The organism is Nocardioides iriomotensis, from assembly GCF_004168035.1.
Lineage (GTDB): Bacteria > Actinomycetota > Actinomycetes > Propionibacteriales > Nocardioidaceae > Nocardioides_B > Nocardioides_B iriomotensis.
Window position 1 is genome coordinate 1 of record NZ_SDPU01000034.1, and the last position, 223,208, is coordinate 223,208.

At 72.5% G+C, this 223,208-nt stretch carries 216 protein-coding genes, 1 tRNA gene and 4 pseudogenes (1 of these 221 running past the window's edge); 120 read left to right on the forward strand and 101 right to left on the reverse strand.

Annotation, left to right across the window (positions count from 1 at the left end; translation table 11 throughout):
• From ETU37_RS18410 to ETU37_RS18465, 12 genes and pseudogenes are all read left to right on the forward strand, one after another.
• A pseudogene (locus ETU37_RS18410) lies at positions 1 to 226 on the forward strand (pyridoxal 5'-phosphate synthase lyase subunit PdxS); the annotation flags it as partial.
• A 327-nt stretch (positions 227 to 553) separates the two neighbouring features.
• On the forward strand, positions 554 to 1,270 hold the full coding sequence (locus ETU37_RS18415) for an RNA polymerase sigma factor (RefSeq protein WP_206054030.1): 717 nt from the start codon (positions 554 to 556) through the stop codon (positions 1,268 to 1,270).
• The gene (locus tag ETU37_RS18420) at positions 1,267 to 1,512 is read left to right on the forward strand and encodes an anti-sigma factor family protein (protein WP_129988820.1); all 246 of its coding nucleotides are present in this window, start codon (positions 1,267 to 1,269) and stop codon (positions 1,510 to 1,512) included. Before ETU37_RS18415 ends, ETU37_RS18420 begins: the two co-directional genes overlap by 4 nt.
• Entirely contained in the window at positions 1,509 to 2,168 is a 660-nt protein-coding gene (locus tag ETU37_RS18425) for a hypothetical protein (protein WP_129988821.1), read from the forward strand. The genes ETU37_RS18420 and ETU37_RS18425 overlap by 4 nt, the downstream gene beginning before the upstream one ends.
• A 98-nt stretch (positions 2,169 to 2,266) precedes the next feature.
• Entirely contained in the window at positions 2,267 to 3,655 is a 1,389-nt protein-coding gene (locus ETU37_RS18430; RefSeq protein WP_129988822.1) for a dihydrolipoyl dehydrogenase family protein, read from the forward strand.
• Positions 3,656 to 3,665: 10 nt separating this feature from the next.
• Positions 3,666 to 4,898: a cation:proton antiporter gene (locus ETU37_RS18435; protein ID WP_129988823.1), complete on the forward strand. Its 1,233-nt coding sequence runs from the start codon at positions 3,666 to 3,668 to the stop codon at positions 4,896 to 4,898.
• A gap of 57 nt (positions 4,899 to 4,955) precedes the next feature.
• Positions 4,956 to 5,765, forward strand: a complete 810-nt coding sequence (locus ETU37_RS18440) for a glucose 1-dehydrogenase (RefSeq protein WP_129988824.1) — start codon at positions 4,956 to 4,958, stop codon at positions 5,763 to 5,765.
• A 119-nt stretch (positions 5,766 to 5,884) separates the two neighbouring features.
• Positions 5,885 to 6,388: pseudogene (locus tag ETU37_RS23980) on the forward strand (cyclase family protein); the annotation flags it as partial.
• A 272-nt stretch (positions 6,389 to 6,660) separates the two neighbouring features.
• Complete coding sequence (locus ETU37_RS18450) at positions 6,661 to 8,268, forward strand: GMC oxidoreductase (RefSeq protein WP_129988825.1); 1,608 nt, start codon at positions 6,661 to 6,663, stop codon at positions 8,266 to 8,268.
• Positions 8,265 to 8,741, forward strand: a complete 477-nt coding sequence (locus ETU37_RS18455) for a hypothetical protein (RefSeq protein WP_129988826.1) — start codon at positions 8,265 to 8,267, stop codon at positions 8,739 to 8,741. The genes ETU37_RS18450 and ETU37_RS18455 overlap by 4 nt, the downstream gene beginning before the upstream one ends.
• The gene (locus ETU37_RS18460; RefSeq protein WP_129988827.1) at positions 8,738 to 10,654 is read left to right on the forward strand and encodes a glycoside hydrolase family 15 protein; all 1,917 of its coding nucleotides are present in this window, start codon (positions 8,738 to 8,740) and stop codon (positions 10,652 to 10,654) included. The genes ETU37_RS18455 and ETU37_RS18460 overlap by 4 nt, the downstream gene beginning before the upstream one ends.
• A gap of 444 nt (positions 10,655 to 11,098) precedes the next feature.
• Positions 11,099 to 14,815 carry a PKD domain-containing protein gene (locus ETU37_RS18465; RefSeq protein ID WP_129988828.1) on the forward strand — a complete coding sequence of 1,239 codons (3,717 nt, stop codon included), beginning with the start codon at positions 11,099 to 11,101 and terminating at the stop codon, positions 14,813 to 14,815.
• 395 nt (positions 14,816 to 15,210) lie between these two features.
• Here ETU37_RS18465 and ETU37_RS18470 read toward each other — a convergent pair whose 3' ends face one another.
• On the reverse strand, positions 15,211 to 15,672 hold the full coding sequence (locus ETU37_RS18470; RefSeq protein WP_240755829.1) for a ribonuclease H family protein: 462 nt from the start codon (positions 15,670 to 15,672) through the stop codon (positions 15,211 to 15,213).
• A gap of 198 nt (positions 15,673 to 15,870) precedes the next feature.
• Here ETU37_RS18470 and ETU37_RS18475 point away from each other — a divergent pair, with 198 nt between their 5' ends.
• Together ETU37_RS18475 and ETU37_RS18480 are read left to right on the forward strand one after the other, a co-directional pair.
• Positions 15,871 to 17,148, forward strand: coding sequence for a sensor domain-containing phosphodiesterase (locus tag ETU37_RS18475; RefSeq protein ID WP_165372602.1), 1,278 nt, complete (start codon positions 15,871 to 15,873; stop codon positions 17,146 to 17,148).
• A complete protein-coding gene (locus tag ETU37_RS18480; RefSeq protein ID WP_129988830.1) occupies positions 17,145 to 18,707 on the forward strand; it encodes a GGDEF domain-containing protein in 1,563 nt (520 codons plus the stop codon). The genes ETU37_RS18475 and ETU37_RS18480 overlap by 4 nt, the downstream gene beginning before the upstream one ends.
• 36 nt (positions 18,708 to 18,743) lie before the next feature.
• Here the strand turns inward: ETU37_RS18480 and ETU37_RS18485 are convergent, their stop codons facing one another.
• Positions 18,744 to 19,496, reverse strand: a complete 753-nt coding sequence (locus tag ETU37_RS18485; RefSeq protein ID WP_129988831.1) for an SDR family NAD(P)-dependent oxidoreductase — start codon at positions 19,494 to 19,496, stop codon at positions 18,744 to 18,746.
• Positions 19,493 to 20,701: a cysteine desulfurase-like protein gene (locus tag ETU37_RS18490; protein ID WP_129988832.1), complete on the reverse strand. Its 1,209-nt coding sequence runs from the start codon at positions 20,699 to 20,701 to the stop codon at positions 19,493 to 19,495. The genes ETU37_RS18485 and ETU37_RS18490 overlap by 4 nt, the downstream gene beginning before the upstream one ends.
• Before the next feature lie 91 nt (positions 20,702 to 20,792).
• Between ETU37_RS18490 and ETU37_RS18495 the strand changes: the two genes are divergently transcribed.
• Both ETU37_RS18495 and ETU37_RS18500 read left to right on the forward strand, forming a co-directional pair.
• On the forward strand, positions 20,793 to 21,188 hold the full coding sequence (locus ETU37_RS18495) for a VOC family protein (protein ID WP_129988833.1): 396 nt from the start codon (positions 20,793 to 20,795) through the stop codon (positions 21,186 to 21,188).
• A 16-nt stretch (positions 21,189 to 21,204) separates the two neighbouring features.
• The gene (locus ETU37_RS18500; protein ID WP_129988834.1) at positions 21,205 to 21,810 is read left to right on the forward strand and encodes a dihydrofolate reductase family protein; all 606 of its coding nucleotides are present in this window, start codon (positions 21,205 to 21,207) and stop codon (positions 21,808 to 21,810) included.
• Here ETU37_RS18500 and ETU37_RS18505 read toward each other — a convergent pair.
• Positions 21,807 to 23,339 (reverse strand): FAD-dependent monooxygenase, encoded by a 1,533-nt coding sequence (locus ETU37_RS18505; RefSeq protein WP_240755830.1) that lies wholly within the window; start codon positions 23,337 to 23,339, stop codon positions 21,807 to 21,809. The two genes, ETU37_RS18500 and ETU37_RS18505, sit on opposite strands and share 4 nt — an antisense overlap.
• A 148-nt stretch (positions 23,340 to 23,487) precedes the next feature.
• Here ETU37_RS18505 and ETU37_RS18510 point away from each other — a divergent pair, with 148 nt between their 5' ends.
• On the forward strand, positions 23,488 to 24,963 hold the full coding sequence (locus ETU37_RS18510) for a Ppx/GppA phosphatase family protein (RefSeq protein WP_129988835.1): 1,476 nt from the start codon (positions 23,488 to 23,490) through the stop codon (positions 24,961 to 24,963).
• A 70-nt stretch (positions 24,964 to 25,033) separates the two neighbouring features.
• The gene (locus ETU37_RS18515) at positions 25,034 to 25,807 is read left to right on the forward strand and encodes a CYTH domain-containing protein (RefSeq protein ID WP_129988836.1); all 774 of its coding nucleotides are present in this window, start codon (positions 25,034 to 25,036) and stop codon (positions 25,805 to 25,807) included.
• 38 nt (positions 25,808 to 25,845) lie between these two features.
• On the opposite strand, the gene ETU37_RS18520 is transcribed toward ETU37_RS18515, so the two are convergent.
• Positions 25,846 to 27,807, reverse strand: coding sequence for an APC family permease (locus tag ETU37_RS18520; protein WP_206054032.1), 1,962 nt, complete (start codon positions 27,805 to 27,807; stop codon positions 25,846 to 25,848).
• A gap of 123 nt (positions 27,808 to 27,930) precedes the next feature.
• On the opposite strand from ETU37_RS18520, the gene ETU37_RS18525 reads away from it, so the two are divergent.
• From ETU37_RS18525 to ETU37_RS18545, 5 genes are all read left to right on the forward strand, one after another.
• Positions 27,931 to 28,293 carry a hypothetical protein gene (locus tag ETU37_RS18525; protein ID WP_129988838.1) on the forward strand — a complete coding sequence of 121 codons (363 nt, stop codon included), beginning with the start codon at positions 27,931 to 27,933 and terminating at the stop codon, positions 28,291 to 28,293.
• Between the two features lie 74 nt (positions 28,294 to 28,367).
• A complete protein-coding gene (locus ETU37_RS18530; protein WP_206054033.1) occupies positions 28,368 to 29,441 on the forward strand; it encodes a sensor histidine kinase in 1,074 nt (357 codons plus the stop codon).
• On the forward strand, positions 29,438 to 30,112 hold the full coding sequence (locus tag ETU37_RS18535) for a response regulator (protein WP_129988839.1): 675 nt from the start codon (positions 29,438 to 29,440) through the stop codon (positions 30,110 to 30,112). The genes ETU37_RS18530 and ETU37_RS18535 overlap by 4 nt, the downstream gene beginning before the upstream one ends.
• 70 nt (positions 30,113 to 30,182) lie before the next feature.
• Complete coding sequence (locus ETU37_RS18540) at positions 30,183 to 30,515, forward strand: hypothetical protein (protein ID WP_129988840.1); 333 nt, start codon at positions 30,183 to 30,185, stop codon at positions 30,513 to 30,515.
• Positions 30,516 to 30,578: 63 nt separating this feature from the next.
• Positions 30,579 to 30,965 (forward strand): DUF1622 domain-containing protein, encoded by a 387-nt coding sequence (locus ETU37_RS18545; RefSeq protein WP_240755831.1) that lies wholly within the window; start codon positions 30,579 to 30,581, stop codon positions 30,963 to 30,965.
• Positions 30,966 to 30,988: 23 nt separating this feature from the next.
• Here the strand turns inward: ETU37_RS18545 and ETU37_RS18550 are convergent, their stop codons facing one another.
• Positions 30,989 to 32,002, reverse strand: coding sequence for a phosphotransferase family protein (locus ETU37_RS18550; protein WP_165372603.1), 1,014 nt, complete (start codon positions 32,000 to 32,002; stop codon positions 30,989 to 30,991).
• 99 nt (positions 32,003 to 32,101) lie between these two features.
• Between ETU37_RS18550 and ETU37_RS18555 the strand changes: the two genes are divergently transcribed.
• Positions 32,102 to 32,542 carry a VOC family protein gene (locus ETU37_RS18555; protein WP_129988842.1) on the forward strand — a complete coding sequence of 147 codons (441 nt, stop codon included), beginning with the start codon at positions 32,102 to 32,104 and terminating at the stop codon, positions 32,540 to 32,542.
• A 29-nt stretch (positions 32,543 to 32,571) separates the two neighbouring features.
• Here ETU37_RS18555 and ETU37_RS18560 read toward each other — a convergent pair whose 3' ends face one another.
• Positions 32,572 to 33,762 (reverse strand): fatty acid desaturase family protein, encoded by a 1,191-nt coding sequence (locus ETU37_RS18560; RefSeq protein ID WP_129988843.1) that lies wholly within the window; start codon positions 33,760 to 33,762, stop codon positions 32,572 to 32,574.
• 29 nt (positions 33,763 to 33,791) lie between these two features.
• Entirely contained in the window at positions 33,792 to 34,874 is a 1,083-nt protein-coding gene (locus tag ETU37_RS18565; RefSeq protein ID WP_129988844.1) for a ferredoxin reductase, read from the reverse strand.
• 82 nt (positions 34,875 to 34,956) lie between these two features.
• Between ETU37_RS18565 and ETU37_RS18570 the strand changes: the two genes are divergently transcribed.
• Both ETU37_RS18570 and ETU37_RS18575 read left to right on the forward strand, forming a co-directional pair.
• Positions 34,957 to 36,225 (forward strand): PucR family transcriptional regulator, encoded by a 1,269-nt coding sequence (locus tag ETU37_RS18570; protein ID WP_129988845.1) that lies wholly within the window; start codon positions 34,957 to 34,959, stop codon positions 36,223 to 36,225.
• A gap of 17 nt (positions 36,226 to 36,242) precedes the next feature.
• Positions 36,243 to 36,629, forward strand: a complete 387-nt coding sequence (locus ETU37_RS18575; RefSeq protein ID WP_206054034.1) for an MmcQ/YjbR family DNA-binding protein — start codon at positions 36,243 to 36,245, stop codon at positions 36,627 to 36,629.
• A gap of 1 nt (position 36,630) precedes the next feature.
• On the opposite strand, the gene ETU37_RS18580 is transcribed toward ETU37_RS18575, so the two are convergent.
• Positions 36,631 to 37,164 (reverse strand): hypothetical protein, encoded by a 534-nt coding sequence (locus ETU37_RS18580; protein WP_129988846.1) that lies wholly within the window; start codon positions 37,162 to 37,164, stop codon positions 36,631 to 36,633.
• A gap of 155 nt (positions 37,165 to 37,319) precedes the next feature.
• Here ETU37_RS18580 and ETU37_RS18585 point away from each other — a divergent pair, with 155 nt between their 5' ends.
• The gene (locus tag ETU37_RS18585) at positions 37,320 to 37,787 is read left to right on the forward strand and encodes a methyltransferase family protein (protein WP_129988847.1); all 468 of its coding nucleotides are present in this window, start codon (positions 37,320 to 37,322) and stop codon (positions 37,785 to 37,787) included.
• 34 nt (positions 37,788 to 37,821) lie between these two features.
• Here ETU37_RS18585 and ETU37_RS18590 read toward each other — a convergent pair whose 3' ends face one another.
• The 3 genes from ETU37_RS18590 to ETU37_RS18600 are packed head-to-tail and all read right to left on the reverse strand — an operon-like array spanning position 37,822 to position 41,140.
• Positions 37,822 to 38,727, reverse strand: a complete 906-nt coding sequence (locus tag ETU37_RS18590; protein ID WP_129988848.1) for an MEDS domain-containing protein — start codon at positions 38,725 to 38,727, stop codon at positions 37,822 to 37,824.
• The gene (locus ETU37_RS18595) at positions 38,724 to 39,581 is read right to left on the reverse strand and encodes an MEDS domain-containing protein (RefSeq protein WP_129988849.1); all 858 of its coding nucleotides are present in this window, start codon (positions 39,579 to 39,581) and stop codon (positions 38,724 to 38,726) included. Before ETU37_RS18595 ends, ETU37_RS18590 begins: the two co-directional genes overlap by 4 nt.
• A gap of 59 nt (positions 39,582 to 39,640) precedes the next feature.
• A complete protein-coding gene (locus tag ETU37_RS18600) occupies positions 39,641 to 41,140 on the reverse strand; it encodes a carboxylesterase/lipase family protein (RefSeq protein ID WP_129988850.1) in 1,500 nt (499 codons plus the stop codon).
• Positions 41,141 to 41,324: 184 nt separating this feature from the next.
• Between ETU37_RS18600 and ETU37_RS18605 the strand changes: the two genes are divergently transcribed.
• Positions 41,325 to 41,678 carry a cupin domain-containing protein gene (locus ETU37_RS18605; RefSeq protein WP_129988851.1) on the forward strand — a complete coding sequence of 118 codons (354 nt, stop codon included), beginning with the start codon at positions 41,325 to 41,327 and terminating at the stop codon, positions 41,676 to 41,678.
• Between the two features lie 115 nt (positions 41,679 to 41,793).
• Positions 41,794 to 41,979: a hypothetical protein gene (locus tag ETU37_RS18610; RefSeq protein WP_129988852.1), complete on the forward strand. Its 186-nt coding sequence runs from the start codon at positions 41,794 to 41,796 to the stop codon at positions 41,977 to 41,979.
• Between the two features lie 156 nt (positions 41,980 to 42,135).
• On the opposite strand, the gene ETU37_RS18615 is transcribed toward ETU37_RS18610, so the two are convergent.
• From ETU37_RS18615 to ETU37_RS18625, 3 genes are all read right to left on the reverse strand, one after another.
• On the reverse strand, positions 42,136 to 42,957 hold the full coding sequence (locus ETU37_RS18615; RefSeq protein ID WP_165372604.1) for an alpha/beta fold hydrolase: 822 nt from the start codon (positions 42,955 to 42,957) through the stop codon (positions 42,136 to 42,138).
• Between the two features lie 195 nt (positions 42,958 to 43,152).
• Complete coding sequence (locus ETU37_RS18620; protein WP_129988854.1) at positions 43,153 to 43,392, reverse strand: hypothetical protein; 240 nt, start codon at positions 43,390 to 43,392, stop codon at positions 43,153 to 43,155.
• Between the two features lie 482 nt (positions 43,393 to 43,874).
• The gene (locus ETU37_RS18625; protein ID WP_129988855.1) at positions 43,875 to 44,417 is read right to left on the reverse strand and encodes an AAA family ATPase; all 543 of its coding nucleotides are present in this window, start codon (positions 44,415 to 44,417) and stop codon (positions 43,875 to 43,877) included.
• Positions 44,418 to 44,662: 245 nt separating this feature from the next.
• On the opposite strand from ETU37_RS18625, the gene ETU37_RS23330 reads away from it, so the two are divergent.
• Positions 44,663 to 45,028: a hypothetical protein gene (locus ETU37_RS23330; protein ID WP_165372605.1), complete on the forward strand. Its 366-nt coding sequence runs from the start codon at positions 44,663 to 44,665 to the stop codon at positions 45,026 to 45,028.
• 156 nt (positions 45,029 to 45,184) lie between these two features.
• On the opposite strand, the gene ETU37_RS18640 is transcribed toward ETU37_RS23330, so the two are convergent.
• Positions 45,185 to 46,588 (reverse strand): FAD-binding oxidoreductase, encoded by a 1,404-nt coding sequence (locus ETU37_RS18640; protein ID WP_129988858.1) that lies wholly within the window; start codon positions 46,586 to 46,588, stop codon positions 45,185 to 45,187.
• A gap of 102 nt (positions 46,589 to 46,690) precedes the next feature.
• Here ETU37_RS18640 and ETU37_RS23335 point away from each other — a divergent pair, with 102 nt between their 5' ends.
• The 3 genes from ETU37_RS23335 (at position 46,691) to ETU37_RS18655 (ending at position 47,957) form a co-directional block, all read left to right on the forward strand.
• A complete protein-coding gene (locus ETU37_RS23335; protein WP_240755832.1) occupies positions 46,691 to 47,038 on the forward strand; it encodes an MmyB family transcriptional regulator in 348 nt (115 codons plus the stop codon).
• The gene (locus ETU37_RS18650; protein ID WP_240755833.1) at positions 47,035 to 47,484 is read left to right on the forward strand and encodes an NUDIX domain-containing protein; all 450 of its coding nucleotides are present in this window, start codon (positions 47,035 to 47,037) and stop codon (positions 47,482 to 47,484) included. The genes ETU37_RS23335 and ETU37_RS18650 overlap by 4 nt, the downstream gene beginning before the upstream one ends.
• A gap of 92 nt (positions 47,485 to 47,576) precedes the next feature.
• Positions 47,577 to 47,957, forward strand: a complete 381-nt coding sequence (locus ETU37_RS18655; RefSeq protein WP_129988860.1) for a 2'-5' RNA ligase family protein — start codon at positions 47,577 to 47,579, stop codon at positions 47,955 to 47,957.
• A 238-nt stretch (positions 47,958 to 48,195) separates the two neighbouring features.
• On the opposite strand, the gene ETU37_RS18660 is transcribed toward ETU37_RS18655, so the two are convergent.
• Positions 48,196 to 48,822, reverse strand: a complete 627-nt coding sequence (locus ETU37_RS18660; protein WP_240755834.1) for a histidine phosphatase family protein — start codon at positions 48,820 to 48,822, stop codon at positions 48,196 to 48,198.
• A gap of 149 nt (positions 48,823 to 48,971) precedes the next feature.
• On the opposite strand from ETU37_RS18660, the gene ETU37_RS18665 reads away from it, so the two are divergent.
• Together ETU37_RS18665 and ETU37_RS18670 are read left to right on the forward strand one after the other, a co-directional pair.
• Entirely contained in the window at positions 48,972 to 49,199 is a 228-nt protein-coding gene (locus ETU37_RS18665) for a hypothetical protein (protein ID WP_129988862.1), read from the forward strand.
• Between the two features lie 122 nt (positions 49,200 to 49,321).
• Complete coding sequence (locus ETU37_RS18670) at positions 49,322 to 49,609, forward strand: hypothetical protein (protein WP_129988863.1); 288 nt, start codon at positions 49,322 to 49,324, stop codon at positions 49,607 to 49,609.
• Positions 49,610 to 49,845: 236 nt separating this feature from the next.
• On the opposite strand, the gene ETU37_RS18675 is transcribed toward ETU37_RS18670, so the two are convergent.
• The 5 genes from ETU37_RS18675 to ETU37_RS18695 all read right to left on the reverse strand — a co-directional run bounded on the left by ETU37_RS18675 (position 49,846) and on the right by ETU37_RS18695 (position 53,788).
• Positions 49,846 to 50,208 (reverse strand): hypothetical protein, encoded by a 363-nt coding sequence (locus ETU37_RS18675; RefSeq protein ID WP_129988864.1) that lies wholly within the window; start codon positions 50,206 to 50,208, stop codon positions 49,846 to 49,848.
• 420 nt (positions 50,209 to 50,628) lie between these two features.
• Complete coding sequence (locus tag ETU37_RS18680) at positions 50,629 to 51,513, reverse strand: phosphotransferase family protein (protein ID WP_129988865.1); 885 nt, start codon at positions 51,511 to 51,513, stop codon at positions 50,629 to 50,631.
• A 135-nt stretch (positions 51,514 to 51,648) separates the two neighbouring features.
• Positions 51,649 to 52,029, reverse strand: a complete 381-nt coding sequence (locus ETU37_RS18685; RefSeq protein WP_129988866.1) for a hypothetical protein — start codon at positions 52,027 to 52,029, stop codon at positions 51,649 to 51,651.
• 89 nt (positions 52,030 to 52,118) lie between these two features.
• On the reverse strand, positions 52,119 to 52,349 hold the full coding sequence (locus ETU37_RS18690) for a hypothetical protein (RefSeq protein WP_129988867.1): 231 nt from the start codon (positions 52,347 to 52,349) through the stop codon (positions 52,119 to 52,121).
• Between the two features lie 5 nt (positions 52,350 to 52,354).
• Entirely contained in the window at positions 52,355 to 53,788 is a 1,434-nt protein-coding gene (locus ETU37_RS18695) for a cobyric acid synthase (protein ID WP_129988868.1), read from the reverse strand.
• 190 nt (positions 53,789 to 53,978) lie between these two features.
• Here ETU37_RS18695 and ETU37_RS18700 point away from each other — a divergent pair, with 190 nt between their 5' ends.
• Positions 53,979 to 54,263 carry a hypothetical protein gene (locus ETU37_RS18700; protein ID WP_129988869.1) on the forward strand — a complete coding sequence of 95 codons (285 nt, stop codon included), beginning with the start codon at positions 53,979 to 53,981 and terminating at the stop codon, positions 54,261 to 54,263.
• On the opposite strand, the gene ETU37_RS18705 is transcribed toward ETU37_RS18700, so the two are convergent.
• Entirely contained in the window at positions 54,264 to 55,622 is a 1,359-nt protein-coding gene (locus ETU37_RS18705; RefSeq protein WP_129988870.1) for a wax ester/triacylglycerol synthase domain-containing protein, read from the reverse strand.
• 141 nt (positions 55,623 to 55,763) lie between these two features.
• Here ETU37_RS18705 and ETU37_RS18710 point away from each other — a divergent pair, with 141 nt between their 5' ends.
• Positions 55,764 to 55,979 (forward strand): amphi-Trp domain-containing protein, encoded by a 216-nt coding sequence (locus tag ETU37_RS18710; RefSeq protein ID WP_129988871.1) that lies wholly within the window; start codon positions 55,764 to 55,766, stop codon positions 55,977 to 55,979.
• Between the two features lie 16 nt (positions 55,980 to 55,995).
• Here ETU37_RS18710 and ETU37_RS18715 read toward each other — a convergent pair whose 3' ends face one another.
• Positions 55,996 to 56,565 carry a dihydrofolate reductase family protein gene (locus tag ETU37_RS18715; RefSeq protein WP_129988872.1) on the reverse strand — a complete coding sequence of 190 codons (570 nt, stop codon included), beginning with the start codon at positions 56,563 to 56,565 and terminating at the stop codon, positions 55,996 to 55,998.
• A 58-nt stretch (positions 56,566 to 56,623) separates the two neighbouring features.
• Positions 56,624 to 57,388 (reverse strand): alpha/beta fold hydrolase, encoded by a 765-nt coding sequence (locus tag ETU37_RS18720; protein ID WP_129988873.1) that lies wholly within the window; start codon positions 57,386 to 57,388, stop codon positions 56,624 to 56,626.
• Positions 57,389 to 57,475: 87 nt separating this feature from the next.
• On the opposite strand from ETU37_RS18720, the gene ETU37_RS18725 reads away from it, so the two are divergent.
• The 4 genes from ETU37_RS18725 to ETU37_RS18740 all read left to right on the forward strand — a co-directional run bounded on the left by ETU37_RS18725 (position 57,476) and on the right by ETU37_RS18740 (position 61,478).
• Positions 57,476 to 58,603 (forward strand): M20 family metallopeptidase, encoded by a 1,128-nt coding sequence (locus ETU37_RS18725; protein WP_129988874.1) that lies wholly within the window; start codon positions 57,476 to 57,478, stop codon positions 58,601 to 58,603.
• Entirely contained in the window at positions 58,593 to 60,014 is a 1,422-nt protein-coding gene (locus tag ETU37_RS18730; RefSeq protein WP_129988875.1) for an aminotransferase class I/II-fold pyridoxal phosphate-dependent enzyme, read from the forward strand. Before ETU37_RS18725 ends, ETU37_RS18730 begins: the two co-directional genes overlap by 11 nt.
• A gap of 36 nt (positions 60,015 to 60,050) precedes the next feature.
• Positions 60,051 to 60,689, forward strand: a complete 639-nt coding sequence (locus ETU37_RS18735; protein ID WP_129988876.1) for a dihydrofolate reductase family protein — start codon at positions 60,051 to 60,053, stop codon at positions 60,687 to 60,689.
• A gap of 87 nt (positions 60,690 to 60,776) precedes the next feature.
• Positions 60,777 to 61,478: a hypothetical protein gene (locus ETU37_RS18740; RefSeq protein WP_129988877.1), complete on the forward strand. Its 702-nt coding sequence runs from the start codon at positions 60,777 to 60,779 to the stop codon at positions 61,476 to 61,478.
• 22 nt (positions 61,479 to 61,500) lie between these two features.
• Here ETU37_RS18740 and ETU37_RS18745 read toward each other — a convergent pair whose 3' ends face one another.
• Positions 61,501 to 62,124, reverse strand: coding sequence for a hypothetical protein (locus tag ETU37_RS18745; RefSeq protein ID WP_129988878.1), 624 nt, complete (start codon positions 62,122 to 62,124; stop codon positions 61,501 to 61,503).
• Positions 62,125 to 62,438: 314 nt separating this feature from the next.
• On the opposite strand from ETU37_RS18745, the gene ETU37_RS18750 reads away from it, so the two are divergent.
• Genes ETU37_RS18750 through ETU37_RS18760 form a run of 3 tightly spaced genes read left to right on the forward strand, consistent with a single transcriptional unit; the run spans position 62,439 to position 64,504 of the window.
• Positions 62,439 to 63,413 (forward strand): cation diffusion facilitator family transporter, encoded by a 975-nt coding sequence (locus tag ETU37_RS18750; protein WP_129988879.1) that lies wholly within the window; start codon positions 62,439 to 62,441, stop codon positions 63,411 to 63,413.
• Between the two features lie 58 nt (positions 63,414 to 63,471).
• Positions 63,472 to 64,161 carry an SRPBCC family protein gene (locus tag ETU37_RS18755; RefSeq protein ID WP_129988880.1) on the forward strand — a complete coding sequence of 230 codons (690 nt, stop codon included), beginning with the start codon at positions 63,472 to 63,474 and terminating at the stop codon, positions 64,159 to 64,161.
• Positions 64,162 to 64,171: 10 nt separating this feature from the next.
• A complete protein-coding gene (locus ETU37_RS18760; RefSeq protein WP_129988881.1) occupies positions 64,172 to 64,504 on the forward strand; it encodes a cupin domain-containing protein in 333 nt (110 codons plus the stop codon).
• A gap of 14 nt (positions 64,505 to 64,518) precedes the next feature.
• Here ETU37_RS18760 and nrfD read toward each other — a convergent pair whose 3' ends face one another.
• The 5 genes and pseudogenes from nrfD to selD all read right to left on the reverse strand — a co-directional run bounded on the left by nrfD (position 64,519) and on the right by selD (position 70,869).
• On the reverse strand, positions 64,519 to 65,565 hold the full coding sequence (gene nrfD / locus ETU37_RS18765) for an NrfD/PsrC family molybdoenzyme membrane anchor subunit (RefSeq protein WP_129988882.1): 1,047 nt from the start codon (positions 65,563 to 65,565) through the stop codon (positions 64,519 to 64,521).
• Positions 65,562 to 66,512 carry a 4Fe-4S dicluster domain-containing protein gene (locus ETU37_RS18770; RefSeq protein WP_240755835.1) on the reverse strand — a complete coding sequence of 317 codons (951 nt, stop codon included), beginning with the start codon at positions 66,510 to 66,512 and terminating at the stop codon, positions 65,562 to 65,564. The genes nrfD and ETU37_RS18770 overlap by 4 nt, the downstream gene beginning before the upstream one ends.
• A pseudogene (gene fdh / locus ETU37_RS18775) lies at positions 66,509 to 69,250 on the reverse strand (formate dehydrogenase); the annotation flags it as partial. The pseudogene fdh and the gene ETU37_RS18770, both read right to left, overlap by 4 nt.
• A 12-nt stretch (positions 69,251 to 69,262) precedes the next feature.
• A complete protein-coding gene (locus ETU37_RS24040) occupies positions 69,263 to 69,826 on the reverse strand; it encodes a dehydrogenase (protein WP_129988884.1) in 564 nt (187 codons plus the stop codon).
• A 68-nt stretch (positions 69,827 to 69,894) separates the two neighbouring features.
• A complete protein-coding gene (gene selD / locus ETU37_RS18785) occupies positions 69,895 to 70,869 on the reverse strand; it encodes a selenide, water dikinase SelD (RefSeq protein WP_129988885.1) in 975 nt (324 codons plus the stop codon).
• 437 nt (positions 70,870 to 71,306) lie between these two features.
• Between selD and ETU37_RS18790 the strand changes: the two genes are divergently transcribed.
• From ETU37_RS18790 to ETU37_RS18805, 4 genes are all read left to right on the forward strand, one after another.
• A tRNA-Sec gene (locus ETU37_RS18790) sits at positions 71,307 to 71,401 on the forward strand.
• A 26-nt stretch (positions 71,402 to 71,427) separates the two neighbouring features.
• Positions 71,428 to 72,738 carry an L-seryl-tRNA(Sec) selenium transferase gene (gene selA / locus ETU37_RS18795; RefSeq protein ID WP_129988886.1) on the forward strand — a complete coding sequence of 437 codons (1,311 nt, stop codon included), beginning with the start codon at positions 71,428 to 71,430 and terminating at the stop codon, positions 72,736 to 72,738.
• Between the two features lies 1 nt (position 72,739).
• On the forward strand, positions 72,740 to 74,494 hold the full coding sequence (gene selB, locus ETU37_RS18800) for a selenocysteine-specific translation elongation factor (protein ID WP_129988887.1): 1,755 nt from the start codon (positions 72,740 to 72,742) through the stop codon (positions 74,492 to 74,494).
• A 98-nt stretch (positions 74,495 to 74,592) separates the two neighbouring features.
• A complete protein-coding gene (locus ETU37_RS18805) occupies positions 74,593 to 75,780 on the forward strand; it encodes a 4-hydroxybenzoate 3-monooxygenase (protein WP_129988888.1) in 1,188 nt (395 codons plus the stop codon).
• Here the strand turns inward: ETU37_RS18805 and ETU37_RS18810 are convergent.
• Entirely contained in the window at positions 75,756 to 76,535 is a 780-nt protein-coding gene (locus ETU37_RS18810) for an IclR family transcriptional regulator (RefSeq protein ID WP_129988889.1), read from the reverse strand. The two genes, ETU37_RS18805 and ETU37_RS18810, sit on opposite strands and share 25 nt — an antisense overlap.
• A 58-nt stretch (positions 76,536 to 76,593) precedes the next feature.
• The gene (locus ETU37_RS18815) at positions 76,594 to 77,847 is read right to left on the reverse strand and encodes an MFS transporter (protein WP_129988890.1); all 1,254 of its coding nucleotides are present in this window, start codon (positions 77,845 to 77,847) and stop codon (positions 76,594 to 76,596) included.
• A gap of 161 nt (positions 77,848 to 78,008) precedes the next feature.
• Between ETU37_RS18815 and pcaH the strand changes: the two genes are divergently transcribed.
• From pcaH to pcaDC, 4 genes are read left to right on the forward strand one after another with little or no spacing between them, the layout of a single operon-like run.
• On the forward strand, positions 78,009 to 78,785 hold the full coding sequence (gene pcaH, locus ETU37_RS18820; protein ID WP_240755836.1) for a protocatechuate 3,4-dioxygenase subunit beta: 777 nt from the start codon (positions 78,009 to 78,011) through the stop codon (positions 78,783 to 78,785).
• The gene (pcaG, locus tag ETU37_RS18825) at positions 78,782 to 79,336 is read left to right on the forward strand and encodes a protocatechuate 3,4-dioxygenase subunit alpha (protein WP_129988891.1); all 555 of its coding nucleotides are present in this window, start codon (positions 78,782 to 78,784) and stop codon (positions 79,334 to 79,336) included. Before pcaH ends, pcaG begins: the two co-directional genes overlap by 4 nt.
• A 4-nt stretch (positions 79,337 to 79,340) precedes the next feature.
• Positions 79,341 to 80,552: a lyase family protein gene (locus ETU37_RS18830; protein WP_129988892.1), complete on the forward strand. Its 1,212-nt coding sequence runs from the start codon at positions 79,341 to 79,343 to the stop codon at positions 80,550 to 80,552.
• Positions 80,549 to 81,733 carry a bifunctional 3-oxoadipate enol-lactonase/4-carboxymuconolactone decarboxylase PcaDC gene (pcaDC, locus tag ETU37_RS24045; RefSeq protein ID WP_129988893.1) on the forward strand — a complete coding sequence of 395 codons (1,185 nt, stop codon included), beginning with the start codon at positions 80,549 to 80,551 and terminating at the stop codon, positions 81,731 to 81,733. Before ETU37_RS18830 ends, pcaDC begins: the two co-directional genes overlap by 4 nt.
• An 18-nt stretch (positions 81,734 to 81,751) precedes the next feature.
• Here pcaDC and catC read toward each other — a convergent pair whose 3' ends face one another.
• From catC to ETU37_RS18855, 4 genes are all read right to left on the reverse strand, one after another.
• Complete coding sequence (gene catC, locus ETU37_RS18840; RefSeq protein WP_129988894.1) at positions 81,752 to 82,045, reverse strand: muconolactone Delta-isomerase; 294 nt, start codon at positions 82,043 to 82,045, stop codon at positions 81,752 to 81,754.
• Positions 82,046 to 82,080: 35 nt separating this feature from the next.
• On the reverse strand, positions 82,081 to 82,938 hold the full coding sequence (gene catA / locus ETU37_RS18845; protein WP_129988895.1) for a catechol 1,2-dioxygenase: 858 nt from the start codon (positions 82,936 to 82,938) through the stop codon (positions 82,081 to 82,083).
• Positions 82,939 to 83,025: 87 nt separating this feature from the next.
• Positions 83,026 to 84,129, reverse strand: coding sequence for a mandelate racemase/muconate lactonizing enzyme family protein (locus tag ETU37_RS18850; protein ID WP_129988896.1), 1,104 nt, complete (start codon positions 84,127 to 84,129; stop codon positions 83,026 to 83,028).
• Positions 84,126 to 85,043 carry a LysR substrate-binding domain-containing protein gene (locus ETU37_RS18855; RefSeq protein WP_129988897.1) on the reverse strand — a complete coding sequence of 306 codons (918 nt, stop codon included), beginning with the start codon at positions 85,041 to 85,043 and terminating at the stop codon, positions 84,126 to 84,128. The genes ETU37_RS18850 and ETU37_RS18855 overlap by 4 nt, the downstream gene beginning before the upstream one ends.
• A gap of 251 nt (positions 85,044 to 85,294) precedes the next feature.
• Here ETU37_RS18855 and benA point away from each other — a divergent pair, with 251 nt between their 5' ends.
• The 5 genes from benA to ETU37_RS18880 are packed head-to-tail and all read left to right on the forward strand — an operon-like array spanning position 85,295 to position 93,908.
• On the forward strand, positions 85,295 to 86,650 hold the full coding sequence (benA, locus tag ETU37_RS18860; RefSeq protein WP_129988898.1) for a benzoate 1,2-dioxygenase large subunit: 1,356 nt from the start codon (positions 85,295 to 85,297) through the stop codon (positions 86,648 to 86,650).
• A complete protein-coding gene (benB, locus tag ETU37_RS18865; protein WP_206054036.1) occupies positions 86,647 to 87,195 on the forward strand; it encodes a benzoate 1,2-dioxygenase small subunit in 549 nt (182 codons plus the stop codon). The genes benA and benB overlap by 4 nt, the downstream gene beginning before the upstream one ends.
• 31 nt (positions 87,196 to 87,226) lie before the next feature.
• Positions 87,227 to 89,803 (forward strand): benzoate 1,2-dioxygenase electron transfer component BenC, encoded by a 2,577-nt coding sequence (gene benC, locus ETU37_RS23890; RefSeq protein WP_129988899.1) that lies wholly within the window; start codon positions 87,227 to 87,229, stop codon positions 89,801 to 89,803.
• A 59-nt stretch (positions 89,804 to 89,862) separates the two neighbouring features.
• Positions 89,863 to 91,218, forward strand: coding sequence for an MFS transporter (locus ETU37_RS18875; protein ID WP_129988900.1), 1,356 nt, complete (start codon positions 89,863 to 89,865; stop codon positions 91,216 to 91,218).
• On the forward strand, positions 91,215 to 93,908 hold the full coding sequence (locus ETU37_RS18880) for a helix-turn-helix transcriptional regulator (protein ID WP_206054038.1): 2,694 nt from the start codon (positions 91,215 to 91,217) through the stop codon (positions 93,906 to 93,908). The genes ETU37_RS18875 and ETU37_RS18880 overlap by 4 nt, the downstream gene beginning before the upstream one ends.
• A gap of 21 nt (positions 93,909 to 93,929) precedes the next feature.
• On the opposite strand, the gene ETU37_RS18885 is transcribed toward ETU37_RS18880, so the two are convergent.
• Genes ETU37_RS18885 through ETU37_RS18900 form a run of 4 tightly spaced genes read right to left on the reverse strand, consistent with a single transcriptional unit; the run spans position 93,930 to position 97,363 of the window.
• Complete coding sequence (locus ETU37_RS18885) at positions 93,930 to 94,583, reverse strand: CoA transferase subunit B (protein WP_129988901.1); 654 nt, start codon at positions 94,581 to 94,583, stop codon at positions 93,930 to 93,932.
• A gap of 1 nt (position 94,584) precedes the next feature.
• On the reverse strand, positions 94,585 to 95,376 hold the full coding sequence (locus ETU37_RS18890; RefSeq protein WP_129988902.1) for a CoA transferase subunit A: 792 nt from the start codon (positions 95,374 to 95,376) through the stop codon (positions 94,585 to 94,587).
• The gene (gene pcaD, locus ETU37_RS18895) at positions 95,373 to 96,149 is read right to left on the reverse strand and encodes a 3-oxoadipate enol-lactonase (RefSeq protein ID WP_129988903.1); all 777 of its coding nucleotides are present in this window, start codon (positions 96,147 to 96,149) and stop codon (positions 95,373 to 95,375) included. The genes ETU37_RS18890 and pcaD overlap by 4 nt, the downstream gene beginning before the upstream one ends.
• On the reverse strand, positions 96,146 to 97,363 hold the full coding sequence (locus ETU37_RS18900; protein ID WP_129988904.1) for an acetyl-CoA C-acetyltransferase: 1,218 nt from the start codon (positions 97,361 to 97,363) through the stop codon (positions 96,146 to 96,148). Before ETU37_RS18900 ends, pcaD begins: the two co-directional genes overlap by 4 nt.
• 78 nt (positions 97,364 to 97,441) lie before the next feature.
• Between ETU37_RS18900 and ETU37_RS18905 the strand changes: the two genes are divergently transcribed.
• The gene (locus tag ETU37_RS18905; protein WP_129988905.1) at positions 97,442 to 98,323 is read left to right on the forward strand and encodes a LysR substrate-binding domain-containing protein; all 882 of its coding nucleotides are present in this window, start codon (positions 97,442 to 97,444) and stop codon (positions 98,321 to 98,323) included.
• Between the two features lie 12 nt (positions 98,324 to 98,335).
• Here ETU37_RS18905 and ETU37_RS18910 read toward each other — a convergent pair whose 3' ends face one another.
• From ETU37_RS18910 to ETU37_RS18920, 3 genes are read right to left on the reverse strand one after another with little or no spacing between them, the layout of a single operon-like run.
• The gene (locus ETU37_RS18910; RefSeq protein WP_129988906.1) at positions 98,336 to 98,671 is read right to left on the reverse strand and encodes an antibiotic biosynthesis monooxygenase family protein; all 336 of its coding nucleotides are present in this window, start codon (positions 98,669 to 98,671) and stop codon (positions 98,336 to 98,338) included.
• Positions 98,672 to 98,710: 39 nt separating this feature from the next.
• The gene (locus tag ETU37_RS18915) at positions 98,711 to 99,799 is read right to left on the reverse strand and encodes a DUF1015 family protein (RefSeq protein WP_129988907.1); all 1,089 of its coding nucleotides are present in this window, start codon (positions 99,797 to 99,799) and stop codon (positions 98,711 to 98,713) included.
• A complete protein-coding gene (locus tag ETU37_RS18920) occupies positions 99,796 to 101,010 on the reverse strand; it encodes a phosphoglycerate dehydrogenase (protein ID WP_129988908.1) in 1,215 nt (404 codons plus the stop codon). Before ETU37_RS18920 ends, ETU37_RS18915 begins: the two co-directional genes overlap by 4 nt.
• Before the next feature lie 136 nt (positions 101,011 to 101,146).
• Here ETU37_RS18920 and ETU37_RS18925 point away from each other — a divergent pair, with 136 nt between their 5' ends.
• The gene (locus ETU37_RS18925; RefSeq protein ID WP_129988909.1) at positions 101,147 to 101,992 is read left to right on the forward strand and encodes a methylenetetrahydrofolate reductase; all 846 of its coding nucleotides are present in this window, start codon (positions 101,147 to 101,149) and stop codon (positions 101,990 to 101,992) included.
• 26 nt (positions 101,993 to 102,018) lie between these two features.
• Here the strand turns inward: ETU37_RS18925 and ETU37_RS18930 are convergent, their stop codons facing one another.
• The 5 genes from ETU37_RS18930 to ETU37_RS18950 form a co-directional block, all read right to left on the reverse strand.
• Complete coding sequence (locus ETU37_RS18930) at positions 102,019 to 102,588, reverse strand: DUF1638 domain-containing protein (protein WP_206054039.1); 570 nt, start codon at positions 102,586 to 102,588, stop codon at positions 102,019 to 102,021.
• Between the two features lie 22 nt (positions 102,589 to 102,610).
• Positions 102,611 to 104,554: an ASKHA domain-containing protein gene (locus ETU37_RS18935; protein ID WP_129988911.1), complete on the reverse strand. Its 1,944-nt coding sequence runs from the start codon at positions 104,552 to 104,554 to the stop codon at positions 102,611 to 102,613.
• A gap of 19 nt (positions 104,555 to 104,573) precedes the next feature.
• A complete protein-coding gene (locus ETU37_RS18940; protein WP_129988912.1) occupies positions 104,574 to 105,455 on the reverse strand; it encodes a dihydropteroate synthase in 882 nt (293 codons plus the stop codon).
• A gap of 67 nt (positions 105,456 to 105,522) precedes the next feature.
• Complete coding sequence (locus ETU37_RS18945; RefSeq protein WP_129988913.1) at positions 105,523 to 106,188, reverse strand: corrinoid protein; 666 nt, start codon at positions 106,186 to 106,188, stop codon at positions 105,523 to 105,525.
• Positions 106,185 to 106,964, reverse strand: coding sequence for an IclR family transcriptional regulator (locus ETU37_RS18950; RefSeq protein ID WP_165372606.1), 780 nt, complete (start codon positions 106,962 to 106,964; stop codon positions 106,185 to 106,187). The genes ETU37_RS18945 and ETU37_RS18950 overlap by 4 nt, the downstream gene beginning before the upstream one ends.
• A 128-nt stretch (positions 106,965 to 107,092) precedes the next feature.
• Between ETU37_RS18950 and ETU37_RS18955 the strand changes: the two are divergent.
• A pseudogene (locus ETU37_RS18955) lies at positions 107,093 to 108,562 on the forward strand (trimethylamine methyltransferase family protein); the annotation flags it as partial.
• Positions 108,563 to 108,897: 335 nt separating this feature from the next.
• Here ETU37_RS18955 and ETU37_RS18960 read toward each other — a convergent pair.
• Positions 108,898 to 110,577, reverse strand: a complete 1,680-nt coding sequence (locus ETU37_RS18960) for a formate--tetrahydrofolate ligase (RefSeq protein ID WP_129988916.1) — start codon at positions 110,575 to 110,577, stop codon at positions 108,898 to 108,900.
• 42 nt (positions 110,578 to 110,619) lie between these two features.
• Positions 110,620 to 111,504 (reverse strand): formyltetrahydrofolate deformylase, encoded by an 885-nt coding sequence (gene purU, locus ETU37_RS18965; RefSeq protein ID WP_129988917.1) that lies wholly within the window; start codon positions 111,502 to 111,504, stop codon positions 110,620 to 110,622.
• Positions 111,505 to 111,591: 87 nt separating this feature from the next.
• Between purU and ETU37_RS18970 the strand changes: the two genes are divergently transcribed.
• The 10 genes from ETU37_RS18970 (at position 111,592) to ETU37_RS19015 (ending at position 125,178) form a co-directional block, all read left to right on the forward strand.
• Entirely contained in the window at positions 111,592 to 112,401 is an 810-nt protein-coding gene (locus ETU37_RS18970; RefSeq protein ID WP_129988918.1) for an IclR family transcriptional regulator, read from the forward strand.
• Positions 112,402 to 112,519: 118 nt separating this feature from the next.
• Positions 112,520 to 113,989, forward strand: coding sequence for an aldehyde dehydrogenase family protein (locus ETU37_RS18975; protein WP_129988919.1), 1,470 nt, complete (start codon positions 112,520 to 112,522; stop codon positions 113,987 to 113,989).
• Between the two features lie 9 nt (positions 113,990 to 113,998).
• A complete protein-coding gene (gene betA / locus ETU37_RS18980; RefSeq protein ID WP_129988920.1) occupies positions 113,999 to 115,720 on the forward strand; it encodes a choline dehydrogenase in 1,722 nt (573 codons plus the stop codon).
• On the forward strand, positions 115,717 to 116,793 hold the full coding sequence (locus ETU37_RS18985; RefSeq protein WP_129988921.1) for a quaternary amine ABC transporter ATP-binding protein: 1,077 nt from the start codon (positions 115,717 to 115,719) through the stop codon (positions 116,791 to 116,793). Before betA ends, ETU37_RS18985 begins: the two co-directional genes overlap by 4 nt.
• Positions 116,790 to 118,826, forward strand: coding sequence for an ABC transporter permease (locus ETU37_RS18990; protein WP_129988922.1), 2,037 nt, complete (start codon positions 116,790 to 116,792; stop codon positions 118,824 to 118,826). Before ETU37_RS18985 ends, ETU37_RS18990 begins: the two co-directional genes overlap by 4 nt.
• Before the next feature lie 67 nt (positions 118,827 to 118,893).
• Positions 118,894 to 119,892, forward strand: a complete 999-nt coding sequence (locus ETU37_RS18995; RefSeq protein WP_240755838.1) for an ABC transporter substrate-binding protein — start codon at positions 118,894 to 118,896, stop codon at positions 119,890 to 119,892.
• 162 nt (positions 119,893 to 120,054) lie between these two features.
• Positions 120,055 to 122,580, forward strand: a complete 2,526-nt coding sequence (locus ETU37_RS19000) for a GcvT family protein (RefSeq protein ID WP_129988923.1) — start codon at positions 120,055 to 120,057, stop codon at positions 122,578 to 122,580.
• Positions 122,581 to 122,587: 7 nt separating this feature from the next.
• A complete protein-coding gene (locus ETU37_RS19005; protein WP_129988924.1) occupies positions 122,588 to 123,361 on the forward strand; it encodes an electron transfer flavoprotein subunit beta/FixA family protein in 774 nt (257 codons plus the stop codon).
• Complete coding sequence (locus tag ETU37_RS19010) at positions 123,358 to 124,323, forward strand: electron transfer flavoprotein subunit alpha/FixB family protein (RefSeq protein WP_129988925.1); 966 nt, start codon at positions 123,358 to 123,360, stop codon at positions 124,321 to 124,323. Before ETU37_RS19005 ends, ETU37_RS19010 begins: the two co-directional genes overlap by 4 nt.
• Before the next feature lie 81 nt (positions 124,324 to 124,404).
• A complete protein-coding gene (locus ETU37_RS19015) occupies positions 124,405 to 125,178 on the forward strand; it encodes a hypothetical protein (RefSeq protein WP_129988926.1) in 774 nt (257 codons plus the stop codon).
• A 10-nt stretch (positions 125,179 to 125,188) separates the two neighbouring features.
• Here the strand turns inward: ETU37_RS19015 and ETU37_RS19020 are convergent, their stop codons facing one another.
• The 4 genes from ETU37_RS19020 to ETU37_RS19035 all read right to left on the reverse strand — a co-directional run bounded on the left by ETU37_RS19020 (position 125,189) and on the right by ETU37_RS19035 (position 128,224).
• A complete protein-coding gene (locus ETU37_RS19020; RefSeq protein ID WP_129988927.1) occupies positions 125,189 to 126,355 on the reverse strand; it encodes a CDP-glycerol glycerophosphotransferase family protein in 1,167 nt (388 codons plus the stop codon).
• Between the two features lie 49 nt (positions 126,356 to 126,404).
• Positions 126,405 to 126,758: a VOC family protein gene (locus tag ETU37_RS19025; protein WP_129988928.1), complete on the reverse strand. Its 354-nt coding sequence runs from the start codon at positions 126,756 to 126,758 to the stop codon at positions 126,405 to 126,407.
• A gap of 330 nt (positions 126,759 to 127,088) precedes the next feature.
• Positions 127,089 to 127,565: a cupin domain-containing protein gene (locus tag ETU37_RS19030; RefSeq protein ID WP_129988929.1), complete on the reverse strand. Its 477-nt coding sequence runs from the start codon at positions 127,563 to 127,565 to the stop codon at positions 127,089 to 127,091.
• A gap of 62 nt (positions 127,566 to 127,627) precedes the next feature.
• Entirely contained in the window at positions 127,628 to 128,224 is a 597-nt protein-coding gene (locus ETU37_RS19035; protein ID WP_129988930.1) for a GNAT family N-acetyltransferase, read from the reverse strand.
• 57 nt (positions 128,225 to 128,281) lie between these two features.
• Between ETU37_RS19035 and ETU37_RS19040 the strand changes: the two genes are divergently transcribed.
• Together ETU37_RS19040 and ETU37_RS23495 are read left to right on the forward strand one after the other, a co-directional pair.
• Positions 128,282 to 128,608: a hypothetical protein gene (locus ETU37_RS19040; protein WP_129988931.1), complete on the forward strand. Its 327-nt coding sequence runs from the start codon at positions 128,282 to 128,284 to the stop codon at positions 128,606 to 128,608.
• A gap of 152 nt (positions 128,609 to 128,760) precedes the next feature.
• The gene (locus ETU37_RS23495) at positions 128,761 to 129,342 is read left to right on the forward strand and encodes a hypothetical protein (RefSeq protein ID WP_206054041.1); all 582 of its coding nucleotides are present in this window, start codon (positions 128,761 to 128,763) and stop codon (positions 129,340 to 129,342) included.
• A gap of 6 nt (positions 129,343 to 129,348) precedes the next feature.
• On the opposite strand, the gene ETU37_RS19050 is transcribed toward ETU37_RS23495, so the two are convergent.
• The 5 genes from ETU37_RS19050 to ETU37_RS19070 form a co-directional block, all read right to left on the reverse strand.
• Positions 129,349 to 129,789 carry an alpha/beta fold hydrolase gene (locus ETU37_RS19050; RefSeq protein ID WP_165372607.1) on the reverse strand — a complete coding sequence of 147 codons (441 nt, stop codon included), beginning with the start codon at positions 129,787 to 129,789 and terminating at the stop codon, positions 129,349 to 129,351.
• Positions 129,741 to 130,139, reverse strand: coding sequence for an alpha/beta fold hydrolase (locus ETU37_RS19055; protein WP_129988933.1), 399 nt, complete (start codon positions 130,137 to 130,139; stop codon positions 129,741 to 129,743). Before ETU37_RS19055 ends, ETU37_RS19050 begins: the two co-directional genes overlap by 49 nt.
• Before the next feature lie 32 nt (positions 130,140 to 130,171).
• Positions 130,172 to 132,565, reverse strand: a complete 2,394-nt coding sequence (locus tag ETU37_RS19060; RefSeq protein WP_129988934.1) for a hypothetical protein — start codon at positions 132,563 to 132,565, stop codon at positions 130,172 to 130,174.
• Positions 132,566 to 132,657: 92 nt separating this feature from the next.
• Positions 132,658 to 133,155 carry an NPCBM/NEW2 domain-containing protein gene (locus tag ETU37_RS19065; protein WP_129988935.1) on the reverse strand — a complete coding sequence of 166 codons (498 nt, stop codon included), beginning with the start codon at positions 133,153 to 133,155 and terminating at the stop codon, positions 132,658 to 132,660.
• Positions 133,156 to 133,593: 438 nt separating this feature from the next.
• Positions 133,594 to 135,144: a PucR family transcriptional regulator gene (locus ETU37_RS19070; RefSeq protein WP_240755839.1), complete on the reverse strand. Its 1,551-nt coding sequence runs from the start codon at positions 135,142 to 135,144 to the stop codon at positions 133,594 to 133,596.
• A gap of 90 nt (positions 135,145 to 135,234) precedes the next feature.
• On the opposite strand from ETU37_RS19070, the gene ETU37_RS19075 reads away from it, so the two are divergent.
• Positions 135,235 to 136,752, forward strand: a complete 1,518-nt coding sequence (locus ETU37_RS19075) for a CoA-acylating methylmalonate-semialdehyde dehydrogenase (protein ID WP_129988936.1) — start codon at positions 135,235 to 135,237, stop codon at positions 136,750 to 136,752.
• Positions 136,745 to 138,106: an aspartate aminotransferase family protein gene (locus tag ETU37_RS19080; RefSeq protein ID WP_129988937.1), complete on the forward strand. Its 1,362-nt coding sequence runs from the start codon at positions 136,745 to 136,747 to the stop codon at positions 138,104 to 138,106. Before ETU37_RS19075 ends, ETU37_RS19080 begins: the two co-directional genes overlap by 8 nt.
• Before the next feature lie 18 nt (positions 138,107 to 138,124).
• Here the strand turns inward: ETU37_RS19080 and ETU37_RS19085 are convergent, their stop codons facing one another.
• Positions 138,125 to 138,886, reverse strand: coding sequence for a response regulator (locus ETU37_RS19085; protein WP_129988938.1), 762 nt, complete (start codon positions 138,884 to 138,886; stop codon positions 138,125 to 138,127).
• A 9-nt stretch (positions 138,887 to 138,895) separates the two neighbouring features.
• Positions 138,896 to 140,836: a PAS domain S-box protein gene (locus tag ETU37_RS19090; RefSeq protein WP_206054042.1), complete on the reverse strand. Its 1,941-nt coding sequence runs from the start codon at positions 140,834 to 140,836 to the stop codon at positions 138,896 to 138,898.
• Between the two features lie 310 nt (positions 140,837 to 141,146).
• Here ETU37_RS19090 and ETU37_RS19095 point away from each other — a divergent pair, with 310 nt between their 5' ends.
• The gene (locus ETU37_RS19095) at positions 141,147 to 143,282 is read left to right on the forward strand and encodes a DEAD/DEAH box helicase (protein WP_129988940.1); all 2,136 of its coding nucleotides are present in this window, start codon (positions 141,147 to 141,149) and stop codon (positions 143,280 to 143,282) included.
• A gap of 31 nt (positions 143,283 to 143,313) precedes the next feature.
• Here ETU37_RS19095 and ETU37_RS19100 read toward each other — a convergent pair whose 3' ends face one another.
• The 4 genes from ETU37_RS19100 to ETU37_RS19115 form a co-directional block, all read right to left on the reverse strand.
• Positions 143,314 to 144,051: a hypothetical protein gene (locus ETU37_RS19100; protein ID WP_129988941.1), complete on the reverse strand. Its 738-nt coding sequence runs from the start codon at positions 144,049 to 144,051 to the stop codon at positions 143,314 to 143,316.
• 390 nt (positions 144,052 to 144,441) lie between these two features.
• On the reverse strand, positions 144,442 to 144,897 hold the full coding sequence (locus tag ETU37_RS19105) for a PGPGW domain-containing protein (protein ID WP_165372608.1): 456 nt from the start codon (positions 144,895 to 144,897) through the stop codon (positions 144,442 to 144,444).
• A gap of 110 nt (positions 144,898 to 145,007) precedes the next feature.
• Positions 145,008 to 147,161: an RNA polymerase recycling motor ATPase HelR gene (helR, locus tag ETU37_RS19110; protein ID WP_129988943.1), complete on the reverse strand. Its 2,154-nt coding sequence runs from the start codon at positions 147,159 to 147,161 to the stop codon at positions 145,008 to 145,010.
• Between the two features lie 171 nt (positions 147,162 to 147,332).
• On the reverse strand, positions 147,333 to 148,130 hold the full coding sequence (locus ETU37_RS19115) for a class I SAM-dependent methyltransferase (protein ID WP_129988944.1): 798 nt from the start codon (positions 148,128 to 148,130) through the stop codon (positions 147,333 to 147,335).
• A gap of 59 nt (positions 148,131 to 148,189) precedes the next feature.
• Here ETU37_RS19115 and ETU37_RS19120 point away from each other — a divergent pair, with 59 nt between their 5' ends.
• The 3 genes from ETU37_RS19120 to ETU37_RS19130 are packed head-to-tail and all read left to right on the forward strand — an operon-like array spanning position 148,190 to position 150,730.
• Positions 148,190 to 149,500 carry a methyltransferase domain-containing protein gene (locus ETU37_RS19120; protein WP_165372609.1) on the forward strand — a complete coding sequence of 437 codons (1,311 nt, stop codon included), beginning with the start codon at positions 148,190 to 148,192 and terminating at the stop codon, positions 149,498 to 149,500.
• A gap of 43 nt (positions 149,501 to 149,543) precedes the next feature.
• Positions 149,544 to 150,056, forward strand: a complete 513-nt coding sequence (locus tag ETU37_RS19125) for a sigma-70 family RNA polymerase sigma factor (RefSeq protein WP_129988946.1) — start codon at positions 149,544 to 149,546, stop codon at positions 150,054 to 150,056.
• Positions 150,053 to 150,730 carry an anti-sigma factor family protein gene (locus tag ETU37_RS19130; protein WP_129988947.1) on the forward strand — a complete coding sequence of 226 codons (678 nt, stop codon included), beginning with the start codon at positions 150,053 to 150,055 and terminating at the stop codon, positions 150,728 to 150,730. The genes ETU37_RS19125 and ETU37_RS19130 overlap by 4 nt, the downstream gene beginning before the upstream one ends.
• 12 nt (positions 150,731 to 150,742) lie before the next feature.
• On the opposite strand, the gene ETU37_RS19135 is transcribed toward ETU37_RS19130, so the two are convergent.
• Positions 150,743 to 152,377, reverse strand: a complete 1,635-nt coding sequence (locus tag ETU37_RS19135) for an alkaline phosphatase family protein (RefSeq protein WP_129988948.1) — start codon at positions 152,375 to 152,377, stop codon at positions 150,743 to 150,745.
• A 55-nt stretch (positions 152,378 to 152,432) separates the two neighbouring features.
• Here ETU37_RS19135 and ETU37_RS19140 point away from each other — a divergent pair, with 55 nt between their 5' ends.
• Genes ETU37_RS19140 through ETU37_RS19185 form a run of 10 tightly spaced genes read left to right on the forward strand, consistent with a single transcriptional unit; the run spans position 152,433 to position 159,212 of the window.
• Entirely contained in the window at positions 152,433 to 153,410 is a 978-nt protein-coding gene (locus tag ETU37_RS19140) for a zinc-dependent alcohol dehydrogenase (protein ID WP_129988949.1), read from the forward strand.
• Positions 153,411 to 153,413: 3 nt separating this feature from the next.
• Positions 153,414 to 153,791, forward strand: a complete 378-nt coding sequence (locus tag ETU37_RS19145) for a 6-pyruvoyl trahydropterin synthase family protein (RefSeq protein ID WP_129988950.1) — start codon at positions 153,414 to 153,416, stop codon at positions 153,789 to 153,791.
• A 5-nt stretch (positions 153,792 to 153,796) separates the two neighbouring features.
• On the forward strand, positions 153,797 to 154,756 hold the full coding sequence (locus ETU37_RS19150) for a glycosyltransferase family 4 protein (RefSeq protein WP_129989071.1): 960 nt from the start codon (positions 153,797 to 153,799) through the stop codon (positions 154,754 to 154,756).
• Between the two features lie 13 nt (positions 154,757 to 154,769).
• Complete coding sequence (locus ETU37_RS19155) at positions 154,770 to 155,600, forward strand: lysylphosphatidylglycerol synthase domain-containing protein (protein WP_129988951.1); 831 nt, start codon at positions 154,770 to 154,772, stop codon at positions 155,598 to 155,600.
• A complete protein-coding gene (locus tag ETU37_RS19160) occupies positions 155,593 to 156,294 on the forward strand; it encodes a RibD family protein (RefSeq protein ID WP_129988952.1) in 702 nt (233 codons plus the stop codon). Before ETU37_RS19155 ends, ETU37_RS19160 begins: the two co-directional genes overlap by 8 nt.
• On the forward strand, positions 156,291 to 156,914 hold the full coding sequence (locus ETU37_RS19165) for a GTP cyclohydrolase II (RefSeq protein WP_129988953.1): 624 nt from the start codon (positions 156,291 to 156,293) through the stop codon (positions 156,912 to 156,914). Before ETU37_RS19160 ends, ETU37_RS19165 begins: the two co-directional genes overlap by 4 nt.
• A gap of 10 nt (positions 156,915 to 156,924) precedes the next feature.
• Positions 156,925 to 158,040, forward strand: a complete 1,116-nt coding sequence (gene rlmC / locus ETU37_RS19170; protein ID WP_129988954.1) for a 23S rRNA (uracil(747)-C(5))-methyltransferase RlmC — start codon at positions 156,925 to 156,927, stop codon at positions 158,038 to 158,040.
• 52 nt (positions 158,041 to 158,092) lie between these two features.
• A complete protein-coding gene (locus ETU37_RS19175) occupies positions 158,093 to 158,590 on the forward strand; it encodes a DUF2975 domain-containing protein (protein WP_129988955.1) in 498 nt (165 codons plus the stop codon).
• On the forward strand, positions 158,590 to 158,811 hold the full coding sequence (locus ETU37_RS19180) for a helix-turn-helix domain-containing protein (protein WP_129988956.1): 222 nt from the start codon (positions 158,590 to 158,592) through the stop codon (positions 158,809 to 158,811). The genes ETU37_RS19175 and ETU37_RS19180 overlap by 1 nt, the downstream gene beginning before the upstream one ends.
• A gap of 8 nt (positions 158,812 to 158,819) precedes the next feature.
• Entirely contained in the window at positions 158,820 to 159,212 is a 393-nt protein-coding gene (locus tag ETU37_RS19185) for a hypothetical protein (protein WP_129988957.1), read from the forward strand.
• Positions 159,213 to 159,228: 16 nt separating this feature from the next.
• On the opposite strand, the gene ETU37_RS19190 is transcribed toward ETU37_RS19185, so the two are convergent.
• Positions 159,229 to 159,903 (reverse strand): class F sortase, encoded by a 675-nt coding sequence (locus ETU37_RS19190; protein ID WP_206054043.1) that lies wholly within the window; start codon positions 159,901 to 159,903, stop codon positions 159,229 to 159,231.
• A gap of 93 nt (positions 159,904 to 159,996) precedes the next feature.
• Between ETU37_RS19190 and ETU37_RS19195 the strand changes: the two genes are divergently transcribed.
• From ETU37_RS19195 to ETU37_RS19210, 4 genes are all read left to right on the forward strand, one after another.
• On the forward strand, positions 159,997 to 161,511 hold the full coding sequence (locus tag ETU37_RS19195; RefSeq protein ID WP_129988959.1) for a 4Fe-4S dicluster domain-containing protein: 1,515 nt from the start codon (positions 159,997 to 159,999) through the stop codon (positions 161,509 to 161,511).
• Positions 161,508 to 164,342: a molybdopterin-dependent oxidoreductase gene (locus ETU37_RS19200; RefSeq protein ID WP_129988960.1), complete on the forward strand. Its 2,835-nt coding sequence runs from the start codon at positions 161,508 to 161,510 to the stop codon at positions 164,340 to 164,342. The genes ETU37_RS19195 and ETU37_RS19200 overlap by 4 nt, the downstream gene beginning before the upstream one ends.
• Positions 164,343 to 164,465: 123 nt before the next feature.
• Positions 164,466 to 164,735 carry a hypothetical protein gene (locus ETU37_RS19205; protein ID WP_129988961.1) on the forward strand — a complete coding sequence of 90 codons (270 nt, stop codon included), beginning with the start codon at positions 164,466 to 164,468 and terminating at the stop codon, positions 164,733 to 164,735.
• Positions 164,716 to 165,105 (forward strand): nuclear transport factor 2 family protein, encoded by a 390-nt coding sequence (locus ETU37_RS19210; protein ID WP_129988962.1) that lies wholly within the window; start codon positions 164,716 to 164,718, stop codon positions 165,103 to 165,105. The genes ETU37_RS19205 and ETU37_RS19210 overlap by 20 nt, the downstream gene beginning before the upstream one ends.
• Before the next feature lie 4 nt (positions 165,106 to 165,109).
• Here ETU37_RS19210 and ETU37_RS19215 read toward each other — a convergent pair whose 3' ends face one another.
• Together ETU37_RS19215 and ETU37_RS23895 are read right to left on the reverse strand one after the other, a co-directional pair.
• A complete protein-coding gene (locus ETU37_RS19215; protein ID WP_129988963.1) occupies positions 165,110 to 165,718 on the reverse strand; it encodes a 3'-5' exonuclease family protein in 609 nt (202 codons plus the stop codon).
• Positions 165,719 to 165,884: 166 nt separating this feature from the next.
• Positions 165,885 to 167,300, reverse strand: a complete 1,416-nt coding sequence (locus tag ETU37_RS23895; RefSeq protein ID WP_129988964.1) for a sensor domain-containing diguanylate cyclase — start codon at positions 167,298 to 167,300, stop codon at positions 165,885 to 165,887.
• Positions 167,301 to 167,437: 137 nt separating this feature from the next.
• Between ETU37_RS23895 and ETU37_RS19225 the strand changes: the two genes are divergently transcribed.
• Positions 167,438 to 167,953: a SigE family RNA polymerase sigma factor gene (locus ETU37_RS19225; RefSeq protein WP_129988965.1), complete on the forward strand. Its 516-nt coding sequence runs from the start codon at positions 167,438 to 167,440 to the stop codon at positions 167,951 to 167,953.
• Positions 167,950 to 169,164, forward strand: a complete 1,215-nt coding sequence (locus ETU37_RS19230; RefSeq protein WP_129988966.1) for a hypothetical protein — start codon at positions 167,950 to 167,952, stop codon at positions 169,162 to 169,164. Before ETU37_RS19225 ends, ETU37_RS19230 begins: the two co-directional genes overlap by 4 nt.
• On the opposite strand, the gene ETU37_RS19235 is transcribed toward ETU37_RS19230, so the two are convergent.
• Positions 169,161 to 169,718 carry a hypothetical protein gene (locus tag ETU37_RS19235; protein ID WP_206054044.1) on the reverse strand — a complete coding sequence of 186 codons (558 nt, stop codon included), beginning with the start codon at positions 169,716 to 169,718 and terminating at the stop codon, positions 169,161 to 169,163. The two genes, ETU37_RS19230 and ETU37_RS19235, sit on opposite strands and share 4 nt — an antisense overlap.
• Before the next feature lie 29 nt (positions 169,719 to 169,747).
• On the opposite strand from ETU37_RS19235, the gene ETU37_RS19240 reads away from it, so the two are divergent.
• From ETU37_RS19240 to ETU37_RS19250, 3 genes are all read left to right on the forward strand, one after another.
• Complete coding sequence (locus tag ETU37_RS19240) at positions 169,748 to 170,938, forward strand: YibE/F family protein (protein ID WP_129988967.1); 1,191 nt, start codon at positions 169,748 to 169,750, stop codon at positions 170,936 to 170,938.
• A gap of 250 nt (positions 170,939 to 171,188) precedes the next feature.
• Positions 171,189 to 172,640 (forward strand): MFS transporter, encoded by a 1,452-nt coding sequence (locus ETU37_RS19245; RefSeq protein ID WP_129988968.1) that lies wholly within the window; start codon positions 171,189 to 171,191, stop codon positions 172,638 to 172,640.
• 13 nt (positions 172,641 to 172,653) lie between these two features.
• Positions 172,654 to 172,890 carry a hypothetical protein gene (locus tag ETU37_RS19250; RefSeq protein ID WP_129988969.1) on the forward strand — a complete coding sequence of 79 codons (237 nt, stop codon included), beginning with the start codon at positions 172,654 to 172,656 and terminating at the stop codon, positions 172,888 to 172,890.
• A 5-nt stretch (positions 172,891 to 172,895) separates the two neighbouring features.
• On the opposite strand, the gene ETU37_RS19255 is transcribed toward ETU37_RS19250, so the two are convergent.
• From ETU37_RS19255 to ETU37_RS19275, 5 genes are all read right to left on the reverse strand, one after another.
• On the reverse strand, positions 172,896 to 173,561 hold the full coding sequence (locus ETU37_RS19255; protein ID WP_129988970.1) for an HAD family hydrolase: 666 nt from the start codon (positions 173,559 to 173,561) through the stop codon (positions 172,896 to 172,898).
• 68 nt (positions 173,562 to 173,629) lie between these two features.
• Positions 173,630 to 174,364 carry a glutamine amidotransferase gene (locus ETU37_RS19260; protein WP_129988971.1) on the reverse strand — a complete coding sequence of 245 codons (735 nt, stop codon included), beginning with the start codon at positions 174,362 to 174,364 and terminating at the stop codon, positions 173,630 to 173,632.
• A gap of 26 nt (positions 174,365 to 174,390) precedes the next feature.
• Positions 174,391 to 175,533: a glycosyltransferase family 4 protein gene (locus ETU37_RS19265; RefSeq protein ID WP_129988972.1), complete on the reverse strand. Its 1,143-nt coding sequence runs from the start codon at positions 175,531 to 175,533 to the stop codon at positions 174,391 to 174,393.
• A gap of 85 nt (positions 175,534 to 175,618) precedes the next feature.
• Entirely contained in the window at positions 175,619 to 176,395 is a 777-nt protein-coding gene (locus ETU37_RS19270) for a GAF and ANTAR domain-containing protein (RefSeq protein WP_129988973.1), read from the reverse strand.
• Between the two features lie 74 nt (positions 176,396 to 176,469).
• Positions 176,470 to 177,231 (reverse strand): sigma-70 family RNA polymerase sigma factor, encoded by a 762-nt coding sequence (locus ETU37_RS19275; RefSeq protein WP_129988974.1) that lies wholly within the window; start codon positions 177,229 to 177,231, stop codon positions 176,470 to 176,472.
• A 233-nt stretch (positions 177,232 to 177,464) separates the two neighbouring features.
• Here ETU37_RS19275 and ETU37_RS19280 point away from each other — a divergent pair, with 233 nt between their 5' ends.
• Positions 177,465 to 177,710: a hypothetical protein gene (locus tag ETU37_RS19280; protein ID WP_206054045.1), complete on the forward strand. Its 246-nt coding sequence runs from the start codon at positions 177,465 to 177,467 to the stop codon at positions 177,708 to 177,710.
• 4 nt (positions 177,711 to 177,714) lie between these two features.
• Here ETU37_RS19280 and ETU37_RS19285 read toward each other — a convergent pair whose 3' ends face one another.
• Complete coding sequence (locus ETU37_RS19285) at positions 177,715 to 178,065, reverse strand: hypothetical protein (protein WP_129988976.1); 351 nt, start codon at positions 178,063 to 178,065, stop codon at positions 177,715 to 177,717.
• A 17-nt stretch (positions 178,066 to 178,082) separates the two neighbouring features.
• Between ETU37_RS19285 and ETU37_RS19290 the strand changes: the two genes are divergently transcribed.
• Positions 178,083 to 179,090: a sulfotransferase family 2 domain-containing protein gene (locus ETU37_RS19290; RefSeq protein ID WP_129988977.1), complete on the forward strand. Its 1,008-nt coding sequence runs from the start codon at positions 178,083 to 178,085 to the stop codon at positions 179,088 to 179,090.
• A 17-nt stretch (positions 179,091 to 179,107) separates the two neighbouring features.
• Here the strand turns inward: ETU37_RS19290 and ETU37_RS19295 are convergent, their stop codons facing one another.
• Positions 179,108 to 179,506 (reverse strand): FAD synthase family protein, encoded by a 399-nt coding sequence (locus tag ETU37_RS19295; RefSeq protein WP_129988978.1) that lies wholly within the window; start codon positions 179,504 to 179,506, stop codon positions 179,108 to 179,110.
• A gap of 205 nt (positions 179,507 to 179,711) precedes the next feature.
• Between ETU37_RS19295 and ETU37_RS19300 the strand changes: the two genes are divergently transcribed.
• The 5 genes from ETU37_RS19300 (at position 179,712) to ETU37_RS19320 (ending at position 185,017) form a co-directional block, all read left to right on the forward strand.
• Positions 179,712 to 180,755, forward strand: coding sequence for an extracellular solute-binding protein (locus tag ETU37_RS19300; RefSeq protein WP_129988979.1), 1,044 nt, complete (start codon positions 179,712 to 179,714; stop codon positions 180,753 to 180,755).
• An 80-nt stretch (positions 180,756 to 180,835) separates the two neighbouring features.
• Complete coding sequence (locus ETU37_RS19305; RefSeq protein WP_129988980.1) at positions 180,836 to 182,434, forward strand: ABC transporter permease; 1,599 nt, start codon at positions 180,836 to 180,838, stop codon at positions 182,432 to 182,434.
• On the forward strand, positions 182,424 to 183,500 hold the full coding sequence (locus ETU37_RS19310; protein ID WP_129988981.1) for an ABC transporter ATP-binding protein: 1,077 nt from the start codon (positions 182,424 to 182,426) through the stop codon (positions 183,498 to 183,500). The genes ETU37_RS19305 and ETU37_RS19310 overlap by 11 nt, the downstream gene beginning before the upstream one ends.
• A 37-nt stretch (positions 183,501 to 183,537) precedes the next feature.
• Positions 183,538 to 184,794: a DUF445 domain-containing protein gene (locus ETU37_RS19315; RefSeq protein WP_129988982.1), complete on the forward strand. Its 1,257-nt coding sequence runs from the start codon at positions 183,538 to 183,540 to the stop codon at positions 184,792 to 184,794.
• 10 nt (positions 184,795 to 184,804) lie between these two features.
• Positions 184,805 to 185,017: an RNA-binding S4 domain-containing protein gene (locus tag ETU37_RS19320; RefSeq protein ID WP_129988983.1), complete on the forward strand. Its 213-nt coding sequence runs from the start codon at positions 184,805 to 184,807 to the stop codon at positions 185,015 to 185,017.
• 10 nt (positions 185,018 to 185,027) lie between these two features.
• On the opposite strand, the gene ETU37_RS19325 is transcribed toward ETU37_RS19320, so the two are convergent.
• Together ETU37_RS19325 and ETU37_RS19330 are read right to left on the reverse strand one after the other, a co-directional pair.
• Complete coding sequence (locus ETU37_RS19325) at positions 185,028 to 185,399, reverse strand: FKBP-type peptidyl-prolyl cis-trans isomerase (RefSeq protein WP_129988984.1); 372 nt, start codon at positions 185,397 to 185,399, stop codon at positions 185,028 to 185,030.
• Positions 185,400 to 185,566: 167 nt separating this feature from the next.
• Positions 185,567 to 185,998, reverse strand: coding sequence for a CBS domain-containing protein (locus tag ETU37_RS19330; protein WP_129988985.1), 432 nt, complete (start codon positions 185,996 to 185,998; stop codon positions 185,567 to 185,569).
• Positions 185,999 to 186,111: 113 nt separating this feature from the next.
• Between ETU37_RS19330 and ETU37_RS19335 the strand changes: the two genes are divergently transcribed.
• Positions 186,112 to 186,876, forward strand: coding sequence for a hypothetical protein (locus ETU37_RS19335; RefSeq protein ID WP_129988986.1), 765 nt, complete (start codon positions 186,112 to 186,114; stop codon positions 186,874 to 186,876).
• Here the strand turns inward: ETU37_RS19335 and hisN are convergent.
• Positions 186,812 to 187,717 carry a histidinol-phosphatase gene (gene hisN / locus ETU37_RS19340; protein WP_129988987.1) on the reverse strand — a complete coding sequence of 302 codons (906 nt, stop codon included), beginning with the start codon at positions 187,715 to 187,717 and terminating at the stop codon, positions 186,812 to 186,814. The two genes, ETU37_RS19335 and hisN, sit on opposite strands and share 65 nt — an antisense overlap.
• A gap of 120 nt (positions 187,718 to 187,837) precedes the next feature.
• On the opposite strand from hisN, the gene ETU37_RS19345 reads away from it, so the two are divergent.
• Positions 187,838 to 188,308: a DUF2231 domain-containing protein gene (locus ETU37_RS19345; RefSeq protein WP_129988988.1), complete on the forward strand. Its 471-nt coding sequence runs from the start codon at positions 187,838 to 187,840 to the stop codon at positions 188,306 to 188,308.
• Positions 188,309 to 188,319: 11 nt separating this feature from the next.
• Here the strand turns inward: ETU37_RS19345 and rsgA are convergent, their stop codons facing one another.
• From rsgA to ETU37_RS19365, 4 genes are read right to left on the reverse strand one after another with little or no spacing between them, the layout of a single operon-like run.
• Entirely contained in the window at positions 188,320 to 189,333 is a 1,014-nt protein-coding gene (gene rsgA, locus ETU37_RS19350; RefSeq protein ID WP_206054049.1) for a ribosome small subunit-dependent GTPase A, read from the reverse strand.
• The gene (gene aroA, locus ETU37_RS19355) at positions 189,333 to 190,607 is read right to left on the reverse strand and encodes a 3-phosphoshikimate 1-carboxyvinyltransferase (protein ID WP_129988989.1); all 1,275 of its coding nucleotides are present in this window, start codon (positions 190,605 to 190,607) and stop codon (positions 189,333 to 189,335) included. The genes rsgA and aroA overlap by 1 nt, the downstream gene beginning before the upstream one ends.
• 43 nt (positions 190,608 to 190,650) lie before the next feature.
• Positions 190,651 to 191,187, reverse strand: coding sequence for a DoxX family protein (locus ETU37_RS19360; protein WP_129988990.1), 537 nt, complete (start codon positions 191,185 to 191,187; stop codon positions 190,651 to 190,653).
• Between the two features lie 49 nt (positions 191,188 to 191,236).
• Positions 191,237 to 193,621, reverse strand: a complete 2,385-nt coding sequence (locus ETU37_RS19365) for a sigma-70 family RNA polymerase sigma factor (RefSeq protein WP_129988991.1) — start codon at positions 193,619 to 193,621, stop codon at positions 191,237 to 191,239.
• 304 nt (positions 193,622 to 193,925) lie between these two features.
• Between ETU37_RS19365 and ETU37_RS19370 the strand changes: the two genes are divergently transcribed.
• The gene (locus ETU37_RS19370; protein ID WP_129988992.1) at positions 193,926 to 194,678 is read left to right on the forward strand and encodes a hypothetical protein; all 753 of its coding nucleotides are present in this window, start codon (positions 193,926 to 193,928) and stop codon (positions 194,676 to 194,678) included.
• 6 nt (positions 194,679 to 194,684) lie between these two features.
• Here ETU37_RS19370 and ETU37_RS19375 read toward each other — a convergent pair whose 3' ends face one another.
• Positions 194,685 to 195,554 (reverse strand): DUF1932 domain-containing protein, encoded by an 870-nt coding sequence (locus tag ETU37_RS19375; protein WP_129988993.1) that lies wholly within the window; start codon positions 195,552 to 195,554, stop codon positions 194,685 to 194,687.
• A gap of 54 nt (positions 195,555 to 195,608) precedes the next feature.
• On the opposite strand from ETU37_RS19375, the gene ETU37_RS19380 reads away from it, so the two are divergent.
• From ETU37_RS19380 to rsrA, 4 genes are all read left to right on the forward strand, one after another.
• Positions 195,609 to 196,382 carry an SOS response-associated peptidase gene (locus ETU37_RS19380; protein ID WP_129988994.1) on the forward strand — a complete coding sequence of 258 codons (774 nt, stop codon included), beginning with the start codon at positions 195,609 to 195,611 and terminating at the stop codon, positions 196,380 to 196,382.
• Positions 196,379 to 197,029, forward strand: a complete 651-nt coding sequence (locus ETU37_RS19385) for an alpha/beta hydrolase family protein (RefSeq protein ID WP_129988995.1) — start codon at positions 196,379 to 196,381, stop codon at positions 197,027 to 197,029. Before ETU37_RS19380 ends, ETU37_RS19385 begins: the two co-directional genes overlap by 4 nt.
• A 171-nt stretch (positions 197,030 to 197,200) precedes the next feature.
• On the forward strand, positions 197,201 to 197,866 hold the full coding sequence (locus ETU37_RS19390) for a sigma-70 family RNA polymerase sigma factor (RefSeq protein WP_129988996.1): 666 nt from the start codon (positions 197,201 to 197,203) through the stop codon (positions 197,864 to 197,866).
• Positions 197,863 to 198,138 carry a mycothiol system anti-sigma-R factor gene (gene rsrA / locus ETU37_RS19395; protein ID WP_129988997.1) on the forward strand — a complete coding sequence of 92 codons (276 nt, stop codon included), beginning with the start codon at positions 197,863 to 197,865 and terminating at the stop codon, positions 198,136 to 198,138. Before ETU37_RS19390 ends, rsrA begins: the two co-directional genes overlap by 4 nt.
• A 104-nt stretch (positions 198,139 to 198,242) precedes the next feature.
• Here rsrA and ETU37_RS23995 read toward each other — a convergent pair whose 3' ends face one another.
• Positions 198,243 to 198,317, reverse strand: a complete 75-nt coding sequence (locus ETU37_RS23995) for a 50S ribosomal protein bL37 (RefSeq protein WP_369759046.1) — start codon at positions 198,315 to 198,317, stop codon at positions 198,243 to 198,245.
• Between the two features lie 109 nt (positions 198,318 to 198,426).
• Between ETU37_RS23995 and ETU37_RS19400 the strand changes: the two genes are divergently transcribed.
• Positions 198,427 to 198,813, forward strand: coding sequence for a thioesterase family protein (locus tag ETU37_RS19400; protein WP_129988998.1), 387 nt, complete (start codon positions 198,427 to 198,429; stop codon positions 198,811 to 198,813).
• Here ETU37_RS19400 and ETU37_RS19405 read toward each other — a convergent pair.
• From ETU37_RS19405 to ETU37_RS19425, 5 genes are all read right to left on the reverse strand, one after another.
• A complete protein-coding gene (locus ETU37_RS19405) occupies positions 198,810 to 199,307 on the reverse strand; it encodes a GNAT family N-acetyltransferase (RefSeq protein ID WP_129988999.1) in 498 nt (165 codons plus the stop codon). The two genes, ETU37_RS19400 and ETU37_RS19405, sit on opposite strands and share 4 nt — an antisense overlap.
• 7 nt (positions 199,308 to 199,314) lie before the next feature.
• Positions 199,315 to 201,006 (reverse strand): acetolactate synthase, encoded by a 1,692-nt coding sequence (locus ETU37_RS19410; protein ID WP_129989000.1) that lies wholly within the window; start codon positions 201,004 to 201,006, stop codon positions 199,315 to 199,317.
• Positions 201,007 to 201,067: 61 nt separating this feature from the next.
• Entirely contained in the window at positions 201,068 to 202,726 is a 1,659-nt protein-coding gene (gene mctP, locus ETU37_RS19415; protein ID WP_276319699.1) for a monocarboxylate uptake permease MctP, read from the reverse strand.
• Positions 202,723 to 203,007 (reverse strand): DUF3311 domain-containing protein, encoded by a 285-nt coding sequence (locus ETU37_RS19420; protein WP_129989001.1) that lies wholly within the window; start codon positions 203,005 to 203,007, stop codon positions 202,723 to 202,725. Before ETU37_RS19420 ends, mctP begins: the two co-directional genes overlap by 4 nt.
• A 138-nt stretch (positions 203,008 to 203,145) precedes the next feature.
• Complete coding sequence (locus ETU37_RS19425; RefSeq protein ID WP_240755840.1) at positions 203,146 to 203,988, reverse strand: DUF2785 domain-containing protein; 843 nt, start codon at positions 203,986 to 203,988, stop codon at positions 203,146 to 203,148.
• Positions 203,989 to 204,056: 68 nt separating this feature from the next.
• Between ETU37_RS19425 and ETU37_RS19430 the strand changes: the two genes are divergently transcribed.
• Positions 204,057 to 205,514, forward strand: coding sequence for a sensor histidine kinase (locus ETU37_RS19430; protein WP_129989002.1), 1,458 nt, complete (start codon positions 204,057 to 204,059; stop codon positions 205,512 to 205,514).
• Positions 205,515 to 205,594: 80 nt separating this feature from the next.
• On the opposite strand, the gene ETU37_RS19435 is transcribed toward ETU37_RS19430, so the two are convergent.
• On the reverse strand, positions 205,595 to 205,846 hold the full coding sequence (locus tag ETU37_RS19435) for a WhiB family transcriptional regulator (RefSeq protein ID WP_129989003.1): 252 nt from the start codon (positions 205,844 to 205,846) through the stop codon (positions 205,595 to 205,597).
• Positions 205,847 to 206,254: 408 nt separating this feature from the next.
• Between ETU37_RS19435 and ETU37_RS19440 the strand changes: the two genes are divergently transcribed.
• A complete protein-coding gene (locus tag ETU37_RS19440) occupies positions 206,255 to 206,659 on the forward strand; it encodes a hypothetical protein (protein WP_129989004.1) in 405 nt (134 codons plus the stop codon).
• A gap of 42 nt (positions 206,660 to 206,701) precedes the next feature.
• Here ETU37_RS19440 and ETU37_RS19445 read toward each other — a convergent pair whose 3' ends face one another.
• The 3 genes from ETU37_RS19445 to sodN all read right to left on the reverse strand — a co-directional run bounded on the left by ETU37_RS19445 (position 206,702) and on the right by sodN (position 208,432).
• A complete protein-coding gene (locus tag ETU37_RS19445; RefSeq protein WP_129989005.1) occupies positions 206,702 to 207,499 on the reverse strand; it encodes an RNA polymerase sigma factor SigF in 798 nt (265 codons plus the stop codon).
• 8 nt (positions 207,500 to 207,507) lie between these two features.
• Complete coding sequence (locus ETU37_RS19450; RefSeq protein WP_129989006.1) at positions 207,508 to 207,891, reverse strand: ATP-binding protein; 384 nt, start codon at positions 207,889 to 207,891, stop codon at positions 207,508 to 207,510.
• 139 nt (positions 207,892 to 208,030) lie between these two features.
• Positions 208,031 to 208,432, reverse strand: coding sequence for a superoxide dismutase, Ni (sodN, locus tag ETU37_RS19455; protein ID WP_129989076.1), 402 nt, complete (start codon positions 208,430 to 208,432; stop codon positions 208,031 to 208,033).
• A gap of 152 nt (positions 208,433 to 208,584) precedes the next feature.
• On the opposite strand from sodN, the gene ETU37_RS19460 reads away from it, so the two are divergent.
• The 3 genes from ETU37_RS19460 to ETU37_RS19470 all read left to right on the forward strand — a co-directional run bounded on the left by ETU37_RS19460 (position 208,585) and on the right by ETU37_RS19470 (position 211,175).
• Entirely contained in the window at positions 208,585 to 208,893 is a 309-nt protein-coding gene (locus ETU37_RS19460) for a S24 family peptidase (RefSeq protein WP_129989007.1), read from the forward strand.
• Between the two features lie 72 nt (positions 208,894 to 208,965).
• Positions 208,966 to 210,135: an NAD(P)-dependent malic enzyme gene (locus ETU37_RS19465; protein ID WP_129989008.1), complete on the forward strand. Its 1,170-nt coding sequence runs from the start codon at positions 208,966 to 208,968 to the stop codon at positions 210,133 to 210,135.
• A 71-nt stretch (positions 210,136 to 210,206) separates the two neighbouring features.
• Positions 210,207 to 211,175: a zinc-binding dehydrogenase gene (locus tag ETU37_RS19470; protein WP_129989009.1), complete on the forward strand. Its 969-nt coding sequence runs from the start codon at positions 210,207 to 210,209 to the stop codon at positions 211,173 to 211,175.
• Here the strand turns inward: ETU37_RS19470 and ETU37_RS19475 are convergent.
• On the reverse strand, positions 211,165 to 211,623 hold the full coding sequence (locus tag ETU37_RS19475) for a hypothetical protein (protein ID WP_129989010.1): 459 nt from the start codon (positions 211,621 to 211,623) through the stop codon (positions 211,165 to 211,167). The genes ETU37_RS19470 and ETU37_RS19475 overlap by 11 nt on opposite strands.
• A 99-nt stretch (positions 211,624 to 211,722) precedes the next feature.
• Here ETU37_RS19475 and ETU37_RS19480 point away from each other — a divergent pair, with 99 nt between their 5' ends.
• A complete protein-coding gene (locus tag ETU37_RS19480; RefSeq protein WP_129989011.1) occupies positions 211,723 to 213,189 on the forward strand; it encodes an MDR family MFS transporter in 1,467 nt (488 codons plus the stop codon).
• A gap of 4 nt (positions 213,190 to 213,193) precedes the next feature.
• Here ETU37_RS19480 and ETU37_RS23340 read toward each other — a convergent pair whose 3' ends face one another.
• Complete coding sequence (locus ETU37_RS23340) at positions 213,194 to 213,370, reverse strand: DUF6104 family protein (protein ID WP_165372610.1); 177 nt, start codon at positions 213,368 to 213,370, stop codon at positions 213,194 to 213,196.
• Positions 213,371 to 213,380: 10 nt separating this feature from the next.
• A complete protein-coding gene (locus tag ETU37_RS19485; protein WP_206054067.1) occupies positions 213,381 to 217,130 on the reverse strand; it encodes a multifunctional oxoglutarate decarboxylase/oxoglutarate dehydrogenase thiamine pyrophosphate-binding subunit/dihydrolipoyllysine-residue succinyltransferase subunit in 3,750 nt (1,249 codons plus the stop codon).
• Positions 217,131 to 217,367: 237 nt separating this feature from the next.
• Between ETU37_RS19485 and ETU37_RS19490 the strand changes: the two genes are divergently transcribed.
• Positions 217,368 to 218,021, forward strand: a complete 654-nt coding sequence (locus tag ETU37_RS19490; protein WP_129989013.1) for a hypothetical protein — start codon at positions 217,368 to 217,370, stop codon at positions 218,019 to 218,021.
• Positions 218,018 to 218,950 carry an LCP family protein gene (locus tag ETU37_RS19495; RefSeq protein WP_129989014.1) on the forward strand — a complete coding sequence of 311 codons (933 nt, stop codon included), beginning with the start codon at positions 218,018 to 218,020 and terminating at the stop codon, positions 218,948 to 218,950. The genes ETU37_RS19490 and ETU37_RS19495 overlap by 4 nt, the downstream gene beginning before the upstream one ends.
• 33 nt (positions 218,951 to 218,983) lie before the next feature.
• Here the strand turns inward: ETU37_RS19495 and ETU37_RS19500 are convergent, their stop codons facing one another.
• Positions 218,984 to 219,682, reverse strand: a complete 699-nt coding sequence (locus ETU37_RS19500; protein ID WP_129989015.1) for a hypothetical protein — start codon at positions 219,680 to 219,682, stop codon at positions 218,984 to 218,986.
• Positions 219,683 to 219,755: 73 nt separating this feature from the next.
• Positions 219,756 to 223,208, reverse strand: partial view of a right-handed parallel beta-helix repeat-containing protein gene (locus ETU37_RS19505; protein WP_129989016.1) — the 3' portion only. Its footprint extends 585 nt past the window's final position; only the last 3,453 of its 4,038 coding nucleotides appear in the window; the start codon falls outside the window, past its right edge; it ends in the stop codon at positions 219,756 to 219,758.

Consider the following 223,208-nt stretch of genomic DNA (forward strand, 5'->3'; position numbering starts at 1 on the left):
TGCGGCGATGATGATGCAGCTCGGTGCGGAGGGTGTGTTCGTCGGGTCCGGGATCTTCAAGTCCGGCAACCCGGCGCAGCGGGCCGAGGCGATCGTCAGGGCCACCACGTTCTTCGACGACCCCGATGTGGTCGCCAAGGTCTCCCGGGGTCTGGGCGAGGCGATGGTGGGGATCAACGTCGAGGAGATCCCGGAGCCGCACCGGCTGGCCGAACGCGGCTGGTGAGCTGCCGAGCGGAACGAGATGCGACCAAGCGTCTCGTTCCGCTTTCGCTCGTCACGGGGAGAACAGCGCGCGCCGCAGGGCAGGATGCGCCGACTCGACCCGTTCCCGAGGGCAGGACGCGCCGACTCGACGCCTCCCGGCGGGAGGTTCGAGCCGGCTCGGCAGCGTCGCCTCGGACCAGCGCGGGCCTGCCCCGCCGAACGAGACCGGCGCGTAGCGGAGTTCCTTCTTGTCCGTCGAGGCAGCCGGGCTACGCCGAGGACTACGGACCCAGATGGCTCCGGCTCGTCATTGCGGTCGTCACAGGTGTGGGCTTGGGATGAAGTGGTGGGAGGCCAGGAGCGCGCAGCACGTCTGCCCGCGGGCACCGCGAGGGTTCCGGGACAGCGGGAACCGCAGGAGGGCCGTGCGGCCCGCGACACCGACGAGCTCTGGGCGCTGCGTAGCGGTGACCAGTCGGCGTTCGTCGCGCTGGTGCGTCGACTCCACCCGTCGATGGTCCGGGTGGCGTCGGCATACGTGTCCTCTCCCGAGGTGGGGGAGGAGGTCGCCCAGGACACGTGGGTCGCGGTCCTGGAACAGCTGGACCGCTTCGAGGGGCGTTCGACGCTCAAGACGTGGATCTTCCGGATCCTCACGAACCTGGCCAAGACGCGCGGCGTGCGGGAGAGACGTTCGGCCCCGTTCTCCTCGTTGAACCTGCGCGGGGAGGCCCAGGGAGAGGTCGAGCCGCCGGAGAGCTTCCTCGACGCGGACCATCGCTGGTCCGGACACTGGGCGGTGCCGGTGCACGCGTGGCCGGCGCCGGACGAGCAGCTGCTCTCCGCCGAGATGGGGGAGCGCCTGGTCCATGCCCTGGACGCCCTGCCGCCGGCTCAGCGGGCCGTGGTGGCGCTGCGGGACGGCCAGTCCCTGTCGTCTCGGGAGGTGTGCGACCTGCTCGAGATCAGCGAGTCCAACCAGAGGGTGCTGCTCCACCGTGGCCGGCTGCGGGTGCGGCGGGCGATCGGTGAGTACGCCGACCGGCTGGTCGTGCGGGCATGAACCGCGACGAGGTGCGCTGCCGGGACGTCGTCGCGCTGCTGACGGACTACCTGGAGGGTGCCCTCCCGGTGGAGGACCGCGTTGCGCTGGAGCAGCACCTGCTCACGTGCGAGGGATGTACCGCGTTCCTGGCCCAGCTGCGCACGTCGATCGCCCTGACCGGCGCCCTCGACCAGGAAGAGGTCGCACCGGCACTGATGGACGCCGTCCTGGCGCTCTACCGGCAGCGGCAGTCGACATGACCTGGTACAAGTTCCTCTCCGCCGGTGCGGTCGGCCCGTTCAGCGGCTACCCGTGGCCGCCGCCGGGTGACTCACACGGGGCCGGTGAGTGGATCACGGCCAGGGACGGGCTGGAGCCCTGTCAGAGCGGGCTGCACCTGTGCCGTCCCGCCGACCTGCCGTTCTGGCTCCACGAGGAGCTCTACATCGTCGACGTGGACGGCCCGGTGACCGAGTACGAGAGCTTCGTGCTGGCGCACCGTGCACGACTCGTCCACCGCGTCCCGTGGGACCAGCGTGCCGCTCGACGCTTCAGCCGTGCCTGCGCCTGGCGGGTTCGCGACCTGGCAGCGGACGCCCTCGAGCGCACGGGACGACACGACGAGGCCCGCGAGCTGCTCGCGTGCACCTCGCTGGACGACCTGGACCGGACGGTCGGTGGGCTCGCCACCGAGGAGACGGGCTCCGCCGCCGATGCCACCGGGTACGTCGCGGACGCGCTCACCTTCGCCGGGGGCGTCGAGGGCAGCACCGGCTGGGCATCGGCCACCGCGACCACGGCGCTCGTCGCGGCGGCGGCGGCTCGTGCCACGGCCCCGGGCGGCAGCGGGCGCGGGTCCTGGGCGGCCGAGCGTCAACGTCAGGCCTCGTGGATCGCTGAGCTGGCTGACCGCTGAGGAGCCCCCACCCGACCGGCGCCACGCCGGTGCGGGTGTGTAACGAACCGCGCGGTGCGTCAGACAACGCGTCAGTCGAGAACACGCGGAGGATGGCGATGGAAGACTTCGATGTCGTCGTGGTCGGTGGCGGTCCGGCCGGCGAGGTGGCCGCAGGTCGGTGTGCCGACGGCGGGCTGCGGACCGCGCTCGTGGAGCACGAGCTGGTCGGTGGCGAGTGCTCGTTCTGGGGGTGCGTGCCGAGCAAGACCCTCATCCGGCCGGGAGACGTCGTCGCGGCGGCCCGCAGGGTGCCGGGAGCCTCGGCGGCGGTCGGCGGCCCGCTCGACCTGCCCGCGGCGTTGACGTGGCGGGACGAGATGACGAACGGCTGGCGTGACGACAACGCCCTGCCCTGGCTCCAGGAGAAGGGCATCACCCTCCTCCGGGGCACCGGCAGCCTCGCCGGCGAGCGTGAGGTCGCCGTGCACTCGACGGGTGCTGCCAGACAGGTTCGGGCGACCCGGGCGGTGATCCTGGCCGTGGGTACGCGTCCCATGGTCCCGCCGGTGCCTGGCCTGGCCGAGCTGCCGCCCTGGGACAACCGCGACGCCACCTCCGCCAAGGACGTCCCTCGGCGCCTGCTGGTGCTCGGGGGCGGCGCGGTCGGCGTCGAGATGGCCCAGGCCTTCCGTCGGCTCGGCAGCCAGGAGGTCGTCGTCGTCGAGGGTGCCGACCGGCTCATGGCGCGCGAGGAGCCGTTCGCCGGGGAGGAGCTGCGCATCGCCCTCGAGGCCGAGGACATCCGGGTCCTGACGGGCACGCCGCTGGACCGGGTGCGGCGCAAGGGCGCCGACGGACCCGTCGTCGCCACGCTCGCGGACGGGCTGCGGCTGGAGACCGACGAAGTGCTGCTGGCCGTCGGCCGACGTCCCGCGACGCAGGACGTCGGACTGGAGACCGTAGGTCTCATCCCTGGGCGGACCGTGGAGGTCGACGACGCCATGCGCGCGGTCGGCGTCCCGGACGGTTGGCTCTACGCGATCGGCGACTGCAACGGCCGCGCGCCGCTCACCCACATGGGCAAGTACCACGGCCGGATCGCCGCTGACGTCATCCTCGGCGGAGCGGTCAGGGACCGTGCCAGCGCGTCCGTCGTCCCCCGGGTCACCTTCACCGACCCCCAGATCTGTGCTGTCGGACTCACGGAGGCGCAGGCGCGCCAACGCGGTCTTGCGGTGCGGGCCGTCACCTACGACATCGGCGCCGTGGCAGGGGCCTACGTGCTCGGCCGCGGCATCGCCGGCACGGCGAAGATCGTCGTCGACGAGCGCCGCCGCACGCTGGTCGGCGCGACGTTCACCGGCCCCGCGCTGCAGGAGCTGCTCCACTCCGCGACCGTGGCGATCGTCGGCCAGGTGCCACTGGACACGCTGTGGCACGCGGTCCCGTCGTTCCCGACAGTGAGCGAGATCTGGCTCCGGCTGCTCGAGACCTACGGGTTGTAGGCGGCTCACCATGCCTGATGTCTCGTTCGACAACCTCGTGATCGTCTCGCTCATCGCGGTCCTCGCACCGCTGCTGCTGGGGTTCACTCCCGGGCTGCGGATCCCCGCCATCGTGCTGGAGATCGTCGGCGGGGTGGTCGTCGGGCCGTCGATGCTCGGCTGGGTCGAGGTGGACCTCCCGGTCTCCATCCTCGCCCTGCTCGGCCTGACCTTCCTGCTGCTCCTGGCGGGACTGGAGATCGACCTCCACCGGTTGCGCGGGCGGCTCCTCACCGTCGCGCTCGTCGGCTTCGGGATCACGCTGGTGCTGGCCCTCGGCGCCTCGCTGGGGTTCACGGCCGTCGGCTGGCTGTCGAGTCCGCTCATCGTGGCGGTCGCGCTCTGCGCCACCGGCCTGGGCCTGATCGTGCCCGTCCTCAAGGACGCCGGTCAGGCCGACAGCGACGTGGGCCAGACGACGATCGCGGCGTCCTCGGTCGCGGACTTCGGCGCCGTGCTCCTCCTGTCGTTCCTGTTCTCGATGTCCGCCACCAGCACCGCTGCGCGGCTCGTGCTCGTGCTGGCCTTCGCGCTGCTCGTCGCCCTCACGGCGTACGTGATCACCCGGAGCGGACGCTCGATGCGCCTGAGCGACGTGGTGCTCAGGCTCCAGGACACCACGGCGGAGATCCGCGTCCGGCTCACGGTGCTGCTGCTGGTCGGCTTCGCCGTCCTGGCCGAACGGTTCGGGCTCGAGAGCATCCTGGGTGCCTTCGTGGCCGGAGCGATGATCGGGGCGCTGGACAAGGACTCCTCGACGCACCCGCACCTGCGCACCAAGCTGGAGGCGATCGGCTACGGCTTCCTGGTCCCGGTCTTCTTCGTGACCAGCGGACTCCGCCTGGACCTGACCGGTCTGGCCGAGGATCCCGGCGCCCTGGTCCGGGTCCCGCTCTTCCTGCTGGCCCTGCTGCTGGCCCGCGGCGTCCCGGCCGTCCTCTACGTCTCCGCCTTGGGACGTCGGGCGGCACTGGCCGCCGCGCTGCTGCAGGCCACGTCGCTGCCGTTCATCGTCGCCGCCACCCAGATCGGCGTGGAGACCGGCCGGCTCAGCCCGACGAACGCCGCCGCGCTGGTGTTCGCCGGACTGCTCTCGGTGCTGGTCTTCCCGCCGGTCGCGCTGTCGCTGCTGCGCGGCGCCGACTCCCGAGGCGCGTCGCCGGCGGTGGACCAGACGGCTTCTCGGTCGAGCGAACCGCTGTAACGCGAACGGGGTCCCGATCGACAGGACTCACGACCACCCAGCTGCAGGAGGCGGACCATGCGAGGACTTCGAGGCAAGAACGTGCTGATCACCGGTGGCACCTCGGGGATCGGCCAGGCCATCGCCGTGCGCTTCGCGGAGTACGGCGCGAACGTCGCGATCAACTACGTACGCAGCGCGGACGAGGCGGCGGACACCGAGGAGCAGGTCCACACCTGTGTCCGGAAGGTGAAGGAGACCGGCGTCCGCGACGTGCTGGTCAGGGGTGACGTCTCCAAGGAGGACGAGGTGGTGGCGATGGTCGAGGACGCCACCGCGCAGCTCGGTGGGCTCGACGTCTTGGTCAACAACGCCGGCATCCAGATCTCGCGGCCCTCGCACGAGCTGGCCGTCGACGACTTCGACAAGGTGCTGGCGGTGAACCTGCGCGGTGCCTTCCTCTGCGCACGCGAGGCGATCCGTCGCTTCCTCGACGCACAGAAGCCGGGCGTCGTGATCAACATGTCCAGCGTCCACCAACGGATCCCCAAGCCGCAGTACCTCGGGTACTCGGTCAGCAAGGGCGGCATGGCCAACCTGACGACGACGCTCGCCCTGGAGTACGCCGGTCGCAACATCCGGGTCAACGGGATCGGCCCCGGTGCCACCATCACGCCGATCAACCGTGGCTGGGTGGACGACCCCATGAAGGCCGAGCAGGTCACCAGCCACATCCCGATGCCACGCGCCGGTACGGCCGACGAGATGGCCGGCGTCACCTGCTTCCTGGCCAGCGACGACGCGGCGTACGTGACCGGGCAGACGCTCTACGTCGACGGCGGGCTCACCCTGTACGCCGACTTCCGGGAACCTTGGTCCTCGGAGTGACCGACGTGGAACAGCCCTGGTGGCCCTCACCGTTCGGTGCCGAGGACCAGATCGGCATGCTCAACCACGTCACCGACGCGAAGCGGCGCGACGCGCTCGCCCTCGTGCGGACCGGCCGGATGTACGACCTCGGCCGGGTGCTCGACGAGAGCGTGCCGGTGTTCCCGGGCCGGCACTTCCGGCAGACGCTGGTCACCACCGCCCACCACGTTCACGGTTCCGCCGGCGGTCTGGGGGACAACCGGGTCAACTGGGTCATCGAGACGGTCTCGGCCACGACCCAGCTCGGGACCCACCTCGACATGCTGAACCACCTCCAGATCGGCGACCGCGGCTACAACGGCTTGCACGTCGGCGAGCTCGCCGAGAACTGGGGCACGAGCAAGCTCGGGGCCGAGACGGTGCCGCAGCTGGTGACCCGCGGCTGGCTCGTGGACGCGGCGTCCGTGCGCGGTGTCGCCGGGCTGGACCGGGGCGACGTCGTCACCGTCGACGACGTCCGGTCGGCACTGGACGGTCGCGAGCCGGAGCCCGGCGACGCGGTCCTGTTCCACACCGGCTGGGGTCGCCACTGGGGCGATGCCGACACCTACCTGGCGGGAGAGCCGGGTCCCGGCCTGGACCTGGCCTGCTGGCTGGCCGACCACGGGGTGGCGCTGACCGGGTGCGACACGTGGAGCTGCGGGCCGGTTCCCGCCGAGGACCCGAACCGGCCCTTCGAGGTCCCTCAGCTCCTCAACGTGCGCCACGGCGTCTTCGTCGTGGAGAACCCTCGACACCAGCGAGATCGCGGCAGCGGGCCTGCGGGAGTTCGCGCTGGTCCTGACCCACCCCAAGCTGCGCGGCGCCACGGGCGCCTGGACCTCACCGATCGCCCTCGTCTGAGGAGGAACCCATGGACAACCACTACGACGTCGTCATCATCGGGACCGGAGCCGGCGGCGGGACCCTCGCGCACACGTTGGCCCCGTCGGGCAAACGGATCCTGCTCCTCGAGCGCGGGGACTACCTGCGTCGTGAGCCGGAGAACTGGGACAGCCGCGCGGTCTTCGTCCAGGCCCGCTACAAGGCACCGGAGGAGTGGTACGACAAGGACGGCCAGCCGTTCCACCCCGGCGCGCACTACTTCGTCGGCGGCAACACCAAGGTGTACGGCGCGATCCTGTTCCGGCTGCGTGAGCGCGACTTCGGCGAGGTACGCCACCACGCGGGGATCTCGCCCGCCTGGCCGTTGTCCTACGCCGACTTCGCGCCCTACTACTCCCGGGCCGAGCGCCTGTACCACGTGCACGGCGAGCGGGGCTCGGACCCGACCGAGCCCCCGGCCGACGGGCCGTACCCGTATCCGGCCGTCACGCACGAACCGCGGATCCAGCAGCTCCACGACGACCTGGCTCGCCGCGGGCTGCACCCGTTCCCGCTGCCGGTCGGAGTCCGGCTCGACGAGTCCGACTGGGAGCACAGCGCCTGCGTCCGCTGCAACCGGCTGGACGGCTTCCCCTGCCTGGTCGACGGCAAGGCCGACGCGCACGTGGTCGCCGTACGACCCGCCCTCGAACACCCGGGAGTGACGCTGCTCCGCCGTGCGCGGGTGGAGCGCCTCGAAACGGACGGGACCGGGCGAACCGTCAACCGGGTCGTCGTGGACCGCGACGGGGTCCGCGAGGCCTACTCCGGCGACATCGTCGTGGTCGCCTGCGGCGCAGTGAACTCGGCGGCGCTGCTGCTGCGCTCGGCGAACGACCGGCACCCGGACGGTCTGGCCAACTCCTCCGGCGTGGTCGGCCGGCACTACATGTGCCACATCAACTCGGCCCTGCTCGCCCTGTCCAAGACCCCGAACGACACCCGCTTCCAGAAGACGCTGGGCGTCAACGACTACTACTGGGGCGCGGACGACTACGAGTACCCGCTCGGCCACATCCAGCTCCTCGGGAAGACCGACGGCCAGATGCTGCGAGCCGGGGCGCCGAGGCTGACGCCCGGCCCGGCGCTGGAGCTCGCCGCCCGTCACGCGATCGACTTCTGGCTCACCACCGAGGACCTGCCCCTGCCGGAGAACCGGGTGACGGTCGACCGGCACGGACGGATCAACCTCAGCTACACCGACCGCAACACCGAGTCGCACCAACGGCTCGTGGCCAAGCTCCGCCACCTGCTGCCGCACCTGGGCTGCCGGGACAGGTTGCTGCCGAACACGTTCTCGCGGGACGCGCGGATCCCGATCGCCGGCGTGGCCCACCAGTGCGGCACCGTGCGCTTCGGGACCGACCCGGCGGAGTCGGCGCTCGACGTGAGCTGCAAGGCGCACGACCTCGACAACCTGTACGTCGTCGACACCAGCTTCTTCCCGTCCAGCTCCGCGGTGAACCCGGCCCTGACGGCGATGGCCAACTCCATCCGCGTCGGCGACCACCTCGCCGAGCGCCTCGGCGTCAGTCTCGCGCCCGCCGTCCCCGCGCAGGTGGCCGGCGAGCGAGTCCCGACCGGAGCCGCACGATGACTCCGGCACCGGTCCTGCGGCGGACGGCGCAGGGGATCGGCGCCGGCGTTGTCGCCGGGCTCATCGGCACCGCGGCCATGACGGTGTCGAGCGCCGTCGAGGCCCGGGTGCGAGGACGGCAGGCGAGCACGGCGCCCGCCAAGGCGGCCGAGCGCGTGCTCGGCATCGACCGCTTCGCCACCACGTCCGCGGAGAACCGGTTCAGCACCCTGGTGCACTGGGGGTACGGCACCGGCTGGGGGGTCGCGCGCGGCGTGCTGGGCGCCGCCGGGCTGAGCCCGACGGCCGCTGCGCCGGTGCACTTCGCGGCCATGTGGGGTGGCGCTGCGGTCATGCTCCCGAGCCTCGGCGTCGCGCCGCCCATCACCCGCTGGGGCTCAGAAGAGGTGGCCATCGACGTCTTCCACCACCTTGTCTACGAAGTCGGCACGGGGCTCGCCTACGCGCTGCTCACCAACGGGAGGAACCCATGAGCACCACACCGATCGCCGACCACGCGCTTCTCTCGGACTGCCACTCCAGCGCGCTCGTGAGCCGCGACGGGTCCGTCGAGTGGCTGACCTTCCCGCGGTTCGACAGCCCGTCGGTCATGGCTCGCCTGCTCGACGACGACCGCGGCGGCCACTGGGCCATCACGCCGGTCGGCGCGTACGAGACCACCCGCCGGTACCTCGACGCGACGATGGTGCTCGAGACGACCTTCACGACGGACTCGGGGACCGTCGTGCTCACCGACGCGCTGGCGATGGGGCCGGACGAGCAGGGCCACAGCCTCGGCAGGTCCGTCCCGCACCTGCTGGTGCGCGACCTGACCTGCACAGCGGGTGCGGTCGAAGTGCAGGTCTCCTACGCTCCCCGACCCGAGTACGGGCTCGTCGTACCCCTGCTCTCCGAGGTGCCCGGCGGGGTGACGGCCCGCGGTGGCGCGGAGTGGCTGGTCCTGACCACCCCGGTGCGCCTGGACCTGGCCGCCAGCGTCGGCACCGGCCGGGCGCGGGTCGAGGCAGGGCAGACCCTGCGGTTCGCCCTGCACCGGACCACGCTCGAGCAGACGCCGGCCCACGTGTGGTCCGACGACGACCTGCGCGAGACGCTCGACCGCACGATCGCGGGCTGGCGGTCCTGGTCGCAGCTGCACCAGGCGTACGACGGCCCCTGGAAGGAGCTCGTGCACGCCAGCGGCCGGGTGCTGAAGGCCCTCACCTTCGCCCCGAGCGGTGCGGTCGTCGCCGCCGCGACCACGTCGCTCCCCGAAGGCGTGGGCGGCGAGCGCAACTGGGACTACCGGTACTCCTGGGTGCGTGACGCCAGCTTCACGATGGAGGCGCTGTGGGTCGCGGCCTGCCCGGACGAGGCGGACGACTTCTTCGCGTTCATGTGCACGGCGGCCGCTTCGGGTGTGGGTGCCGACCAGGCGCTGCAGATCATGTTCGGCGTCGGCGGCGAGCACGACCTCTCCGAGCGCACCCTCGACCACCTGGCGGGCTGGCGGGACAGCCGACCGGTGCGGGTCGGCAACGGTGCCTGGAACCAGCAGCAGGTCGACGTCTACGGCGAGCTGCTCGGGGCGGCCAGCCGACTGACCGACCAGCTGCGCCACCTCGACGCGGACACTCGCGCCTTCCTGGGCGCCCTCGCCGACGCCGCCGCGGTGCGCTGGCGCGAGCCCGACCAGGGGATCTGGGAGGTGCGGGGCGACCCGCAGCACTTCCTCTACTCGAAGGTGATGTGCTGGGTGGCCCTGGACCGGGCCATCGCGATGGCCGGGCTCATCGGGGACGAGTCGCGCGTGGAGAGCTGGCGCCGTACCCGCGACGAGATCGCCGAGACCGTCCTCCGGGACGGCTGGAGCGACACGGCCGGTGCCTTCACGCAGTACATCGGCACCGATGCCCTGGACGCGTCCAACCTCATGCTTCCCATCGTGGGGTTCCTGCCCGCTCGCGACCCACGCGTCCTCGCGACCATCGAGGCGATCGACGAGCGGCTCACCGACCACCGCGGTCTCGTCTACCGGTACCGCACCGAGGACGGGGTGGACGGCCTCGCCGGCGAGGAAGGGACCTTCCTGCTCTGCACCTTCTGGCTGGCCCAGGCGCTGGCCATGGCCGACCGCGTCGACCGAGCACGTGAGGTCTTCGAGTCCGCCGTCCGCTACGTCAACGACGTGGGCCTGCTCGCCGAGGAGATCGACCCCGCGACGGGCGAGCTGCTCGGCAACTTCCCCCAGGCCTTCAGCCACATCGGACTGGTGAACGCGGCCTGGGCCATCCACGAAGCGGAGGACCGGCTCCTCGGCACCCAGGACCACGTGGGCGACACGCCGGTGCCCCCGCAGCGAGCGGCCGCGAAGGACGGCGGCACGCGAGTCGGAGGACGGCACTGACTCAGGAACGGCGCACGTCCCGGACGGACGCCCCACCTGCTCGCGTCACCCCGTGGTGTGAGGTGACCCGCGCGCAGGTGGGGCGCCCTTGCGTCGCCCTCGCCGTCCCCACCCAGGTTCGGACAACGTCCCCCTGACCTTCGTGCTCACGACGCTACGTCGGCCGTCGCCCTCTGCGCCATGAACCGTGCGGGTTGGCCCGACCCGACCATCGGGCCTGACCGAACGGTTCTGCCCAGTCGGCCGACATCGGTGTATAGTCCCGCCCGGTCCGGTCGCCCGAGGTGGGTCTGGCCAGCATCAGGATCTCGCCGCTCTTCCTTGTTCTCCTGCACGTGGGCCTGACTGGGTGTGCGCCGCGTAACCCCAGGTCGGGGGCGTCGTTGACGTGTCGACCGCACCACACCCCGGCGGCGGCCATCCCTTCGTCACCCGAGGATGCTCATGTCTGTCACCCGTCGCAGGCGTCTGCGGGGAGTCGCGGTCACCACCGCGATCGCCGCTGGGCTCGCCACCGCCCTCAGCACGGTTCCCGCCGCTCAGGCGGGACCGTCGACCGTCCTCCCGTCCCCGCTCGCCGCGCAGTCGCTGGGCGTCCCGTCCGAGGGCAGCGCCGGCAGCGTCCGGATCGAGAACTCGTTCGTCAGCTCGCAGGGGTGGGTCAAGCCCGACTCCGGCGTCGCCGAGGAGGGTAAGGACGGCAAGTACCCCTCGCGGATCATCCTCACCAACGACGGCGGCACTGATGCCCCGGCCACGGTGCAGCTCAGCGCGCCGGTGGGCACCACGTTCCTCGACGCACGAGGACCCGGCTCGCGGACGCTGTCCGCCCGGTCGATCAGCTGGACCGTCACGGTCCCGGCCGGACAGACCTCGACGCTCGTCGTGGAGCACCAGGCCGACACGCTGGCCGAGACCCCGACCCTCGTGTGGCGCGACCTGTCGACCACGGCGGTGCTGACCGTCGGCGGTGTCTCCGCCGCCCCGGTGCTCTCGCACGGACCGAAGGTGATCCCGCCGGGTGAGGCCTACGACACCGCGAAGTACGGCGACCGCCCGTTCCCGGTCGTGCCCGTCCAGTACACCGACCGCAGCTATCAGGCCGGCAACAGCGGCGACGAGCTCGAGGCGGTCATCAACGATCCCGCGAAGCCCGGCTCGACGTTCAACCTCTTCCAGGAGATGTCGCTGGGACAGCTCTACCCCGAGGGCACGGTCGGCTCCGCCGGTATCGCGACCGAGGACTTCACGTACGGCCCGGGCTTCGAGTTCAGCCACGTGCAGCCGGGCCAGACCTGCACCGGCGGTCTGACCTTCGGCGACTCCCCGGCGTCGGTCCAGGGCACTGCCCTGTACCCGACACGGATCACCGACGGGGTCTACAACCTGCCCGGCAACACCGCGTACTACGGCGCCGACGCCAACGGTTCCGCGCTGGTCGGCGCTGTCGCCGGAGTCGGCGCCCTGCAGCAGATCGACGGGGGCTGCGGGTCGCCCGGCAAGCTCGTGTACGACGCCGCCGCGATCGCCGACCCGGAGATCGACTACTCCGACTACGATACCGACAAGGACGGGGTCGTGGACTTCTTCATGGCCGTGTTCGCCGGCTGTGGCGGCAACGGCTCCTCGCAGCTGAGCGTCGCCGGCTGCGACTACACCGATGCCCCGTACGACAACGTCTGGCCGCACTCGTCGTCTCTGGAGTTCTACTACTCCGACCCGGTCACCGGCCTGCCCGGCTACACCACGGACGACCAGCTCAAGGACCTCGAGGGGCGCCCGCTCTGGTACACCGACGACACCTACTCGCAGAAGACCACCGTCGACAAGGGCGACGCCCTCAAGGTGCTGGTCCGGGTGGGGCCCTACAACGTGAACCCCGAGACCGCGATCGACAAGGCGAGCGTGATCTCGCACGAGTACGGACACTCGCTCGGCCTGCCGGACTTCTACTCCACCGGGAGCCGGGAGACCTACGGCGACTGGAACCTGATGGCGACCGACAAGTCGCAGAACATGGACGTGTTCTCCCGCCAGGAGCTCGGCTGGGTGGTTCCCACCGTGCTGCAGCCGGGCCAGACGCGGCAGGTGGACGGCTGGACCGACTCCAAGCAGGACACCGACGCGATCGCCTGGCAGACCGCCGACGGCACGCCGTACACCCTGCGTGAGGGCCAGGACGGCGTCCAGCGGGTCCAGAACTCCGAGGCGTACGTCGCCAAGCTGCCCGGCCGGCAGCTGCTCGACCCCGCGAAGTTCGACACCGGCGACAAGGCCAGCAAGACCCACGCCTGGTGGTCCGGGTCGGGCAACGACTTCGGCTGCGCACCGACCGGCGGCCGCAACCTCGACCTCAGCATCCCCGAGCTCGCCACCGTCGACCCCGACAGCACCGTCACGCTCGAGATGAAGTCCCTGTGGGACATCGAGTGGGACTACGACTACGGCTTCGTGATGACCACGACCGACGGCGGGGACACCTACACCTCGCACGCCTCCGACAACGGCTACACGACCTCGAACACCGACCCGACCGCGGGGAACCCCAACCAGAACGCCTGCCAGACGCAGTACGACAACGGGCTCACCGGCACCAGCGGCTCCTACAGCGACGGGACCGAGGTCCTGGACCGCAAGGCCGGCAACACCCCGCCTGCGGTCTTCCTCTCCGACAGCTTCGACATCAGCGACCTGGCCGGCGAGGCCGAGGGGGCGCTCCGCTTCAGCTACGCCACCGACCCGGGCCTGGCCCGGCCCGGCTGGTTCATCGACGACGTCAAGGTCACCGTCACCGAGCCGGGCGGGACGCCGCGCCAGGTGCTCGTCACCGACTTCGAGTCCTCGGGTGGCCCGTCGGACGACCGCGTGTTCAACGGCGGCTGCCGCGAGGACCTGACCACCGCCTCCCGGTGCACGCCCGGATGGCAGTACCTCGCGGCCGGCGCCGAGGCACCCGCCGACCACGCGTACTACCTCGAGATGCGCGACCGGTCCGGCTTCGACCTCGACGGCAAGGGCCAGATCGACCGCGACCCGATCGGGTTCGCCGCCGGCCTCTCCATGGTCTACACCGACGAGGCGCACGGCTACGGCAACGCCGGCGTCGACGACCCGCCGGCGCAGTCCCCGCTGGACAGCCAGCCCGACCCCGGCAGCGCCACCCCTGACCTGAACGACGCGGCGTGGACCGCCGCGGCCGGCGACTCGAGCTTCACCGACTCCGGCGTCGGTCACGTCGACAACTACACGACGCCGACGACCAACGACAAGGGCGAACCGTCCGGCGACGGCCTGTGGCACCTCCAGTACGACTGCCTGACCTTCGACGTCACCCGCATGACCGGGAACGACGACGGGCCGGCAACCTCCGATGGAGACCTCACCGGCGACGTCCTGTTCGACCTGGGCACAGGCTGCGGCCGGTTCGACTACGGCTACACGCCGGCCACGACCTCGCCCAGCGGCACGGGCGGCGACACGGGGGACTCCGCCTCGGGCGGCACCGCGGCCGGCGCGGCCTCCGGCTCCGCGCCCACTGCCCGGGCCAAGGCCAACCCCCGACGGGTCAAGGTCAAGGACACCGTCCGGTTCACCGGCGCCGCCTCGACCGACCCCGATGACCCGAAGCGGCTCAGCTACAGCTGGGACTTCGGCAACGGTGGCTCGACCCAGGACGCCACCGGCGTCGATGTCAGCCACCGGTTCACCCGGGCAGGCATCTACGACGTGCGACTGACGGTGACCGACCCGCAGGGCCACAACGCCGTGTCGACGGTGACCGTGCGCGTCAGCAAGCAGTGGGACTGCGGCAACGAGCGCATCGACCGTGGCGGCAGCTGGCGGGTGACCGCCCGCCCGCAGGCCCGCGGAGGACACGCCTGCGACAGTCGCGGCGGCTCGGGCGCGCTCTCTGCCAGGTTCACCGGTCAGCGGCTGGCCTTCGTGTACGGCAAGGCGCGCGACGGCGGCCGGGCCACGGTCTTGGTCGACGGTGAGAAGGTCGGCGTGTTGCGCTTCCAGAGCGATTCCGCCAGGCCGCAGTACCGCTACCGGCGCAGCTTCGGTGGCCTCGGTGGCGGCAGCCACACCGTCCGGGTCGTCCTGACGAAGGGCGCCGGCCACATCGACGACCTGGTGCTCTTCGGTCGTCTGCTTCGGTGAGCCGGACGGGGCAGGCAGCGACGCGCGTCGATCAACCCCGAGAAGGAGCCACGGTCGGTCGGCTCGACTCCTGGGGGTCGCGGTCCCACCGCATCCCACACCGGGTGCACTCGTAGCCGCAGGGGCACGGCGCGTTCGGGCAGTCCGGGATGTCGATCGCCCAGATCGTGCCGCGGTGGTCGCACTCCATGCTCGGTCTCGTTCCACCCCCGTGGCAACGGAAAGGCTGGCCCGCTCCGTCGGCGCGGGGGACGTCGAGGAGCGGAGCCAGATCTCGACGCAGCCGCATGGGAGGCGTTGCCCCGAGACAGCGGAGAGCCTAGATGTTGAGCAGCCGCGTTGTCCGCGGAACAGGCGTGATCATGACGACGCGTCGGCGGACGCCGCCTGCTGGGTCAAGGACGGCGGCAGGCCGCGACGGCGAGCTGGTCGACGAAGTCGTTCATCGCGTGCCCGGAGTGGCCCTTGACCCAGTGGAACGCGACGTCGCCACGCGCCACGACCATCTCGACGAGCGGCTCCCACAGGTCGCGGTTGGCGACCGGCTTCCGTTGCGAGCTCAGCCAGCCGCGGTCGAGCCAGCCCGCCCACCAGCGGTCGCGGAAGCAGTTGACGACGTACGTCGAGTCGCTGACGACGACCAACGGCCCGCGCAGCGCGGTCACCGCCTCGAGCGCGGCCCTGATCTCCATGCGCTGGTTGGTGCTCGGCGATTCCGAGCCCGTCGCGAACGTCTCGCGGTCGATCGCCCACGCCCAGCCGCCGGGGCCGGGGTTCCCGGCGCACGCGCCGTCGGTGTAGACGTGCACGGCGCCCTCGGGTGCGGGCATCGGGTCCTTCGGTGTGCGGCGTGGCATCGGGTTCCTCATCGGGACGGCAACGGCGCACCGTAGCAGGCCGGCAGATCCGCTCCGCAAAACCCTTCAGGCCGCAACCGTCCCTTCCGATACTCGTGCCGATGGGCTGTGTCGAATCGGGTCGGGGCTGAGATGTGGGGTCTGAATGAGCGGGCGTCGGAGCTCGCGTTGGGCCTGTCGTCGGCTACCTGTCTGGCGTTGTTCGTCCTCGCCGTGACGCACCCGGCGCCGTCGGACAGCCTGGTCGCGGGCGGGATCGTCGTGTTCACGCTCCTGGTCGTCGGGATCGCGTGGGTCGCGCGCATCGGGCTCCTCGAGCGGGCGACCGTCCAGGCCCTGCGTCGGCAGTCCGAGGCGACGGCGGCCACGAGTGGCGGATGGGTGTATGCGATCGACCCGGAGGGCACATTCGTCTACGTCAGCGAGGCGAGCGTCGACTTCATCGGCTACGAGCCGCACGAGCTGGTCGGTCGCGACGCCCGCACGCTGCTGACCCCCACCGATGCGCCGCACGTGGACACGCGGGTCGGCGACGTCCCCCAGCACGTCAGCGTCACGGTCGTCCGGGGACGACACCGCGACGGCCGCGACCTCTGGTTCGAGGTGACGGTCGCCCCTGTCTTCGCCGGCGACGGCCGGAGCGTGGTGGGGTTCGGGGGCACCGCGCGGCTCGTCACCGACGAGAAGCATCCTGCCGTCGTCCGCGAGCTGCACCGGCGCGGGGCGGCCGAGCTGCTGCTCACGGAGGACCTCACCGTGGCGTTCCAGCCGATCGTCGAGCTGGTCTCCGGTCGTGTCGTGGGCGTGGAGGCCCTCAGCCGGTTCCGGTCCCGGCCGGGCGTCGGTCCCGACGTCGTGTTCGCCGAGGCGTGGAACGCCGGGCTGGGGCTCGAGCTCGAGCTGCTCGCCGTACGCCGCAGTCTCGAGGAGGCGCGGCTGCTCGACCCCGGGTTGTACGTCGCCGTCAACGTGTCCCCGAGCGTGCTGGCGAACCCCGCCCTCACCGACGCGCTCAAGGCCTGTGGCCTCGACCTGCGGCGCGTGGTCATCGAGGTGACCGAGCACGCGTCCGTCACCGACTACTCGATCCTGGAGCGTCCGCGGCAGCGGCTGCGCGACCTCGGCGTCCGCCTGGCCATCGACGACGCCGGGGCCGGCTACTCCTCGCTGCGGCACATCGTGTCCCTGTCGCCCGACATCATCAAGATCGACCGTGCGCTGGTGGCCGACGTCGACAAGGACCGCGCCCGGCGCGCGCTGGTCATGGCCGTGGTCGTCTACGCGCTGGAGATCGGGACGACCATGGTCGTCGCCGAGGGGGTCGAGACCCGCGCCGAGATGACGACGCTGATGTCCCTGGGCGTCGACGCCGCGCAGGGGTACCTCACCGGCCGCCCGACGACCTCGCACGCCGACTGGTTCGGCTGGCGGGCGGAGTCGCCGGCCGTCGTCGCGCCGGAGGTGCCGGGCCGATGACGACCCAGACCCCGACCGGGCCCGAGGCCGCCGACCTGGCGGTCCGGCTCGCCGAGATCGAGCGCCTCGTCCGCTACGGACCGCACGAGGCGCTCGACCGCTCCCGCGAGCTGCTGGCGACCGACGCGCTGTCGCCGGACGACGTCGCCTACCAGCGTCTGCTCCTGGCGAAGGCCTCCGCGCAGGCACGCATCGGCGAGACGGCCGACGGCGGCCGCTTGATGCGTGAGGTGAAGGCGTGGGCCGAGGAGCGCGGGGAGTCCGAGCTGCTGGCCATGGCGCATCGACGGCTATCCACGTTGTTCCGCCGGATCGGCGACCCCGCCCTGATGCTCGAGCACGCCGTGGCCGCCGTGGAGCTGCTCGACGCCGACACCGCGGTCGAGCTGCGTGGCGACCACCTCCTCGGGCTCGCCGATGCGCTGGGGGCCGGCGGCGAGTTCGACAGCTCGCTGCGTCGCTACGCCGAGGCAGCGGAGCTGGCCAACGCCGGGGACGACCAGTACCTGCGCAACGCCGTCCTCAACAACCTCGCCTACACCCAGTACGAAGCGGGCCTCGCCGACGAGGCCGTGGCGACCGCGGAGCGACTCCTCCAGCAGCTCGCCGCGGCCGGCCAGCCGCTCATGAGCCACAACGCCGACACCGTGGCACGGGCCTACATGGCCGTGGGCCGGTACGACGACGCGGCAGCGGCCGTCGAGCCGCTGTGCGCGGTGCCTGAGCGGGGTGAGGACTGCGACGGACTCGTCATGGCGCTGCTGACCCTGGCCGAGGCCAAGCGGCTCGCCCTGGACCTTCGCGCCGCGAACGCAGCGTTGGATCGCGCTGTCGGCCTGATCGACCAGTACGCCCTCGACGGCGTTCGCTCCGAGGCGATGCGCGAGCGCGCGGAGCTGCTGGCGGCCGAGGGGGAGTACCAGGCGGCCTACGCGGAGTTCAAGGCCTTCCACGACGCCGACGTCCAGCTCCGGGCACTCGAGCGCGACGGACGCGCCCGCACCCTGGCCGCCGTCTTCGAGGCCACGGAGGCACAGCGCAGCCGCGACTTCTTCCGGGAGCTGTCCGTGCGCGACCCGCTCACGGGGCTCCACAACCGCCGTCACCTCGACGCGATCCTCGCCGAGCTGCTGGACCCGGTCGGTGGCGCCGACGTCCTGACGGTGGCCATCGTCGACCTCGACCACTTCAAGCGGGTCAACGACACCTTCTCCCACGCGGTGGGCGACACCGTGCTGCAGAAGGTCGCCGGCCTCCTCGCCGACGTCGCCCTGCTCGACGACGGCGGCGTCGCGGCCCGGCTCGGCGGGGAGGAGTTCGTCCTCGTCCTGCCCGGCGTGTCCGGGCTCACCGCGGCCCGGCGGGCCGACGCACTGCGACGCACCATCGGCACGCATCCGTGGCACCGGGTCGCCGCCGGGCTCTCCGTGACGACCAGCATCGGCGTCGCGTCGTTCCCCGCCGACGGCAGCACCACGCACGAGCTGCTCGCCGTGGCCGACCACAACCTGTACCGGGCCAAGCGGGCCGGGCGGGACCGGGTCGTCAGCGGCGGCTGACCCCGCACCCCGCCGACGGTCGGGCCCTGCCCGGCGTCAGCTCCGCAGGTACGACGCGCCGTTCACGTCGATGATCGTGCCCGTCGAGAAGCGCGCCTCCGGCGAGGCCAGCCACAGCACCGCGGCGGCGACCTCCTCGGGTCGGGCCACGCGGCCGAACGGCGACTGCGCGCGCACGGCGTCGCCGCCGGGGCCGTCGAGGATCTCGCGCGCCATCTCCGTCTGCACGAAGCCCGGTGCGACGGTGCCGACCGTGATGCCCTCGGGCGCGAGGGCGATCGCCAGCGACTGGCCGAAGGCGTTCATCCCGGCCTTCGAGGCGCCGTAGGCGGGGTTGTTCGGCTCGCCGCGGAACGCGCCCCGGCTCGACACGTTGACGATCGCGCCGCCTCCGGCCGCGCGCAGGTGGGGGATCGCGCAGTACGCCGCGTTGGCCGCTCCGACCAGGTTGGTGGCGAGCGTCTGCGACCAGGCCGTCTGCCACTCGTCGTACGACGTGGACAGCGGCGGGTGGGCGAGGAAGACACCGGCGTTGTTGACCAGCACGTCGAGCCGACCGAGCCGCGCGGCCGCGGAGTCGACGGCCCGGCCCACGGCGTCCGCGTCGGCCAGGTCGGCCTGCACGGTGACGTGGCCGTCGCCGGGCAACGACGAGGCGACGTCCTCGGCGAGCATGGCGGACGATCCGTAGTGCACCGCGACCCGGTCGCCCTGCGTGGCGAAGGCACGGGCGATCGCCGCACCGATGCCGCGCGAGCCACCGGTCACCAGCACGCCACGTGCGGTCACTTCGCGACCTCCGCGACACCGGCGAGCAGCCGCTCGACGTCGTCGGCGCTGGTGTACGGCGCCAGCCCCGCCCGCACGGCACCGGTGTCGCCCAGGCCGAGCCACCGCGACGCCTCGAGCGCGTAGAAGCTGCTGGCCGGCGCGTTGACCCCGACGGACGCGAGGTGCTCGTAGACGGCCCGGTCGTCGCAACCGTCCACCGAGAAGAACACCGTCGGCGTGCGCCGCTCCGGGGACCCGTGCAGCACGACGCCGTCGATGCTCCGCAGTCCCTCCAGCAGCCGCGCCAGCAGACGGTCCTCGTGCTCCTCGACCGCCCGCATCGACTCCAGCACCCGGGTGCGGCGGTCGTCGGCGCCGGCGCCGTCGGAGGCGAGCCCGGCGATGTAGTCGATCGCGGCCGTGGTGCCCGCGAGCAGCTCGTAGGGCAGCGTGCCGAGCTCGAACCGCTCCGGCACCACGTCGGTCGACGGCAGCAGCTTGTCCACGCGCCCCCGCGCCCACTGCTCGGGCGCGGCGACGACGAGGCCGTGGTGCGGCCCGAAGAACTTGTAGGGCGAGCACGCGTAGAAGTCGGCGCCCAGCGCCGCGACGTCGACCGGGGCGTGCGGAGTCAGGTGCACCCCGTCGACGTACAGCAGGGCGCCCACCGCGTGCACAGCCTCCGCGATCGCGGGGACGTCCGGTCGGGTGCCCAGCACGTTGGACGCGCCGGTGACCGCGACCAGCCGGGTCCGGGCGCTCAGCTCCGCCCGCACGTCGTCGACGGTCAGCTCCGCGGTCAGCCGGTCGAACCCGACCCACCGCAGCGTCGCGCCGGCGGCCTCGGCGGCCTGCACCCACGGCCGGACGTTCCCGTCGTGGTCGAGCCGGGTGACCACGACCTCGTCGCCAGGCCCCCACTCCTTGGCGAGCGCCCGCGACACGTCGTACGTCGCCTGCGTCATCGACCGGGCGAACACCACGCCGCTCGCGTCGCAGCCGAGAAGGTCCGCGACCGCTCGCCGAGCGCCGGCCACGACGTCCTCCGCGCGTCGCTCGGCCGCGGTCACGGAGCCGCGGTTCGAGATGCCGGACGTCATCGTCTCCGCGACCGCCTCGCCCACCTGCCGCGGCACCTGGGTGCCGCCGGGGCCGTCGAAGAAGGCGACGCCCTGGTCGAGGGCGGGGAAGTCCTTGCGGATGCGCTCGAGGTCGAAGGTCATGGCGACATCATGCTCGCCGGGCCCGAACCGCACGCTCGGGCGTGGCCCCGGGCTCCGCGCGGCGACAGAATCGACCCGAAGGAGGTCCGCCATGTCCGTCCAGCTCAACCACACGATCGTCCACGCCCGTGACAAGCACGAGACCGCTCGACACCTCGTCGAGATCCTCGGCCTCCCCGACCCGACGACGTACGGACCGTTCGTCGTCGTCCAGGTCGGCAACGACGTCTCGCTCGACGTCGCCGACGACCACGGGACGCCCCACCCGCAGCACTACGCGTTCCTGGTCACCGAGGCGGAGTTCGACCAGATCCACGGACGGATCCAGGAGCGCGGCCTGGAGTGGTGGGCCGACCCGTTCCACCGCCGGCCGCGGGAGGTCAACGACAACGACGGCGGCCGCGGGGTCTACTGGAACGACCCGAACGGGCACAGCCTGGAGATCCTGACGGTGCCCTACGGCGGCTGGCCGTCCGGCCGGCGCTGAGACGAGGAGGGGCCGCATGGGTGAGCTGCACGTCAACATGAACATCACGCTCGACGGCGTGATCCAGGCCAACGGTGGCCCGAGCGAGCAGGATGCGGGCTTCGAGTACGCCGGCTGGGAGCGCCCGTTCTGGGATGCGGAGTCCGGCGAGCAGATCAACGCGGACGTGGCGGCATCCGACGCTCTGCTGCTGGGTCGCACGACGTACGACATCTTCCGCGGCTACTGGCCGGGCAAGACCGACGAGATCGGGCGGACCTTCGACCGGGTCCCCAAGTACGTCGCCTCCCGCGGCACGCCCGAGCTGTCCTGGGACACCAGCATCCAGGTCAGCGACGTGGGTGCCGAGGTCCGGGAGCTGCGCGAACGGCACGAGCAGGTCCACACGTGGGGTAGCGCGAACCTGCTGCAGACCCTGTTCCGCGAGGCCCTGGTCGACCAGGTGAACCTCTGGGTCTGTCCGGTCGTGATCGGGCAGGGCAAGAGGCTGTTTCCCGAGGGCGCGACCGCCGCCCGTTTCGAGCAGGTCGAGCCGCCGAAGTCGTATCCGGCCGGGGTCGTCCTGATGCGCTATCGATGCCTCGACGGGCCTCCCGAGACGGTGGCCGCGGCCGGCGCCTAGACCGAGGAGGCGCCGAACCAGGTGGACAGCGCCTGCCGCAGTGCCGGTAGGGCGGTCGCGCCGGGCTCGTCGACGGCGGCGGCCCAGGCGATGAGGCCGTCCGGCCGGACCAGGAGCACGTCGGCGGGCCGCTCGTCGACCGTCGCGGTGACGACGTCGACGCGGTCCGGCCACAAGCCGGCCGGCTCCCGCAGGTCCGTCCGTGCCGCGAGGTCGAGCAGGACCGCGCGGCCCGACCGGAGCAGCCCGGCGACCCGAGGATCCCGGTGCTCCACGCGCAGCGCCTGGTCGGTCGCGAACGCGCCGACGAGCGGGTGCGCCTCGGAGGACGGAGCGCCCACGTCGGTGCCGGCCATGAGCGCACCGAGGCGGAGCAGTGGCTGCTCGTCGCCGGCCAGCTCGAGGAACAGCGCCCGCAGGGCGTCGCCGGTCGGGCCGTGCGCGCGGCGCAGCGCGACCTGCGCGCGCGTGTGGAGCAGCGTGCGCTCGGCGGCGGCGCGACGTTCGGCGGTGTAGGTGTCGAGCAGCCCGGGTGGCGCCCAGCCCTGGACGCTGCCGGCGAGCTTCCACGCCAGGTTGGCCGCGTCGAGCATCCCGGCGTTGACCGCGACGCCGCCCGCGGGGAACAGGTGCGCCGCATCGCCGGCCAGGAAAACGCGGCCGTCCCGGTAGCTGTCGGCCTGCTTCGCCGAGTACCCGAACCGCGTCATCCGGAGCGGCTCTCCCAGCGGCAGGTCGATACCGAGGACGCGGTGCACGCTTGCGCTCAGCTCCTCGACGGACATGGGCACGTCGTCGTCGTACTCGGTCGCCTCCACCTCGGCGGTGTAGACGCCGATGGTGCCGCCCATGCCGGAGCACGCGAACACACCGTGCTCGGTCGCGGTGTAGCCGAACGGGATCGTGCCGACTCCACGGACGTCGAGGCCGCCGTCGTCGAGCAGCGTCACCCCCTCGGGGACGGTGACCGAGGCCAGCCGCTCGATCTCGGGGAAGGCCGTGCCGGGGAACGGGATCCCGGCCAGGTCGCGGACCCGGCTCCGGCCGCCGTCGCAGCCGACCACGAAGCGCGTGGCCACCGGGTACGGCCCGTCCGTGCCGCGCACCTCGACGGTCACCGTCTCGTCGTCTTCCTGCCGCAGGCCGACGACCTCGTGCCCGCGTCGTACCTCGGCGCCACGGTCGACGGCGCGTTCGGCGAGGAGCTGTTCGAGACGCGGCTGCGGGAGCAGCACGGCGCGCATCGGCGAGTCGTTCAGCCGGGTGAAGTCCAGGTGCAGCCCCCCGAACGGGAACCGAGGAGCCGGCTCGGGACCGGCCTTCGCCGCGTGGAACCGGTCCAGCTCGCCCCGGTGGTGCAGCAGCTGCAGGATCTGTCCCGCGAGGCCGCCGGCCTTAGCGACCTCGGAGGGTTCCGGGCGCCGTTCCAGCAGCAGCGTTCGTACGCCGACCCGGGCGAGCTCACCCGCCAGCATGAGACCGGTCGGACCGGCGCCCACCACGACCACGTCCACGTCCACGTCGGTCACCGGTCACATCCCCCGTGCTTCTCGACTACGTCCACCTCGGCCGTCGATTGTGGGGGAGCACCGGGGTCTTGCCGCAAGCCCCCTCCTGCCGTATACGTTGAAAGTGAAGGGCATCGAGCCCTGGCAGGCCGTGGTGAGGGGGCCGTCGATGACGGAGATCGTGCCTCGCTGGGAGTGGCGAAGCTTCGGTGACCTCGACTGGGCGTTCGCCGGGTTGACACCGCACGACGTTCTGGAGAGCACCGAGGTGTACCTCGTCTCGGCGGCCGGCGCCGACGTGGTGAAGGTGCGCTACGAGCTCATGGACGTCAAGCACCTGCTGCAGACCGACGACAACGGGCTGGAGCAGTGGACCCCGGTCGTGAAGGCGCCCTTCCCGCTCGGCGAGGCGGACGCCCGTGCCGTGGCCGGTGCCGTCGGCGTGGCCGCCGAGACGCTGACCGGCGCGCCGTACCCGCAGGACGACCTGCTCGCGCAGCTCGCGGTGCCCGGCTCGGGCGTGGTCGCCGTCGAGGTCGCCAAGAGACGGCAGCGGTACGACGTCGACGGGTGCGCGGCGGAGCTCACCGAGGTGCGCACGCCGTACGGGTCGACCGGCACGGTCGCGATCGAGGACGAGGACGCGGACCTCGTGATGCGGACGGTCCGGGGGCTGGGTCTCGGGGGCCGGCCGAACGTAAACTTCCTGCGTGGTCTCAGGGCCCTGCTCGGGCTCCCGGCGGACCGCGTCGCCGTCATCGACGTCGGCACGAACTCGGTGAAGTTCCACGTCGGTGAGCGCACGGACGACGGCTGGCGGGCCGTCGTCGACCGCGCCGAGATCACGCGCCTGGGCGAAGGGCTGCAGGAGGGCGGCGGCCTCCAGCCCGAGCCGATGGCGCGCACCGTCGAGGCGATCAGCGACATGGCCGACGAGGCGTGCCGGCAGCGCGTCGCCGCGATCGCCGCGGTGGGGACGGCGGGGCTGCGGATGGCCTCCAACGGCGCCGACTTCGTCGCCGGCGTGCGCAAGCGCTGCGGGGTCGACATCGACGTCATCTCGGGGGAGGACGAGGCGCGGCTCGCCTACCGGGCCGCCACCGAGGGGCTCGGAGCCAGCGGGGCACGGGTCGTCTTCGACACCGGTGGGGGCAGCTCCCAGTTCACCTTCGGTAACGGCGACGAGGTGGTCGAGCGGTTCAGCGTCCCCGTGGGCGCCGTGCGGTTCACGGAGAGGTACGGGCTGGACGCGACCGTGTCCGAGGCCGTGCTGGCCGAGGCACTGGACGCGATCGCCGGAGACCTCTCGCGTCTGGACGGCCGGCCGACACCCGAGCTGGTCGTCGGTCTCGGCGGCGCGGTGACGAACCTCGCGGCGGTCATGCACGGCCTGACCCGGTACGACCCGGACGTCATCCAGGGCACCGTCCTCGAGCGCGACGAGATCGACCGGCAGATCGAGCTCTACCGCACGCGGGACGCCGAGCAGCGTCGTTCGATCGACGGCCTCCAGCCGCAGCGCGCCGAGGTCATCCTCGCCGGTGCCTGCGTGGTCCGCACGATCCTCGCCAAGCTGGCGGTGGACTCGTTCAGGGTGAGCGACCGGGGGCTCCGCCACGGGGTGCTGGCCGAGCGGTTCGGCTAGTCAGAACGGGCTCTAGGCCGAGCCGCCGTCGTGCTCCACGATGGAGCCAACGCCGGTGATGGGAGTTCTCGTGACGACGACGCCGATGCCATCCGGGCTGGTGCCCGACGAGCTGCAGCGAATGGTGGGGCTGGTCAACCAGTCCGACAGCATCGAGCTGAAGCTGACTCTTCCGGCCTCGGCCTACCGGCTGGCGGCGAAGGCGCTGGAGATCGATCCGCTGGAGGCGCAGATCCGGCAGGTGTTCTTCTTCGACACCCCGGACCTGGCCCTGAACCGCGCCGGCGTGGTGACGCGCGCCCGCCGTGTGCAGGGGCGCGACAGCGACTCGGTCGTCAAGCTGCGTCCGGTGATCCCGTCCGACCTCCCGCAGAAGTACCGCAGCTCCCCGAACTTCAACGTCGAGGTCGACGCGATGCCGGGCGGTTACGTCTGCTCCGGCACGATGAAGTCGATGCTGCCGCCGACGGCCGTCCAGCCGTCGATCCTCGGCAAGCGGCCCATCAGCAAGCTCTTCTCCAAGGAGCAGCGCTCGTTCTTCACGACCTACGCTCCGGAGGGCCTCGCCATCGACGACCTGTCGATCCTCGGGCCCATCTTCGTGCTCAAGCTCAAGCTTCGCCCGAAGGGCTACCCACGCCGCCTGGTCGTCGAGATGTGGCTGTACCCCGACGGCGCGCGGGTGGTAGAGCTGTCCACCAAGTGCCTTCCCGGCCAAGGCCTTCAGGTCGCCGTGGAGACGCGGGAGTACCTCGCGGGCAAGGGCATTCCTCTCTCCGGGGAGCAGCAGACCAAGACCAGGACCGCGCTGGAGTTCTTCGCTGCGGAGCTGAGCGCCGGCTGATGCACTGAGCGCCGTCGAGGAACAAACATCTCGGCCGGTCAGCCGGCGTGGACGTGGGGACGCCGCTCGCGCCGGGGCTCGGCGCGTCGGAGAACCTCGCGGGTGATCGGGGCGACCTCGCCCGCGCCGAACAGGAGGAAGCGGAGCAGGTGGACGAGCGGGTTGCCCTCGGTCCACTCGAAGTAGATGTGCGGGCGGACGCCCGTGCGGTCCCGGATGTCGAGCAGCAAGGAGGCGACGGTGTTGGGAACGGAGGCGCCGGTGACGGTGAGGACCCGGTACTCGTCGTGCATCACCTCGCCGTGCACCTCGATGTGGCTCTCGAAGTCCGAGTAGTCACCGACGGTGACCTCGACGAAGATGATGTCGCCGGCGTTGGGCAGGTCGTGGTCGTCGACGATCTGCCGCACCTTCTCCCGGTACTCCCCGACGTCGCGGGTGTCGGGCTCGTTCGCGACCAGCCGGATCGAGCGCCGCGCACAGTCGCGGAGGAACGCGTCCGCACGGGCGTCGTACACGATCTCCGTGGTGCGCAGCTCGAAGGCGCGGGCGAGCCTGGACAGCAGCGAGATCGCCATGATCGCCGCGATGAAGCAGGCGCCGATCTGGACCCCGTCGGGGCGTTCACGGACGTTCTCGAGGGTGGTGTAGGTGAGCACCAGGCCGATCACCGCGTAGACGACGGTCAGCCGGCGCTGGCCCGCCCGGCGTGCGGCCAGGGTGACGGCGACGGCGGCGGAGGTCATGAGCACCAGCACGCCGGTGGCGTAGGCGCCGCCCTGGGCGTCGACGTCGGCGTCGAAGATCCAGGTGATCAGGAGGGCGACGCCGGTCAGGACCAGGACGAGCGGTCGCACCGCGCCGGCCCACTCCGGTGACATGCCGTAGCGGGGCAGGTAACGAGGGACCAGGTTCAGCATCCCGGCCATCGCCGACGCGCCGGCGAACCACAGGATGAGGACGGTGGAGACGTCGTACAGGGTGCCGAAGGCGTTGCCCAGGTACAGGTGGGCCAGGTAGGCCAGTGCCCGGCCGTTGGCGGAGCCGCCCTCCTCGAACTGCTCGGGCGGGATCAGCAGGGTGGTGACCAGGCTGGAGGCGATCAGGTAGACGCTCATCGTGCAGGCGGCGACCGTCAGCATCCTCTTGGTGTTGCGGATCTTCGCCACCGGACGCTGCGGGTCGTCGGCCGGGTCGCCCTGCACGTGGCTCATCACGGCGACGCCGGTCTCGAACCCCGACATGCCCAGCGCGAGCTTGGGGAAGAGCGTCAACGAGATCGCGATCATCATCGCGACGCTGCCGTGCTGGGTGGTGAGGGCGGTGGTCCAGTCGGCGACCAGGTGCCCCTCGCTGATCACGTGGGCGGCGGCGGCCACGATCACCACGGCGTTGAGGACGAGGTAGCTGCCGACGAGCACGACGGCGACGCCGATCGCCTCCGTGAAGCCCTTGAGGAAGACGGCTCCGAGCAGGGTCACGAGGCCGAACGTGATCCACAGCTCCTGGCCGTGCAGGAACGCGGGGACGTGCGGGTTCTCGACCACGTGCGCGCTGGCGTCGGCCGCGGAGAGCGTGATCGTGATGATGAAGTCGGTGAGCGCGAAGCCGAGGAGCACCAGCACGAACAGCTTCCCGCGCCAGAAGGGGAGCAGCCGTTCGAGCATGGCGATGGAGCCCTGCCCGTGCGGGCTCTCGTAGGCCACGCGGCGATACACAGGAAGTGCTCCGAACAGCGTGAGAAGCACGAGCGTGACCGTGGCGAGCGGGCTGAGCAGCCCGGCTGCCAGGAAGGCGATGCCCGGCTGGTAGCCGAGGGTGGAGAAGTAGTCGACGCCGGTCAGGCACATCACCTTCCACCACGGCTCGGGCTTGTGGCCGGCGTGCTCGACGGCGTGCGGCCCGGCGTGGCGCGCGGTCTCGGTGCGGTCGAAGAGCCATTCACGCAGGCGCGTGCCCGGCGTGTCAGGCGTGTCGAGTGGCTGGAGGTCGAGGCTCACTCCTCCCATACAACCGCCCGTTTCCGCCGTCCGGGGGCGGGCTAACAACTCCCTAACAAGGCCGTCGCGCACCTGTGAGGACCGCGCACGGATCGGCGCGAAGACTGTCAGGATCCCGTCAGGATGGACCCACGACCGGCGGTGGTGGCGTTGGCTGATGCCGTGGCCCATCAGGCGATCACGGACGAAGCGGGGATCCGCTTCGGCATCGACGTCGGCGCGCTGTTCGCGCTGACGGCCGTCGTCGTGGCCGGCGACCTCCGGGGCGGGTACGGCGTCCTGCTGCTGCTCCTGGCCACGACCGTGCTCGCGGGTGCGCTGGACGGGCCGTACGCGCTGCTGCTGGGTCTTGCCGGGTGGAGCTTCGCGACGGGCTTCGCGGTCAACACGTTCGCCGTCCTCACGGTCGCGCCGCTCGACCTGCTCCGGATGGCGGTGTTCGTGGTCATGGCCGTGGCCGTGCACAGGTCGGGAGGCTCGCCATGAGCACCGACCGGGGGGTGGCGGGGGAGAGAATGGGACTGCCCCGGCACGCGGGTGCCGAGACGACTGGAGGAACGATGGTCCGCGGCAGCCTCAGCGCCCGACGGCGCCGCTACGGCTACCTCCTCGCCGTCGTGGGTGCTGCCGCCCTCGTGGTCGTGCTCGTCCCGTTGCGCGGTCGGCTCGACCTGGCGAGCGAGGCGTTGCTGTTCCTGCTGCTGGTCGTCACCACCGCCATCCTCGGCGGGCTCGGGCCCGCGCTCCTCGCGGGTGGGCTCGGCGCGCTGCTGCTGAACTTCTTCTTCACCAAGCCGTTCCACACCTTCCGGATCCACGAGGCCAGCGACATCGTCGCCGTCCTCGTCTTCGCGGCGGTGGCCGTCATGGTCAGCTGGGTCGTCGACCTCGCCTCCCGGCGCGCCGAGGCGGTGCGGGAGGCAGCGGAGCTCGAGGCCGGCAACCGGCTGCGCACGGCGCTCCTGGCCGCCGTCGGTCACGACCTGCGCACCCCTTTGGCCGCCGCCAAGGCAGCGGTCTCGGGCCTCCGCAGCCGCGACGTGACGCTCACCGAGGACGACCGGCGGGAGCTGCTCGAGACCGCCGACGAGTCCCTCGACCGGTTGGCCGCGCTGGTCGAGAACCTGCTGGACCTGAGCCGCCTCCAGGCCGGTGCGCTTCCCGTCCGCACCCAGCCGGTGGCGGTCGACGACGTCATCGCCCGGGCGCTGGACGACCCCGGGGTCGAGCCGCGCACCGTCGTGCTCGACGTGCCGGAACAGCTGCCGGACGTCGTGGCCGACCCGGGCCTCCTCGAGCGGGTGATCGTCAACGTGGTCGCCAACGCCCAGCGCTGTGCGCCCCCGCCGGCGCTGCTCACCGCCGTCGCGGCCGACGGCCGGGTCGACCTCCGCGTGGTCGACACCGGTCCCGGCATCGTCGCGGCCGACCGGGACCGGGTGTTCGTGCCCTTCCAGCGGCTCGGGGACAGCGGCACCGGGGGACTGGGGCTCGGCCTGGCGCTGTCGCGTGGTCTGGTCGAGGCGATGGCGGGCAGCTTGACGCTCGACGAGACGCCCGGCGGTGGGCTGACCCTGGTGATCTCGCTGCCCGCCGTACCGGTGGCAGCCCCGGCGGAGGCCCCGAGGTCATGACCCGCGTCCTGGTCGTCGACGACGAGCCGCAGATCGTCCGGGCGCTCGCCATCAACCTGCGCGCCCGAGGCTACGAGGTCTGCACCGCCCGCGACGGCGGCGAAGCGCTCCAGGTCGCGGCCGCACGTCTGCCGGACGTCGTCATCCTCGACCTCGGCCTTCCCCGCCTCGACGGCATCGACGTGATCGGCGGGCTCCGAGGCTGGACCAACATGCCGATCCTGGTGCTGTCGGGACGCAGCGACAGCATGCACAAGGTCGACGCCCTCGACGCCGGGGCCGACGACTACGTGACCAAGCCCTTCGGCATGGACGAGCTGATGGCGCGGCTGCGTGCCATGCTCCGTCGCAACACGGGGGCCGAGTCGACGCCTGCTGTCGAGTTCGGCGACGTACGGGTCGACCTCGCCGCCACCCGTGTGACGGTGAACGGCGAGGAGGTCCGCCTCACGCCGACCGAGTGGCGCCTGCTCGAGGCGCTCGTGCGGCACCCGGGCAAGCTGCGCAGCCAGCGTCAGCTGCTGACCGAGGTCTGGGGCCCCGGCTACGAGACGGCGCAGGGGAACCTGCGCCTGTACATGGCCCAGCTGCGTCGGAAGCTCGAGGTCGACCCCGCCCGGCCGCGCTTCTTCCTGACCGATCCCGGCCTCGGCTACCGCTTCCAGCCGTGAGCCCACGGCTCGCGTGGACGGGCGGCATATTCGCTTGCCGGGCCAGATGAGTCGTTGAGAGCCTCCCGGTATGCCGTCCGGCACCGAAGGTCCACCGTTCGACCAGTTCCTCGCCACCGCCGAGGCCGTGGCTCGGGCGCGACCGGAGGTGGACGCCGAGATGGCTCGCGAGGTGTTCCTCGAGGCGGCGACCCTCCTGCACAACGGCCTCGCCCTCGACGGCCTGGACGAGCACGACGCGGCGGCTGTCGTCGCCGGACTGTGCGTCGACCTCGTCGCGCCGGACCCGGGTGCCGCGGTGCGCGCGCGGTCCCGAGCAGTGCTGGAGGACCCCGGCGACCTGCACGAGCCGGGGGACGTGTCCGCGGCCTACCTCGTCGCGGCGCGGATCCTGCAGCTCTGACCGCCGGGTCACTAGGTCACGTGGGGGATGCTCGGGGCGACCTCTGCGTGCCACGCTCGGACGGTGAGGGAGATCGGCTTCGACGAGACGATGGAAGCGGTCGTGCGCGGCTTCGAGTGGGGCGGCGTGGCCATCCTCGTCGTGGGGTCACTGGCCGCGTTCGTCTCGGCCGCTCGTTCGTACCGGCTCATCGGCGGTCGCCGGGCCTATGAGAAGGCGCGTCGGGACGTCGGCCGGGCGATCCTGCTGGGGCTGGAGTTCCTGATCATCGCCGACATCGTCATGACGATCACCGTCGATCCCACGCTCGAGAGCGCGGTCGCGCTGGGGGTCATCGTGCTCGTCCGGACCTTCCTGAGCTTCTCGCTCGAGATCGAGCTCGAGGGCTCCCTTCCCTGGCGGCGCAGTGCCGCCGGCGCCGACACTGCGGAGGCGGCCCCGGCGGACTGAGCGGGCGTCGGGCGCGGTCGCGTTCAGACGAGGCCGGTCTCCAGGGCCAGCTCCGCCTGGTGCAGCCACCACGGCAGGGCCGCGCGTTCCCGTTCGCGCACGGCCGGGTCGGGGTGCTCGACGATGTCGAGGGCCTTGTTCCAGCCCAGCCACGTGAGGCCGGAGAGAAGGCCGATCCGCAGGGCCGTCGGGTCGTGTGCCGGGCCGGCGGCCTCGCGCTGCAGCGCGACGAGGTCGTCGAGACGGGCCGTGATCGTGGAGCTCTCCGCGCCCTCGGCCACCGGGCCGAACAGGTGCGCGCACCCGGCCAGCAGCCGGCCGACGTCGAGCTCGGCGGGACCGACCGTGGCGAGCCCCCAGTCGATCAGGGTGAGGCATCCGGGACGGGCTGGTTCGAAGGCCATGTTCACCGTGGCGAGGTCCCCGTGCAGCAGCGTCGTCGGGAGGTCCAGGCAGGCCGCCGTGAGGGGCGCGGTGTCCTGGGCCAGGGCGAGCACCCGCTGCCCGACCTCGCCCGGTGCGACTTCGGGCCAGTACTCCCACCCGCGCAGGGCGAAGTCCACGAGGGGTGCGCCCGCGAGCGGTCGGATCCGTCGCGGCTCGAACATGGCGAGGACCGTGCCGAGCGGGGTGAGGCCGTCGGGTGCCGTGCCGAGGAACGTCGCGTGCAGGTCGGCGCCGGCGCGGAACATCGTCCGTGCCTGTTCCGGGGTGACGACGGACCTCCAGGTGAGCACGGCGTCGCCGAGGTCGCGCATGACCAGCACGCCGCGACCGTCCTCGTCGTACCACGCGTCGATCACGGGGTGCAGCACGCTCGGCGGCAGCCAGTCGAGGACGCCGCGCTCGAAGATCTCCACCTCGCGGCCGCGGGTGTCGAGGGACAGCCGCATCACCAGGTCGACGGACGGGTCGAAGCGCTTGACGACCACACGCGAACCGTCGGCGAGCCGAACGCGCTCCAACGTCGCCCCGGAACGCCCATCGTCATTGACCGGGGCGCGGTCCACGGCGCCCTCCAGGAGCGCACGGTTCATACCCGCCATCGTGCGCCCCGGTCGTGGGGCATGTCGAGATCGCCGCGGCGGCGTCGTCCCAGATGCACACGACCGGATCGACGTTGGAGGATGGCAGCCATGTCACGGATCAAGAACTTCGACCACGTCGGGATCACCGTCGCGGACCTCGACGCGGCGACGGCGTTCTTCGTCGGGCTGGGTCTCGAGGTGGAGGGCCGTACGTTCGTGGAGGGCGACTTCCTGGACACCGTCAGCGGTATCCCGGACTCGCGGACGGAGGTCGTCATGCTGCGACCTCCCGGTGGCGGGACCCGGCTCGAGCTCGCGAGCTTCGTCCGGCCCGACCACCTGCCCGGCTCGCCCGCCGCGATGGCCAACGAGGTGGGCCTGCGCAACGTGTGCTTCGAGATCACCGACCTGCAGGGGACGGTCGACCGCCTGGCCGCGGACGGGTACGGCCTGGTCGGCGGCATCGGCCGGCACGAGGACAGCTGGCTCATGGCCTACGTCCGCGGGCCCGAAGGGATCGTTGTCTCGCTGGCCGAGAGGATCGGCTGAGGCGCGTCTGACGGTCGCCCCGCGCTGCGTCACGCAGCAGCGACTCCGGTGCTGCCGTCGCCCTCGCCCGGCACGGACGCGTCCGTGTCGGCCGGGCCGCGCAGGCCGAGGCGGCGGGCCACGTCCTCGGCGTACCCGTTGGGCAGCGACAGCCGGATCACCTTCCACCAGGCCGAGGCGACCTGCTTGGGCAGCGGGCCGGTCGTGTAGCGCAGGCCGTAGTCGTCGAACAGCTCGCGCACCTTGGGCGCGATCTCCTGGTAGCGGTTGCTGGGCAGGTCGGGGAACAGGTGGTGCTCGATCTGGTACGAGAGGTTGCCGGTCATGAGGTGCATGGCCTTGCCGCCGGAGATGTTGGCGGAGCCGAGCATCTGGCGCAGGTACCACTCGCCTCGGGTCTCGCCCTCGATCGAGCGCCGCTCGAAGGTCTCGACGCCGTCGGGGAAGTGGCCGCACATGATCACCGAGTTGGTCCAGAGGTTGCGGACCAGGTTGGCGGCCGCGTTGGCGCCCGCGGTGGGGAGGAACGCGGGTCCGGACAGCAGCGGGTGCACGACGTAGTCCTTGGTGACCTGCTTGCGGATCTTCTTCAGCACCTGCCGGGTCTTGGCCTTGAACTCCGGGCTCTTGCGGCGCTTCTCCGAGCGCAGGTTGCGGCCGAGCTCGAGGTCGTACGCCGCGATGCCGTACTCGAAGAAGCAGGCGTTGATGAAGCTCCACAGGGGCTGCCCGAGGTGCATCGGGTGCCAGCGCTGGTCCTCGTCGACGCGCATGATGCCGTAGCCGAGGTCGTTGTCGCGGCCGATGACGTTGGTGTAGGTGTGGTGCAGCTCGTTGTGCGAGTGCTTCCACTGCTCCGACGGCGACGCGTTGTCCCACTCCCACGTGGTGGAGTGGATCTTGGGGTCACGCATCCAGTCCCACTGGCCGTGCATGACGTTGTGGCCGATCTCCATGTTCTCGAGGATCTTGGCCACCGAGAGGCCGGCCGTGCCGGCGACCCACGCGGGCGGGAACAGCGAGACCAGCAGGACGGCGCGGCTGGAGAGCTCGAGCGAGCGCTGCACCTTGATGACCCGGCGGATGTACGCCGCGTCGCGGGCGCCGCGCGACCCGACGACCTCGGCACGGATGGCGTCGAGCCGGCGGCCGATCTCCTCGATGTCCTCGGCGCTCAGGTGCGCGATCGGGTTGTCGGTCTTCTTCTGCAGGGCAGTCATGTGGATCTCCTCGGTGTGTGGGAGGTGCGTCAGAGGTCGAGGTGGCAGGCGCCGGCCGCGGCCGACACGCAGGTCTGGACGACGACTCCGTCGCCCGGGGCGGCCGTCGTGAGGTCACCGGAGCGCAGGTCGCGCACGATGCCCTCGCGGAGCGGGAGGACGCAGGAGAAGCAGACGCCGATGCGGCAACCGGACGGCATCAGCACGCCCGCGTCCTCGCCCGCGTCGAGCAGGGACGTCGCGCCGTCGACGTCGACGGTCGGGCCGGACTCGCCGTACCGGACGGTGCCGCCCTCTCCCGGCTCGACGAGCGCGGTCTTGAATCGCTCGGTGTGCAGGCGGTCGGTGAGACCGCGGTCGGCCCACTCCTTCTCGATCGTGTCGAGCAGGCCGGCCGGTCCGCAGGCCCAGGTCTCACGCTGGGCGAGGTCGGGCACGAGAGAGACGAGTGCGTCGACGTCGAGCCGGCCGTGGGTGTCGGTGTGCTGCTCGACGAGCCGCAGCCGTCCGTGCTCGGCGAGCTCGCGCAGCTCGGCTCCGAAGATGACGTCGTCCGCACTCGACTCCGAGTGGACGAGCACGACGTCGTCGAGGCGGTCGAGACCGGCGCGGAGCATGCCCATGACCGGCGTGATCCCGCTGCCGCCGGTGATGAACAGGACCTTTGCCGGGGCGGGGTCGGGCAGCACGAAGTCGCCGAGCGCCTGGTCGAGGTGGACGAGCTGGCCGGGCCGGAGCTCCTGCGCGAGGTGCAGGCTCACCAGTCCGTCGGGAACCGCCTTGGCGGTGATGGAGAGCAGGCCGTCGCGGGGCCCCTCGGCCTCCGGTGGCGAGGTGAGGGAGTACGAGCGCCAGAGCCGGACGCCGTCGACGTCGAGCCCGATCCGGACGTACTGACCGGGTCGGTGCCCCCGCCAGGCCGCCCCGGGGCGGAGCACGACGGTGACCGCGTCCGCCGTCTCGGGGCGGACCTCGACCACGCGGGCACGCAGGTCGGCTCCACGCCGCAGCGGGTGGAACATGTCGAGGTAGTCCGCCGGGTCCCGGGGCGAGGCCATCGCCTCCGCCACCGACCAGAGCCGGCGACGCAGGCCCTTCCGCGTGGTGCTCATACCTTCATGATCCTGGCTTCGTGGAGTAGGTTCATGACCCTCAGGCGTGAATATCGCGCCGGAAATTGTTCGGAGAGAACAAATGTCGCACACGTCGTCCGAGCGCCGCCGGGCCGCCACCGAGGACGCCTCCCGGCTGGCACTGAGCGAGGTCGTCGTCGACCGGCTCCGGGCCCGGGTGAGCGAGGTCGCCACGCACACCGTGAACGCGATCACGGTCGAGGTCCCGGCGTACCGCAACGCGCTCGCGGGCCCGATGGGCGCCAGGATCACGTCGGCGGTCGAGCTCGCGCTCGGGGGGTTCCTGCGGTTGGCCGGGCCCGCCCGGCAGCGTGGCCAGGCCGCCGGCGCCCCGATGACGCCCGCGCTCGACGGGGCGTACGAGCTCGGTCGTGGCGAGGCGCGCAGCGGTCGCACGATGGACGCGCTGCTGGCGGCCTACCGGGTCGGCGCGCGCGAGGCGTGGCGCGAGTTCTCCCGGGTCGCCGTCGAGCAGGGGCTCGCGTCCGACGACATGGCGCGGTTCGCCGAGCTCGTGTTCGCCTACATCGACGAGCTCTCCGCGGCGAGCGCCGCCGGCCACGCCGACGAGCTCGCCACCACGGGCCGGGTGCGCGACCGCTACCTCACCCGGCTCGCCCTCAGCGTGCTGCGCGGCGACCCACCGGACCGCCTGCTCGACCGGGCGCAGCGCGCCGGGTGGGAGCCGCCCCGCTCGCTGGCGGCGGTCGTGCTGCCGACCGAGCAGGCGTCCCGGGCGATGACCGGCCTCGACGAGCGCACCCTGCGGGCCGACGAGGACCTGCCGGAGACGCTGGACGACGAGCAGGCCAGCTCGGTGCTGCTGGTCGCCGACGCCGACGGGGTGCGGCGCGGTGCCGCCGTCGCCGCGCTGCGCGGGCTCGACGCGTACGTCGGTCCGGCCCGGCCGTGGTCCGACGCGCGGTCGTCGTACCTCCGGGCGCTGCGAGCACGTCGGCTCGGTCTCGCCGCTGAAGGTGGTGGCACCTGCGACACGGACGACCACCTGGCGGAGCTGGTGGTCGGGGCCGACCAGACGGCCCTGGCTGACCTCCGCGCCCAGGTGCTCGCCCCGCTCGGCGACCTCCGGCCAGCGTCCGCGGAGCGGCTCGCCGAGACCCTGCGGGCCTGGCTGCTGCACCAGGGCCGGCGCGACGACGTCGCGGCGGCCCTGCACGTGCATCCCCAGACCGTCCGCTACCGGATGACCCAGCTGCGCGAGCTGTACGGCGCGCGGCTCGACGACCCCGCGCAGGTCGCCGCCCTCGTGATCGCCCTCGGCACCACGCCCGCGCACGGGCGCCCCGGGATTCCCGACACGAGCCGGTGACGTGGCAGTCTCCTGCTGTGGCCGACCGACCCGACGTACCTGACTGGATGGTGCGGCGCATCGGACGGGTGCTGAACGCCCTGCCGGAGTGTCGGGAGGAGTCCGCGTGGGTCGGCACCCGGTGGCGGGTGCGTGACGCGACCGTGGCGCACGTCTTCGGGGGAGAGGACCTGCTGTTCCGGGTGACCTTCCGGGCCGAGCAGGACGAGGTGATGGCGCTCCAGCACCTGGGCGACCCCTACTTCCGGGCGAGCTGGGGGCGCAACGTGGTCGGGCTGCTGCTCGACGACGGCACGGACTGGGAGGAGCTGCGCGAGCTGCTCACCGACTCCTACTGCCTCCAGGCGCCGAACCACCTCGCCGAGCTCGTGCCGCGCCCGCCGCAGCAGACGCCCGACACCTGAGTCAGACCAGGGAGGTGAGGATCGGGGGGCGTCCACCCGAGCAGTCGCAGTCCTCCGTCGCGATGAAGCTCCATACGTACCAGCGCCGTGTGCAGGTGCACTTGGGCCTCGGTTTCGCTGCTGCCGCCTCGGTCCCGCCGGCCGTCTGCTCGACGCCGGAGTCGTCGTCGGACTCGAAGACGATCTCACCCGCACCGACTCGCGGATCGAGCACGCGCAGCGTTCCTCGGCCCGAGAAGATGACCTGTCCCTGCCGCGTCTCCTTGCTGCAGGCGTACTCGTCGTCGGAGAGCCGGGTGATGTAGTCGCGGATGAGGCGCTGTCGGAGCACGTAGACCCCCATGAGGGTCTTCTGCCCGACAGGCAGGCGGTAGATGGTCTCGCGCCCAGCCGGTGAGTCGGCCACGGCGACCGGGATGTACAGCGCCGGCGACCCGAAGAACGATGCCGGGATGGCGACGTCGATGTTGAGCAGCTTCGCGTCCTTGGACAGCTCGCGGGGAATGGCCTCGTCGAGCGGTCGATCCTCGTTCATGGTCCTACCTCCCATGTCTGAAAGGCGGCGGCCCCGGGATTCCCCCGCTGTGCTCGTCAACGACGCTAGTCGTACAGGGATCTGTCATTCCATGGGCAATCGACACCATTCGGGGTGGCCCGGCGGCGCCACGGACACCGCGACAATGAGGCGTGATGACCAGTTCCTCGGACACGGTCGCGTTCCGGCTCTGGCCGCCGGTCGCGATCGGCGGGCCCCTGCTCGTGGGGTGGGTCGCCACGTCGCGGTGGGGCGACCCGGTCGACCTCGGCGGCTGGCGGGTCCCGCTCGGCTGGGCGCTGGTGCTGCTGTTCGTCGCGTGGAACGGCTGGTCGCTGTGGCTGTTCGGCCGCCACGAGACCGGGCTGCTGCCGGGGCAGCCGACGCGCGTCATGATCGCGGAGGGGCCCTACCGCCTGTCCCGGAACCCGCTGTACGTCGGGCTGCTCGCGCTCAACCTCGGGCTGGCGCTGCTGATCCCCACGTTCTGGGTGCTCGTGCTGTTCCCGGTCGCGGTGCTGCTCGCGGACTGGGGCGCGGTCCGGCCCGAGGAGCGGTTCCTGCACGAGCGCTTCGGTGCGCCGTACGACGACTACAGGCGGCGGGTGCGCCGGTGGCTGTGACGTCACTTGCGCGGGTGCCGCGGTGCGCGACCGCTCAGGCCCGATACTCGAGCCGCACGGTCGTGCCGCGACCGGAGGGATCGGCCGCGATCGTCAGGTAGTCGCACAGCTGTCGCGCCAGCCAGAGTCCGTGACCGCCCGGCGCGGGGTTCCCGGAGAAGGGGGAGTCGACGCCCGCGTAGGGATCGGCGATCCCGCGACCGCGGTCGGAGATGACACACAGCCAGGAGTCGTCGCCGCGGTGAAGCCGGACACCAACCGGTGGGTCACCGTGCTCGAACCCGTTGGTGGCGACCTCGTTGGCGGCGTAAGCGAGGTCCTTCGGCGCCGGTGCCATGCCCGCCCGGAGCCGACGGAGGTCTCCGACGTCCGTGAGCAGGTCGCCGTAGACGACGGGCGCGCTCTCGAGAGCGTCCGGTCCGTCGGGCTCGGCCAGAGCGGCCAGCACCTCGGCCCGTCGGACGCCGCCGGCCCCGACCCCGGACGGGGTGACCACACGCTCGTGAGTGGCGCGCGCGTGCTCGACCAGGTCGGGAGCCACGGTGCGGGTGTCGTACTGGCACAGCGAGAGAAGGCGGTACGGCGCGAGCGCACGGTCGACCAGCGCCTCGTAGATCATCCAGGCACGGCGGGTCCGCGGGGCGTTGCCGAACGGGACGGGCCCGGTGACCCGGAGGCCGTGTCCGGTGAAGGCCTCGCGATCCAGCATCCGCTGGAACGAGGCGAGGGCGCGCATGGGCTTGTCGTAGAGCTGCTCCTGCGGCATGAAGCTGATCCGTGGGTCGTCGTCCCAGGTCTTCCGCAGCACCCCCATCCCCTGCTCGTCGCCGAGCACGAGCACCGGGTCGCCGACCATGAGACCCTGCTCGATCAGGTCGTGCGTACCCGCGACCAGCTCGTCGTCGCTGCCGAAGACCAGGGCGTCGTGGCGCACGCTCATCGCGACTCGCCGCCTGTCACGACCAGGTTGGTCAGGGCGTGCCAGCCGGTGACGCGCAACATGTGCTGGATCCTCGTGGCGGGCTCGACGAGGACCACCCTGCGACCGGGGTTCGTCTGCGCGATCTCGGCCAGCAGGCGCAACCCGCCGACGTCGACGTACGACGTCGCGGACAGGTCGACGAGGAGGTCACCGGCGGCGATCCGGGCGGCCTGCGCGAGCGCGCCACCGAACGCGGCGCGGTTCGACAGGTCGACCTGGCCGGACACGCGCAGCCCGGCGCCGCCGTCGAGGTGGCCGATCGCCAGGATGTCGTCGCGGTAGACCTCGGCCGCCGGCACCACCTGCCCGACGTGCTCGGCCTCTACCTGCAGGAGGAAGTCGGTGTCGTGGCGCCGTCGGTCGTACAGGCACAGGCCGATCACGGGATTCCCGGCGATCAGCTCGTCCCCGAGCCGCTCCCTGGCGACCATCTCGGCCGGAGTCTCGAGGCCGTACAGCACGTCGACCTCCGCGGCCATCCTGGCCACGGCGAACCCCCGCGCCGCTCGCTCGTCCAGAACCAGTGCCAGCCGCCTCAGGGCGTCGCCGAGTCGGGCGTCGTGGTCGCCGTCGGCGACCGTGATCACGCGGATCCGGCCGCGCTCGATCGCCTCGCCGGCGGCGATCCCGTCGTCCTCGAGGTAGTCGCCGACTGTCTGCGCCTCCGAGCCGCTCACCAGGATGACCAGCTCCCGAGCCGCGAGCCCGGCGCGGACGAAGCCGCAGATCGCGGTGTGGAGCTCATGCTCGTCGCCGTACACCTGGCAGAGATGCTGGCCCACGCGCGCGGCGTCCATCGACTCGATCAGCACCGGACCCACCTCGTCACGCTCGGAGCGTCAGCGTAACGCCGCCGTCCGTGCGCGTGGGGTCACCGGATGCCTCGCCACACGTTGCGTTCCCAGGACCGGGGGTCGTCGACCACCTCCGGCGTCACGTCGAAGCGCATCGTGGCCCGGCGGGCCAGGTCGTACCGCGGCCAGCCGGGGTCGCCGCTCGCCGCGAAGGAGACCCATGCGCCGTGCATCGTGTCGGCGAGCGCCTGCGGCGCCTCTGTGCCCCCGAGCAGCAGCTGGAAGAGCGGGACGTCCTTGCGCAGCTGGTCGAACACGAACGGCACCTCGACGGCGTGCACGGCGCCGAGCCCCGGGACGGCCCAGGCGAACTCGTACATGTACGTCGCCGCCGGCGCGGCCGCGTGCGCGTCGGCGAGGCGCAGTGCGGGGATGCGCACCCACCAGTCGGTCTTCACCGCCGCCAGCAGGTCGCCAGGGGAGGCCAGGGGATACCGCTCCCGGTAGGCGGTCAGCGCCGCGTCGGCGGGCAGGCCGTAGGAGGCGAGAGCGAAGTGACCCCGCTCCGCGACGGAGCCGGCGAGTGCCTCGTCGGTGACCTGGTCGATGGCGCCCATGAAGGCCATGAAGACCCGCCAGTCGTCGACGTTGGTGCCGACGAGCAGGTCCACGTCGGCGGAAGCGCCCGCCGCGATCCGGTCGATCGGGACGCCGGGCAGGACGTCGCCGTCGAGAACCGGCTCCCACGGCATCGTGTTGACGATCGCCGGCCCGAGCTGCTCCGGGATGGACCCGGCCAGCAGCTCGGCGTCGATCTCGGCCTGCGCGCGCAGCAGCTCCTCCACGGGGCGGGCGGCGATGGCGTCGCGCGTGGGTGGCACGCCGAGCTTCTCCGCGAGGTAGTGGCCGACCCGCAGCGCGATCCCGGGCGGCGACACGTGATGGGCGGCGCCGCTCTGCAGGATCGCCCGCCGGAACAGGCCGTCGGCCCGGGGCATGGAGAGCAGCGTCCCGATGCTCATCGCCCCCGCCGACTCCCCGAAGACGGTGACGTCGGCCGGATCACCCCCGAACCAGGCGATGTTGTCGCGCACCCACTCCAGTGCCGCGACCTGGTCGAGCAGGCCCAGGTTGGCGATCCCGTCGTTGAGGTAGAGGAACCCGTCGGCGCCGACGCGCCAGTTGAACACGACGCAGACGACTCCGTCGCGGGCGAAGGAGCTGCCGTCGTACGACGATGTGGAGCTGAACTCGAACTGACCGCCCTGGATCCACACCATCACCGGCAGCCCGGCCGCGTGGGGGTCGGGAGTCCAGACGTTCAGGTTCAGGTACTCCTCGCCCGTCACCCCCGAGTCCCAGTCGGTCCCGGCGCCCCCCGGGGGAGCCACCTGAGGAGGTGTCGCCCCGTAGTCGGTCGCGTCGCGCACCCCGCTCCACGGCCGGACTGGCTGCGGCGGTCGGAGCCGGTTCGGGTCGGACAACGGGGCGGCGAACGGGATCCCGAAGAACCCGCACACCCCGTCGCTGACCCTGCCGCGCACCTCACCGTGGATGGTCTTCGTCGAGGGTTCCACGCAGACCACGTTCCGACCGTTCGGGAGCCGGCTGAAGGGGCGAAGGTCCCACGCGTCGCGATGGGCCCAGGCCCCAGATGACCCTCCTGTGTCTTGCCGGCGTTCTCCACCGGGAGCACCGTGGGTTCAGGCGGCCGTCGATCCCGCGGCCTCCCCGTCACTGCGCGCTCCACCGGAGGGCCTCATGTCCGACACGCACAGCATCGACGCTCCGCACGAGCGTCGCCCCTTCAAGGACCACGGCCACATGGACGTGGTCACGCTCGGCGACTTCACCCTCGGCCGCGGCGTCTTCGAGCCGGGCTGGCGCTGGTCGGACGACGTGAAACCGATCGCGAAAACCGACTCCTGCCAGACGCACCACACCGGCATCTGCCTGGCTGGCCGGATGACCATCCGGTTCGACGACGGCAACGAGATCACCGTCGGCCCCGGTGACGTGGTCGATCTCGACCCCGGGCACGACGCCTGGACCGTGGGCGACGAGGCCTGCGTCGTGATCGACACCGGGGTCGCGGCCTACGCCAAGCCCGCCTGACCGCTGGGGGCGCGGCCTCCGTGGGTGGTTTCCACCACGCTGGTGAGCAGCGCGTCCCGCTGCGCCACGAGACCGTCGTGCGTGGTGTCAACGTCGCCGTACGAACAACTGAACGATGGTCGGTCTGGACGATCGTTTAGTCGCCGACAGCGATCTCCTCGCAGCGGGCGACGATTCGCCTGGTCGCGGCGCGGATCAGCGCCGCCAGGCCGGTCCGGAAGCGCTTCTGGGCGCTGGTGTTGCTCTGTTCGAAGGCCTCGTGCGCCTGCGCGCCAGCGATCACTGGGTGTGTCCCATTTGAGGTCGACTGCGTGTGCGGGGCAGCGAGCGGACGACTTCGCGATCGTGCGATCAGTGCGACGTCGGCGCGCCCATCGGCACATCCGACCTTCACTATCTGCGGCAAGTGCGGACGTGCCCCTTCGTGATCTCGGAAGGCGGCGATTGAAGTGAAGGGCTACGTGAGGAACTCCCGCACCGCCGTGAGAACGTCGTCACGGCGGTCGATGAACAGATAGTGGCTGGCGCGGATCTCCAGGACGCGAGCATCGGCCGTCTCGTCTAGAAAGCGGTCACGACACGCGACCCGCCACGTACCCTCAGCCCCCTGCCACTGGTCCCCGAGGGCGAACATGGCTAGCGCGGGCACGGCGATGTCGGAATAGGGGTGCCGGAACGCCTTCAGTGCTTCGACGAACGGCGCAGCGGCCGCGGCGGAGAACTTGTCCACCACTGACCCGTCCGCCTCGATGTACACGGAGGTGCTCAACATCGCGTCGAAGGCAGGGCCCCGGATGTCGTCGGCGAACAACGAGTAGACGGCCTCGACATAGGCCCCGTACGAGGCGAACCGGTCCGGGATCGCTGGCTCTTCCGACCACTCCGATGTAGGGCGGTCGGCCCAGTCGTAGGCCCCGTCGAGGTAGACGATCCTGCCAATGCGTCCGGGATGGCGAGCGGCAAGCGCAGATGCCTCACCCCCTCCCATCGAGTGCCCCACGACGTGGGCACGCTCGATGCTCATAGCATCGAGCAGGCGTCGCGCGTCCTCCGCGGCATCGACGAGCGCGTAGCCGCTCTGGACCTGATCGGTCAGCCCGTGTCCGCGCCGGGTCAAGGCGAGAACTCGGAACCGGTCGCTCAAGTGAGGGGCCAACTCCGCAAAGACGTGCGCGGTGCAGCCCAGGCCGGCCAGGAACAACACTGGCTCTCCGTCGCCGCCCCAGTCCAAGTAGTGGAAGCGGACACCGTCAAGGATGACGAACTGGTCGGGGGGCATGTCGATTTGACCTGGCACTCGGTGACTGTACCGACGAGCGACGACGTAGACAGGAGCTTTGATCGGGCACCCGGCCGCTTCACGGCCGTAGGCACCTGTCGGAATCGGCACTCGCCAGGCCGCGCTCATCGGCAGGTCCGAACCTTCACTATGTGCGGCAGATGTGTGCGCTATGTCGCAGTTGGATCGGCCACGTCAGGAGTAGCGGTGGCTCTTGGCCGCGTGACCGTCTTCGCGTGTGCAAGTGCGCCCGCTGATTGCACGATGGCCACACAGCTGCACCAAGGATTCGGCTTCGGGAAGCTCGACCGCGGTCGACTTTGGAACTGGCCGCTCTTCCTTCTTCGGCGCACTCACGCGGTGGCCGGCAGCGCGTGCCACCGCCTGCTCATAGCGGGCCTCACGCAGGGCGCGCAGATCATCCATCTTGCTCATCGCGTACTCACCGCACGACCGTAGTTTGGACGCGGTACAGAGTGCGGCAGGCGCCCCCGAAACATCCGAAGAGTGGCCCCGCACGCGGGCGGAAGTGGCGAAATCGGAATCGCACTATCCAGCGGATCGCGGCAGATCTGGATGTTCATCACCGGCGGAGTCGAACCACGGCTAGGGCCACGCAGAGGACCCCCGCAATGACGAGGAAAGCGCCCAACCCGCCCGCCGCCATCCCGGCGCCGTAACTAACGGTCAGACCGAGATTCCGGCAATAGCCAGGGTGACGCCGAGGCACCCGAGTTGCACAAGCGCAGCCGGGACAGGAGGTCACGTCGCCAGCGACTGCCTGCCGCCCCCGTCATGGCGCCAGCCTTGGACGAGCGCCGTCAGTAGTCAACCTGCTCTTTCCGCGCGCATCCGAACTTCGGCGTGGTCGAGGCTTCACTGTCTGAGGCATGTGCGGACGTCACGCTGGCGTGACCTCAGAGGTACCGGCCACCGTCTTGGTCTCGATTGGGCGTGACATCGCCGACCCTGTTCAAGATGACTTTGAGCGTGACCTCCAGGTCCGCGGTGCCGTCGAGTACGACTTCACCGGGAACGCTGAGAGTGTCGGACTGGACGTACCACTCGCGGAACGTGTCCGCTGAGATCTCTGCCCCGAGTGGCCGAGTCGCATGCCTGCGCAGCGTCTCCTCCAGCGGCACATCAAGGTAGAACACGTGGGTCGGGCCGGGGTGCTCGGCGAGGATCTCGCGAAGCATGTCGCGGTAGTGCTTCGCCACGAGAATGCCCTCGACGATGACGTTGTTGCCGATGCTGGCGCAGTAGCGGACGGTGTGGGCGATGAGCCCGATGTTCTCCCCGCCCGCTACATCGTGCTCGCGCAAGATCACTCTCCGGAAATGGTCTTGCTCGACATTCGCCGTACCTGGCCCCAGTGCGCGTTGCAGCGCCGCCGCCAAGGTGCTCTTGCCTGACGCCGCGTTACCTCGCAGCACAATCAGGTGAGGCGCGTTCTCCACGTCACAGACGCTAGTGGTTGTCTCGTCCTCAACCTGGCACGACCGCGCGGACGCCAGCAGATCCGGTTGCTCAATCTAGGTAGCCGGTGGTCGAGTTGATGCTCGCCAGGAAGTCTCGGATTTGCTCAACCAGTTGAGCCTCAGTGGAGAACTGCCCGTCAGAGCGCCGGCATGTGAACCCGTAGCCAGGGTTCGGTCCGGACGCCCACGTCAAGTGGTGTTGTCCTGGATGGTCCTCCGACGCGGTGACATCGAAGTCCTCACCGTCCACCGAGATACGCCCAGATACGAACGGCTGCACGGCTGCAATCCTGACATTCGCACTGCTGACGGCGCGCGCAACGCGGCAAATCCGGGCGTTCAGCCTTTGCCACCAGGGACTTCGCGCTCGCGACGACCGGACACTGCGGCCGTGGCGCATCGACGCCGTCTACCTGTTCGACGCGCAGGCCCGCCTCGCGCAGCAGCGCGGCCGCGGCGTGAAGACGGGCGTCGCCGCCGGTGTACAAGCCGAGCAATGGGAGGCCGCCGAGATCCATCCGGCCCAGACCTGCGAGGCCCTCGTCCTCAGCGACCAACAACGGGAGCAGCTGCGGCTGTTCAGCGACTGAGCCCTAGGCTCGACCCAGGGCGCGGACCGGCCTGCGCAACCCGCAGGTTGGCGCCGTGTGATGAGGAGTCCGACCACCTGATCACCTTTCGGCTCCCCGCGTGTCTCATCGGACGCGCGGGGAGCCGTGCTGCTGCTGTTGCCGGGCTGCAAGCGGTCAGGGTGTCGCCGGCGCGATGGTGACGCTGCCGCGGAACATGTTGCCGGGGTCGTACGTCGCCTTCAGGTGGCGCAGCCGGCCGGCCTTGTCGGCGCCGTACAGGTACCGGGCCGGGTCAAGGTCGTCTACGTCGGCCGAGCCGTTGACGTACGAGCCGTCCCTCGCCGCGTACGGCCGGAGGGCCGCGACCATCGACCGCACCCAGTCGCGTTCGGCGGGGAGCATCTCCGCGGCGGGGCAGACGCCGATCACGAACGTCGCGAAGCGTGGCGAGCGTCCGCCGCTGAAGGACGTCGCGTCGTCGGTGACGCGGCTGTAGGCGCCGTCGAGCCGGTAGAAGAGGGCTAGTGACAGCGGGGACTGCTTCTTCGGGAAGATCTCGGTGACCGCGTCGATGACGCCGTCGGACAGCTCCTCGACGTAGCAACCCTTGTCGTAGGCGTGGAAGCCCCACGCGTTGGCCTCGTCGAGCATCTTCTGCAGCTCGACGTACGGCATCGGCGAGGCGAAGTCCACCGCGGGCGGTATGGCGGCGCGGGCCCGGTCGAGCACGGCGGCGTGCTCCTCGGGTGCACCGAAGCCGACGACGATCATCGCGTAGCCGGGCTGCAGCTGGTGCTCCTCGGGGACGAACGGCGCCGGTGGTGCGTTGAGCCCGCCCACGATGACGTTGACGTCGTCGGGCAGCGTGGCGATGACCTCGCGTGCGTGGCGGAGGACTGCCGGACCCTGGTCGAGTCCCCAGAACAGCAGGCCGAACTGGACCATCGGACCGGCCTCGTGCAGGGCGAGCTCGAACTCCGTCACCACGCCGAAGTTGCCGGCGCCGCCGCGGACGGCCCAGAAGAGGTCTGGGTTCTCCTGGGCGGACGCGCGCCGGGCCTCTCCGTCGGCGGTCACGACCCGGGCGGACACCAGGTTGTCGATGGTCAGCCCGAACTTGCGGGTCAGCCAGCCCATGCCGCCACCGAGGGTCAGGCCACCCAGGCCGGTGTGGCTGACCAGGCCAGTGGGGACCGCGAGCCCGTATGCCTGGGTCGCGGCGTCGACGTCGCCGAGCAGTGCGCCTCCCTGTGCCGTGGCGCGACGGGCTTCGGGGTCTACGGTCACGCGGTTCATCTGGCTCAGGTCGACGACGATGCCGCCGTCGACGACGGAGGCGCCGGACATGCTGTGTGCGCCGCAGCGGACCGCGATCCGGAGGTCGCGTTCCCGGGCGAACCGGACCACCGTCTGCACGTCGGCCTCGTCGGCGCAGCGGGCGACCATCATCGGGCGGCGGTCAATGCCGGCGTTCCAGACCCGGCGGCTCTGGTCGTAGGCCGCGTCCTGTTCGCCGATCACGTCTCCGCGCATGCGCTCTCGCAGCTCCATCACTGGGCTGTCCGCGGTCTGCGTCATGGTTGGCCTCCTCGAGCATCGCGCCATGGTGGGATCTGTTCACGCTAGGCAGTCCGACCGCGACGATGACACCGCCCGATCGGGCGGTTGGGGCACGGTTCTTTGCGACTCACGCTCTCCACGCGCAGCGAGGACTTCCGAACTCGCTGGGCCTCCCCTGACGTCCGCATCCACGCCACCGGCACCAAGCGGCTCCACCACCCCATCGTCGGCGACCTGGACCTCTCCTACGAGTCCCTCCCCATGCCCGACCCGGGCCAGAACCTCCTCGGCTACGTCGCCGAACCTCACAGCCCGTCCAACGACGCGCTCAACCTCGCCAGCTACGCCGCCACCCACCACGACGGCACGAACGACGCACACCAGGCCAACCGAGAGCACTCCACCGACAGCTCCGACCAAGCCCATCCGGATCTCGGCATGTTCGCGCATTCACTGTCTGCGGCATGAGCGGACGCTCGCATGTCGGTCCTCCATGCTGTGATTCGCGAGTGCACAAGGTTGTTGTCGGCGCGCTGGTCCGTGACGGCCGAGTCCTGCTCGGGTATCGGAGTTCGAACAAGCGTGCGTACCCGAATGTCTGGGATCTGCCCGGTGGACTCATGGAGGCGGGCGAGTCGGAGCTCGACGCCCTCGCGCGAGAGCTTGACGAAGAGCTCGGGGTGCAGATCGCGACCACCTCCGCATCTCACCTTTGCCGGCTGACCGCTGGACCCGCAGACGAGCCGGCACTCCTCAGCGCCTGGCTCGTGCGCGGATGGCAGGGCACGCCGGCGAACGTCGCTCCCCAGGAGCATGACGACATCGGGTGGTTCGGCCTCGAGGAGTTACCTCCGCTCGCCCACGTCCCCGTGCGTACGGCTCTGGTGCAAGCGGTACAGAGCGGCCGCGGATGAACGCGAACGCGCTCGCAACGGGGCGTCCGACCTTCACTGTCGGCGGCATGACCGCGCGTTCGACCCGTCCGCCCGCACGTTAGGTTGCTGACATGGACACCGCCCTGGACACCGCGGTCTTGTTGACCGCGGAGTCGCTGGGTTGGTTCACCGACCGGTGGCGAGGCCAGTCCGTCTTGCCGGTTGACCCGCCGCTGGCGCTGAGCGACGCGATCCCGCCTCATTTCACCTTGCTGAGCCCCTGGCACCTGGACCCCGGCAGCGAGGAGGCATCGAGCCGTTTACATGAGGCCACTCGCTCAGTCGCGCCGTTCCGGCTTCGCTTCACCTCGGTCGGGACCTTCCCCACGGGCCACGTCTACCTACAGCCGGAACCCTCGTCCGGACTGGACGCGTTGTTCGCCGCGCTCACCGCAGCGTTCCCAGAGTTCCCTCCGTACGGCGGGCCTTCGCCGAGTGGCTGCCTCATCTGACGGTCTCCCGGAGGGGCGGTGAGCCCGCCGCCCGTGAAGTGCGCGCTGAACTCGGGGCTTGCGCCCCTCTGGACCTGGACGTGTGGGAGGTATCCGCGTGGGAGTACCTCGCCAGCGGTCGCTGGGTCAAGCACGTGACCGCTCCTCTGGCTGGGTAGCCGCGCGCTCGTCGGTTCCGGTTACCTGTCCGCGGCATGTGCGGATGTCCGGGTCGGCTACGAACCTCGTCTCCGGCGGCTCACGCGAGGTGGCTGACGTCGTTGAGCTGCGCCAACTGGTGGCTGAAGTTGCGAGAGTCCTTCCGGAGCACAGTGATGCTCCCTGAGGAGACCTGGAAGTTGACCAGGCCGGCGGCGTCGATCGGCATGCCGATCCATGCCGCGATGAGGAGGGTGCTGGTGCCGCCGTGGGTCACCAGGATGTGCTGCTCGTGGGGCGAGTGCTGGAGGCCGTCAATGACGCGGTACGCCCGTTCTGCCAGATCCATTCTCGTTTCGGCGCCGGGGATTCCTTCGTCGTGGCGTAACCGCTCGCCAATTTCGGGAAGTGGAATGACGCGCTCTGTCAGCCACGCGCGAGGCTTGCCTTCGGCCTCCCCATAGGACTTCTCACGTAGGTCGGGGTCCAGTGTCACGTCCATCTGCAGCCTCTTGGCGATGACCTCCGCGGTCCGCCGCGCACGCAGCAGGTCCGAGCTGAGGATCTCGGCCGTTGCTCCGTCGAGACGCGTGACGAGCGAGGATGCGATGGTCTCGGCCTGCTCGACGCCCCGCTCAGTGAGGTCGGAGTCGAACCACCCACCCACGACGCCGTGAATGTGATGGGTGGCTTCCGGATGCGTGACAACGTAGATGCTCTTCGACAACGAAGCTCCTTCGGGGCCGCCCAGGCAGTGAGATCGTATTCGGTCCGAACTGCTCGACACTCCACATTCGGTCATGGGCAGGACAGCACTTTCACTGTCCGCGGCAGATCCGGACGTGCTCCATGGGCTTAATTTCTACACTTTGGCCCATGGCGAGGGATCACCTGTCACGGCTGCAAGCGACGATGGAGTCGGCAGCCGCATTCGCCGACTCATTGGTCGGGTTGCCCATGAAGGAAGCGGAGAGACTGGCTGCCTCTGACGGCAAGTACATCGAGATCATCCCGGCCTCGAACATCGTCTCCGCCGACCTGGATGCCAAGCGGATACGCGTCCGCCTCAACGGAGATGAGATCGTCGAGGCCAAGGCCGGGTAATCAGTCGGGCGTGCGCAACCGCTGGCCCGCGCGCTATCTGCGGTATGTGCGGTCGCTTCTTGTGTCCCGACGATGAGGGCGATCCACTTCCCGTCTGGCGGCGACAACGCCAGAATGCGCGCATGGCCGTCGTCCTCAGACTCACCGTCTCACCCGCGACCCAGGAGCAGTTCAACGTGCTGGACGATCGGGTGGGGGAAGCCATGACGGCCGCCGGAGGGCCACCTGCCGGGCTGATGTCCCATGTGGTCTATCCGGAAGGCGAAGGCTTCGTCGTGGCCGGAGTGTGGCGCTCGGAGACCGAGGGCCGTGACTACGTTGACGGCCGATTACGGGAACTGATAGCGGAAGTCGACCTGACCCCCGGGGAGACCGACGTAGTGCCCGCGTGGTCTTTTGCCCGGCCGTAACTCTGTTTCGTCTGGCGCGGGGAGCAACCGTCCGCTCATCGGCAGGTTCAAGCGCTTCACGATCTGCGGCAGATCCGGTAGTCCTGCCCAGTCGAGGTAGAGCCGCGTCACGGTGGAAAGTTGCAGGCCTTACCTCAGCCGACGGCCGCCACGTCCCGCAGTCCTCGGAGCGCAACGAGGGAGTCTGACGCCGAGATGGTCACCTCGACCGGCCGACTTGAGGAAACGAGGTGCGTTCAGGTCGCTCGTTGCCGGTTCGTGGCCACGGCGGTGCGCGGCCCGGTCAGAGACGCGACAGCAGTGGCGGTGCCGCCGAGCGTCAGCAGCACGAATAGCCACCACAACCACGCGGGTGGCGCCTGCGAAGCGGTGCGGAACACGAACAGCAGCATGACCAGCTCGAGCAGATGGAGCACACCGAGCATGACGACCGGCCCGCGGTTGCCGGTTCGCCAAAGCCAAGCGGACCCGGCGAGGAGGAGGAGCGCGTAGAACCACGCCATCCACGGCAACTCGAGTCGGAACCCGTCAACGAACTCCAGCAGCCCCAGCGCCAACGAAAATCCGAGTAGCGCGTGCCGAGCAACGGTCACGTTCATGTCCATTCCCCCTCGTGGCTTCTTGTGGGCTCACCCACGGCGAATGTCCCACTGTCAGCGGCTGTCGTCCAGCCCTCGTAGCGAAGTCCGAATTCCGACGTCCCCGAGGCGACGGGGCGGGGATGTGCCCGAGGTCCTGGCGGCGTTGAACGACGAGGCTGAACGTATCTCGGACGGTCGACTCGACTCGACGCGGTGCGGACGCTGCGGCGGCGACGCCGGTCCCACGAGCCCATTCGCCGCCGCGATCGGACGTCGAGGAGCCGCACCGCGCAGCTGTCGCGTGAGGTCCGGGCTCGAGCTCGTCACGAGGGCCCCTTGAACCTGCCAAGATGCCGCATCTCAGCTGTCGTTGACACGCGATCAGCGGCATGAGCGGGCGCTTTTCCCTACTTCGCACACCCACTCCACGGGCCACCGCTAACGAAGCGCGTTGAGTTCATCGAGGGCGCGATGGCCGCGCTGGACCACCTCTGGAACAGCATCATGACGCCCGTCACGAATGGGCCACTCGAGTTGCAGGAGGATCTGCGTCGCTGAGAGCACCGCTGCCCACTCCCACCCGACCAAGTCGAGGATTCGCGAGCATAGCCGCCTTCGGACGCCATCCAGCGGATCCTGGAAGGTGTGCCACAGGAGGGTGACGAGATCAGTCGCCCGCGTTCCGCTACCTGCGTTCCCGATGTCCACGAGCGCCACCACCGCTCCGTCCCGGACCAGGACATTGCTCGGGTTGAGATCGGCATGGACCATGTCAGGTGCCTCTCGCGGCGGCGAGGCGTCCGCACACGCGAGCCGCAGGCGCTCGACCAAGGCCAACACGGCGTCGGAATAGCTCGAGAGCTCAGCGACCGCCGATTCATGACCGGTAGCGACTCGCCAGGCATACCACGAGTGGTCATACGGCTCGGAGGCTTGGCCAGCCTGGAGTTCGATGATGTCCATCAATTGCTCGACAAGGGTCGGGGTCAATGGAGACACGGGGGCCGCGTCAACGAAGTCCATCAGATGCCATACGTGAGTGGGTGTGGCGCCCACCCCGAGCCAGGCCGGCGTGGGATATCCGCGCCTACGCATGTGCTCGACGATTCTCTGGGCTCGCAACATGTCGTCCATGTGGCTGGGGTGTGCCCGGGGCTCTGCCTTGAGAACTGCGTCTGCCCTTCCCGCCACCTGGACGCGCATGCCACCCGCATTGACGCCTCCGGCCAAGCGACTGAGGAGAGTGACCTCCGCTCCGATCACGCTGGCCACGTCGGCCAGGACCTCGGGCGGCAACTCTTCCGGATGTGTGCCCTGGTTCATCGGCTTCAGGGCTGATCACGGCTCGCATGGCCTGGTAGCCGTTCAGGTGACATGAGTGACATCGTGCCTGACCGTTCATCGGAACGAGCGAATCGCGGCAGATCCGGGCGGATCTACGCGACTGGGAGGCCAACCTCAGATGATGACGGCGAGCAGTGCAAACCCCAAGAACGTCAGAAGCCCGAGCATCCAGCCGACCACCGCACCGGGAACGAAGGCGCCCTTCCAGTAGCGAACTCGGCGGGAAGCGCACGTGACGCTACCAACCGCGAGCGGGGCACTCATCCAGAGCAAGAAATCACTTCCGCTCACAGGCGCCGTCCCCAGCTGGATCTCGACCATTCCCAGTACGAGCACGCCGCCGAAGATCCATGCCAGCACGAGGCCGACGAGTGCCCCGGCCACGGAGCGATCGGGCTCGTGCTTCCAGCTGAGGAACTCTGGGCTCCGATTGCTTGCAGCAGGCACCCCGCCAAGTATTCCCTGAAGCACCGGTCTGACCACGCGCACGCTCATCGGCAGATCCGGTGAACACAGACGGGTTCAGTCTCGGCCGCACATGGGGCACACCCAGTCAGAGCTGCAGCCGCAGGGAGACTCGGTGGTCAGAACTCACGGTCGGCCACACGCGCGAGCGCGGCGCGCGGCCGCACCTCGGGCTCCGGCAGCGGATCGGGCTTCGTGAAGGCGATGTCCTGCTCCTCGATGCGGTGCAGCGCCGCCCGGATCAGGCTGGTCGTGTCGTCGCAGTGGTACTTCACGAGGCTCAGCGAGACGCCGGCCCGCGTGCGACCGCTCGCACGCTCACGGCGGAGATCCCGTGTCGTGCCTGCCATGCGGGTCAGCCGAGATCCGCTCCCGGGGGCAGCAGCCGTACGTCGGCGGGCGCGCCGTGGAGGGCCAGGTCGAGCAGGGCGTCGACGTCGAGGTGCTCCTCGGCCAGGTCGGCGAGCAGGTCGAGCCGGCGTGCGCGCGCGGCGGGGAACGACACGCGGGAGGTGACGCGGAGCGTGTCGCGCAGGTACGCCGCACGCGTGCTGTCGTCCTCGAGCGAGCCGTGCACCATCGTGCCGGTCACCAGGCCCGCGGATAGCTCGCCGGTGACGCGGCCGTGGTGGATCTCGTAGCCGGCGGGCTCGTGCAGCCGCAGCACCTTCTCGGTCGTGAAGGTCGTCGTGAGGTCGAGCAGCCCGAGGCCCTCGGCGGTCGCGCCGGGGACGCCCTCGGCCCCGTCGGGGTCGTCGATGGTGCGGCCGAGGATCTGGCAGCCACCGCAGATGCCGAGCACCGGCTTGCCGGCCGCGGCGTGCGCGAGCACGGCCCGGTCGAGCCCCCGGTCGCGCAGCCAGGCCAGGTCGGCCAGCGTCGCGCGCGTCCCGGGCAGGACGACGAGGTCGGCGTCGGACACCGCGCGCGGGTCGGCGGCGAACACGACGTCGACGTCGGGCTCCAGCCCGAGCGCGTCGACGTCGGTGAAGTTGCTGATCCGGGGGAGACGCACCACGGCGACCTTCGCGACTGCGTCGGCGCCGGAGCGACGGCCGTCGAGGTCGAGGGCGTCCTCGGAGTCGAGCCAGAGGTCCGGGTGCCACGGCAGCACGCCGTACACGCGGCGTCCGGTCAGCGACTCGATCTGGGTCAGGCCCGGTGTGAGCAGCGTGGGGTCGCCGCGAAACTTGTTCACCACGAACCCGGCGACCAGCCGCTGGTCGTCCGCGTCCAGCAGCGCGACCGTGCCGAACATCGCCGCGAAGACGCCGCCGCGGTCGATGTCGCCGACGACGACGGTCGGGATCCTTCCGTGCCGGGCCAGCCCCATGTTGACGAAGTCGCTCGCACGCAGGTTGATCTCCGTCGGGCTCCCCGCCCCCTCGGCGACCACGACGTCGTAGCGGGAGGCCAGGTCGTCATACGCCGCGTGTGCGGCCTCGGCCAGGTGCTTGCGGCCGTCGACGAAGTCGGCCGCGTCGACGGTGCCACGCGGCCGGCCCATCACCACGACGTGGCTGCGGCGGTCGCTGCCGGGCTTGAGCAGCACCGGGTTCATCGCCGGCTCCGGCACGGCGCCGGCCGCGACCGCCTGCACCCACTGGGCCCGGCCGATCTCGGCGCCGCCGCCGTCGGGGTGGGCGACGACCATCGAGTTGTTGGACATGTTCTGCGCCTTGTACGGCGCCACCCGCACCGCGCGACGGGCGAACGCGCGGCACAGCGCCGTCGTGACGACCGTCTTGCCGGCGTCGGAGGTCGTGCCGGCGACCAGCAGTGCGCTCATGCCGGTCCGTGCTGCAGGTCGACTGTCACCACTCTGCCCTCACCCGTCACGCACATCGACTTTCTTCCCCTCCCGCGCAGGCGACGGTATCGGTTCCGGTTCACCCCTCGCGGGTGAGGACGCCGCGGTCCGGAACCAGCCACCGTCGTAGGCGAACGCTCGCCACGTCGTCCAAGGGAAGGATCCTCGGATGGGATGTCTGCTCGCCCTGCTCGCCGGGTTCGCGCCCCGGCTCGTCCTCGTGATCCTGTGGATCTTCTCGGACTTGGTCGACCGTGCGTACAGCGGTTTCCTCATCCCGCTGCTGGGCCTGATCTTCTTCCCCTACGCGACGCTGTTCTACGTCCTGGCCTACAGCCCGGTCGTGGGGGTCAACGCCTGGGGCTGGATGTTCGTCGTCCTCGGCTTCATCTTCGACCTCGCGCACTGGGCCGGCGGTGGGGTGACCGGTCGACAGCGGTACGCGACCGCCTGATCACGAGGGCGAGCACACCGCGCGCAGCTCGTCCTCCAGCGCGCGGGTCAGCACGTCGGCATCCGGGAAGTGGTCCGGGTCGACGACCGCGGCGAGGGTCAGGGTCCCGTCGTACGACAGGGCATCGACGTAGACCGTGGTGTTGCCGCCGTCGGCGACGCCGAGGGGCACGGCCGAGTCGATCCTGCTGCCGCCGAAGGACAGCGGCGCGGCCGGGCCGCGCACGTGGCTGACCAAGGTGTGGAAGCGGCGCTGGTGGTTCAGGTACCAGGCGTAGCCGCCGAGCGCGGCGAGCGGCCGGAACAGCCACCCGAGCACGGCAATGGGCGCCGGCGCGAGCGCGAGGGGCTTGAGCGCCTTGACGGCGGCGGCGACCTCCGCGAGTCGCCGGCGCTGCGGTCCCGTCGTCGGTACGGCGACCAGCAGGGGGCTGACCAGGTTGCCCACACTCCGGTCCGCGTCGGCGGGGCGGCCGGACACCGGGACCGCGATGCTCAGCCGGTCCGCGTGCTCACCGCGGTGCCGGAGCACCTGCTCCAAGGCCCCTGCCACGGCCACCAGCAGCGCGTCGTTCACGGTGGCGCTGTGGGCGTGCGCCGCCGCGCGCAGGCTGTCGACGTCCCAGCGGACCACGAGCACCTGCCGGCGAGGGCCGATCCGTTGCACCAGCGAGCAGGCGGCGGCGGGGGGTGGCCGGAGGCCGCCGCCGGCCGTCATGGAGCTGCGCAGCAGCCGCCACGACGCGGGCAGCCCGACGAGAGCCTGCAGCTTCGTCGCGACGGAGTCCTCGAGCAGGGTCGTCACCGTCGGCCGGGGACGCGGGAACTCTGCCGGGAAGCTCTCCCGGCCCGGGTCCACGAGGGCCGCCAGCACCCCGAGCCCACCGATCCCGTCCGCGAGCACGTGGTGGAGCACGACCACGAGCGCGCTCCGTCCCCCCGCCACGTCGCCCACCAGGACGATCGACCAGAGCGGCGCATCCGGTGGCAGCCGGGTCGTCACGGCCGACAGGGCGACGTCCATCAGTGCCGGCTCGTCCCCGGGAGGAGGGCAGCTCACCTCACGCACGTGTCGCCGTACGTCGAAGCCGGCGTCGTCGAGCCAGAGCGGGCCGCCCAGACCGAACGGCACGCGCACCAGCCGCTGCCGCAGACGAGGGACGGCCCGGACCCGTTCAGCCACGAGCTCGGTGACAGCCGACAGGTCCAGGTGCCCCTCCAGGCCGAGGACGACCCCGAACTGCTGTGGGACGAGGCCCCGGTCCATCGCCAGGAACGCACGATCAGCCGAGCTCGCGCGGTCGACGCGTGCCTGCGCCGTCGGGGAGGCGAGCGGCGCCCTGCGGCTGGTGCTGCTCATGCCACCACGAAAGACCACCGATGGCGGCGGCGCCCAGAGCCCAAGGTCACGTGGCTCCCACGACGCAGGTGATGACGGTTGCCGGGGTGCGTGACTACCGTGCCGACAAGGCCTCGGGACCACGAGATCGGAGGAGGCGGGATGGACCTGTTCGAGATCGGCGACGTCCAGCGGCTGAGCCGCGAGGAGGCGGCCGCGCGACTGCACGCGCTGGCGGACGCCCTGGCCCGGAACAACGCGGTCGAGTTCGAGCGCGACGGGCGGCGGATCACGGTGCGCGTGCCCGACGAGGTCGCGCTGAAGGTCGAGGTCGAGCTCGGCGACGACAACGAGCTGGAGGTCGAGCTCACCTGGTGACGAGGGGGAACGCTCCTTAAGAGGTGCCCGGCGGGCCGTCCAGCACCCGCGGCGCGTACTCGACCAGCTGGATCCGGCCATCGAACGTGCGGCTGTCCGTCATGTCGAGGGCGACGTCGGGATACCCGTCGTAGATCCGCTCGGCACCCGTCGCCCCGGTGATCACCGGGAACATCACCACGCGGAACCGGTCGACGAGGCCGGCGGCCAGCAGCGACCGGCACAGCGACAGGCTGCCGAGGGTGCGCATGGACCGGTCGCCGGTCTCCTTCATCCGCCGCACGGCCTCGACGGCGTCGCCGGCGACCAGGGTGGAGTTGTCCCACTCCAGAGGCTCGGTCAGCGTGCTGGAGAAGACGACCTTGGACATGCCGCCCAGGACGTCCGTCCCCGGCTCGCCGACCTTCGTGAAGCCGTGCATGAGCCGGTAGGTCGTGGCGCCCATCAGGACCAGGTAGTCGCCTTCGGGATTCTCGCCCAGCCAGGCGAGGTACTCCGGGCCCTCCAGGCCCCACCAGCCCGGCCAGCCCTCGGCGGAGGCGTAGCCGTCCAGCGAGGTGATGAAGTCGACGACGAGCTCAGGCATGGCATCCCCCTCGGTCGGTGGGGTGTCCAGTCTGCACCTCCCGCCCGTGACGGGCCGGTCAGCCGACGCGCCCGACGCGCACGAGCCAGTCGGTGACGAGCGCGCGCAGGAGCTCCGGCCGCTCGTGCGGCAGCGCGTGCCCGGCGTCGTCGACGACCGCGAGCGAGGCGTGCGGGTAGTGGCCCAGCAGATCGGCGGCCGCGGCGTACCCGACGGTCGAGTCGAGCCGTCCCGCCACCAGCAGGGTCGGGCCGTCGTACGGCGCACCCTCCGCGGCCGGGAGGTCCCACCGCTCGCCGATGCGCTCGAGCGCCGCGTGGTCGACGAGCGCGGCCGCCGGCGCGACGTGGCGTTCGTACCGCTCGAGCATCTCCGGGGTCTGCACCACGAAGTAGCCGCGGAAGTCCTCGTCGCCGAGGTCGCCCGACCCCTCGACGACGCGGTGCTCCGGGACGTCGCGGACGCCGGGCAGCAGCGGGCAGACCAGCGCGAGCCCCGCGACCTGCGACGGTGCCCGCGCCGCCATCGCCCGCGCGAAGTATCCGCCTGCCGAGTGCCCGACGAGGAGGTACGGCGTCCCGTCCGTGACGGCCGCGGCGAAGTCGAGCAGCACCCCGAGGACGTCCTCCGCGCTCGCCAGCCGGTCGGAGGCCGGTGTTCTACCCATGCCCGGGAGGTCCGGGTAGATCCGCCGGAAGCCCGAGTCGCTGCCGAAGCACGGCTCGAAGCAGGCCTCGGTCTCGCGGTGGTCGACGCCGGCTCCGTGCAGGACCAGCACCGGCCGGCCCGCTCCGTGCTCGACGTGGTGGACCGCGACCTCCATGGCAGCAACCTAGCCACCCGTCCCTCGTGCTCGTCGACGTCCTGGCCAGGTCCGGTGGCACCAGGTGGTCGTTCTAGGCTCGCGCTCATGCCGGACGTGGAGGAGCAGGCCGTCACGCTGCTGTCCGAGCTTGTCGGGATCGACTCGGTGAACCCGGGGCTGGTCGCGGGCGCAGCCGGAGAGCCCCGGATCGTCGAGCACCTGGACGCGCGGCTGCAGCGCGCGGGGTTCGACACGACCGTGGTGCCGGCCGGCGCCTCGGGCGAGCGCCCGAGCCTCGTCGCCGTACCGCCCGGACGACCCGAGTGGCCGACCGTCGTGCTCAACGGGCACCTGGACACCGTCGGCGTCCGCGGGATGGCCGCGCCGTTCGAGCCCCGCGTCGACGGCGACCGTCTCCACGGGCGCGGCGCCGCGGACATGAAGGGCGGCGTGGCAGCCGTCGTCGCGGCGGCCGAGGCCCTGGTCGCGCAGGGTGCGCCCGTGCGGCCGGTGCTCGCGCTGGTCGCCGACGAGGAGGACGCCAACGTCGGCAGCGAGGTGGTGATCGCCGCCCTGCCGCGCCTGGGCGTGCGGCCGGACGTGTGCCTGGTCGCCGAGCCGACCGACGTCGCCCTGTGCCGGACGCTGCGAGGGTTCGCGGTGGTGCGGGTCGACATCCCGGGGAAGGCCGCACACAGCTCGCAGCCCGAGCTCGGCGTCAACGCGGTGACCCGGCTCGGTCACCTGCTGGCCGCGGTCGACGAGCGGGCGGTCCAGGTCCGGTCGGTCGGCGGGGACCTGACGGTCACGGTGGTGCGCGGCGGCGAGTCGGCGTTCGTCGTGCCCGACCAGGCCGAGTGCCTGGTCGAGCTCCGCACGACGCCCGGCCAGGACAGCGCCCGCGCCGTCGACGAGGTCCGCGCCCTGCTGGACCCGGCCTGGGAAGCCGCCACCGAGCTCGTCGCCCACCGGGACGGCTGGCGGCTCGACGCGTCGGGCCCGGCCGCCGAGCTCGCCGCCCGACTCGGCGAGGTGCTGGGGACCGGGGCCACCTTCGACGCGCCGTACTGGATGGAGGCGCCGCTGTGGCAGGAGGTCTGCCCGACGCTGGTGTGCGGACCCTCAGGAGGTGGTCTGCACGCCGTCGACGAGTGGGTCGACCTGAACCAGGTCCGGGCCTTCGCGTCGGCCCTGGTGACCGTCCTCTCCGAGGGAGCCCCCGGTGGCCACTGACCCGCGCGGACTCCGTGGCGACGCCCCGCTGCTCGACGCCTGGCTGCGGTTCCAGGAGAGCCCGCCGACGCCGTTCACCATCCCCGGCCACAAGCAGCGCCACGACCTCGTGGGCGACGTCGTCGCCGGGGACGTGCCGCTCTACGCCGGGCTGGACACGATGAAGCTCTCTGCCGGCGTCCTCGCCGAGGCCGAGTCACGCGCCGCGCGGCTGTGGGGCGCCGACCTCTGCCGCTTCTCGACCGGTGGCGCCACCCAGGCCAACCAGGCGGTCGCGCTGGCCGTGGCGGGCGACGGTGACCGGGTCGTCGTCAGCCGCACGCTGCACCGCTCGCTGCTCCTCGGACTGGTGCTGGCCGGGCTCACCCCGGTCTGGGTCCGCCCCGAGGTCGACCGCGCGACCGGGCTGCCGCTGGGCGTCGCCCCCGACACGGTGCGACGGGCCCTGGCGGAGAACCCGGACGTCCGCGCGGTGTTCGTCGGCGACCCGTCGTACGTCGGCACGGTCGGCGACGTCGGCGGGCTCGCGGACGCCGCCCACGAGCACGACGTGCCGCTGGTCGTCGACGCGGCCTGGGCCGCACACTTCGGCTTCCACCCGGACCTGCCGCGCCACCCGCTGCAGCTCGGCGCGGACGTCGTGGTCACCAGCGCCCACAAGTCCCTGCCCGCCTGGAGCCAGGCCGCGCTCGTCCTCGCCCGCACCGGGCGCGTCGACGCCGCCCGCCTCGACGCCGGCGTCGAGGCCACCGCGACGACCAGCCCGGCCGGCGCCATCCTCGCCAGCACGGACGCCGCCCGCGCGCTGCTCGAGCGGGACGGGCGCGACCTCCTCGGGGACGCCATCGCGGCCGTCCGTGCGGCCAGGGACCGGCTCGCCCGCGTCGACGGACTCGTCGTCCTCGACGGCCCCGGGGTCGACCCGCTCAAGCTGACGCTCGTGCTGTCCGCGACGGGTGCCGACGGGAATGCGGTGGAGCGCGACCTGCTCGCGGCCGGACTCCCCGTGGAGTCCGCGGACCGCGACGTCATCGTCGGTGTCGTCTCCCTCGCCGACACGGCGGCCACTCTCGACGCCCTGGCCGCCGCCCTCGCGACCTCCGTCGAACGGCACCGGGGGGCGTCGCGACCCGTCGTGGGCCCCGCCGCGTACCGGGTCGATCCGGTCACCGCCGTACCACCGAGGGAGGCGTTCTTCGCCGCCTCCGAGAGCGTCCCGATCGCGAGCGCGGTCGGGAGGACGAGCGCCGAGCTCGTCGCGCCGTACCCGCCCGGGATCCCGGTGCTCGCCCCGGGCGAGACGATCACCACCGACACCGTCGCCGCGCTCGAGCAGGCTCGCAGCGCGGGCGTGCGGATCGCCTACGCCGCCGACCCCGAGCTGGCCACGCTCCGGGTCACGAACCCCTGACCAGCAACGTGAGGAACGACGAACGAGGAGCGCCGGATGTCTCTCGCACGGATCCACAACCTGTCCATCTCCCTCGACGGCTTCGCCACGGGTGAGCCGCAGTCCGCCGAGGCGCCGTTCGGCCACGCGGGCGAGCGGCTGCACGAGTGGATGTTCGCCACCCGGTACTGGGGCGCCGGCGGCAGCGAGGGTGTCGACAACGCCTTCGCCGAGCGCCACGGTCACGGGTTCGGCGCCGAGATCATGGGCGCCAACAAGTTCGGCCCGCCCGGCTGGCAGGACGACCCGGACTGGCGGGGCTGGTGGGGCCCGAACCCGCCGTTCCACACACCGACCTTCGTGCTGACGCACCGCCCGAGGCCCCCGATGGAGATGGAGGGCGGCACCACCTTCCACTTCCTCGACGCCACCCCGGCCGACGCGCTCGAGACCGCCCGCGAGGCCGCCGGTGGCCAGGACGTGCGGATCGGTGGCGGCGCCACCATGGTGCGCGACTTCCTCGCGGCCGGCCTGGTCGACCACATGCACCTCGTGCAGGTCCCGATCGTGCTCGGCCGTGGCGTCCGCGTGTGGGACGGGTTGGAGGGCCTCGAGGACGGCTACGACGTCGAGGCTGTCTCCGCACCCAGCGGCGTCACCCACCTGACGTTCACGCGGCGGCCGGCTGCGGGGTGAGCAGGCACTGCCGTGCGTCATGATGGCCTCACCGGCGCACGGCCGGCGTCCCACGTCGTCCGCGCCGGTCCGGAGTGAGGTGGCGTGGTGCGGCACGACGAGGACGCGCTCGACAGCAGCGGCGGCGACGTGCTCGAGGCCGGCGGCGACGGGTCGCGACACCCGCTCCGCACGGCGGCCCTCGTCGTGGGGGCCGCGGCCCTGGCCGTGTGGGCGTACGTCGGCTCCCACGGCGACGACCCGTCCGGATCCGTCGACGACGTCACCCAGCCCTCGCCCGGTGCCTCCGGCGACGTCCGGCCGTCGGCGTCGGCCCCGGAGGCGGACGGCGGGGGGAGCGGCACCGGCGCGCTGCTCGACGCGGGGGCGGCGAGCGGCACGGCCGGTGCCTTCTACGACTTCGCGTCCACCGGGGACGCCGAGGACGTTTCGGGCCTGTGGGCCGACTGGGTGACGGTCTCCACCCCTCGGCGGACGTGGACGCTGACCAGCCGGGAGGCGTCCGACCGGGAGGCGTGGCGGCGGGGTCCGGACGCCGGCGGGCGCCCCGGTCATCGCGACCTGCTGCGGCCGCTGACGAGGAGCGGGGGATCGTTCTCGGTGTACCTCGACGACGTACGGTGCTTCGGATCCGGTGAGCTCCGCACCGTCAACCCCGTGGGCCGCGTGACGTCGCGGGTGCTCGTCGCCCTCCGCCCGAGCGTCGGTACGTCGTGCGCCCGCTGGTGGTCGGTCGACCTCGTGTTCACGCCGGAGGACCGGATCTCGCAGGTCCACGTGGAGCGGTGACCCGCGACGCCGCGCGGTCCCCTCAGGCCATCTCGGGCACGTGCAGGTGCGCCTGCGCCACCTCCATCTCGGCGACCCGGTCGACCTTCGCGCCCATCTCCTTGACGGCGGCCTCGCGGATCGATGTGGTCTTGTCGCGGCTCCTCTCCATGTGCTCGCGACTCTCGAAGGTGACCGTGCCGACCGCGCGGCCCGTCTCAGGGTTGGTCATCAGGCTCGCGCTGCAGAAGCCCTCGAGCTCCTCGAGCCGCGGCAGGATGGCCATCTTGTAGACGTCGACGACGCGCTCGGATCCTCCGGGTGCGCCGCTGACCCAGGTCACGCGGGCGCAGGCTCCCTGAGGGGTGGCGTGGTCACGGTGGACGACGGAGACCTCCCACTGGTCGACGTCGCTGGTGCTGGCCCCCAGTACCTGCTGGGCCTTGTCGCGCAGGGGACGGACCTGCTCGGCGGAGGCTGCCATGGCGTCCTGCGACTCCCAGGCAGTCGTGGCGATGCACTGACCCGACTCGCGGTCCACCAGCAACGACATCCCGACGCAGCCGGTCATCGCCGTGACGGCCGGGATGGTCTCGTCCCGGACGAGCGCGATGCCCTCGTCGATCTTGGTGCGGTCTGCCTGGAGGTGGGTGGTACGTGCGTGCACGACGACTCCTCTGCTCGAGGCGGCGCCCCGACGGCGCTGCCGTCCCGGCCCACGCTGCTACCGCCGACCCGTGGGGGCAATAGCACCTTCAGCCCGTGCGTGAGCGCGGCGGCGAGGCGGCTCAGGCGTACCGGCCGCGACGGCAGGGACCGGTGCCGTCTTGGTCCCGGAATGTCCGAGGAGGTCGTGGATGGGGAGGCCGGTGCTCCACACGCTCGTGTGCCTCGGGGTCGACCCGGGGCCCGCCGGCGGCAAGGGCCGGCCCGCCTGACGAGGACGTTTCGGCCGCGGACCGGGCGGGCACCCCCTCTTCGATGGACGAGCGCGAGACCCTCGGTCCGCCCGGCGACGACGACGCCGAGAGCGGCAGCGGCGAGTCGACGACCACCGTCGTCATCGCGTTCTTCGCGAACCTGGCCATCGCGGTCGCCAAGACCGTGGTGGCGCTCGCGACCGGGTCGGCCTCGATGCTGGCCGAGTCCGCGCACTCCTGGGCCGACACGGGCAACCAGGTCCTGCTGTACATCGCCGACCGGCGCAGCCGCAAGCCTGCCGACGAGGCGCACCCGCTCGGGTACGGGCGCGAGGCCTACGTGTGGGCGCTGGTCGCGGCCTTCGGCCTGTTCACCGCGGGCGCGGTGGTCTCGGTGTGGGAGGGCGTGTCCAAGCTCTTCGCCGCGGAGAGCGACGAGGTGTCCTACACCTGGGCGTACGTCGTGCTGGCGCTGGCGTTCGTGTTCGAGGGCATCTCGTTCGCCCAGGCCTACCGGCAGACCCGCCGCGAGGCCCGGCCGCTCGACCGGCGCGTGCTCGAGCACGCCTTCGAGACCAGTGACCCCACGCTGCGTGCGGTGTTCGCCGAGGACTCCGCGGCGCTGCTCGGTCTGGTCGTCGCGGCCATCGGCGTCTTCCTGCACCAAGTGACCGGGAACCCCGTGTACGACGCGATCGGGTCGATCGTCGTGGGCGTCCTGCTCGGCGTGGTCGCGGTGGTGCTGATCAACCAGAACCGCCGCTACCTCACCGGGCAGCAGAGCGACCCCGAGGTGCGCCGCCTGGCGGTGGATCGGGTGAAGCGGCTGCCCGGGGTCGCGCGGGTGACCTACCTGCGGCTGGAGTACGTCGGTCCGCGGCAGATGTTCCTCACCGCGCGGATCGACCTGGACGGCGAGCCGCGCGAGACGCAGATCGCCCAGATGCTGCGGGACCTCGAGACCGAGCTGACCGACGAGCGCTACGTGCGGGCCGCCGTGCTGTCGCTCGCGACGCCGGACGAGCCGGACCTCTGAACCGGCTGATGACGAAGGACCCTGGTCCGCGCGCGAGGAACCGTCCGACGCTCGTGCCATGACGTCGGCACGCAGGCTCGTGGGCCTGGCCGGAGCGGCGACCGCCGCCTACGGGGTGTGGGTGCGCCCGCGGCTGCTGCGGTGGGGCGCCACCGACGCGGAGCTCCACGGACCGTTCCCGCACCCGGAGGTGGTGCCCGATGGTCGACGGTCCGGGACGATGGCCGTCACCATCGACGCCCCGCCGGACCAGGTGTGGCCGTGGTTGCTCCAGATCGGCTGGGACCGCGCCGGCTGGTACTCCTGGGACCACCTCGACAACGCGGGTCGTCCGTCCGCCCGTGAGGTGCACGCCGAGTGGCAGGACCTCGCCGTCGGCGACCGGCTGAGGTTCTGGGCGCCCGGCGCCGGCGTGCTGGACTCCTACGAGGTCGCGGTGGTCGAGCCGCACCGGTTCCTCGGGCTGTACGGGCTGAGCGACCTGCAGGGCCACCTCCTCGACCCCGGACGACCTCGGCCCTCGGTCTACGTGGAGGGGCTCTGGGGCTTCCGCCTCGAGGAGGTGCCGGGCGGTGGCACGCGGCTCGTCAGCAGCGGCTACCAGACGCTCCGGCCACGGTGGCTCGAGCGCTTCTTCTACGAGTGGGTCCTCGCCCCGGTCGTGTGGGTGATGACGTCGCGCATGCTGGCCGTGATCAAGCGGAACGTCGAAGGAGCCGCCCGCCGTACGCCCGCTCTCGCGACCTAGGGTGGGCGACATGCAGACCACCTCGCTGACGGCACTCGCGCACCAGCAGCTCGACGCCGCTCGCGCGGCGGCCTCGGGACGGTCGGCCGTCACGGTGTACGGCGGTCGCGAGCACGACCTTCGGCAGACGCTGATCGCGATGACGGCCGGGACGGTCCTCGGCGAGCACGAGTCACCGGGGGAGGCGACCCTGCAGGTGATCGAGGGACGGGTGGTGCTGCACGCCGACGGCGACCAGCGAGAGGCCGGGGTGGGGGACCACGTCGTGATCCCGCCGCAGCGTCACGACCTCTCCGCCGTGGCGGACTCGGTCGTGCTGCTGACGGTCGCCACCCGCGCCTGACCTCGCCGGGACGGTCAGGACCAGCGGACCGGCTCGCCGCGGTCGAGCCGCTCGCGCTGCGGCACGACGGTGTAGCGCGGGTCCTTGGCCGACGCCTGCCCGGCTTCGAAGACCCCGAACCGCGTGCAGGCCGACCCGGCCAGCAGCGCGGCGCCGGACAGGACGGCGGCGGTGCGGCTGCGGCCGGCGAGCAGCGACCCCGCGGCGCCGCCGATGGTCAGCCACCGCGACGCGCGCATCAGCCGGCCGGCCTTGCCCTGGTGCAGCGGCTCGGCGGTGATGCCCATCGACCGCTCCATGCGCCGCTCGGCCAGCAGCTCCACGACGGCGCCGCCGAGGGCGAGGCGGCGGGCGGGACCGGTCTCGGCGACCGGCGCGGCGAGCATGCCCATGCCGCCGGAGGCCGCGGCGGCCGAGGACGTGAAGACGAAGGGCAGCTCGCGGTAGGCCTCGTGCCACGACGGCGTGGCGGTGTCGGCCAGCAGCACCGCGGTGTACGACGCCACGGGCGGCGCCATCACGGCGGCGACGAGCCCGGCCGGGCGGCCCAGCCGCGACACCAGCCGCAGCGGCCAGCGGCGGCGGAGCGGGCCGGGCAGCGCGTCGACCACCTCCGCGGCGGCGGCGAGGCCGGCGAACGGGCCGTAGCCCGACAGGATCCAGGTGCCGACGGACATGGGCGAGGTGAGCTTGGCCGTGCGCAGCATGTTGAGGAAGCGCGCGGGCCGGCCGAGGTCGTGGACCAGCGCGACCATCGAGAAGCCGAGGGCGCCGAGCGCGGAGAACCGGCTCGCCCGGCGCAGGGCGGGGCGGCCGGTGAGGTCGGCGCCGGCGGCGAGCAGGGAGGAGCCTGCCGCGAGGCCACCGGAGAACAGGTACGCGGGGATGTCCGCCTCCCACGGCGACGGCTTCACCACGGGCCGGCCGTAGTAGGAGGTGAACTCCGCGTCGGGGACGACGGAGCCGTCGCGACGTCCGCCCGGGCTGCCGCGGTGTCGGGACGTGACGGCGTCCTGCAGGCGCTGGCCGCGTTGCGCCGCCCGCAGCTGGTCGTCGCTCATCCGCGCCTCCCCGCGAACGCGACCGCGGCCCCGACGAGCAGTGCGGCCGCCGCTGCCGAAGCGCGGCGGAACATGTGGGGCAGATCGCGGGTGGTGACGACCGGGTCGGGCGGGAGGCCGTAGACCTCGGGCTCGTCGAGCAGCAGGAAGAACGCACCGGCGCCGCCGACGCCGTCGTCGGGATCGGCGCCGTACAGGCGGGCGTCCATGACCCCGGCCTCGTGCAGCTGCTCCACGCGCGCCTTGGCCCGCTCGCGCAGCTCGTCGACGTCGCCGTACTGGATCGACTCGGTGGGGCAGGCCTGCGCGCAGGCGGGCCGTTGGCCGTCGCCGATCCGGTCGTAGCAGAGCGTGCACTTCTGCGCGATGCCGACGTTCTTGGCGCCCTCGGGGCCGGTGCGCCGCTCGATCACGCCGTAGGGGCAGGCGGGTACGCAGTAGCCGCAGCCGTTGCAGATGTCGGGCTGGACGACGACCGTGCCGAACTCGGTGCGGAACAGCGAGCCGGTCGGGCACACGTCGAGGCACGCGGCGTGGGTGCAGTGCTTGCAGACGTCGGACGACATGAGCCAGCGGAAGTCGGGCAGCTCCTCGGTCGCCTGCGCGCCTTCCGGCGAGGTGGGCGGCGGGGGACCGGGCATGCCGAGGTCGACCGTGCCCGCGCCGTCAGTGGCCGCGGCGGGTGCGGCGGGTTGCTCGACGAACGCGACGTGCCGCCAGGTGTTGGCGCTCAGCGAGACGGTGTTGTCGTAGGACATGCCGGTCAGGGAGAACCCGTCGTCGGGGATCTCGTTCCACTCCTTGCAGGCCACCTCGCAGGCCTTGCAGCCGATGCACACCGAGGTGTCGGTGAAGAACCCCTTGCGCGCGGGCGGGTCGACGTACCCGGCCTCCGCCGCCGGGTCGACGGGACCGAACAGGCTGTGCTCGCCGATCAGGGGCTTCACGGGTCGCCGTCCTCCTTGCGCATCACGGGGTCACGGTGGTCGTGCACGTCGGCGTCGGGACCGACGGTGACGATCGGGGTGCCGGGGTCGACGTCGACGCCCGAGCGCTCCTTGTACGACGCCACCAGGTCGAGCACCGCGCGGCCGCGCGGCCGGCGACCGGGCAGGACGTCGCAGGTGCCCACCTTGGACTCCTGGATCAGCACGTTGGGGTCGAGGGCGATGCCGAGCAGGTCGTTGGCCGAGTCGCCGGTGACGAAGCCGCCGGAGCCCCAGTGGTACGGCAGCCACACCGTGTGGACGGTGCGGCCGTCGACGCGGAGCGGGCGGAGCCGCTCGGTCACGAGCACCCGCCCCTCGATCGCGGCGCGGGACGTGACCACGTGACACCAGCCGCCGTGCTGGAGCCCACGCTCGGCGGCCAGCGCGGGGGAGACCTCGACGAACATCTCCGGCTGGAGCTCGGCGAGGTACTGCAGGTAGCGGCTCATCCCGCCGGCCGTGTGGTGCTCGGTCAGCCGGCTGGTGGTGAACACGAAGGGGTAGACGTCGCTGTGCAGCTCCGGCGGGCTGGGGTTCATCGGGTTGTCGTCGCGGTCGTACTCCTTGCGGGTCGGGTTGGCCTGCTGGCCGTAGAGCACGTTGCGGAACGGGCTCTCGACCGGCTCGTAGTGCGTCGGCAGCGGCCCGTCGATCAGGCCCTGCGGCACGAACAGCGAGCCCTTCCCGTCGCCCTGCATGATGAACGGGTCGTTGCCCGCGATCGCGGCGATCCCGCCCTGGCCCTCGTCAGGCCGGTACGTCGGCGGTTTGGTGCGCTCGAAGTCGGGGACGTCGTCGCCGGTCCACTCGCCGTTCTCGCCCTTGTCGGGGTCCCACCAGACCAGCCGCTTGCGCTCGCTCCACGGGTTGCCGTCGGGATCGGCCGAGGCCCGGTTGTAGAGGTTGCGGCGGTTGGCCGGCCACGCCCAGCCCCACTCCGGCGCGACGTACGACTGCTCGCGGCCGGGCTTGCGGCGCGCGGCCTGGTTGACGCCGTCGGCGTACACGCCGGTGTAGATCCAGCAGCCGCCCAGCGTCGACCCGTCGTCCTTCATCTCGGTGAACGACGAGAGCGGCCGGCCCGTCGCGACCTCGTAGCCGTTGATCTCCTTGAGCACCGCCTCGGCGGAGGGCTCGTCGTGCTCGCCGTGCAGCGGGTAGTCCCAGGCGAGGTCGAGCAGCGGCCGGTCGCGCTCCTCGGTGGAGTCCGCCAGACGCTCGCGGACCATCCGGCCCAGGTGGTAGAAGAACCACAGCTCCGAGCGGGCGTCGCCCGGCGGCTCGACCGCCTTGGTGCGCCACTGCAGCATCCGCTGCGTCTGGGTGAAGGTGCCTTCCTTCTCGACGTGCGAGGCGGCCGGGAAGAGGAACACCTCGGTGCGGCACTCCTCGGGCACGATCTCGCCGGTCTCGACCTCGGGGCTGTTCTTCCAGAACGTCGCGCTCTCGATCTCGAACAGGTCGCGCACGACCAGCCAGTCGAGGTTGGCCATGCCGAGCCGCTGGGCCCGTCCGTGGGCGGACCCGACCGCGGGGTTCTGGCCGAGCAGGAAGTAGCCCTTCACCTTGCCGTCGATCATGTCCATGACCGTGCGGTAGGTGCCGTGGTCGCCGGTGATGCGGGGCAGGTAGTCGAAGCAGAAGTCGTTGTCGGCCGTCGCCGCGTCGCCCCAGTAGGCCTTGAGCAGGTTGACCGCGTAGGCGCCGGCGTTGTCCCAGAAGCCCTTCGACCCCGGGTGCCGGACGCTGTCGATCCAGTCCTGGAACGACTCGTGCTGGTTGGCGTTGGGCATCGGCAGGTAGCCGGGCAGGATGTTGAACAGCGTCGGGATGTCGGTCGAGCCCTGGATGCTCGCGTGCCCGCGCAGCGCCATGATCCCGCCTCCGGGCCGGCCCATGTTGCCGAGGAGCAGCTGGAGGATCGCGCCGGTGCGGATGTACTGCACCCCGACGCTGTGCTGGGTCCAGCCGACCGAGTAGACGAGCGCGGTCGTGCGCTCGCGTCCGGAGGCCTCGGTCCACGCCCGGCAGACCTCGAGGAACTCCTCCTGCGACACCCCGCAGACCCGCTCGACCAGCTCCGGGGTGTAGCGGGAGTAGTGCCGCTTCAGGACCTGGTAGACGCACCGGGGGTGCTGCAGCGTCGGGTCGCGCGGCGGGTCGCCCTCGACGTTGAGGCCGTGCGTCTCGTGCTGGAGCGCGCTGGCCGTCTCGCGCTGCTCCTCGTGCTGCTGGCGCCCCTGGCCCTCCTGCTTCTGCCCGGCGTCGGCGTACTGCCAGCTCGCCGGGTCGTAGGTGCGGGTCTCGGGGTCGAAGCCGGAGAACAGGCCGTCGAGGTCGTCGGTGTCCTGGAAGTCCTCGCTGAGGATCGTCGCCGCGTTGGTGTAGGCCACGACGTACTCACGGAAGTCGAGCTCGTTCTGCAGGACGTGGTTGATGACGCCGCCGAGGAACGCGATGTCGGTGCCGACCCGGATCGGCACGAACTGGTCGGCCAGCGCGCTCGTGCGGGTGAACCGCGGGTCGACGTGGATGACCTTCGCGCCGCGCGCCTTGGCCTCCATCACCCACTGGAACCCGACGGGATGCGCCTCCGCCATGTTGGAGCCCTGGATCACGATGCAGTCGGCGTTGGCCAGGTCCTGCAGGAACGTCGTGGCGCCGCCACGACCGAAGCTCGTCCCCAGACCGGGGACGGTGGCGGAGTGTCAAATACGGGCCTGGTTCTCGATCTGGATCGCGCCCATCGCCGTGAACAGCTTCTTGATGAGGTAGTTCTCCTCGTTGTCGAGGGTCGCTCCTCCGAGGCTGGCGATGCCGAGCGTGCGACGCACGCGGCGGTTCTTCTCGTCGATGTCCTGCCAGGTGTCGTTGCGCGCCTTGACGACGCGGTCGGCAACCATCTCCATGGCGGTGCCGAGGTCGAGCTCCTGCCACTCGGTGGCGTACGGCGCCCGGTAGCGGATGGTCTGCTGCCGCAGCGGGCTGGTGACGAGGTTCTTGCTGGCCGAGCCCTTGGGGCAGAGCCGGCCGCGGTTCACCGGGCTGTCGGGGTCGCCCTCGATCTGGACGACCTTCTCGTCCTTGACGAACACGCGCTGGGCGCAGCCGACGGCGCAGTAGGGGCAGACGCTGCCGACGACGCGGTCGGCGGTCTTGGTGCGCGGGGTGAGCTCTTCGGTGTCCCGGGACCGGGCGGCCGGGCCGCGCCCGAGCACATCGGGGCCGCGGAGCTGGCGCAGCACCGGCCAGTCCAGCGGCGTCCTCACCATGCGCCGTCCTTCCCCTCGAACATCGTCCGTTGCCTACCCAGCGCTCTCCTGCATCATGCCCGGTCGCCTCAGACGACCTCCAGGATCGACTCGCCCGCCGGCAGCAGCTCGCCGACCACCGGGTGGCCCGGCAGCTCGCCGGCGACCAGCAGGCCGCCGGAGGTCTGCGCGTCCGCGAGCAGGACCAGCTCGTCCTCGTCGACCCGCGACCGCAGCTGCGGCCGCACCCAGTCGAGGTTGCGCCGGCTGCCTCCCGGCACGAACCCCGCGGCGAGCGACTCGCGCGCCCCCTCGACGTACGGCACCGCGGCGGAGTCGATGCGCGCCGAGACCCCGCTGGCGCGGGCCAGCTTGAGCAGGTGCCCCAGCAGGCCGAACCCGGTCACGTCGGTGGCGCAGGTCGCGCCGGCGTCGAGCGCGGCCCGCGCGGCGTCCCGGTTGAGCGTGGTCATCACCTCGACGGCCTCGGGGAAGCGGTCGCCGGTCGCCTTGTGTCTGTTGTTGAGCACGCCGAGGCCGAGCGGCTTGGTCAGCGTCAGCGGCGTGCCCGCGCGGCCGGCGTCGTTGCGCAGCAGCCGCTGGGGGTCGGCGAGGCCGGTGACGGCCAGGCCGTACTTCGGCTCCCGGTCGTCGATGCTGTGCCCGCCGGCCAGGTGCGTCTCGGCCTCCTTGCACACGTCGGCGCCGCCGCGCAGCACGTCGGCCGCGACGTCGAACGGGATCACGTCGCGCGGCCACGCGAGCAGGTTGACCGCGACGAGCGGGGTGCCGCCCATCGCGTAGACGTCGGACAGCGCGTTGGCCGCCGCGATCCGGCCCCAGTCGTAGGGGTCGTCGACGACGGGGGTGAAGAAGTCGGCGGTGACGACGACCGCCCGGTCGCCGTCGATGCGTACGGCGGCCGCGTCGTCGCCGTGGTCGAGCCCGACGAGCAGGTCACCCCCGGCGCGGCCGGCGTCCAGGCCGCCGAGCACCCGCTCGAGCTCGCCGGGCGGGACCTTGCAGGCGCAACCGCCGCCGGCGGCGAACTGGGTGAGGCGCACGTCCCCAACCTACGCACCCGCGCCAGCTGTCACGCGGGGTGTGCGCCAGCAACGCGGGGTTTGGTCGTGGTGGCCCGGCCGGGGCCGTCGCGAGCGGTGTCCGGTGCGTGCGTCGGCAGGGCGGAGGAGCGAAGGCGGGGCGGCAGCCCCGGCGAGCGACGACAACGCAGCCGCCGTGCGTGCCGGGCGACGCGCAGCAGGCCAGGGTCGGGTTGCCACGGCCAACGGACGCTCCACAAGGCGCATGCCGCTGGGGAAGCGTCCACACGCCTGGGGAAGTGCCGCGGTACGGCGGCCGGCGAGCCCGGACCACGAGGGGCAAGACGCGCCGACTCGGCAGGTTCGTGAGGGCAAGACGCGCCGACTCGGCAGGTTCGGGAGGGCAAGATGCGCCGACTCGGCGGGGGCGGGCTGGGCCGGGCCCCTAGAGTTGCCGCGGAGGCGTACCTCGTCTGGTGACGGGCGCGGTCCTCAAAACCGTTGTGGCCGGGCATCCCGGCCAGGCGGGTTCGATTCCCGTCCGCCTCCGCCACTCGTCCGACCACTGGAGGGCCCGCCGTGGAGGATCCGCGCCGCGCGACCCCGCGCACCGACGCGGTCCTCGCGGACCCGCGGGTGCGGGCGGCGTCGGGGCGGCTCGGCGACACGCTGGTCAAGCGCCACGTCGCCACGGTCCTCGACCGCTGCCGCGCCGGCGAGGTGTCGCCGGCCGACGTCGTGGACGAGGCGCTGCGTTCGCTCCCGGCAGCGGCCACGTCACTGCGGCCGGTGCTCAACGCGACCGGCGTCGTCGTGCACACCAACCTCGGAAGGGCCCCGCTGTCGGCGGCGGCCGTCGAGGCGGTCAGGCTCGCCTCGGGCGCCACCGACGTCGAGCTCGACCTCGCGACGGGGCAGCGCGACCGGCGCGGGCGCGGGGCCCTCGCCGCGCTGGCGGCCGCGGTGCCGGAGGCGGGGGGAGTGCACGTCGTCAACAACGGCGCGGCCGCGCTCGCGCTGGTCACCTGTGCGCTGGCGCCGGGGCGTGAGGTGGTGGTCAGCCGCGGCGAGCTGGTCGAGATCGGGGACGGCTTCCGGATCCCGGAGCTGCTCGTGTCGCTCGGCGCGCGGCTCCGCGAGGTGGGCACGACCAACCGGGTCCGGCTCTCCGACTACGCCGACGCGGTCGGCGACGAGACGGCGTTCGTGCTGAAGGTGCACCCGTCCAACTTCGTCGTCAGCGGGTTCACCGCCGACGTCCCGGTCGCGGCGCTCGCCACGCTGCCGGTACCGGTCGTGGCGGACATCGGCTCCGGCCTGCTGCGCCCGCACCCCCGGCTGCCCGACGAGCCGAGCGCGGCGGCGGCGCTCGCCGACGGCGCCGACCTGGTCACCGCCTCGGGCGACAAGCTGCTCGGCGGCCCGCAGGCCGGGCTGATGCTCGGCAAGGCGGACCTCGTCGAGGCGCTGCGGCGGCACCCGTTCGCCCGGGCCCTCCGCGTCGACAAGCTCACCCTCGCCGCCCTGGAGGCCACGCTCACCGGCCCGACCCCGCCGGTCGCCGCGGCCCTCGTCGCCGACCGCGGCGCGCTGCTCGCCCGGGCCGAGCGGGTCGCGGCCGACGTCCTGGCCGCCGTCCCCGACGCGCCGGTCGAGGCCGTCGCGTCCGTCGGCGCCGTCGGTGGCGGCGGCGCTCCCGGCGTCGACCTGCCGAGCGCGGCAGTGTCTCTGCCCGAGAGGTACGCCGTCGCGCTGCGCACCGGCGAGGTCCCGGTCGTCGGCCGGGTGCACCAGGGTCGGCTGCTGCTCGACCTGCTGGCGCTCGACCCCGCCGACGACCCGCGGCTCGCGTCCGCCGTCGTGGCGGCGATGGACACGGGCACGGACTGACGTGCACGTCGTCGCGACCGCCGGCCACGTCGACCACGGCAAGTCGACGCTCGTCCGGGCCCTCACCGGCACCGACCCCGACCGGCTGGCCGAGGAGCGCCGCCGCGGGCTGACCATCGAGCTCGGCTACGCGTGGACCGACCTGCCCGGCGCGGGCGACGTCGCGTTCGTCGACGTGCCCGGGCACGAGCGGTTCCTCACCACGATGCTGGCCGGCGTCGGGCCGGTCCCCGTCGCGCTGCTCGTGGTCGCCGCCGACGACCCGTGGATGCCGCAGGCCGCCGAGCACCTCGCCGCGCTCGACGCGCTCGGCGTCCGGCACGGCCTCGTCGCCGTCACCCGCTCGGACCTCGCCGACCCCGCCGCGGCGGGGGACCGGGCCCGGACCGAGCTCGCCCGCACGTCGCTCGCGGGCGCCCCGGTCGTGCCGGTCAGCGCGCGGACGGGTGCGGGCATCGACACGCTGCGCGCCACGCTGGCGGACGTGCTGGCCGCCGTACCCGCGCCGGACGCGTCCGCCGACGTCCGCCTCTGGGTGGACCGGCAGTTCACGGTCAAGGGTTCGGGGACCGTGGTGACCGGGACCCTCCCCGCCGGCACGGTACGGCGGGGAGACCTGCTGGAGCACGCCGGCGGGACGCTGCGCGTGCGCGGTGTGCAGACCCTCGAGCGACCGGTGGACGAGGCACACGGGACCGCCCGGGTCGCGCTCAACGTCAGCGGCGACGGCGCAGAAGCACTGCACCGCGGCACCCCGCTGGTGACGCCCGGGGCGTGGCTGCGCACCGACACCGTCGACGTCCGGCTGCGCGCGCTGCCCGGCACCGACCAGCCGCCGCCGGAACGACCGCTGCTGCACGTCGGGGCCGCCTCGCTCGACGTGCACGCCCGCCCGCTCGCCGACGACCTCGTCCGGCTGCGCCTGACCGAGCCGCTGCCGCTGCGCGTCGGCGACCGCGCGGTGCTGCGCGACCCGGGCGACCGGCGGCTGTGGGGGTTGGTCGTGCTCGACCCGGCACCGCCGGCGCTCCGCCGGCGCGGCGACGCGCGACGCCGGGCCGCCGCCCTGGTCGACGACGACGGCCGTCCGTCCGCGACGCGCGAGCTCGCCCGTCGAGGCGTCGTCGAGGCCGACCTGCTCGCCCGCATCGGCGTCCCGGTGACGCCCGACGTGCTGCGGGCCGGGCGGCACCTGCTCGACCCCGGCTGGGCGGACCGGCGGGCGGCCGACCTGACCGCGGCGGTCGCCGAGTCCGCCCGGGCGACACCGCTCGACCGGGGCATCACGCTCGTCGCCCTGGCCGAGCGGCTGGGCCTGCCGTCGCCCGAGGTCGCGGCCGCGCTGGTCCGGCCGCCGCTGCGCGTCGTCGACGGCCGCGTCGTACCGGAGGAGGCGCCCGGCCTCCCCGCCGCGCTGGAGGACGCCCTCGCCGCGCTCGCCACCGAGCTCGACGCCGAGCCGTTCGCCGCGCCCACCGCGGGACGGCTCGCTGAGCTCGGGCTCGGCCGGCGCGAGCTCGCGGCGGCCGCACGGGCCGGGCGGCTGCTCGTGCTCGACGGGCCGGTCGCGCTGCTCGCGGGCGCCGACGCGCAGGCCGTCGAGGCGTTGCGCGCGCTGCCACAGCCGTTCACCGTCAGCGAGGCCAGGGTCGCGCTGCGCAGCAGCCGGCGCGTCGTGCTGCCGCTGCTCGACCACCTCGACCGGGCCGGCCTCACCCGCCGCGAGCCCGACGACCGCCGGCACGTACGCGACTGACCCGGCACGATGTCCCGCAGCTTCCGCCCAGCGGAAGGGCAAGATTCCGGCGCGCGGCCGACGATCCCTAGCGTGACCGCGAGAGCCCGGGAGGTGCCATGCCGACGTACGCCAGCACGACCCGCACGCAGGTCGCCGTCGTCGGCGGCGGGCCCGCGGGTCTGATGCTGTCGCACCTGCTGCACGTCGCCGGGATCGACTCGGTGGTCGTCGACAACCGCACCGTGCACACGATCGAGACCACCCACCGGGCCGGGATCCTCGAGCGCGACAGCGTCCGGCTGCTCACGGACACCGGTGTCTCCGACCGGGTGCTCCGGGACGGCGACCGGCACGGCGGCATCTACCTCCGGTTCGACGGCACCAGCCACCACGTCGACTTCGAGGCGCTCGTCGGAGCGTCGGTCTGGCTCTACCCGCAGACCGACGTGTTCACCGACCTGCACCGCGCTCGCGTCCGCGACGGCGGCGACGTGCGGTTCGGCATCGCCGACACCGAGGTCGAAGGCGTCCTCGACGCCCCACGCATCACCTACGCCGACGAGGGGGGCCGGCGGCACGAGGTGTCCGCCGACCTCGTCGTCGGGTGCGACGGCTCGCGCAGCACCTGCCGCGGCCTCGTGGAGGGCGGCCGGCAGTTCTTCCGCGAGTACCCGTTCGCGTGGTTCGGGATCCTGTGCGAGGCGCCGAAGAGCGCGCCGGAGCTGATCTACGCCCGGTCCGACCGTGGGTTCGCGCTGATCAGCCAGCGCACTGACGAGGTGCAGCGGATGTACTTCCAGTGCGACCCGTCCGAGGATCCCTCCACCTGGTCCGACGACCGGATCTGGACCGAGCTCCAGGCGCGGCTCGCGGGGGAGGACGGGTTCCGCCTGCACGAGGGACCGGTCATCGAGCGCACCGTCCTGCCGTTCCGCAGCTTCGTCCAGACCCCCATGCGGCACGGTCGGCTGCTGCTCGCGGGCGACGCCGCCCACACGGTGCCGCCGACCGGCGCGAAGGGGCTCAACCTCGCGCTCGCCGACGTGCGGGTGCTGGCCGAGGTGCTGGAGCAGGCGATCGGCAAGCAGGACCACGACGTGCTCGACACCTACACCGAGCGCGCCCTGGAGCGGGTCTGGAAGGCCCAGCACTTCTCCTACTGGATGACCACGATGCTGCACCGGTCGGCCGACAGCTCGGACTTCGACGAGCGCCGCCAGCTCGGCGAGCTGCACGCCCTGGTCGCCTCGCAGCGCGGGTCGGCGTACCTCGCCGAGGGCTACACCGGCTGGCCCCAGGACTGAACCGCGGCCGGGCCCATCGCCCGCTCGATGCCACGCGCCGCGACCTGGAGCGCCGCCACCAGGCGCGGCCGCTCCGTGCGCAGCGACGGGACGACCAGGCCGAGCGAGGCGACCACGTCCTCGCCCCGCCGCAGCGGCACCGCGACCGAGCAGGCGCCGAGGCTCATCTCCTCGACGGTCGTCGCGTAGCCGTCGCGGACCACGCGCGAGAGCTGCCGGCGCAGGGTCCCCGGCTGCGTGATCGTGTACGGCGTGACGCGGGTGAGGTTCGCGAGCACGGCGTCCTGCACCTCGGCCGGTGCGTGCGCGAGCAGCACTTTGCCGACGCCGGTGGTGTGCAGAGGCAGCCGCGAGCCGATCGAGCTCACGACCGGGACGGACGCGTGGCCGCGCAGCCGGTCGACGTACAGCACCGACGTGCCGTCGCGGACCGCGAGGTGGACGGTGGCGAGCGTGGCGCCGTACAGGTCGTGCAGGAACGGGGATGCGGCCTCGCGCAGCCCGGTCTGCACCGGCGCCAGCAGCCCGAGGTCCCACAGCCGGCGGCCGACGACGTAGTCGCCCCCGGAGGTGCGCGCGAGCGCGCCGAACGCGACGAGCTCGCCGACCAGGCGGTGCGCGGTCGCCAGCGGGAGACCCGCGCGCGCGGTCAGCTCGGACAGCGCGAGCCGGCGGTGCTCCTCGTCGAAGGCCGCCAGCAGCGACAGCGCCCGGGCGGTGACCGACGTGCCGGGGCTGGAGGAGTTGCCCGCCATGCCGGTCAGTCTTCCACTGGCCGGAAGCCGCGGGCGACCCCCGCGCGCCCGCGGCGGCTCAGTCCCGGGCCTCCACCGGCTGCGCCGGTACCGTCGCCAGCGCGACCACGGCCAGCACCGCGGCGACCGCGAACGCGTAGAAGCCCCACGGGTAGGCGACGCCCGCCGTCACGAGCGCGCCGCCGAGGAACGGGCCGACGATCGCGCCGACCCGGCCGACGCCCGCGGCCATGCCGAGCGCGGTGCCCCGGATCTCCGACGGGTAGAGGTGGCCGACGAACGCGTAGACCAGCACCTGTGCGCTGAACACGAAGACACCGGCGAGCAGGACGACGGCGTACACGAGCACCGTGCTCTCCATCCGGACCGACAGCACCGCCAGGAACGCCGCGGCAAGCCCGAACCACAGCAGCACCGACGGCTTGTTGCCGCGGGCGTCGGAGACCGAGCCGGCCACCAGCAGCCCGATGACGGCGCCGAGGTTCAGCACGAGCAGCAGGCCGGTGCCGGCGGTGATCGAGTAGCCGGCCTCGCCCATGATCTTGGGCAGCCAGGTGTTGAGGCCGTAGACCAGCAGCAGCCCCATGAAGGACGCGACCCAGAGCCCGATGCTCACGCGCAGGTAGCGCCCGCGGGCGACGTCCGAGCTCCGCACCGGCGCCGGGCCGTCGTCCGACCCGTCCCGGAGCCGCGCCTTGGCGTCGAGGTAGGTCTGCGACTCGGGCAGCCGCGCCCACATCACCGGCACCACCAGCAGGCCGGCCAGGCCGCCGACGAGGAACATGCTCTCCCAGCCCCAGGCGTCGATCACCCACAGCGCCAGCAGCGCGGTCGCCACCGCGCCGACGTGGTAGCCGGTCATCATCCGGGTCACCGCCGACCCGTTGCGGCCCGCGCGGGCGTGCTCGCTCATGTAGGCCAGCGCCGTGGGCAGGCAGGCCCCGAGACCCAGCCCGGCCAGGAAGCGGAGCACCGTGAACTGCGTGACGTCCTCCGCCAGCGGCACGGCCATCGTCAGCAGCGAGAAGACCGTGATGCACGCGATCAGCGGCAGGCGCCGGCCCCACCGGTCCGTCAGCGGGCCGATCAGCACCGCGCCGATGCCGACCCCGACGAGACCGATCGTGGACGCGGTGGTCAGCGACGCGTCGGTGAAGCCGAGCGCGCCGGTGGCCGAGAGCACCGGGATCACCGCGCCGAGGACCACCAGGTCGAAGCCGTCGAGGGCGACGGCGACCCAGCAGAGCACCACCGGCCAGGCGGTGCGGGCGGAGGAGGTGGTCGTCGCGGCGGACGTGGCGGGACTGGTCATGCTGCGCTCCTTGCCATGCGGACGGAGTCTCCGTCGGCGGCGCGCCCGAGACGGGGCACGACGTCACCGTGGCAGCGGACTCGCGGGTCGCCCAGGACGCGTTTCCGCTGAGCGGAAGCGGTGTGCGACGAGCGCCACACCCGTCCCCCTAGCCTCGACGCGTGACCGCGCCACCGCCCCCCGCCGAGCTCGAGCCCCAGGAGACGCTGTCGGCCGAGATGGCCGCGCTGCGGGACGCCTACGAGCACACCGGCGTCGAGGAGACCCAGCCGCGGCTGGACTACCCGCCGTACCGCTCGAGCCGGTTGCGTCACCCGACCAAGGACCTGCACCACGCCGACCCCGAGGGCGTCGAGCTGTGGGCACCCTGCTTCGGCGAGCGCGACATCGACCCCCTGGAGGCCGACCTCACGATCCAGGACGGCGGCGAGCCGATCGGCGAGCGGACGGTGGTCACCGGTCGCGTCGTCGACGGTGAGGGCCGGCCGGTACGGCGTCAGCTCGTCGAGATCTGGCAGGCCAACGCCGGCGGCCGCTACATCCACAAGCGGGACCAGCACCCCGCGCCGCTCGACCCGCACTTCACCGGCGTCGGGCGCTGCCTGACCGACGACGACGGCGGCTACCGGTTCACCACGATCAAGCCGGGGCCGTACCCGTGGCGCAACCATCGCAACGCCTGGCGGCCGGCGCACATCCACTTCTCGCTGTTCGGCTCGGAGTTCACCCAGCGGATCGTCACGCAGATGTACTTCCCGGGCGACCCGCTGTTCGGCCTCGACCCGATCTACCAGTCGATCCTCGACCCCAAGGCGCGCGAGCGGCTCGTCGCGGCGTACGACCACGACGTCACGCAGCACGAGTGGGCGACCGGCTACCGCTGGGACATCGTGCTCACCGGCCCGCACCGCACCCCCGCCGAGCAGGAGGACGCATGACCCGGTCGGCGACCCCGGGCCAGACCGTCGGCCCGTTCTTCCACTACGCGCTGCCGTACCCCGGCGACCGCGAGCTCGTCCCGCCCGGAACGGCCGGGGCGGTGCTGCTGCACGGCACGGTGCGCGACGGCGACGGCGCCGCGATCCCCGATGCCCTGCTGGAGATCTGGCAGGCCGACCCCGACGGTCGGGTGCTGCAGCGCGCGGGGTCGCTGCGCCGGGACGGCTTCACGTTCACCGGCTTCGGGCGGGCGGCCACCGACGCGTCGGGGCGCTACTCGTTCAGCACCCTCGTGCCCGGCGCGGTCGAGGGCGGGCTGCCGTTCTTCGCGGTCACCGTGTTCGCGCGCGGGCTGCTCAACCGGCTCTTCACCCGCGCCTACCTGCCGCTGGCCGACGGCGCCGAGCCCGACGCGCTGCTCCGCTCGGCCGGCGACCGTGCCGGCACGCTGCTGTGCGTCGCCGACGACCACGGCTTCCGCTTCGACGTGCACCTGCAGGGTGACGGGGAGACCGTGTTCCTCAGCTACCCCGGCCACCGGGGAGACTGAGCGGGTGACCTCGCTCTGGTGGCCCGGCGACCAGCACGCCGGTGACCTCGTGTCCGACACCGCGCTGCTGCGTGCCCTGGTCCGGGTGGAGCAGGCCTGGCTCGACGCGCTGGTGGCCGCGGGCGTCGCGCCCGCCGGAGCCGCGCACGACCTGACCGGGCTCGTCGGCGACGACGACGCCGAACGCGTGGCCGTCGAGGCCGAGGCGGGCGGCAACCCCGTGATCCCGCTGGTCGCCCTGCTGCGCGACCGCGCGCCCGAGCCCGCAACCACATGGCTGCACCGCGGCCTCACCAGTCAGGACGTCGTGGACACCGCGGTGCTGCTGTGCGCGCGCGACGCCGTCGCCCGGGTACGGCGTGAGCTCGGTCGTCAGGTCGACCGGCTCGCCGACCTCGTGGACCGGCACCGCGCGACCCCGATGCTCGCGCGCACGCTCACCCAGCCCGCCGTACCGACGACGTTCGGGGCGAAGGCCGCGACCTGGCTGCACGGGATCCTCGACGCCGACGACGCGCTCGGCGCCCTGGCCTGGCCCGTGCAGCTCGGCGGCGCCGCCGGCACGCTCGCGGCCATCGTCGAGCTCGGCGGTCCGGACCGGACCCGCGCGGCGCGCACGGCGTACGCGGCGGCGCTCGGCCTGGCCGAGGCACCGCCCTGGCACACCCGCCGCGCGCCGGTGACCCGGCTCGCGGACGCCGCGGTGGGCGCGACCGACGCGTGGGGACGGATCGCCAACGACGTCCTCGTGCTCGGCCGCCCGGAGATCGGCGAGCTCGCCGACGGTTCCGGTGGTGGCTCCTCGACCATGCCGCACAAGGCGAACCCGACCACCGCGACCCTGGTCCGCCGTGCCGCCCTCGCCGCGCCGCAGCTCGCCGCCACCCTGCACCTCGCCGCGGCCGAGCAGGTCGACGAGCGGGCCGACGGCGCCTGGCACGTCGAGTGGGCGACCCTCGCCGTCCTGCTGCGCCGCACGGTGGTCGCGGCCGTGCAGGCCACCCGGCTCCTCGACGACCTGCAGGTGCACGGCGAGCGGATGCGGTCGCACCTCGCGGCCGCCGGCGACGCCGTGCTCGCCGAGCAGCGGTCGATGGCCGGGCTGGCCGGACACGACCCGGCTCCGACGTACCACGGCCTGCTCGACGACCTCGCCGACGAGGCGCTCGCGCGGGCCGCCGTGCACCGACACGACCGGAAGGCGGACGACGCATGAGCGTGACCCTCGTCCGGCTCGGCGGACGGCCCGACCGGCCCCTGCTCGTCCTCGGCCCCTCGCTGGGCACCTCGGTCACCGCGCTGTGGTCGACCGCGGCCGCGGAGCTCGCCGACGACTTCCAGGTCGTCGGCTGGGACCTGCCCGGCCACGGCACCAACCACGCCGCACCGACCGACCGGACCACCGTCGCGAGCCTCGCCCTCGACGTCCTCGACGCCGTCGACGCGCTCGGCACCGGCATCCAGCCGCCGGTGTTCCACTACGCCGGCGACTCGGTCGGCGGGGCGGTCGGGCTCCAGCTCCTCCTCGACGTCCCCGAACGGATGCACTCGGCCACCCTGCTGTGCACCGGCGCCAAGATCGGCACGGCGGAGTCGTGGCAGGAGCGGATCGACGCGGTCCGGTCCGGCGGCACCCCCTCGCTCGTGACGGCCTCGGCCCAGCGCTGGTTCGGGCCCGGCTTCGTCGACCGCGAGCCCGCCGCGGCCTCCGCACTGCTGCACGCCCTCTCGGACGCCGACGACGAGGGCTACGCCGCGGTGTGCGGCGCGCTCGCCGGGCACGACCTGCGCGACCGGCTGAGCTCGGTCCACGGTCGGGTGCTCGCCGTCGCCGGTGAGCACGACGTCGCCGCCCCGCCCGCGACCGTCCGCGAGATCGCCGAGGGCGTCCCCGGCGCGCGGTACGTCGAGCTGCCGGGCGTCGCGCACCTGGCCCCGGTCGAGGCGCCGGGCGAGGTGGCTCGGCTGGTCCGCGAGCACGCGCTCGGCATCCGGTCGCGCGACGACCTCACCGTCGGCGAGGTCCGGGCCGCGGGCCTGGAGGTCCGGCGCGCGGTGCTCGGCGACGAGCACGTCGACCGGGCGACCGCGGCGGCGACCGACCTGACCCGGGAGTTCCAGGGCTTCATCACCGAGTACGCCTGGGGCGGCATCTGGACCCGCCCCGGCCTCGACCGGCGCACCCGGTCGCTGCTCACGATCACGGCTCTGGTGGCCCGCGGCCACCACGAGGAGCTGGCCATGCACCTGCGCGCCGCCCGCCGCAACGGCGTCACGGTGGAGGAGATCAAGGAGACGCTGCTGCAGGCCGCGATCTACTGCGGCGTGCCGGACGCCAACACGGCGTTCCGGATCGCGCAGCGCACCCTCGCCGATCCCGGCGACGACGCCGGCTGACCGGTCGGGCGGGGACGGTCAGACGCCGTCCGTCGCGCGGACGTCCGACGGGTGCGTCGCGAGCGGCGTCACCTTGATGTCCATGTAGGGGAACAGCGGGAGCCCCGAGATCAGGTCGTGCAGCTCGTCGGTCGACTCCACGTCGAAGATCGAGATGTTGGAGTACTCACCCACGATCCGCCACAGGTGCGGCCACTTGCCGGCCCGCTGCAGCTCCTGGGAGTAGGCCTTCTCCCGCGCGACGGTGTCGGCGCGGACCTCGGGGTCCAGGTCGTGCGGGATCCGGACATCCATCCGGGCGTGGAAGAGCATGGGTGAGCCTCCGACTCGTCACTCGTCGTACAGGGTCAGGAGCGGACCGGGTCGAGCACGAAGCCGTACTCCACGGCCTCGCCGTCGCCGGCCCGGCGCGGGTCGAGCACGAGCTCCGGCTTCACCGCCGAGGCGATGTCGTCGTCGTTGTGCTCGTCGCCGGGGAAGTAGAGCTGCGCGGTGAGCAGCTCGTGACCGGGCGCGGAGACCTTGACGTGGAGGTGGGCCGGACGCCAGGCGTGCCAGCCGGCGGCGGCGATCAGCTTGCCGCAGGAGCCGTCGGTCGGGATCTGGTACGGCGCGGGCTTCCTGGTGGTGATCTCGAACCGGCCGTCCTCGTCGGCGGTGAACGTGCCGCGGAGGTTCCACTCGGGCAGGCCCGGCGCGAACTGCGAGTAGTAGCCGTCGTCGTCGGCGTGCCAGAGCTCGACCTTGGCGCCGGCGAGCGAGGAGCCGTCGGTGCTGGTCACCTGACCGGTCCACACGAGGGGCGTGCCCGGCTCGTCGTCCCGCATCGGCACCGAGCCCTTGGCGCCCTGCTCGGGCGCGTTCGGCACGTAGTAGGGGCCCTCGATCGTGCCCTTGTTGCCCTCGCGGTGCTCGGTGGCGACCTCCTCGACGACGTGCTCGACCCAGACGTCCAGGAACAGCGGCCACTCGCCGTCGTCCCCGACGCCGATGAGCCAGGACTTCAGGGCGTTGTACTCGTCGTAGGTGACCTTGTGCTTGCGGATGGTGGCGTGCAGCGCGTCGACGACCTCGCGGGCGAGCAGGTCGACCCGCTCCTGCGGGGTGCTCGCGACGCCGGAGGACTTGTCGGTGCGGAAGCGCTCGGTCGCCGAGGCGCCCGATGCGGCGGCGGTGGCGGTGGGGGCGGTGGGGGTCTGGGTCATGGCGGTCTCTCCCTCGGGTGGGGGTGGTGGGTCGTGCGGTCGGCGGGGGCGGCGGCGCTGCCGGCCCGTCTGTTGGGTCGGTCCTGGTCAGTGGTCGGTGCGGAAGTGCGCGAGCTTGTCGGGGTCGACCTCGACGCCGAGGCCGGCGCCGGGCCGCACGGCCAGGTGGCCGTCGCGGATGTCGAGCGGCTCGGTGAGCAGGTCGTCGCTCATGTCGAGGAAGTTCGAGAGCTCGCCGGCCCGGCGCGAGGTGAGGCGGTACGCCGACCCGAACACGACCGTGCACATCGAGCCGAGCTGGCTGTCGATCTGGTTGCCCATGACGACCTCGATGCCGAGCCCCTCGGCGAGGTGGAGCACGCGGGCCGAGCCGGTGAAGCCGGTCCGCGAGGTCTTGATGCTGATCGCGGTGGCCGCGCCACCGAGGATCTCGCGGGTCACGTCGGCCGCGGTGACCGCGGACTCGTCGGCGATGAACGGCACGTCGCACTGCTGGACCAGCCAGCGGCGGCCGAGCACGTCGTCGGCGGGGCAGAGCTCCTCGGCGAACAGCAGGCCGAGGTCGGCCATCTCGTGCATCGCGCGCGCCGACTCGGCCGGCGTCCAGCCGCGGTTGCCGTCGACGTACAGCTCGACCTCCTCGCCGAGCCCCTCGCGCAGCGCGCGGACAACGGCGGTGTCGAGCTGGAAGGGGGTGCGGCCCACCTTCACCTTGAACGTGGTGATGCCGTAGGTGTCGCGCATCCGCTCGGCCTCGGCCACCATCGCGGCAGGCTCGTCGAAGCCGAGCATGTGCGAGACCCGCATCCGGTCGGTGTAACCGCCCAGGAGGTCGGTGACCGGCAGGTCGAGCGTCTTGCCGAGCGCGTCCCAGACCGCCATGTCGACGGCGGCCTTGGCGACCGGGTTGCCGACGGTGCGGGACAGCCGGTCGGACACGACCTCACGCTCGAGGAGGGTGGTGCCGACGAGCTGGGGCGCGAAGATGTCCTCGATGACGGCGAGCACGCCGCGCTGCGTCTCGCCGTAGGTGAACGGGCGGGGCGGCGCGTCGGCGACGCCGACCACACCGTCGTCGGTGTGCACGCGTACCAGCACGTGCTGGGCGACGGTGACCTCCCCGCTGGCGAAGCGGAGCGGCTTGGAGTAGGGGATCGCGTAGGGGATCGCCTCGATCCTCGTGATCTTCATCGGGCTTCCTCGAAGAGCTGGTCGTCGGTGTGGTCGGAGAACAGGCCGCCCTCCTCGAGCACGGCCACGACGCGCCGGACGAGCGCCGAGGGCTCCTCGCGCCAGGCGAGGGCGAGCTCGACGGAGCCGGCATCGGCGACGTCGCGGAAGACGACGCCGGCGAGCGGTACGGCGCGGACGGACCCGGGGACCAGGGCCACGCCGAGACCGGCGGCGACGAGCGCGACGAGCACCGCGGTGCCGGGCGCGGAGTGCTCGCGCCGCGGGGTGAACCCGGCATCGCGGCAGGTGCGCAGCACGGCGTCGTTGACCGCGGAGTCGCTGCTGGAGTACAGGATCAGGCCCTCGGTGCGCAGGTCGGCGACCGACACGACCGGCTCGGCGGCGAGCCGGTGGTCGGCCGGGACGGCCAGCACGAGCGGCTCGATCTCGATCGTGCGCACCTCGATGCCCTCGCCGGTCGCCGGCGGGCGGAGCACGGCCAGGTCGAGGCTGCCGTCGCGGAGCCCGTCGCACTGGGCGGGCGTGAGCAGGTCGGCGTGCACCTCGAGCGCGACGTCGGGCAGGTCGCGCTGCAGGGTGCGGGCGACGACGGGCAGCTGGGTGAAGGCGGCGGTGCCGGTGAAGCCGATCCGGGCCAGGCCCTTGCGGCCCTCGGCGACCCGCCGTACACCGGTGGCGCTGTCGTCGACGGCGCGGAGCACGCGGTGCGCCTCGGTGAGCAGGAACTCGCCGGCCGGGGTCAGGCTGACCTGCCGGGTGGTGCGGGTGAGCAGCGTCGCGCCGAGCTCGTCCTCGAGCTGCCGGATCGCCTGGGACAGCGCGGGCTGGGCCATGTGCAGCCGCTCCGCGGCCCGGCCGAAGTGGCAGGTCTCCGCCACGGCGGCGAAGTAGCGCAGGTGGCGCAGCTCCACGGCAGCTCCCTCCTCGTGCTCGTCGTGCCCGGTCGTGCTCGGCGCTGGTGGCGCCCGTCACTCCGGCGCCGGATTGATTCACGGTACGTACGAGTATTGAGTCAGCACAAGGACCCATTTCCGATGGATTGATCGGCAGGACTGATCAATGGGTGCCTAGGTCAGGACTAGGCATGTGCCTCGTGTGACGCCCGGCACACGCTGCCACGGTGGTCCGAACCCGTCAGGGACGGCAAGCCACTGGAGGACCCATGACCGAGACGCTCGATCACCTGGACGACGTGCTCGCCGACGCGGTTGTCGACGACGCCGCGGCCGGCATCCACCGCGCCAACCGCCGGATCTTCACCGACGAGGAGATCTTCGAGCTGGAGATGAAGCACATCTTCGAGGGCAACTGGATCTACCTCGCCCACGAGAGCCAGGTGTCCGAGCCCGGCGACTACGTCACCACCTACATCGGCCGGCAGCCGGTCGTGATCACCCGGGACAAGGACGGCGAGCTGCACCTGCTGGTCAACGCCTGCGCGCACCGCGGCGCGATGATCTGCCGGCGCAAGACCGACAACCGCACGACCCTGACCTGTCCGTTCCACGGCTGGACGTTCCGCAACGACGGCACCCTGCTGAAGGTCAAGGACCCCGACGGCGCCGGCTACCCCGACTCGTTCGACACGGCCGGCTCGCACAACATGACGAAGGTCGCCCGTTTCGAGGGCTACCGCGGCTTCCTGTTCGGCAGCCTGAACGCCGACGTGGTGCCGCTCGAGGAGCACCTCGGGGACACCACCAAGGTCATCGACATGCTCGTCGACCAGTCGCCCGATGGGCTGGAGGTGCTGCGCGGGTCGTCGACGTACACCTACGACGGCAACTGGAAGGTGCAGGCCGAGAACGGCGCGGACGGCTACCACGTCACCGCGACGCACTGGAACTACGCCGCCACCACGTCGCGTCGCAACACCGGCGACTCGAAGAACGACACCAAGACCCTCGACGCCGGCAGCTGGGGCAAGTCCGGTGGCGGCTACTGGTCCTACCCCCACGGCCACCTCTGCCTGTGGACCTGGGCGGGCAACCCCCAGGACCGGCCGCTGTGGGACCGGCTCGACGAGCTGAAGGAGCGCTTCGGCGACGCCAAGGGCGAGTTCATGGTGAAGGGCAGCCGCAACCTCTGCCTCTACCCGAACGTGTACCTGATGGACCAGTTCTCCACGCAGATCCGGCACTTCCGGCCGATCGCGCCGGACAAGACCGAGGTCACCATCTACTGCATCGCTCCCAAGGGCGAGAGCGCGGAGTCGCGGGCCTGGCGGATCCGCCAGTACGAGGACTTCTTCAACGCCTCGGGCATGGCGACCCCGGACGACCTGGAGGAGTTCCGCTCCTGCCAGCTCACCTTCCAGGCGACCGCCGCACCGTGGAACGACATGAGCCGCGGCGCCCAGCACTGGCTCACCGGCCCGGACGAGGTCGCCGAGGCGCTGGACATGCACGGCGTCGTCTCGGCAGGCCTGAAGAACGAGGACGAGGGGCTCTACCCCGTCCAGCACGGCTTCTGGCTCGACACCATGCGCGCCGCCGTGGAGAAGGAGAGGACCCAGTGACCACCGCACCCACCGCACCCAACACCGGTCCGGCCGCCGAGCCCCCCGGCTCCCGGCTCATCACGCAGAACGACCTGGAGCAGTTCCTCTACCGCGAGGCCCGCCACCTCGACGACCGCGAGTTCGAGAAGTGGCTGGATTGCTACGCCGACGACTGCGAGTACTGGATGCCGGCCTGGGACGACGACGACCGGCTGACCGAGGACCCGCGCACCGAGATCTCGCTGATCTACTACCCCAACAAGGGCGGGCTGGAGGACCGGGTGTTCCGGATCCGGACCGAGCGCTCGAGCGCGACGTCGATCCCCGAGCCGAGGACCAGCCACAACATCAGCAACGTCGAGGTCATCGAGCGCCGCGGCGACGTGGTCGACGTGCGCTTCAACTGGCACACGATGTACTTCCGCTACAAGACCGTCGACCCCTACTACGGCACGTCGTTCTACACGGTCGACTTCTCCGGCGAGAGCCCGCTGATCCGCCGCAAGACCGTGGTGCTCAAGAACGACTACATCCACCACGTCGTCGACGTCTACCACTTCTGATCCTGACCACCGGCCCGCCATCGGAGTTCCCATGAGCCACCAGGTCGCCCTGTCGTTCGAGGACGGCGTCACCCGCTTCGTCACCTGCGCGGAGGACCAGACCGTCGCAGACGCGTCGTACCGCGCCCGCATCAACATCCCGCTCGACTGCCGTGACGGCGCGTGCGGCACGTGCAAGGCACTGTGCGAGTCGGGGGAGTACGACGGGGGCACGTACATCGACGACGCGCTCGCCCCCGACGAGGCGGCCCAGGGGTACGTGCTGCCGTGCAGCATGAAGCCCCGCTCCGACCTGGTGCTGCAGATCGCCAGCACCTCGGCCGTCGCCAAGACCCGGGCCGCGACGTACTCCGGCACCCTGACCCGGCTCGACCGGCTGTCGCCGACCACCATCGCGCTGGGCGTGGAGATCGCCGACCGCGACGAGCTGGCGTTCCTGCCCGGCCAGTACGTCAACCTGGCGGTGCCCGGCACCGGCGAGACCCGCTCCTACTCTTTCAGCAACGCGCCCGACGACAAGGAGCTCACCTTCCTGGTGAAGCTGACGCCGGGAGGCCTGATGTCCGACTACCTGACCGGGGCGGCGGCCGTCGGGGACGAGGTCCGGCTGACCGGGCCGCAGGGCAGCTTCTTCCTGCGGGAGAGCAGCCGGCCGGTCCTGCTGCTGGCGGGCGGCACCGGTCTCGCGCCGATCCTGTCGATCCTGCGCCGGCTGCGCGACGAGGGCAGCGACCGTCCACTGCACCTGGTGTACGGCGTCAGCACCGACGACGACCTGGTCGAGCTCGACACCCTCGAGCAGCTGGCCGCGCAGCTGCCGTCGTTCAGCTGGGACCACTGCGTGAGCGACCCGGACAGCACGGCCCCCAACAAGGGCTACGTGACCGGCCTGCTGCGGCCCGAGCACCTCCACGACGGCGACGTCGCGGTCTACCTCTGCGGACCGCCGCCGATGGTCGAGGCGGTGCGGAAGCACTTCGCCGACGAGGGCGTGACGCCGACCGGGTTCTACTACGAGAAGTTCGCGCTGTCGGCCCCAGCGGCGCCGGCCGAGCCGACCCCACCAGCCGCGCCGCAGCCCGCTTCGACCGACACCGAGGTCGAGGCCGAACGCCCACCCGAGCCGGTGGCCGAGCCCGCGGTCCCGGTCGAGCGGGCCGCGACGGATGCCGGGCCGACGAGCCTCGTGCTGCCCGAGGGTGACCGGCTGCTGCCGGTCGCCGAGGCTCGCCGCGTCACCGGCCAGGACACCTTCCCGGCCCGCGAGGTCGCGCCGCTCGTGGCGCCGGCACCCGCCACACGGGGCGCCGCGCAGGAGGAGGACGCGCCGACCAGCAGTTGCTACGAGATCGGCGAGGACCACCCCTCGGTCCACGAGTCCGACGCGCTGTTCGAGGCCCGGCAGGCGCTCGAGCTCGGCGCCGTCGAGCTCACCATCGGGCGGCTGGACTCGCGCCGGCTCGCCGGCTACCGGCTGCTCGCCGAGTCCACGCTTCCGTACGTCGAGGGCGACCGCTTCACCGACGCCGCGGCGTACACCGAGAGCAACGCGGCCTTCCACGACTACCTGTTCACGCTCACCGGCAACGAGCACCTGCTGCAGGCCTACCAGGCGCTGGGCGTCAAGGGGCACATGGATCAGGTGCTCCGGCACGCCACCTGGTGCCACCCGCGCTGCCCCCAGGACCACCTCGACATCGTGGCGGCGTTCGAGGCCGGCGACCGCGAGACCGCGCGGCGCCTCGTCGTCGAGCACGCCGAGCGGTCGAAGGCCACCACGCGTCGCGCCATGGCCGACGCCCAGGCCCGGCTGCGGCCGCCGCACATCAGCCCCGGCCGCTTCGACGGGCTCGTCGTCCTCGTGACCGGTGCGGCGCAGGGGATCGGCGAGGCGACCGCGCGCCGGGTCAGCGCCGAGGGCGGTGCCGTGGTGCTCGCCGACCGCTCCGACCTCGTGCACGACCTCGCCGGCGAGCTCACCGGCGTCGGCCGCGAGGCGCTCGCCACCACCGCCGACCTCGAGACCTGGGCCGGCGCCGAGGCCGTCGTCGAGGCAGCCCTGGCCCGCTTCGGCCGCATCGACGTCGCCGTCCACACCGTCGGCGGCACGATCTGGGCCAAGCCCTTCCAGCACTACCCGCCCGAGCAGGTCCAGGCCGAGATCAACCGGTCCCTGTTCCCGACCCTCTGGTCGTGCCGCGCGGTCGTCCCGCACATGGCCGAGCGCGGCAGCGGCACGATCGTCAACGTCTCCTCGGTGGCGACCCGCGGCCTCAACCGGGTCCCGTACGCCGCCGCGAAGGGCGGCGTCAACGCCGTCACCACGGCCCTCGCGATGGAGATGGCGCCGTACGGCGTCCGCGTCGTCGCCACGGCCCCCGGCGGCACCGAGGCACCCGCGCGGCGGATCCCGCGCGGCCCGGCCCCGGAGTCCGCGGAGGAGAAGGCCTGGTACCAGACCATCGTCGACCAGACCGTCGACTCCTCGCTGCTCGGCCGCTACGGCACGCTCGACGAGCAGGCCGCCGCGATCACCTTCCTGGCCTCGCCCGAGGCGTCCTACATCACCGGCACCGTCCTGCCGGTCGCCGGCGGCGACCTGGGCTGACGCCCCGGTCGCCTCACCACCCTCCACCTCACCTCTCACCGACCCTCCGGGAGTCCGTCATGCCCGAAACCACTGCGACCCCGCCCGCCCACGACGAGGCGCTGCGCCGCCGCACCGTCACCTGGGTGGTCGTCCTGTCCACGCTCGCGCTCGTCTTCGACGGCTACGACCTCGTCGTCTACGGCACCGTCGTACCGACCCTGCTCGCCGACCCCGGCCAGCTCGGCGCGCTCACCCCGGCGCGCGCCGGCGCCCTCGGCAGCTACGCGCTCGTCGGCGTCCTGGTCGGCGCCCTCACCGCCGGCGCCCTCGGCGACTGGATCGGCCGCCGGCGCGTCCTGCTCGTCAACATTGCCTGGTTCTCCGTCGGCATGGGCGCCACCGCGCTGACCCACTCGGTGCAGACCTTCGGGCTGTTCCGCTTCCTCACCGGCGTCGGCGTCGGCGCCCTGGTCGCCACCGTCGGCGCGCTGGTCGCGGAGTTCGCCCCGCCCGGCCGGCGCAACCGGCTCAACGCCATCGTCTACAGCGGTGTCCCGGCCGGCGGCGTGCTCGCCGCGCTGGTCGCGCTCGCCGTGCCGGACTCGGCCGGCTGGCGGCCGCTGTTCTGGATCGGGGCGGCGCCGATCGTGCTGCTCCTCCCGCTCGCCGTCGCCAAGCTCCCCGAGTCCCCGAAGTGGCTGCTCGCGCGCGGTCGTGTCGCCGAGGCCGAGGTGCAGGCCGCCCGCACCGGCGTCACCCTGCCGACCGGACCGGCGCCCGTGCCCGCCGGCGCCGCCCGCGTCGGGTTCGGTGCGCTCGTCCGGCGCCCGCTCGCCTGGCCGACCCTGCTGCTCGGCACGATGAGCTTCGGCGGGCTGCTGCTCACCTACGGGCTCAACACCTGGCTCCCGCAGATCATGCAGGACAACGGGTACGGCGCGGGTTACTCGATGACCTTCCTGCTCGCGCTCAACCTCGGCGCGATCGTCGGCGGCCTGCTCGCCTCGGGCGTCGCCGACCGCGTCGGGGCCAAGCGGGTCGTCGCGACGACGTTCGTGCTCGCCGCCGCCACCCTGGTGCTGCTGCCGTCCGGCCTGCCGTTCCCGCTGCTGCTGGCCGCGGTCGCCGTCGCCGGTGTCGGCACGATCGGCACGCAGGTGCTGATCTACGGGCTCGTCTCGAACTACTACCCGACGCGCGCCCGCGCGGCCGGCGTCGCCTGGTGCGCCGGGTTCGGCCGGCTCGGCGGCATCGTCGGACCCATCGTCGGCGGCGTCCTGGTCGGCGCGGGAGTCGGAGGCACGACCGCCTTCTACCTGTTCGCCGGTGTCTCACTCGCCGGCGCCGCGGTCACCTCGCTCGTCCCGCGCGCCCAGGACGAGGAGGTCGTCGCCGCGCCCGCCACGGTCACCGCCTCTACTGTGAGCGTGTGACCGGACCGGTGCTCGTCGGTCGAGACGCCGAGCTCGCGGACCTGGTGCAGCGGCTGCACCGGGTCCGCGAGGATGGCGCGTCCCTGGTGCTGCTGTCCGGTCCGCGCGGCGCCGGGCGCAGCACCCTTCTCGCCACCGTGGCCGGCCGCCACGACGGTCCGGTACGGCGGGCCGTCGGCGCGCGCTGGGAGGCCCACCGTCCCGGTGCCGTGCTCGCCCAGCTCGCCGGGGCACCCGAGCTGCCGCCCGACGCGGTGCTCGCCGCCGGGGAGCTCCTCGCCCGGGTCGCGACCGACCCGGATGACCCGGTGCTGCTCGTCGTCGACGACGCGCACCACGCCGATCCGCACTCGCTGCAGGTGCTCTCCACGCTCGTCCGGCACCACCCGACGTGCCGCGTGCTCGTGCTGCTGTCGGCCGCTACCGGTCGCGGCGAGGACGTGCCCGCCGACGTGGCCGCGCTGCTCGCGTCGGCTCCCGACGCGCGACTGTCTCTCGCACCGCTCGACCGCGACGGGCTCGCGACGCTCGCCTCCGCACGGGGCGTCGCGCTGGCCCCGTGGCTGGTGGACCGGCTGCACCGGCACACGGGCGGACTGCCCGGCGCCGTCGTCTCCCTGCTGGAGGAGCTGCCCCGCAGCACCTGGAACCACGCCGACCCCGTGCTGCCCGCCCCGCAGGTCGTCGCCGCGGCCACCCGGGAGCGGCTGACCGGTCTGGACCCGGCCGCGCGCCGGCTCGTGGAGGCCGCCGCCGTGCTGGCCGGCGACCACGCGCTCGCGCTGGCGGGACGCCTCGCCGACCTGACCGACACCGGCGTCTGGCCCGCCGTCGAGGCCGCCACCCGCACCGGGCTGGTCGAGCTCACCGGCCCGCCCGGCGCGCACGACCTCGTGCCGGCCGACGCGATGGTCGCCGCGGCCGTGCGCGCCGAGCTCGGCGAGGTCGGGACCGCCGCCCTGCACACGCGCGCGGCAGCCCTGGTCGACGACCCGGTCGAGGCGCTGCGGCACCGCGTCGCCGCCACGGCCGGACCCGACCCGCAGCTCGCCGACGAGCTCGCCGAGGTCGCGGAGGGGCGCGCCGCGGCCGGCGCCTGGGGCGAGGCGGCCGGGCTGCTGACCGCCGCCAGCCGGCTCACCGAGGACCGCCTGCTCCGGGAGGCCCGGCTGACCCGGGCTGTCGACGCCCTCGTCGGCGCCGGTGAGGGGCGCAGCGCGATGTCGCTGATCCCGGAGGTCGAGAGCCTGCGCGAGACGCCGCTGCGCAACGCCGTGCTCGGCTACCTCGCCATCCTGCGCGGCCGCGCCACCGACGCCGAGGGGCGGCTGCGCCGGGCCTGGGACCTCGTCAACGTCGAGCGCGACCCCGCCGTGGCCGCGCTCATCTCGACCCGACACGTGCTGCACGCCCTGTCGCGCTGCCGCTGGGGCGAGCTCGTCGCCTGGGCCGACCGCGCGGTGGAGCTCGCCGGCCCCGACGACCCCGCTGCCGTCGAGGCGACCGCGATCCGCGGGCTCGGGCTCGTCGGGTGCGGCCGTCCGGACGAGGCGCTGCGGGCCTACGCCGACGTCTCAGCGCGGGTCCGGCACGGCGCCCAGGCGCAGCGCGTCCGACTCGGCTCGGGCTGGCTGCACGTCTTCGCCGACGAGCTCGACGAGGGACGCTCCGAGCTGGAGTCCGCCGTACCTACCGACCACCTGGGCGGGTCGGCGCGGATCTCCCTGTGGGCACGCGCGTGGCTGGCCCGCGCCCAGCTCCTCGCCGGCGAGTGGGACCAGGCCCTGCGCACCGTCGTCGGCGCCCGCGACCTCCTCGACACCAGCGGCATCGTGCTCGCCCGGCCGCTGCTCGACTGGACGGCGGTGCAGGTGCATGCGCTGCGCGGCGACCTCGCCGCGGCCCGGGCGGCGCTGCAGGACGCGGAGTCGGCTCCGCAGGACTACGAGGTGATGGTCGTCCCGACCCTGCTCGCCCGCGCCGCCCTCGCGGAGGCGCAGCTCGACCACGAGGGCGTGGTCCGCGCCCTCACCCCGCTGCGCACACCGTCGATGGCCGAGGCGGTGGCCGAGCCGGGCTACTGGCCGTGGGCCGACCTGTTGGCCACGTCCCTCGTCGCGCTCGGCCGGGCCGACGACGCCGACGCCGTGCTGCGGCCGCACGAGGAGCGCGCCCTGGCCCAGGGACACCGGTCGACGCGCTGCCGCCTCGCCCGGGCCCGGGCCCGCCTGCACGCCGCGAACGGCGACCTCGCCGCCGCGCGCGCGTCCTTCGAGGCCTCGCTGGAGGCGGTCGAGGAACTTCCGCTGCGCCTGGAGCGCGCCGGCACGACGTACGCCTACGGCCAGGTCCTGCGCCGCGCCGGCAAGCGTCGCGAGGCGGACACGCTCCTCACCGCCGCCCGGGACGAGTACGTCGGCCTGGGCGCCGAGACCTACGTCGCCCGCTGCGACCGCGAGCTCAAGGCCGGCGGCGTGCACGCCAGCCGCGGCGACCGCGGACCCGAGGAGCTGACGCCCCAGGAGGAGGCCGTCACCGAGCTCGTCGCCCGCGGCCTGTCCAACCGCGAGGTGGCCGCGGAGCTGTACCTGTCGACCAAGACCGTCCAGTACCACCTGACCCGGGTCTACGCGAAGCTCGGCGTCCGGTCCCGGACCGAGCTGGCGGCGAGCCGCGGGCCGACCTCCTGAGCCACCCGTCCGTCGGGTGCGTCAGGCCGGGACGGACTCGCGCACCGGCGCACCGGTCCGGGCGGCGAGCTCGTCGAGCGAGACACCCGGCGCCAGCTCCACCAGCGCGAACCCGTCGCCGGCGACGTCGAGCACGCCCAGGTCGGTGATCACCCGGGACACCACGCCGCGGCCGGTCAGCGGCAGCGAGCAGGTCTCGAGCAGCTTGGGCTCGCCCTTCCGCGTCACGTGGTCCATCACCACGATCACCCGGCGGGCGCCGCTGACGAGGTCCATCGCGCCGCCCATCCCCTTGACCAGGGCACCCGGCACCATCCAGTTCGCCAGGTCACCCGCCATCGACACCTGCATGCCGCCGAGCACCGCGACGTCGACGTGCCCGCCGCGGATCATCGCGAAGCTGGTGGGGGAGTCGAAGTACGACGCGCCCGGCTGCACCGTCACGGTCTGCTTGCCGGCGTTGATCAGGTCGGGGTCGATCTCGTCCTCGTAGGGGAACGGGCCCACGCCGAGGACGCCGTTCTCGGCGTGCAGCGTCACCGTCGACCCCGGCGGCAGGTGGTCGGGGATCATCGTGGGCAGGCCGATGCCGAGGTTGACGTACTCGCCCGGCCGCAGCTCCAGCGCGGCCCGGGCGGCCATCTCGTCGCGGGTCCATCCGGCGCGGTCGGTCATGTCAGCTCTCCTCCTGCGCCCCGGCGGGACGCTCACCGCGCGTGGTGCGCTTCTCGATGTCCTTGCGGGCGGCCTGCTCGGGGGTGAGCGCGACGACCCGCTGCACGAACACGCCCGGCAGGTGCACCTCGTCCGGGCCGATCTCGCCGACCTCGACGACCCGCTCGGCCTCCACGATCGTGAGCCGGCCCGCCATCGCGGCGGCGGGGTTGAAGTTGCGGGCGGAGGCGTGGAAGACGCAGTTGCCCGCCCGGTCGGCGACCGCGGCCCGGACCAGCGCGACGTCGGTGACGATGGACTCCTCGAGCACCATCTCGCGACCGTGGAAGGTCCGCACCTCCTTGGGTGGCGATGCGAGCGCGACGGTGCCGTCGGGGTGGTAGCGCCACGGCAGGCCGCCCTCGGCGACGAGCGTGCCGACGCCCGTCGGGGTGTAGAAGGCGCCGATGCCCGAACCACCGGCACGCAGCCGCTCGGCGAGCGTGCCCTGCGGTGTGAGCTCGACGGTCAGCTCGCCGGCGAGGTACTGCCGCGCGAACTCCTTGTTCTCCCCGACGTACGACGCGATCACCCGGCTGATCCGGCCTCGCTCCAGCAGCAGGCCGAGGCCCGCGCCGTCGACGCCGCAGTTGTTGGACGCGACCGTCAGGTCGTCGGCGCCCTGGTCGAGCAGCGCCTCGATGAGGAACCAGGGGATGCCGGCCAGGCCGAACCCGCCGACGGCGATGCTCGCGCCGCTCGGGATGTCCGCGACGGCGGCGGCCGCGCTCGGGACGGTCTTGTCGAGGCTCACGGCTGCTCCCGGGTGAGGTGGTCGATGATCGCCGGGGTGATCGTCCCCGGCTGCTGGGCGTTGGCGAGGTGGGCGGAGTCCGGTACGACGAGCAGCCGGGCGTCCGGCACCGCCGACGCGATCCGCTCGAGGTGGTAGGGCGGGGTGGCGGGGTCGTCCGCGCCGGCGATCGCCAGCGTGGGCGCGGCGATCCGCGGCAGGTCGTCGCGCAGGTCCATCGCGGCGATCACCTCGCAGCAGGAGGCGTAGCCCTCGGCCGGGGTGTCGGCGACCATCTGCTCGCCGGCCTTGCGGACGTCGGGGTGCGCCTCCAGGTAGCCGGGGGTGAACCAGCGGCCGACGACCGCCTCGGCGACGGCGGCGGTGCCCTCGGCGCGCACGGTCGCGGCGCGGTCGGTCCAGGCGGAGGCCGGCGCGAGGTGGGGGCCGGTGCAGAGAGCGACGAGCCGGTCGACCCGCTCGGGGTCGCGTGCGGCGAGCCGCATGCCGGTCATGCCGCCCAGCGAGAGGCCGACGACGTGCGCCCGGTCGACGCCGAGGCGGTCGAGGAGCGCCACGACGTCGTCGGCCAGGTCGTCGATCGTGTAGGGGCCGTCGGGCACCGGCGACCGGCCGTGCCCGCGGGTGTCGTAGCGCACGACGCGGAAGTGCTCGGCGAGCGCCGGCTCCTGCGCGTCCCACATCCGCAGGTCGGAGCCCAGCGAGTTGGACAGCACGACGACCGGGGCGTCCGCCGGCCCCGACACGACGTGGTGCACGTCGACGGCGCTCACGACGCGACCCGCTCGAACACCGCGGCCAGGCCCTGCCCGCCGCCGATGCACATGGTCTCGACGCCGTACCGTGCCTCGCGGCGGTGCATCTCGTAGGCCATCGTGGCGAGGATCCGGGCGCCGGTGGCGCCGACCGGGTGGCCGAGCGAGATGCCGGAGCCGTTGGGGTTGAGCCGCTCGTCGGTCGGGTCGACCTTCCACTCGCGCAGGCAGGCGAGCACCTGCGCCGCGAACGCCTCGTTGAGCTCGATCAGGTCCAGGTCGTCGAGGGTCAGCCCGGCCCGGTCGAGCGCCGCGGCGACGGAGGGGACGGGGCCGATGCCCATCACCTCGGGACCGACGCCCGCGACCGCCCACGAGCGCAGCGCGAGCAGCGGCCGGAGCCCGCGCCGGTCGGCCTCCTCGCGGGTGGTGACGACGCACATCGCGGCTCCGTCGTTCTGGCCGCTGGCGTTGCCGGCGGTGACGGTCGACTCGGGGTCGATCTTCTGGCGCACGGGTCGGAGGCCGGCGAGCTGCTCCAGGGTGGTGTCGGGGCGCGGGTGCTCGTCGCGGTCGACCACGACGTCGGGCTTGCCGCGGCGGCCGGGCACCGTGACGGGGACGAGCTCGTCGGCGAACCGGCCCGCGTCGTGCGCGGCGGCGGCGCGCTGCTGGGAGCGCACGCTGAGCTCGTCCTGCTCCTCGCGGGAGATGGCGTACTCGCGGCGGAGGTTCTCCGCGGTCTCGAGCATGCCGCCGGGCACCGGGTGGTGCCGGCCGCCGGCGGTCTCGCGGGCGCGGTCGAGGCGGTCCATCAGGTCGATGCCGCCCTGCCGGACGCCGGTGCGCAGACCGAGCGCGTAGTGCTCCACCTGCGACATCGACTCGGCCCCGCCGGCGACGACGAGCCGGGCCGCTCCGGTCGCGACCTGGCCGGCGGCGTACAGCACGGCCTGGAGACCGGAGCCGCAGCGCCGGTCGAGCTGGAGGCCGGGCACGCCGGTGCCGAGCCCGGCGTCGAGCGCAGCCACCCGGCCGATCGCGGGCGACTCGCCGCTGGGGTAGCACTGGCCCAGCACGACGTCGTCGACGTCGCCCTCCTGCAGCCCGGTGCGGCGGACGAGCTCGCCGAGCAGTCCGGAGGCGAGGTCGGTGGCGCTCAGCGACGCAAGCGCGCCGCCGTAGCGTCCGACCGGGGTGCGGACGGGCTCACAGATCACGACGTCGGTCATGGGGTCCACGCTAGGCCGGATCGCTGATATGGAGAAGTATCTGTTTCGCCGCTATTGAGACTCTGCGAGTATGAACGAATGGAGCTCCGCCACCTGCGCTACTTCGTCGCCGTCGCCGAGGAGCGTCACTTCGGCCGCGCCGCCGAGCGGCTGCACATGGCCCAGCCGCCGCTGTCGCAGCAGATCCGCCGGCTCGAGGACGAGCTGGGCGTGCGGCTGCTCGACCGGACCACCCGGCGGGTCGAGCTCACCGCGGCCGGCTCCGCCTACCTCGTCCGGGCGCGTGCGCTCCTCGCCGGTGTGGACGACGCGGGCGAGGAGGTGCGCCGGGTGGCCGCGGGCCTGAAGGGCCGCCTCGTGGTCGGCTGCGTCGGCTCGGCGACATACAGCCTGCTGCCGGCCCTCGCGCGCCGGCTCCACGAGGAGCTGCCGGACGTCGACGTCTCGTTCCGCGGCGAGATGCTCGGGCCCCAGCAGGCGGCCGCGCTGCTCGACCGGGAGATCGACCTGGCGCTGCTCCGGCCGCCGGTCGACGAGCCGTCCCTGCGGCTGAGCCGGGTGCGCGAGGAGCGGCTGATCGTGGCGCTGCCCGACGGGCACCGGCTCGCGTCGCGCCGCCGTCTCGGCGTGTCGGACCTGCGCGGTGAGGACCTGGTCGTGCACACCGCGCGCGGCTCGGTGATGTACGGCGCGGTCGTGGCGCTGTGCCGTGAGGCGGGGTTCGAGCCGCGCATCCGGCACGAGGTCGCGGAGACCTCGACGCTCGTGACGTTCGTGGCGGCCGGCCTCGGCGTGGCCGTGGTGCCCGAGCCGGTCTCGGAGCTGGGGATCCGGGGGACGACGTACCGGCCGCTCGTCGCCCGCGACGCGCGGATCGACCTGGTGGCGGCGGTGCGTGCCGACGACGACTCGCCGGCGCTGGCCCGAGCCCAGGAGGTGCTCGCGGCGCTCGTCGGCTAGGACAGCGCCTGGTCAGCCTGGCTGCGCACCGATGATGGGATCGAGGTCAGCACCGACCACGTCGTAGTGGTCGGCGTGGGAGTCCTTCTCGGCGAGGAGGTCGTCGTCGCCCGGGTAGAACTTCGCCCGTCCGGGGTCGTCACCGGCGAACGCCTTGACGGCGTCCATCGAGGTCCACAGGGAGACCGTGGTCACCTCGACCAGGTCGCCCCGCTGGCGCCGGAGCACCAGGACTCCGAGGTTGCCGGGGGTCTCGCGGTAGTCGCGGACCCCGGTGTCGTCCTGGTGCCGGAGGTACGCCTCGGCATCCTCCGGTCGGACGGCGCCTCGCCACGTGCGCAGGATCATCGGCCTCTCCTCTCGTGTCGGGTCAGGTGGTGGTCCGCATCAGAGCTGGAAGATCCCGGCGCACGGCTTCGGCGCGAAGTAGGTCGACTTCGGCGGCATCACCTGGCCGAGGTCCGCGACCTCGGTGAGCGCCCGGAGCGCCGGCGGGCGGAGCAGGAAGAGCGCGCCGCCGTCGGCGTCGCAGCGGGCGACGAGGGCGTCGAGCGCGACGTGGTCGGGGTGCACCTCGAGCCGGGGATCGCCGGGCCCGTCGATGCCGAGGGCGGGGCCGAGGAGACGGTCCTGGAGGAGCGTCACGTCGAGGCCGGCCACCCCGTGGGCACGCTCGGCGCCGACGGCGAGGTGGTGCCAGCGTCCGGCGACGTACAGGTCGACGCCGTCCGTCCCGGACGGTCCGGTGGTGGCGGTGACGGTGAAGCGGGTCGCGGCCGCGGCGAGCAGCGCGTCGCCGTCGACCGGACCGACGACGCGGCGGTGGAACGACGACAGGGCGAGCCCGTCCAGGGGGTAGAGCACGCACAGCACCCCGGCGTCGGCCGGATGGCCCGCGGTGTCCCAGGCTCGCAGCCGGGCGGCCACCCGGTGGTGCCCGTCGGCGACGTAGTGCACGCCCTCGCCGAGCGGGGCGAGGAGCCCGGCGGCCTGCGGCTCGGCGTGGACCTGCCACAGCGTGTGCTCGAGCCCGTCGGGTCCCGCGAAGTCGAGCAGCGGCTCGCCGCGCACGACGTCGTCGACGCGCGCCGCGAACGACGCCCCGCAGCCGTGCAGCAGGGCGACGGGCTCGGCACGCCCGGGTTGGTCGGCGTACACGGAGACCAGGGCGTCGACGCGGTGCGGCTCGACGGCCTCGTGGCCGCGCACGCGGCCCTCGGCGAACGAGCGGAGGGCGACGTCGGCGACGACCCCGACGTGGTCGGTGCCGGCCCGGCGGATCCGGTAGACGTAGACGGCCCGGGTCGCGGGGGAGTACGCCGACGGGGGCAGGTCGACCGACGGGCGGTCGCGCTGCAGGTGCAGCGCGTCCACCATCGGGGTGACGGCCCGAGCGGCCCACTCCTGCCGGACCACGCGCGCCGTGAAGGGGCGGACCGGGCCCGGGGCGCCGCCCGCGTCGGCGGCAGCCGTCATGCGCTGTCGATGGTGGTGGAGGAGACGCCGAGCACGTCCGACGAGGCCCCGAGCTCGGCGACGAGGTCGTCGGTGACCACACCGTCGACGTCGATGGTCGCGACGGCCGCGTCACCGCCGCGGAAGACCCGGTTCTGCATCTGCTCGACGTTGAGCCCCTTGCGGCTGAGCAGGTCGAGCACGCGGGCCAGGACGCCCACCCGGTCGAGGTGCCGGACGGTCAGGGTCGAGGACCCGATCCGGCTCGGAGTGAGGTTCACGCAGTGCGGCGGCTCGCCCCGGACGAAGGCGTCCACGATCTCGACGACGCCGTCGGCGATGGCGTCCTGGGCCTGCTGGGTGGACGCCCCGATGTGGTGCGTGCCGACGACGCGCGGGTGCTGCGCGAGCCGGGAGGTCCACTCGGCCTGGCCGCTGCCCGGCTCGTCGGCGTAGACGTCCAGCCCGGCGCGCAGGTCCTTCTCGTCGAGCGCCTCCAGCAGCGCGTCCTCGTCGACGAGCTCGCCGCGCGAGGTGTTGAGCAGCACGGCGCCCGGCTTCATCAGCGAGAGGAAGTCCTTGTCGACCAGCCCGACGGTGTCCGGGCTCGACGGCAGGTGCAGGGTCACCACGTCGCAGGCGGGCAGCAGGTCCTCGAGGGTCTCGACGGTCCGCACCCGCAGCTCCTCCAGGCGCGCGGTGGTGCGGGCGCTCCGGCCGGGCTTGCTCAGCGCCATGACGTGCATCCCGAAGGCGGCGGCGCGCTGGGCCACCTCCAGCCCGATCGAGCCGAGGCCCAGCACGCCGATCGTGGCGCCGTACAGCCCCTGCGCCGCGCTGTAGCTCTTCTTGTCCCAGCGCCCGGCCCGCAGGTCCACCGTGCCGTCGACGATTCGCCGGTCGACGGCGAGCAGCAGGCCCAGGGTCAGCTCGGCGACGGCGATCGCGTTGCGGCCGGGCAGGTTGGCGACCAGCACGCCGCGGGCGGCGGCGGTGGCGGTGTCGATGGTGTTGGTGCCGGCGCCGGCGCGGATCACCAGGGCGAGCCGGTCCGCGCCCTCGAACACCTCCGCCCCGACCTTGGTGCTGCGCACCACCAGCACGTCGAACCCGGCCACCCGGGCGGCCAGGTCACCGGCCTGCAGGGTGGGCTCGACCACGCAGGTGTGGCCGCGGGCCTCCAGGTCGGTGACGGTCGACTTCCCGACGGAATCGGCAAAGAGCACACGCATGTTGACCTCCGCCGGCCACACGGCCGGATCGCTCGGACCAACGGTGCCCGGAGGCCACCCCGAGGCTCTTGGCCGGGCCCGCGCCGACAGGCTACGCTGCGAATCGGTTGATGCGCATCACGAAACGAGTTCCTCCATGCGCAACAGGCGTCATGCTGAGCTGCTGGCCCGCCTCGTCGCGGACGCCCGCTACGAGGTGCTGCCCACACCCTCGGTCGAGGACACCGTCCTGACCCACCTGCCGCGCGAACGCGTCATCACCGTGACAGCGTCGCCCGGCAAGGGGCTGGGCGCCACCCTCGACCTCGCCGAACGCCTGGCCGGGCACGGCTATCTCGTGGTGCCGCACCTCGCGGCCCGGATGGTGCACGGCCGCGGCGAGCTCGCGGAGATCTGCGAGCGGCTCACCGGCAAGGGGATCGCCCGGGTGTTCGTGCCCGGGGGTGACGCCGAGGCGGACGGCACCTATCCCGACGCGCTGAGCCTGCTGGAGGACCTGGCCGACCTCGGCCGGCCGTTCTCGCACGTCGGCATCGCCGGCTACCCGGAGTCGCACCCGACCATCCACGACGACCTCACCGTGCAGTCGATGTGGGACAAGCGCCGCTACGCCACCCACGTCGTCAGCAACCTGACCTTCGACCCCGGCACGATCCGGGTCTGGGTCCGCCGGATGCGCGACCGGGGCATCACGATGCCGCTTCTGCTCGGCCTCCCGGGTCCGGTCGAGCGCACCAAGCTGCTCGCCATGGCGACCAAGATCGGCGTGGGGGAGTCCACGCGGTTCCTGGTCAAGCACAAGGGGACGCTGGCCCGGCTGGCCGCGCCCGGCGGCTTCACCGGCGAGCGGTTCCTGGAGCAGTGCGCACCCGCGCTCGCGATGCCCGACGCCAACGTCGCCGGGCTGCACGTCTTCACGTTCAACCAGATCGAGGCGACCGAGACCTGGCGCAACGACCTGCTGCACCAGCTGACGCGGTGACGCGCTGACGCGTCGACGCGCGGGAGTCAGGCGCCGAGGGCGGCGGCCAGGGACCGCTCCAGGCCGGCGTCGCCGGTCTCCAGCACGGTCAGCGGCAGGCCGAGCCGCTGCGCCGCGTCGTCGGCCAGCGCACGCAGCTCGTCGTCGGGGTCCTGGGCCAGCCAGACCACCCGCGTGTAGTGCCCGAAGTACGCGTCGTGCAGCTCCGGCCACCGGTCGAGGCCGAGCTCCTGCTCGACCGTCCGGGCGAACGAGCGCACCAGGAAGTCGGTGAGCAGGTAGGTCCCGGGCTGCTCGGCGAAGAACCGCTCGATCCGCTCGGCCCCGCCGTACACGTCGTAGCAGTGCAGCCCCTCGAGCCGGGTCAGCCCGAGCTCGGCGCAGACGGTGTCGAGGGCGCCGTAGGTGCCGCAGTCGGCGTACCCCACCACGACCCGCTGGTACGACGCCCGCAGTCCCTCGGTTGCGCGACGCACCTCGTCGGCGATCCGCTCGGGCCGGTTGTGCAGCAGCGGTGGCAACGGGTGCACGTCGAGCGGCCACCCGCGGCGCGTCGCGATCCGGGCGGCGTGCTGGGCGATCGCGCCGCAGGCCACGAGCGCGGTGCGGTCGGTGCGGTCAGTCCGCGAAGGCCAGCTGCTCGACGAACCGGTCGTTGAAGTCGGCGCAGTCGGAGAGCTCGACATAGGTCACCTCCTCGGTCAGCGCCGTCGCGCCGGCCCGCTCGCGCAGGGAGAGCAGGGACATCTTCGCGCCCTCGCCGGCCACGTTGCCGGCCGAGACGATGCGCAGCACGGGCAGCTTGGGCACCAGCCCGATGCGGACGGCGGAGGCGGGGGAGAGGTAGCTGCCGAACGAGCCGGCCATCAGCACCTGCTGCACGTCGCGCGGCTCGAGGTCGAGCTCCTCGAGCAGTAGCGACCAGCCTGTCGAGATCGCGGCCTTCGCGAACTGCAGCTCGCGCACGTCGCGCTGTGACAGCACGACGCAGTCGGTGGGCTCGGCGTCGGGGGCGGGCCGGTGCAGCACGAAGACCCGCTCCTCGCCGATCCTGGTGAGCCGGTCGGCGAGCGCGGGCGCGACCTCCTTGGCGTCCGCGTCGGGCACGAAGCGGCCGGAGCCGTCGAGCAGGCCGACCTTGACCAGCTCGGCGACCGCGTCGACGAGCCCGGAGCCGCACAGGCCCCTGGGCTCGACGTCGCCGATCACGCCGAGCTCGACCGTCTCGCCGAGCTTGACGACCTCGATCGCGCCGTCGGCGGCCCGCATCCCGCAGCGGATCGCACCGCCTTCGAAGGCGGGGCCGGCCGGTGCGGCGGTGGAGACGATCCTGTCGCCGTCGCTGAGCACGATCTCGCAGTTGGTGCCGACGTCGATGAGCAGCCGGGTGCGCTTGTCCCGGTCCATGCCGGTGGCCAGCATCCCGGCCACGATGTCGCCGCCGACGTAGGCGCCGAGCGCCGGGAAGATCGCGGCCCGGGCGCGCGGGTGCAGGCGCAGGCCGAGGTCGGTGGCGAGCACGACCGGCGGGTGCGCGGCCGCCATCACGAACGGCGCGACGCCGATCGGCTCGGGCTCGATGCCCAGCGCCAGCGCGGTCATCGTCGCGTTGCCGGCGAGCGCGACCTCGTAGACGTGGGCGGGGTCGACGCCGCCCTCCTCGCACACCTGGGCGGCCAGCGTGGACAGGGTGTCGGCGGAGGCCTGCTGCAGCCGGCCGAGCGTGTCGGGGTCGAGCATCGTCGCGCTGATCCGGGTGATGACGTCGCCGCCGAACGGCTGCTGCTGGTTGAGCATCGACGCGACGGCGACCGGCGTGCCGGTGGTGACGTCGAGGAGCGTCGCGACGACGGTGGTGGTGCCGAGGTCGAACGCGATGGCGTACTGCGTGCCGGTGGTGTCGCCGGGCTCCACGTCGAGCAGCGCCTCGTCGACGATGACGGCGGTGACCTTGAAGTCGGCCTTGCGCAGCACGCTCGGCAGCCGGCGCAGGACGTGCAGGTCCGGCTCGGGCTCGAGGTCGTCGATCGCGTCGAGCACGCGGGCCAGGTCGGTGCGCTGGTCGGCGAGGGTCGGCTCGTCGAGCTCGACGTACCGCTTCTGGATGGCGGGCCGGAGGATCACCTGCCGGCCGACGCCGACGGTGGCCGCCTTGGGCCGGGTGGTCAGCGGTGGCACGTCGACGGCCAGGTCGCGGGTGGCGTTGACGAGGCAGGCCAGGCGCCAGCCGTCGTCGAGCTGCTCGCGGCTGAACGTCTTCACGTCGTGCCGGGTGATCGGGGCGCCGCCCTCGACCCGCACCTTGCACTTGTGGCAGGTGCCGTGGCCGCCGCAGGTGGAGTCGATCGCGATGCCGTTCCACGACGCGGAGTCGAACACCGTCACGCCCGGGGGCACCCGGACCTGCCGCTGCACGGTGCGCGCCGGGTCGGGGTCGAGCACGGTGAACGACAGCGAGACGCGGCCGGTGCCGTCGTGCTGCGTGGCCTCGGCCCCGCGCGCGGGGAGCAGCCCCTCACGTCGTACGGCGTCGAGGTCGACGTCGGGGACGCCGTCCGTCATGCGGCCTCCCAGGTGGTGGTCATGCCGACGCGGTCGCCTTCGCCCGGTGCGCGGCGATCCACGCCATGCCCCACTCGTCGTGGTTGAGGAACACGTCGGCGGCCTTGACGGCCTCGACGATCTTGGGCGTCCGGGTGTCCATGATCGCGCTGGTCAGCCCGGACGTCATCGCCATCGGCAGCCAGGCCGCACCGAGCGTGTGCCGGTCGGGCATCCCGAAGGACGTGTTGGACGCGCCGCAGGTCATGTTCAGGCCGTGCTCGTCGCTGATCCGGCGCATCGTCTCGAAGGTGACCAGCGACGTGGACGTGTCCGCGCCGATCGGCATCGCCAGCGGGTCGATCACGATGTCGGCCTTGGCGATGCCGTACTCCTCGGTCGCGACCCGGACGATCTTGGCCGTCAGGTCGAGCCGCTTGTCGGCCTCCATGGGGATCTCGTCGTGGTCGTTGGGCAGCGCGATGATCGCCGCGTCGTACCGCTTGACGAGGGGGAGGATCGCGGCGAGCCGGTCGTCCTCGGCGGTCACCGAGTTGACCAGGGCGCGGCCCTGGTACGCCGACAGCCCGGCCTCCAGCGCCTCGACGACCGAGGAGTCGATGCAGACGGGCAGGTCGGTGAGGTCCTGGACCATCCGGATCGCCCGGGCCAGCAGGTCGGGCTCGTCGGTGAGCGGCACGCCCATGTTGACGTCGAGGACGTCGGCGCCGCCCTCGACCTGGGCGATCACGTCGCGCTCGATGGCGGACATGTCGCCGTTGCGCAGCTGCTCCTGGAAGATCCGGCGGCCGGTGGGGTTGATCCGCTCGCCGATCAGGCAGAAGCGCTGGTCGTGACCGAGCGTCACCTCCTTGGAGGCGGACCGGAGAACGGTGTGCAGCGGCTGTCCGTCGTGGCTCATGCGGGGTCCCCGGGGAAGCGAGAGCGGAGTGAGCGAAGCGAGCGCAGGGAGCGCTTTCCTGGGGTGTTCATGCGGGGACCTTCGTCCGGCGCTCGTTGAGCAGCGCCTTGGCGCGCTTCACGGTCGCGGACGCGTCCGCGGCGTAGCCGTCGGCGCCGACCGCGTCGGCGTACTCCTGGGTGACCGGCGCGCCGCCGACCATCACGACGACCTCGTTGCGCAGGCCGGCCTTCTCGAGGGCGTTCATGTTGGCCTTGAACATCGGCATCGTGGTGGTGAGGAACGCCGAGAACCCGACGATGTCGGGCTGGTGCTCCTCGATCGCCTGAACGAACTTCTCCGGCGCGACCTGCACCCCGAGGTCGATCACCTCGAAGCCGGCCCCCTCGAGCATGATGTTGACGAGGTTCTTCCCGATGTCGTGGACGTCGCCCTTGACGGTGCCCATCAGGAACTTGCCGACGGTCTCGACGCCGGTCTCGGCGAGCAGCGGGCGCAGCCGCTCCATCGCCCCGGCCATCGCCCGGCCGGCGATCAGCATCTCCGGCACGAAGAAGTCGCCGCGCTCGAACCGCGCCCCGACCTCCTCCAGTGAGGGGATGAGGGCGTCGAACAGCAGGGTCTGCGGCTCCATGCTGAGCTGCAGACCCTCCTCGGTGAGCTCGAGGACGCGCGGTGCGTTGCCGACGAGCGTCTCGTCGTACAGCGACTGCAGGATTTCCTCAGGGGTCATGCCACGCCCTCCTTGGGTGTGCGACCGCGGAGCAGCGTGGACAGCTCCGCGGCATGTTCGTGCAGACGGCGCCCGAGCTCGTCGAGCCGTCCTTCCAACCGTGGGGTCGGGCCCGAGACCCCGAGCGCGGCGACGACGTCGCCGTGCGGACCGTGCACCGGCACGGCGACACCGGAGAGCCCGATCTCGAGCTCGTCGGCCGTGACCGTCCACCCGCGCCGCCGGGACCGCTCGGCGTCGAGCCGGAACAGGGCGGGGTCGGTCAGTGTCTCGTCCGTCTGCGGCGGCAGCTGCGCGTCGGGCAGCGGCAGCACGCCCCAGGCGTAGAAGACCTTGCCCAGCGCCGAGCAGTGCGGCGGCACGTCGACGTCGGTCCAGTCGCGGGTGCCGAGGAGGAACGTCGCGTCGACCTGGGCGACCTGCACGACCCGGTCGCCGCGAGCGACGCTGAGGTGCACGGTCTCGTGCGTGTCGTCGCCGATCGCCGCCATGGTCGGCTGCGCGACGCGCACGAGCTCCTCCCACGGGTCGTGGCGGGCGGCGTACAGCCAGAACAGGGAGCCGGCGACGTACGACCCGTCGGCGTCGCGCTCGAGCAGCCCCGAGCGCTCCAGCGCGGTGAGCATCCGCGACGTCGTGGACTTGGCCAGCCCGCTGGACTCCTGCAGGTCGGCGAACGTCATCGGGTCCTCGGCGCGGACCACGGTCGAGACCAGGTCGGCGGCGCGGTCGACGGCGCGCGTGCCGCTGGCCGTGACGGTGCCGGTCTCGCTCACGGACTTCTCCTGGTGACGGTGCGGGTCGGGGGTTCCCAGCGGGTTCCATGATGTGGAACTGTGGTTCCACATCATGAGGCTAGGAGTCGTACGGCGGCCGGGTCAAGCACCGGGCCGGGGCCCGTCGACGGATGGACAACAGACCCGCAGGAGGACCGATGTTCCGCAACCGGATGCCGCGCTACGAGGTGCTCTCCGAGGACGCGATGGCCGCCCTCGACAAGGGCTGGCGCCGGCTGGTGACCGAGATCGGCGTGGAGTTCCTGGACCCGCGCGCGCTGGACCTCTTCCGGGACGCGGGGCAGCGGGTCGAGGACAACACGGTGTTCCTCGACCCGGACTTCGTGCTGGCGCAGGTCGCCAAGGCGCCGTCCGAGTTCGACGTGCAGGCCCGCAACCCGGAGCACAGCATCCACATCGGCGGCGACGCGATGGCGTTCGGCGCGGTCTACGGCCCGCCGTTCGTGCGCGAGGGCGAGGTGCGCCGCGACGCGACGATGGAGGACTTCCGCAGCTTCACCAAGCTCGCCCAGTCGTTCCCGGCCCTCGACTCCGCCGGCGGCGTGATCTGCGAGCCGTCCGACACCCCGCTGGACAGCCGGCACCTCGACATGACCTACGCCCTGCAGACGCTGACCGACAAGGTCTACATGGGCAACGTGGTCTCCGGGATCAACGCCGCCGACACCCTGGCGATGACGTCGATCCTCTTCGGCTCGCGGGAGGCCATCGAGGAGACGCCCGCGACCATCTCGCTGATCAACTGCAACTCGCCACTGCGCTGGGACGACCGGATGCTCGAGGCGCAGTTCGAGTACTCCGCCGCCGGCCAGCCCGTCGTGCTGACGCCGTTCATCCTGATGGGCGCGATGTCGCCGGTCACGATCCCCGCCGCGCTCGTGCAGCAGATCACCGAGGCGCTGTCCGGGATCGCGCTGTCGCAGCTGATCCGGCCGGGCACGCCGGTGATCTTCGGGTCGTTCCTGTCCAACATCGACATGCAGTCCGGCTCGCCGACGTTCGGCACCCCCGAGTCGGGCCTCGGCCTGCTCTGCACAGGGCAGATCGCCCGGCACTTCGGCCTGCCGTTCCGCACAGGCGGCGGCCTGACCTCGTCGCAGGTCGCCGACGCGCAGGCCGGCTACGAGGCGCTGATGACGATGATGCCGACGTTCCTCGCCGGCGCGAACTGGGTGATGCACTCCGCCGGCTGGCTCGAGGGTGGTCTGGTGGCCGGCTACGAGAAGTTCATCGTCGACGTCGAGCTCTTGCAGATGCTCCAGGTGGAGTTCACCCCGCTCGAGATCGACGAGGACTCGCTCGCCTTCGGCGCCCACGCCGAGGTCGGCCACGGTGGCCACTTCCTCGGCGCGATGCACACGATGGAGCGCTTCCGCACCTGCTTCTACCGGCCCTTGTTGTCCTCGTCGGAGAACTACGAGCGCTGGATGCGCAACGGCGGCAAGGACGCCGCCGACCGCGCGGGCGAGATCTACAAGAAGCGCCTCGAGGAGTACGAACCCCCGCCGCTCGACGACGCCGTCCGCGCCGAGCTCGAGGAGTACGTCATCCGCCGCCGCAAGGAGCTCGGCGACTGACCCACCCGCCGACCCGGCTCGAACCTCCCGCTCGACCTCGCCGACCCGGCTCGTACCTCCCGCTCGACCCTGCCGACCCGGCTCGTACCTCCCGCGAGGAGGGCGCGAGTCGGCGCGACTTGCCCTCCCGGGGGCGTCGAGTCGGCGCGTCTTGCCCCTCGTCGCCGGCCCGCCGTCCGCCCTACCGGAGGCACTTCTCCAGGCCCATGGACGCTTCCCCAGGGGTATGCGCCTTGTGAAGCGTCCCTTGGCCGTGGCAAGCCGTCCCCGGCCTGCTCCGCGACGCCCTGGACGACCCGCCACGGCCAGACCCCGCGTCACAGCGGGGCGCCGGCCTACGACAGGCCCAGGATCGTGCCGTCGTCGGCCAGGTCGATCCGCGAGGCCGACGGGTCGCGCGGGAGGCCGGGCATGGTCATCATGTCGCCGCAGACCACGACGACGAAGCCGGCGCCGGCGGACAGCCGGACCTCGCGCACGTGCAGCTCGTGGTCCGAGGGCGCGCCGAGCGAGGCCGGATCCGTGGAGAACGAGTACTGCGTCTTCGCCACGCACACCGGCAGCCCGCCGTAGCCGTCGGTCTCGATGCGCGTGAGCCGCCGCCGCGCCTTCGCGTCCCAGGTCACGAGGCCGGCGCCGTACAGCCGGGTGGCGATCGCCTCGACCTTCTCGGTCAGAGACAGGTCGTCGTCGTAGGTGTACGAGAACGTGTACGGCGAGGGCGAGTCGAGCGTCTCCAGCACGCCCTTGGCGAGGTCCTGGGCGCCGACGCCGCCGTCGGCGAAGTGCGTCGCGGGGTAGGCGCGGACGCCCTCGGCGGCGACCAGGTCTACGACCTTCGCGATCTCGGCGTCGGTGTCGGTCGGGAACCGGTTCACGGCGACGACGCACGGGATGCCGTAGGCGTGGCGGATGTTGTCGAGGTGGCGGCGCAGGTTCACCATGCCGGCCTCGACGGCGGCGAGGTCCTCGGTGCCGAGGTCGGCGAGCGCGACGCCGCCGTGGTACTTCAGCGCGCGCACGGTGGCGACCACGACGGCCGCGTCGGGGCGCAGCCCGGACTTGCGGCACTTGATGTCGACGAACTTCTCCGCGCCCAGGTCGGCGCCGAAGCCGGCCTCGGTGACGACGATGTCGGCGAGCCGCAGCCCGGCGCGGGTCGCGATGACCGAGCTGCAGCCGTGGGCGATGTTGGCGAACGGGCCGCCGTGCACGAACGCCGGCGCGCCCTCGAGCGTCTGCACGAGGTTGGGTGACAGCGCGTCGCGCAGCACGACGGCCATCGCACCGTCGGCGCCGATCTCGCGGGCGGTGACCGGCTTCATCGCCCGCGTGTAGCCGATGACGATGTCGCCGATGCGCCGCTTGAGGTCGGCGTACGACTCGGTCAGGCAGAAGATCGCCATCAGCTCGGAGGCGACGACGATGTCGAAGCCGTCCTCGCGCGGGAAGCCGTTGGCGTGGCCGCCGAGCGCGACGGCGACCTGGCGCAGCGCCCGGTCGTTCATGTCGAGCACGCGCTTCCAGGTGACGCTGCGGACGTCGATCTCGAGCTCGTTGCCGTGGTGGACGTGGTTGTCGATCAGCGCGGCGAGCAGGTTGTTGGCCGCGGCGATCGCGGCGAAGTCGCCGGTGAAGTGCAGGTTGATGTCGGTCATCGGCACGACCTGGCTCCAGCCGCCACCGGCCGCGCCGCCCTTCATGCCGAACACCGGCCCCATCGAGGGCTCGCGCAGGCAGGCCACCGACCGGTGCCCGAGACCGTGCAGCGCGTCCGTGAGCCCGACCGTGGTCGTGGTCTTGCCCTCGCCCGGTGGCGTCGGCGACAGCGCCGTCACCAGCACCAGCCGCCCGAGCGGTCGCTCGGCGAGCGAGGTGAGGTAGGGCAGGTCCACCTTGGCCTTGTGGTGCCCGTACCGGACCAGGTGCTCCTCCGGGATCCCGAGGGTCTCGTAGGCCACGTCCGTGATCGGCCGCAGCACCGCGGCGTTGGCGATCTCGATGTCTGACTGCATGTGACGTCCCTCCCTGTACGACGTCCGCGGCCGAGGCGCACCTCAGCGGAAGACGACGGTCCTCTCTCCGTTCAGCAGGACCCGCGACTGGGCGTGCCACCGGACCGCGCGGGAGAGCACCTGGGCCTCCACGTCGCGACCTGCGGCCACCAGGTGGTCCTGGTCGTAGGTGTGGTCCACGCGCACCACGTCCTGCTCGATGATCGGCCCCTCGTCGAGGTCGGCGGTCACGTAGTGCGCGGTCGCCCCGACGAGCTTCACGCCCCGGTCGAAGGCCTGGTGGTAGGGCTTGGCGCCCTTGAAGCTCGGCAGGAACGAGTGGTGGATGTTGATCGCCCGCCCCGACAGCCGGCGGCACAGGTCGTCCGACAGCACCTGCATGTAGCGCGCCAGCACGACCAGGTGCGAGCCGGTGCTCTCCACCAGGTCCATCAGCCGCGCCTCCGCGTCGGCCTTCGTGTCCGGCGTGACCGGGATGTGGTGGAAGTCGATGCCGTACGACTTCACCAGCGGCTCGGCGTCGAGGTGGTTGGAGACGACGGCCGGGATCTCGATCTGCAGCGCGCCCGTGCTGGTGCGGAACAGCAGGTCGTTGAGGCAGTGCAGCTGGCGCGAGACCATCACCAGGGTCCGGTACGGCGCCCGCGTGTCCCACAGCTCGTAGTCCATGCCGAACTCTCCGGCGACGTCGGCGAAGTCGGCACGCAGCGAGCCGGCGTCGACCGCCGCGGTGACCGTGAAGTCGATCCGCATGAAGAAACGGCCCGACAGCCGGTCGCCGAACTGCTGGCTCTCCAGGATGTTGCCGCCGTGGCGCACCAGGAACCCGCTCACCGCGTGCACGATGCCCGGCCGGTCCGGGCAGGAGAGCACGAGGACGAAGTCGCCGGTCGCGGCGGTGGCGGTCGCGCTCGTTGTGGGTGTCATGATCGGTGGGGCCCTCCGACGATCCTCGTTGCGTGCTCCGGAACGGAGTCTGCGATACGCAACAACTCCTGCGCTAGTGTCTCAGCCATGACCACGGCCTCCGAGGAGCGGAACGGCGCCCGTGACGCGAACGGCGGGGTGCAGTCCGTCGACCGGGCGCTGACCATCCTCGAGGTGCTCGCCCGGATCGGTGAAGCCGGGGTCACCGAGGTGGCCGCGGAGCTCGGGGTGCACAAGAGCACCGCCTTCCGCCTCGTCTCGACGCTGGAGGCGCACCGGCTCGTGGAGCAGACCGGGGACCGCGGCAAGTATCGGCTCGGCGTCGGCGTGCTCCGGCTCGCCGGGGCGACCACCGCGCGGCTCGACGTCGTCCAGGAGGCGCGGCCGGTCTGCCGCCAGCTCGCCGCCGACACGGGGGAGACCGTCAACATCACCGTGCTGTCGGAGAGCTCGGCGCTCTACCTCGACCAGGTCGCGGGCTCGTCGGCCCTGCAGCCGCACAACTGGGTCGGGCAGCACATCCCGCTCCACGCCACCAGCAACGGCAAGGTGCTGCTCAGCGGTCTCGACGACGCCGCGCTCCGCCGGCTGCTGCCGACGATGCCGTCGTACACCCCCCGCACGGTCACCCGGAAGGCCGAGCTGCGCTCGGAGCTCGAGCGGGTCCGCGAGCAGGGGTACGCCGTGGCCGTGGACGAGCTCGAGATCGGCCTCGCCGCCGTCGCCGCGCCGATCCGCAACGCGGGCGGCGACATCATCGCCTCGATCAGCGTCTCCGGGCCGACGTTCCGGCTGGGGGAGCGGATCGACGAGGTCGCAGGGCTGGTGAGGGCGTCCGCGCTGGAGGTCTCGCTGCGGCTCGGCTGGGGACACCGTCAGGTCACGACCTCGGCCTAGTGCTTGACGCGAGGTGCGCGAGAGCAGGATCCTCGACCCAAGGGGCTGGTGTGGTTGCGGCCTGTGAATCAGGTTGCGGCATACGCAACAGACCCCGCGGGTGCAGAAGGGTGTGCCAGTGGCGGAGCTCTACATCGAGGGTCAGTGGGTGTCCGCCCGATCGGGCGGGCGTCGCGAAGTCCGCTGCCCGGCCAACGGTGACCTCGTCGGCGAGGTCGACGAGGCCGGTGCCGACGACTGCGCCGCGGCCATCGGCGCGGCCCACCGGGCGTTCCACACGGGCCCTTGGCCGGGGTGGTCGGCGCGTGAGCGCGGCGACCTGCTGCTGCGCCTGGCCGACCTGCTCGAGCGCGACGCGGCCGACGTCGCCCGGATGGAGTCGCTCGACACCGGCAAGCGCCTCGTCGAGAGCGAGTACGACGTCGCCGACGTCGTCTCCGTCTTCCGCCACTACGGCCACGTCGCCACCGAGGAGGCGGGCCGGGTCGTCGACACCGGCAACCCCGACGTGGTGAGCCGCGTGGTGCACGAGCCGATCGGCGTGTGCGGGCTGATCACGCCCTGGAACTACCCCCTGCTCCAGGTGTCCTGGAAGGTCGCGCCGTGCCTGGCCGCCGGCAACACGTTCGTGCTGAAGCCGAGCGAGCTGACCCCGCACTCCGCCATCCACCTGATGCGACTGCTCGACGAGGCGGGGTTGCCGGCGGGGGTCGGCAACCTCGTCCTCGGCACCGGTCCCGAGGCGGGCGCCCCGCTCTCGACCGACCCCCGTGTCGACCTGGTCTCGTTCACCGGCGGCCTCGCGACGGGCCGCCGGATCATGGCGGCGGCCTCCGGCACGGTGAAGAAGGTCGCGCTCGAGCTCGGCGGCAAGAACCCCAACATCGTCTTCGCCGACGCCGACCTCGAGGTGGCCCTCGACTTCGCACTCACCGCCGTCTTCCTGCACTCCGGCCAGGTGTGCTCGGCGGGCGCGCGCCTGCTCGTCGAGGAGTCCATCCACGACGACTTCGTCGAGGAGCTCGTCGAGCGGGCGGGCCGGATCCGGCTCGGCGGCCCGTTCGACGACAAGGCCGAGACCGGACCGCTGACGAGCGCCGCGCACCGCGACAAGGTCGAGGCCTACGTCGCCGCCGGGATCGAGGAGGGCGCCTGGCTGCGCTGCGGCGGGGCCCGGCCCGACGAGCCCGAGCTCGCCGGCGGCTTCTACTACCTGCCGACCGTCCTCGACCGCTGCACCAGCGACATGTCGGTGACGCAGGACGAGTCGTTCGGGCCGGTGCTCACGGTGGAGTACTTCCGCACCGAGGACGAGGCGGTCGCGACCGCCAACGACAGCATCTACGGCCTGGCCGGCGCGGTGTGGACCCAGGACGCCGGCAAGGCGCAACGGGTCGCCGCCCGCCTGCGGATGGGCACGGTGTGGATCAACGACTACCACCCCTACGTGCCCCAGGCCGAGTGGGGCGGCTACAAGCAGTCCGGCACCGGACGCGAGCTCGGGGTCGCCGGCCTCGACGAGTATCGCGAGACCAAGCACATCTGGCACAACATCCGGCCGGCCGCCCAGCACTGGTTCAACGGATAGGCGGCGGACATGGGTGCGGACCGGTACGACGTCGTCATCGTGGGAGGTGGCTCGGCCGGGTGCGCGCTCGCGAACCGCCTGTCCGCCGACCCGGGCACCAGCGTCCTCGTCCTGGAGGCCGGCCGGTCCGACTACCGGATCGACCCGTTCATCCACATGCCGGCGGCGCTGCCGATCCCCATCGGCAACCGGCTCTACGACTGGAAGTACGAGACCGACCCCGAGCCGCACCTCAACGACCGCCGGGTCTTCCACGCCCGCGGCAAGGTGCTCGGCGGCTCGTCGAGCATCAACGGGATGATCTTCCAGCGGGGCAACCCGATGGACTACGAGCGCTGGGGCGCCGAGCCCGGGATGAAGGAGTGGGACTACCTCCACTGCCTGCCGTACTTCAAGCGCATGGAGACCTGCCTGGCCGGCGCCGACGACTGGCGCGGCGGCGACGGGCCGCTCGTCCTGGAGCGCGGTCCCGCGACCAACCCGCTGTTCGGGGCGTTCTTCGAGGCGGCCCAGCAGGCCGGGTACCCGCTGACCGACGACGTCAACGGCTACCGCCAGGAGGGCTTCGCCCGGTTCGACCGCAACGTCCACCGCGGCCGCCGGCTCTCCGCCGCCCGCGCGTACCTCCACCCGGTGCGGTCGCGGAAGAACCTCTCGGTCGAGACCCTCGCGCTCGCCACGAAGGTGCGGTTCCGCGGCAGCCGCGCGGTGGGGGTCGACTACCTGCGCGGCGGCCGTCTGCACCGCAGCGTCGACGCCGGCCGCGTGATCCTCTGCGGCGGCGCGATCAACAGCCCGCAGCTGCTCCAGCTCTCCGGGGTCGGCGACGAGAAGCTCCTGCGCGAGCACGGCGTCGGCGTCATCCACCACCTGCCGGGCGTGGGGGAGAACCTCCAGGACCACCTCGAGGTCTACATCCAGTACGCCTCCAAGCAGCCCGTGTCGATCGCCCCCGGCCTGCGCTGGCGGGCCCGGCCCGGCATCGGCTACCAGTGGCTCGTGCACCGGCGCGGGCTCGGCGCGACGAACCACTTCGAGGGCGGCGGCTTCTGCCGCAGCAACGACGAGGTCGACTACCCCAACCTGATGTTCCACTTCCTGCCGGTCGCGATCCGCTACGACGGCTCGTCGCCGACCGAGGGGCACGGGTACCAGGTGCACATCGGCCCGATGTACGCCGACACCCGCGGCTGGGTGCGGATCCGGTCCACCGACCCCCGGGTGCACCCCTCGATGCAGTTCAACTACCTCTCCACGCCGACCGACCGCAAGGAGTGGGTCGAGGCCGTCCGGGTCGCGCGCGACATCCTCAACCAGCCGGCGTTCGCGCCGTACAACGACGGCGAGCTCTCGCCCGGCGCCAAGGTCGCGACCGAGGAGGAGATCCTCGACTGGGTCCGCGCGGACGCCGAGACGGCGCTGCACCCGTCCTGCACCGCCAAGATGGGCGTCGACGAGATGGCGGTGGTCGACCCCACCACGATGGGCGTGCACGGGCTCGAGGCGCTGTCCGTCGTCGACGCCTCGGTCTTCCCGTTCGTGACCAACGGGAACATCTACGCGCCCGTGATGATGGTGGCCGAGAAGGCCGCCGACCTGATCGCCGGGAACACCCCGCTCCCAGCGGCCGACGTGCCGTACTACCGCTACCGCGACGGCACCCCCCTCTACCCGCCTGGCGACCCCCGCAACGCCGCCGGCGACCTTCCCGGTGACGAGGAGCAGCGATGACCACCATGACCGACCACGAGCCGCAGGGCACCTCGGTCCCCGCGACCGACGCCGCCCTCGCGGTGCACAACCTCTGGAAGATCTTCGGTAAGGGAGGCGACAAGATCCTCGGTACGCCCGACGCGGAGCTGCCGCGCCCGGAGCTCAAGGAGAAGACCGGCTGCGTCGTCGGCGTGAAGGACGTGTCCTTCGAGGTCGCCCAGGGGGAGGTCTTCGTCGTCATGGGCCTGTCGGGCTCGGGCAAGTCGACCCTGGTGCGCTGCCTGACCCGGCTGATCGAGCCGACGGCCGGTGAGGTGATCGTCGACGGCGAGGACGTGACGAAGGCCAACGAGTCCCGGCTCCGTGAGCTCCGACGCAACCACGCGTCGATGGTGTTCCAGCACTTCGGGCTGCTGCCGCACCGCCAGGTGATCGACAACGTGGGCTACGGCCTCGAGATCCGCGGCGTGCCCAAGAAGGAGCGCCGGGCGAAGGCGGCCGAGGTAGTCGACCTGGTGGGTCTGTCCGGCTACGAGTTCTCCTACCCCGACCAGCTCTCCGGTGGCATGCAGCAGCGCGTCGGCCTGGCGAGGGCGCTGGCCGGTGACCCGAAGCTGCTGCTGTTCGACGAGCCGTTCTCCGCCCTCGACCCGCTGATCCGCCGGGACATGCAGAACGAGGTCATCCGGCTCCACCACGAGCTGCGCAAGACGATGGTGTTCATCACCCACGACCTCGCGGAGGCGCTCAAGCTCGGCGACCGGATCCTGATCATGCGCGACGGCGAGGTGGTGCAGGTCGGCACGCCCGACCAGATCATCGGCGCACCGGCCGACGAGTACGTCCGCGACTTCACCTCCGAGGTCCCGCGCTCGCACGTGCTCACGCTCAAGTGGGTCATGCACGAGCCCAACGGGGACGCGGGTGACGGCCCGGTGCTCCAGGCCGACCAGATCGTCAAGGACGCCGCCCGCGTGGTGCTCGACCACCACGGCCCGTGCCGGGTCATGGACGGCGACAAGCTCGTGGGGGTCGTCGACGACGAGGACATCCTCCGCGTGGTCGTGGCCGAGGAGGAGGCCCCGGCATGACGACCGTCGTCGCGCCTCCTCGCGCGGAGGCCAAGGAGCCCCCACCTCCACCCGCCGAACCGCGCCACCTGCCCCGCTGGGCGTGGGCGCTGATCGTGATCGGCGTCTGGATCGTTGTCTGGGCCTTCACCAAGGGCCAGGACACGCTGACGCTCGGAGCGCGCGAGCACACCCAGCTCCAGAACGACCTCACCGAGTTCCGCAACGCGGTGCTCGCCAGCCGCGACACCAACCCGTTCATCCAGTTCACCTACCAGCTCGGCGAGTGGTTCAAGGAAGCCGTCGAGTGGTGCCAGCGGATGATCTCCATCCCCGACTTCCCGCGCCCGGTGCCGCAGATCGGCTGGCTGGGCGTCACCGCGGTCGCGGTGTGGATCGGGCTGGCGGTCGCCGGCTGGCGGATCGCCCTCCTGGTCGCGGCGTCGTTCGTGTCCTTCGGGCTCTTCGGCTACTGGTCGGACTCGATGGACCTGCTGATCGTGACCTTCGTGTCGGTCTCCGTCGCCGTCCTCATCGGGATGCCGCTGGCGGTGCTGCTCGGCACTACCAGCCGGCTCGGCAACTCGATCATCAACACGATCCTCGACATCTTCCAGACGATGCCGACCTTCGTGTACCTGCTGCCGATCGTGCTCTTCTTCGGCATCGGCGCGTCCGCCGCCGTCGTCTGCACCCTGATCTACGCGCTGCCCCCGCTGATCCGCATCGCGGGCCACGGCATCCGCTCGGTGCCGTCCACCACCATCGAGGCCACCGACTCGGCCGGTCAAACCAGCTGGCAGCGGCTGCGCAAGGTGCAGCTGCCGATGGCGCGCAAGACGATCGTGGTCGGCCTCAACCAGACGATCATGGCCGCGCTGTCGATGGCGACCATCGCGGCGTACGTCGATGGCCCGGGCCTCGGTCAGCCGGTGCTCCAGTCGCTGTTCAAGAACGACGTGGGCGGGGCGTTCGTGCCCGGCATGCTCATCGTCGTCATGGCGGTCATGCTCGACCGCACCACGACCGCGGCGAGCGAAGCGTCCGAGAAGGCGGCTCGGGGCCGCATCAACATGCGGCAGCGGCGGATCGTGCTCGCGGTCGCGGCGGTGCCCGTGCTCGTCGCCCTGTGGATGTCGCGCTTCTACACGTGGGCGGCGGCGTTCCCCGAGAACAACCTGGGCCCCTCGGTCGCCGACGCCGTCAACAGCTTCACCGAGTGGTTCGTCGACGCCTTCGGCGGTGCGACGGAGTGGTTCAAGAACGTCATCACCGAGGCGCTGATCAACCCCATGCAGTCGCTGCTGGCGGAGTCGCCCTGGTACGTCACCGCCACTGCGATCATGGCCCTGGCCCTCGTGCTCGGCGGGCTGCGGGCGCTGATGCCGACGGTGATCTGCCTGATCGGCATCTACATCTTCGGCCTCTGGCACGACGCGATGATCACGCTGACGATGACCATGGTCGGCACGGTCCTGGTCATGGTCATGGCCCTCGTGTTCGGCGTGTGGATGGCCCGCCGCAAGTCCGTGGACCTGCTGCTCCGTCCGCTGCTCGACGCCGGCCAGACCATCCCGCCGTTCGTCTACCTGATCCCGATGCTCGCGCTGTTCGGGCCGACCCGCTTCACCGCGATCGTCGCCGGTGTCATCTACGCCGCGCCGGTGGCCATCAAGCTCGTCGCGGACGGTGTCGCCGGGGTCTCCTCGTCGACCGTCGAGGCGTCGCGCTCGACCGGCGCGACGACGTGGCAGGAGATCACCAAGGTGCAGCTGCCGATGTCCAAGGGGTCGATCGTGCTGGCCGCCAACCAGGGCCTGCTCTTCATGCTCTCCATGGCGGTCATCGGCGGCATGGTCGGCGCCGGCGCGCTCGGCTACGACGTCGTCCTCGGCTTCTCCCGCTCGGAGGAGTGGGGCAAGGGCGCCGCCGCCGGCATCACCATCGTGCTGATCGGCATCATGCTCGACCGCATCGCCCGGGCGGCGGCCAACCAGGACCCGATCACGCACAACCCGACCCGTCGCCCGTGGTGGCGCTCCTCCATGGGGTGACAGGGGCTGGCGACGTCGGGGACACAGGACTCGGAAACGTAATCGCACTCGCGACAAGGAGTACGGAATGCGGAACACACGGAACGGATGGATGCGCGGCGCCCGCGCGGTTGCGGTCGTGGCGTGCGTCACCGTGGTGGCCGCCTGCGGCGGCGGCTCGATCGAAGAGCAGACCCAGGCCAACGAGGACCAGGCCGCCGAAGCAGGAGGCGAGTGCGGTGACCTGAACATGGCCGTGAACCCCTGGGTCGGCTACGAGGCCAGCGCCTACGTCGTCGGCACGGTCGCGCAGGAGGAGCTCGGCTGCACGGTCAACTACAAGGACCTCAAGGAGGACGTCTCCTGGCAGGGCTTCGGCACCGGCGAGGTCGACGTGGTGATCGAGGACTGGGGCCACCCCGACCTGGAGAAGAAGTTCGTCGAGTCGAAGGGCGGCGACGGCAGCGCGACCGACTTCGGGGAGAACGGCAACGTCGGCATCATCGGCTGGTACGTCCCGGGCTGGCTGGCCGAGGAGCACCCGGACATCCTCGACTACAAGAACCTCAACAAGTACGCCAAGGACTTCGCCACGTCCGAGTCGGGCGGACAGGGTCAGTTCCTGGGCTCCGACCCGTCGTACGTCCAGTTCGACGAGGCGATCATCGACAACCTGGGCCTCGACTTCAAGGTCGTCTTCTCCGGTGGTGAGGCCGCCACGATCACCGCGTTCGAGCAGGCGCAGAAGAACAAGGAGTGGCTGATCGGCTACTTCTGGGAGCCGCAGTACATCCACGCCGAGATCCCGCTGGAGCAGGTCAAGCTGCCGCCGTACACGGACGGCTGCCAGGACGTCCCGGCGAAGGTGGCGTGCGCCTACCCCGACACCCCGCTGAAGAAGTTCGTCTCCACCGACTGGTCCGAGTCCGACTCGACCGCCGTCGGCCTGGTGAAGAACTTCAAGTGGACCAACGACGACCAGAACCTGGTCGCGGCGTACATCACCTCCGACGGCATGTCGCCCGAGGACGCCGCGGCGAAGTGGGTGAAGGACAACCCCGACAAGGTCCAGGCCTGGCTCGGCTGATCCGAGGCGCCACACGACACCCGACCGGGGCGGCACGCACCGCGTGCCGCCCCGTTCCGTTCCCGGCCCGTCCTCTTGACGGGCGCGGGCGGCACCGCACAGACTGAGTGTTGTTCCAAATAGCGCATCAGGTTGCGTGATACGCAACAAGGAGTTGAGCTCATGGCCACCGTTCCCCCCACCGCCCGTGTCGTGGTCATCGGCGCGGGCATCGTCGGCAACAGCCTCGTCCACCACCTGGCCCGGCTCGGCTGGCGCGACATCGTGCAGATCGACAAGGGTCCGCTGCCCAACCCCGGCGGCTCCACCGGTCACGCCTCGAACTTCATCTTCCCGGTGGACCACTCCCGGGAGATCACGGACCTGACGCTCGACTCCGTGCGCCAGTACAAGGAGATGGGCGTCTTCACCGAGTCCGGCGGCTTCGAGCTCGCCCGCACGGAGGCGCGCATGGAGGAGCTGCGCCGGCGGATGTCGTCCGCCAAGGCGTGGGGGATCGAGGCGCACCTGGTCGACCCCGCCTTCGTGAAGGAGAAGGTGCCCTTCATCGAGACGGACCAGTTCATCGGCGCGTTCTGGACGCCCAGCGTCGGCGTCGTCGACTCGCTGCGCGCGGGCACGATCATGCGCGAGAGCGCGCTGGAGACCGGTGCCCTCACCGTCGTACCGACGGTCGAGGTGGTCGGTCTCGACACCGAGGAGGACGGCGCCGGGCGCCGCCGGATCACCCGCGTGCGCACCACGGACGGCGACATCGAGGCCGAGACCGTGGTCATCGCGTGCGGCGTCTGGAGCCCCAAGATCGGCGACATGGCAGGGATCTCGATCCCGCTGACCCCGGCCGTGCACCAGATGATCAGCGTCGGTCCGTGCCCGCAGCTCGCGGAGCAGGAGGGCGAGATCAGCTTCCCGATCGTGCGGGACATGGACACCTTCTGCTACGAGCGCCAGCACGGCGCCGACATGGAGGTCGGGTCCTATGCCCACCGCGCGATCCTGCACGAGCCCGAGGACATCCCGTCGATCGAGCAGGCCAAGCTGTCCCCGACGGAGATGCCCTTCACCTCCGACGACTTCGACCCGCAGCTGGAGCAGGCCTACGAGCTGATGCCCGAGCTGCTCGGCGCCGACGGCGCGGAGATGCGCTACGCCATCAACGGGCTCCTCTCGCTGACCTGCGACGGCAGCCCGATCCTCGGTGAGAGCGAGGTCCGCGGCCTCTGGACCGCGGCCGCGGTCTGGATCAAGGAGGGCCCGGGCGTCGGCCGTGCGGTCGCGGAGTGGATGACGCACGGCCACCCGGAGATCGACGTCAACGCCAGCGACGTGGCCCGCTTCCACCAGCACCAGAAGCGCCGGGAGCACACCCGGCTGCGCACGACCGAGGCGTTCATCAAGACCTACGGCATCATCCACCCCTCCGAGCAGTACGAGTCCGACCGCGAGCAGCGGCTCTCGCCGATGCACGAGTCGCAGAAGAAGCTCGGTGCGTTCTTCTACGAGACCGCCGGCTGGGAGCGGCCGCACTGGTACGAGTCCAACGCCCACCTCCTCGAGGTGTACGGCGACGCCGTGATGCCGCGCGAGCACGAGTGGGACTCCCGCTGGTGGAGCCCGATCATCAACGCCGAGCACCTGCGCATGCGCGAGGCCGCCGGTGTCATCGACCTGTCGGCGTTCTGCATCTTCGACATCGAGGGCCCGGGCGCGCTCGAGTCCGTGCAGCGCACGTGCGTCGCGCAGTGCGACGTGGCGGTCGGCAAGGTCGTCTACACGCCGGTGCTCGACGCCCGCGGCGGGTTCAAGAGCGACCTCACCGTGATGCGGCTCGGCGACGACCACTTCCGCGTGGTCACCGGCGGCGCGCACGGCATGGCCGACCGCAAGTCGTTCACCGACCAGCTCGTCGACGACGGCGCCACCAGGCTGACCGACCGCACCGACGAGCTGAGCACGATCGGGCTGTGGGGCCCCCGCGCCCGCGACATCCTGGCCTCGCTCACGTCCGACGACGTGTCGGACGCCGGCTTCGGGTTCCTCACCTGCCGTGAGGTCCAGGTCAAGGGCACGCCCGTCCTGGCATCGCGCATCTCCTACGTCGGCGAGCTCGGCTGGGAGCTCTACGTCCCGATGGACGCGGCGGCCGGCGTGTGGGAGACCCTGCTCGAGGCCGGGTCCTCCCACGGCGCCGTACCCGTGGGAATCGGGGTCTACGGCACCACCGGCCGGATCGAGAAGGGCTACCGCGCCTTCGGCTTCGAGCTCGACGGGGAGCGCAGCATCGTCGAGGCCGGCATGCAGCGGCCGAAGGTGAAGACCGCCGACTTCGTCGGCCGGGAGGCCTACCTCCGGCAGCGCGAGGAGGCACCCCGGACGGTGCTCTGCACGATGACCGTCGACGACCACACGTCGGCGAGCGGCGCGAAGCGCTACATGCTCGGCGGGGAACCAATCCTGACGCGTGACGGCGGCACCCTGACCGACGGTCACGGCCACCACCCGTACGTCACGACCGCGGGCTCCGCGCCCTCGCTCGGCAAGCACGTGCTGATGGCCTACCTGCCGCCGGACCAGGCGGTCATCGGCAACCAGCTCGCCGTGTCCTACATGGAGGAGCTCTACCCGGTCACGGTCGGCTCGGTCGACGCCACCCCGCTGCTCGACCCGGCCAACGAGCGGATCCGGTGAGGCAGCGATGACCAACGTCCTGGTCTGCGTGAAGCGGGTCCCCGACTCGACCAGCGAGGTCGTGCTGACCGACGACGGCCAGGCCGTCGACGGGAGGTACGCCGGCTTCACCACGAGCGCGCACGAGGAGTGCGCCGTCGAGCTGGCCGCCCAGGTCACCGGCGCCGACGGCGGCGAGGCCACCGTGCTGACGCTCGGTGACGACGACGCGGTGGAGCAGCTGCGCTCCTCGCTCGCCGTCGGCTGCCACGCGGCCACCCACGTGGTCGCCGAGGCGCACCGGTTCGGCCCCGCCGACGTGGCCAGGGAGATCGCCGCGGTTGTGCGCGAGCACGAGGCGGCCGGTCGCAGCCACGACCTGATCCTGCTCGGCAACGACGCCGCCGACAGCGGCGACTTCCAGGTCGGCATCCGGCTCGCCTACGAGCTGGGCCGTCCGGTCGTCAACGGCGTCAACCAGGTGTCCGTCGCCGACGGCGTCGTGACGGCGCAGGGTGCCGGTCCCGAGGGGCACGAGACCTACCGGGTGCCGTTGCCCGCGGTCGTCACGGTGCTCGAGGGCGGCGTCGAGCCGCGCTACCCGTCGGTGCAGGGCCGGATGAAGGCCAAGAAGGTGGCGATCGAGCAGCGCACGCCGGCGACCGAGCCGGCCGGGCCCGACCGGGTGCGGCTGCTGCTGCCACCGCCCGCGCCGAGCGACGTGCAGATCCTCGGCAAGGGCGCCGACGCCGCGCCCGCGGTGGTCGACGTACTGGAGAAGCTGGGGGTGCTGTCGCGATGACCCTGGTGCTTGTCGAGATCGACGCGGGCGGCGTGATCGAGGTGTCCCGCGAGACGCTGACCTTCGCCCGCTCGCTGGGAGACCTCGTCGACGCGGTCGTGGTCGGGGACCTGGGTGACGCGGCGCGCGACCAGCTGGCGTCGTACGGCGTCCGCACGGTCCACCACGCGACCGGCGAGGCGTTCGACGCCTACGCCGGCGCGGCCTGGGCGGCGGCCGTCCAGGCGGGCCTGCGTGCCTCCGGAGCGACGCACCTGCTCGCCGCCGGCACGCCGCGCGGCATGGAGGTGCTCGCCCACGTCGCCGCGCGCGAGGACGTCCCGATGGCGGCCAACGTGCTGTCCGCGGAGGGCTCCGACCCGATCGTGGTGACGCGCCAGGTGGTCGGGGGAGCGGCGCTGGAGGAGATGCGGCTCGCGCAGTCTCCGACCGTGCTCACGGTCGCCGGCCACGCGGTCGAGCCGCGCCCGGCCGACGCGCCGGGGGCCGCCGACGTGGTGGACCTCGCCGTCGACGTGTCCGAGGCCGACCTCGTGGCCCGGGTCGTGTCCACCGAGGAACCCGAGCCCGACCTGTCCGGCGGGCTGCGCTCGGCGCGGGTCGTCGTGGGCGCCGGCCGCGGCGCGGGCAGCGCCGACGGGTTCGGCGAGCTGCTGGAGCTGACCGAGCTGCTGGACGCCTCGCTGGGCGTCTCCCGGGTGGTGACCAGTCTCGGCTGGCGGCCGCACCACGAGCAGGTGGGGCAGACCGGCAGCCGGATCTCGCCGGACCTCTACATCCCGTGCGGCATCAGCGGTGCCATCCAGCACTGGGCGGGCTGCTCGTCGGCCAAGAACATCCTGGCGATCAACACCGACCCGGATGCGCCGATGGTGACCAAGGCGACGTACGCCGTGATCGGCGACCTGCACGAGGTGGTGCCGGCGATCAACGCCGAGATCCGGCGGCGACGGGCCGGCTGACCCCGGCACGGTGGCTCCTTCGGGGCATGTCGGGCGGGCCGCGCCGGTCCTAGCCTGGAGGCGACACCACCGGGAGGGCGCATGGAGTGGTGGCTGATCGACGCGCTGGCCGTCGTCGGTCTCGTCGGCGGCGGTCGCCTCATGCTGACGAAGCGTCGCGCCCACCGGGCCGACGCCGAGGAGCTGGCCGGCGTCCGGACCCTGGCCGACGAGGACGTCACCCAGCTGGGCGAGGAGCTCGGCCGGCTGGACGGCGCCGTCGGCCGGCTCGACCAGGAGGGTCGCGCCGACTACCAGCGCGCCCTGGACGCCTACGAGACCGCGCAGCGTGCGGTGCCCCGGATGCGCACGCGCGACCAGATCGAGGACGTCAGCGAGACCCTCTCCGAGGGGCGCTACGCGCTGGCCTGCGTCGACGCGCGGCTGCAGGGGCTGCCGGTGCCGCCACACCGGGTGCCGTGCTTCTTCAACCCGCAGCACGGCCCGTCGACCGAGGACGTGCTCTACACCGCGTCCGGACGCGGCACCCGCACCGTGCCGGCCTGCGCGCAGGACGCGGCCCGGGTCCGCCAGGGGGAGAAGCCCGAGATCCGGACCGTGAAGGTCGGCACGCGGATGGTGCCCTACTGGGAGGCCGGCGCGGCGTACCTGCCCTACACGCACGGCTACTTCACCGGCGTCGACACGCTCGGCGGGACCTCGCTCGGCTGGGCGTACGACCCGTCGATGGCCACCGACTTCGGCGGCGGCTACGTCCACGGCGACCACGGCGGTGGTGGCTTCGGGGACGGCGGAGGTTTCGGGGACGGTGGCTTCGGCGACGGCGGTGGCGGCGGGGACGGCGGAGGCTTCTGACCCCCGTGCGTCAGGCGATGATCGCGGCCGACGTCTCGTCGCCGCCGGTCTCGCCGACCAGCCGGTCGCGCAGCGCGACGAGCTCGGCCACCTCGGTCTTGAAGCGCAGCGTGCTGTCGCCGACCTGGTAGTCGTCGAAGTAGTGGTGCCGCATCGCCACCCGCGCCAGGTGGTGCTCGTCGTGGTCCAGCCGGGCCTCGACCAGCGCGGTGAGCGCGGTCTCGCCGGCGACGCCGTCGACGTGCTCGATGACGTCCGCGCAGCGGCTCACCGGCACCTCCTGGCGCAGCCGCTCGCCGTCGAGGTGACGGTCGGTGACGAAGAGCGGCTTGCCGGTGCACAGGTACAGCCAGTCGAGGCCGACCGACGAGACGTCGGTGACCATCGCGTCGCAGGAGGGCATCAGCGCCAGGATGTCGCCGGTGACGTACACCGTGTGGCCGGCCTCCGGATCGCGGGCGGCGGCGTCGGCGACGAGGTCGAGCACGTCGCGATGGGCGTCGCGGATCGACGGGGTCTGGCTGGTCGCGATCTTCGGGTGCGGCTTGTAGACCAGGCGGACGCCGGGCACGTCGAGGATCGCCCGCACGACGCCGCGGCCGACGGTGTCGAGCGACGTGTAGTTGTTGTAGTCGGCGTCGCCCTCCCAGGTGGGGGCGTAGAGCACGGTGCGCCGCCCGTCGGCCGCCTCCGGCAGCGGCGACGTACGAGAGAGGTCGAGCTGGGGCCGGCCGATCCGCACCAGTCGGCTGGTGTCGAACTCCAGCAGCCCGGCCACGTGGCGCTGCACCGCCGCCTCGCCCGCGACGAAGACGCGGTCGTAGGCCTTCGCGTTGTTGCTCGCCATGCTCTGCTTGTCGCTCTCGCCGTGGTTGACGTGCACGTGCAGCGCCCGGCCGTGCAGCAGCGACTGGAAGTTGAGGATGGAGTTGTTGCAGTAGAGGACGACCTTCGGGTCGACGTCGTCGTACAGGTCGTGCAGCGCGGGGAACGACGGCGCGACCAGGACCGGCAGCGACGTCCGGCCCTGCAGCACCGCGGCACTGTCCAGGTCGCGCGCGACCACGCCGACGGGATGCTCCGCGTGGAGCAGCTCGAGCACCGGCAGCCACTGGATCAGCTGGTAGGTGCGCGACACGTCGTCGGCGAAGTAGGCGAGGACCGAGACCTTTGGCACGCGCGAATCGTAAGCCCGCGCGGCCCCGGACGGAACGGGTGTCCGGCGGTCAGTTGAGGCAGAGGCAGAACGGGTGTCCGGCGGGGTCGAGGAACACCCGGAACTTCTCGCCCGGCTGGTGCTCGTGGCGGGTCGCGCCGAGCGCCACGACGGCCGGTTCGGCCTCCTCGAAGCCCTCCACGACGACGTCGAGGTGCATCTGCTGCGGGACGTCCTGGCCCGGCCACGCCGGCGCCCGGAAGTCGTCGACCCGCTGGAAGCAGATGCACTGCCCGTCGCCGCGCACCTCCGCCCAGTCGGTGTCGCCGGAGACGTCCCAGTCCAGCAGCGCGCCGTAGAACGTCGCCAGCTGCCGGGCGTCGGGACAGTCGAGAACGAAGGAAGGGAAGCGTGCGATCGCCATGCCCCCGACCGTAGGGCCGCCCGCCGACAGTTCCCGGGCCAGACCCAGCTGTAACGCGGGGTTGTGGACGCTTCACAAGGCGCATACCGCTGGGGAAGCGTCCATCTGCCTAGGGAACAGCGCCGGTACGGCGGCCGGCGGCACGGGCGACGAGGGCAAGATGCGCCGACTCGGCACGTCTGGGAGGGCAAGACGCGCCGACTCGGCACGTCTGGGAGGGCAAGACGCGCCGACTCGCGCCCTCCCGGCGGGAGGTTCGAGCCGGGTCGGCGGTGTGGAGCGGGAGGTTCGAGCCGGGTCGGCGGCGTGGAGCGGGAGGTTGGAGCCGGGTCAGGCGTGCTGGTCGTCCGGTGGCGCGGGTGGCTGGACCGACCAGGCGGGCGGCTCGTCCGTGCCGGCCTCCTCGTCGCGCTCGGCATCGTCGGCGGTCCCGTGGATCTTGCCGGCGGCGTGGTGCACCGGGGCGTACACCGCGTAAAGCCGCATCGGCTCGTCGCCGATGTTCGTCACGTTGTGCCAGGTGCCGGCGGGGACGAAGACGGCCCAGCCGTCCTCGACCTCCTGCTCGAAGTCGAGCCGGTCCTTCGCCGGGCCCATCTGGACGCGGCCGCGGCCCGCGTCGAGGCGGAGGAACTGGTCGGTCTCCGGGTGCGCCTCGAGGCCGATGTCCTCGCCGACGGGGATCGACATCAGCGTGAGCTGCAGGTACTTCCCGGACCAGGCGGTGGTGCGGTAGTTCTCGTTCTGCTTCGTCGCGGTCTCCAGGTCGAAGCTCTGCGGCCGCGGTCCGATGTCCTCGATGCCCATCTGCCCTCCTGTCGCTGACGTCCCGCTTCCTTGTCCAGCCGTCGTGCCCGAGATCGACGGGTTCAGTCCGGTACGGCGGCCTTGCTGGTGACGGTGCGCCGCATCACCGTGTGGTTCTTGCCCTTCGGGCCCTCGTAGCTGAAGCCCGCCCGCTCGTAGAGCGCGCGCGTGCTGTTGTAGAGGAACGAGTTGCCGACCCGCCGGCCGTCGGACAGGTCCTGCGGGTACCCCTCCACGACCCCGCCGCCCTGCTGGGCGATCAGGTCGAGGGCGCCGTTGAGCGCGATCCGCGTCAGCCCGCGCCGGCGGTAGGCCTTGTCGATGAAGATGCAGGTGAGCCGGTAGTCCGGCGGCGGCTCACCGCGCGCGTCGTACTCCTTGCGGTGGTGGATGTTCGGCAGCTCCTCCGGTGTGCCGTACTCGCACCACGCGACGGCCCGGTCGCCGTCCATGACCAGGGCGGCATGGGCCTTGCCCTCCTCGACCAGCCGGCGCTTCAGCGCCCGGTTGCCGTCGTACCCCTGACCGCGCTCCGCGCAGTCCGGGTGGAACCAGATGCACCAGCAGCCCCCGAAGATCCCGTTGTGCCGCTCGACGAGGGCCGCGAAGGCGTCCCAGGTCTCCTCCGTCAGCGGCCTCACCACGAGGTCGTCGCTCATGGCAGGAGCGTAGGTCGAGACCTGGTGGTACGGCGAGCGGCGGCGGAGAATGGCGACGTGGTCATGTTCGAGGCCGCCGTGGTGGTGGGCGTTCTGGCTCTGGTCGTCTACGCGACGATCCGGCTGCTCGCGGGTCCGCCCGGCCTCGCGCGCCCGTCGCGGTCCGCCGTGCAGGGTGGCGAGTGGCGCATCGACCACGTCGACGTGCACGGCCGGACGCGCGTGCTGCTGCAGAAGGTGCTGCCCGGCAGCGGCGAGGTGCTCGACGAGCACGTCGTGGCGACGATCGCGGTCGACGACCCCGACTACGACGCGATGTTCCTCCAGGCGATGGCGACCGCACGCGAGCGCCGGGCCCTGTTCGAGAGCGAGCAGGATCCCTAGCCCTTGACATCGCCCGGAACGGGTGTTGATCCGTCCGGGGAGCAGGCGCATGCTCGGACGAGGAGGTTGCGATGAGGTCCTCTTCACTTCCCGACGGAATCCCGGTGCTGTCCCGGGGTCGCCACCGCACCCCACGGCGGGGTGCCTGTTTCATGGAGCTCGCGTCCGTCCTCGCCGGCGAACGCTGGAGCGACCATCCCGCGTGCACCCATCCCGTGCTGGCCGAGCTGGCCCGGATGGTCAACGACCGCACGCACGACGCCGAACGCCAGGCGCTGCTGCTGCTCGTCCCGTCGGTCGTCGGCCGGCGCGGCGACGAGAGCACCTGGCTGAGGGTGTCCGTGGCGGTCGCCGGCAGGGTCGTGCTCGACGTTCCCGAGCCGACCCAGCGCGTCCTCGCGGGCGGCCTGCTCCAGGCCGAGCAGCTCTGCTCGCGTGACCCGTCGCTCGCGGACACGCGGCGTGACGCCCAGGTCGCGCTGAGCCTCGTGCCCGGCGCGGTCGCGTGGGTCGACGGCCTGTTCGTGCGTACGCCGATCTCGCGGAAGGCGTTCGCCCGGCACTCCGCACCGACGATGGTGCGGCACGCCGTCGACGGCGTGGTCGCGACCGGCACCCCGGACGTCGACCGACGGCTGCGGGCGCTGCTCGAGGCCGGCATCGCGGCGGTCCCCGCCCCGGTCGTGGAGGAGGCCTCGACCGGCCTGCCCGCGGCCTGGCGGACCACCGCCTGAGCCCGGTCAGCCGGCGAGCAGGTAGCCGAGCGCGAGCGTCGCGGGCACGCGCCCGCCGGCGACGTACACGTGTGACCGGCCGCGCATGACGACCGCGCGCCCGTGCGGGATCCCGGCGGCCGTCGTCTCGAACAGCTCGCGCGTGTAGAAGCCGTCGGCGTCGCCGCCCAGCACGAGCGTGGGGGCGGTCACCCGGTCGAGGCGCGCCTCGACGTCGAACGCGTCCTCGGCCGCGACGACGGCGAGCATGTCCGACTGGTCCTGGGCGGTGAAGCCGCCCATGACCCAGCCGGCCCGGCGGGTCAGTGCGCCGACCGACGGCTTGGTGCCGGCGCCCACGACCAGAGCGGTAGCCGCCCTCCGGTCGCCGGCCACGGTCAGCCGCGTCACCTCGGCCATCAGCGCGCGGCCGCTCGGTGACAGGCGGCAGGCGGCCGCGGCGAGCACCAGCGGACCAGCTCGGGGCGGTCGACCGCGAGCTGCAGCGACACCGAGCCGCCGCTGGAGGTGCCGTGCAGGTACACCGGCTCGCCGATGTCGTCCTCGATCGCGCGGGCGTAGTCGTCGGCGATCTCGGACATCGACGTACCGGGGGCGAGCCCCGGCCGGCGGTTCACCAGGTAGACGGTGAAGTGCTCGGCGTACGGCGCCGCCCACGAGAGCGACAGCCGCCGCCACACGCCCGTGGGGTTGGCGTGCTCGGTGGTCAGGCCCGCCGCGACGAGCAGCGGTGGCCCGTGGCCCAGGCGCAGGTACGGCACGCCGGTCGACAGGCTGCCCTCGGTCACCTGCTGCATGGTCGCGAACGTACGCCGTGCGCCGACCCGAGTCACCGGCCCGAACGGGCGGCTTCGGGGGAGGCGGGAGCGCGTGGGGCGGGGATGACCTTTCGGCGCTGGTGACGTCGCCGGCGGCTCGGCATCGGATTGACGGTGCGGACGGCCTCGCGCCAGTCGTCGGTCAGCGTGAAGCCGGAGTGGCGACCCATCCGGGCGACGGGCCGGGTGAGCCTGCCCAGGTCGGCGACGGCCGGGTCGAGCAGCCGCCAGTCGTTGCCGGTGACGCGGCGACCGGTGGACGCGTCGACGTACGCCCGGAGCGGTGCGTGGTCGAGGGTGAACCCGTCGCGGCGCGGCGACGGCGGGTCGGTGGGCCACGACAGCACGGGGCCGGCGATCGGATCGGTCTCGCGGTAGAGGTTGACCCAGCGGCCGTCCAGGCGGCGGTACAGCCGCTCGACGATCCCGGCGTCGACGTACGCCGGGAACGCGCGGGGAAACGCGACCTGCAGCTGCGAGCCGTGGGTGACCAGGCCGACCTTCGCGATCTCGTCGTCGCCGAGCCACAAGGCCGCGGCGAACGCGATCAGGCTGCCCTGGCTGTGCGCCGCCACTACGACCGCGTCGGCGGGACCCCTCGACGGCTGGACGTCGGTGCGGCCGAGGTGGAAGCGGACCCGCTCGAGCAGGCCGGGCACCGCGAACTGGGAGTAGGCCGGCGGCACGAACGGGTGCGCGGAGTGCGGCCAGAACGACACGACGTCCCAGACCACGTTGACGCCGCGACGGGTCTCGCGGCTGCGCAGCGACCGCCGGCCGAGGACGAGCAGCCATCCGGCGGCCGCGATCAGACCGAGACTGCCGACGTCGGCGACGAACGACGACCAGCTGCCTGAGCCGCGCACGGCGCTGCTGAGGAAACCGACGGGGGCCGGCAGCTCGCCGTAGAACATCTCCCACGCCGCCACGAGCGTCATCAGCAGCGAGACCAGCGCCGTCGTCACGAACACGTGCGGCACCTTGGTCTTCAGCAGGGCCAGGCCCGAGGCGCGGCCGACGCGGCGCAGCCAGAAGTCCGGCACACCCTTCATGTGGGAGTAGGCGAGCGGCGGCCAGGCCAGACGTTCGTACGACGCGGTCGCCTCACGCGTGAGCCGGCGGCCGGTGACCGTGGCGTAGGCGAGGCCGAGCACCGCGATCACCGCGATCAGGCCGAACGACAGCCCCCACGCGTAGGCGATGCGGTTCACCAGCGTGCCCGGCACGTCCGCCCCGAGCGCCCGGGCGGATCCGAGCGCGAACGCCCCGGAGTAGCCGACACCCAGCGACAGGCCGGTCGTCGCCGCGGCCCAGGCCGCCAGGCCGCCGGCGTACCGCCGGAACTCGTGGCGCACCGGCGCGCGGGTGCACCAGGCCAGCACGGCGTTGGCGGCGAGCAGGGCGGTGACCGCGACGGCCATCGTGATGGGAAGCCAGCGAGACACCAGGTCGAGCTCGAGCGGGTCGAGGCTCTGGGCCAAACCGGACAGCGCGGTCGCGCACAGGAAGACGATCACCAGCGCGCCGACCACGAGCACGTGGCTGAGGGGCGCGGCGAGGCGGGAGTGCCACGCGTGCCGGCGGCTGCCACTGACCGAGCGCTCGGGGTCGCCCAGCACAGTGGTCAGCACCGACGCGAGCGCGACGACGAGCACGGCCAAGGCGAGCCAGCCGACGTCGTACGGCGCCACGTCGGCGCGGCCGACGGTGGTCACCCCGACGACGGCCACCGTGCCGAGGCCGGCCGCGAGGTGCAGCCGGCTGAGGATCGGGGCGTCCGGGTTGCCCTGGTAGAAGAGGTGGTGGCACAGCCCGGAGTCAACGTCGTCGACGAGCGCGCCGGCGCCGGGGGAGGGCGCCTCGAGCCGGCGCGACTGGTTGCCGAGCAGCGACAGGCCGAACACGACCGCCGCGGCAGCGAGCAGCCCGGCCGCCATGGGGAGACCCGCGGGAGCCCAGGCCAGCCAGCCCCACGTGGAGGCCGACTGCCACGCGACGAGGTCGACGAGGATCACGGCGGTGACGAGGGCGAACGTGCAGGTCTGCCCGACGCCGATCGCCCGGATGAGCGCGCCGGACACGGTGTGCGCGGCGCGCGCCACCCGACGCCGGCCCGGGTCGGGGAGCATGAACGCCGACGCGTTGACCAGGCCGAACGGGATGAGCACCAGCCACAGCCCCATCCGCCAGCTGCCGGACGTGAACTGACCCCAGTGGTAGCCCTCCAGCATGTGCCGCCGCGTCAGCGCCCACCGCTCGCGGCCGTCGGAGTCGACCGGACGGAACACCCTGCCGTACTCGTCACCCGCGACCTGGCGCACGTGCGCCGCGTCCAGCAGCTCCTCGGGCGGCGTCCCGCTGACCCCGTGGACCCGCAGCTCCACCCAGTAGCGACGTCGATCCACCCCCGCCTCCCCTCTGCGGCCGGTTGGTAAAGCCGACGGTACGGCGGGTGCGGAGGCGGCGACATGGCCCGAACGGGTCAGCCCGGCGGGCGTCAGCTGGGGGAGGCTCCGGTGGCGTAGTCGCACAACAGCTGGGGTGCACCGATGGCGGGAGACGCCAGGGCAACCGAGGTCATCCGCGCCTGGATGGCGATTCGGTAGGGCCGAGCGAGCGACACTTGAAACGGGTAAGCCGATCCTGGCGTGAGAACCGGGGATTGATACACGACGGTCATCTCGTCGGCCACGATCTTGAACTCAGCCGACGAGCCGTCATCGGAACGATCGATGACACCGGCGACGCCTCGGAATGCCGTGCAATGGCGGCCAGGAGTGTGCCGCGATTCCCACGCCGTCGTGCGGGGCCCGTACCCAAACCAACCGACGTAGGCATTGCCGGCTATCGATTCGTTGCTGCATTCCGAATTGGAGATGTTCGCCGTCGCGTAGTACGGACGGAACTCATGCAAGTCGAACCAGCGCAACGTGGTGATCCGAAACGCCGTCGATCGTGCCTTCTCGCCGTCGCGGTAGGTCGCCAGCGCACGCATCCTCAGCGGGTTGTCGGGACCTGCGACCAACGGGATCCGGTGCTTCGCCCTTCCGTCGACTTGACGCTTCTTCACGGTCTCCCAGACGGGGGGTGCCGTAGATGTCCGTGGACCGGACCTGGAGCTCGACCTTCTTGGCCTTGGCCGCCGAGCTCACCTTGACGACCACGGAGTAGCGGTCGCCCTCGGTGACCTCGGTCGGGCTCTCGACGATCGCGACCGAACGTCCGGCGAGCCGAGCGGAGGCGTCGTCCGGCGAGGACTGAGCCATGACGGGCCCGGACACGAGGACGCCACCGACGAGTGCAGCGGACAGCGCAGAGCAGAGCAGACGAGCGTTCACGATTCCCCCTTGAAGCACCGGTGATCCGGTGTGCGGGGCAGCCTAGGCGGTTGCGCCGACAGATCGGCGCACCCGACACGATCCGTCGGCCGGGGTCAGCGCGCGAGCTCGTCGACCATCAGCGCCAGGTGCAGCGACGTCCGCACCTCGGCGTCCTCCAGGTCGACGCCCATCGCCCGCGCCGCGTGCGCGAGGCGCTCGTAGAACACCGGCCGAGACACGGCGAGGCTGGCGGCGGCGGCGGACTTGCTGCCGGGGTGCTCGAGCAGCGCCCGCACGGCCGCCTCCATCCGGCCGGACGCGTCGGCCGCGCGCAGCCGGGCGAGCTCACGGTCGGCGAACGCCTGCAGCCGGTCGTCGTCGCGCAGCAGCGCGAGCAGGCCGCGCACGTGGACGTCCTCGAGCCGGTGCACGCGTGGCGCGTCGGGCGTACGGCGCACCGCCCGAAGCACCTGCTGGGCCTCGCGGAGCGTGCGGTCGGCGCCGGCCAGGTCGTCGACGGGCGTGCCGCACGCGGCGACCACGTCGTGCCGGCGCAGCACGGCGAGGGCGACGTCGTCGGCGACCCGGTCCGCGTCCGCGCGGGCGGACAGGGACAGCAGGACGTGCACGTCCTCGTCGATCACCGCGACCAGCGCCGGCGCCTTCGCGACCGAGGCGGCGTGCAGGGTCGCGGCGACGACCTCGTCGTGGGCGGACGGCGTCGCGGCCCGGAGCGCGAGCCCGACGTACCGCCGCCGCCCCGACGGGAGCCCGGCCAGCTCGCACCGCCGGCGCAGCTCGTCGCGGTCGCCCCCGGTGAGCAGACCCACCAGCAGCTCGTGGTGCAGCCGCCGCTGCTGGCCGTCGCGCTGCCGGTCGTTGAGCCGGTGCAGCGCCAGGGCGGCGGCGCCCCGCTCGGCGACGGCGACCAGCCGCTCGGTCGCGCCGTCGGCGCACTCGATGACCAGGCGCCCCCACCCGCGTTCGGGCCGGCCCACCTGGGTGACCAGCCAGCCGGTGCTCCCGTCCCAGTGGGTACGGCGGTCGAGGTGCACGCCCCGCGAGCGCCGCTCCCAGTCGTCGAGGAAGGCGTCGACGTCGCGCGGTCCCGGCCGGTAGTCGAGCACTCGATGCCGGCCACTCTCGAGCACGACCGTCGAACCGGCCAGGGCGGCGACGGCGTCGAGGATCTCGGCCGGTCCGGCCTCGGCGACGGACAGGTCGGTGAACACCTCGTGCACGTGCTGGGCCTCGCGGAGCCGGGCGAGCTGGTCGTCCACGATGCGCTCGCCGACGGACTGCGCGACGGCAGCGAAGCGCACCTCGCGCTGCAGGGCGACGAGCGGCAGCCCGACCCGCTCGCAGGCGTCGACCAGGGGAGCGGGCACCTCGTCCCAGCGCCGGCCGAGCTCGATCGCGAGGCCGGCGGCGCGCGACTCCCACAGCGACTCGGCGAACGCGGCGAGCGCCGCCGGCGCCTCGGGCAGCGCGATGCCGGTGGTGAGCACGAGGTCGCCTCCGCGCAGCAGCGGGCCGATGTCCGGCAGCTCGGTGGTGTGCACCCAGCGCACGTCGCGGTCGAGCGCGGCGCCGCCTGCGAGCACGGCCGGTTGGGCGCTGCGCAGCGCCGGCATCGTCAGCACGTCGGCGACGGTCACGGCCATCGATCGCTCCCGTCGGAGTGTCGGTAATTCCAGCAGGATCCTACGCTCTGTCGGTGCGCCGGGGGTGCCGCGGCTGCCAGGCTCGCGACCATGACGACCACGATCACGCACTGGGCGGGCGGTGCCCCGTTCGCCGGCACCAGCGACCGGACCGCCCCGGTCACGAACCCCGCCACCGGCGCGGTGACCGGCGAGCTCGCGCTCGCCTCCCGCGCCGACGCCGACCACGTCATCGCCGCGGCGAGCGCGGCCGCGCAGGAGTGGGGCCGCACCTCGCTCGCGCGCCGCACCCAGGTGATGTTCGCCTTCCGCGAGCTGCTCAACGCGCGCAAGGGCGAGCTCGCGCAGATCATCACGTCCGAGCACGGCAAGGTGCTCTCCGACGCGATGGGCGAGATCGCGCGCGGCCAGGAGGTCGTGGAGTTCGCCTGTGGCATCTCGCACCTGCTCAAGGGCGGTCACTCCGAGTCCGCCTCGACCGGCGTCGACGTGCACTCCAAGCGCGACCCGCTCGGCGTCGTCGGGATCATCTCGCCGTTCAACTTCCCGGCGATGGTCCCGATGTGGTTCTTCCCGGTCGCGATCGCGTCCGGCAACGCCGTCGTCCTCAAGCCCAGCGAGAAGGACCCGTCGGCGTCGCTGTGGCTCGCCGCGCTCTGGCAGGAGGCCGGGTTGCCCGACGGCGTGTTCAACGTGCTGCAGGGAGACAAGGAGGCGGTCGACGCGCTCCTCGAGCACCCCGACGTGCAGGCGATCAGCTTCGTCGGCTCGACCCCGATCGCGGAGTACGTCTACGAGAACGCCTCCAAGCACGGCAAGCGGGTGCAGGCCCTCGGCGGCGCCAAGAACCACATGGTCGTGCTGCCCGACGCCGACCTCGACCTGGCGGCCGACTCGGCGGTGAACGCCGGCTACGGCAGCGCCGGCGAGCGCTGCATGGCGATCAGCGTCCTGGTCGCCGTCGGCTCCGTCGCCGACGAGCTCGTCGCGCGGATCGCCGACCGCACCCACACCCTGGTCACCGGCGACGGCAACCCCAGCGACGGCAGCAAGGAAGCCGACATGGGCCCGCTCGTCACCCGGGCGCACCGCGACAAGGTCGCGTCGTACATCGACTCCGGCGAGAAGGCCGGGGCCAAGGTCGTGGTCGACGGCCGCGAGGTCCAGGCCCAGGGCGCGGCCGACGGATTCTGGCTCGGCCCGACGCTGTTCGACAACGTGACCCCGGAGATGGAGATCTACCACGAGGAGATCTTCGGCCCGGTGCTGTCGGTGGTCCGCGTCGAGACCTACGACGAGGCGGTGGCGCTGATCAATGCCAACCCCTACGGCAACGGCACGGCGATCTTCACCAACGACGGCGGCGCCGCCCGCCGCTTCGAGGCCGACGTCCACGTCGGGATGATCGGCGTCAACGTCCCGATCCCGGTGCCCGTCGCCTACTACTCCTTCGGCGGCTGGAAGCGCTCGCTCATGGGCGACACCCACGCGCACGGCGTCGAGGGCGTGCACTTCTTCACCCGTGGCAAGGTCGTCACCACCCGGTGGATCGACCCGGCCAACCGCCCCGAGGGCGGCCTCGAGCTGGGGTTCCCGCGCAATGTCTGAGACCACGATGGCGACGGACACGGATCTCACGCCCCTGACCGCTGAGCAGACCTACGAGCTCGACCGCAGGCACGTCTTCCACTCCTGGTCCGCCCAGGCGCAGATCACGCCGATGGTCGTGACCAAGGCGGAGGGCTCCTACGTGTGGGACCAGGACGACAACCGGCTGCTCGACTTCACCTCGCAGCTCGTCTACACCAACCTCGGCCACCAGCACCCGCGGATCGTCGCGGCGATCCAGGAGCAGGCCGCCACGCTCTGCACGGTCGCGCCGCAGCACGCCAACGCGACGCGGTCCGAGGCCGCGCGGCTCATCGCGAGCCACACCCCGGACGGCCTCGACAAGGTGTTCTTCACCAACGGCGGCGCCGACGCCAACGAGCACGCCGTCCGGATGGCCCGGCTGCACACCGGCCGGCCCAAGGTGCTGACGACGTACCGCTCCTACCACGGCGGCACCCAGCTCGCGATCAACATGACCGGCGACCAGCGCCGCTGGGCCAACGACGCCGCGTCGTCCGGCGCCGTGCACTTCTTCGGGCCGTTCGCCTACCGCAGCCCCTTCCACTCCAGCTCGGTCGAGGAGGAGGGCGAGCGCGCGCTGGCCCACCTCGAGCAGACCATCCTGTTCGAGGGGCCGGACACGTTCGCGGCGGTCGTGCTCGAGTCGATCCCGGGTACGGCGGGCGTCCTGGTGCCGCCGCCGGGCTACCTGCGCGGGGTGCGGGAGCTGTGCGACAAGTACGGCATCTTGCTGGTCGCCGACGAGGTGATGGCCGGCTTCGGCCGCGCCGGTCGCTGGTTCGCGGTGGAGCACGACGGCGTGGTGCCCGACCTGCTGACGTTCGCGAAGGGCGTGAACTCCGGCTACGTCCCGCTCGGCGGCGTCGCGATCAGCCCGCACGTCGCGGCGACGTTCGACGACCGTGCCTACCCCGGTGGGCTCACCTACTCCGGCCACCCGCTGGCCTGCGCCGCGGCCGTCGCCACCATCCGCGCCATGGAGGACGATCGCGTGGTCGAGCACGCCGCCGCGCTCGGGGACGAGGTGTTCGGGCCGCGGCTGCAGGACCTGGCCGACCGCGACCCGTGGGTCGGGGAGGCGCGCGGGGTCGGCGCCTTCTGGGCCGTCGAGCTCGTCGCCGACAAGGCCACCCGCGAACCGCTCGCGGCGTACCCCGGCAGCAGCCCCCAGATGGCCGCCGTCGTCGCCGCGTGCAAGAAGCGCGGGCTGCTGCCCCTCGCCGTCGTCAACCGGATCCACCTGGTGCCGCCGCTGAACGCGTCGGCCAGCCAGGTCCACGAGGCCGTCGACGTGCTCGGCGAGGCGCTGGCCGAGGCCCGCGCGGGCTGACCAGCACGAGTCGTTCTCTCAGCTCGACTGACGCTCGACGTGCTGGTCCGGGAGCGTCAGCTCGGCCCACACCAGCTTGCCGCTGCCGGGCCCGTCCTCGATGCCCCAGGCCGCGGTCAGGGCGTCGATCAGGAGGAGCCCGCGACCGTGCTCGTCGGCGGACGTGGTGCTCTGCGGCTCGGGGGTGCCGCCGCCGAAGTCGATGACGTCGATGCGCAGGGTGTGCTGGGTCAGGGAGAGCTGGATCCGGAACGCCGAGTCCGCGTGGGTCACCGCGTTGGCGGCCAGCTCGCTGGCCACGAGCAGAGCGGGGTCGATGAGCGGCGTCAGGGACCAGTCGGTCAGCGTCGCGGTCACGAAGCGCCGGGCGAGGGCGGCACTGGTGAGCGCCCGGGGCAGCTCGAGCACGGACTGTCGCGTGGCGCGGCTGCCCACCGAGGCGAGCAGGTCGACGAGGTACTCGAGCTCGTCGTCCTTGAGCACGTAGCCCTCGACGTGCGCGCGTACCCACGCGTCGTCGGCGTCGTGGCCGGAGTAGACGACGACCTTGGACGTCGGCGACAGGGCGCGGATCTGGCTCAGGACCTCGCGACCGGCGAGGTCGGGGAGGCCGAGGTCGAGCACGACCACGTCCGGGTGGTGGTCCTCGGCGAGGCGGACGGCCTCGGCCCCGTCGCGGGCCTCGGCCACGACCTCGAAACCGCCGTGGAACCGCAGCGCGGTCCGCACGAGGCGGCGGACGTCGTCGACGTCGTCCACGAGCAGGGCACGGATGGTCACGACAGCAACCTAGGGGCTCGGGACCGGCCGCGGAACCTCGAGCACGAAGGCGCCGCCGGGCTGGTCGGAGGAGGGTGGCTCGTAGCGGGCGTCGCCGCCGTGGGCCCGGGCCAGCTGACGCGCGATGTAGAGGCCGAGACCGGTGCCGCCGCTGCGTCCCGTGGCGAAGCGGTCGAACAGGCGGTCACGGAGCTCCTCCGGGACGCCGGTGCCGGCGTCGGAGACCCGCACCAGGGCCGACCGGTCGGTGCTGGTGACCCCGATCCGCACCGGCGGGGCGCCGTGACGCACGGCGTTGCCGGCGAAGTTCTCCAGCACCTGCGCCAGCCGGTCGCGGTCGCCCTCGACGGTCACGGCGGGCAGGTCGTCGACGACGACCTCGGTGTCGGGGTACGTCGATCGCACGCTGATGGCGACGCCCTCGACGAGCTCGCGCACGTCAACGGGTAGGCGGGCCAGCTCGATCCGGCTCGCCTGCAGCCGCGAGGCCGTGAGCAGGTCCGCGAGGAGCCGGCGCAGCCGGGAGGTGCCGGAGGAGATCGCGGCCATGACGTCGGTGCGCTCCTCGTCGGTCAGCCGGTCCCCGTGCGCGGCGAGGAGGTCGGCCGACCCGGCGAGCAGGCCGACCGGCGTCCGGAGCTCGTGGGCGGTCACGGCGACGAACTGCGCCTGGTCGTCCGCCGCCCGCTGCAGCCGCCGGTTGAGCGACTCGAGCTCCGCGTTGGCGGCCGCGAGCGCGGTCACGGCGTGCTCGCGGTCCTCCTCGAGCCGACGTCGTTCGGAGGTGTCACGGGTGACCTTGGCGAAGCCGACGTGCTCCCCGGCGGCGTTGAACACGGCCGTGATGAGGACGTTGGCCCAGAACCGCGACCCGTCCTTGCGGATCCGCCAGCCCTCCTCCTCGTACTGGCCCTCGCGGAGCGCGATCTCGAGCTCGTGCTCGGGGTGCTTCGCGGCCTGCACCTCCGGCGGGTAGAACACGCTGAAGTGCTGCCCGATGATCTCGTCGGCGGTGTAGAGCTTGCTGCGCTGGGCCCCGCTGTTCCAGCTCACGATGTGACCCTGCGGGTCGAGCATGAAGATCGCGTAGTCCTCCACCGCCTCCACCAGCAGCCGGAACCGCTCCTCGCTGCGGCGCAGCCCCTCCAGCGCCAGGTGCTCGGCCGTGACGTCCTGCACCTGCATGAAGAGGTACAGCGCCCGGCCGGCCGAGTCGCGCACCGGGGCGAGGGTGGCGCGGACGAACGTCGTGCGGGTCCGCGCCAGGGTGTGCTCGAGGTGCACGACCTCCACGGGGGTACTCCGGATGTCGTCGAGCGCCGCGTCGAACGCCTGCGCCTCGTGGGCGAGGTCCGCGTAGCGGGTGCCGACGAGGGCGGTCTCGGACGCGCCCAGCAGCGACGCGAAGGCCCGGTTCACCCGGATCAGCCGTCCGGTCAGGGTGAGGGTGGCCATGCCGATCGCGGCCTCCTCGAACACCTCGCGGAAGCGCTCGCGGTGCTCGTCGAGGACGGCGAGGTCGTCGCTGCCCGCGCTGTCGGCAGCCGGCGCCGCGGCCGGCTCCGGGTCGACGGCTGCGTGGCCGGCCAGCTCGTCCATGCGTCCGAGCAGCGTCTCGAGCGACACGGACTTCTCGAGGAAAGCTGCCGCGCCGAGCTCCGCCGCACGCTCCGCCAGGCCCTGTTCCTCGAAACCGCTGAACATCAGCACCCGGGTGGCCGGTGACGCAGCGAGGACGCGGGGGAGTGCCTCCAGGCCGTCGACGCCGGGCATCGAGACGTCGAGGAGCACCAGGGTGGGCTGGTGCTCCTCGGCCAGCGCGATCGCGGCGGCGCCGTCCGCGCCCTCGCCGACGACCTCATACCGACCCGAGAGCCGGAGCCTCGTCCGCAGCAGGCGGCGCACGTCAGGGGCGTCGTCGACGACGACGACGGTCGGGAGGCCGCTCACGGATCGGACGGTAACCCAGAAACCCCTCCGACATGCATCGGTCGCGGCCGGCCGGACAGGTCGGGTCCGCGAGGCCGGCGGGACGGCGTATGCTGGACGCGGACGTAGACGGGACTGCGTCCGCGAGCCCCGGTCCACCGACCGGCAGCACGCAAGTTCGGGAGGCCCTCGCCGCACGTTCGCGGCGCGCCACGTCCGGACATCTGTTGCGCCGCTGCTGCCTGCCGCTCACGCGGTGGTCGACCCGGGCTGATGAGTCGGGGCGGACCGCCGAACGGCCGTCCCGGGTGACAACGTTGAGGAGACGTGCTTGTCGGAACGTCGACGTCCGCGTCGCGGCGGCGGCCGGTCCACCGCGGGTGGGCAGAACCGCAACCGTGACGACGGGATCCTGTCCGTGCTGGCCAAGGCCGTGCGTGAGGTGGAGAACCGCGTGCAGCGCGGCCAGCTCGAGCCGACCCGCTTCCAGGTGATCGCCCTGCTCGTCCGCGAGGAGCGTGCCCGGGTCAAGGCCGACCAGGAGCTGACCGACGCCCAGCGCGACAAGGAGCTCAAGCGGCTGGACGGGATCGCCACGATCCTGGCCCAGATCGCCACTCGCGCACCCGCGCTGTTCACGCTGCTCGGCGAGGACGCCGAGGTGACCGACGCGGCCCGGCGGATGAAGCGGGAGATGCAGATCGCCGGTGGCCTGGAGCCCGACCCCGAGGTCGAGCCGGTCCGGGCGGCGACCACGGCCCTCGCCGAGCGCCAGGTCGTGCCCGCCTCGGTCCGCGCCGCCCAGCTGGCCAACCCGTTCCTCGCGCCGGACTACGCCGCACCGCTCCCGCCCCGGCCGTCGGAGCGCCGGTTGCTCGGCTGGGAGCTCATCGAGCCGCTGCTGACCGCGTTCGAGGAGGCCCCGGGCGGTGCCGTCTCGTGCATGGACCTGCCGGAGTCCGCTCCGAACATCAAGGTGCCGGTCGGCCTCGAGCTGATGCCCCACCAGCTGCGGGTCGTCGCCGCGGCGGCGGAGGGGCACCGCACCTTCCTGCTCGCCGACGAGCCCGGGCTCGGCAAGACCGCGCAGGCGCTGCTCGCCGCGCAGGCGGCCGACGCCTACCCCCTGCTCTGCGTCGTGCCGAGCGTCGTCAAGACCAACTGGGCGCGCGAGGCCGCCCGCTGGACCCCGCGCCGGTCGGTGACGGTGATCCACGGCAGCGGCGAGACGATCGACGGCTTCGCCGACATCGTCGTCGTCAACTACGAGGTGCTCGACCGTCACGTCGGCTGGATCGCCAACCACGGCTTCCGCGGGATGGTCGTCGACGAGGCGCACTTCATCAAGAACAAGAAGTCCCAGCGCTCGCAGCACGTGCTCGAGATCGCCGACAAGATCCGCAACCGGATCGCCCGGCCGCTGATGATGGCGCTCACGGGTACGCCGCTGATCAACGACATCGACGACTTCCGCGCGATCTGGCAGTTCCTCGGCTGGATCGACGAGCGCAAACCGACCCGCACGCTGATGGCCTCGCTGGAGGAGACCGGCCTCACCCCGCTGGACCGCGGCTTCCACACCGCGGCGCGGAGGTCCGTCATCGACATGGGCATCGTCCGCCGGCGCAAGCACGACGTCGCCGCCGAGATCCCCGCTCGCCGGATCGCCGACCTCCCGGTCGAGCTGGACGCCGTCAGCGCCCGGTCGATCCGCGAGGCCGAGCGCGACCTCGCGCTCCGGCTGCTCCAGCGCTACGACTCCGCGGTCGCCGCGCGTGAGGAGCACTCCGGCGTCCGCACCGAGGGCATCGACGAGGAGCTGGTCCGCCGGGTCGCCGGGTGGGAGCTGGCCGCTTCCGAGGACTCCACGACCGGCGAGAACGTCTTCTCGATGGTCCGCCGGATCGGCCAGGCCAAGGCGATGCTCGCCGCGGACTACACGGTCCAGCTCGCGCACAGCGCCGGCAAGGTGGTGTTCTTCGCCAAGCACATCGACGTCATGGACGCGGCCGAGGAGTTCTTCGAGCAGCGCGCCGTCCGGCACGCCTCGGTGCGCGGCGACCAGACGCCGACCGTCCGCCAGCGCAACATCGACAGCTTCGTCAACGACCCCGACGTCGCGGTCGTGGTGTGCTCGCTGACCGCGGCCGGCGTCGGCCTGAACCTCCAGGTCGCCAGCAACGTCGTGCTCGCCGAGCTGTCCTGGACCAACGCCGAGCAGACCCAGGCGATCGACCGCGTGCACCGGATCGGCCAGACCGACCCGGTGACGGCCTGGCGGATCATCGCCGCGCAGACCATCGACGCCCGGATCGCCGAGCTCATCGACTCCAAGGCGTCGCTCGCCGCGCGGGCGCTCGACGGCTCCGACGAGGAGGTCGCCGCGTCGGCCGACATCCAGCTCGAGGCGATGGTGACGATGCTGAGCGACGCGCTGGCCCAGCGGGAGGGCCAGCTGCAGGCGTAGCCGGTCAGCCGCCGGCAGCAGCCGGCAGCAGCTAGCAGGTGGTCGCCGCGGAGCGCTGCGCCGCCTCGTCGTACGCCTTCAGCTGGGCGGAGCCGACTTTCCAGCTCTTCTCCCACAGCTTCGCGGCGGTGTCCCCGGTCATCGTGCCGTCCCGGAGCATCTCCATCTGGAGCACGTGCTCGCGCCACGTCGCGAGCGCGGCGTCGGCGGCGCGCAGCGTCAGGTTGCGGGCGCTGACGGCGGCCCGGCAGGCCGTCACCGACGCGTCGGCCGGCCCGGAGGCGTCGACCGCGTCGGCCGTCCCGGCGGTCCCGGTGGTGGCTCCGGTCGGGGTCGGGCAGCGGGTGGTGCGTGCGGCGTAGGCGGCGGCTGCCTCGTCGTACGCCGCGAGGTCCTCGGTGGCGTGGTGGCGAGTCCGGTCCCAGTCCTCGTTCGCCTTCTCGCGCGTGATCTCGTCGGCGGCGAACGCGTTCATCGTGTCGACGTGGACGCGCCAGTCTTGGAGCGCCGTGGTCGCGGCCCGCAGCGCCGGGGTCTGGATGTCGTGCACCGCGTGGCAGGGCTCGGCTGCCACGCCCGCGGGTCGCGGCCGCGCGGAGTCGTCCGGCGCCGCCGCCCGGTTCCGGTCGCTGCCGCCGGTCGCACCCGGCGACACCAGGGTGGTCAGCGCCCACACGAGCGCGACCACGGCGGCACCGACGACGACCCCGCCGGCGAACGCCCACGCCCCCCGCGGCGACTCCTCGGTCTCCGAGAACAGATAGCTCATGACGCCCCGCCCCCTGCTCTGCCTTCCGCACAAATGGTGCGAGCGGACCCGAAGCGAGTCAACGGTGTCGGACAAAGGTCCGCCGGATCTACGCCGATCGGGGGAGAGCGGGAGGCCCGTCCGTCGCGTCGGCCTGACCCGGTCAGCGCCCCCGGCCGGGTGGTCGCGCGCGGCCGGAGGCGCTGCCTCCCCCGGCCTTGGTCTCGACCCGTGGTGCTCGCCGACGTCCCCTCTGGCGTCGGCGCATGGCACCGACGCTAGGCCGGGGCCCGCCGCGCCCGGAATAGCCCGATGTGACCGGGTGACTTTTCGACACTCGGACGCTAGGGTCCGTCCGCCCCACGCCGGAGGCGCCGGGGGCGCCGGGGGCGCGGCGCCCGGTTCGCCCGGTCAGCCGACGTCGGCGGCGGTCTTCTCCGTCACCACGATCTCGCCGGCCTCCTCCTTGCGGTGCAGCCAGATCGCGACCACCGTCGTGACGATCACGATCGTGCCCGTGCCGATCACGCAGTAGCCGGTGACGTTCGTCCAGAACCGGTCGAAGAAGGAGTCCCAGACCGGCCAGGCCACGTCGTCGACCAGGACGATCGTCACGCCGACCCCGATCGTGGCGCACGCCGACGCGAGCGTGGTGAGCAGGCGCGGCCAGGTCTCGACAGCGGCCTTCTGCGCCTCCCAGGCCTTGTCGCGCGTCTTGTGCAGCAGCGAGCGGGCCCAGTCGAACTGCGTCGCCATCACGGCGATCCCGGCCACGACGATCACGAAGCCGGGTCCGGGCAACGGCATCAGGATCGCGCCCAGCACCACCAGTCCGCCGCCGACGAGCGCGGCGAGCACCTTCTTCATCTGCCCTCCCCAGGACGGGGCGTGCCCCGTCCGTCCGGAGCTCGCGCCCTCGTGAGGTACCCCGCGGACGGACATTTGAAGCCTGTGCCGTCCGGTCCCCGTACGCCGGCTCAGCCGCGGGTGAGCACGGCCAGCCGTTGCGTGGCGCGGGTCATCGCGACGTACCGGTCGACGGCCCCCTCGATGCCGTCGCCGAAGCGGTCCGGGTCGACCAGGACCACGAGGTCGAACTCGAGCCCCTTGGCGAGCACCGGCGTGAGCGACCGGACCCGGGGACGGGCCTCGAACGTCGGGTCGCCGATGACGCAGGCGACGCCCTCGGCGTGCTCGGCCAGCCAGCCGTCGACGATCGCGTCGCGGTCCCGGTGCGGGCCGTGCAGGACGGGGAGGCCGCTCTCGCGGACCGAGGTCGGCACGTTGGCGTCCGGGAGTGCCGCCCGGATGAGCGGCGCGGCCTCGGTCATGACCTCCTCGGGCGTCCGGTAGTTGACCGTGAGCGAGGAGTGCGCGACGTGGTCCAGCCCGACGCGCCGCAGCCGCTCCTGCCACGACTCGGTGAAGCCGTGCCGGGCCTGGGCGCGGTCGCCGACGACGGTCACGCTGCGGGAGGGGCAGCGCAGCAGCAGCATCTGCCACTCGGCGTCGGTCAGCTCCTGGGCCTCGTCGACGACGACGTGCGCGAACGGGCCGGCGAGCAGGTCCGGGTCGGCGGCCGGGAGCGCGCTGTCGTCGACGAGCGCGTCCCGCATGTCCTGCACGCGCAGCATCGACATCACCATCATCTCGGAGTCGTCGGAGGCGACCAGGTGGTCGACCACCTGCGACATCTGCTCCCGCTCCGCGGCCAGGGTGGCCTCCGCGCGCCTCCGACGCCGGGCCGCCTCGGGGTCGCCGAGCCGCTGCCGGGCCGCGTCGAGCAGCGGCAGGTCCGCCACCGTCCAGGCGTGCGGCTCGGACCGTTGCAGGGTGCGCACCTCGTCGGACTCGAGCCACGGCGCGCACAGCCGCAGGTACGCCGGCACGGACCAGAGGTCGCCGACGAGGTCGGTCGGTTCGACCAGCGGCCAGGCGCGGTCGAACGCGTCGGCGAGCTCCCGGTTCCGGGCCAGCGCCCGCCGGAGCTCCTCGTCGGTGGCCTCCTCGTCGTCGTGCTTGGCGACCATGAGGTCGAGCAGCTCGCTCCAGACCTGGTCGCGGGCCTCGTTGTGCGGGGTGCCCGGGTCGGGGGAGTCGAACGCCGCCGCCCAGTCGTCGGCGCCGAGCCAGAGGTCGCCCCAGGGCGTCTCGACCTCCATCCCCTCGGTGGGCGCCTCCTCGTAGAAGCGCACCGCCGGCTCGATCGCGCCCACCATCGCCGCCGACGACTTCAGCCGCGCGACCTCCGGGTCGGGCTCGGGACCGGCGTCGGCGCCCTCGGGCACCAGGTCGCGGAGCGTGCAGGTCTGGACGCCCTCCTCGCCCAGGCTCGGCAGGACGTCGGCGACGTAGGCCAGGTAGGGCTGGTGCGGCCCGACGAACAGCACTCCGCCGCGCCGATGGCCCAGCCGCGGGTCGGCGTACAGCAGGTAGGCCGCGCGGTGCAGGGCGACCACGGTCTTGCCCGTCCCGGGTCCGCCGTCGACGACGAGTGCGCCTCGCGAGGACGCGTGGATGATCGCGTCCTGGTCGGCCTGGATCGTGGCGAGCACGTCGCGCATCCGGTCCGAACGGTGGCCACCGAGGGAGGCGATGAAGGCCGACTGGTCGTCGAGGGCGACCGGGTGCGCCGCGAGGCTGTCCGGGTCGAACACCTCGTCCCAGTAGTCGCTGACCCGCCCGCGGGTCCAGCGATACCGCCGCCGGCTGGCCAGGCCCATCGGGTTGCCGTGCGTCGCGCCGAAGAACGGCTCGGCGGCCGGTGAGCGCCAGTCGACCAGCAGCGGCTCGCCGGTGTCGTCCTTGAGACCGAGGCGGCCGACGTAGACGGGGTCGCCGCCGTCGGCGGGCACCATCCGGCCCAGGCAGAGGTCGAGCCCGAAGCGGCGCAGCGTGCGCAGCCGGGCGGTCAGCCGGTGCACCTCCTGGTCGCGGTCGAGGGCTTGCTGCCCGGCGCGGGCGGGGGCGCGCCGGACCTCGTCGAGCCGCGCGGTCAGGTCGGCGAGCGCCCGGTCCAGGCTGGTCGCGATGGCGGTGAAGTGCTGCTCGTCGTGGGCGACCAGGGCCGGGTCGGCCTTGGCGGTCAGGTGCGCGGGCAGGTCGAACGTGGCGGTGCGGAGCTGGTTCACGCGTCCCCTCGTGTGCGTCGGTGAGGCCTCGGCGGGAGATTGTGCGGCCTCACCGGGGCCTTGCGGCAAGACCCCCTGTCCGCTATACGTTGAGAGTGGAGAGGGCGGACCCCTCTCCACTTGCATGTCCGACGTGCATGCCCGACGTGCACGCCCGGCCGGCGTCGAGGGTCACCGGCGCGGAGCGGCCAGCAGGTCCTCGTGCTGCACGGTGACCGCGAGACTGCCCGACTCGACCTGCGCGACCCGTCGCGCCGCCCACGCCGCCGCGGGAGCGGCCAGGTCCGGGCGCTGCTCGACGGCAGCGGCGACCCAGCCCTCGAGCCAGGCCAGCAGCAGCTCGCCCGTCGCCGCGTCGAGCCGCCACGGACTGGCGGCGGTGCGCACGTCCTGACCGCGTGCGCGGAACGCCGCCGCGACGGCGGACGGCGCGTCGGGGCCGAGCAGGTCCCCGCCACGCACGGGGCGGCGCTGGTGGGCGTTGAACGCGTCGCGAAGCGCGCTGTCGAGCGGGTCGGAGGGGTCCAGGGCGACCTCGCCGGTCACGTCGAGCGTGACGAGCACCGGTGCCCCCGACGACGCGCACGCCGCGACAAAGCCGGCCAGCTCCTCGGCGGTCAGGATGTCGAGCAGCGCCGACGACGTGACCAGCCCCGCCCCGGACAGGGCGTCCGGCGCGAGCGCCGTGACGTCGCCCGCGCGGGTCTCGACAAGCGCGCCGGGCGGCGCGTCCTCGGCGGCGATCGCGAGCAGCTCCGGGTCGCGGTCGTGCAGCACCCAGGTCTGCTGTGCGGGCGGCACCGGCAGCAGCGGCGCGAGCCAGCGGCCCATCGAGCCCGACCCGCAGCCGAGGTCGTGCACCACCAGCGGGCCGGTCAGGAGAGGTCGGAGCGCGTCGACCAGGTCGCGCGACCGGGCCGCGGCGTCCGCCGGCTCCCGCAGCGCGAGCCAGGCGGGGAACGTCGTCACGGTCGAACCTCTCGAGCGGGGTGCTGAACCGGGTGGTGGCCACCTCCGTACTACCAGGCGTGCTCCTGCCGGCCGTCGTGACCCTCGCGTGCCTCGCCGGGCTGCTTGTCGCGGTGCGGCACGGCCTGCGGGCGTACGGCGACCGGCCGAGCCCGGCCGACCTCGTCACGCTCGCGCGGGCCGGGTTGGCCTGTGCCTGCGCGGGTCTCGTCACGGCGCGGCTCGGGACGTCGCCTGCGCCGGACCTCCTGGCCGGGCTCGCCGCCGTGTCGCTCGCGCTGGACCTGGTCGACGGCCGGGTCGCCCGCCGTACCGGGACGGGGACGCGGTTCGGCGCGCGGTTCGACGGCGAGGCCGACGCGTGGCTGATGCTCGTGCTCTCGGTGTACGTCGCGTCGTGGTGGGGGTGGTGGCTGCTGGCCCTCGGCCTGGTCCGCTACGTGTTCGGGGCGGCCGGCGCCGTGCTGCCGTGGCTTCGCGACGAGCTGCCGCTGCGCTACTGGCGCAAGGTGGTGACGGCGACCGCCGGCGTCGCGCTGGTGGCCGGGACGGCCGGCGTTTTGGGTGACCGCGTGACGATGCTGCTGCTCGTGCTCGCCGCGGCACTGCTGGCCGAGTCGTTCGGCCGCGACGTGCTGTGGCTGTGGCGGCACCGCCGCCGCCGGCACGACGGGGCCACCCGGGCGGCGCGGGCGGCGGCTTACGGGCCGGGCGAGTTCGTCGGGCAGGAGAGCTTCGTCCGGGCGAGCGAGGTGCTCGCGATCGCGGCGAAGGCGGGCGTCGGGCCGGGCGCCAGGGTCCTCGACCTCTGCTGCGGCGTCGGCGGCCCCGGGGTCCACGTCGTGCGGTCCCTCGGTGGGCACTACCTGGGCGTCGACCGCAGCGCCTCGGCCGTCGCGGTCGCGCGCCGCCGGGCCCGCGGGCTGGACTGCCGGTTCGAGGTCGCGACGGTGCCGCCGCTCCCAGCCGGGACGTTCGACGTGGTGCTGCTGCTCGAGACCATGCTGGCGTTCCCCGACAAGGACGCGCTGCTGCGTGCGGTGGCGGGCGCCCTGCCGGAGAGCGGACGGTTCGCGTTCACGGTCGAGGTGGGCGAGCCGCTCACCGCCGTGGAGCGCGCCGCCATGCCGGCCGCGGACACGGTGTGGCCGGTCCCGCGGGCCTGCCTCGACGACCTGCTCGGCCGGCACGGGTTCCGCGTGACGTGGTCCGACGACCACACCCCCGCGCACCGCGACGTCGCCGCCGCCCTCGCCGCGGCGTACACCGATCCCGACCTCGTGGCGTCGCACGCCCTCTGGCGCGACTGGCTCGCGTCCGGCCGGATCCGCAAGCAGGCCGTGGTCGCCGAACGGGTCGGTGCAGGATGAACCGGAACGCGCTCCGCTGCGTGCAACCAGGGTGGGAGGTGTGATGCCCGAGACGCCGGCCGCGGCCATGAAGGCGCTGTACGACGAGCACGCGTCGGCGCTCTGGGCGTTCTGCATGCGGCTGACCGGACAGGACCGTGCGCGCGCCGAGGACGTGGTGCAGGAGACGCTGCTGCGCGCGTGGCGCAACGAGACCGTGCTCGAGGGCGGGCACGGCTCGGTGCGCGCGTGGCTCTACACGGTGGCCCGCAACATCGTCATCGACGAGTGGCGCACGCACCGCTCCGAGCGCGAGCTCTCGGTCGCCCAGGTCCCCGACACCACGCCGACGGGCGACCGCACCGACGACCTGCTCACCTCCTGGATCGTCGCCGAGGCGATCACCAAGCTGTCGCCGGAGCACCGGGGCGTGCTGCTCGAGTGCTACTACCGCGGCGCCTCCGTCGCGGAGGCTTCTCGGCGCCTCGGCGTCCCGCAGGGGACGGTGAAGTCGCGCTGCCACTACGCCCTGCGCGCGCTCGCGCTCGCCCTCGAGGAGATGGGGGTGAGGCCATGAGCTGCGAGCACGCCCACGACGACGCCGCCTACGTGCTGGGTGCGCTCTCGTCGACCGAGCGGGCGGCGTACCAGGAGCACCTCGCCACCTGCGCCGAGTGCACCCAGGCGGTGCGCCGGCTCTCGGGCCTGCCCGGACTGCTGTCCCGGGTGAGCCTCGACGTGCTCGAGGCGCCCGCGCCGGCGGAGCCGGTCCCGGACACGCTCCTGCCGGCGCTGGTCGCGCAGGCCCGCCGCCGGCAGCGCCGCCGGTCGTGGTCGATCGCCGCCGCGGCGGCCGCCGCAGCGATCGTGCTGACCGGTGGCGCGGTCGCCCTGGGCGGCTACCTGGCCCAGGACCAGGCGGCCCCGCCCGCCGCCGTGGAGCAGCCGATGACCCGCGTCGCGGACATCCCGGTCACCGCCGAGGTCGGGCTCACGAGCGTCGACTGGGGCACCCGGCTCGACCTGACCTGCACCTACGCCGAGCCGACGTCCGGGGACGGGCAGGAGTGGCCCTACGCGCTGGTCGTGCGCACCCGGGCCGGCGGCAGCGAGCGGGTCGCGAGCTGGGTGGCCAAGCCCGGCCGGACGTTCCGGCTGAGCGGTGCCACGGCCAGCCCGGCCGAGGACATCGCATCGGTCGAGATCCAGTCCCTCGACGGCCGGACCCTGCTCCGGCTCCGGACGTCCTGAGGGCGTGTCGTGTCAGCCCGCGCCGAACGCCCTCAGGAACCGGTCCCGGAACGCCTCCATCGGCCACACGGGGGCGTCCGGTCCGGGTCGCAGCCCGTCGTCCCAGCCCCACCCGGTGACCCGGTCGAGCACCGCAGGGTCCCGCGCGAGGAGGCTGACCGGCACGGCGTGGTCGGGGTCGCCGCCGGTCACGTAGCTGTGCGGCTGGTGGTCGCCGAGCAGCACGACGACCAGGTCGTCGTCCGCGGGCCGGCGCTGCAGCCACGCGCAGGTCGTCCGCAGCGAGTAGACGATGCTGCGGCCGTACGCCGCCCGCACGGCGTCGTCGTCGGCGAGCAGCGCCTCCTCGTCGGGCTGGTCGGCGCGCTGGCCGCGGAACACCCGGCCGTCGCCGAGCTCGTCCCACGGCACGCTCCGAGGCAGCGGCGTCCAGGGGTGGTGGCTCGACGAGAGGTCGACCTCGGCCATCACCGGCGGCCGCTCGGGGACGTCGAGCACGCGCCGGCCGAAGGCGTCGAGGGCGTACTGGTCGGGCACCCGCGACCAGCCGAACGCCGGCCCGTCGTACCCGGTGGCCTGCGTCCCGAACAGCTCGTCGTACCGGTAGAACCGCTGCCCCTCCGGCCACGCCCGGCGCACCGAGGGCAGCGCGAAGACCGTACGCCAGCCGGCCCGGCCGAACGCCTCGGTCAGCGTGAGGCGCCGCGCGTTCATCAGCTGGTCGTAGCGCTGCTGGGTGTCGACCCGGAGCCCGGACTGCAGGGTGGCGTGCGCGAGCCAGCTGCCGGCGCCGTACGTCGGGGAGTCGAGCCAGCCGCTGCGCGCCGCGAAGCCGGCGCCGGCCAGCGACTCCGTGCAGTCCGCGAGAGCCCGTTCCGTCGCCGGTCCGAGCACCGGGTCGTCGAGCGCGACGCGGCCGTAGCTCTCGACGTAGAGCACCAGCACGTCCTTGCCGGCCAGGCCGGGCAGCCGCGGCGACCCCTCCACGTCGCGGGCCAGCGGGTCGGTGCGGATCTCCTCGGTGAACCGGGACCGGTCCGCGAGGTCGGCGCGCAGCTGTCGCACGTCGGTCCACACCCGGTCGGCCGCGCTGGCGCTCGCCACCTGGCCCTCGTCCGCGACCTGCCACCCGGCGGTGCGGGCGACGCCCCAGACCAGGCCGAGGACGACGGCGACGGCCACGGCGGCGCGGCGGTGCGCAGCCGCGACGCCCGTCAGCCGCAGGGTCGCGAGGGGGAGCAGCACGAGCACCGCGACGGCCGCCAGCCCGGCGACCACACCGGCCGCCACGGCGACCCCGAGACCCTCGGTGTCGCGCAGCACGCCGAGGCCCGGGCCGAGGTACGCCCAGTCCACGACCGGGTCGAAGTCGCGGACGAAGACCGCGTTGAACCCGATGTTCAGCAGCGTGGCCAGCAGCACCAGCGCGAGCAGCACCCCGGCGACGACGGCCACCACGCGCCGCGGTCGGCGCGGCAGCACGACGGCGAGAGCCAGCAGCACCACCGCCTCGACGGGCACGCGGACGAACGCGTCGGCGGTGAGGTACTGCCGCTCGTCCGGCAGCACCAGCGCGACCCACACGACGACAGCCGCGAGCACGGTGAGGACAGCGGCGGTCGCGCTCGCTCGTCGGGGTCGTCGCACACCTGTCATACGGATCCAGGATCGCGCGGGTTCACCGCGCCGGGGGAGGGCCGCGATGGCTGACGCGACGGCGTTCTGGGTGACCGGCCCCGGGCGCGGCGAGCTGCGGCCCGCCGCGCTGCCGCAGTCCGGCCCGGACGACGTGCAGGTGCGCACCCTGCACACCGGCGTCAGCCGCGGCACCGAGACGCTCGTGCTCGCCGGTCGGGTCCCCGACAGCGAGCGGGAGCGGATGCGCGCGCCGTTCCAGGAGGGCGACTTCCCGGCGCCCGTGAAGTACGGCTACCTCAACGTCGGCGTCGTCGAGCACGGACCCGACCCGCTGGTCGGGCGGACCGTCTTCACCCTGTACCCCCACCAGGACCGGTACGTCGTGCCCGCCGCCGCGGTCGCCGTGGTCCCGGACGGCGTGCCGCCGCGTCGGGCCGTGCTCGCGGGCACCGTCGAGACCGCGGTCAACGCGTTGTGGGACGCCCGGCCGCTCGTCGGCGACCACCTGACGGTCGTGGGCGCCGGCATGGTCGGCTGCTGCGTCGCACGGCTGCTCTCCGGCGTCCCCGGCACCGTCGTGACCCTCGTCGACGTCGACCCGTCGCGGGCGGCGGTCGCCGAGGCGCTCGGTGTCCGGTTCGCGCTGCCGGAGGAGGCGACCGGCGACCAGGACCTCGTGCTGCACGCCAGCGCGACCGCGGCCGGGCTCGCCCGGTCGCTCGACCTCCTCGGGAGGGAGGGGGAGGTCGTCGAGCTCAGCTGGTACGGCGACCGCCCGGTCACGGTCGCGCTCGGCGGCGCCTTCCACGCGGGCCGGCTGGCCATCCGCGCCAGCCAGGTCGGTGCCGTGTCGCCGGCCCGCCGCGCCCGCCGTACCCACGCCGACCGGCTCGCGCTGGCCCTCGACCTGCTCCGCGACCCGGCGTACGACGCGCTGCTCACCGGCCGCTCGCCGTTCGCCGACCTGCCCGACGTGCTGCCGCGGCTCGCCTCCGGCGACCTGCCCGCGCTGTGCCACACGATCGACTACCCGGAGGCCTGAGCGATGTTCAGCGTGACCGTCCGCGACCACATGCTCGTGGCGCACAGCCTGCGCGGTGAGGTGTTCGGGCCGGCGCAGCGGCTGCACGGCGCGACCTACGTCGTCGACGTGACCTTCCGCGGGCCGGAGCTCGACGACGACGGCATCCTCGTCGACATCGGCTGGGCCACCGAGACCCTGCGCGACGTGATGGGCGACCTGGGCTACCGCAACCTCGACGACGAGCCGGACCTGGCCGGCCTCAACACCACCACCGAGGTGCTGGCCCGGGTCGTCGCCGACCGCGTCGTCGCACGGCTCACCACCGACGCCGTCCGGACGGTCGCGGTCACCCTGCACGAGTCGCACGTCGCGTCGGCCGGCTACGAGCGGTCGGTGTGACCGCGATGCGCCGCCTCCGTGCCGTCGTCCCCGCCGGGCTCGACGACCCCACCCGCCCGAGCGGCGGCAACGCCTACGACCGGCGCGTGCTCGACGGACTGCGCCGACGCGGCTGGGTGGTGCGCGAGACCGACACCTTCGACGGGGCGCGCGACGGGGCGCTGGTGCTCGCCGACGGGATGCTCGTCGCCCAGGACCCGTCCGGGGCCCTCGACGTCGCGGAGCGCTGCCGGCTCGTGGTCCTGGCCCACATGAGCTGGGGGCGGGAGCACCACGTGCTGCGGGAGGCCCACGCCGTGGTGACCACCAGCCGGCACACCCGCGACGCCCTCGACCTGCCGGACGGCCGCGTGCACGTCGTGCGCCCCGGAGTCGACCCCGCGCCGCTCGCCCGCGGCAGCGGCCTGCTCTCCGTCGGCGCGGTCGTGCACGGCAAGGGGCACGACGTCCTGGTGCGCGCCCTCCGCCGGCTCGACGACCTGTCCTGGAGCTGCACCGTCGTCGGTGCGCTCGACGTCGAGCCGGACTTCGTCGCGCGGCTGCCCCGGCACGACCGGGTCGCGTTCACCGGGCCGCTGCACGGGCGTGGCCTCGAACGCGCCTACGCCGCCGCCGGGCTGCTCGTGCTGCCCTCACGGCACGAGGCCTACGGCATGGTCGTCACCGAGGCGCTGGCCCGCGGCATCCCGGTCGTCGCCGGTGACGTCGGCGGCGTGCGGGAGGCGCTCGGGACGACGAGCGGCGGGTACCCCGGCCTCCTCGTGCCGTCCGACGACGACGTCGCCCTCGCCGAGGCGCTCCGCCTGTGGCTCACCGACCCTGTGCTGCGCGCCCGCCTGCAGCGCTGGGCCGCCGACCGCCGTACCCGGCTGGCGGGGTGGTCCGCGGCCGTCGCCGGCGTCGAAGACGTGCTGACCTCCGTCGCGGGTGAACCGGTCGGGCGTCCGGCCCGTACAGGAAGGTAGCGGGAGGAGCGCCATGACGAGCCTGGGACGGTGGGCGGGGCGCGCGGTCGGCATGGCCGTGCTCGTCGTGCTCGCGCTCCGGCTCGGCAGCGAGCCCTTCCTCCACGGCCTCACCGCGGTCGGGCCGGCCGCCCTCGTGAGCGCGCTCGTCGTCGGTGCCCTCACCACGCTGGCGAGCGCGTGGCGGTGGCGGCTGGTCGCGCGGCACCTCGGGCTCGGCGGCCTCTCGCTCCGCGCCGCGATCGCGGCCTGCTACCGCTCGCAGCTGCTCAACGCCGCGCTGCCCGGCGGCGTCCTCGGCGACGTGCACCGCGCGATCCGCCACGGCCGCCGAGCCGGGACGACCGGTCTCGCCGCCCGGTCCGTCGCGTGGGAGCGCGGGCTCGGGCAGCTCGTCCAGATCGCGGTGACGCTGCTGGCGCTCCGGCTCTGGCTGCCCGCCGCCGTCGCCGTCCTGCTGCTCAGCGCCGGGCTCGTGCGGTTCCGGGCGGTCGCGCTCGGCGTGGTCGCCGCGTCGCTCGCCGCGCTGGCCGGCTACTCGCTGCTGTTCCTGGTCGCCGCCTCCGCCACCGGCTCCTCGCCGCCGCTGCCCGTGGTGCTGCTGGTGCTCCTGGCCGCCGCCGTACCCCTGAACGTCGGGGGCTGGGGCCCCCGCGAGGGCGCCGCCGCCTGGGCCTTCGCGTCCGCCGGGCTCGGCGCCGACCAGGGTCTTGCCGCCTCGGTGGCGTACGGCGTGCTCGCGCTCGTGTCCACGCTGCCCGGCCTGGCCGTCCTCCTCCTCACCCGCCCCGCCCCGCCCGCTCCACCCACCCGTGTCGCCACCCCGGAGGTGAGCCGTGCCTGACCGCCCCTACACCGTGCTGTCCTGCGCGATGTCGCTCGACGGCTACCTCGACGACACCGCCGACCAGCGCCTGGTGCTGTCGAACCAGGCCGACCTCGACCGCGTCGACGCCGTCCGGGCGTGGAGCGACGCGATCCTCGTCGGCGCCGGCACCGTCCGCATCGACAACCCGCGGCTGCTCGTGCGCGACCCGGACCGCCGACGGCAGCGTCGCGCCGACGGGCGGCCCGCGACGCCGTGCAAGGTCACCGTCACCGGCAGCGGCGACCTCGACCCGGACGCTCCGTTCTTCGCGACCGGTGACGTCGACAAGCTCGTCTACTGCGCCACCGACGCCGTCGAGAAGGCCTCCCGGCTGCTCGGCCACGTCGCGACCGTCGTCGACGCCGGCCAGCCCGTCGACCTGGGGGAGGTGCTCGCGCACCTGCACGGCCGCGGCATCCGGCGCCTCATGGTCGAGGGCGGCGGCACCGTGCTGACCCAGCTGCTCACCGCCGCGCTGGCCGACGAGCTGCACCTCGTCGTGGCGCCGTTCTTCGTCGGCGACTCCGAGGCACGCCGCCTCGTCGACGACGGCGACTACCCCTGGCGCGCCGAGCACGGCGCCCGGCTCCTGGAGAGCCGCACGATCCGGGACGTCGTCCTGCTGCGCTACGCACTCTCGGCCCGGGTCGTCGACGGGGGAGTGCGATGACGCTGACCCCGCTGCCGGTCGCCACCGTGCGCACCCAGGTCGACCTGCCGCTGCGCCGCAGCGACGGGCACCGCACCCTCGCCCGGGCGACGACCTTCGACGGCCTGGTCGACGGGGCCGAGCACCTCGCCCTCGTGCTCGGTCGCGCCGACCGCGCCACCCCGCCGCTGGTGCGCCTGCACAGCGAGTGCCTGACCGGTGACCTGTTCGGCAGCCAACGCTGCGACTGCGGCCCGCAGCTCGACGAGGCGGTCCGCCGGATCACCCGCGCGGGCGGCTACCTGCTCTACCTCCGCCAGGAGGGCCGCGGCATCGGGCTCTACGCCAAGCTCGACGCCTACACCTTGCAGGACACCGGCCTCGACACCTACGACGCCAACCTGGCGCTGGGGTACGCCGCCGACGGGCGCACCTACGCGGCCGCCGCGCAGATGCTGCACGCCCTCGGAGTGGTGGAGGTGGACCTGCTCACCAACAACCCCGACAAGGCCGCGCAGCTCGAGGCGCACGGCATCCGCGTCCGGCAGCGGGTGCCGACCGCGGTGCACGTCAGCCACGCCAACGTGCACTACCTCGCCGCCAAGGCCCGCCGGGGCGGGCACGACCTCCTTTACCCGTAACCTTGCGGCCGTGCGGTGCGGCTACTACGACGCGGGGCTCTGCCGGTCGTGCACCTGGCTGCCCACGCCGTACGCCGCGCAAGTGGAGGCCAAGCAGCGGCACGCCGCCGACCTGCTCGCCGCGTGGCCCGACCTCACCTGGCTGCCGCCGGTGACGGGTCCCGAGGAGGGGTTCCGCAACAAGGCCAAGATGGTCGTCGCGGGCACCGTCGACGAGCCGACGCTCGGCATCCTCGACGCGACCGGCCACGGCACCGACCTTCGCGAGTGCGGCCTGCACGAACCGGTCCTGCACGACGCGCTGCCGGCCCTGGCCGCGTTCGTGACCCGCGCCCGCCTCACGCCGTACCACGTGCCCACGCGCACCGGCGAGCTCAAGCACGTGCTGGCCACCGTCTCGCCGGACCGCGAGCTGATGGTCCGGTTCGTGCTGCGCTCGACCGAGTCACTCGCCCGGATCCGCAAGCACCTGCCCTCGCTCCGGGCCGACCTGCCGCACCTGCGCGTGGTGTCGGCCAACCTGCAGCCGCGGCACGCCGCCGTGCTCGAGGGCGAGCACGAGGAGCCGCTGCTCGGCGACTCGCTCGCCTTCCGGGTCGACGGGATCACCCTGCACCTGCGTCCGCAGAGCTTCTTCCAGACCAACACCGCCGTCGCGGCCGCGCTGTACCGCGAGGGCGCGGCGTGGGTCGACGACGCCGACCCGACGTCGGTGTGGGACCTCTACTGCGGCGTCGGCGGCTTCGCCCTGCACCTGGCCCGCCCCGGACGCGACGTGGTCGGCGTCGAGGTCAGCGCCCAGGCGGTCGAGGCGGCCCGGCTCAGTGCCGAGGAGGCTGGGGTGACCGCCCGGTTCGAGGAAGCCGACGCCACCACCTGGATGACCGCGCGGCCGGCCGCGCCCGACCTCGTCGTGGTGAACCCGCCGCGGCGGGGGATCGGCCCGGAGCTCGCCGCCTGGCTCGAGCGCTCCGCGGTCCGGCACGTCCTGTACAGCAGCTGCAACCCGACCACCCTCGCGCGCGACCTGGCCGCGATGCCGTCCCTGACGCCGGTGCGGGCGCGGGTGTTCGACATGTTCCCGCAGACGGCGCACCAGGAGGTGCTGGTCCTCGCGAGCCGTTGACTCACCTATCGAAAAACGATAGATTCCTCTCGTTCGTCGAGAGGGGTGGGACATGGGCACGCTGACGGTGACCGCGTTGCGGGTGGTCCTGGCGCTGGTGCTGGCCGGCACGCTGTTCGTGCAGACGGTGATGGTGCCGCTGCTCTGGCGGGACATGGACGGCGCCGACGCCGACGTGCTGGCGATCCGCGTGCCGTTCGTGGTGATCCTCGTGCTCGGCATCGTCACCGTGCAGGTGTGCGCCGTGTGCGTGTGGCGACTGCTGACGATGGTGCGCCGGGGCACGGTGTTCTCGCCCGGGTCGTTCCGGTACGTCGACGTGATCATCGGCGCGATCACCGCCGCGGCGCTGCTGGCGTTCGCGCTGGGCGTGGTGCTCGCCCCGGGGGAGGCCGTCGCGCCGGGCGTGGTGCTGCTCGTCGGCGGGGTCGGCCTCACCATCCTGGGCATCGCGCTGATCGTGCTGGTGCTGCGGACGCTCCTCGCGCAGGCCGTCGCCCGCGACGCCGAGGCGAGCAGCCTCCAGGCCGAGCTCGACGAGGTCATCTGATGCCGATCGTCGTCGACATCGACGTGATGCTGGCCCGGCGCAAGATGCCGGTCGGCGTGCTCGCCGAGCGTGTCGGGATCACGCCCGCCAACCTCGCGGTGCTCAAGAACGGCCGCGCCAAGGCCGTCCGCTTCACCACCCTCGAGGCCATCTGCGAGGTGCTCGAGTGCCAGCCCGGCGACCTGCTGCGCTGGGAGCCGGAAGGGCCCGCCGCGACGTAGCATCAGCCGTGTCGTTGCGTGCGGGCCCCGTCGTCGTGGCCCTTCTCCTGGCCGCCCTCGCGGCCGCCTGCGGAGCGGATGCGACGTGCGAGGTCGCCCCGCGCGACCCGAGCTGCCCGGACCTGCGCTTCAGCGAGGTCCTGTACGACGAGTGGCGCGAGGTCACGCCGCCACGCATCCGGCAGGAGCTCGGCGACGCGGTGTACCCGGCGTGCAACGACGCCGAGACCTGCGGCCCGGATCTGGGCGGCTTCGCCGCCACCGACGTGTGGCTGCTCGAGGGCGTGGATCCCGACGACGCGGTCATCGGCTACCGGCAGGGCACCGAGATCCCCGTGGTGTTCGTGCGCCGCGGCGCCGACCCGGACACGGTGCCGGGCCTGCGGCAGGCCGTGCGCTGACCTGTGCCCACCGGGCTCAGGCCGGCACCGGCGAGGCGAACCAGACCGTGCGCTTCTCCCAGTTACCGGGCCCGAGCCGGCGGCCGGAGCAGGCCAGGATCGCGAGCTGGGGCGGCCCGTCCAGGTCGTAGTAGCGGGGCAGCCCGTCGGACGCGAGCACCTCGACCCGCTCGGTGACGCGGTAGCAGAGCCGCCGGCCCTCACCGAGCACCACGACGGAGCCACCCACGTCGAGGTGGGCCAGCAGGGCGTTGCCCAGTGCGCTGCCGTCGGGCCACGTGTGCGCGTTGAGCAGCACGTTGCCGGCCGCGTCGCCGGGACGGGTGCCCTGCGCGGTGTCCCAGGCGAACAGGTACTTGCCAGCCGTCGACAGCGGCGGCGTACCGGGGATGTCGTTCGCGTCGCGCGGCGGCGTCACGATGCCCGAGCCGCGCGTGACGCCGGGGATCGCGATCGTCGCCGGCGTGATGGCGCCGGTCCCGGTGTCACACGTCGGTGCGGCCTCGAGGGTCGCGGCGCGGGCCACCTTCATCCGCGGCGGCTCGGTCGGGGTGGCGGACGGGCCGGCCGACGGTGAGCCGGAGGCCTCGGTTCGCGGGGCGCCGGCTCCGGCGGGGCTCCGCGGGTCCCGGCCCAGCAGCACGACGCCGCCGGCCACGGCGACGACGAGCAGGAGCATGGCAGCGCCCACCGTTCCCCACGTCCCCCGCCGCGCCATGGCTGCAGCCTACGGAAGTCAGCACTATCGTGACGGGCCTCTGTCCACTCCAACGGGGGTTCGCCGGTGCGGTACGGCTTCGCGATCGACCAGCGCACGTGCATCGGCTGCCATGCCTGCACCGTCGCGTGCAAGACCGAGCACCAGGTCCCGCTGGGGCAGTTCCGCACCTGGGTGAAGTACGTCGACTCCGGCACGTTCCCGGACACCCGCCGTGACTTCGGGGTGATGCGCTGCAACCACTGCACCGACGCGCCGTGCGTGACGATCTGCCCGACCGGCGCGCTGTTCAAGCGCGACGACGGGATCGTCGACTTCGACTCCTCGGCGTGCATCGGCTGCAAGTCCTGCCTGCAGGCCTGCCCGTACGACGCGATCTACATCGACGAGGACACCCAGACGGCAGCGAAGTGCAACTTCTGCGCGCACCGCGTCGACGACGGGCTCGAGCCGGCCTGCGTCGTGGTCTGCCCGACGCACTCGATCTGGGTGGGCGACCTCGACGACGAGCAGTCCGGGATCTCCCAGCTCGTCGCGAGCAACGAGACCGCCGTCCGGGCTCCCGACCAGGGCACCGGCCCCAACGTCTTCTACCTCGGCGCCTCGCCCGCCGTGCTCGACCCGCTCGAGGCACCGGTCCGCGGCACCTACCTCTGGGCGCAGCCCGACGAGCTCCGCCTGGCGACCTCGGTCGACTTCGACGGCAGCGACCCGACCGCCGCGACCACGCTCAACACCGCGCACCCGCGGCCGTGGGGCTGGCGGGTCGTGACCTACCTCTGGACGAAGGGGTTCGGCGCCGGGGCGCTCGCCGTCGCCGCGCTCGCCGTGGTGCTCGGCATCGACCTCGGTGTGACCGGAGCGGTGGTCGCCCCGGTCGTCGCGGCCGTTGGCGCGGCCCTGACCGGCGTCCTGCTCGTGTGGGACCTCAAGCGCCCCGAGCGGTTCTACTTCCTGTTCACCCGCGGCAACCACCGGTCGTGGCTCGTGCTCGGCGGCTACTGCCTGCTGGCCTTCGGGGTCGTCGCGGTCGCGTGGTTCGTCTCCGGCGTGCTCGACGCCGACGGCGCCCAACGGGTGCTGGCGTGGCCGGTGCTCCTGGCGGCGGCGATGGTGGCCGGTTACACCGCGTTCCTGTTCGGGCAGGCCGAGGGCCGTGACCTGTGGCAGTCGCGCTGGCTCTTCCCGCACCTGCTCGCCCAGGCGCTGATGACCGGCGCCGGCGTCATTGCGGTCGCCCTCGCCCTCGCCGGGGCTGCGGGGCGGGCCACCACGCTCACCGCCGCCGTGCTGGTCGTCGGCGCGGTGCTGCACCTCGTGCTCGCCGGGGTCGACCTCGGCGGCCACCACGAGAGCCCGGGCGCCGCTGTCGCCGCCCGGACCATCCTGCGCGGCCGCTACCAGCGGCTGTTCCTCGCCGGTGCCGTCGCGCCGACCGTGCTGGCCGTGCTCCTCGCCGCCGTCACCTGGGCCGGCGGGTCGCCGTACCTCGCCGCGCTCGCGGGGCTGCTGGTGCAGCCCGCCCTGCTCGCCTACGAGACCGCCTACGTCCGGGCGGGACAGGACGTGCCGCTCTCATGACCGCTCTCCCCGGGGACCGCAGCCACGAGCACCTGCGCAGCTTCCCGCCGCCGGAGACGTGGGACCACCACGTCGCCACCGACGCCAAGGCCCACCCGCGCAAGGTCACGCGCGAGTTCATGCTGATCCCCACGACCTGCTTCAACTGCGAGTCCGCGTGCGGCCTGCTCGCCCACGTCGCCAAGGACGACCTGACCGTCACCAAGGTCGAGGGCAACCCCGCGCACCCGGGCTCGCGCGGCCGCAACTGCGCCAAGGGACCGGCCACCATCAACCAGCTCGACGACCCCGAGCGCATCCTCCACCCGCTCAAGCGTGTCGGCGACCGCGGCGCCGGCGGCTGGGAGCGGGTGTCGTGGGACGAGGCGCTCGACGACATCGCAGCCCGCATCCGCGCCGCGATCGAGGCCGACCGCCGCGACCGCGTCGTCTACCACGTGGGCCGGCCGGGCGAGGACGGCTTCGCCGAGCGGTTCCTGCTCGCCTGGGGCGTCGACGGGCACAACAGCCACACCAACATCTGCTCCGCCGGCGCGCGGCTCGGCTACACGACGTGGGGCGGCTACGACCGGCCCTCGCCCGACTACGCCAACGCCAAGGTCATCCTGCTGCTGTCGTCGCACCTGGAGACCGGCCACTACTTCAACCCGCACGCGCAGCGGATCATGGAGGCCAAGGCCCAGGGCAACGCCAAGCTCGTCGTGCTCGACGTGCGGATGTCCAACACCGCCAGCCACGCCGACCTCTGGCTCGCGCCCTGGCCCGGCAGCGAGGCGGCGATCCTGCTCGCCGTCGCGTCGCACCTGCTGCAGACCGGTCAGGTGGACCGCGACTACCTGCGCCGCTGGGTCAACTGGGACACCTACCTCGACCGCCTGCACCCGGACCTGCCGCGCGACTTCGACACCTTCATGACGGCGCTGGCCGACGACTACGCGCACTACACCTTCGACTTCGCCGCCGAGGAGAGCCAGGTCCCCGCCGGGCGGATCCGCGAGCTGGCCGAGATCGTCGCGACCTCCGGCTCCGCGCTGTCCGCGCACATCTGGCGCTCCGCCGCGGCCGGCAACCTGGGCGGCTGGCAGGTCGCGCGCAGCCTGTTCTTCCTCAACGTGCTCACCGGCAGCGTCGGTACGCCCGGCGGCACCAGCCCCAACGGCTGGGACAAGCTCATCGCCCACGGCTTCGACGTACCGGAGGGCGGCGACGTCTGGAACGAGCTGCTGTGGCCGCGCGAGTACCCGCTGTCCACCAACGAGATGTCGTTCCTCCTCCCGCACCTGCTGCAGGACGGCCGGGGCGACCTCGACGTCTACTTCACTCGCGTCTACAACCCCGTGTGGACCAACCCCGACGGCTTCTCCTGGATCGAGACGCTCACCCGCACCGACGGGATCGGCCTGCACGTCGCCCTCACGCCGACGTGGTCGGAGACGGCGACCTTCGCCGACTACGTGCTGCCGATGGGGCACGCGACGGAGCGGCACGACACGCACTCCTACGAGACGCACGCCGCCAAGTGGCTCGGCTTCCGCCAGCCGGTCAAGCGCGTCGCCATGGACAAGCTCGGGATCCCGTACGCCGACACCCGCGACAGCAACCCGGGGGAGGTGTGGGAGGAGAACGAGTTCTGGTTCGAGCTCTCCTGGCGGATCGACCCGGACGGGTCGCTCGGCATCCGGCGCTACTTCGAGTCGCCGTACCGGCCGGGCGAGAAGGTCACCGTCGACGAGTACTACCGGTGGGTCTTCGAGAACCGCGTGCCCGAGCTGCCGGAGAAGGCCGCGGAGCAGGGGCTCACGCCGATGGAGTACATGCGGAAGTACGGCGTCGTGGAGATCGCCAGGGACGTGTACCGGCAGGACGAGCGCCCGCTGACGGAGGCCGAGCTCGACGGGGCGGTCGCCGACGACCACGGCGTGCTGCGCAAGCCCACCACCGACGAGTCGACGCCCCCGCTGGTGGGGGAGGCGGGCGCCGTCGGGATCCGCCTCGACGACGGCTCCGAGGTCGCCGGCTGGCTGTCGCCGAGCCGCAAGCTCGAGCTGTGGTCCGACGCGATCGCGTCGTTCGGCTGGCCCGAGCTCGCCGTCCCGACGTACATCGAGTCGCACGTGTCCCGGCGCACGATCGACGCCGGCAAGGGCGAGATGGTGCTGGTGCCGACGTTCCGGCTGCCGACGCTGATCCACACGCGCTCCGCGAACGCCAAGTACCTCAACGAGATCAGCAACACCCACCCGGTCTGGATCCACGACGATGACGCGCGCCGGCTCGGCGTCGCGACCGGCGACCTGGTCCGGGTGACGACGAGGATCGGCCACTTCGTCGCGCGGGCGTGGGCGCACCAGGGCATCCGGCCCGGAGTCGTGGCACTCAGCCACCACATGGGCCGCTGGCGGCTGGACGACATCCACGCGAGCAGGTGGGCCAGCGGCAAGGTCGACATGGAGCGCACCGACGACGGCGTGTGGCGGATGCGCTACACCGAGCCCACCACGCCGTTCAGCAGCGACGACCCGGACAGCCGGCGCATCTACTGGGAGGACCCCGGCGTCCACCAGAACCTCACGTTCCCGGTCCAGCCCGACCCCTGGTCGGGCGCGCACTGCTGGCACCAGCGCGTCACGGTGGCGCCGGCGCAGCCGGGGGACCGGTACGGCGACATCGAGGTCGACACCCAGCGGGCCCGCGAGGTCTACCGCGAGTGGCTCGCGCTCACCAGACCCGGGCCCAACGCCGACGGCCTGCGCCGGCCGGAGTTCATGATGCGGCCGGTGAAGCCGAAGCGGAAGGCGTTCCGCCTCGACCCGCCGCCCACGACGGCCTAGGCCTCGTGTCCGCCCGGCGCACGCCGCAGTCACGGGTGTGCCCCCTGTGGCTCGTGAGGCCTCGTCGCCGGATCGCGACGAAGGTCACGTTCCGATAACGGTCGCTCGGGTAACGGTTCTCCCATGCCGCGCCCTCACCACCGCCGTAACGAGTACGGCTTCGACGTCCCCCTGCACCGCGACTGGCTCTTCTGGTTCCTGCTGCCGCTGGCCGCCCTGGTCGCGATCCTGGCCGTCGTCACCGAGCGCGCCCAGCCGGGCGAGGCCTTGCTGCAGATCGGTGGCGCGCTGACCATCGCCGGCGTGCTCATCGGCAGCGTCCGCGAGCTCGTGCGCGGCTTCCGCGAGCCGCGCGAGCAGGTCGCGCCGGCTCGTGTCCGCAGCGGACGCTGACCGCGCGGCCGTCCTGGCCGCCGCCCGCGCCCGCGCCGACGCCCTCGCCGCCGGGGACGCCGCCGCGCTGACCGGCCTGCTGCACGAGGACTTCCGCTGGACCGCGCACACCGGCGCGACCTTCGACCGCGAGGAGTACGTCCGCCGCAACACCGACGGCACGACCGTGTGGCGCTCGCAGGACCTCGCCGACGCCGACATCGCGGTCGTCGGCGACACCGCGGTGGTCCGCGCGGAGGTGACGGACGTGGTCGAGGGAGGCGACGGCGGGTCCGCCACCTTCCGGATGCCGATGACGCAGACGTGGGTGCGCGAGGGCGGCCGGTGGCGGTGCCTCGCCGGTCACGCCGGGCCGCGCCGGACGGACTGACCCGTCAGTCCTCCTGGCACCTGCGCGCGACGAGGGACACCAGCAGGTTCGCGTAGCCCCGCGCGTCGTCGATCGCGCGGTGCGTGTGCGGCACGTCGCCGAACCACTCCGCCGGCAGCGACGCCGGCGAAACCTCGGAGACCGGCCGCCCCGTGACCGCGGCGGCGTAGCTGCGCACGCACAGCCCGCCCCGGGCCTCGAACAGCACGTCCTCCTCGTACGGCCCCTGCGTGACGCCGTACGGCGTGAACCGGCGGAGGTAGTAGTCGATCCAGCCGCCGTCGAAGCCCAGCGGGTGCGCGGCGAACATGCACGGCCCCGGCAGCCCGCGCACCCACGCGACGAAGTCGTCGAGCACCTCCGTCACGGGCCGCGGATCGGTCGTGCACGCCGCCCAGGCGTCCCCCTGGGTCTGGAACCAGGCGTACGTGTCCGGGTGCGGCGCCGCCCCCGGCAGCGGCTCCAGCACCGCCTCGAACTCCCCGTGCCGCGTCCCGTCGGCCGTGACCGCCACCGACGCGAACGACCGCATGGAGTTCGCCCCCGGCCACGGCCCGTCGACCTCGATGTCGGTGACGACGTACGTGACGGGGTCGCGCGGCTCGGACGGCATGCGCGGCATCCTGGCAGCCCCCACGATCCAGCTGTAACGCGGGGTTATGGACGCTTCACAAGGCGCATGCCCCTAGGGAAGCGTCCACACGGCTGGGGAAGTGCTCGCCCGGCCCGCCGCCCCCGGCGGGAGATTCGAGCCGGGTCGGCGAGGTGGCGCGGGAGGTTCAGGCCGGGTCGGCGAGGGTGACGGAGTTGCGGCGGCCGGAGACCTTCGCGGCGTACGCCGCCTCACTCGCGCGCGCGAGCGCGGAGGCGAGGTCGCCCTCGCCGCTCCACGCGACGCCGATGGTCACGCTGACGACCGGTACGTCGTCGGCGCCACCATGCTCGATCGCGAGATCGGCCACCCCGCGACGGAACCGCTCGCCGGCGGCTGCCGCGTCCTCGCCGACGGTGCCCGGGAGCACCACCACGAACTCCTCGCCGCCCTTGCGGAACACGACGTCGCTTCCGCGGCAGCTCGTGACCAGGGCGTCGCCGACCTCGCGCAGGGTCTCGTCTCCCCGCTGGTCGGTGTGGAGATGGTTGAAGAGGCCGAAGCGGTCGAGGTCGACGAAGAGCAGTCCGGCCGGCCCCAGCTCATGGCCGGCCGCGACGTACTCGTCCATGGCCCGCCGGTTGGGCAGCCCCGTCAGCGCGTCCGTGCGTGCCTCGACGTGCAGGCGGTCGCGTTCCGCCTTGAGCGCCGCCACGTCGCGGAGCTCCTCGGCGGACTTCCGGTTGACCGACTCGAGGCCCGGCTCGTAGAGCACGACGCAGTCGCGCCCGCTGAACTTGGCGGCGTACATGGCGACGTCGGCCTCCCGCAGCGACGTGGACGGGTCGGTCACGCGACTCACCCCGATCGAGGCGGTGATCGGGCGCTCGAACCCCGGGTACGGCGCGGCGATGTCCTCGCGCAGCCGCTCGGCCACCTTGCGTGCGACGTCGGGCGCGAGGCCGGGAAGCAGGACCGCGAACTCGTCACCACCGAGCCGCGCGAACGTCGCGTCGTCGGGAACGACCCGCTCGACCCGCCGCGCCACCTGCGTGAGCAGCGCGTCGCCGACGGCGTGCCCGAACGTGTCGTTGACCAGCTTGAAGCCGTCGAGGTCGACCATCACCAGGGCGCCGGCGGGACCGTCCACCGCGCAGACGCGCTGGAGGCGCTCGTGGAACAGCGCGCGGTTCGGCAACCCGGTCAGCGCGTCGTACAGCGCGTGCCGCTCCAGCTCGGCCTCTCGCCGACGGGCGTCCGTGCCGTCCACGAGGCCGAGCACGAGGACCCGTGCCGCGGGATCGCCCAGCAGGTTCCGGCCGTGCACGTGCAGGAAGCGCCCGGAGTCGTCGCCGCCCACCGTCTCGCCCGTGAAGAACATGATCGCGCCGGGCGGCGCCGCGGACACGCTCTCGAGATAGCTCGCCGCGCGGCGGCGATCCGCGGGGTGGAACAGCCGGACGATCCGGCGACCGATGCGCGCCCCCGGTCCGAGCAGGTGTCGGGCGCGCTGGTTGAGCGCCCGGATGCTTCCCTTCCGGTCGGTCGCCACCACGGCGATCGGATTCAGGTCGAGCAAGGTCGTTGAAAAATCATCCCCCATGCCGAGACCATCGGCACTTCGCGGTGCCGAATTGAGGCCGAAGGCAGGATCCGCGCTGATCGACGCGCCGGCCCGCCCTGCCAACCTTCCACCGACCTCCTGCGTTCAGGATGTGACGACGAAGGGGGTACGACGACGTGGCGGACGACGACCGCGAGACGTTCACGCGCTGGGCGACCGAGCGACAGCAGGCGCTGCTGCGGCTCGCCGTGCTCGTCTCGCGCGACCACCACCGCGCCCAGGACCTGGTCCAGGAGGCGCTCACGCAGGTGGCGCTGCGGTGGCGCGCGCTGCAGGACGGCTACCCCGACGCGTATGCGCGACAGGTGATCGTGCGCGGCAACATCTCGTGGTGGCGACGGCACCGGCGCGAGGTCGTCACGGACCCCGCCGAGCACCTCGAGCACGGTCGCACCACGCACGACCAGGAGCGCAGCGACCGCAGGCTCGCCCTCGACCGCGCCCTGGTGAGCCTGACCGACAAGCAGCGCGCGGTGCTCGTGCTGCGCTTCTACGAGGACCTGTCCGAGCGCGAGACCGCCGAGACCCTCGGCGTCGGCGTCGGCACGGTCAAGAGCCAGACCCACCACGCACTGACCCGCCTCCGCGAGAGCTCGGCCCACCTCGCCCTGATGCTGGAGGACCTCCGATGACGCACGACGACCTGCGCGAGCTGCTGCGCGACCACGTCGAGGACGTGACGGGGCCCGACCTCGCTGACGTCGCCTGGAAGCGTGCCCGGGGGATCCGGCGCCGCCGCGCCGCCACCACCGTCGCCGCCGTCGCCGTCGTGGCCGTGCTGCTCGGCACCGCGCTGGGGCGTCCCGGCGACGAACGCGCCACCGAGCCGGTGGCTCCGTCGCCCGCTCCGAGCCCGACGGTCACCCGGGAATCGACGCCGGCGCCGCCGTACGACAGCTCGAGGGGATCGCAGCCGGACGGTGAGGAGGACGGCTGGTCGGTCTTCCGGGGTCCGACCGCCGAGCAGGAGACCGCGCTACCCCTGGTCGAGTCGCCTCTTCCGACCGAGATCGACCTGGGCGCACCGGCCGCACCGCTCGAGGACGACCCGGTCGAGGCCGCACTCGCCGCCTACGCGATCACCCGCGAGGACGGCTCGATCGAGCTGCTGCTGCTCGCCGACGACGGCTCGCTCCGCTCCGTCGACGTCAGCGACGTGCAGCCGCTGTCGGACGGTGGCCTGGACGTGTCGATCGCCCGGGAGACCTTGCTGTCGCCGACCGGCCGCTTCCTGGCGATCCCGCAGGAGGGCAGCGTCCTGGTGCTCACGCTGGCGACGGGGGACTGGCGCACGATCGACACCGGTACGGCGCCCACCGCCTGGGTGAGCTGGCTCGGCGAGTCCGACCTGTACCTGCCCCCCGCCCGGCTCGGTGGCCAGGGCCCGACGTACAGCGCGCTCGACGGGACCCGCAACGGCAGCAACGGCTTCGTCGTCCCGACCGGGCCCTTCGACCCGGCCACCGGTGTGCCGATCGGCCGCTCCCGGCAGGGTCCGCTGGGGACCGCCCAGACCTGGGCCTCGGTCGCCGTCCCGGGTCCGGACACCCCGCCGGTCCCCTCGCGGGTGGTGGTCGTCGACGGCTTCACCCGTGCCGACGACGCTCTCCTCGTGCTGGGGGAGACGAACACGTCGGAGCGCCCGGACAGCTGCTGCTCGGTGGCGTTCTGGCTGGACGGCGAGCGCATCGTCTACGAGTCGCAGACCGACCCTCGACGGCTCGTCGCCTGGCGGGTCCGCACGCACGAGCTCGGGACCGTCGCGACGATCACCGGCATCGTGCCCGGCCAGCGGGTGGTGTCGAGCTACGTCCGGGTCTGGGACCGGTCGCCGGGCTCCTAGCGGTCCACGCCCTCGTCGAGCCGTTCCGCGAGCCCCGCCGCGAGGCCGAGGATCGTCAGCGCGTCGAACGCGCCGCCGACGGTCTCCGCGACCCGCACGTGACGCACCGGACCCAGCCGGAGCCGCAGGTGCACCCGCGTGCTCCGCCCCCCGTCGTACGGCGAGAGGTGGAGGGTCCAGGAGACGCTCGTGCCACCGCGGCGGGACGTGTGCACGAGGTGCGACGCCGGCACGAGCTCGGCGACCTCGAACGTCGCGTCCCGGCCGCCGTAGTCGGGGATCACGTCGCCGACCGCCAGCCCCTGCCAGCGCGGGTCCACGTGCCGCAGGGCGCGCCGGCCGCGCGGGACCAGCCGCTCGACCGGGCGAGGCAGGTACCAGCCCGCGCGTCGCTTGCCGAGCTGCACCAGCCACGGCCACACGGCGGCGGGTGGGTGCGCGAGGTCGAAGCCCCGGTCCATCACGACCGTGGCCGGGTCGACCAGCTGGTCGCCGGGGCGGGACGCGGACACCTCTTCGGCGGTCGCCGCCACGCGACGGAACGGGTCGATCACGCGTCCATCGTGCCTGGTTGGATGCCCGCATGGGAGCCGGTCACGCGCACGCACACCGTCGGACCTCACGCAGCGGCACCGACGACGTCGAGGTCGGACTCGTCGCCCGCGTCGTGCTGCTCGGCACTCTCGCGCTCTGCGCCCTCGGCACGGTCGCAGGACTCGTGCACTACTGGCCCGACGGGGGAGCGGTCGAGCGGACGCTCGGGTCGGTGGAGTACGCCGCCGAGGGCGTGACGTTCCCGCACGCCGAGGTGCTCGCGGTCCGCGGCGACGGTCTCGTGGTGGCCCGTGTGCTCGAGGGCGAGGCGGAGGGCGACCGCGTCCGGGTCCAGGTGCCGCGCGACATCAGCGAGTCTGGCCTGAGGGGCGGCGACGTTGTGGAGCTCCAGCGCAACCCGACCGTCGAGGGCGTCGAGCAGAGCTTCGCACTGTTCGGTGTCGACCGGTCCCGCACGCTGTGGCTGCTGCTCGGCGCCTTCGTGCTCTCGGTCGTCCTCGTCGCCCGGCTGCGCGGCGTGCTCGCCCTCGTCGGGCTGCTGGTGGGTGGCTACGTGCTCACCCAGTTCATGCTCCCGGCTCTGCTGCTCGGCGCGTCCGGCCTCGGCATCGCCATGATCGGGTCGGCCGCGATCATGTTCGTCACGCTCTATCTCGCGCACGGTCCGTCGCTGCGCACCAGCGCCGCCCTGGCCGGGACGCTGGGGGGCATCGCGATCACGGCGGTGATCGGCGTGGCCGCGATCCGGTCCGCCCGGCTCAGCGGCGTCGACGACGACGCGGGCGCGATCCTGGCGTCGTACGTCGACGGCGTCAGCTTCACGGGGTTGCTCACCTGCGCGCTGATCGTCGCCGGCCTGGGCGTGCTCAACGACGTCACCATCACCCAGTCGTCGGCAGTGTGGGAGCTGCGCGCCGCCGCGCCCGCGATGTCGCGACGCGCGCTGTTCCGCAGCGCCATGCGGATCGGTCGCGACCACATCGCCTCGACGATCTACACGATCGTGTTCGCCTACGCCGGGACGGCGTTGTCCGTGCTCCTGCTGCTGTACCTGTACCAACGCCCGGCGGCGTCGACGCTCACCGCCCAGCCGATCGCCACCGAGGTGGTGACGACGCTGGCGACCGCCATCGGGTTGGTGCTCGCCGTGCCGATCACGACCGCCATCGCCGCGGCCACGGTCGGTCCCGCGCGAGCCCGCGAAGGCGCCCAGGCATAGCGAATCGCGTGGCTGGGTAGTGGTTCCTTCGGAATCGCTTCGCTGACGGGGAGACACCAGGGCCCGGGGTTCTCCGTCCTCGAGGCGGCCGCGCGGCGAACGCACAGGGCGCCGCGCCGTACACGCCCGGCTGCTCGCCGGCGTGCCACTGTCGCCGGCCCGCGACGCCGGTCGACCTGTCCCGAAGGAGGCCACGACCGTGGCTGAAGGTGTGGAAACAGGAAGGATCACCACCGACATACCGGCGCGCATGGACCGGTTGCCGTGGGCCCGATGGCACTGGCTCGTGGTCATCGGTCTCGGCACGGTGTGGATCCTCGACGGTCTCGAGGTCACGATCGTGGGCTCGATGTCGGAGGCGTTGAAGCCGGAGGGCACCGGCCTGGGCCTGAACAACTTCGACATCGGCCTGGCCGGCGCCGTCTACGTCGCCGGCGCCTGTCTGGGTGCCCTGTTCTTCGGACAGCTCACCGACCGCTTCGGCCGGAAGAAGCTGTTCCTGCTCACGCTCGCCGTCTACACCCTGGCGACCGTGCTGACGGCGTTCGCCCCCACGGCGCTGTGGTACTTCATCGCGCGCTTCCTCACCGGTGCCGGCATCGGTGGTGAGTACGCCGCGATCAACAGCGCGATCGACGAGCTGATCCCGGCGAAGTACCGCGGTCGCGTCGACGTCGCGATCAACGGCTCCTTCTGGGTCGGCGCCGCTGCCGGCTCGCTGCTCACCATCCCGCTGCTCAACCCGACGCTCGTCGACCCGGCCTGGGGCTGGCGCCTCGCGTTCGGCCTGGGCGCGGTCCTCGCGGTCGGCATCCTGCTGGTCCGTCGCAACGTCCCCGAGAGCCCGCGCTGGCTGTTCATCCACGGCCGCGAGGAGGAGGGCGAGGCGATCGTCCGTGACATCGAGGAGACCGTCGCCCGCGAGAGCGGCAAACAGCTCCCGTCCGTCTCCGAGAGCATCACGATCCGGCAGCGCAAGTCGATCGGCATCGGGCTGATCGCCCGGACCGTGTTCACGCTCTACCCGAAGCGCACGATCCTGTGCTTCTCGCTGTTCGTGGGCCAGGCGTTCCTCTACAACGCCTTCTTCTTCACCTACGGCGACACCCTCACGACATTCCTCGACGTCAAGCAGACCGGCTGGTACCTCGCGATCTTCGCGGCCAGCAACTTCCTCGGCGCGCTGCTGCTGAGCCCGCTGTTCGACAGCCTCGGCCGGGTGAAGATGATCGCCGGCACCTACATCCTGTCCGGCACGCTGCTGGCCGTCGCCGGCTTCATGCTCGGTGGCCTGACCGCCACGACGCTGACGATGTTCGGCGCGGTGATCTTCTTCTTCGCGTCGGCCGGCGCCAGCGCGGCGTACCTCACGGCCAGCGAGATCTTCCCGATGGAGACGCGGGCGCTGTGCATCGCGTTCTTCTACGCCATCGGTACGGCGGCCGGCGGTATCGCCGGGCCCCTGCTGTTCGGCAAGCTCATCGAGGACGCGTCGGCGTCGAAGGACATCACCGGCATCGCGATCGGCTACTTCATCGGCGCCGTGCTGATGGTCGCCGGTGGCCTCGTCGAGGCGTTCCTCGGCGTCAAGGCCGAGGGGCAGTCCCTGGAGAGCATCGCCCAGCCGCTCACCGCCGAGGACCCCGCCGGCTCGACGTCCGGCACCGGCCCGAACCCGACGACCGCCACCCAGACGGCCTGAGAGGAGAACCGCCATGCCCATGCCGCCACCCAAGTCGTCCACGGAGAGCCCGCGGGACCGCCAGGTGAACCACGAGATCACGCAGATCGTGCGTGCGCTGAACGCCCGGGGCGCACAGCGCGCCGAGGACCTCCGCGCGCTGGTCGGTGCGGACTACTGGGACGCGCACCGGTTCGACCGCGCGCTCGCGCTCAGCGTGAGCGACGGCCTGGTCGTCCGCGACGCCGAGGGGATGCTGCAGACCGTGTAGCCCGGCTAGCGACCGAGGGTCAGACCCTGCCGGCCGGCTTCGTCGATCACCTCGACGAGGTCGGCCGGTCCGTCGTGGACGGCCATGCAGCCGGCGTCGCGCAGCTCGGCCGCGCTGAACCCGCCGCAGCGCAGACCGATCGCGGGGATGCCGGCGGAGACCGCCGACCGCACGTCCCACACGGAGTCGCCCACGAGGACGGCGTCGCGCGACCCGGCGCGGTCGAGTGCGGCCTCGACCAGGTCGGGAGCCGGCTTGCTCGCCGCGACGTCGGAGCTGGTCACGACGGGGGTGTCGAGGTCGTTGGCGCCGACCAGCTCGACCGCGAGCGCCGTGTGCTCGGCGGAGCCCGAGCTGGCGAGCACGACACCGAGTCCGAGCTTGGTCAGCGCTCCGAGAAGGTCGTCGGCGCCCGGGAGCGCGCGGACCGTCGGGAACAGCTCCTCGTAGAACTCCGCGTGCAGCCGGCGCACCTCGTCGCCGAGGGCGGTCTCGACGCGCTCGCCGGCCACCTCGGTGACGAGCCGGTCGCCGCCCATGCCGATCGAGCGGTGGATCCGCCAGGAGGGGACGTCGGTGCCGATGGCGTGGAACGCCCGGCACCACGCCTGCACGTGGGTGTAGACGGAGTCGACGAGAGTCCCGTCGACGTCCAGCACGACGGTGTCCACGGAACCCCTCCTCGTGGTGGCGGTCGGTCACCGGCGCCGTACCCGGGCGCCCTGGTGCCAAACGCCCGTCAGTCCCGGGCGTACAGCTCGACGAAGCGCTGCAGCAGCTTCGGCGGCTCGACGACGACGCCGGTGCGGGCGGTGGCCAGCAGGGCGTCCATCTGCTCGGGCTCGAAGTACCCGGCGTAGCGGTAGGCCTCGATCCGCAGGGACAGCCCGAGCACGTCGAGCTCGGGGTGGAACTGCGTGGCGTAGACGTTGCGGCCGATCCGGAAGGCCTGCACGGGGCACTCCCGCGAGGACGCCAGGTGCACGGCGTGCGACGGCAGCGAGCGCACCGCCTCCTTGTGGCCGACGAACGCCTGGAACGTCGGCGGTACGGCGGCGAAGAGCGGGTCGTCGCGGCCGGCGTCGGTGAGGCTGATCTCGATCGGCCCGATCGGCTCGCCGTACTCCCGGTCGATGACGGCGCCCTGGTGGGTGCCGATCGTGCCGATGCCGTAGCAGGCGCCCAGCATCGGGAAGTCCTTCGCGACCACGTCGTCGAGCAGGGCCGCGAGCTCGGCCTCGACGCGCACCTGCGTCCGCGACTTGCCCTCGTCCGGGTCGCTGGCGTTGAACGGGCCGCCGCCGATCAGCAGGCCCGACCAGTCGGCGAGGTCGAGCTCCTCCAGCGGCGTGGCCTCGAGCCGGTGCCGGCGCAGCAGGCCCTCGTCGAGACCGGTGAAGCCGAGGAACGCCTCGTACTCGTTGTCGGCGACGGCGTCCTCCTCGCGGGTGGCGAGCAGCAGGAAGGGCTTCACGTCCGCAGGATAGGCGGACGGGCCGATCAGGCGGCACGTTGCGCGGGCCGGTGGGCACCCAGCACCGCGGGGTAGTGCCGGGTGACGAGCTCGTCGACGACGCGCTCCCAGGTCCGGCCCTGCACCTCCCGGTGCCCGGCCGCGCCGAGCCGGGCGCGCAGGTCGGGGTCGCCGCCGAGCACGGCGACCGCGCGGCGCAGCGAGCGCGGGTCCTCCGGGTCGAAGAGCAGGCCGGTCACGCCGTGCCGGACCAGGTCGAGCGGGCCGCCGGCTGCGGGCGCGACCACGGGGACCCCGCTGGCCTGCGCCTCCTGCACGGTCTGGCAGAACGTCTCGTGCGGACCGGTGTGCACGAACACGTCGAGCGAGGCGAACGCGCCGGCGAGGTCGCGGCCGGACAGCATGCCGGTGAACTTCGCCTCCGGCAGGGCTCGTTCGAGCCGCGCGCGCTCGGGGCCGTCACCGACCACGACGAGCCGGACGCCGGGCACCCGGGCGACCTCCTCGAGACGGTGCACCTCCTTCTCGGCGGCCAGGCGACCGACGTACCCGACGACGACGCGGGGGTCGCCGCTGCTGCGACGTGACCAGGCGGCGTGCAGGTCGTCGTTGCGGTGCGCGGGGTCGAACAGCGACAGGTCGACGCCACGCCGCCACAGGTGCACGTCGTCCACGCCGAGGCGCCTCAACCGGGTGGCCGAGGCCGTCGACGGGACCAGGTTGCGGTCGGCGCGTCGGTGCAGGTGACCGACCCAGCGGTCGAGCAGGCCGTCGCCGGGGACGCCGTACTGCCGGGCGAACCCGGCGACGTCGGTCTGGTAGACCGCCACCGTCGGGATCCCGAGACGGCGGGCGGCGCGCAGCCCGACGTACCCGAGCGCGAACGGCGAGGCCAGGTGGACCACGTCCGGCTCGAAGTCGGCCAGTGCCTTGCCGACCGCCCCGTCGGGCAGGCCGACGGAGAAGGTGCGGTAGCCGGGCAGCCCGAACGACCGCACCCGGACGACCTTCGCCCCGCGGTAGCTCGCCAGGCCGGGGGCGGGGGCGACGACGAGGACCTCGTGGCCGCCGGCGAGCAGCCGGTCGGCGCAGTGACGCACCGTGTTGGTGACGCCGTTGACAGCAGGGAGGAACGACTCCGAGACGATCGCGACCTTCAGCCGGTTCATGGCACGAAGGTCGCGAGACCACGTGAACGGACGGTGGCGTCGAGGTTCAGGTCGGCCGACGGTCGGCCGACGGCTCAGTGTGAGGTCATGCCTCCCCGGCGCCGTCCTGGCTGCTGTCGGCGCTGTCGGGGTCCGCGAGCTGGCTGTAGTCGTCGGGCAGCGTGCGCTGCTCGACGACCCGGTGCGCGACCTCGCGGAGCTTGACGTTGGCGTGGCTGGAGTAGCGGCGGAGCACCTCGAAGGCCGTCTCCAGCCCCATGTCGTACTGCGCCATCAGGATGCCCTGGGCCACGCCGATCAGGTGCCGGCTCTGCAACGCGGTCTGCAGACCCGACACGAGCTGGGTGTTGCTGATCGCAGTCGCGGCGTGCGACGCGAACACCAGGGCGAGGTCGCGGTTGTCGGCGTCCCAGGCGTGCGGCTTGCGGGAGTAGAGGTTCAGGGCACCGAGGGCCTCGACGTCGTTGGCCATCCGCACGCTGAGGATCGACCCGGCGCCGACGTCCGCGGCTCGGGGCGCCCAGCGCGGCCAGCGCTCGTCGTTGACCAGGTCGTCGATGACGTAGGACTCGTCGCCCGCGATCGCGGACAGGCACGGGCCCTCGTCGAGCTCGTACTGCCAGTCGTCGCACAGCCGGGCGGCCTCGTCGGTGAGGGCGACCGTCTCCGGGCGGCCCTTCCGCCGGCGCAGCGTGATGCCGACGAAGTCGCAGGCCGGGATCACCTCGACCGCGCGGTCGGCGATGCGCTGGAAGGTCAGCGTCTCGTCGGCGCGGGCGAGCAGGTCGCGGCTCACCAGGGCGAAGTACGCCGCCAGCTGGGCCTGGTTGTCCACCAACCCCTCCGTTTCGTTCTCGAGCATGTCGCACCACCCACGATCAGAGTCCCCGCGCGCCCGAATCTACCCAGAGGCGGCGGTGGTGTCCCGCTTGCGCATCACGACAGCTCGTCGCGCAGCTCGGCGATGATCCTGGTCAGCAGCCTCGAGACATGCATCTGCGTGACACCGATCTCACGGGCGATCTCCTCCTGCGTCCAGCCGCTGAAGAAGCGCAGGTGCAGGATCTTGCGATCCCGCTCGCTGAGGCGGCGTACGGCGGGCCCGAGCATCACCCGGGCGTCGACCGCGTCGTGGCCGTCGGCGTCCTCCGCGGCGTCCGGCAGCAGGTCCCCGAGCGAGGGGGCGTCCGGGACGCCGCTGACGGGACGGTCCAGCGACGACGGGCTGAAGCAGCCGTCGGCGCCGAGTGCCTCCTCGATCTCGCCCACCGGCTCGCCGAGCCGGGCCGCGATCTCCGAGGGCCGGGGAGAGCGCCCGAGCTCCTGGGTCAGGTCGGCCGCGGCGGCGAGGATCCGGCTCTGCAGCTCCTGCACCCGACGGGGCGGACGCACCACCCAGCCGTGGTCGCGGAAGTGCTTGCGGACCTCGCCCCGGATCGTCGGCACGGCGTAGGCCAGGAAGTCGGCCTGCTTGGCCGAGTCGTAGCCGCGGGCCGCCTTCACCAGGCCCAACCGGGCGACCTGCTCGAGGTCCTCGGCGGCGATGCCGCGGTTGCGGTAGCGCCGGGCGATCCCGTGGGCGACCCCCAGGTGGGCCATCACGAGGTCGGAGGCGGCCGAGCTCAGCTCGGCGGGGACGGTGTGGGCCGACTCGGGAAGGGGCTCGGCCACCTGCGTGCTCACGGACTTTCCGGTCATGCCGGATCACCACGGCTCTCGCTAAGGTCCAGCACCGGCGCACGGGCGGACTCTGCTCTCGCCGGGCTTTTTCAGCGAGCAACGGCCGTCCCGGGAGTCCCGGTGGGGCCACTGGTCACAGTACTCCCGCTTGCCGCGACGGGAACCCCTGCGGTGGGAATCCCGGCGCGCGGGTCTGGGTACGGTGTTCGGGACCCCCGATGCGCCGCACACGCCCGAGGAGCCCCATGACGATGAGCAGCCCGACCGACCCCGACGCGCCCTTCGCGCCCGCTGGGCTCGACCGTCACCTGCTGCGTGAGGTGGGTCAGGTGGTCCGGGCGCTCGAGGCCAACGGACGCTGCACCGAGGAGGAGCTCGCCGTGCTCGTCGGCGCGCCGTACTGGGAGCGCAACCGGTACCACCGCGTGCTGGAGTTCATGAAGTCCGACGGCCTCCTGAGCCAGGACGACGCGGGCGTCATCAGCCTCCAGCGCTGAGCCGTTACCGGAGGAAGATCCACCACGCGCCGACCAGGCTCGGCACCAAGCCGATCAGCAGCCACGGGCTGACCGGGCGCTTCTCGTGGATGAGCAGCGCGGCCACCATGGCGATCACGCCGAACGCCGCGCCGATGAGCAGCAGGCCGACCTTCTCGTCGAGCCCGTCGGAGAACGCCGCCGCCACGACCAGCCCGACGGCGAGGTGCATGATCGTCGTCGCGGCGAGGGTGGACAACACCCACCTCTGCACGCCACTGAGGCTCATCGGCTCGCGGTTCTGCGGACGCGGGGCGCCGGGCTGCATCAGGTGCTTGCGCACGGGCGGGCGGTCGCCCGAGGGTGTGACGGTCACATGGCAGACTAACCGCCATGCTTCCCCTGGCCGACCTGACGTACGAGGCCGACTCCCTGCGGATCCTCGGCACGACCCGTCGGGCCTACGTCATCCCCGAGCTGAAGCTGCTCTACATCTCCCTGGCCAAGAACGCCTGCACGAGCATCAAGTGGCTGATGGCCGAGCTCGCCGGGGAGGACCTCGACAGCCTGGTGCCGTCGGCGGGCTTCTACCCGAACCGCGAGGCCGGGATCCACGACCGCTACGCGTGGAAGCGCACCCCGCGGCTGCACGAGCTGCCCGAGGGGGTGCGCCCGACCATCAGCGGCGAGAACGGCTGGATGATCTTCACCGTGCTGCGCGACCCACGCTCGCGGCTGTTCTCGGCGTGGGAGAACAAGTACCTGCTGCGCAACCCGGCCTACTGGCGCAAGGTCGACCGGCCCTGGGCGCCGCGGATCCCGACCGAGCCGCAGCACGTCATCGACGACTTCGCGAAGTTCGTCTTCGACGTCTACGACAACCCCGACCACGAGGTGTTCCAGAGCGACGCGCACTTCCGCGCGCAGACGTTCCTGCTGCAGGAGTACGCCGTTCCCTACACGCACCTCTACGACATCTCCGAGCTGAAGCAGATGGTCGCGGACCTCACCGACCACGTCCGGGGGCACGGCTGGACCGGCGAGGTCTCGCTCGGCAACTCCAACGACACCCCGCTGCCGGCCAACCGCGACGTGTTCGCCGGCGGCGTCCGCGAGGCGATCGAGAAGCTGTACGCCGACGACTTCTCGCGCTTCCCCGACGCCTGGGACTTCTCGCGCGTCGAGGCCCGCGACCTGCAGTGGACCAAGGAGTCCTTCGCCCACGTGCGCTCGATCGTCGAGGCCAACCAGCGGATCGCGGACCTCGCGCGCACCGCCCGTCGGCTCAACCAGCGCAACGCCACCCTGCAGGCGCGGGTCAACGAGCTGCGGGCCGCCGGCGCGACCTCGGGCGCCGCCGCGTCCCTCCCGTCGCGCGTGCTGCGCAAGATCCGCGGCTGACCCCGCGCGACCTCGGGTCAGGCGAGGTCGGAGATCTTCTCGATGAGCTCGGTCGTCGAGATCGACGGCGTGCGCGGGAGGTAGTGCACCTCGCAGATGTCCTTGAACTCGTCGAACCGGCCGGCCCAGTCGTCGCCCATGACGAGGATGTCGGCCTGGTGCTCGATGATGTAGTCGCGCTTCTGTTCCAGCGACTCCTCGACGAACACCGCGTCGACCACCTTCAGGGCGGCCACGATCTCGAGCCGCTCGGCCTGCGAGAAGACCGGCGACCGGCCCTTCTTGCGCTCGTTCAGCGCGTCGGCCGAGACGCCGACCACGAGCCGGTCCCCGAGGGCGGCCGCGCGCTCGATGACGCGCAGGTGGCCCACGTGGAACACGTCGAAGGTGCCGAAGGTGATGACGGTCTTGCTCATGGCGCAGCATCCTCCCACGCGTCCCCGCCCGCGCCGAATCGGCGGTCACACCAGCTGTAACGCGGGGTTATGGACGCTCAACACCTGGAATTCCGCGTGGGATGCGTCCAGATGACGTGGGGAGTGCCACGTCGGACCGTGTGGCGACCCGCCACTGGTGTTGGTTAGGCTCACCTAAGTTCGAATGGTCCGTCCCAGGAGAGTCATGCCCCGGTCCCCCCGCGTCCGCCGCCCCGCGCTGCTGCTGGCGTCGACGCTCGCCCTGTCCGCCACCGTGTCCGGCTGCGGCTTCCTCGGCATCGGTGGCGACGAGCCCGGTGACATCCAGGTCTACTCCGCGCGGCACTACGACCTCGAGGACGCGTTCGTCGAGTTCGAGGAGGAGACCGGCCTCAAGGTCGACTTCATCTTCGGCGACGACGCGGAGCTGCTCGAGCGGCTCAAGTCCGAGGGCGACGAGAGCCCGGCCGACATGTTCGTCACGGTCGACGCCGGAAACCTCTGGAACGCCGAGGAGCAGGGCGTCCTGCAGCCGGTCGACTCGCAGGTCCTGAAGGACTCGATCCCGGCGGAGTACCGCGACCCCGGCAACGAGTGGTTCGGCCTCGCGCTGCGTGCCCGCACCATCGCCTACAACCCGGACAACGTCGACCCCGCCGACTTCGACACCGAGGACACGTACGCCGGACTGACCGACCCGAAGTGGAAGGGCCGGCTCTGCATGCGTGACTCGACCGAGGCCTACACGCAGTCGCTGGTGGCCAGCCTCATCGACCTGCACGGCCGCGAGCGCACCAAGGAGATCGTGCAGGGCTGGCTGGACAACGACGTCGACATCATGAGCAACGACATCGAGCTGCTCGAGGCCGTCGACGCGGGCACCTGCGACGTCGCGATCGTCAACCACTACTACTACGCGCGCGAGCTCGACGAGAAGCCGGACCTGAACGTCAAGCTGTTCTGGGCCAGCCAGGACGGCGCCGGCACGCACGTCAACATCTCCGGCGCGGGCATCACGGAGTCGTCCGACGCGCCCAAGAAGGCGCAGCGGCTGCTCGAGTGGCTCGCCTCCGACGGCCAGAAGGCGTTCGTGGGCGGCAACCACGAGTACCCCGTGAACCCCGACGTCGCCCCCGACGACGTGATCGCGGGCTTCGGCGACTTCACGCCGATGCCCGTCGACGCCAAGGCCTACGGGTCGCTCAATCCCGAGGCCACCGAGCTGCTCGCCGAAGTCGGATACGAGTGACAGTCACGGCGGCCCCGGTCCCGGGGCCGCGCACGCGTGCCCGTCGGGGAGCCGGGTCCGGCCGTCCGGCGTGGTCGTTCGTGACGTTCCTGGTCGCGCTGGTCGTGGCGAGCCCGGTGATCGCCGTGGTGGTCGACGGGGTGCTCAACGGTCGCGAGGCGACGATGCCGCGCGGGCTCGGCGGGATGGTCGTCACCACGCTGCTGCTGATGACCGGCGTCGGGCTCGGCACGCTGGTGGTCGGCGGCGGCCTCGCCTGGCTGGTGACCGCCTACCGCTTCCCGGGGCGCGACGTCCTGGTGTGGCTGCTGGTGCTGCCGCTGGCGATGCCGGCGTACATCCTGGGCTTCGTCTTCCTCTCCACCTTCGACGCGGCGGGTCCCGTCCAGTCGCTGCTGCGTGACGTGCTCGGCGACGCGGTCGCGTTCTCCGTCCGCTCGCTGCCGGGCGCGATCGTCGTGATGTCGCTGTCGCTCTTTCCGTACGTGTACCTGATGGCGCGCGCCGCGCTCGTCGAGCAGTCGCCGACGACGTACGACGCGGCACGCAGCCTCGGCGCCGGTCGCCGACGGGCGTTCTGGCGGGTGGTCGTCCCGCTCGCGCGGCCGTCGCTCGCGGCCGGCCTGGCGATCGTGATGATGGAGGTGCTCACCGACTTCGCGACGGTGCAGTACTTCGGCGTGAAGACCGTCTCGGTCGGCGTCTACCTGGTCTGGAAGGGCTCGTACGACTTCCACGCCGCCACCCAGATCTCGGCGCTGGTGCTCGTGTTCGCCGTCGCCGTGCTGGCGGGGGAGCGGCTGATGCGCGGCCGGGCCCGCTTCACCCAGCGCGGCGGCCGCGGCGCCGGGCTGCCCGCCGAACGGCTCACCGGCGCGCACGGCTGGGCCGCGACGCTGGCCTGCCTGCTCGCCCTCGCCGCCGGCTTCGTCGTTCCGGTGATCCGGCTGGTCGGCTGGGCGGTCGCCGAGGCGCGGGCGGACCCGGAGGCGTTCGTCGACGAGCGGTTCGGCGAGTACCTCGCCAACTCTCTCGCCGTCGCCGCGATCGCCGCGACCGGCTGCGTGCTGCTCTCGCTGGTGATGAGCCACGCGGTCCGCATCGGCGGTGGTCGGGTGGTCGGCTCCGCCGCGTCCGTGACCACGTTCGGGTACGCCGTCCCCGGCGCCGTCGTCGGTATCGGCGTGCTGCTCGTCTTCGCGTGGGCGGACCGGGCGCTCGAGGCGCTCGGCGTGCCCAACGGGACCGGCCTGCTGGTCACCGGCTCGGTCCTCGGCATCCTCTACGCCTACCTCGTCCGGTTCCTCGCCCCGGCGTACCAGGCGGTCGACGCCAGCTTCGCCAAGATCGCCCCGTCGATGACGCTGTCGGCGATGAGCCTCGGCGCGGGACCGCTCGGCGTCCTAAGCCGGGTGCACCTGCCGCTCGTCCGGCCCGGCGTCGCGGTCGCCCTCGTGCTGGTCACGATCGACGCGATCAAGGAGCTGCCGATCGTGCTGCTGCTCCGCCCGTTCGGGTTCACTACGGTTGCGGTGTGGGTCTACCAGCTCGCCGCCGAGAACTTCTGGCAGAAGGCGGCTCTCCCGGCGCTCGTGATCGTCGCGGCCGCGACCGTGCCCGTCTACGTGCTGTTCCGGCAGATCCGCGCCACCGACCGCAGGGACGCGCGTGAGCGCTGACACGCCGGCGCTCCGGCTCGACAAGGTCACCAAGAGGTACGGCGCCACGACGGCCGCCCGCGACCTCGTGCTCGACGTCGCGCCGGGCGAGCTGCTGACGCTGATCGGGCCGTCCGGCTGCGGCAAGTCCACGACGCTGCGGCTGGTCGCCGGCCTCGACCGGCCCGACGAGGGCTGTGTCTCGATCGCCGGCGAGACCGTCGCCGACGGGCGCCGGTGGCAGCCGCCGGAGAAGCGGCGCGTCGGGCTGGTGTTCCAGGAGCACGCGCTGTTCCCGCACCTGACGGTCGCGCGCAACGTCGCGTTCGGGATCGACCGGCTGCCGCGCGGCGAGCAGCGCGCCCGCGTCGGGGAGATGCTCGACCTGGTCCGGCTCGGCCACCTCGCCAAGCGCTACCCGCACGAGCTGTCCGGCGGCGAGCAGCAGCGCGTCGCCCTCGCCCGGGCGCTGGCGCCGCGGCCGGCGGTGGTGCTTCTCGACGAGCCGTTCAGCAGCCTCGACGAGACGCTGCGCGCGCAGGTCCGCGCCGAGACCGTGGGTGCGCTGCGCGAGACCGGCACGACCGCCCTGTTCGTCACCCACGACCAGACCGAGGCGCTGTCCACCGGCGACCGCGTCGTCGTGATGCGCGACGGCGTCATCGAGCAGGCCGACACCCCGCAGGCGGTGTTCGAGTCGCCGGCCACCCGGTTCGTGGCGTCGTTCATGGGCGACGCGGACTTCCTGCCCGCCCACGTGCACGACGCCCTGCTGACCTCCGAGATCGGCGTGGTGTCCACGGTGCCGGGGTGGGGCAACGTCGACGTGGACGTCGAGGTGGTGCTCCGCCCGCACGAGGTGGCGCTGGCGCCCGACCCGGACGCGAGGGCCGAGGTCGTCGCCGTCGAGTACCACGGCGCGTTCGTCCTGCACACCGTCCGCCTCGCGTCGGGCAGCACGCTGCGGTCGTGGCAGACCCACGCCGTGCGCTACCCGGCCGGCACGCGGGTCGCGGTGTCCGTCGTACCCGGGATCCGGCCCACCCTCCTCGTCGGCGACCACGCGGTCAGCGAGCCTCCGCGGTAACCGGGGGACGGCACCCCGTCCGGTACGTTCGACGCTGATGTCCGTCCCGATGATCACCGCCAACCCCGAGCTCGACGAGGAGCGCCGCAGGGGCCTGCGCCGGATGCGGTCCGTCGCCGTGGGGCTGCTGCTGTTCGCCGCCGTGGTGTACGTCGTCACGCTCGACCTCGACGGCTTCTGGGGCTACGTGAACGCCGGCGCCGAGGCGTCCATGGTGGGCGCGATCGCCGACTGGTTCGCGGTCACCGCGCTGTTCAAGCACCCCCTCGGCCTGCCGATCCCGCACACCGCGCTGATCCCGCGGCGCAAGGAGATGCTGGGCCGCAGCCTGGAGGAGTTCGTCGGCGAGAACTTCCTCCAGGAGCGGATCATCCGCGAGCGCCTGGAGGTCGCCGAGCTCAGCCGCCGCGTCGGCGGCTGGCTGGTCGAGGAGGCCAACGCCCGGCGGGTCGTCGACGAGGCTGCCTCGGTCCTGCAGCTGGGGCTGTCGCGGATCAAGGACGAGGACATGGCCTCGCTCGTCGGCGAGGCGATCCTGCCGCGGCTGCGCGAGGAGCCGATCAGCCCCGTCGCCGGCAGCCTGCTCGAGGAGGTGGTCCGCGACGGCGCCCACCACGGCCTGGTGGACCTCGCGCTCGACGAGGCCTACGGCTGGCTCGACCAGAACGAGGACACGTTCACCGACATCGTCGGCGAGCGTGCGCCCTGGTGGTCGCCGCACTCGGTCAACGACCGGGTCAGCCGGCGCATCCACCTCGAGCTGATGGCCTGGATCGCCGACATCCGCAACGACCCGCGGCACCGCGCCCGCCTCGCGCTGGACAGCATGCTCGCCGACCTGGCCCGCGACCTGCTGCACGACGAGGCGACCCAGGCGCGCGCCGAGCAGCTCAAGCTGCGCGTGCTCGACCACCCGCAGATCCTGGTGACGGCGACGTCGCTGTGGAAGGCGTTCCGGTCCGCGCTGCTCGACGCCCTCGCCGAGCGCGAGGGTCCGCTGCGCGTGCGGGCGCGCCAGGAGCTGACCCACTTCGGGCAGCAGCTGCTGGCCGACCCCGACCTGCGCCGCAGGCTCGACGGCCACGCGGCCGACCTGGCGGTGTTCGTGGTCGACCGCTACGGCCGCGAGCTGACCACGGTGATCACCCACACCATCGACCGGTGGGACGGCCGCGAGGCCGCGTCGCGCATCGAGCTGCACGTCGGTCGCGACCTGCAGTTCATCCGGATCAACGGCACGATCGTGGGTGGCCTCGTCGGCGTGCTGATCCACGCCGCGACGCAGTTGGTGTGACAATCGCGCCATGACCGTGCGCATCGTGCCCATCCGCGAGCGGACGATCCGACTGGGCCAGCTGCTCAAGCTGGCCGATCTCGTGGACGCCGGGTCCGATGCCAAGCCGCTGCTCGAGTCGGGACGCGTCTACGTCAACGGCGAGCTCGAGACCCGGCGCGGGCGCCAGCTCGTGCGCGGCGACGTGGTGAGCGTCGGCGGCGAGTCGGTGCGGCTGGCCTGAGGGCCGGCGCTCAGCGCACCTCGACCAGGTCGACGACGAAGATCAGCGTCTCGCCCGGCTTGATGACGCCGCCGGCGCCGCGGTCGCCGTACCCGAGGTGCGGCGGGATCACCAGCTGACGCCGGCCGCCGACCTTCATGCCCTGCACGCCCTGGTCCCAGCCGGAGATGACCTGGCCGACGCCGAGCCGGAACGCCAGCGGCTCACCGCGGTTGTAGGAGGCGTCGAACTCCTCACCGGTGGAGTGCGCGACACCCACGTAGTGCACCAGCACCTGCTTGCCGGCCACCGCCTCGTCGCCGTCGCCCTCGTGGACGTCGGTCACGACCAGGTCGTTCGGGGCGTCGGGTCCGGGGAACTCGATCTCGGGCTTGTCGGCCATGCGGCTCACGTCTCCTTCGGTCGGCTGGGGACCGGCCCAGCCTACGGGCGCCCGGTCAGCGCACGTCAGGGTGCTGCCGGACCAGCCGCCCGGCCGCGCGCACCAGGTACACGTTCGGCTCGCGAGCTGCCTGCCGGAGACGTCCCCCTAGCCGCCCACCCGCGGTGTCAGGCTCCGTGGACGTAGTGGTCGAGCTGGTCGCGCTCGAACTCCAGCTCGCTCATCCGGTGCTTCACCACGTCGCCGATGCTGACGATGCCGGTCAGGCGGCCGTCGGCGACGACGGGCAGGTGCCGGAAGCGCCGCTCGGTCATCACCTTCATCAGCTCGTGCACGCTGGCGTCACCGGTGCAGGTCTGCACATCGGCGGTCATGATGTCCGACACCGGTAGGTCCACGACGGCCTCGAGCTCGTGCAGCCGACGGACGACGTCGCGCTCGGAGACGATCCCGTCGACGGTGCTGCCGTCGGTGCTCACGACGAGCGCACCGATGTTGTGCTTGGCCAGCAGCGCGATGAGCTCGCGCACCGTGGCGTCCGGCTTGATGGTGACGACGTCCTGGCTCCCCTTGCCGGACAGAACCTCGTGGATGCGCATCGTGCGACCTCCGCTTCCCGATCTCGACGGTGCTTTTACGGTGGCCCCGTGTGCTCCACCACGCTAGTCACATTTCGAACTCGTGGGTAGGAGGCTGCGAGGATGGTCCCGCCATGAAGACAGAACTCGACCGGTTGGGCGCTCCCGCAAGCCTGCTGATGATGGGCTGGCTGAGCGTCGTGCTCGGGCTCGACCGCGCCGGCGGCGACGGCACGCTGTGGCTGCAGCGTGGCCTCGGCGTGCTGACCTGGGTCGTGCTGCTGGTCGCGCTGCGCCGGGTCTCACCGATGGTGCGCGCGCAGACCGCGGTCGTCGTCGCGTTCGCGACGCTCGTGGAGTACACCTTCAGCGCCGGGCTCGAGGTCTACACCTACCGCTTCGACAACGTGCCGGCGTACGTCCCACCGGGGCACGGGCTGGTCTACCTCTCGGCGTTCGCGCTGGGGCACGCCGCGTTCGTGCAGCGACGGCTACGAGCGGCCGAGCTGCTCGTGCTCGTCGTCGGTGGCGGGTGGGCGGCGTACGGGCTGTTCCTGGCCGACCGCCCCGACGCGCTCGGGGCGTTCTGGTTCGTGTGCCTGGCCGGGTTCCTGGCGTGGGGCCCGTCCAAGCAGGTGTACGTCGGCGCGTTCGTCGTCGTGAGCTGGCTGGAGCTGCTAGGCACGCACCTCGGCACCTGGGCGTGGGGCACCCACGACTTCACCGGCTGGGTCACGATCGGCAACCCGCCGTCGGGTGCGGCCGGAGGCTACGGCTGGTTCGACCTGGCCGGCCTGCTGCTCGCGCCGTACATCCTCCGCGCGACCGGACGGCTCACTCGTCCTCGTCCAGCTCCGGGATCGGCTCGTCCTGAGCCGGAGGACGCCGCCGCGCACTGAGGTCGTGCACCGAGCCGCCCCGGTGGCCGGGCTCGGCGGGCTCGTCGTCGCCGGAGACCGACCCGAGGTAGGACAGCGCGGCGTCGTGGAGACGGCCGTTGCTGGCCAGCGCGTTGCCGCCGGTCGGTCCGGGCGTGCCGGCGAGCGACGTGAACTGGCCGCCGGCCTCGCGCACGATCACGTCGAGCGCGGCCATGTCGTAGAGCTCGAGGTCCGGCTCGGCGGCCAGGTCGACGGCGCCCTCGGCGACGAGCATGTAGGACCAGAAGTCGCCGTACGCCCGGGTGCGCCAGGTGCGGCGCGACAGCGCCATGAAGTCGTCGAGCCGGCCAGCCTCCTCCCACCCTCTGAACGAGGAGAAGGAGAGCGATGCGTCCTCCAGTGAGGCGACGTCGGAGACCCGGCACGTCGACGCGTTGAGCAGCGAGCGGCCGGTCCAGGCGCCGCCGTCCTTGGACGCCCACCAGCGGCGGTTGAGCTGCGGCGCGGACACGCAACCGACGACGACCTCGTCGTCGACCATCAGCGCGATGAGGGTGGCCCACACGGGGACGCCGCGGACGAAGTTCTTGGTGCCGTCGATCGGGTCGACCACCCAGCGGCGCTGGCTGTAGCCGGTCGAGCCCTGCTCCTCACCGATCACCGCGTCGCGCGGGCGAGCACGGGAGAGGGTGCGGCGGATGCCCTCCTCGACGGACTTGTCCGCGTCGGTCACCGGCGTCAGGTCGGGCTTGTTCATCACGTGCAGGTCCTGGGCCTTGAACCGGCTCGTGGTCAGCGAGTCGGCGTCGTCCGCCAGGACGTGCGCAAGCCGCAAGTCGTCGGTGTAGTTGGGGGGCATGAGGGTCAGGCTAGGGCACCCGCCGTGCTCGGCCGCTGCGCCGTCGCCGGAACCTGTGAAGACCTGAAGATTCCCGGGTCGGAACGGACTGCCGCGTCTCGCGCTGGCTAGCGTGACCGCATGGAGATCGCCGGCCTGCCCGCGCACCCGCTGATCGTGCACGCCGCGGTCGTGTTCACGCCGTTGGCCGCCCTGCTGGTGATCGTCTTCGCGGTGCTGCCGAGGTACCGGTGGCTGACCCGCTGGCCGACGGCCGCGGCGGTGGTGGCGGCACTGCTCGCGGTGTGGGCGGCGCGCCTCAGCGGGCGGGCGATGCTCGAGGCCAACCCGGCGCTGGCCCAGCTCGTCGTCACGCACCAGGCGCGCGCCAACCTGCTGTCGCTGCTGATCATCGGGTTTGCCGTGCTGGCGCTGCTGGGCACCTGGTTGCTGCCCGGCCCGACGGCGCTCGCGAGCGGCCGGGGCGCAGTGACGTCGCGGACTGCCGTGCTCGACAAGGTGCTGCCGGCCGTGCTCGTCGTCGCGGCGCTGGTCGTGCTGGTGCAGGTCGTGCTCACCGGCGACGCCGGGTCGCGCGCGGTCTGGGGCTGACGCCCCCGCGGTCAGTCGCCCTCGGCGCGCTCGCGGCTGGCGAGCAGCCGCCGGAACGACTCCACGCGCTCGGCCTCCGTGCGGCCGTCCTCGATCGCCTCGTCGAGCCCGCACTCCGGCTCGGTCTCCCCGTGCGTGCAGCCGCGCGGGCAGGCGTCCGTGAGCTCCTCGAGGTCAGGGAACGCCTTGATCAGGTTCGCCGGCTGGACGTGCGCCAGCCCGAACGACCGGATGCCGGGGGTGTCCACGATCCAGCCGGTCGCGCCGTCGTGCTCGGGCAGCTCGAGCATCACCGCGGACGTGGAGGTGTGCCGGCCGCGGCCGGTGACGGCGTTGACCTTGCCGATGGCCCGGTCGGCGCCAGGCACCAGACCGTTCACCAGGGTGGACTTGCCGACCCCGCTGTGGCCGACGAGCACGCTCATCCGGCCGGTCAGCCGGTCGCGCACCTCGGAGAGGTCGCCGTCGCGCTGTGAGACGACGGCGTCGACCCCGAGCGGTCGGTAGGCCGCGAGCAGCCCGGCCGGGTCGGCGAGGTCGGACTTCGTGAGGCAGAGCAGCGGCTCCATGCCGGCGTCGTACGCCGCCACGAGGGCGCGGTCGATCAGCCGGCGGCGCGGCTCGGGGTCGGCGAGCGCGGTGACCACGACGAGCTGGTCGGCGTTGGCGACGATGACGCGTTCGACGGGGTCGTCGTCGTCGGCGGTACGGCGGAGCACGGTGGCGCGCTCCTCGACCTCGACGATGCGCGCCAGGGTGCCCTCGTCGCCGGAGACGTCGCCGACGAGGCGGACCCGGTCACCGACGACGACGCCCTTGCGGCCGAGCGGGCGGGCCTTCATGGCGAGGACCGTGCGGCCGTTGACGAGCGTGGTCAGCCGGCCGCGGTCGACGGTGACGACGACGCCGTCGACGGCGTCGTCGTAGGTGGGCCGGTCCTTGGTGCGCGGCCGGGTGTGGCGGCGGGGTCGGTCGTAGCGCTCGTGGTCGTACTCGGCGTACTGCTCGTAGCCGCCCTTCGGCACTAGAGGAGCCTCGACCAGGCGTCGGCGAAGCCGGGGAAGGTCTTCGCGGTGGTCTCGACGTTCTCGACCTTGACCCCGCGGACGACCAGGCCCAGCACGACAGCGGCGTGCGCCATCCGGTGGTCGGCGTAGGTGTGGAACGTGCCGCCGTCGAGGTGCGCCGGCCGGATGGTCAGGCCGTCGTCGGTCTCGACCACGTGGCCGCCGAGGGAGTTGAGCTCGGTGGCCAGGGCGGCGAGGCGGTCGGTCTCGTGGCCGCGGATGTGGGCGATGCCGCGCAGGTGGCTGGGCGAGGAGGCCAGGGCGCACAGCGCCGCGACCACGGGGGTCAGCTCGCCGACGTCGTGCAGGTCGTAGTCGAGACCGCTGATCGTCCCGGTGCCGCGCACGGTCAGGCCGTCGTCGCCGAGGCTGACGTCGGCGCCCATGAGCGACAGGATCTCGCGGAGCGCGTTGCCGGCCTGCGTGGTGTGGGCCGGCCAGTCGCGCACCGTCACCCGGCCCCCGGTCGCGAGCGCGCTGGCCAGGAACGGGGCGGCGTTGGACAGGTCGGGCTCGACGACGACGTCGGTCGCGCGCACCGGGCCCGGCGCGACCCGCCAGTGGTTCGCATCCGAGTCGTCGACGTCCACGCCACGCTGCCGGAGCTGGTCGACCGTCATCTCGATGTGGGGGAGCGAGGGCACGGGCTTGCCGTCGTGGCGAACGTCGACCCCCTGCTCGTAGCGCGCGCCCGCCAGCAGCAGCGCCGAGATGAACTGGCTGGACGCCGACGCGTCGATCGTGACCTCGCCGCCGCGGACCGAGCCGGTGCCGAGCACCGTGAACGGCAGCGTGCCGCGGTCCTCGTCGTCGATCTCGACGCCGAGGCCGCGCAGGCCGCGGAGCACCTCGTGCATCGGCCGGCTGCGGGCGTGCGGGTCACCGTCGAAGATGACCGGGCCGTCGGCCAGCGCCGCCACCGGCGGGACGAACCGCATCACCGTGCCGGCCAGGCCGCAGTCGATGGTGGTGCGGCCGGTCCAGGCGCCGGGGGAGACCTTCCAGTCGTCGCCGGTCGTGTCGACCTCGGCGCCCAGCGCGGTGAGCGCCGCGGCCATCAGCTCGGTGTCGCGCGAGCGGAGCGCTCGCCGTACCACGCCGGGGCCGTCGGCCACGGCCGCCAGCACCAGGGCGCGGTTGGTCAGCGACTTGGAGCCCGGCAGCGACACCGTGGTGTCGACGGGGCTCGCCGCGTGCGGCGCCGGCCAGAGGGCGTGGTGTGCGTCGTTCATCGCCACGAGGGTATGCCTGCCGGTCCCGCGTGGTCGCCGCGGCTCAGGACGTGACCGACTTGGCGGCCAGCCTGGCCTGCTGCTTCGCCTCGCGGCGCAGGTGCTTGGCCTCGCGCTTGACGTCGGTGACGGCCCGCTTGGCCCGCCACGCGACCCCGGGCTTGCCCTCGGTGTCCACCGCGGCGATGAGGAGGCCGCCGAGCATGGAGACGTTCTTGGTGAAGTGCAGCTTCTGCTGGGTGCGCGTGGTCGGGTCGGACTCCTCCCAGAACCGGTGCCCGGCCGCGGTCGTCGGCACCAGCGAAGCCGCGAGCACCATCGCGCTCAGCCGCGGCGCGCGTCCCGTGGCGAGGGCGAGGCCGGCGCCGATCTGGGCGGCCGCGTTGAGCTGGACCACCTTCTTGGCGTCCCGCGTCACGGGCACGTCGTCGGGCGTCGCCTGGTCGGCGGTGTGAGTGAGCCGGTCGATGACGGGCCTGGCCTTCGCGGCGAGCGCGTCGGCGTTCTTGAGGGCGTTGACACCCCCCAGGACGAACATCGACGCGAGCATCGGACGGGCGACGAGGCGAACCGGAGTCATGGCACCTTCATACCCGATCGGCGGCCGGACACGCCGGGCCGGTCGAGCGTCAGGGCACGACGCCGATGGGGGCGCTGATCTCGTCGGAGCCGATGCGCACGACGAGCGGGCCGCGACCGGCAGGCAGCACTGCGTCGAAGGTGCCGGAGAACGAGGTCGCGCCTGGGGCGACCGGGCACGTCATGACCGTGGAAGAGGTGAGCACGCACCCGGGCACCGGGCTCTCGAACTTCTGCTGGTTCTCCGGCAGGACGAGCTCGATCGAGGTCGTGCCGCGGGGGACGCTCACCGTGAAGTCGACGTTGTGCAGGTTGCCGCTGCGCAGCGTGGCCCTCGGCCCCGACACCCAGGCGAGCTCGACCGGGACGGGCTGCAGGGTGGTGCCGACGGAGTTGTCGCCCGGCGCGAGCTCGTCGTACTCCGCCGGAGCCGTCACCGTCAGCGTGAACGGCGTCTCGACGTCCGTCGCCGCGCCGAGCACGAGATCGACGATCTGGCCCTCGTCTGGGTCCGGGCAGCGCAGCGCGCCGCCCTCGATCGCGCACCCGCTGGCGCTCTCGATCGTGGCGCCGGTCGCGCCCAGGTCGACGTAGTCGAGACCGTCGACGCCGCGCAGCGTGGTGCTCACGACGTACATGCCGTCGGTTCCCGGCAACGGGTTCGCCGGCGTGAGCGGGGTCAGGGAGACGTTCGTGACGCCGTCGTGGTTGAACGTCGCGAACACCGGGTCCACGCCGTCCGCCGACAGCGTGAGCGTCACGACGGTGTCGCCCTGGTTGAGGGGGACGGACAGCGGCAGGTCGTAGCTCGTGGTCGTGCCGGTCGGGCACAGCACGGACGTTCCGGTGGCACCGATCCACGGTGTGCAGTCGCCGAGCGTGGAGCCGAACGTGATCCCACCCAGTGGGGTGAGGTCGACCCGCACCGTGCTCGGGAGGGTGCCGCCACCGGCGAGGCTGAACGACACGGAGCCGTTGTTGTAGCTGGGCGCCGCGGCGAACGCCACGGTCGGCGGCGGCGTGACCACGGGCGGCGTGACCACGGGCGGCGTGACCACGGGCGGCGTGACCACGGGCGGCGTGACCACGGGCGGCGTGACCACGGGCGGTGTCACCGGCGGCGTCGTCGGAACCGGCTCGGCTGCCGGGGTCGGCTCGCCGGTCGGAGCCGGCTCGTCCGTCGGGGTCGGCTCCCCGGTGGGGGTCGGCTCCTCGGTCGGGCTGGGCTCGTCGGTCGGAGTCGGCTCGTCGGTGGGAGTCGGGTCGGTGGTCGGGGTGGGCTCCTCGGTCGGGACCGTCGTGGTCGGGTCGGCACCCGGGAGCTCGACCGGCACGAGGTAGGGGGAGTCCGTCTCGGTCTCGGGGACGTCCGACGCGGTGGCTGCTTCCTCGGTTTTCCGCTCGTCCTGCGGCTGCGGGAGCTGGGAGGTCGCCTCGGCGGGAGGAGCGGCCGGGACCTCGGCGGTGGCCGGGTTGTCGGCCGCCACCACCTTCTCCGGGCTGCTGGGCAGCATCATCACGCCGACCGTCGTGGCGGCGACGACGCTGGCGGCCACGCCGCCCACGGTGGCGACCCCGGCGTTGGCGACGACCACGTCGCGCACCCGGCCGAGGGCCGCGACGAGGCCGAGACTGCCGGCTGAAGCGCCACCGGCGGCAGCGAGGTAGCCGGTGGCGGCCGCACCGAGCAGCAGGGGCGCGATGATCGCGGCGAGGTTCGAGTTGACCTCGGTCAGCTCGAGGTACATCGCCGTGCAGCGACGGCACTGGTCGACGTGCCCCTGCACCTTGGTGCTGTCGCGGTTGGAGAGCCCCTTGCGGACGTAGGCGCCGAGGTGCTCGTTGACCCAGCGGCAATCGGTGTCGGAGATGTCGTTGAGGTGCATCGTGAGGAACGCCTGGCGGAGCCCCTCGCGCGCCCGGTAGGCCAGGGCGGACACCGAGTTGGCGCTCATGCCGAGCAGCGGCGCGATGTCGGCGGGCTTGTTGCCCTCGACCTCGAGGTGCCACAGCACGAGCTGCCAGCGCTCCGGCAGCGTGGCGAAGGCCCGCGCGGCCGCACCGCTCTCGAAGTTCGCGATCGCGGTGTCGTGGAACGGGACGCCCGGGTCGAAGGCCTCCATGTCGTCGGACGTCTGCACCTTGGCGCCGGCCCGCATCTTGTCGACGTGCAGGCGGCGTACGGCGGTGAGCAGGTAGGCGCGGAACGCCACGTCCGGGCCCCCGCCGCCCTGCAGCACGGACAGCACCTTGGCGAACGCCTCGGAGACCAGGTCGTCGGCGTCGGGCCCCCGCACGAGCTGGCGCGCGAGCCGGTTGGCGGCCTCCCGGTGCCGCGAGAACAGGTCCCCGTAGGCAGCGACGTCCCCACCGCGCACGCTCGAGATCAGCTCGGCGTCGCTGGGTGTCGCGAGTTCGCTCAGCAGGTCGGTCATGTGCCTTCAGGGGTGGGACGGCCCGAGAGTGAGGTCATGACGCCGAACGGCGCGCACGACTTCGCTCACGGTAAGCGGTGGAGGAGCCTCCGCATGGCTGATCGGCCGGATTCGTGCCCGAGTTGAGCGATCCTGGCGAAGCGGACGGGGTGGTCCCGGAACCGTTACCGACCGAAATTGGTCGAAAAAACTTCTCAGAATCGCGTCATGCCGTCCGACCTCGCCCGTTCCATCGCCGAAGGAAGCGTCGGGGCGAGCGCTGGTGGGAGCGCTTCGGGGACACGGAGACGGAGGTGGGCAGCTGATGGCCCTCTTCACGTTTGCGCGTCGCCGGCCCGACGCCGACTCGGACGTCGTGGCCCGTGGGTTGCCCGAGCACGTGCGGGAGTCGCTCCCGTTGCGGTTCGAGGCGGTGGGGGAGGCCTTGGCGTCCGGGGGGGACGTCGCAGCGGCCTGCCACGTGGTGGGTCGTGACGTGGCCCGAGACGGTGCCGCCCTGGGAGAGGCACTGTCCGGGCTGCGTACGACGTACACGCTCGTGCGCGGCTCCGACCCGGAGTTCTCCGCCACGGAGGCGCTGTCGGTGGCCTGGAGCGAGGCGACGCTGGAGTACCTGCACGACCTGTCGTGCGAGGACCCGCTGACCGGCCTGACCAGCCTGGCCCACGTCCGGACCCGGCTCGCCGAGGTCTTCCGCGACGCCGAGCTGACCGACGTACCCGTGAAGATCAGCCACGCGCTGGTCGTGGTCGAGGTGCGCGTGCGCGGTCGCGCGCTGCTCGACGAGCACCAGTTCACCCGAGCGCTTCGCCTCGTCCAGGTCGCCGAGGCGATGCGTTCGGTGTTCTCCGGCGGCGAGACGATCGGCCGTCTGGGCCTCAACCGCGCGGTGGCGGTGGTGGGCCGGCACATCGACCTCGGTACGTCGGTCAACCTGCTGCGCGACTTCCTCGGCGACCTCGACCTCGGCGACGCCGACGTGCGGGTCTGGATCGAGGGCCTGCCCGGCACGCACGACTCCGCGACCCGGTTGCTCGACGAGCTCGCTCGCACCTGACCAGCGCTACCGCAGCCGTTCGAGCACGGCCTGGAGGTCGTCGACGGCGGCGGACTCCTCTGGCGTGAGCTCGGCCAGCGACGTCCGGGACAGCCGGGCGTACACCGCGGCCATCCCCTCGAACAGCTCCCCGCTGGCTCCAGCCGACGCCTGGGTCGCCGCTATCTGCTCCATCTCGGCCACGAACCGGCCGCTCTTGCTCGCCACGGTCGCGATCAGCCGTGCGGCGCGCTTCTCGGTCTCCGGGAACGTCTCGCGCAGGTCGTCCAGCACTGGTTGCAGCACGTCGTAGTGGTGCGCGGTCTGCAACGCCTGCGCCCACAGCGCCGAGGTGCCCTTGTAGACCGACGCGGTGCACATCTTCACCGCGGATGCCACGCCCGGCATGTCGCCGACCACGCGGGCGCGCAGCCCGTCGGCGTCGAGCGCGAGCTCGGCGGCGCGGGCCCCGGACAGGTACAGCCGGGTCTCGCCGCCCGGGCGCGGCGGCGGGCCGCTGACCGCGCCGTCGACCAGGTCGAGCCCGGCGTCCGCGGCGCGCGCCGCCAGCCCCGCCACGGCCACCGGGGAGAGCGCGTTGAGGTCGGCCAGCAGCGGCCTGCTGCCGGTCCGCCGCGCCGCGGCGAGCAGGTCGTCGAGTACGGCGGACGCGGCGGCCGGTGGGCAGATGCTGACGACCACGTCCGCGGCCGCGACGACGGCGTCGAGATCGGGCAGGTCCGTGAGGCCCTCGGCGAGCCGCCGCGTGCGCTCGCTCCGGCCGCTCAGGCTGGTCACGGCGGTGGCGCCCGCCGACTGCCAGGCGCGGCCGAGCGCCGAGCCCATCGCGCCGGCGGACACGACGCCGATGGTGGGGCCGGTCGTGGGTGCTGTCATGCCTCCGGATCCAACCACGCCGTACCGGGGGCGGGCCTGGCTACGCTGACGCACATGTGCGGTCGATACGCCTCGAGCCGGAAGCCCGAGGACCTCGTCGAGGAGTTCGAGATCGACAAGGTCGAGGTCAAGGAGACGCTCGCGCCCGACTTCAACGTCGCGCCGACCAAGCCGGTGTACGCCGTGCTCCAGCGACCCCCACGCGACGAGGAGGGCGGCGCCGACGCCGCGGAGCGGCAGCTGCGCACGCTGTCGTGGGGGCTGGTGCCGTTCTGGGCCAAGGACCCGGCCATCGGCAACAAGATGATCAACGCCCGCATGGAGACCGTCCACGAGAAGCCGGCGTTCCGCCAGGCGTTCGCCAAGCGCCGCTGCCTGCTGCCCGCCGACGGCTACTACGAGTGGTACCCGACCGAACAGAGGACCAAGGCCGGCAAGCCGCTCAAGCAGCCGTTCTTCATCCACCCCGCCGACGGGTCGGTGATGGCGATGGCCGGCCTCTACGAGATCTGGCGCGACCCCACCCGCGACGACGACGACCCGCAGCGCTTCAAGTGGACCTGCACGGTGCTGACCACCTCCGCCGAGGACGCCGTCGGGCACATCCACGACCGGATGCCGCTGCTCGTCGAGCCCGAGCGGTACGCCGCCTGGCTCGACCCGACCAACAGTGCCGGGCCCGAGGACCTGCGCGACCTGCTCGTGCCGGCGGCGCCCGGGCGGCTGGAGGCCTACCCGGTCTCGACCCAGGTCAACAACGTCCGGAACAACGGACCCGACCTGCTGGACCCGCTGCCTGCCGAGGACTCCGAGGGGGACGACGCGTGAGCACCGAGGTCAGCTCCGTCGAGACCCCGCACGGTGAGGCGCGGCTGCACCGCGACCGCGCCCGGAAGCCGATCGCCACCCTCGTGCTCGGCCACGGCGCCGGCGGCGGGGTGGAGTCCCGCGACCTCGACGCGCTGGCGCGGATGCTCCCGCGTCAGGGCATCTCCGTGGTGCGCGTCGAGCAGCCGTGGCGAGTCGCCGGCAAGCGGCTCGCCGCGCGGCCCGAGGTGCTCGACGAGTGCTTCATCGCCGCGACCGACCGGCTCCGCGTTCGCACCCCGCTCGTCGTGGGCGGCCGCAGCGCCGGCGCCCGCTCGGCCGCGCGGACGGCCCGCACGATGGGCGCTGCCGCGTACCTCGCCTTGGCGTTCCCGCTGCACCCGCCCGGCCGCCCCGAGAAGTCCCGGCTCGACGAGCTCGAGGCGGTCGACGTACCCACCCTCGTGATCCAGGGCGAGCGCGACGCGTTCGGCACTCCCGAGGAGTTCCCGGAGCGGTTCGACATGGCCGTGGTCCCGGGCGCGGACCACGGCTTCAAGGTGCCCAAGCGGGGCGCGATCAGCCAGGAGGACGCCCTGCTGATCGTGGTCGAGGCGACGCTGGAGTGGGTGGTCCGCGAGGTCGTCGGGAATCAGGTCGACGCCTGACGTGTTGGACCGGGTGACCACCACCCGCACGTGCACGTGTCTCTACGCACCGAGGAGCCGTTCTTGCCTGGCACGCTGACCTGCCCACCCGGCGGACCCGACTGCGAGGAGCGTCACGCCCGTCGCGAGACGCCCCGGTCGTACCCGACCCTCCCGGTAGGCTGGACGGCGATGACAGAGCAGACCAGCACCCCGGACGAGCCGGGCACCCCCGAGGCCGTGGAGCCGGTGGACGTCGCCACCGAGACCGAGGCCGAGCGTTCGCAGCGCTTCGAGCGCGACGCGATGCCGTTCCTCGACCAGCTCTACTCCGCCGCGATGCGGATGACGCGCAACCCGCAAGATGCCGAGGACCTGGTGCAGGAGACGTTCGCCAAGGCGTACGCCGCGTTCCACCAGTTCAAGCCCGGCACCAACTTGAAGGCGTGGCTGTACCGCATCCTCACCAACACCTTCATCAACTCCTACCGCAAGAAGCAGCGCGAGCCTCAGCAGTCGATGAGTGAGGACGTCGAGGACTGGCAGCTCGCGCGTGCCGAGTCGCACACCTCCTCCGGCCTGAAGTCGGCCGAGATGCAGGCGCTCGAGCACCTCCCCGACAGCGACGTGAAGGACGCCCTGGCCCAGCTCCCGGAGGACTTCCGGCTGGCGGTGTACCTCGCCGACGTCGAGGGGTTCCCGTACAAGGAGATCGCCGAGATCATGGACACCCCCATCGGCACCGTGATGTCCCGGCTGCACCGGGGCCGCCGGCAGCTGCGCGAGCTGCTCTCGGACTACGCCCGCAACCGCGGACTGTCCGCGGCCAGCGCCGGCCGCTCGGGGGGTGCGTCGTGAGTTGTGGCAACCCCCACGACAAGGACTGTGTCGAGGTGCTCGACCGCGTCTTCGACTTCATCGACAACGAGCTGAAGAACGCCGACAAGGACGAGATCCAGCATCATCTCGACGAGTGCCTGCCGTGCCTGCAGAAGTACGACCTCGAGCGCACCGTCAAGGCGCTCGTCGCGCGCTCCTGCAGCGAGCACGCCCCCGAGACGCTGCGGGAGAAGGTGCTGATGCGGATCCGCACCGTCCAGGTCGAGATCCACGAGACGCGCACCGAGTAGGACGCTCCAGCGCGAGACGCTGTGACACACGAAGACCCCGTGCCCTGCTGGGCGACGGGGTCTTCTGCTTCTGCGTGCGCGGTCCGCGCAAGAACGCCTACGACTCAGGCGTTGGGGCGCTTACCGTGGTTGGCGCCCTTCTTCTTGCGGGCGCGGCGCTTGCGGCCGGTCTTACCCATGGTGTCCTCCTCAACGCGGATGCGCCCCGACCGTGACGGTCAGGGCTCGCGCCCATTGTCGCACCGGTCCCCGTTCGGGCGGAAATCGGCCCCGCGGCAAGATGGCGGGATGACCATCGCGACCGGGCAGTCGGCCACCCTCGAGCACACCGTCACCGACGACGACACCGCCCTGGCGCTGGGGTCGGGCGACCTGCCGGTCCTCGGCACCCCGCGCCTGCTCGCCTGGGCCGAGGCGGCCACCTGCGCGGCGATCGCTGCCGAGGTCGACGCCGGCTCGTCGAGCGTCGGCACCCGGGTGCAGCTCGAGCACGTCGCCGCCAGCCCGGTCGGGGCGACGGTCACGGTCACGGCGACGACGTCGTACGTGGACGGGCGGCTGGTCCGCTTCGAGGTCGTCGCCGAGCACGCGGTCGGCGAGACCACCAAGGTCGTCGGGCACGGCGAGGTGACCCGGGTGGTCGTCGACCGCGGGCGGTTCCTCGGCCGCCTCTAGAGATCCAGCCGGAACGCGATCAGCTCGACGTCCGGCAGCGGCGACCAGTCCAGGTCGGGGGTACGGCGGAAGCCGAGGCGGGCGTAGACCCGGTGCGCCGCGACCTGGACGGGCAGGCTCGACAGCACGACGGCGGTGTGGCCGAGCTCGTGGGACCGCTCGATGCAGGCCGACACCAGCGCCTCCCCGACGCCGCGGCGACGGGCGGACGGCGCAACCCCGAGCATCCGGATCTCACCCTCGTCCTCGCGCGCGAGCTCGGTCCACGGCGACGGCGGCACGCAGTAGGTGACCGTCCCGACCGGGTGGTCCGGCGCCTCCGGGAGCATCGCGACGTACACCTCGGCCTCGGCGGCGCGGGCGGCGGCGTCGCGCAGCCGGTCGAGGTACGGGTCGTCCTCGACGAGGTACCCGTCGGCGTCGTACGCCTCGACGGTGAGCTCGCCCGCCCGGCCGAGCTCGTGCGGGTGGGCGGGGCGGACGAGGATGCTCATCGGCGCGTCAGACCCCGAACGTGTTGCGCGGGTACGCGGCCTCGACGTCGGTGATCACGTTGACGAGGTACGGCGTGCCGGCGGCGAAGGCGCGGTCGAGGGCCGGGCCGATCTGCTTCGGGTCCGTCACGGTCTCGCCCCCGCCGCCGAGCGCCTTGACGACCTCGTCGTAGCGGGTCTGCGGGGCGAGGTCCGCCGCGACGTCGTAGCCGTAGATCATCTGCATCGGCCCCTTCTCCAGGCCCCACGCGGAGTTGTTGCCGCAGACCATCACGACCGGCAGGTCGTGCCGGACGAGCGTGTCGACGTCCATCAGCGACATGCCCGCCGCGCCGTCGCCGAGCAGCAGCACGACCTGCGCCGAGGGCCTGGCCAGGCGGGCGGCGATGGCCGAGCCGAGGCCGGCGCCGAGGCAGCCGTAGGGGCCGGGGTCGAGCCAGCCGCCGGGCCGCTTGGGCTCGACGTACTTGCCGGCGAACGACACGAAGTCTCCGCCGTCGCCGATCACGACGGAGTCGTCGGCCAGCCGCGGGACCAGCTCGCCGTAGATGCGGGCGGGGTGGATCGGGTCGGCCTCGGCGCCGAGCAGGCCGGCGTCGCGCTCGACGGCCGCGCGGACCCCGTCCTGAAGCTCCTCGACCCACGCCGTCCAGTCGGGCTTGCGCAGCTGCTGCTGGACGGCCGCGAGCAGGCCGTCGAGCGCGAGCGTGAGGTCGCCGGCCACCGACGCGGCGAGGTCGGCGTGGCCGGACACCTGGGCGGGGGAGTCGGCGACGTGCACGACGCGCGCCGGCGTCGCGCCGTCCTTGCCGCCGAAGACGCCGTACCCGAGCCGGAAGTCGAGCGGCGTGCCGACCACGACCACGAGGTCGCTCGTGCCGAGCGCCGTGCCGCGGGCCTTGGTGACGAGCAGCGGGTGCCCGCCGGGTACCACGCCGCGGCCCATGCCGTTGGTGACCGCCGGCAGCCCGAGGGTCTCGACGATCCGGAGCGCGGCCTCCTCGGCCCCGTCGGCCCACACGTCGGTCCCGAGCACGAGGACGGGGCGGCGGGCCTCGGCGAGCAGCGCGCCGACCTCGGAGAGCGCGTCGGGGTCGGGCTCGACCCGGCGCCGCGCGTCCACCTCCGGGGTCTCGGCGGCCGTCTTGTCGAAGAACTGGTCCATCGGCACGTCGAGGAACGCCGGGCCGCGGTGCGGGGCGGCGGCGAGCGTGAACGCGTCGTGCAGCGCGGTCGGGATCGCCTCGACGGTGTGGACGGTGCGCGACGACTTGGTCACCGGTGCGAGCAGCGGCGGGTGGTCGAGCTCCTGGAGGCTGCCCATGCCCCAGCGGTTGGCCGGTGCACGGCCGCCGACGACGACCAGCGGGGAGCCGCTGAACTGCGCCTGGGTGATCGCGCTGACACCGTTGGTGACGCCCGGGCCGGCGGTCAGCACCGCGAGGCCGGGGACCCGGGTGAGCTTGCCCATCGCCTCGGCCGCGAACACGGCGGTCTGCTCGTGCCGGACGTCGAGGATCCGCATCGGCGGATCGGCCCTGACCGCGCCGTCGTACATCGGGAACACGTGCGCGCCGGACAGCGTGAACATGGTGTCCACGCCGTGGGCGGCGGCCACCGCGACGGCGTGCTCGCCGCCGTGCGCCTCCGGAACCGCGTCGGTCTGCTCGTCCGCCTCGGTGGCTGTGATCTCGCTCATGGCGGGCAGGCTACCGGGTAGTAGCCTGCCCGCCGCGAGGGGAGCCCCGCCCGTGGTGGTGCTAGCGCGTGGGCGTGTCGGTCGACAGCTCGTCGACGTCGAGGTCCTCGACCCCTTCGTCGCCGGCGTCGGCCTTGTAGTCCTCCGGCACGGTGTGGTCCTGGCCGGCCGGGACCTTGAGCGCCCGGAACGCCAGCGTGAGCACGACCGCCACCAGCAGGTTGATCACGAACGCCGTCAGCGCGATGTAGCCCTTGACGTCCTCGGTGAAGGGCACGACCGCGAGCGAGCCGCCGAAGTGGCTGCCGGGGTCGCCGGGCACCTCGACGAGGTAGGCGGTCCAGGTGCCGTAGGCCATGCCGACCGCCCAGCCGGCGAGCAGCGCGTAGCGGTGGAACCACCGGGTGTAGAGCCCGAACACGATCGCCGGGAACGTCTGCAGGATCCAGACGCCACCGAGCAGCTGCAGGTTGATCGCGAAGTCGCTCGGCAGGCCGAGCACGAAGAACAGCGCACCGAACTTGACGACCAGCGAGATCAGCTTGCTCTGCTTCGCCTCCTGCGCAGGGGTGGCCTCGGTGTTGAGGTAGGCCTTGTAGATGTTGCGCGTCCAGAGGTTCGCGGCCGCGATCGACATGATCGCCGCGGGCACGAGTGCTCCGATGCCGATCGCCGCGAAGGCGACGCCCGCGAACCAGGGCGGGAACATCTCCCGCAGCAGCTCCGGCACCGCCATCTGGGCGTTGTCGACCTGGATGCCGGCCGCCACGGCCATGAAGCCCAGCAGGGCGAGCAGGCCGAGCAGGAAGGAGTACGCCGGCAGCAGGGCCGCGTTGCGCCGGATCACGTTGCGGCTCGCCGAGGCGAGCACGCCGGTGAGCGAGTGCGGGTACATGAACAGTGCGAGCGCCGACCCGAGGGCGAGCGACGCGTAGGCCCAGTGCAGCGCCTCGACCGGCACCAGCCCCTTCGGCGACGCCGCACCGGCGGCGATCGCGTCGGCGTTGTCGGCGTTGAACGAGTTGAAGGAGTCCCTCGCGCTGCCGAAGATCACGTCCCAGCCGCCGAGCTGGATCGGGATGTAGATGACGGCCACGATGATCACGATGTAGATCAGCGTGTCCTTGACGAACGCGATCAGGGCGGGTGCGCGCAGGCCGGAGGAGTAGGTGTAGGCCGCCAGCACCGCGAAGGCGATGAACAGCGGGATGTCCTTGGCCAGCCACGAGTCGCCCTGCCCGCCGATGCCCATGACCTCCAGCACGACCTGGATGCCGACGAGCTGCAGCGCGATGTAGGGCATCGTCGCGAGGATGCCGGTGATCGCGACCGCGAGCGCGAGCGGCTTGGAGTCGAACCGGCCGCGGATGAAGTCGGCCGGAGTGACGTAGCCGTGCCGGTGCGAGACCGACCAGAGCCGCGGCAGGAACACGAAGATGATCGGGTAGAGCACGATCGTGTAGGGCACCGCGAAGAAGCCGACCATGTTGCCGGCGTACAGCAGCGCGGGCACCGCGACGAAGGTGTAGGCGGTGTAGATGTCGCCGCCGATCAGGAACCACGTGACGAACGTGCCGAAGCCACGGCCGCCCAGGCCCCACTCGTCGAGGTTGTCCAGGGCGCTGGCGCGACGCCACCGGGAGGCCAGGAAGCCCATGACGGTGACGAGCAGGAAGAAGAACAGGAAGATCGACAGCTCGACCCAGTTGATGTCGTTCACCGCGACCCTCCGCTCGTGCTCTGCTTGCGGCGGGCTGCCCGGTCACGTGCCGTCGCGTTCTCGCTGAGCTTGAAGGCGAGGAACGTGAGGCCCGAGACGATCGGGATCAGCAGGAACTGGAACCAGTAGAAGAACGGGAAGCCACCCAGGGCGGGGGTCTCCGAGTCGTACATCCACACCAGGAGCGGGACGACCGCACCGACGGCGAGCAGGACGCCCACGACGGTCCAGGTTGGTCGGGTGGACGGTGCTGCGCCCGACGGGGGACGGGAGTCAGACATGGCGAATCACCTCCGAGAACTAGCGCCCGCGCGAGAGTAGTGACGGGCACCCTCGCAGAGGGAGTACCCGCGGAGGGGGTCGCTCAACGGTATTTCCGGTGCGGCGAACGGTCTTTTCGTACCGGCCTTCCGGACGAATCAGCCCAAGAAGTGCGGGTTGGCCAGCTTGAGGTGGTCGATCAGCGTCAGCAGCAGGTCGGCACGCTGCGCCGGCGGCTTCGGGGCGAGCGCGAGCTGGAGGTGCAGCGCCCGCAGAAACGGCTGCACGTTGCCCGCGACGGCGTAGGGGTCGCTGGCGCGCTCGAAGTCGGGCTGGGCCTTGGCGGCCAGCCGGGCCAGCCACGGGTCGACGACGTCGGTGCCGAGCAGGTCGCGGCGCAGGATCTGCATCGTCGCGAGCGCCAGCCGGTCGTCCTCGCCGTGCAGCAGCCGGTCGGACTCGCTGAGCACCCGGTCGGCGATCACGTCGAGCAGCACGGTGAGCTCGAGGCGGCCGAGGGCGGGCGACTGGGCCAGCGTGGCCAGCACGTCGGCGCCGTGGGCCACGGCGTGCGCCCAGCCCTTGCCGTGGACGTAGCCGCGCACGTCGCGCTCGCGCACCAGCCAGCCCGCGGCCCGGTCGCCCCAGCGCAGGATCGTGTCGGGGGGTACGACGCGCATCTCGGTGTCGCGGGAGACGCACTCGGCGAGGATCAGCGCGCTGAAGCTGCGCCGGAACACCGTGTCGGTGCCGCGCTCGCCGATCCCGACCATGAGGCCGGCCGCCATGCCGTCGCCGAGGCCCTGGAGCAGGTCGTCGTAGACGCCCTCGGACACCCAGGTGGCGAGCACCTCGTAGGCGATCCCGTCGCGCAGCCGCGGGTCGGTGTCGCCGAGCATGGCGGTGAGCTCGGACGTCAGGTCGGCCAGGGAGCGGTCCGTCGGGACCTTGTGGCCCTCGGCCACGACACGGTCCCAGAACGCCGACTCCATGTCGGCCATCCTGCCATTCCGCACCCCCGATCCGGGCATCGGGAGTCCACGGATTCGTCCCGGATAGCCTTTTCCGCGTGCCGTCGCTGACCGAGCTCGTGCGGGCCCACACCGACCTCGACGACGAGGACGTCGCGTGGCTGCAGATGCTGCTCGCCGACTGGCAGATCATCGCCGACCTGTCCTTCGCCGACCTGGTGCTCTGGCTGCCCGACCGGGCGGGCAGCGGCTTCTGGGCGGGGGCGCAGATGCGGCCCACCACCGGTCCCACGGCGTACGTCGACGACCTGGTGGGCGCCTTCGTCCCGGCCGGGCGGCGACCGCTGCTCGACTCGGCCTACGAGCGGGAGCGGGTGGCCCGGGAGGGCGACCCGGAGTGGCGCGACGACATCCCGGTGCGGGTCGAGGCGATCCCGGTGCGCCGCGGCGAGCGGATCCTGGCCGTGATCGGCCGCAACACCAACCTGCTCGGCGTGCGCACCCCGAGCCGGCTCGAGCTGTCCTACCTGCAGACCGCGACCGACCTGACCCAGATGATCGCCGGGGGGCACTTCCCGATCCCCGGGCAGCGCTCCGACCACGCCGACTCCCCGCGGGTGGGGGACGGGTTCGTGCGGATCGACGCGGGCGGCCGGGTCACCTACGCCAGCCCCAACGCGCTGTCGGTCTACCGCCGCCTCGGGCTGCAGGCGGACCTGACCGGGCTCAACCTGGCCGACGCCACCCGTGCGCTGGTGCCGCCCAAGCGCCGTCCCGACGAGGAGACGCTCTCGGCCGTGCTCGGCGGCCGGATGCCGCGCGACACCGAGATCGGCGACGGCGACACGGTGCTGATCGTGCGGGCGATCCCGCTCCGGCCGGAGGGCGAGCACCTCGGTGCGCTGGTGCTGCTCCGCGACGTGACCGACCTGCGCCGGCGGGACCGGGAGCTGGTCACCAAGGACGCCACGATCCGCGAGATCCACCACCGGGTGAAGAACAACCTGCAGACCGTGGCCGCGCTGCTGCGACTGCAGGCCCGGCGGATCGACGTACCCGAGGGCCGTGCTGCCCTGGAGGAGGCCGTGCGCAGGGTCGGGTCCATCGCGATCGTGCACGACACCCTGAGCCAGAACTTCGACGAGACCGTGGACTTCGACGAGGTCGCCGACCGGCTCCGGGTGATGGTGACCGAGGTGAGCTCGCCGGACGCGCCCGTCGAGACGCGGCGCGACGGGACCTTCGGGACGATCACGGCGGAGGTCGCCACCCCGCTGGCGATGGTGCTGACCGAGGTGCTGCAGAACGCCGTCGAGCACGGCTTCCGGGAGGGTCCGGGCGCGCTGGTGGTCTCGGTGCGCCGCTGGGGGGAGCGGCTGCTGGTCCGCATCGAGGACGACGGGGTCGGCCTGCCCGCGGGCTTCGACCCCGCGGAGTCCACCAGCCTCGGCCTGTCGATCGTCCGGACGCTGGTCGAGTCCGAGCTCGGCGGACGGCTGGAGATGGGCCCGCGCCCGGGCGGCGGCACCCGCGTGCTGCTGGACCTGCCCGCCTGAGCCGGCGTCCCGGCCTAGCCCGGGGGTGCAACAGGCCGCCCGTGCGGCGCGCGGGCGGCCTGGTCTGACGTCGGCGGGGTCTAGGCGGTGCGCACCTTGGCACGCGCGTTGCGGCGCTTCAGCGCGCGACGCTCGTCCTCGCTGAGACCGCCCCAGACGCCGTGGTCCTGTCCCGCCTCGAGCGCCCAGGCGAGGCACTGCTCGCGGACGTCGCAACGACGGCACACCTGCTTGGCCTCCTCGATCTGGAGGATGGCCGGACCGGTGTTGCCGATCGGGAAGAACAGCTCCGGATCCTCGTCGAGGCATGCAGAGCGGTGGCGCCAATCCATGGCGGCTGACTCCTTGTCGTGTCTGTGGGCCGGTTTGGCTCGAGCGTGACGAACCGCCGGTTCCGTGCGGTGCTGCGTGAGGGCCTCACGGTTGTGAACCTGTTCACGAAGCCCGACCCTGTCCGTCTGGTCGCGGGAGGGCCGGAGGTGGTCATGGCGACAGGCGCAATCGTCCTGGTGACCTGTGACCTGTTCTAGCCTGGCAAGAGATCCGGGTCCGATCAACCCCCGCCGCTGGTCACTTTCGTCACAACCTGACGAATTTACCGCCACGACCGGGTCCAACCCCGCGGGATCCGTCGTCCGTGCCGCCTGCGTACCCCGGATCCGTGCCGTCATGCCCCCCACGCCGCTCGTCCAGCCCACCTCCGTGCCGGGCGCGTCCGGCGGTGCGTAGCCTTGGCTTCCGTGACCGGACCCGCGCCCGACGCCACCGCCGCCCCCTCCGAGCGGCCCGCGCCCTTGACTGTGGCCGCGTCGCTGGCGGGGATCGAGGCCGCGCTCCTGGTGCTCTTCGGCGTCGCCGAGCTGTTCTCGCTGACCGGCGCCCGGGTCGCGATGGGCCTCACCACGACCGCGTTCTTCCTCGTGTACGGCGCCGGCCTGGCGTTCTGCGCCTGGCGACTGGCCCGGCTGGAGTCGTGGGCCCGCGCCCCGGTAGTGCTGGCCCAGCTCATCCAGCTCGGTGTCGCCTGGAGCTTCAAGTCCGGCTCCACGACGGTCGTCGCGGTCGCGCTGGCGCTGGTGGCGCTGGTGGTGATCGCCGGGATCTTCCACCCTCGGTCGCTCTCGTCGCTGGCCGAGCGGGACTGACCAGCCCCTGCCGACGACCGGTGTCGGTGGTCCAGCGGCGGGTCAGTCGAGCGTCCCGGGCTCCTGGGACAGCGACTCCCGGAGCTGGGCGAGCGTGCGCGCGAGCAGCCGCGACACGTGCATCTGCGAGATGCCGATCTCAGCGGCGATCTGCGACTGGGTCATGCCGCGGAAGAACCGCAGCGTGAGGATGTGCTTCTCGCGCGGGTCGAGCGCCTCGAGCAGCGGCTTGATCGTCTCGCGGTTCTCGACGTGCGAGAGCGCCTCGTCGTCCTCGCCGATGACGTCGATCATGCTCAGCGCGCTGTCCTCGCTGTTGTCCGGCGCGTCGAGCGAGAGCGTGGAGTAGGCGTTGGCCGACTCCAGGCCCTCGATGATCTCCTCGTCGGAGACGCCGACCTTCCGCGCGAGCTCGCTCACGGTGGGGGAGCGGCCGAGGTCCTGGGTCAGCTCCGCGGTCGCGGACGAGATCGTGATCCGCAGCTCCTGCAGCCGGCGCGGCACGCGGATCGCCCAGCCCCGGTCGCGGAAGTGCCGCTTGATCTCGCCGACGATCGTCGGGGTCGCGTAGGTCGAGAACTCCACGCCGCGCTCGAGGTCGAACCGGTCGATCGCCTTGATCAGGCCGATCGTGCCGACCTGGAGCAGGTCGTCGAACGGCTCGCCGCGGTTGAGGAACCGGCGGGCGAAGTGCTCGACGAGCGGCAGGTGCAGCCGGACCAGCTGGTCGCGCACCTCGGCGCGCTCGGCCTCGGAGAGGTCGGTCGCCAGCTCGTGGAAGAGGGCCACGCTCCGCGTTCGCATCTCCGCGAGCGACTCGCGCCCCTCCTCGGCGGTCATCCCCCGGCTCACTCCGGCTCGGCCGTGTTGCGGGACAGGGTGATGGTGAGACGGTCTCCGTGGACCTCGGCGCTCACCGACGAGGTGAGGGCGGCGAGGACGGTCCAGGCGAAGCCGTCGCGGCTCGGCTGGCGCGGCTGGTCGCACACGGCCGACACGGCGACGTCGAGCCGGCCCGTGCCGAGCGTGAACGCGCAGGTGAGGTCGGAGCCCTCCTTGGCCTGGGGCAGCACCATGGCGCAGGCCTCGTCGACCGCGATCCGCAGGTCCTCGATGTCGTCGAGGGTGAAGTCCAGCCGCGCGGCGAGCCCGGCGGTCGCCGTACGGAGGACGGCGAGGAACGCGGAGTCGGCGGGGATCCGGAGCTCGACGTCCGGGGTGGAACCGGACACGCGGGTACCTCCCTTTGCTTGCTCTTCACGTGCGACGACGGGGTCGGAAGCCCACCCGGGGGATGGGCAACCGACCCCGCCAGCAGCTGCCGAGGCCGTCTCTCCCGAGGCGGACGGCCCACAGTCTGTCAGGACAGCGTCAGGACTTCTTCGTCTCCCAGAAGATTTCGGCGATCTCGTCGATCTTGGCGAGCAGGTCGTCGGCGACCTTCGCGTCCAGCTCGCCCTTGGTGCCGGTGGCTCCCGCGAGCTTGGTGGCCTCGTTCACGAGGGTGTGCAGCTGGGGGTACTTCTCGAAGTGCGGGGGCTTGAAGTAGTCGGTCCACAGCACCCAGAGGTGGTGCTTGACCAGCTCCGACCGCTGCTCCTTGATCAGGATGGCGCGGGTGCGGAAGTCGGGGTCGTCGTTGTCGGCGACCTTGGCGATGATCGCCTTGACGGACTCGGCCTCGATGCGGGCCTGGGCCGGGTCGTAGACGCCGCACGGCAGGTCGCAGTGCGCCTGGACGTCGATGGTGGGGGCGAAGAGACGGGCGAACATCCCGGTCACTTGTGGATCCTCTCTGTCGTTGTCGCAGGCACGGGGTGGCGTGCCCGGGTACGTCGTGCAGGGGTCGTGCAAGTCAGCCACCTGCGACACTACTCCCGCGCGAGCGGGGTCTCGCGGGCGGTTCACCAGGAGGTTTGGTACCCATGTCGACGGGAGCCACGCGTCCGCCACGTCGGCTCGGGCTGGCCGTGGTGCACGGGCGATCGATGCTCCCGACGCTGCGCGAGGGGGAGCGGCTGCTCGTCCTGCACGGCGCCGTACCCCGACCGGGTGGGCTGGCGGTCTGCCGGCTTCCGGCGGGCGTCGTCGCGGTGAAGCGGGTGGAGGCCCGCGGCCCCGGTAGCTGGGCGGTGGTCTCCGACAACCCCGAGGGTGCGAGCGCGGTGGTCGACGACGGCGACGTGCTGGCCGTCGTGCTGGCCCGGGTCTGGCCGCGCCCCCGCCCGTTCTGAGCGGTTCCGCGTGGTGCGGGTCACCCATCTTGGCCCTCGGGACGTGCGCCCACGCTGTGGAACACTGCCCGAATGGCCGACACTCGCGAGCAGGATCCCGTCTTCGAGCTCCACGTGGGCGGCAAGATGGCCATCGTCTCGACCGTGGCGCTCGAGGGCCGCGACGACCTGTCGATGGCCTACACGCCCGGCGTCGCCCGGGTCTGCGAGGCGATCGCGGCCGAGCCGGCCCTGGCCGACGACTACACCTGGGTCTCCAACACCGTCGCGGTCGTCACCGACGGCACCGCCGTGCTGGGCCTGGGCGACATCGGCCCGTCCGCCGCGATGCCGGTGATGGAGGGCAAGGCGGTGCTGTTCAAGCAGTTCGCCGGCGTCGACGCCGTCCCGATCTGCCTGGACACCAAGGACACCGACGAGATCGTGGAGACGGTCGCGCGGCTCGCCCCGAGCTTCGGCGGGATCAACCTCGAGGACATCTCCGCGCCGCGCTGCTTCGAGATCGAGGAGCGGCTCAAGGCCCTGCTGGACATCCCGGTCTTCCACGACGACCAGCACGGTACGGCGGTCGTCGCGCTCGCCGCGCTCGAGAACGCCCTGCGGCTGACCGGCCGAGCCCACGCCACCACCCGGGTGGTCGTGTCGGGTGCGGGAGCCGCCGGCGTCGCGGTCGCCAAGATCCTGCTCGAGGCCGGCATCACCGACCTCGCCGTCACCGACCGTCGCGGCGTGCTGCACTCCTCCCGCGGCGACCTGACCCCGGTGAAGAAGGCGCTGGCCGAGCAGACCGCCGACAAGACCGGCCGCACCGGCACGCTCGCCGACGTGATGGCGGGGGCCGACGTCTACATCGGCGTCTCCGGCGGCACCGTGCCCGAGGAGGTCGTCGCGACGATGGCCGACGACGCGATCATCTTCGGGCTCGCCAACCCCAACCCCGAGGTGCACCCCGAGGTGGCCCACCGGCACGCGCGGGTCGTCGCCACCGGCAGGTCCGACTACCCCAACCAGATCAACAACGTGCTGGCGTTCCCCGGCATCTTCCGGGGCGCCTTCGACGTGCGCGCCACCGCGATCACCGAGGGCATGAAGCTGGCCGCCGCCGAGGCGCTGGCCGCCCTCGTCGGCGACGAGCTGAGCGAGGACTTCGTCGTGCCGTCGCCGTTCGACGCCCGCGTCGCCCCGGCCGTCTCCGCCGCGGTCGCCGCGGCCGCCCGCGCCGAGGGCGTCGCCCGACGCTGAACCGCGATCCGCGGCCCGCGTGTGACGTGGGCCCTAAGCCCGGTCACCGCCGGGCCACTAGGGTCGGCAGCATGTTCGCCGTCTACGCAGAGTCCTTCTCGACCGACGACCCGCTGTCCGGCCTGGTGGTCGGCGAACGACCCGATCCCGAGGCGCCGGACGGCTGGACGACCGTGACGGTCAAGGCCGCCTCCCTCAACCACCACGACGTGTGGTCGCTGCGCGGCGTCGGGCTCAAGGAGGACGCGCTGCCGATGATCCTCGGCTGTGACGCGGCCGGGTACGACGAGGACGGCAACGAGGTCGTCGTGCACGCCGTCGTCTCCGACCCGTCCTGGACCGGCGACGAGACCCTCGACCCGAGGCGGTCGCTGCTCTCCGAGCGCTACCAGGGCACCTTCGCCGACAAGGTCGTCGTGCCCAAGGGCAACGTGGTGCCCAAGCCGCCGTCGCTGTCGTTCGAGGAGGCCGCCTGCCTGCCGACGGCCTGGCTGACGGCGTACCGCATGCTCTTTGTCCAGGGCCGCCTCAAGCCCGGCGACACCGTGCTCGTGCAGGGAGCGGGCGGTGGCGTCGCGACGGCGCTCATCGCGCTCGCCCACGCCGGCGGCCTCAAGGTCTTCGCCACCAGCCGCGACGAGACCAAGCGCAAGCGCGCCCTCGAGCTCGGCGCCGACGAGGTCTTCGAGAGCGGCGCGCGGCTGCCGGTCCGCGTCGACGCGGTCATGGAGACCGTCGGCAAGGCGACCTGGTCGCACTCGGTGAAGTCGCTGCGCCCCGGTGGCCGCATCGTCATCTCCGGTACGACGTCCGGTCCCGACGTGTCCAACGCCGAGCTGACCCGCGTCTTCTTCCTGCAACTGGAGGTGATCGGGTCGACGATGGGCACCCGTCAGGAGCTCGCGTCGCTGGTGAACATGCTCGACGCGACGGGCGTGCGGCCGGTCATCGACCGGGTGCTGCCGATGGAGCAGGCGCGCGACGGGTTCGCCGCGATGGCCGACGGCGACCTTTTCGGCAAGGTGGTCTTCACCCGCTGACGCGGCGGGTGTCGCCCGACACCAGCGCCCGGACGCCGACCGCGACCAGCCACCACGCCCACGGGCAGGCGAGCACGCCGCCGGCGCCGTCCCACCAGGTGTTCATGCCGTAGCCCGGTTCCGCGGCCGACGCGTCGGCGACCGCCCGCACCGTGAGCAGGCCGAGCACCACAGCGGCGACCAGCGTGACCGGCAGCTGCCAGGTCGTGGTCGACCAGCGCCGGAAGGCCAGCGCGCCCAGCAGCAGCACCAGCGTGGTGGCGCCGTACGCCCCCGCGGCCACCGCGTAGTCGTCCGCGTCCGCGCCCGAGCCGCCGATCTGGAACGCCACCGCGAACCAGCCCACCACCAGCCCGGTCAGCGCGGTCAGCACGACGCCGCAGCCGGTCAGCACACCCACGAGCAGGGTGCGGTCGATGCGGGGGCGGCGGTGCACGGCGGTCTCCATGCGTCGATCGTCGCGACCGGACCCGGCCGTCCGCATGAGTCGTCGTACTCAACACCTCGACGCCGATGAGTTCCCGACGCGGCCGCGGTCTCAACGGGCATGACGACGACGAGCGGCCTCACCTCCCCGCGCGAAGCGACCCCGACCAGGGAGCCCAACCCCTACGCCGTGCTGCGCTGGCTGGTGGCGGCCACCTTCATCGTGATTCTCAACGAGACGATCATGGTCAACGCGATCCCGCGCCTGATGACGGAGTTCGCCGTGACGGCGCGGGCGGCGCAGTGGCTGTCCACCGCCTTCATGCTGACGATGGCCGTGGTCATCCCGGTGACGGGCTGGTTCCTGCAGAAGGTCAGCACCCGCACGGCGTACCTCGTCGCGATGACGGTGTTCTGCTCCGGCACCCTCGTCGCGGCGCTCGCGCCGGTGTTCCCGGTGCTGCTCGCCGGCCGCGTCGTCCAGGCCGCCGGCACGGCCGTGATGATGCCGCTGCTGATGACCACCCTGATGACCGTCGTCCCCGAGCACGACCGCGGCCGCGTCATGGGCAACGTGACGCTGGCGATGTCGGTCGCTCCCGCCCTCGGCCCGGCCGTGTCCGGTGTCGTGCTGCAGTGGCTGTCGTGGCGCTGGATGTTCGCCCTGGTGCTGCCCGTCGCGCTGGTCCTGACCGTGCTCGGCGCACGCCGGCTCGGGCGGACGGAGGCGCCGGGCGCCGGCAGCGTGGACTGGTGGAGCGTCGCCGCGGCGGCCCTCGGCTTCGGCGGCCTGGTCTACGGCCTGAGCCGGCTCGGTGCCGAGACCGCCGGCGGGCTGCCGGCGCTGCCGACGGTGCTCGTGTCCCTGCTCGTCGTCGCGGTCTTCGTCGCCCGCCAGCTGCGGCTGCAGCGCACGGGTGAGCCGCTGCTCGACCTGCGGGTGCTGCGCGAGCGGCCGTTCACGGTCTCGCTGGCCCTGATGTCGTTCGCGTTCATGGCGATGCTCGGCGCGATGATCCTGCTGCCCCTCTACCTCCAGGACGTGCTCGGCCTCACCGCCCTCCAGACCGGCCTGCTGGTGATGCCCGGCGGTGTCGTGATGGGGCTGCTCGGCCCGTCCGTCGGGCGCTGGTTCGACCGGCTGGGTGCCCGCCCGCTCGTCGTCCCGGGATCGGTCGGCATCCTGGTGGCACTCGGTGCGCTGACCACGGTCACGTCGCACACCGGCCCCTGGTTCGTGCTGGTCGCGCACGTGCTGCTGATGCTCAGCCTGGCCGCGGTGTTCACGCCAGTGTTCACCGTCGGGCTCGGCGCCCTGCCGATGCACCTCTACTCCCACGGCAGCTCGCTGCTCGGCACGCTCCAGCAGGTCGCCGCCGCGGTCGGTACGGCGGTCGTCGTCACCGTGATGTCGTGGCGGGCGGGCGTCCTGGCCGGCGGCGGCGCCGACCCGGTCGAGTCGCTGGTGGGCGGGATGCGCTGGGCCTTCGCGTTCGGCGCGATCGCCTCGGTCGCGGTCGTCGGGCTCGCCCTGCTGCTGCCGGCGAAGGCCGCCGCGGGGTCAGTCGACGTCGAGGACGTGGCGTAGGGGCTCAGTCGTCGGGGTCGTCGAGCCGGGCCAGCCAGGTGGCGAGCCGCTCGACGGGCACCTCGAACTCCGGGTTCAGGTCCACGAACTCCTGCAGCCGGTCGGCGACCCACGCCAGGGTGACCTCCTCGTCACCCCGGCGCTTCTCGAGCTCCTCGAGCCCGCGGTCGGTGAAGTACACCCGGCCTCCGTCAGCTGAACGCCTGCTGGAGGAGCTCCTTCTGCTCCTCCACGTGGCGGGAGTGCTGGCCCACCGACGGCGACGACGACTCGGGCCGCGAGACCCGGTAGAACGGCACCGGCAGCTCCGAGGTGAGGTGCAGCGCCATGTGCGGCCACGGACCCATGTTGGCGGGCTCGTCCTGCACCCAGCGCACCTCGCGGAGGTTGGGGTACTTCGCCAGCTCCGCCTTGATCTCGGCTTCGGGCCGGGGGTAGAGCTGCTCCAGCCGCAGGATCGCGGTGGTCGGCTCGTCGCCCTCGCGCTTCTTGCGCTCGACCATGAGGTCCCAGGTGATCCGGCCGCTGCACAGCAGCACCTTCTCGACCTTGTCGGCCACTGCCGCGGGGTCCGGGACGACCGGCTGGAACGTGCCCTCGGTGAAGTCGGCCGGCTGCGACGCGGCCTCCTTGCGCTTGAGCATCGACTTCGGCGTGAAGACGATCAGCGGGCGGTGCTCCTCGCCGAGCGAGTGCTGGCGGAGGAGGTGGAAGTGGCTGGCCGGCGAGGACGGCTGCGCCACGACGAACGCCTCGTCGGCGGCCATCGTCAGGAAGCGCTCGATGCGCGCCGACGAGTGGTCGGGACCCTGGCCCTCGTAGCCGTGCGGCAGCAGCAGCACGACGCCGGACTGCTGGCGCCACTTGGTCTCGCCCGAGGTGATGAACTCGTCGATGATCGTCTGCGCGCCGTTGACGAAGTCGCCGAACTGCGCCTCCCACAGCACGAGCGCGTCGGGCCGGGCCACGGAGTAGCCATACTCGAAGCCCATCGCGGCGTACTCGGAGAGCAGCGAGTCGTAGACGTAGAACTGGCCCTGCTCCTCGGTGAGGTTGGCCAGCGGGGTCCACTCGTCGGCGTTGTCGCGGTCGATGATCGTGGCGAACCGCTGGACGAACGTGCCACGCCGGCTGTCCTGGCCGGAGAGCCGCACGGGGCGACCGTCCATCAGCAGCGAGCCGAACGCGAGGATCTCGCCCGTGCCCCAGTCGATCGGGCCGTCGGTGATCGCGGCGGCCCGGCGCTGCAGCTGCGGCAGCACCTTGGGGTGCACGGTGAAGCCCTCGGGCGCGTTGACGTGGGCGTCGGAGATCCGCTTGAGGGTCTCGCGGGAGATCGCCGTCTTGGTCTCGCCCGCGGACTTCTCGGGGTAGTCCGGGACGGTCGTCCACTCCTGCGGCGCCTGGGTCGCCTCGCGCACCTCGGTGAAGACCCGCTCGAGCTGCTGCTGGTAGTCGCGCAGCACCTGCTCGGCCTCCTCCAGCGTGATGTCGCCACGCCCGATGAGGGACTCGGTGTAGAGCTTGCGGACCGAGCGCTTCTGCTCGATGAGGTCGTACATCAGTGGCTGGGTGTACGACGGGTCGTCGCCCTCGTTGTGCCCGCGACGGCGGTAGCAGACGAGGTCGATGACGACGTCCTTCTTGAACGCCTGGCGGTACTCGAAGGCCAGCCGCGCGACGCGGATGCAGGCCTCGGGGTCGTCGCCGTTGACGTGGAAGATCGGCGCCTGGACCATGCGCGCGACGTCGGTGCAGTACAGCGACGAGCGCGACGAGGCCGGCGAGGTGGTGAAGCCGACCTGGTTGTTGACGACGACGTGGATCGTGCCGCCGGTGCGGTAGCCGCGCAGCTGGGAGAGGTTCAGGGTCTCGGCGACCACGCCCTGGCCGGCGAACGCCGCGTCGCCGTGGACGAGCAGCGGCAGCACCGGGAACGCCGCGCCCTTGTTGAGGACGTCCTGCTTGGCGCGGGCGATGCCCTCGAGGACCGGGTCGACCGCCTCCAGGTGGGACGGGTTCGCGGCCACCGACACCTTGATGTTCTCGCCGGAGCCGGCGGTGAACTCGCCCTCGGCGCCGAGGTGGTACTTCACGTCGCCGGAGCCCTGGACCGTGCGCGGGTCGATGTTGCCCTCGAACTCGCGGAAGATCTGGGAGTACTTCTTGCCGACGATGTTGGCGAGCACGTTCAGCCGGCCGCGGTGGGCCATGCCGATCGTGACCTCGTCGAGGTCGGCCTCGGCGGCCGCCTCACAGATCTCGTCGATCAGCGGGATCGTCGTCTCGCCGCCCTCGAGGCTGAACCGCTTCTGGCCGACGAACTTCGTCTGCAGGAAGGTCTCGAACGCCTCGGCCTGGTTGAGCTTGAGCAGGATGCGGAGCTGCTCCTCGCGGGGCGGCTTCACGTGCGGCTGCTCGACGCGCTGCTGGATCCACCGGCGCTGCTCGGGGTCCTGGATGTGCATGTACTCGATGCCGACCGTGCGGCAGTAGGAGTCACGCAGGATGCCGAGGATGTTGCGGAGCTTCATGAAGCGCCGGCCCTCGCCGCCGAACGATCCGGTGGCGAACTCCCGGTCGAGGTCCCACAGGGTCAGGCCGTGCGACTCGACCTCGAGGTCGGGGTGGCTGCGCTGCTGGTACTCCAGCGGGTCGGTGTCGGCCATGATGTGGCCGCGCACGCGGTAGGCGTGGATCAGCTCGAGGATGCGGGCCTGCTTGCTGATCTCGTCGTCGTGGCTCGCCGAGATGTCCTTGGCCCAGCGGATCGGCTCGTAGGGGATCCGCAGCGCGCGGAAGATCTCGTCGTAGAAGTCCTCCTCGCCGAGCAGCAGGCCGTGCAGGCGCTTGAGGAACTCGCCCGACTGCGCGCCCTGGATGACGCGGTGGTCGTAGGTCGAGGTCAGCGTCATGACCTTGCTGACGGCGTTGCGGGTCAGGGTCTCCTCGGAGGCGCCCTGGTACTCCGGCGGGAAGTCCATGGAGCCGACGCCCAGGATGCAGCCCTGGCCCTTCATCAGCCGCGGCACGGAGTGGTTGGTGCCGATCGTGCCGGGGTTGGTCAGGCTGATCGTGGTGCCCTGGAAGTCGCTGACGGCCAGCTTGTTGTTGCGAGCCTTGCGGACGAGGTCCTCGTAGGCGGTCCAGAACGACGCGAAGTCCATCGTCTCGGCGGCCTTGATCGACGGCACCAGCAGCTGCCGGGTGCCGTCGGGCTTCGGCATGTCGATGGCCAGGCCGAGGTTGATGTGCTTGGGCTGGATGAGCGTCGGCTTGCCGTCGATGACGTCGAAGCCGTTGTTCATCTCCGGCATGTCCTTGAGCGCCTTGACCAGGGCGTAGCCGATCAGGTGCGTGAAGGACACCTTGCCGCCGCGGGCGCGGGACAGGTGGTTGTTGATGACGATCCGGTTGTCCCAGAGCAGCTTGACCGGGACCGAGCGGACGCTCGTGGCGGTGGGGACGGTGAGGCTGACGTCCATGTTCTGGGCGGTGCGGGCCGGGGCGCCGCGCAGGGTGGTCAGCTCGGGGTCGTCGGAGGCGGCGGCCTTGGCGGTCGGCTCGGGCTCCTTGGGCACCGGCGAGGCGGCCGGCTGCGGCTTCGCCTTGGGGGCGTCTGGCCGGGGCTGGACGTCTCTGGCCGGGGTGGTCTTCGTGGGCGCCGCCGGAGCCGGCTTCGGCTCGGCCGCCGGGGTGGACGCGGGGGCGGCCTGCGCGGCCGGCTTCGGTGCGGCCTGCGCGGCCGGCTTCGGTGCGGCGGGGGCGGACGCGCCGCCGTTGCTGCCGGCCGGCTCCGCGGTGCCGCTGGAGGACGTCTGCTCACCCGGGGTGTAGCTCTTGAAGAAGGCCCACCACGCCTTGTCCACGCTGTCGGGATCCCGCTGGTACTGCTCGTACATCTCGTCGACGAGCCACTCGTTGGCGCCGAAGGCTGCCATCGGGTCGTCGGGGGCCGCACCTGCGGCCACATCGGATCCTGCGGGTGAAGACTCGGCCACGGCCTGGATCGCCTCTTCCGGTGAAACGTGATTCGTTGTCTTTAGGGTGGGGTGAACGGCTACCAGGCTAGTCCTTCGTCACAACTAAGTGCAGCCGGTCCCGGCCCGCGTCGGACCCGTGTTACGCGGGTCACTCGACGGCCCCTCCGAGCATGAGCCGTAGGAAGGAAATCCCGCATGCACCGCCTCCGTGCGCGCCCGTACGCCGCCGCGCTGGTCGCGCTCGCCCTGGCCGTGACCACCGCGTCGTGCACCGGCTCCGACGAGCCCGAGGGCGCCCCCAGCCCCGCCCCGTCGTCCGCACCCGCCGAGAGCCCGGCCACGAGCGACGAACCCGCCCCGGAGTCGGTCCAGCCCCGGGTCCGCGTGACCCGCGTCTCCGGGAGGCTCAAGCCGAAGGACCAGGAGGTTCTCGCCGACAACGTCGGCAAGGTGGTGAACGCCTACTTCGAGGACGCGTTCACCGGCGGCGCGTACCCCCGGACCTCCTTCGGGGACGCCTTTGCGACCTTCTCCGACGGCGCGGCGCGCCAGGCCGACGGCGACCGCGACCTGTTGACCAACCGGGTCCTCGGTCCGCAGACCGAGTCGGTCGTGGTCCGCCGGCAGACGGCGTACCTGTCGGTGCTGGCGCCGTACAAGGTCGCGGCGGGCGTGACCGCGACGGTGCACCTGCGCTTCGTGGCGGAGCGTGCCGACAAGCCCGCCAAGCGGGTCGACGTGAAGGGCCGGCTGATGCTGACCCGCAAGGAGAAGAGCGGAGGCTGGAAGATCTTCGGCTACGACCTGACCCAGGACGCCACGACCGCGGGGGAGGGTGGTGCCCGATGACGACCCTCCTCCCGGCGCTCGCCGGCCTCCCGGGACGCCAGCTGCGCCGGCTCCTCGTGCTCGGCCTCGTGCTGGCCGTCACCGCGCTCGTGGTGCCGACCCCGACGTACCGAGACGCCCCGGTCTCCCTGGTCAAGGGCCAGGGAGCGAGCGGCGTCGACCACAACCACAACGTCGTGTGGATCCTCTTCCTCGGCTCCGACGCGCGGCCGGGCCAGGGCATGACCCGCAGCCGGGCCGACGCCATCCAGCTCACCGGCGTCAACCTGAAGACCGGGCACGCGACGATGATCGGCATCCCGCGCGACTCCTACGTCCCGATCCCGGGTCACGGCCGCGACAAGATCAACGCCGCGATGTACTTCGGCGGCCCGAAGCTGATGGGTCGGGCCGTCGGCAACCTCGTCGGCGTGCAGCCCGACTACGTGTTCACCACCGGGTTCGCCGGCTTCCGCAAGATGGTCAACACCATCGGCGGCGTGACCGTGAATTCCCGCTTCGCGTTCTCCGACCCGGTGCGGCCGAAGGGCTACAAGGTCGGCAAGAACCACCTGACCGGGTTCCAGGCGGAGATCTTCGCCCGGATCCGCAAGTCGTTCCCGCGCGGTGACTTCGACCGTTCCGGCAACCAGCAGGACGTGATGCGCGGGATCCTCGCCCAGGTGCGCGGCGGGATGGACAAGCCCGGCTTCATGGAGCGCGGGGTGCTGTCGGTCGTGCGCAACATGAACACCGACCTCAAGCCGTCGCAGCTCTACAAGCTCGCCCAGGCCGGGACCCGGGTCGAGCAGAGGAAGCTGCGCGGCTGCGTGGTCCTCGGTGGGATCGGGACGGTCAACGGCGCGAGCGTGGTGTTCCCGAGCTACTCGCAGGCCCGCCGGATCGGCCGGGACGTGCGCAACGACGCCCGGCTCGACCACGGCTGCTGAGGCCGCTCGAACGCCCCGGGCCGGAGCGTCGGGTCAGCGGAGGACGACCTTGCGGGAGTGCGAGCGGTCCCAGTCGGCGCTGCCCTTGGTCACCGCGCGGAGCTTGAGCTTGCCGCCGGTGTAGCGGACCTTGACCTTGGCCTTGCCCTTCTCGTTGGTCTCGGCCTTGCTGCCCTTGACCTTGCTCCAGCCGCGCTCGGTCTTCTGCTGCAGGAGCACGGTGGCGCCGGCCTTGCGCTCGTAGCCGCCCGGCATCTCGTCGCGGCTCTTGATCTTGATCGCGACCTTCTGGCCCTTGCCGGGGTTCGTGGTCGACGGCTTGATCTCGGTGTTGGTGAACGGGTTGCGCATGGTGAACGTGGTCGGCGGCACCTGGGAGGTGTAGAGCGCGTCGTACTGGAGCCGACCTGACAGCGTGAACGTCCCGGGATCAACTGTGTCGCCGCAGACGCGGATCGCCATGACGCCCGACGTCGGGTCGCCGAAGGCCGACGCCGCAAAGTTGCTCTCCAGCGGCTTCCCGTCGGGGGCCGTATAGCCCAGGCTCAGGTACCAGTTCGAGGACGGGGACTCGAGCGACACGTTGTAGTTCGCGAGGTGGGCGACACAGGCGTTGTAGAGCACGCCCGGCGGTGCGGACGCGGTGGCCGAGGCGGCCTGCTGTGCCGACGCCGCAGGCACGCAGGCGAGCAGCACGGCGGCCGCGACGGCGGATGTGAGGACGGTGCGCACGATCGATCCCCCTGGATCCGAGAGAGTCCGAGACAATCCGAGACAAGGGGACCAACCTAACGCGGGGGTCACGTCAGGGCCGGTACTCCACGTGCAGCACGGGAGCGCCGGCGGTGCCGCCCTCGAGGGCGACCGCCGTCCGCACGCCGGTCCCCGTGACCACCACGGCGACCGCGTTCCCCGAGACCCAGCCGGCGCGACCGACCACGTTCTGGAGCGGTACGGCGAGGTCGGGGGTCCGCTGGTCCGCGCCGCGTGCGCCGACCGCCGGCCACGCGACCGGCGCCCAGGCGACGGCGGCGGTGCGGGGGCGCGACGACACGTTGCGCGTGGTGTTCACGAACGCGGCCGCCGCGTCGGCGTCCTGCAGCGCGACCGACAGCGACGCCGCGGCGGACGACGCCTCGTCGGTCGTGAACTGCACCCAGGCACGCACGATCGTGGCGCCGCGCGGCACCGCCAGCGCCGAGAAGCGGATCCCGACGGTCTGCACGCTGGAGCCGTCGGCGACGAGCTCGAGGTCGCTGCTGCCGAGGTTGACCGACCCGCTCGGGCTCTCCTCGACGTCGTCCGCCCCGGTCCCCACCCGCACGTCAAGCGTGGTGACCGTCCCGCCGGGTGGTGCGTCGGCCACGGTCACCGTGACTGTGTCGCTCGCGCTCAGCTCGCCGTCGGTGGCGGTGAGCCGCAGCACGTAGCTGCCGGCCGCGGAGAACGTCGCGGTCGTCGCCGCCGCGCCGGGGCTGGCGAAGGTCGCCGTACCCGGCCCGCTGACCTGGCTCCAGGTCGCGCTCACCGAGCTGCCGGTGGGAAGCCCGTCGTCGACGGCCGACCCGCTCAGGCTCGCGGCCGAGGGCCGGGTCACCGACGCGTCCGGGCCGGCGTCGACGGTGGGCGCGGCGTTGGTCTGCCCGGTCCCGCCGGTCGTCCAGCTCACCGAGAGCGACGGGCCGAGCGCGGCGCCGGACTCGAAGGCCTCCGCCGTACGGCGACCGCTGCCGGTGAAGACGAACGCCATCGCGTTGCCGCCGGCCCAGCCGCCGCGGTTGACCAGCTCCTGGACGACGGCGCGCAGGTCGGGCGTGCGCTGGGCGGTGCCGCGCTCGCCGACCGTCGGCCAGGTCGCCGGGGACCACGCCGCCGACGCGGCCGTGACCGGCCGGGTCGAGACGTTGCGGCCGGCGGTCGTGAACGTCGTCGGGTTGTCAGCCGCCTGCGCGCGCACGGTCATCGTGGCCACGTCGGTGGACACCTCGTCGACCTGGAGCTGCACGAACGCGGAGGTGATGGTCGCGCCGCGCGGGACCGTGACGCCGGGGAAGCGGATCCCGACGGTCTGCACGCTGGCCCCGTCGGTCACGAGCTCGAGGTCGCCGCTCGTCAGGGCGACCGAGCCGCCGGGCGCCTCCTCGGCGTCGTCGCTGCCGGTGCCCGGCCGGACCACGACGGTGCTGACGGTGCCGCCCGGGGGCGGGGCGTCGGTCACGGTGACCGTCAGCGTGTCGGTGGCCGAGAGCTCGCCGTCCGAGGCGGTCAGGCGCAGGACGTACGACCCGGCGGCGGGGAAGGCGGCCGTGGTCGCCGTCTGCGTGGCGTTGCCGAAGGTGACGGTGCCGGGCCCGCTCACCTGGCTCCACGTCGTGGCGAGGGGGCTCCCGGCGGGGAGCCCGTCGTCGGCGGCGGTCCCGCTGAGCGAGGCGGTCGCGGGCAGGGTCACCGCCTGGTCGGCGCCGGCCTCGACGGTCGGGGCGGCGTTCGCCGTGGGGGGAGTGCCGCCCGTCGTGTAGCTGACCCGCAGCAGCGGTGCGGCGGCCGCGCCGCCCTCGAAGGCCACGGCGGTGCGAACACCGGTCCCGGTGATGACGAAGGCGGCCGCGTTGCCGCTGGCCCAGCCGGCCCGCGACACCACCCGTTGCAGGGCGGAGGACAGGTCGGGCGTGAGCTGGGCCGCGGCGCGCTCGCCGACGGTGTTCCAGGCAGGCGGGGACCAGGCGAGCGAGGGGGTGCGCGGCCGGGAGGAGACGTTGCGGGTCGCGGTCGTGAAGGCGGCGGCGTTGTCGGCGTCCTGCGCCGCGACCTGAAGCGACGTGGCCCCGGTCTTCACCTCGTCGGTGGAGAACTGGATCCGCGCCTGCGTGACGGTCGCGCCGCGCGGCACGGCCAGGGAGGGGAAGCGCAGGCCGACGGTCTGCACGCTGGACCCGTCGGTGACCAGCTCGAGGTCGCCGCTGGTCAGCGCGACCGAGCCGCTCGCGGCCTCCTCGGCGTCGTCGGCGCCCGCCGTCACGTGCGCCTCCACCGTGGTCGACGTGCCGCCGCCGGGCGGCGGATCGCTCACCGTGACGGTCGTGGTGTCGGCCGCGCTGAGCTCGCCGTCGTCGGCGGTCAGCCGCAGCACGTAGCTGCCGGCGGCGGAGAACGTCGCGGTCGTCGACGCGGCCGTCGCGTCCGCGAAGCCGACCGTGCCGGGTCCGGAGTCGACCGACCACCTTCGGGTCAGCGTGCCGCCTGCGGGACGGCCGTCGTCGGACACCGAGCCGACGAGGCTCGCGGAGGCCGGGAGGGTGACGGCGAGATCGGGTCCGGCCGAGACCGTCGGCGCCCGGTTGCTCGGCGCGCTGCCGTCGGACTCGACCGCGCCGACGTCGGGGGCGGCGCCGAGGTAGTCGGCGACCTGCGCGGCGATCTCGCCGCCGGGCAGCGTCATCTGCGCCGTACCCGCGTCGACGAGGGGACTGCCGGGCTGGGGTGCCCACGACGCGTCGAGCAGCGGGTCGCCGGAGAACGCCGTGGCGGCGTCGACGTTGCTGCTGACGTTGGCGGCACCGTTGGCGAAGAAGTGGTTGTACGCCGTCACGGACGCGCCGTCGACGTTCTTCAGCGCCGGGCCGACCTGGCGGGTCAGCACGTTGTTCACGGCGACGAGGTTGTCGCCGCCGACGATCCCGTGGTTGTTGCGGGAGAAGACGTTGTTGAGCACGAGGACGCGCTCGTTGAGGCTCGCGCCGCGGTAGTCCTCGGACGTCACGCCCCCGTCGAGCAGGCCGAGCCCGGCCTCGCCGTTGTCGGCGATCACGTTGCGCTCGATGGTGAACAGGCTCGCGGACTGTGCGGCCGGCGCGATCGTGTCCTGGTCGATGATCTGCAGGCCGTCCTGCCGGTTGCCGGTGAACTCGTTGCCGCGGATCACCACGGCGCGCTGCGGCGCGGTCACGTTGGTCATGCGGGCCTCGACGCCGTCACCGGCGTTGTCCCGCACGTCGTTGTCGACGACGACCACCGACGACTCGTCGATGTCGACGCCGTCGTCCCCGTTCTGGCTCATCGTGTTGTGCTGCACCAGGCCGGCGCTGTTGCGCGGGAAGTCGAAGGCGTCCGACCCGCTGACCACGACGTTGTGCTCGGCGACGACGTGGCCGCCGCTCGCGGTCTCGATGCCGTCCTTGCCGTCGCGCACGGTCAGGCCGACGATCCGGGTGGCCGGGCCGGCGGCCGCGGCGACGCCGATCGTGTCGGTGCCCGTCGC

Bases quoted from the DNA above. Each gene is read 5' to 3' on its own strand.
- catA (WP_129988895.1), bottom strand. From the start codon at position 82,938: ATGACCCAGACCCCCACCGCCCCCACCGCCACCGCCGCCGCATCGGGC.
- ETU37_RS18495 (WP_129988833.1), top strand. From the start codon at position 20,793: ATGTCCGTCCAGCTCAACCACACGATCGTCCACGCCCGTGACAAGCAC.
- ETU37_RS19010 (WP_129988925.1), top strand. From the start codon at position 123,358: ATGACCCTGGTGCTTGTCGAGATCGACGCGGGCGGCGTGATCGAGGTG.
- ETU37_RS19105 (WP_165372608.1), bottom strand. From the start codon at position 144,897: ATGAAGAAGGTGCTCGCCGCGCTCGTCGGCGGCGGACTGGTGGTGCTG.
- ETU37_RS19405 (WP_129988999.1), bottom strand. From the start codon at position 199,307: ATGAGCATCCTCGTCCGCCCCGCCCACCCGCACGAGCTCGGCCGGGCG.
- ETU37_RS18610 (WP_129988852.1), top strand. From the start codon at position 41,794: ATGGTCGGTCTGGACGATCGTTTAGTCGCCGACAGCGATCTCCTCGCA.
- pcaDC (WP_129988893.1), top strand. From the start codon at position 80,549: ATGAGCGTGACCCTCGTCCGGCTCGGCGGACGGCCCGACCGGCCCCTG.
- ETU37_RS18715 (WP_129988872.1), bottom strand. From the start codon at position 56,565: ATGCCTGAGCTCGTCGTCGACTTCATCACCTCGCTGGACGGCTACGCC.
- ETU37_RS19150 (WP_129989071.1), top strand. From the start codon at position 153,797: ATGCGCCGCCTCCGTGCCGTCGTCCCCGCCGGGCTCGACGACCCCACC.
- ETU37_RS19080 (WP_129988937.1), top strand. From the start codon at position 136,745: ATGTCTGAGACCACGATGGCGACGGACACGGATCTCACGCCCCTGACC.
- ETU37_RS18655 (WP_129988860.1), top strand. From the start codon at position 47,577: ATGGACACCGCCCTGGACACCGCGGTCTTGTTGACCGCGGAGTCGCTG.
- ETU37_RS19200 (WP_129988960.1), top strand. From the start codon at position 161,508: ATGACCGCTCTCCCCGGGGACCGCAGCCACGAGCACCTGCGCAGCTTC.
- ETU37_RS18450 (WP_129988825.1), top strand. From the start codon at position 6,661: ATGGACAACCACTACGACGTCGTCATCATCGGGACCGGAGCCGGCGGC.
- betA (WP_129988920.1), top strand. From the start codon at position 113,999: ATGGGTGCGGACCGGTACGACGTCGTCATCGTGGGAGGTGGCTCGGCC.
- aroA (WP_129988989.1), bottom strand. From the start codon at position 190,607: ATGAACGACGCACACCACGCCCTCTGGCCGGCGCCGCACGCGGCGAGC.
- ETU37_RS19460 (WP_129989007.1), top strand. From the start codon at position 208,585: ATGTCGACGGGAGCCACGCGTCCGCCACGTCGGCTCGGGCTGGCCGTG.
- ETU37_RS18640 (WP_129988858.1), bottom strand. From the start codon at position 46,588: ATGACGCAGACCGCGGACAGCCCAGTGATGGAGCTGCGAGAGCGCATG.
- ETU37_RS19470 (WP_129989009.1), top strand. From the start codon at position 210,207: ATGTTCGCCGTCTACGCAGAGTCCTTCTCGACCGACGACCCGCTGTCC.
- ETU37_RS19250 (WP_129988969.1), top strand. From the start codon at position 172,654: ATGCCCATGCCGCCACCCAAGTCGTCCACGGAGAGCCCGCGGGACCGC.
- ETU37_RS18530 (WP_206054033.1), top strand. From the start codon at position 28,368: ATGGTCCGCGGCAGCCTCAGCGCCCGACGGCGCCGCTACGGCTACCTC.
- ETU37_RS19410 (WP_129989000.1), bottom strand. From the start codon at position 201,006: ATGAGCGAGATCACAGCCACCGAGGCGGACGAGCAGACCGACGCGGTT.
- ETU37_RS19390 (WP_129988996.1), top strand. From the start codon at position 197,201: ATGACAGAGCAGACCAGCACCCCGGACGAGCCGGGCACCCCCGAGGCC.
- ETU37_RS19370 (WP_129988992.1), top strand. From the start codon at position 193,926: ATGGCCCTCTTCACGTTTGCGCGTCGCCGGCCCGACGCCGACTCGGAC.
- ETU37_RS18985 (WP_129988921.1), top strand. From the start codon at position 115,717: ATGACCACCATGACCGACCACGAGCCGCAGGGCACCTCGGTCCCCGCG.
- ETU37_RS23895 (WP_129988964.1), bottom strand. From the start codon at position 167,300: ATGGGGGATGATTTTTCAACGACCTTGCTCGACCTGAATCCGATCGCC.
- ETU37_RS18425 (WP_129988821.1), top strand. From the start codon at position 1,509: ATGACCTGGTACAAGTTCCTCTCCGCCGGTGCGGTCGGCCCGTTCAGC.
- ETU37_RS19400 (WP_129988998.1), top strand. From the start codon at position 198,427: ATGACCATCGCGACCGGGCAGTCGGCCACCCTCGAGCACACCGTCACC.
- ETU37_RS18990 (WP_129988922.1), top strand. From the start codon at position 116,790: ATGACGACCGTCGTCGCGCCTCCTCGCGCGGAGGCCAAGGAGCCCCCA.
- ETU37_RS18910 (WP_129988906.1), bottom strand. From the start codon at position 98,671: ATGATCCTGCGCACGTGGCGAGGCGCCGTCCGACCGGAGGATGCCGAG.
- ETU37_RS18885 (WP_129988901.1), bottom strand. From the start codon at position 94,583: ATGACCGACCGCGCCGGATGGACCCGCGACGAGATGGCCGCCCGGGCC.
- ETU37_RS18685 (WP_129988866.1), bottom strand. From the start codon at position 52,029: ATGAGCGTGCGCGTGGTCAGACCGGTGCTTCAGGGAATACTTGGCGGG.
- ETU37_RS18945 (WP_129988913.1), bottom strand. From the start codon at position 106,188: ATGACCCCTGAGGAAATCCTGCAGTCGCTGTACGACGAGACGCTCGTC.
- benA (WP_129988898.1), top strand. From the start codon at position 85,295: ATGACCGAGACGCTCGATCACCTGGACGACGTGCTCGCCGACGCGGTT.
- ETU37_RS24040 (WP_129988884.1), bottom strand. From the start codon at position 69,826: ATGGTGAGGACGCCGCTGGACTGGCCGGTGCTGCGCCAGCTCCGCGGC.
- ETU37_RS19445 (WP_129989005.1), bottom strand. From the start codon at position 207,499: ATGACCGCCGAGGAGGGGCGCGAGTCGCTCGCGGAGATGCGAACGCGG.
- ETU37_RS19325 (WP_129988984.1), bottom strand. From the start codon at position 185,399: ATGGCCGACAAGCCCGAGATCGAGTTCCCCGGACCCGACGCCCCGAAC.
- ETU37_RS18900 (WP_129988904.1), bottom strand. From the start codon at position 97,363: ATGACCGACGTCGTGATCTGTGAGCCCGTCCGCACCCCGGTCGGACGC.
- ETU37_RS19055 (WP_129988933.1), bottom strand. From the start codon at position 130,139: ATGCAGCAGGTGACCGAGGGCAGCCTGTCGACCGGCGTGCCGTACCTG.
- ETU37_RS19275 (WP_129988974.1), bottom strand. From the start codon at position 177,231: ATGACCGGAAAGTCCGTGAGCACGCAGGTGGCCGAGCCCCTTCCCGAG.
- ETU37_RS19145 (WP_129988950.1), top strand. From the start codon at position 153,414: ATGTTCAGCGTGACCGTCCGCGACCACATGCTCGTGGCGCACAGCCTG.
- ETU37_RS18750 (WP_129988879.1), top strand. From the start codon at position 62,439: ATGGACGAGCGCGAGACCCTCGGTCCGCCCGGCGACGACGACGCCGAG.
- ETU37_RS18435 (WP_129988823.1), top strand. From the start codon at position 3,666: ATGCCTGATGTCTCGTTCGACAACCTCGTGATCGTCTCGCTCATCGCG.
- ETU37_RS19345 (WP_129988988.1), top strand. From the start codon at position 187,838: ATGGAGATCGCCGGCCTGCCCGCGCACCCGCTGATCGTGCACGCCGCG.
- ETU37_RS18705 (WP_129988870.1), bottom strand. From the start codon at position 55,622: ATGAGCAGCACCAGCCGCAGGGCGCCGCTCGCCTCCCCGACGGCGCAG.
- ETU37_RS18560 (WP_129988843.1), bottom strand. From the start codon at position 33,762: ATGACTGCCCTGCAGAAGAAGACCGACAACCCGATCGCGCACCTGAGC.
- ETU37_RS19005 (WP_129988924.1), top strand. From the start codon at position 122,588: ATGACCAACGTCCTGGTCTGCGTGAAGCGGGTCCCCGACTCGACCAGC.
- ETU37_RS19425 (WP_240755840.1), bottom strand. From the start codon at position 203,988: ATGGCCGACATGGAGTCGGCGTTCTGGGACCGTGTCGTGGCCGAGGGC.
- ETU37_RS18570 (WP_129988845.1), top strand. From the start codon at position 34,957: ATGTCGCACACGTCGTCCGAGCGCCGCCGGGCCGCCACCGAGGACGCC.
- ETU37_RS18455 (WP_129988826.1), top strand. From the start codon at position 8,265: ATGACTCCGGCACCGGTCCTGCGGCGGACGGCGCAGGGGATCGGCGCC.
- ETU37_RS19360 (WP_129988990.1), bottom strand. From the start codon at position 191,187: ATGACTCCGGTTCGCCTCGTCGCCCGTCCGATGCTCGCGTCGATGTTC.
- ETU37_RS19465 (WP_129989008.1), top strand. From the start codon at position 208,966: ATGGCCGACACTCGCGAGCAGGATCCCGTCTTCGAGCTCCACGTGGGC.
- ETU37_RS19335 (WP_129988986.1), top strand. From the start codon at position 186,112: ATGAAGACAGAACTCGACCGGTTGGGCGCTCCCGCAAGCCTGCTGATG.
- ETU37_RS19030 (WP_129988929.1), bottom strand. From the start codon at position 127,565: ATGGGCATCGAGGACATCGGACCGCGGCCGCAGAGCTTCGACCTGGAG.
- ETU37_RS18700 (WP_129988869.1), top strand. From the start codon at position 53,979: ATGGGATGTCTGCTCGCCCTGCTCGCCGGGTTCGCGCCCCGGCTCGTC.
- ETU37_RS18875 (WP_129988900.1), top strand. From the start codon at position 89,863: ATGCCCGAAACCACTGCGACCCCGCCCGCCCACGACGAGGCGCTGCGC.
- ETU37_RS19475 (WP_129989010.1), bottom strand. From the start codon at position 211,623: ATGGAGACCGCCGTGCACCGCCGCCCCCGCATCGACCGCACCCTGCTC.
- ETU37_RS18565 (WP_129988844.1), bottom strand. From the start codon at position 34,874: ATGAGCACCACGCGGAAGGGCCTGCGTCGCCGGCTCTGGTCGGTGGCG.
- ETU37_RS19065 (WP_129988935.1), bottom strand. From the start codon at position 133,155: ATGCGTGCGCTGGCGACCTACCGCGACGGCGAGAAGGCACGATCGACG.
- ETU37_RS18695 (WP_129988868.1), bottom strand. From the start codon at position 53,788: ATGAGCGCACTGCTGGTCGCCGGCACGACCTCCGACGCCGGCAAGACG.
- ETU37_RS19495 (WP_129989014.1), top strand. From the start codon at position 218,018: ATGACGACCCTCCTCCCGGCGCTCGCCGGCCTCCCGGGACGCCAGCTG.
- ETU37_RS18920 (WP_129988908.1), bottom strand. From the start codon at position 101,010: ATGCGTGTGCTCTTTGCCGATTCCGTCGGGAAGTCGACCGTCACCGAC.
- ETU37_RS19295 (WP_129988978.1), bottom strand. From the start codon at position 179,506: ATGAGCAAGACCGTCATCACCTTCGGCACCTTCGACGTGTTCCACGTG.
- ETU37_RS18430 (WP_129988822.1), top strand. From the start codon at position 2,267: ATGGAAGACTTCGATGTCGTCGTGGTCGGTGGCGGTCCGGCCGGCGAG.
- purU (WP_129988917.1), bottom strand. From the start codon at position 111,504: ATGACACCCACAACGAGCGCGACCGCCACCGCCGCGACCGGCGACTTC.
- ETU37_RS18755 (WP_129988880.1), top strand. From the start codon at position 63,472: ATGACGTCGGCACGCAGGCTCGTGGGCCTGGCCGGAGCGGCGACCGCC.
- ETU37_RS18670 (WP_129988863.1), top strand. From the start codon at position 49,322: ATGGCCGTCGTCCTCAGACTCACCGTCTCACCCGCGACCCAGGAGCAG.
- ETU37_RS18735 (WP_129988876.1), top strand. From the start codon at position 60,051: ATGTCTCTCGCACGGATCCACAACCTGTCCATCTCCCTCGACGGCTTC.
- ETU37_RS18960 (WP_129988916.1), bottom strand. From the start codon at position 110,577: ATGCAGTCAGACATCGAGATCGCCAACGCCGCGGTGCTGCGGCCGATC.
- ETU37_RS18665 (WP_129988862.1), top strand. From the start codon at position 48,972: ATGGCGAGGGATCACCTGTCACGGCTGCAAGCGACGATGGAGTCGGCA.
- ETU37_RS18550 (WP_165372603.1), bottom strand. From the start codon at position 32,002: ATGAACCGTGCGCTCCTGGAGGGCGCCGTGGACCGCGCCCCGGTCAAT.
- ETU37_RS19230 (WP_129988966.1), top strand. From the start codon at position 167,950: ATGACGCACGACGACCTGCGCGAGCTGCTGCGCGACCACGTCGAGGAC.
- ETU37_RS18935 (WP_129988911.1), bottom strand. From the start codon at position 104,554: ATGACGGACGGCGTCCCCGACGTCGACCTCGACGCCGTACGACGTGAG.
- pcaG (WP_129988891.1), top strand. From the start codon at position 78,782: ATGACCCGGTCGGCGACCCCGGGCCAGACCGTCGGCCCGTTCTTCCAC.
- ETU37_RS18540 (WP_129988840.1), top strand. From the start codon at position 30,183: ATGCCGTCCGGCACCGAAGGTCCACCGTTCGACCAGTTCCTCGCCACC.
- ETU37_RS18995 (WP_240755838.1), top strand. From the start codon at position 118,894: ATGCGGAACACACGGAACGGATGGATGCGCGGCGCCCGCGCGGTTGCG.
- ETU37_RS18580 (WP_129988846.1), bottom strand. From the start codon at position 37,164: ATGAACGAGGATCGACCGCTCGACGAGGCCATTCCCCGCGAGCTGTCC.
- ETU37_RS19270 (WP_129988973.1), bottom strand. From the start codon at position 176,395: ATGCTCGAGAACGAAACGGAGGGGTTGGTGGACAACCAGGCCCAGCTG.
- ETU37_RS19025 (WP_129988928.1), bottom strand. From the start codon at position 126,758: ATGGCGATCGCACGCTTCCCTTCCTTCGTTCTCGACTGTCCCGACGCC.
- ETU37_RS18440 (WP_129988824.1), top strand. From the start codon at position 4,956: ATGCGAGGACTTCGAGGCAAGAACGTGCTGATCACCGGTGGCACCTCG.
- ETU37_RS18585 (WP_129988847.1), top strand. From the start codon at position 37,320: ATGACCAGTTCCTCGGACACGGTCGCGTTCCGGCTCTGGCCGCCGGTC.
- ETU37_RS18905 (WP_129988905.1), top strand. From the start codon at position 97,442: ATGGAGCTCCGCCACCTGCGCTACTTCGTCGCCGTCGCCGAGGAGCGT.
- ETU37_RS18620 (WP_129988854.1), bottom strand. From the start codon at position 43,392: ATGAGCAAGATGGATGATCTGCGCGCCCTGCGTGAGGCCCGCTATGAG.
- ETU37_RS19215 (WP_129988963.1), bottom strand. From the start codon at position 165,718: ATGCCGTCCGAGCCGCGCGACCCCGTCACGTACGTCGTCACCGACATC.
- catC (WP_129988894.1), bottom strand. From the start codon at position 82,045: ATGCTCTTCCACGCCCGGATGGATGTCCGGATCCCGCACGACCTGGAC.
- ETU37_RS18420 (WP_129988820.1), top strand. From the start codon at position 1,267: ATGAACCGCGACGAGGTGCGCTGCCGGGACGTCGTCGCGCTGCTGACG.
- ETU37_RS19290 (WP_129988977.1), top strand. From the start codon at position 178,083: ATGCTTCCCCTGGCCGACCTGACGTACGAGGCCGACTCCCTGCGGATC.
- ETU37_RS19140 (WP_129988949.1), top strand. From the start codon at position 152,433: ATGGCTGACGCGACGGCGTTCTGGGTGACCGGCCCCGGGCGCGGCGAG.
- ETU37_RS19035 (WP_129988930.1), bottom strand. From the start codon at position 128,224: ATGAGCGACGACCTCGTGGTGAGGCCGCTGACGGAGGAGACCTGGGAC.
- ETU37_RS18850 (WP_129988896.1), bottom strand. From the start codon at position 84,129: ATGAAGATCACGAGGATCGAGGCGATCCCCTACGCGATCCCCTACTCC.
- sodN (WP_129989076.1), bottom strand. From the start codon at position 208,432: ATGTTCGCCCGTCTCTTCGCCCCCACCATCGACGTCCAGGCGCACTGC.
- ETU37_RS18500 (WP_129988834.1), top strand. From the start codon at position 21,205: ATGGGTGAGCTGCACGTCAACATGAACATCACGCTCGACGGCGTGATC.
- ETU37_RS19175 (WP_129988955.1), top strand. From the start codon at position 158,093: ATGGGCACGCTGACGGTGACCGCGTTGCGGGTGGTCCTGGCGCTGGTG.
- ETU37_RS18490 (WP_129988832.1), bottom strand. From the start codon at position 20,701: ATGACCTTCGACCTCGAGCGCATCCGCAAGGACTTCCCCGCCCTCGAC.
- ETU37_RS18970 (WP_129988918.1), top strand. From the start codon at position 111,592: ATGACCACGGCCTCCGAGGAGCGGAACGGCGCCCGTGACGCGAACGGC.
- ETU37_RS18675 (WP_129988864.1), bottom strand. From the start codon at position 50,208: ATGAACGTGACCGTTGCTCGGCACGCGCTACTCGGATTTTCGTTGGCG.
- ETU37_RS19485 (WP_206054067.1), bottom strand. From the start codon at position 217,130: ATGGCAGCCTTCGGCGCCAACGAGTGGCTCGTCGACGAGATGTACGAG.
- hisN (WP_129988987.1), bottom strand. From the start codon at position 187,717: ATGCCCCCCAACTACACCGACGACTTGCGGCTTGCGCACGTCCTGGCG.
- ETU37_RS19000 (WP_129988923.1), top strand. From the start codon at position 120,055: ATGGCCACCGTTCCCCCCACCGCCCGTGTCGTGGTCATCGGCGCGGGC.
- ETU37_RS19320 (WP_129988983.1), top strand. From the start codon at position 184,805: ATGACCGTGCGCATCGTGCCCATCCGCGAGCGGACGATCCGACTGGGC.
- ETU37_RS18720 (WP_129988873.1), bottom strand. From the start codon at position 57,388: ATGGAGGTCGCGGTCCACCACGTCGAGCACGGAGCGGGCCGGCCGGTG.
- ETU37_RS19165 (WP_129988953.1), top strand. From the start codon at position 156,291: ATGACGCTGACCCCGCTGCCGGTCGCCACCGTGCGCACCCAGGTCGAC.
- ETU37_RS18535 (WP_129988839.1), top strand. From the start codon at position 29,438: ATGACCCGCGTCCTGGTCGTCGACGACGAGCCGCAGATCGTCCGGGCG.
- ETU37_RS19315 (WP_129988982.1), top strand. From the start codon at position 183,538: ATGTCCGTCCCGATGATCACCGCCAACCCCGAGCTCGACGAGGAGCGC.
- ETU37_RS19205 (WP_129988961.1), top strand. From the start codon at position 164,466: ATGCCGCGCCCTCACCACCGCCGTAACGAGTACGGCTTCGACGTCCCC.
- ETU37_RS18590 (WP_129988848.1), bottom strand. From the start codon at position 38,727: ATGAGCGTGCGCCACGACGCCCTGGTCTTCGGCAGCGACGACGAGCTG.
- benC (WP_129988899.1), top strand. From the start codon at position 87,227: ATGAGCCACCAGGTCGCCCTGTCGTTCGAGGACGGCGTCACCCGCTTC.
- ETU37_RS18510 (WP_129988835.1), top strand. From the start codon at position 23,488: ATGACGGAGATCGTGCCTCGCTGGGAGTGGCGAAGCTTCGGTGACCTC.
- ETU37_RS19375 (WP_129988993.1), bottom strand. From the start codon at position 195,554: ATGACAGCACCCACGACCGGCCCCACCATCGGCGTCGTGTCCGCCGGC.
- ETU37_RS18470 (WP_240755829.1), bottom strand. From the start codon at position 15,672: ATGCCACGCCGCACACCGAAGGACCCGATGCCCGCACCCGAGGGCGCC.
- ETU37_RS19100 (WP_129988941.1), bottom strand. From the start codon at position 144,051: ATGAGCTATCTGTTCTCGGAGACCGAGGAGTCGCCGCGGGGGGCGTGG.
- ETU37_RS19490 (WP_129989013.1), top strand. From the start codon at position 217,368: ATGCACCGCCTCCGTGCGCGCCCGTACGCCGCCGCGCTGGTCGCGCTC.
- ETU37_RS18710 (WP_129988871.1), top strand. From the start codon at position 55,764: ATGGACCTGTTCGAGATCGGCGACGTCCAGCGGCTGAGCCGCGAGGAG.
- ETU37_RS19365 (WP_129988991.1), bottom strand. From the start codon at position 193,621: ATGACCGACCTGCTGAGCGAACTCGCGACACCCAGCGACGCCGAGCTG.
- ETU37_RS18915 (WP_129988907.1), bottom strand. From the start codon at position 99,799: ATGACGGCTGCCGCCGACGCGGGCGGCGCCCCGGGCCCGGTCCGCCCC.
- ETU37_RS18805 (WP_129988888.1), top strand. From the start codon at position 74,593: ATGCCGACGTACGCCAGCACGACCCGCACGCAGGTCGCCGTCGTCGGC.
- ETU37_RS19240 (WP_129988967.1), top strand. From the start codon at position 169,748: ATGGGAGCCGGTCACGCGCACGCACACCGTCGGACCTCACGCAGCGGC.
- ETU37_RS18650 (WP_240755833.1), top strand. From the start codon at position 47,035: ATGAGCGGACGCTCGCATGTCGGTCCTCCATGCTGTGATTCGCGAGTG.
- ETU37_RS23495 (WP_206054041.1), top strand. From the start codon at position 128,761: ATGGAGCTCGCGTCCGTCCTCGCCGGCGAACGCTGGAGCGACCATCCC.
- ETU37_RS19380 (WP_129988994.1), top strand. From the start codon at position 195,609: ATGTGCGGTCGATACGCCTCGAGCCGGAAGCCCGAGGACCTCGTCGAG.
- ETU37_RS18555 (WP_129988842.1), top strand. From the start codon at position 32,102: ATGTCACGGATCAAGAACTTCGACCACGTCGGGATCACCGTCGCGGAC.
- ETU37_RS18615 (WP_165372604.1), bottom strand. From the start codon at position 42,957: ATGCCCCCCGACCAGTTCGTCATCCTTGACGGTGTCCGCTTCCACTAC.
- ETU37_RS19265 (WP_129988972.1), bottom strand. From the start codon at position 175,533: ATGAACCGGCTGAAGGTCGCGATCGTCTCGGAGTCGTTCCTCCCTGCT.
- ETU37_RS19420 (WP_129989001.1), bottom strand. From the start codon at position 203,007: ATGTCTGACTCCCGTCCCCCGTCGGGCGCAGCACCGTCCACCCGACCA.
- ETU37_RS19180 (WP_129988956.1), top strand. From the start codon at position 158,590: ATGCCGATCGTCGTCGACATCGACGTGATGCTGGCCCGGCGCAAGATG.
- ETU37_RS19130 (WP_129988947.1), top strand. From the start codon at position 150,053: ATGAGCTGCGAGCACGCCCACGACGACGCCGCCTACGTGCTGGGTGCG.
- ETU37_RS18810 (WP_129988889.1), bottom strand. From the start codon at position 76,535: ATGGCGGGCAACTCCTCCAGCCCCGGCACGTCGGTCACCGCCCGGGCG.
- ETU37_RS18940 (WP_129988912.1), bottom strand. From the start codon at position 105,455: ATGAGCCACGACGGACAGCCGCTGCACACCGTTCTCCGGTCCGCCTCC.
- ETU37_RS18680 (WP_129988865.1), bottom strand. From the start codon at position 51,513: ATGAACCAGGGCACACATCCGGAAGAGTTGCCGCCCGAGGTCCTGGCC.
- ETU37_RS19015 (WP_129988926.1), top strand. From the start codon at position 124,405: ATGGAGTGGTGGCTGATCGACGCGCTGGCCGTCGTCGGTCTCGTCGGC.
- nrfD (WP_129988882.1), bottom strand. From the start codon at position 65,565: ATGAGCGACGACCAGCTGCGGGCGGCGCAACGCGGCCAGCGCCTGCAG.
- ETU37_RS18605 (WP_129988851.1), top strand. From the start codon at position 41,325: ATGTCCGACACGCACAGCATCGACGCTCCGCACGAGCGTCGCCCCTTC.
- ETU37_RS19070 (WP_240755839.1), bottom strand. From the start codon at position 135,144: ATGGCCGTGACCGTCGCCGACGTGCTGACGATGCCGGCGCTGCGCAGC.
- ETU37_RS19435 (WP_129989003.1), bottom strand. From the start codon at position 205,846: ATGGATTGGCGCCACCGCTCTGCATGCCTCGACGAGGATCCGGAGCTG.
- ETU37_RS18760 (WP_129988881.1), top strand. From the start codon at position 64,172: ATGCAGACCACCTCGCTGACGGCACTCGCGCACCAGCAGCTCGACGCC.
- ETU37_RS18525 (WP_129988838.1), top strand. From the start codon at position 27,931: ATGGACCCACGACCGGCGGTGGTGGCGTTGGCTGATGCCGTGGCCCAT.
- ETU37_RS18690 (WP_129988867.1), bottom strand. From the start codon at position 52,349: ATGGCAGGCACGACACGGGATCTCCGCCGTGAGCGTGCGAGCGGTCGC.
- ETU37_RS19155 (WP_129988951.1), top strand. From the start codon at position 154,770: ATGACGAGCCTGGGACGGTGGGCGGGGCGCGCGGTCGGCATGGCCGTG.
- ETU37_RS19075 (WP_129988936.1), top strand. From the start codon at position 135,235: ATGACGACCACGATCACGCACTGGGCGGGCGGTGCCCCGTTCGCCGGC.
- ETU37_RS19125 (WP_129988946.1), top strand. From the start codon at position 149,544: ATGCCCGAGACGCCGGCCGCGGCCATGAAGGCGCTGTACGACGAGCAC.
- ETU37_RS18480 (WP_129988830.1), top strand. From the start codon at position 17,145: ATGACGACCCAGACCCCGACCGGGCCCGAGGCCGCCGACCTGGCGGTC.
- ETU37_RS19480 (WP_129989011.1), top strand. From the start codon at position 211,723: ATGACGACGACGAGCGGCCTCACCTCCCCGCGCGAAGCGACCCCGACC.
- ETU37_RS18465 (WP_129988828.1), top strand. From the start codon at position 11,099: ATGTCTGTCACCCGTCGCAGGCGTCTGCGGGGAGTCGCGGTCACCACC.
- ETU37_RS19300 (WP_129988979.1), top strand. From the start codon at position 179,712: ATGCCCCGGTCCCCCCGCGTCCGCCGCCCCGCGCTGCTGCTGGCGTCG.
- ETU37_RS18460 (WP_129988827.1), top strand. From the start codon at position 8,738: ATGAGCACCACACCGATCGCCGACCACGCGCTTCTCTCGGACTGCCAC.
- ETU37_RS19330 (WP_129988985.1), bottom strand. From the start codon at position 185,998: ATGCGCATCCACGAGGTTCTGTCCGGCAAGGGGAGCCAGGACGTCGTC.
- ETU37_RS18925 (WP_129988909.1), top strand. From the start codon at position 101,147: ATGCGCAACAGGCGTCATGCTGAGCTGCTGGCCCGCCTCGTCGCGGAC.
- ETU37_RS18725 (WP_129988874.1), top strand. From the start codon at position 57,476: ATGCCGGACGTGGAGGAGCAGGCCGTCACGCTGCTGTCCGAGCTTGTC.
- ETU37_RS19245 (WP_129988968.1), top strand. From the start codon at position 171,189: ATGGACCGGTTGCCGTGGGCCCGATGGCACTGGCTCGTGGTCATCGGT.
- ETU37_RS18815 (WP_129988890.1), bottom strand. From the start codon at position 77,847: ATGACCAGTCCCGCCACGTCCGCCGCGACGACCACCTCCTCCGCCCGC.
- ETU37_RS19280 (WP_206054045.1), top strand. From the start codon at position 177,465: ATGAGCAGCCCGACCGACCCCGACGCGCCCTTCGCGCCCGCTGGGCTC.